Source organism: Actinoplanes sp. NPDC021490 (assembly GCF_055562135.1).
Window position 1 is genome coordinate 114,785 of sequence record NZ_JBVHFW010000013.1, and the last position, 181,290, is coordinate 296,074.

The 181,290-nt window shown below is 71.1% G+C and carries 160 protein-coding genes, 1 rRNA gene and 3 pseudogenes (1 of these 164 running past the window's edge); 80 read left to right on the top strand and 84 right to left on the bottom strand.

Annotated features, from left to right (window positions below; genetic code table 11):
* Positions 1-1,727 carry the 5' portion of a hypothetical protein gene (locus ACZ3I4_RS30485; protein WP_465385478.1) on the bottom strand. Its footprint begins 463 nt before the window's first position, so 1,727 of the gene's 2,190 nt are visible here — the first part of the coding sequence; it begins with the start codon at positions 1,725-1,727; its stop codon lies off the left edge, out of view.
* 89 nt (positions 1,728-1,816) lie between these two features.
* Complete coding sequence (locus ACZ3I4_RS30490; protein ID WP_465385479.1) at positions 1,817-2,140, bottom strand: putative quinol monooxygenase; 324 nt, start codon at positions 2,138-2,140, stop codon at positions 1,817-1,819.
* Between the two features lie 71 nt (positions 2,141-2,211).
* On the opposite strand from ACZ3I4_RS30490, the gene ACZ3I4_RS30495 reads away from it, so the two are divergent.
* The gene (locus ACZ3I4_RS30495; RefSeq protein ID WP_465385480.1) at positions 2,212-3,009 is read left to right on the top strand and encodes an IclR family transcriptional regulator; all 798 of its coding nucleotides are present in this window, start codon (positions 2,212-2,214) and stop codon (positions 3,007-3,009) included.
* A 6-nt stretch (positions 3,010-3,015) separates the two neighbouring features.
* On the opposite strand, the gene ACZ3I4_RS30500 is transcribed toward ACZ3I4_RS30495, so the two are convergent.
* Both ACZ3I4_RS30500 and ACZ3I4_RS30505 read right to left on the bottom strand, forming a co-directional pair.
* Positions 3,016-4,014 (bottom strand): NAD(P)-dependent alcohol dehydrogenase, encoded by a 999-nt coding sequence (locus tag ACZ3I4_RS30500; protein ID WP_465385481.1) that lies wholly within the window; start codon positions 4,012-4,014, stop codon positions 3,016-3,018.
* 46 nt (positions 4,015-4,060) lie between these two features.
* Positions 4,061-6,190, bottom strand: a complete 2,130-nt coding sequence (locus ACZ3I4_RS30505; protein WP_465385482.1) for an MMPL family transporter — start codon at positions 6,188-6,190, stop codon at positions 4,061-4,063.
* Between the two features lie 180 nt (positions 6,191-6,370).
* Here ACZ3I4_RS30505 and ACZ3I4_RS30510 point away from each other — a divergent pair, with 180 nt between their 5' ends.
* The 3 genes from ACZ3I4_RS30510 to ACZ3I4_RS30520 are packed head-to-tail and all read left to right on the top strand — an operon-like array spanning position 6,371 to position 8,169.
* Positions 6,371-6,634 carry a hypothetical protein gene (locus ACZ3I4_RS30510; protein WP_465385483.1) on the top strand — a complete coding sequence of 88 codons (264 nt, stop codon included), beginning with the start codon at positions 6,371-6,373 and terminating at the stop codon, positions 6,632-6,634.
* A 16-nt stretch (positions 6,635-6,650) separates the two neighbouring features.
* Positions 6,651-7,133: an SsrA-binding protein SmpB gene (smpB, locus tag ACZ3I4_RS30515; protein ID WP_465385484.1), complete on the top strand. Its 483-nt coding sequence runs from the start codon at positions 6,651-6,653 to the stop codon at positions 7,131-7,133.
* Positions 7,134-7,149: 16 nt separating this feature from the next.
* A complete protein-coding gene (locus ACZ3I4_RS30520; protein ID WP_465385485.1) occupies positions 7,150-8,169 on the top strand; it encodes an LLM class flavin-dependent oxidoreductase in 1,020 nt (339 codons plus the stop codon).
* Between the two features lie 51 nt (positions 8,170-8,220).
* Here the strand turns inward: ACZ3I4_RS30520 and ACZ3I4_RS30525 are convergent, their stop codons facing one another.
* The 4 genes from ACZ3I4_RS30525 to ACZ3I4_RS30540 form a co-directional block, all read right to left on the bottom strand.
* Positions 8,221-9,381: a sugar ABC transporter substrate-binding protein gene (locus ACZ3I4_RS30525; RefSeq protein ID WP_465385486.1), complete on the bottom strand. Its 1,161-nt coding sequence runs from the start codon at positions 9,379-9,381 to the stop codon at positions 8,221-8,223.
* Positions 9,382-9,724: 343 nt separating this feature from the next.
* Positions 9,725-10,732 (bottom strand): ABC transporter permease subunit, encoded by a 1,008-nt coding sequence (locus ACZ3I4_RS30530; RefSeq protein ID WP_465385487.1) that lies wholly within the window; start codon positions 10,730-10,732, stop codon positions 9,725-9,727.
* On the bottom strand, positions 10,729-11,607 hold the full coding sequence (locus ACZ3I4_RS30535; RefSeq protein WP_465385488.1) for an ABC transporter ATP-binding protein: 879 nt from the start codon (positions 11,605-11,607) through the stop codon (positions 10,729-10,731). Before ACZ3I4_RS30535 ends, ACZ3I4_RS30530 begins: the two co-directional genes overlap by 4 nt.
* Complete coding sequence (locus ACZ3I4_RS30540; RefSeq protein ID WP_465385489.1) at positions 11,604-12,011, bottom strand: GntR family transcriptional regulator; 408 nt, start codon at positions 12,009-12,011, stop codon at positions 11,604-11,606. The genes ACZ3I4_RS30535 and ACZ3I4_RS30540 overlap by 4 nt, the downstream gene beginning before the upstream one ends.
* A gap of 109 nt (positions 12,012-12,120) precedes the next feature.
* On the opposite strand from ACZ3I4_RS30540, the gene ACZ3I4_RS30545 reads away from it, so the two are divergent.
* The 3 genes from ACZ3I4_RS30545 to ACZ3I4_RS30555 all read left to right on the top strand — a co-directional run bounded on the left by ACZ3I4_RS30545 (position 12,121) and on the right by ACZ3I4_RS30555 (position 14,846).
* Positions 12,121-12,657, top strand: coding sequence for a GNAT family N-acetyltransferase (locus tag ACZ3I4_RS30545; RefSeq protein WP_465385490.1), 537 nt, complete (start codon positions 12,121-12,123; stop codon positions 12,655-12,657).
* Between the two features lie 43 nt (positions 12,658-12,700).
* Positions 12,701-14,116 carry a peptide MFS transporter gene (locus ACZ3I4_RS30550; protein ID WP_465385491.1) on the top strand — a complete coding sequence of 472 codons (1,416 nt, stop codon included), beginning with the start codon at positions 12,701-12,703 and terminating at the stop codon, positions 14,114-14,116.
* 403 nt (positions 14,117-14,519) lie between these two features.
* A complete protein-coding gene (locus ACZ3I4_RS30555) occupies positions 14,520-14,846 on the top strand; it encodes a hypothetical protein (protein WP_465385492.1) in 327 nt (108 codons plus the stop codon).
* Here the strand turns inward: ACZ3I4_RS30555 and ACZ3I4_RS30560 are convergent.
* Positions 14,843-15,079, bottom strand: coding sequence for a hypothetical protein (locus ACZ3I4_RS30560; protein WP_465385493.1), 237 nt, complete (start codon positions 15,077-15,079; stop codon positions 14,843-14,845). The genes ACZ3I4_RS30555 and ACZ3I4_RS30560 overlap by 4 nt on opposite strands.
* A gap of 79 nt (positions 15,080-15,158) precedes the next feature.
* On the opposite strand from ACZ3I4_RS30560, the gene ACZ3I4_RS30565 reads away from it, so the two are divergent.
* Together ACZ3I4_RS30565 and ACZ3I4_RS30570 are read left to right on the top strand one after the other, a co-directional pair.
* The gene (locus tag ACZ3I4_RS30565) at positions 15,159-16,097 is read left to right on the top strand and encodes an NAD(P)-dependent oxidoreductase (protein WP_465385494.1); all 939 of its coding nucleotides are present in this window, start codon (positions 15,159-15,161) and stop codon (positions 16,095-16,097) included.
* Between the two features lie 17 nt (positions 16,098-16,114).
* Complete coding sequence (locus tag ACZ3I4_RS30570) at positions 16,115-16,735, top strand: L-threonylcarbamoyladenylate synthase (protein ID WP_465385495.1); 621 nt, start codon at positions 16,115-16,117, stop codon at positions 16,733-16,735.
* A gap of 4 nt (positions 16,736-16,739) precedes the next feature.
* Here the strand turns inward: ACZ3I4_RS30570 and ACZ3I4_RS30575 are convergent, their stop codons facing one another.
* The 3 genes from ACZ3I4_RS30575 to ACZ3I4_RS30585 form a co-directional block, all read right to left on the bottom strand.
* Complete coding sequence (locus ACZ3I4_RS30575; protein WP_465385496.1) at positions 16,740-18,134, bottom strand: WD40 repeat domain-containing protein; 1,395 nt, start codon at positions 18,132-18,134, stop codon at positions 16,740-16,742.
* 74 nt (positions 18,135-18,208) lie between these two features.
* Entirely contained in the window at positions 18,209-22,897 is a 4,689-nt protein-coding gene (locus ACZ3I4_RS30580; RefSeq protein WP_465385497.1) for a DUF4011 domain-containing protein, read from the bottom strand.
* A 42-nt stretch (positions 22,898-22,939) separates the two neighbouring features.
* Entirely contained in the window at positions 22,940-23,950 is a 1,011-nt protein-coding gene (locus tag ACZ3I4_RS30585) for an oxidoreductase (RefSeq protein ID WP_465385498.1), read from the bottom strand.
* A 60-nt stretch (positions 23,951-24,010) separates the two neighbouring features.
* Between ACZ3I4_RS30585 and ACZ3I4_RS30590 the strand changes: the two genes are divergently transcribed.
* The 4 genes from ACZ3I4_RS30590 (at position 24,011) to ACZ3I4_RS30605 (ending at position 26,901) form a co-directional block, all read left to right on the top strand.
* Entirely contained in the window at positions 24,011-24,355 is a 345-nt protein-coding gene (locus tag ACZ3I4_RS30590; protein ID WP_465385499.1) for a MerR family transcriptional regulator, read from the top strand.
* A 29-nt stretch (positions 24,356-24,384) separates the two neighbouring features.
* Positions 24,385-25,533 (top strand): PP2C family protein-serine/threonine phosphatase, encoded by a 1,149-nt coding sequence (locus ACZ3I4_RS30595; RefSeq protein WP_465385500.1) that lies wholly within the window; start codon positions 24,385-24,387, stop codon positions 25,531-25,533.
* A gap of 85 nt (positions 25,534-25,618) precedes the next feature.
* A complete protein-coding gene (locus ACZ3I4_RS30600; RefSeq protein WP_465385501.1) occupies positions 25,619-25,843 on the top strand; it encodes a hypothetical protein in 225 nt (74 codons plus the stop codon).
* Positions 25,844-26,025: 182 nt separating this feature from the next.
* Positions 26,026-26,901, top strand: a complete 876-nt coding sequence (locus ACZ3I4_RS30605) for a GNAT family N-acetyltransferase (RefSeq protein ID WP_465385502.1) — start codon at positions 26,026-26,028, stop codon at positions 26,899-26,901.
* On the opposite strand, the gene ACZ3I4_RS30610 is transcribed toward ACZ3I4_RS30605, so the two are convergent.
* From ACZ3I4_RS30610 to ACZ3I4_RS30630, 5 genes are all read right to left on the bottom strand, one after another.
* A complete protein-coding gene (locus ACZ3I4_RS30610) occupies positions 26,864-27,301 on the bottom strand; it encodes an HNH endonuclease (RefSeq protein ID WP_465385503.1) in 438 nt (145 codons plus the stop codon). The two genes, ACZ3I4_RS30605 and ACZ3I4_RS30610, sit on opposite strands and share 38 nt — an antisense overlap.
* A 128-nt stretch (positions 27,302-27,429) precedes the next feature.
* A complete protein-coding gene (locus ACZ3I4_RS30615; protein WP_465385504.1) occupies positions 27,430-28,281 on the bottom strand; it encodes a carbohydrate ABC transporter permease in 852 nt (283 codons plus the stop codon).
* Positions 28,278-29,204, bottom strand: coding sequence for a carbohydrate ABC transporter permease (locus ACZ3I4_RS30620; protein ID WP_465385505.1), 927 nt, complete (start codon positions 29,202-29,204; stop codon positions 28,278-28,280). Before ACZ3I4_RS30620 ends, ACZ3I4_RS30615 begins: the two co-directional genes overlap by 4 nt.
* Before the next feature lie 5 nt (positions 29,205-29,209).
* Positions 29,210-30,523: an ABC transporter substrate-binding protein gene (locus ACZ3I4_RS30625; RefSeq protein ID WP_465385506.1), complete on the bottom strand. Its 1,314-nt coding sequence runs from the start codon at positions 30,521-30,523 to the stop codon at positions 29,210-29,212.
* 13 nt (positions 30,524-30,536) lie between these two features.
* Positions 30,537-33,350 carry a glycoside hydrolase family 78 protein gene (locus ACZ3I4_RS30630; RefSeq protein ID WP_465385507.1) on the bottom strand — a complete coding sequence of 938 codons (2,814 nt, stop codon included), beginning with the start codon at positions 33,348-33,350 and terminating at the stop codon, positions 30,537-30,539.
* 199 nt (positions 33,351-33,549) lie between these two features.
* Here ACZ3I4_RS30630 and ACZ3I4_RS30635 point away from each other — a divergent pair, with 199 nt between their 5' ends.
* On the top strand, positions 33,550-34,461 hold the full coding sequence (locus ACZ3I4_RS30635; RefSeq protein WP_465385508.1) for a helix-turn-helix domain-containing protein: 912 nt from the start codon (positions 33,550-33,552) through the stop codon (positions 34,459-34,461).
* Between the two features lie 97 nt (positions 34,462-34,558).
* Here the strand turns inward: ACZ3I4_RS30635 and ACZ3I4_RS30640 are convergent, their stop codons facing one another.
* The 4 genes from ACZ3I4_RS30640 to ACZ3I4_RS30655 all read right to left on the bottom strand — a co-directional run bounded on the left by ACZ3I4_RS30640 (position 34,559) and on the right by ACZ3I4_RS30655 (position 39,169).
* Entirely contained in the window at positions 34,559-35,461 is a 903-nt protein-coding gene (locus ACZ3I4_RS30640) for an NAD-dependent epimerase/dehydratase family protein (protein WP_465385509.1), read from the bottom strand.
* Between the two features lie 147 nt (positions 35,462-35,608).
* Positions 35,609-36,181, bottom strand: a complete 573-nt coding sequence (locus ACZ3I4_RS30645; protein ID WP_465385510.1) for a TetR/AcrR family transcriptional regulator — start codon at positions 36,179-36,181, stop codon at positions 35,609-35,611.
* 10 nt (positions 36,182-36,191) lie between these two features.
* Positions 36,192-36,800 carry a PH domain-containing protein gene (locus ACZ3I4_RS30650; protein WP_465385511.1) on the bottom strand — a complete coding sequence of 203 codons (609 nt, stop codon included), beginning with the start codon at positions 36,798-36,800 and terminating at the stop codon, positions 36,192-36,194.
* The gene (locus tag ACZ3I4_RS30655; RefSeq protein ID WP_465385512.1) at positions 36,797-39,169 is read right to left on the bottom strand and encodes a PEP/pyruvate-binding domain-containing protein; all 2,373 of its coding nucleotides are present in this window, start codon (positions 39,167-39,169) and stop codon (positions 36,797-36,799) included. Before ACZ3I4_RS30655 ends, ACZ3I4_RS30650 begins: the two co-directional genes overlap by 4 nt.
* 131 nt (positions 39,170-39,300) lie before the next feature.
* Here ACZ3I4_RS30655 and ACZ3I4_RS30660 point away from each other — a divergent pair, with 131 nt between their 5' ends.
* Positions 39,301-40,191, top strand: a complete 891-nt coding sequence (locus tag ACZ3I4_RS30660; RefSeq protein WP_465385513.1) for a hypothetical protein — start codon at positions 39,301-39,303, stop codon at positions 40,189-40,191.
* Positions 40,188-40,334 (top strand): hypothetical protein, encoded by a 147-nt coding sequence (locus tag ACZ3I4_RS30665; protein ID WP_465385514.1) that lies wholly within the window; start codon positions 40,188-40,190, stop codon positions 40,332-40,334. The genes ACZ3I4_RS30660 and ACZ3I4_RS30665 overlap by 4 nt, the downstream gene beginning before the upstream one ends.
* 92 nt (positions 40,335-40,426) lie before the next feature.
* Here the strand turns inward: ACZ3I4_RS30665 and ACZ3I4_RS30670 are convergent, their stop codons facing one another.
* Positions 40,427-40,714, bottom strand: a complete 288-nt coding sequence (locus tag ACZ3I4_RS30670; protein ID WP_465385515.1) for a hypothetical protein — start codon at positions 40,712-40,714, stop codon at positions 40,427-40,429.
* A complete protein-coding gene (locus ACZ3I4_RS30675; protein ID WP_465385516.1) occupies positions 40,711-41,028 on the bottom strand; it encodes a TMEM175 family protein in 318 nt (105 codons plus the stop codon). Before ACZ3I4_RS30675 ends, ACZ3I4_RS30670 begins: the two co-directional genes overlap by 4 nt.
* A 119-nt stretch (positions 41,029-41,147) precedes the next feature.
* On the opposite strand from ACZ3I4_RS30675, the gene ACZ3I4_RS30680 reads away from it, so the two are divergent.
* On the top strand, positions 41,148-41,519 hold the full coding sequence (locus tag ACZ3I4_RS30680; RefSeq protein WP_465385517.1) for a VOC family protein: 372 nt from the start codon (positions 41,148-41,150) through the stop codon (positions 41,517-41,519).
* A gap of 101 nt (positions 41,520-41,620) precedes the next feature.
* On the top strand, positions 41,621-42,109 hold the full coding sequence (locus ACZ3I4_RS30685; RefSeq protein ID WP_465385518.1) for a DUF6010 family protein: 489 nt from the start codon (positions 41,621-41,623) through the stop codon (positions 42,107-42,109).
* Here the strand turns inward: ACZ3I4_RS30685 and ACZ3I4_RS30690 are convergent.
* Together ACZ3I4_RS30690 and ACZ3I4_RS30695 are read right to left on the bottom strand one after the other, a co-directional pair.
* Positions 42,022-42,846, bottom strand: coding sequence for a helix-turn-helix domain-containing protein (locus ACZ3I4_RS30690; protein WP_465385519.1), 825 nt, complete (start codon positions 42,844-42,846; stop codon positions 42,022-42,024). The genes ACZ3I4_RS30685 and ACZ3I4_RS30690 overlap by 88 nt on opposite strands.
* Positions 42,847-42,926: 80 nt before the next feature.
* Complete coding sequence (locus tag ACZ3I4_RS30695) at positions 42,927-43,295, bottom strand: FKBP-type peptidyl-prolyl cis-trans isomerase (RefSeq protein ID WP_465385520.1); 369 nt, start codon at positions 43,293-43,295, stop codon at positions 42,927-42,929.
* Positions 43,296-43,404: 109 nt separating this feature from the next.
* On the opposite strand from ACZ3I4_RS30695, the gene ACZ3I4_RS30700 reads away from it, so the two are divergent.
* The 5 genes from ACZ3I4_RS30700 to ACZ3I4_RS30720 all read left to right on the top strand — a co-directional run bounded on the left by ACZ3I4_RS30700 (position 43,405) and on the right by ACZ3I4_RS30720 (position 47,462).
* A complete protein-coding gene (locus ACZ3I4_RS30700) occupies positions 43,405-44,316 on the top strand; it encodes a lytic polysaccharide monooxygenase auxiliary activity family 9 protein (RefSeq protein WP_465385521.1) in 912 nt (303 codons plus the stop codon).
* Positions 44,317-44,404: 88 nt separating this feature from the next.
* Positions 44,405-44,674, top strand: coding sequence for a hypothetical protein (locus ACZ3I4_RS30705; RefSeq protein WP_465385522.1), 270 nt, complete (start codon positions 44,405-44,407; stop codon positions 44,672-44,674).
* 13 nt (positions 44,675-44,687) lie between these two features.
* Entirely contained in the window at positions 44,688-46,082 is a 1,395-nt protein-coding gene (locus tag ACZ3I4_RS30710) for a DUF4331 domain-containing protein (protein WP_465385523.1), read from the top strand.
* Positions 46,079-46,426 carry a phospholipase gene (locus ACZ3I4_RS30715; RefSeq protein WP_465385524.1) on the top strand — a complete coding sequence of 116 codons (348 nt, stop codon included), beginning with the start codon at positions 46,079-46,081 and terminating at the stop codon, positions 46,424-46,426. Before ACZ3I4_RS30710 ends, ACZ3I4_RS30715 begins: the two co-directional genes overlap by 4 nt.
* A gap of 37 nt (positions 46,427-46,463) precedes the next feature.
* Entirely contained in the window at positions 46,464-47,462 is a 999-nt protein-coding gene (locus ACZ3I4_RS30720; protein ID WP_465385525.1) for an AraC family transcriptional regulator, read from the top strand.
* Here ACZ3I4_RS30720 and glgC read toward each other — a convergent pair whose 3' ends face one another.
* Entirely contained in the window at positions 47,463-48,695 is a 1,233-nt protein-coding gene (glgC, locus tag ACZ3I4_RS30725) for a glucose-1-phosphate adenylyltransferase (protein ID WP_465385526.1), read from the bottom strand.
* 147 nt (positions 48,696-48,842) lie between these two features.
* On the opposite strand from glgC, the gene glgA reads away from it, so the two are divergent.
* Both glgA and ACZ3I4_RS30735 read left to right on the top strand, forming a co-directional pair.
* On the top strand, positions 48,843-50,042 hold the full coding sequence (gene glgA, locus ACZ3I4_RS30730; RefSeq protein ID WP_465385527.1) for a glycogen synthase: 1,200 nt from the start codon (positions 48,843-48,845) through the stop codon (positions 50,040-50,042).
* 38 nt (positions 50,043-50,080) lie between these two features.
* A complete protein-coding gene (locus ACZ3I4_RS30735) occupies positions 50,081-51,697 on the top strand; it encodes a glycoside hydrolase family 10-like protein (RefSeq protein ID WP_465385528.1) in 1,617 nt (538 codons plus the stop codon).
* Here ACZ3I4_RS30735 and ACZ3I4_RS30740 read toward each other — a convergent pair.
* Positions 51,684-52,556: an SDR family NAD(P)-dependent oxidoreductase gene (locus ACZ3I4_RS30740; RefSeq protein ID WP_465385529.1), complete on the bottom strand. Its 873-nt coding sequence runs from the start codon at positions 52,554-52,556 to the stop codon at positions 51,684-51,686. The two genes, ACZ3I4_RS30735 and ACZ3I4_RS30740, sit on opposite strands and share 14 nt — an antisense overlap.
* A gap of 60 nt (positions 52,557-52,616) precedes the next feature.
* On the opposite strand from ACZ3I4_RS30740, the gene ACZ3I4_RS30745 reads away from it, so the two are divergent.
* The 3 genes and pseudogenes from ACZ3I4_RS30745 (at position 52,617) to ACZ3I4_RS30755 (ending at position 54,202) form a co-directional block, all read left to right on the top strand.
* Positions 52,617-53,522 (top strand): AraC family transcriptional regulator, encoded by a 906-nt coding sequence (locus ACZ3I4_RS30745; RefSeq protein ID WP_465385530.1) that lies wholly within the window; start codon positions 52,617-52,619, stop codon positions 53,520-53,522.
* A gap of 67 nt (positions 53,523-53,589) precedes the next feature.
* Positions 53,590-53,847 (top strand): annotated as a pseudogene (locus ACZ3I4_RS30750) (poly(ADP-ribose) glycohydrolase domain-containing protein); the annotation flags it as partial.
* A 109-nt stretch (positions 53,848-53,956) separates the two neighbouring features.
* Positions 53,957-54,202: a TIGR02452 family protein gene (locus ACZ3I4_RS30755; RefSeq protein WP_465385531.1), complete on the top strand. Its 246-nt coding sequence runs from the start codon at positions 53,957-53,959 to the stop codon at positions 54,200-54,202.
* On the opposite strand, the gene ACZ3I4_RS30760 is transcribed toward ACZ3I4_RS30755, so the two are convergent.
* Positions 54,171-54,668, bottom strand: coding sequence for a GNAT family N-acetyltransferase (locus ACZ3I4_RS30760; protein ID WP_465385637.1), 498 nt, complete (start codon positions 54,666-54,668; stop codon positions 54,171-54,173). The two genes, ACZ3I4_RS30755 and ACZ3I4_RS30760, sit on opposite strands and share 32 nt — an antisense overlap.
* Positions 54,669-54,749: 81 nt before the next feature.
* Here ACZ3I4_RS30760 and ACZ3I4_RS30765 point away from each other — a divergent pair, with 81 nt between their 5' ends.
* Complete coding sequence (locus tag ACZ3I4_RS30765; protein WP_465385532.1) at positions 54,750-55,607, top strand: UbiA prenyltransferase family protein; 858 nt, start codon at positions 54,750-54,752, stop codon at positions 55,605-55,607.
* A gap of 42 nt (positions 55,608-55,649) precedes the next feature.
* Here the strand turns inward: ACZ3I4_RS30765 and ACZ3I4_RS30770 are convergent, their stop codons facing one another.
* From ACZ3I4_RS30770 to ACZ3I4_RS30795, 6 genes are all read right to left on the bottom strand, one after another.
* A complete protein-coding gene (locus tag ACZ3I4_RS30770; protein WP_465385533.1) occupies positions 55,650-56,360 on the bottom strand; it encodes a hypothetical protein in 711 nt (236 codons plus the stop codon).
* Positions 56,357-56,908 (bottom strand): DM13 domain-containing protein, encoded by a 552-nt coding sequence (locus ACZ3I4_RS30775; RefSeq protein ID WP_465385534.1) that lies wholly within the window; start codon positions 56,906-56,908, stop codon positions 56,357-56,359. The genes ACZ3I4_RS30770 and ACZ3I4_RS30775 overlap by 4 nt, the downstream gene beginning before the upstream one ends.
* 187 nt (positions 56,909-57,095) lie before the next feature.
* Positions 57,096-57,986, bottom strand: coding sequence for a carbohydrate ABC transporter permease (locus ACZ3I4_RS30780; RefSeq protein ID WP_465385535.1), 891 nt, complete (start codon positions 57,984-57,986; stop codon positions 57,096-57,098).
* A complete protein-coding gene (locus ACZ3I4_RS30785) occupies positions 57,983-58,939 on the bottom strand; it encodes a carbohydrate ABC transporter permease (RefSeq protein WP_465385536.1) in 957 nt (318 codons plus the stop codon). Before ACZ3I4_RS30785 ends, ACZ3I4_RS30780 begins: the two co-directional genes overlap by 4 nt.
* 2 nt (positions 58,940-58,941) lie before the next feature.
* Positions 58,942-60,303, bottom strand: a complete 1,362-nt coding sequence (locus ACZ3I4_RS30790; RefSeq protein WP_465385537.1) for an ABC transporter substrate-binding protein — start codon at positions 60,301-60,303, stop codon at positions 58,942-58,944.
* Positions 60,304-60,454: 151 nt separating this feature from the next.
* Positions 60,455-60,667: an RNA-binding S4 domain-containing protein gene (locus ACZ3I4_RS30795; RefSeq protein ID WP_465385538.1), complete on the bottom strand. Its 213-nt coding sequence runs from the start codon at positions 60,665-60,667 to the stop codon at positions 60,455-60,457.
* A gap of 81 nt (positions 60,668-60,748) precedes the next feature.
* Here ACZ3I4_RS30795 and ACZ3I4_RS30800 point away from each other — a divergent pair, with 81 nt between their 5' ends.
* Entirely contained in the window at positions 60,749-61,576 is an 828-nt protein-coding gene (locus ACZ3I4_RS30800) for a DUF1775 domain-containing protein (RefSeq protein WP_465385539.1), read from the top strand.
* A gap of 162 nt (positions 61,577-61,738) precedes the next feature.
* Here ACZ3I4_RS30800 and ACZ3I4_RS30805 read toward each other — a convergent pair whose 3' ends face one another.
* The gene (locus ACZ3I4_RS30805; protein ID WP_465385540.1) at positions 61,739-62,677 is read right to left on the bottom strand and encodes an exopolyphosphatase; all 939 of its coding nucleotides are present in this window, start codon (positions 62,675-62,677) and stop codon (positions 61,739-61,741) included.
* Between the two features lie 150 nt (positions 62,678-62,827).
* On the opposite strand from ACZ3I4_RS30805, the gene zwf reads away from it, so the two are divergent.
* Complete coding sequence (gene zwf / locus ACZ3I4_RS30810; RefSeq protein ID WP_465385541.1) at positions 62,828-64,321, top strand: glucose-6-phosphate dehydrogenase; 1,494 nt, start codon at positions 62,828-62,830, stop codon at positions 64,319-64,321.
* Here the strand turns inward: zwf and ACZ3I4_RS30815 are convergent.
* Positions 64,318-64,788, bottom strand: a complete 471-nt coding sequence (locus tag ACZ3I4_RS30815) for a peroxiredoxin (RefSeq protein WP_465385542.1) — start codon at positions 64,786-64,788, stop codon at positions 64,318-64,320. The two genes, zwf and ACZ3I4_RS30815, sit on opposite strands and share 4 nt — an antisense overlap.
* Before the next feature lie 121 nt (positions 64,789-64,909).
* Here ACZ3I4_RS30815 and ACZ3I4_RS30820 point away from each other — a divergent pair, with 121 nt between their 5' ends.
* Entirely contained in the window at positions 64,910-65,242 is a 333-nt protein-coding gene (locus ACZ3I4_RS30820; RefSeq protein ID WP_133877285.1) for an STAS domain-containing protein, read from the top strand.
* Between the two features lie 30 nt (positions 65,243-65,272).
* Here the strand turns inward: ACZ3I4_RS30820 and ACZ3I4_RS30825 are convergent, their stop codons facing one another.
* The 4 genes from ACZ3I4_RS30825 to ACZ3I4_RS30840 form a co-directional block, all read right to left on the bottom strand.
* Positions 65,273-67,246, bottom strand: a complete 1,974-nt coding sequence (locus ACZ3I4_RS30825; RefSeq protein ID WP_465385543.1) for a PPC domain-containing protein — start codon at positions 67,244-67,246, stop codon at positions 65,273-65,275.
* A gap of 125 nt (positions 67,247-67,371) precedes the next feature.
* Positions 67,372-68,784 (bottom strand): DUF2252 domain-containing protein, encoded by a 1,413-nt coding sequence (locus ACZ3I4_RS30830; protein WP_465385544.1) that lies wholly within the window; start codon positions 68,782-68,784, stop codon positions 67,372-67,374.
* Positions 68,785-68,856: 72 nt separating this feature from the next.
* On the bottom strand, positions 68,857-70,101 hold the full coding sequence (locus ACZ3I4_RS30835; protein ID WP_465385545.1) for a DUF1501 domain-containing protein: 1,245 nt from the start codon (positions 70,099-70,101) through the stop codon (positions 68,857-68,859).
* Positions 70,098-71,624: a DUF1800 domain-containing protein gene (locus ACZ3I4_RS30840; RefSeq protein WP_465385546.1), complete on the bottom strand. Its 1,527-nt coding sequence runs from the start codon at positions 71,622-71,624 to the stop codon at positions 70,098-70,100. Before ACZ3I4_RS30840 ends, ACZ3I4_RS30835 begins: the two co-directional genes overlap by 4 nt.
* A 115-nt stretch (positions 71,625-71,739) precedes the next feature.
* Here ACZ3I4_RS30840 and ACZ3I4_RS30845 point away from each other — a divergent pair, with 115 nt between their 5' ends.
* The 3 genes from ACZ3I4_RS30845 (at position 71,740) to ACZ3I4_RS30855 (ending at position 74,770) form a co-directional block, all read left to right on the top strand.
* Positions 71,740-72,783 carry an ROK family protein gene (locus ACZ3I4_RS30845; RefSeq protein ID WP_465385547.1) on the top strand — a complete coding sequence of 348 codons (1,044 nt, stop codon included), beginning with the start codon at positions 71,740-71,742 and terminating at the stop codon, positions 72,781-72,783.
* A gap of 61 nt (positions 72,784-72,844) precedes the next feature.
* Positions 72,845-74,056, top strand: coding sequence for an MFS transporter (locus ACZ3I4_RS30850; protein WP_465385548.1), 1,212 nt, complete (start codon positions 72,845-72,847; stop codon positions 74,054-74,056).
* A 309-nt stretch (positions 74,057-74,365) separates the two neighbouring features.
* A complete protein-coding gene (locus ACZ3I4_RS30855) occupies positions 74,366-74,770 on the top strand; it encodes a pyridoxamine 5'-phosphate oxidase family protein (RefSeq protein WP_465385549.1) in 405 nt (134 codons plus the stop codon).
* A 517-nt stretch (positions 74,771-75,287) separates the two neighbouring features.
* Here the strand turns inward: ACZ3I4_RS30855 and ACZ3I4_RS30860 are convergent.
* On the bottom strand, positions 75,288-75,725 hold the full coding sequence (locus tag ACZ3I4_RS30860) for a hypothetical protein (RefSeq protein WP_465385550.1): 438 nt from the start codon (positions 75,723-75,725) through the stop codon (positions 75,288-75,290).
* 137 nt (positions 75,726-75,862) lie between these two features.
* Complete coding sequence (locus tag ACZ3I4_RS30865; protein WP_465385551.1) at positions 75,863-76,819, bottom strand: pirin family protein; 957 nt, start codon at positions 76,817-76,819, stop codon at positions 75,863-75,865.
* 824 nt (positions 76,820-77,643) lie between these two features.
* Between ACZ3I4_RS30865 and ACZ3I4_RS30870 the strand changes: the two genes are divergently transcribed.
* A complete protein-coding gene (locus tag ACZ3I4_RS30870) occupies positions 77,644-84,579 on the top strand; it encodes a hypothetical protein (protein ID WP_465385552.1) in 6,936 nt (2,311 codons plus the stop codon).
* Here the strand turns inward: ACZ3I4_RS30870 and ACZ3I4_RS30875 are convergent.
* The 6 genes and pseudogenes from ACZ3I4_RS30875 to ACZ3I4_RS30900 all read right to left on the bottom strand — a co-directional run bounded on the left by ACZ3I4_RS30875 (position 84,563) and on the right by ACZ3I4_RS30900 (position 90,664).
* Complete coding sequence (locus tag ACZ3I4_RS30875) at positions 84,563-85,606, bottom strand: GGDEF domain-containing protein (RefSeq protein WP_465385553.1); 1,044 nt, start codon at positions 85,604-85,606, stop codon at positions 84,563-84,565. The two genes, ACZ3I4_RS30870 and ACZ3I4_RS30875, sit on opposite strands and share 17 nt — an antisense overlap.
* Positions 85,607-85,786: 180 nt before the next feature.
* A complete protein-coding gene (locus ACZ3I4_RS30880; RefSeq protein WP_465385554.1) occupies positions 85,787-86,656 on the bottom strand; it encodes an EamA family transporter in 870 nt (289 codons plus the stop codon).
* Positions 86,653-87,837: an ABC transporter permease gene (locus tag ACZ3I4_RS30885; protein ID WP_465385555.1), complete on the bottom strand. Its 1,185-nt coding sequence runs from the start codon at positions 87,835-87,837 to the stop codon at positions 86,653-86,655. The genes ACZ3I4_RS30880 and ACZ3I4_RS30885 overlap by 4 nt, the downstream gene beginning before the upstream one ends.
* Positions 87,837-88,505 (bottom strand): annotated as a pseudogene (locus ACZ3I4_RS30890) (ABC transporter ATP-binding protein); the annotation flags it as partial. The pseudogene ACZ3I4_RS30890 and the gene ACZ3I4_RS30885, both read right to left, overlap by 1 nt.
* A complete protein-coding gene (locus ACZ3I4_RS30895; protein ID WP_465385556.1) occupies positions 88,502-89,842 on the bottom strand; it encodes an efflux RND transporter periplasmic adaptor subunit in 1,341 nt (446 codons plus the stop codon). The pseudogene ACZ3I4_RS30890 and the gene ACZ3I4_RS30895, both read right to left, overlap by 4 nt.
* An 81-nt stretch (positions 89,843-89,923) precedes the next feature.
* Entirely contained in the window at positions 89,924-90,664 is a 741-nt protein-coding gene (locus tag ACZ3I4_RS30900) for a L,D-transpeptidase family protein (protein ID WP_465385557.1), read from the bottom strand.
* 189 nt (positions 90,665-90,853) lie between these two features.
* On the opposite strand from ACZ3I4_RS30900, the gene ACZ3I4_RS30905 reads away from it, so the two are divergent.
* Together ACZ3I4_RS30905 and ACZ3I4_RS30910 are read left to right on the top strand one after the other, a co-directional pair.
* A complete protein-coding gene (locus ACZ3I4_RS30905) occupies positions 90,854-91,129 on the top strand; it encodes a hypothetical protein (protein ID WP_465385558.1) in 276 nt (91 codons plus the stop codon).
* Complete coding sequence (locus tag ACZ3I4_RS30910; protein WP_465385559.1) at positions 91,126-91,470, top strand: hypothetical protein; 345 nt, start codon at positions 91,126-91,128, stop codon at positions 91,468-91,470. Before ACZ3I4_RS30905 ends, ACZ3I4_RS30910 begins: the two co-directional genes overlap by 4 nt.
* 123 nt (positions 91,471-91,593) lie before the next feature.
* Here ACZ3I4_RS30910 and ACZ3I4_RS30915 read toward each other — a convergent pair whose 3' ends face one another.
* Positions 91,594-92,607: a CAP domain-containing protein gene (locus ACZ3I4_RS30915; protein WP_465385560.1), complete on the bottom strand. Its 1,014-nt coding sequence runs from the start codon at positions 92,605-92,607 to the stop codon at positions 91,594-91,596.
* A 305-nt stretch (positions 92,608-92,912) separates the two neighbouring features.
* Here ACZ3I4_RS30915 and ACZ3I4_RS30920 point away from each other — a divergent pair, with 305 nt between their 5' ends.
* The 15 genes from ACZ3I4_RS30920 to ACZ3I4_RS30990 all read left to right on the top strand — a co-directional run bounded on the left by ACZ3I4_RS30920 (position 92,913) and on the right by ACZ3I4_RS30990 (position 114,334).
* Complete coding sequence (locus ACZ3I4_RS30920; RefSeq protein ID WP_465385561.1) at positions 92,913-94,157, top strand: acyltransferase family protein; 1,245 nt, start codon at positions 92,913-92,915, stop codon at positions 94,155-94,157.
* A gap of 53 nt (positions 94,158-94,210) precedes the next feature.
* Positions 94,211-94,702 carry a chemotaxis protein CheW gene (locus ACZ3I4_RS30925; RefSeq protein WP_465385562.1) on the top strand — a complete coding sequence of 164 codons (492 nt, stop codon included), beginning with the start codon at positions 94,211-94,213 and terminating at the stop codon, positions 94,700-94,702.
* The gene (locus ACZ3I4_RS30930; protein ID WP_465385563.1) at positions 94,699-96,108 is read left to right on the top strand and encodes a CheR family methyltransferase; all 1,410 of its coding nucleotides are present in this window, start codon (positions 94,699-94,701) and stop codon (positions 96,106-96,108) included. The genes ACZ3I4_RS30925 and ACZ3I4_RS30930 overlap by 4 nt, the downstream gene beginning before the upstream one ends.
* Positions 96,105-96,653 (top strand): chemotaxis protein CheW, encoded by a 549-nt coding sequence (locus ACZ3I4_RS30935; protein ID WP_465385564.1) that lies wholly within the window; start codon positions 96,105-96,107, stop codon positions 96,651-96,653. Before ACZ3I4_RS30930 ends, ACZ3I4_RS30935 begins: the two co-directional genes overlap by 4 nt.
* Positions 96,650-98,122, top strand: coding sequence for a methyl-accepting chemotaxis protein (locus ACZ3I4_RS30940; RefSeq protein WP_465385565.1), 1,473 nt, complete (start codon positions 96,650-96,652; stop codon positions 98,120-98,122). The genes ACZ3I4_RS30935 and ACZ3I4_RS30940 overlap by 4 nt, the downstream gene beginning before the upstream one ends.
* Before the next feature lie 49 nt (positions 98,123-98,171).
* Positions 98,172-100,319: a hybrid sensor histidine kinase/response regulator gene (locus ACZ3I4_RS30945; RefSeq protein ID WP_465385566.1), complete on the top strand. Its 2,148-nt coding sequence runs from the start codon at positions 98,172-98,174 to the stop codon at positions 100,317-100,319.
* The gene (gene cheB / locus ACZ3I4_RS30950) at positions 100,319-101,386 is read left to right on the top strand and encodes a chemotaxis-specific protein-glutamate methyltransferase CheB (protein WP_465385567.1); all 1,068 of its coding nucleotides are present in this window, start codon (positions 100,319-100,321) and stop codon (positions 101,384-101,386) included. The genes ACZ3I4_RS30945 and cheB overlap by 1 nt, the downstream gene beginning before the upstream one ends.
* Positions 101,383-103,377, top strand: coding sequence for a response regulator (locus ACZ3I4_RS30955; RefSeq protein ID WP_465385568.1), 1,995 nt, complete (start codon positions 101,383-101,385; stop codon positions 103,375-103,377). Before cheB ends, ACZ3I4_RS30955 begins: the two co-directional genes overlap by 4 nt.
* Before the next feature lie 562 nt (positions 103,378-103,939).
* On the top strand, positions 103,940-106,090 hold the full coding sequence (locus ACZ3I4_RS30960) for a glycosyltransferase (RefSeq protein WP_465385569.1): 2,151 nt from the start codon (positions 103,940-103,942) through the stop codon (positions 106,088-106,090).
* A gap of 46 nt (positions 106,091-106,136) precedes the next feature.
* The gene (locus tag ACZ3I4_RS30965) at positions 106,137-106,493 is read left to right on the top strand and encodes a hypothetical protein (protein ID WP_465385570.1); all 357 of its coding nucleotides are present in this window, start codon (positions 106,137-106,139) and stop codon (positions 106,491-106,493) included.
* Positions 106,490-110,128 carry a GDSL-type esterase/lipase family protein gene (locus ACZ3I4_RS30970; RefSeq protein ID WP_465385571.1) on the top strand — a complete coding sequence of 1,213 codons (3,639 nt, stop codon included), beginning with the start codon at positions 106,490-106,492 and terminating at the stop codon, positions 110,126-110,128. Before ACZ3I4_RS30965 ends, ACZ3I4_RS30970 begins: the two co-directional genes overlap by 4 nt.
* Positions 110,125-111,213, top strand: a complete 1,089-nt coding sequence (locus tag ACZ3I4_RS30975) for a polysaccharide pyruvyl transferase family protein (RefSeq protein WP_465385572.1) — start codon at positions 110,125-110,127, stop codon at positions 111,211-111,213. Before ACZ3I4_RS30970 ends, ACZ3I4_RS30975 begins: the two co-directional genes overlap by 4 nt.
* 22 nt (positions 111,214-111,235) lie before the next feature.
* Positions 111,236-112,948: a hypothetical protein gene (locus tag ACZ3I4_RS30980; RefSeq protein WP_465385573.1), complete on the top strand. Its 1,713-nt coding sequence runs from the start codon at positions 111,236-111,238 to the stop codon at positions 112,946-112,948.
* Positions 112,945-113,169, top strand: coding sequence for a hypothetical protein (locus ACZ3I4_RS30985; protein ID WP_465385574.1), 225 nt, complete (start codon positions 112,945-112,947; stop codon positions 113,167-113,169). Before ACZ3I4_RS30980 ends, ACZ3I4_RS30985 begins: the two co-directional genes overlap by 4 nt.
* Before the next feature lie 145 nt (positions 113,170-113,314).
* A complete protein-coding gene (locus ACZ3I4_RS30990; RefSeq protein ID WP_465385575.1) occupies positions 113,315-114,334 on the top strand; it encodes a GH39 family glycosyl hydrolase in 1,020 nt (339 codons plus the stop codon).
* Here ACZ3I4_RS30990 and ACZ3I4_RS30995 read toward each other — a convergent pair.
* The 4 genes from ACZ3I4_RS30995 to ACZ3I4_RS31010 all read right to left on the bottom strand — a co-directional run bounded on the left by ACZ3I4_RS30995 (position 114,331) and on the right by ACZ3I4_RS31010 (position 120,549).
* Complete coding sequence (locus tag ACZ3I4_RS30995; RefSeq protein ID WP_465385576.1) at positions 114,331-116,523, bottom strand: N-acetylmuramoyl-L-alanine amidase; 2,193 nt, start codon at positions 116,521-116,523, stop codon at positions 114,331-114,333. The two genes, ACZ3I4_RS30990 and ACZ3I4_RS30995, sit on opposite strands and share 4 nt — an antisense overlap.
* Before the next feature lie 69 nt (positions 116,524-116,592).
* Positions 116,593-117,225, bottom strand: coding sequence for a GNAT family N-acetyltransferase (locus ACZ3I4_RS31000; protein ID WP_465385577.1), 633 nt, complete (start codon positions 117,223-117,225; stop codon positions 116,593-116,595).
* A gap of 43 nt (positions 117,226-117,268) precedes the next feature.
* Positions 117,269-119,800, bottom strand: coding sequence for an FtsX-like permease family protein (locus ACZ3I4_RS31005; protein ID WP_465385578.1), 2,532 nt, complete (start codon positions 119,798-119,800; stop codon positions 117,269-117,271).
* The gene (locus ACZ3I4_RS31010) at positions 119,797-120,549 is read right to left on the bottom strand and encodes an ABC transporter ATP-binding protein (RefSeq protein ID WP_465385579.1); all 753 of its coding nucleotides are present in this window, start codon (positions 120,547-120,549) and stop codon (positions 119,797-119,799) included. The genes ACZ3I4_RS31005 and ACZ3I4_RS31010 overlap by 4 nt, the downstream gene beginning before the upstream one ends.
* Before the next feature lie 150 nt (positions 120,550-120,699).
* Here ACZ3I4_RS31010 and ACZ3I4_RS31015 point away from each other — a divergent pair, with 150 nt between their 5' ends.
* From ACZ3I4_RS31015 to ACZ3I4_RS31025, 3 genes are all read left to right on the top strand, one after another.
* Positions 120,700-121,893, top strand: coding sequence for a sensor histidine kinase (locus tag ACZ3I4_RS31015; RefSeq protein ID WP_465385580.1), 1,194 nt, complete (start codon positions 120,700-120,702; stop codon positions 121,891-121,893).
* Positions 121,890-122,528 (top strand): response regulator, encoded by a 639-nt coding sequence (locus tag ACZ3I4_RS31020; protein ID WP_465385581.1) that lies wholly within the window; start codon positions 121,890-121,892, stop codon positions 122,526-122,528. The genes ACZ3I4_RS31015 and ACZ3I4_RS31020 overlap by 4 nt, the downstream gene beginning before the upstream one ends.
* A gap of 80 nt (positions 122,529-122,608) precedes the next feature.
* Positions 122,609-123,259: a PilZ domain-containing protein gene (locus ACZ3I4_RS31025; protein ID WP_465385582.1), complete on the top strand. Its 651-nt coding sequence runs from the start codon at positions 122,609-122,611 to the stop codon at positions 123,257-123,259.
* On the opposite strand, the gene ACZ3I4_RS31030 is transcribed toward ACZ3I4_RS31025, so the two are convergent.
* The 4 genes from ACZ3I4_RS31030 to ACZ3I4_RS31045 all read right to left on the bottom strand — a co-directional run bounded on the left by ACZ3I4_RS31030 (position 123,246) and on the right by ACZ3I4_RS31045 (position 126,655).
* Positions 123,246-123,779: a GNAT family N-acetyltransferase gene (locus ACZ3I4_RS31030; protein ID WP_465385583.1), complete on the bottom strand. Its 534-nt coding sequence runs from the start codon at positions 123,777-123,779 to the stop codon at positions 123,246-123,248. The genes ACZ3I4_RS31025 and ACZ3I4_RS31030 overlap by 14 nt on opposite strands.
* Positions 123,780-123,789: 10 nt before the next feature.
* A complete protein-coding gene (locus tag ACZ3I4_RS31035; RefSeq protein WP_465385584.1) occupies positions 123,790-124,350 on the bottom strand; it encodes a DUF305 domain-containing protein in 561 nt (186 codons plus the stop codon).
* Positions 124,335-125,084: a lytic polysaccharide monooxygenase gene (locus ACZ3I4_RS31040; protein ID WP_465385585.1), complete on the bottom strand. Its 750-nt coding sequence runs from the start codon at positions 125,082-125,084 to the stop codon at positions 124,335-124,337. Before ACZ3I4_RS31040 ends, ACZ3I4_RS31035 begins: the two co-directional genes overlap by 16 nt.
* Before the next feature lie 131 nt (positions 125,085-125,215).
* Entirely contained in the window at positions 125,216-126,655 is a 1,440-nt protein-coding gene (locus ACZ3I4_RS31045; protein WP_465385586.1) for a helix-turn-helix domain-containing protein, read from the bottom strand.
* A 130-nt stretch (positions 126,656-126,785) separates the two neighbouring features.
* Between ACZ3I4_RS31045 and aceA the strand changes: the two genes are divergently transcribed.
* Together aceA and aceB are read left to right on the top strand one after the other, a co-directional pair.
* Positions 126,786-128,075, top strand: coding sequence for an isocitrate lyase (aceA, locus tag ACZ3I4_RS31050; protein WP_465385587.1), 1,290 nt, complete (start codon positions 126,786-126,788; stop codon positions 128,073-128,075).
* Complete coding sequence (gene aceB / locus ACZ3I4_RS31055; protein WP_465385588.1) at positions 128,075-129,700, top strand: malate synthase A; 1,626 nt, start codon at positions 128,075-128,077, stop codon at positions 129,698-129,700. The genes aceA and aceB overlap by 1 nt, the downstream gene beginning before the upstream one ends.
* Positions 129,701-129,746: 46 nt before the next feature.
* Here the strand turns inward: aceB and ACZ3I4_RS31060 are convergent, their stop codons facing one another.
* From ACZ3I4_RS31060 to ACZ3I4_RS31095, 8 genes are all read right to left on the bottom strand, one after another.
* Positions 129,747-130,625: a DUF3800 domain-containing protein gene (locus tag ACZ3I4_RS31060; RefSeq protein ID WP_465385589.1), complete on the bottom strand. Its 879-nt coding sequence runs from the start codon at positions 130,623-130,625 to the stop codon at positions 129,747-129,749.
* A gap of 52 nt (positions 130,626-130,677) precedes the next feature.
* Complete coding sequence (locus tag ACZ3I4_RS31065; RefSeq protein WP_465385590.1) at positions 130,678-131,352, bottom strand: HAD family hydrolase; 675 nt, start codon at positions 131,350-131,352, stop codon at positions 130,678-130,680.
* Positions 131,349-132,020 carry an HAD family hydrolase gene (locus ACZ3I4_RS31070; RefSeq protein WP_465385591.1) on the bottom strand — a complete coding sequence of 224 codons (672 nt, stop codon included), beginning with the start codon at positions 132,018-132,020 and terminating at the stop codon, positions 131,349-131,351. The genes ACZ3I4_RS31065 and ACZ3I4_RS31070 overlap by 4 nt, the downstream gene beginning before the upstream one ends.
* Before the next feature lie 10 nt (positions 132,021-132,030).
* Positions 132,031-132,732: a class I SAM-dependent DNA methyltransferase gene (locus ACZ3I4_RS31075; RefSeq protein WP_465385592.1), complete on the bottom strand. Its 702-nt coding sequence runs from the start codon at positions 132,730-132,732 to the stop codon at positions 132,031-132,033.
* A 481-nt stretch (positions 132,733-133,213) separates the two neighbouring features.
* A complete protein-coding gene (locus ACZ3I4_RS31080; protein WP_465385593.1) occupies positions 133,214-134,437 on the bottom strand; it encodes an MFS transporter in 1,224 nt (407 codons plus the stop codon).
* Positions 134,434-135,000, bottom strand: coding sequence for a winged helix-turn-helix domain-containing protein (locus tag ACZ3I4_RS31085; RefSeq protein WP_465385594.1), 567 nt, complete (start codon positions 134,998-135,000; stop codon positions 134,434-134,436). Before ACZ3I4_RS31085 ends, ACZ3I4_RS31080 begins: the two co-directional genes overlap by 4 nt.
* Positions 135,001-135,084: 84 nt before the next feature.
* Positions 135,085-135,519 carry a DUF3253 domain-containing protein gene (locus ACZ3I4_RS31090; protein ID WP_465385595.1) on the bottom strand — a complete coding sequence of 145 codons (435 nt, stop codon included), beginning with the start codon at positions 135,517-135,519 and terminating at the stop codon, positions 135,085-135,087.
* 87 nt (positions 135,520-135,606) lie between these two features.
* Positions 135,607-136,245 carry a hypothetical protein gene (locus ACZ3I4_RS31095; RefSeq protein WP_465385596.1) on the bottom strand — a complete coding sequence of 213 codons (639 nt, stop codon included), beginning with the start codon at positions 136,243-136,245 and terminating at the stop codon, positions 135,607-135,609.
* 287 nt (positions 136,246-136,532) lie between these two features.
* Between ACZ3I4_RS31095 and ACZ3I4_RS31100 the strand changes: the two genes are divergently transcribed.
* Positions 136,533-138,014 (top strand): mannitol dehydrogenase family protein, encoded by a 1,482-nt coding sequence (locus ACZ3I4_RS31100; RefSeq protein ID WP_465385597.1) that lies wholly within the window; start codon positions 136,533-136,535, stop codon positions 138,012-138,014.
* Here ACZ3I4_RS31100 and ACZ3I4_RS31105 read toward each other — a convergent pair.
* The 4 genes from ACZ3I4_RS31105 to ACZ3I4_RS31120 all read right to left on the bottom strand — a co-directional run bounded on the left by ACZ3I4_RS31105 (position 138,000) and on the right by ACZ3I4_RS31120 (position 141,615).
* Positions 138,000-138,695, bottom strand: a complete 696-nt coding sequence (locus tag ACZ3I4_RS31105; protein WP_465385598.1) for a phosphatase PAP2 family protein — start codon at positions 138,693-138,695, stop codon at positions 138,000-138,002. The two genes, ACZ3I4_RS31100 and ACZ3I4_RS31105, sit on opposite strands and share 15 nt — an antisense overlap.
* Positions 138,696-138,725: 30 nt before the next feature.
* Complete coding sequence (locus ACZ3I4_RS31110; RefSeq protein ID WP_465385599.1) at positions 138,726-139,409, bottom strand: phosphatase PAP2 family protein; 684 nt, start codon at positions 139,407-139,409, stop codon at positions 138,726-138,728.
* Between the two features lie 63 nt (positions 139,410-139,472).
* Positions 139,473-140,027, bottom strand: coding sequence for a redoxin domain-containing protein (locus tag ACZ3I4_RS31115; RefSeq protein WP_465385600.1), 555 nt, complete (start codon positions 140,025-140,027; stop codon positions 139,473-139,475).
* A gap of 46 nt (positions 140,028-140,073) precedes the next feature.
* Positions 140,074-141,615, bottom strand: coding sequence for an MFS transporter (locus ACZ3I4_RS31120; protein WP_465385601.1), 1,542 nt, complete (start codon positions 141,613-141,615; stop codon positions 140,074-140,076).
* Between the two features lie 103 nt (positions 141,616-141,718).
* Here ACZ3I4_RS31120 and ACZ3I4_RS31125 point away from each other — a divergent pair, with 103 nt between their 5' ends.
* A complete protein-coding gene (locus ACZ3I4_RS31125) occupies positions 141,719-142,219 on the top strand; it encodes a CGNR zinc finger domain-containing protein (RefSeq protein ID WP_465385602.1) in 501 nt (166 codons plus the stop codon).
* Here the strand turns inward: ACZ3I4_RS31125 and ACZ3I4_RS31130 are convergent.
* Together ACZ3I4_RS31130 and ACZ3I4_RS31135 are read right to left on the bottom strand one after the other, a co-directional pair.
* Positions 142,183-143,559 carry an FAD-dependent monooxygenase gene (locus tag ACZ3I4_RS31130; RefSeq protein WP_465385603.1) on the bottom strand — a complete coding sequence of 459 codons (1,377 nt, stop codon included), beginning with the start codon at positions 143,557-143,559 and terminating at the stop codon, positions 142,183-142,185. The two genes, ACZ3I4_RS31125 and ACZ3I4_RS31130, sit on opposite strands and share 37 nt — an antisense overlap.
* A 158-nt stretch (positions 143,560-143,717) precedes the next feature.
* Positions 143,718-144,344 (bottom strand): TetR/AcrR family transcriptional regulator, encoded by a 627-nt coding sequence (locus tag ACZ3I4_RS31135; protein WP_465385604.1) that lies wholly within the window; start codon positions 144,342-144,344, stop codon positions 143,718-143,720.
* Between the two features lie 147 nt (positions 144,345-144,491).
* Here ACZ3I4_RS31135 and ACZ3I4_RS31140 point away from each other — a divergent pair, with 147 nt between their 5' ends.
* Complete coding sequence (locus ACZ3I4_RS31140; RefSeq protein ID WP_465385605.1) at positions 144,492-145,634, top strand: FAD-dependent oxidoreductase; 1,143 nt, start codon at positions 144,492-144,494, stop codon at positions 145,632-145,634.
* Positions 145,635-145,667: 33 nt separating this feature from the next.
* Here ACZ3I4_RS31140 and ACZ3I4_RS31145 read toward each other — a convergent pair whose 3' ends face one another.
* The 6 genes from ACZ3I4_RS31145 to ACZ3I4_RS31170 all read right to left on the bottom strand — a co-directional run bounded on the left by ACZ3I4_RS31145 (position 145,668) and on the right by ACZ3I4_RS31170 (position 153,472).
* Complete coding sequence (locus ACZ3I4_RS31145) at positions 145,668-146,981, bottom strand: family 4 glycosyl hydrolase (protein WP_465385606.1); 1,314 nt, start codon at positions 146,979-146,981, stop codon at positions 145,668-145,670.
* Positions 146,971-147,999, bottom strand: coding sequence for a carbohydrate kinase family protein (locus tag ACZ3I4_RS31150; RefSeq protein ID WP_465385607.1), 1,029 nt, complete (start codon positions 147,997-147,999; stop codon positions 146,971-146,973). The genes ACZ3I4_RS31145 and ACZ3I4_RS31150 overlap by 11 nt, the downstream gene beginning before the upstream one ends.
* 69 nt (positions 148,000-148,068) lie before the next feature.
* Positions 148,069-150,300: an alpha-xylosidase gene (gene yicI / locus ACZ3I4_RS31155; protein WP_465385608.1), complete on the bottom strand. Its 2,232-nt coding sequence runs from the start codon at positions 150,298-150,300 to the stop codon at positions 148,069-148,071.
* Between the two features lie 36 nt (positions 150,301-150,336).
* Positions 150,337-151,218: a carbohydrate ABC transporter permease gene (locus ACZ3I4_RS31160; protein WP_465385609.1), complete on the bottom strand. Its 882-nt coding sequence runs from the start codon at positions 151,216-151,218 to the stop codon at positions 150,337-150,339.
* Positions 151,215-152,099 carry a carbohydrate ABC transporter permease gene (locus tag ACZ3I4_RS31165; RefSeq protein ID WP_465385610.1) on the bottom strand — a complete coding sequence of 295 codons (885 nt, stop codon included), beginning with the start codon at positions 152,097-152,099 and terminating at the stop codon, positions 151,215-151,217. Before ACZ3I4_RS31165 ends, ACZ3I4_RS31160 begins: the two co-directional genes overlap by 4 nt.
* A 56-nt stretch (positions 152,100-152,155) precedes the next feature.
* Complete coding sequence (locus tag ACZ3I4_RS31170; RefSeq protein WP_465385611.1) at positions 152,156-153,472, bottom strand: ABC transporter substrate-binding protein; 1,317 nt, start codon at positions 153,470-153,472, stop codon at positions 152,156-152,158.
* 710 nt (positions 153,473-154,182) lie between these two features.
* Between ACZ3I4_RS31170 and ACZ3I4_RS31175 the strand changes: the two genes are divergently transcribed.
* The gene (locus ACZ3I4_RS31175) at positions 154,183-154,683 is read left to right on the top strand and encodes a DUF4362 domain-containing protein (protein ID WP_465385612.1); all 501 of its coding nucleotides are present in this window, start codon (positions 154,183-154,185) and stop codon (positions 154,681-154,683) included.
* Here the strand turns inward: ACZ3I4_RS31175 and helR are convergent.
* Entirely contained in the window at positions 154,673-156,826 is a 2,154-nt protein-coding gene (helR, locus tag ACZ3I4_RS31180) for an RNA polymerase recycling motor ATPase HelR (protein ID WP_465385613.1), read from the bottom strand. The two genes, ACZ3I4_RS31175 and helR, sit on opposite strands and share 11 nt — an antisense overlap.
* A 98-nt stretch (positions 156,827-156,924) precedes the next feature.
* Here helR and ACZ3I4_RS31185 point away from each other — a divergent pair, with 98 nt between their 5' ends.
* Together ACZ3I4_RS31185 and ACZ3I4_RS31190 are read left to right on the top strand one after the other, a co-directional pair.
* Entirely contained in the window at positions 156,925-157,368 is a 444-nt protein-coding gene (locus ACZ3I4_RS31185) for a helix-turn-helix transcriptional regulator (protein ID WP_465385614.1), read from the top strand.
* 10 nt (positions 157,369-157,378) lie between these two features.
* Complete coding sequence (locus ACZ3I4_RS31190; RefSeq protein WP_465385615.1) at positions 157,379-157,789, top strand: VOC family protein; 411 nt, start codon at positions 157,379-157,381, stop codon at positions 157,787-157,789.
* On the opposite strand, the gene ACZ3I4_RS31195 is transcribed toward ACZ3I4_RS31190, so the two are convergent.
* On the bottom strand, positions 157,773-158,780 hold the full coding sequence (locus tag ACZ3I4_RS31195; protein WP_465385616.1) for a LacI family DNA-binding transcriptional regulator: 1,008 nt from the start codon (positions 158,778-158,780) through the stop codon (positions 157,773-157,775). The two genes, ACZ3I4_RS31190 and ACZ3I4_RS31195, sit on opposite strands and share 17 nt — an antisense overlap.
* Here ACZ3I4_RS31195 and ACZ3I4_RS31200 point away from each other — a divergent pair.
* Positions 158,731-159,552 (top strand): hypothetical protein, encoded by an 822-nt coding sequence (locus ACZ3I4_RS31200; RefSeq protein ID WP_465385617.1) that lies wholly within the window; start codon positions 158,731-158,733, stop codon positions 159,550-159,552. The two genes, ACZ3I4_RS31195 and ACZ3I4_RS31200, sit on opposite strands and share 50 nt — an antisense overlap.
* Positions 159,553-160,635, top strand: coding sequence for a hypothetical protein (locus tag ACZ3I4_RS31205; RefSeq protein WP_465385618.1), 1,083 nt, complete (start codon positions 159,553-159,555; stop codon positions 160,633-160,635).
* Between the two features lie 90 nt (positions 160,636-160,725).
* On the opposite strand, the gene ACZ3I4_RS31210 is transcribed toward ACZ3I4_RS31205, so the two are convergent.
* Positions 160,726-163,617 carry a glycoside hydrolase family 3 C-terminal domain-containing protein gene (locus ACZ3I4_RS31210; RefSeq protein WP_465385619.1) on the bottom strand — a complete coding sequence of 964 codons (2,892 nt, stop codon included), beginning with the start codon at positions 163,615-163,617 and terminating at the stop codon, positions 160,726-160,728.
* Positions 163,618-163,711: 94 nt separating this feature from the next.
* Entirely contained in the window at positions 163,712-164,698 is a 987-nt protein-coding gene (locus tag ACZ3I4_RS31215) for an FAD-dependent oxidoreductase (RefSeq protein WP_465385620.1), read from the bottom strand.
* A 100-nt stretch (positions 164,699-164,798) separates the two neighbouring features.
* Between ACZ3I4_RS31215 and ACZ3I4_RS31220 the strand changes: the two genes are divergently transcribed.
* Together ACZ3I4_RS31220 and ACZ3I4_RS31225 are read left to right on the top strand one after the other, a co-directional pair.
* Positions 164,799-165,647 carry a helix-turn-helix transcriptional regulator gene (locus ACZ3I4_RS31220; RefSeq protein ID WP_465385621.1) on the top strand — a complete coding sequence of 283 codons (849 nt, stop codon included), beginning with the start codon at positions 164,799-164,801 and terminating at the stop codon, positions 165,645-165,647.
* Between the two features lie 77 nt (positions 165,648-165,724).
* Positions 165,725-165,961, top strand: a pseudogene (locus ACZ3I4_RS31225) (protealysin inhibitor emfourin); the annotation flags it as partial.
* A gap of 89 nt (positions 165,962-166,050) precedes the next feature.
* Here the strand turns inward: ACZ3I4_RS31225 and ACZ3I4_RS31230 are convergent.
* Both ACZ3I4_RS31230 and ACZ3I4_RS31235 read right to left on the bottom strand, forming a co-directional pair.
* Positions 166,051-166,257, bottom strand: a complete 207-nt coding sequence (locus ACZ3I4_RS31230) for a hypothetical protein (RefSeq protein WP_465385622.1) — start codon at positions 166,255-166,257, stop codon at positions 166,051-166,053.
* Between the two features lie 730 nt (positions 166,258-166,987).
* Positions 166,988-168,886 (bottom strand): beta-galactosidase, encoded by a 1,899-nt coding sequence (locus ACZ3I4_RS31235; RefSeq protein WP_465385623.1) that lies wholly within the window; start codon positions 168,884-168,886, stop codon positions 166,988-166,990.
* A 134-nt stretch (positions 168,887-169,020) separates the two neighbouring features.
* On the opposite strand from ACZ3I4_RS31235, the gene ACZ3I4_RS31240 reads away from it, so the two are divergent.
* The 12 genes from ACZ3I4_RS31240 (at position 169,021) to ACZ3I4_RS31295 (ending at position 181,163) form a co-directional block, all read left to right on the top strand.
* Positions 169,021-170,604 carry a polysaccharide biosynthesis tyrosine autokinase gene (locus tag ACZ3I4_RS31240; protein WP_465385624.1) on the top strand — a complete coding sequence of 528 codons (1,584 nt, stop codon included), beginning with the start codon at positions 169,021-169,023 and terminating at the stop codon, positions 170,602-170,604.
* Positions 170,605-170,681: 77 nt separating this feature from the next.
* A complete protein-coding gene (locus ACZ3I4_RS31245) occupies positions 170,682-171,605 on the top strand; it encodes a siderophore-interacting protein (RefSeq protein WP_465385625.1) in 924 nt (307 codons plus the stop codon).
* 141 nt (positions 171,606-171,746) lie between these two features.
* Positions 171,747-172,163: a response regulator gene (locus ACZ3I4_RS31250; protein ID WP_184949517.1), complete on the top strand. Its 417-nt coding sequence runs from the start codon at positions 171,747-171,749 to the stop codon at positions 172,161-172,163.
* Between the two features lie 96 nt (positions 172,164-172,259).
* Entirely contained in the window at positions 172,260-172,454 is a 195-nt protein-coding gene (locus tag ACZ3I4_RS31255; RefSeq protein ID WP_465385626.1) for a Flp family type IVb pilin, read from the top strand.
* A 27-nt stretch (positions 172,455-172,481) separates the two neighbouring features.
* A complete protein-coding gene (locus tag ACZ3I4_RS31260; protein ID WP_465385627.1) occupies positions 172,482-172,925 on the top strand; it encodes a TadE/TadG family type IV pilus assembly protein in 444 nt (147 codons plus the stop codon).
* The gene (locus ACZ3I4_RS31265; RefSeq protein ID WP_465385628.1) at positions 172,913-174,175 is read left to right on the top strand and encodes a pilus assembly protein TadG-related protein; all 1,263 of its coding nucleotides are present in this window, start codon (positions 172,913-172,915) and stop codon (positions 174,173-174,175) included. The genes ACZ3I4_RS31260 and ACZ3I4_RS31265 overlap by 13 nt, the downstream gene beginning before the upstream one ends.
* Positions 174,176-174,195: 20 nt before the next feature.
* Positions 174,196-174,996: a Flp pilus assembly protein CpaB gene (cpaB, locus tag ACZ3I4_RS31270; RefSeq protein WP_465385629.1), complete on the top strand. Its 801-nt coding sequence runs from the start codon at positions 174,196-174,198 to the stop codon at positions 174,994-174,996.
* A complete protein-coding gene (locus ACZ3I4_RS31275; protein ID WP_465385630.1) occupies positions 174,993-176,183 on the top strand; it encodes an AAA family ATPase in 1,191 nt (396 codons plus the stop codon). The genes cpaB and ACZ3I4_RS31275 overlap by 4 nt, the downstream gene beginning before the upstream one ends.
* Entirely contained in the window at positions 176,180-177,577 is a 1,398-nt protein-coding gene (locus tag ACZ3I4_RS31280) for a CpaF family protein (RefSeq protein ID WP_465385631.1), read from the top strand. Before ACZ3I4_RS31275 ends, ACZ3I4_RS31280 begins: the two co-directional genes overlap by 4 nt.
* Positions 177,574-178,539: a type II secretion system F family protein gene (locus ACZ3I4_RS31285; RefSeq protein WP_465385632.1), complete on the top strand. Its 966-nt coding sequence runs from the start codon at positions 177,574-177,576 to the stop codon at positions 178,537-178,539. The genes ACZ3I4_RS31280 and ACZ3I4_RS31285 overlap by 4 nt, the downstream gene beginning before the upstream one ends.
* A gap of 3 nt (positions 178,540-178,542) precedes the next feature.
* Positions 178,543-179,454 carry a type II secretion system F family protein gene (locus tag ACZ3I4_RS31290; RefSeq protein ID WP_465385633.1) on the top strand — a complete coding sequence of 304 codons (912 nt, stop codon included), beginning with the start codon at positions 178,543-178,545 and terminating at the stop codon, positions 179,452-179,454.
* 38 nt (positions 179,455-179,492) lie between these two features.
* Positions 179,493-181,163, top strand: coding sequence for a sensor histidine kinase (locus ACZ3I4_RS31295; RefSeq protein ID WP_465385634.1), 1,671 nt, complete (start codon positions 179,493-179,495; stop codon positions 181,161-181,163).
* Between the two features lie 45 nt (positions 181,164-181,208).
* Here ACZ3I4_RS31295 and rrf read toward each other — a convergent pair.
* Positions 181,209-181,290 (bottom strand): 5S ribosomal RNA (gene rrf / locus ACZ3I4_RS31300); the annotation flags it as partial.

The following is a 181,290-nucleotide window of genomic DNA, read 5'->3' on the forward strand; positions in this document are numbered from 1 at the left end:
TCACCGCGCTGGAACAGCAGCAGGGTGTCCGTACGGGAATCGCCGTCGAGGTCGGCCCGGGCGATGCTGCGGCACATCGAGTCGGGCGGGATGAACCCGTTGGCCACCGTCTCCTGGCAGGTCACCGTGCCCAGCCCGGCCAGCTCGGTGGCTTCGGCCGACGGGAACTCGCCGGGCGGGGTGGCCGCGACCAGCGACGTCCAGGTGCCGTCGAGCGCTATGCACAGACGGTAGTCCTGGCTGCGGCCGGCCGTCTGCCGCACGATGCCGACGTCCTCGGGCGGCAGGCCCAGGTCGGCCAGGCGGGCCGGGTAGTCCAGCAGGCCGGGGTCGGCCAGGCCATAGACGTAGCCGTCCCGCGCGGTCTCGTCGCACGGCCAGCGCAGCGGCGGGGTGGTCACGAGCGCGGCGACGGCGACGGCGGTGCGGGGGCCGGTGAGACCCACGTTCGCGAAGATCAGGCCCCCGTACGGGAGGGCGTCCGGCAGCGAGTCGCGCCGGGCCGCCGCGTACAGGCGCTCCTGGGTGGCGATGACGGCGGCGGGAACGGACCCGCCGGGCTCGTTGAGGGCCGTGTGCGGGATGACCGCGCTGCGCTCGGCGATCAGCCGCCATTCCCCGTTCCCGGCGCTGCGGGACGCGACGGCGCCGGGCAGGCCGCGCATCGCCGCGACGACGGTTCCGCGTACGTCGGCCCGGTCTGCTCTGGCCTGGTTCTCGGCGGCGCCCCCAGGCAGGATGCGCACGGAGTCGAAGGCGTCGCTCACACAGGCGGCCACGCGCCCGTCCAGGCCGTCCGGGGGCAGAGCCAGGGCACACCGTACGGCCGTGACCGTGACGTCGGCGGGAACGAACGCCGAGCTCATGACGCCGACAATGTACTCGGCCACGGCCACGTCGGGTCCCGTACGCGTCACGAAGCCGATGCTCCCGTAGTTGCCGGGCAGCGTCACGTCGAGCACGCCCCGGCCGGGCAGGAACGTGTGGTTGCGGTCGGCCTCGGCCAGCTTGCGCCACGCGGTGTCGGCCGCGCTCGCCCGGTTGGGCTGGGTGACGGTGAGCGGCGGATAGCCGCCCAGCTCGGCGAACTGCCCGGCGGTGGAGTTGCTGGCCACCCGCATCAGGGCCGGCCGGTCGGCGGCGCCCGCGGCCACGCAGGTCTTCACGGTCTGGCCCTCGGTGCGGACGGTCCAGCGGTCCGATCGGGTGGTGCCGCAATCCGGGTCGGGGGCGTGGTATGTCCCCGGTCCGCCGCCCGTGAGGCCGGGTGCCCGGATGGCCGCCCGCCCCGCGGACAGGATCGACAGGTGCCCGACGGTCGTGGTGATCGTGCCCGCGCCGAGGTCGATCTCGCCGCCCTCGCTGCTCCACACCCGGTTGGCGTCGCGGGACACGACGGTGACCAGGCCGTCCCGGGGCTGGTCGCGCAGCGGCAGGGTGACGGTGGCCGAGGTGCGCAGGGTGCCCGCGCGGACCGAGATGTCGACCGGCTCGGCCAGCCAGGTGAGCCCGTCGGGCGCCTCGATGCTGGGACGCGGCACGATGCGTACCTCGGTGTCCGCGGTCAGCGCGCCCGCGGCGAACCGGACCGACACGCCGTCGCCGGTCGTGACCGTGCCGCCGGAGGCCGCCGTGATCCGCGCGACGGTGGCCGGTGACCGCAGCGACCAGGCGATGACGCCGCCGGCCACCAGCAGCACGGCCGCCGTCACAGCGGCCAGGGCCACGCGCACGAGTTTCCTCCTGAATCCCGGGGGACCCACGGTAGGAAGCGAGCTCAAGTGCGGTGAACCTCCGGTCGGACACGACCGTGCGTCTATTCGACGGCGAGTTCGCCCAGTTCGGACCAGCCGTCCTGATCAACAGTCTGACTGACGATCTTGGGTGTTTTCGACAGATACTGTGGCAGATCCCGCTGCGCCTGCTTGAAATGGGCCGACCCGACGTGGGCCGCGCCCGCGTCACCGTCGCGGAAAGCCTCGACCAGGACGTACTCGTCCGGGTCGTCGAGGCTGCGGGACCAGTCGAACCACAGGCAGCCGGCTTCGGCCCGGGTCGCCTCGGTGAACGCCCTCGAGATCTCCGGCCAGCGGTCGGCGAACTCCGGCTTGACCGGGAACTTGGCGGTAATGAAGATCATTTGTGGTCTCCCTTTCGCGCGATCAGTGAACGCTCTTCCCTGAAGGGATTCTTCCGAAGCAGGCTGAACGGATGAGCGGCAAGGGCACCGGCGTCCTGCAATCCGTCGAGCGCGCGATGCGCGTGCTCGACCACATCGCGTCGGCGCCCGGCCCGGTGCAGGCCAAGCATCTGGCCCGCGATCTCGGCCTGACCCTGCCGACCACCTATCACCTGCTGACGACCCTGGTCGGCGGGGGTTATCTGGTGCATCTGGCCGACGAGCGGGCGTACGCGCTGGGCCACCGCGTCGACGACCTGGCCCGCGGCCTGCACCGGCAGATCGCCGCCCCGCCCGAGGTGCAGCGGGTGGCCACGGTGATCCACCGCGAGGCGCAGGCCGCCTCCTACTACGCCGCGCTGCGCGACGCCGAGATGGTCGTCGCGCACGTGGCCGAATGCCCGGTCCACCCCCGCATCCGGATCCTCGCCGTCGGTTTCCACCAGGTGCCGCACGCCACCGCGTTCGGCAAGCTGATGCTGGCCTCGTTGCCGGTCGACGACCGCGAGACGCTGCTGGAGCACACCGGGATCCCGGCGGTGACCGCCGGGACGGTCACCGACCGTGGTCTGCTGATCCGGCAGCTGCGCGAGGTGCGCGGCACCGGTCTAGCGGTCGAGGTCGACGAGTTCCAGGACGGCCTGAGCTGCATGGCCGCCCCCGTCACCGACGCGGCGGGCCGCTTCGTCGGGGCGGTCGCCGTGTCGATGCCGACGGCCCAGCTGCGCGCGGACCGCTCGTCGGTGGAACGGGCCGTGCGGCTGGGCGCGGTGCGGGCGACGCGGGCGGTCGCCCTCACCACGGCCGCCCGGACGGGACGGCTGGCCTAGGGCGTTTCAGGGCACGAGAATGCCCCGGCCCTGCAGGCGCCCGGCTTCGAGGTCGTCCATCGCCTCGTTGACCGCCGCCAGCGGGTACTGCCGCGTGTGCAGCGTGACCTTGCCCTGGGCGGCGAGGATCATCAGCTCGTCGAGATCGTTGTACGAGCCCACCAGGTTGCCGATGATGTTGCGCTCGGTGGAGATCAGGTCGATGGTGGGGATGCTGACCGTGCCGCCGTAGCCGATCACGTAGTAGCTGCCGGCCCGCCGCGTCATGGTCAGGCCGAGCGCCTCGGCGCCCTGCTCGCCGACGAAGTCGAGCACCACGTGGGCGCTGTCGGCCAGGTCGTCGCCGTTGGCCCGCACCTCGTGGGCGCCCAGTTCCGTGGCCAGCTCGCGGGCCTTCTCGTTGGGGTCGATCACGACCACGCGAGCGGCGGTCATGGCGAGCAGGCATTGGATGCCGATGTGGCCGAGCCCGCCCGCACCGATCACCACGCACGTCCGGCCGGGAGGGAGCAGGGGCACGGCTTTGCGTACGGCGTGATACGCGGTCAGCCCCGCGTCGGCGAGCGCGGCCACGGCCGCCGGTTCCAGGCCGTCGGCCAGTTTGACCACCGAACGGGCGCTGGTCAGCAGGTATTCGGCCATGCCGCCGTCGGTGTCGATGCCGGGGAACTTGGAGTTCTCGCAGTGCACGTCGTCGCCCGAGCGGCAGGCCCGGCACAGCCCGCAGGTGACCAGCGGGTGCAGGATGACCGCGTCGCCCGGCGCGACGTTGGTGACCGCGCTACCGACCTCGCGCACCCATCCGGCGTTCTCGTGGCCGATCACGTACGGGAGCTGCACGCCGGACTTCTCGGCCCACTGGCCCTCGATGATGTGCAGGTCGGTGCGGCACAGCCCCGCCGCGCCGACCTGCACGAGAACGTCGAGCGGACCGGTGATCTCCGGTTCGCCTACGTCGTCGACGGACGGTCGTTTGCCGTAGGAGTGAACTCGGACAGCCTTCATCGGCCACGCCTCCTCAGTCAGGCTTCGAGGGTGCGCGGCCGACGGCTCAATGCGTAAGTTCGGGTTCAGATGATGACAATGGTTTCTCCGGCTCGTCACCGGTTTCCTCGTCCCGCTTGTGCGCGAGCTTGCTGGGCCACCACATCCACCGGCCGACGTCGAGGTTGAGCGCGGTCACCAGCACCGACCGCACGATCAGCGTGTCGAGCAGCACGCCGAAGGCCACCGCGAACCCGATCTCGACGAACGCCACCAGCGGCAGGCTGGCCAGCGCCGCGAACGTGCCGGCCAGCACGATGCCGGCCGAGGTGATCACCCCGCCGGTCGCGCCCAGGCCGATCAGCGCGCCGCGCCGGGTGCCGTGCTGCAGCGCCTCCTCGCGAACCCGGGTCATCAGGAAGATGTTGTAGTCGATGCCCAGCGCGACCAGGAAGACGAAGACGAACAGCGGGAACGACGTGTCCTCGGCCGGGAAGTCGAACAGGTAGCGGAAGGCGAGCACGCTCACGCCGAGCGCGGCCGCGAACGAGAGCACCACCGTGGCGATGAGGATCAGCGGCGCCACGATTGCCCGCAGCAACAGGCCCAGGATGATCAGCACGACGAGCAGCACGAGCGGAATGATCAGCCGGTTGTCGTGCTGGTTGGCGTCGTTGATGTCGACCACCACCGCGGTGTAGCCGCCGACCTTGGCGTCGGCGCCGGGGATGGCATGCAGCGTCTCGCGGGCCTGTTCCACTGTGCGTTGCGCGGCCGCGCTGTCCGGCGAGCTGGCCAGCGTGCCGTCGATCATCACCAGGCCGCCCTTGGCCACGGGTTCGGCGACCTCGCTGATGCCGGGCACCGAGCCGAGTTCCCGGCTCACCTGCGCGGCGCTCGGCGCGTTGGCGATCACCGTGACGGGCTGGCCGCCGCCGGCCGGGAAGTGCCGGGCCAGGGCCTCTTCGGCCACCGTGGACGGCTGCTCGGTGGTGAACTGCTCGGCCGAGGTCAGCCCGACGGCGTTGGACTGCAGCAGGCCGAGGGACATCAAGCCGAGCACGACGGCCGTGCCGATCCAGACCCGGCGCGGATGGTGGGCAATCCGGCCACCGAGCCGGGCCCACAAACCGGTCGCGGTCGGTTCGCCGGTGCCGAATCGCGGGCGGACCGGCCAGAACAGCCAGCGGCCGAAGATCACCAGGAACGCCGGGAGCAGCGAGACCATGGCGGCCAGGCCGACGACGACACCGATCGCGGCCACCGGGCCCAGGCCGGCCGTCGAGTTGAGGTCGGCCAGCGCCAGGCACAGCATGCCGACGGCCACGGTCGCCGCGGAGGCGATGATGGCCGGGCCGGCCCGGTGCAGGGCGAACTGCATCGCCTCGTGCCGGTCCTCGTGGCGGCGCAGTTCTTCCCGATATCGCGCGACCAGCAGCAACGCGTAGTCGGTGCCGGCCCCGAAGACCAGCACGGTCAGGATTCCCGCGCTCTGCGCGTTGACCGCCAGGTCGGCGTATTTGGCGAGCAGATAGATGACGGCCTGCGCGGTCGTCAGGGCCACCCCCGCGGTGAGGATGGGCAGGATCCAGAGCACCGGGCTGCGATAGGTGACGAGCAGGATGATCGCGACGACGGCCAGCGTGGTGTACAGCAGGGTGCCGTCGATGCCGGCGAACGCGCCGGCCGAGTCGGCCGCCGAGGCCACCGGGCCGGCCAGATAGACGTCAAGGCCGTCCGGGGCGCCGGTCTCGGCCGTCGACTCGATCGTGGCGGCGACGTCGGGCAGGGCGTCCCAGCCGTCCTCGTCGATCCGCACGGGGACGATGACCTGGACGGCCGCCTTGTCCTCACTCGGCACCGGACCGATCACCTTGCCGGTCACGCCCTCGACCGTGCCCATCCGGGCCACGTCGGACTGCACCTTGGCCAGGTCGGCCGGCGTGATGGCGCCGCTCGTGCGCTCGTAGACGACGATCGCCGGGGCGATGTCGTCCGGCTGGAACTGCTTTTGCAGATCGGCCACCTGGGTCGCCTCGGCCCCGCCGGGCAACCATGCGGAATTGTCGTTTTTCTCGACGTCGGTCAGCTTTCCCGCGAGCGGCGCCGCGAGAACCAGAACCACGATCCAGAAGGCCAGGACGATCCACTTCGTCCATCGGCCCGCAACCAGCTTTGCCACTCCACCCGTTGCCATCTCGTTCCCCCCGAGGCCCGGCCAGCCAGACTGGCGGAGCGTAAGCCTGCCCCGGTGCCCGGCCAAACACTTCTCAGGGTTAACTCAGGGTAATTCCAGCAGCACGAGTCCACTGTGTCCGGCCACGCGGCAAACGTCCCTGGGTCGCGAGCTCCAAGGTCATTTCGGCATAATCCAAGGGTGACCAACTGGGAATACGCGCGGCTCGAATATCGCGCCGCCGGAACGCTCGGCGCGGACCGGTTCATGGACTGGACCGCCACCTTCCATCACCCGGGCGGGGTGCTGCGCTGGGGCACCGACGAACGCTTCGACGATCTGCGCCATCTGAACCGGGCGGGCGCGGCCGGCTGGCAGGCGTTCGACCGGGCCGCCATGCACGTCCACAACGAGCCGCACCGGCTGAGCAGCGTGACTTATTCCATGCGGCGTCCCGTGCCGTGAAGCTAAGGTCTCCCCCGTGAGCAGGGAGACCGGACGCAAACTGATCGCCTCGAACAAGAAGGCGCGGCACGACTACGCGATCCTCCGGACGTACGAGGCAGGTCTCGTGCTGGCCGGCACCGAGGTGAAGTCGCTGCGCGAGGGGCGGGCCTCGCTGGTCGACGCGTTCGCTCAGGAGCACAACGGCGAGATCATGCTGTACGGGTTGCACATCGCGGAGTACGGCTACGGCAGCTGGACCAATCACGCGCCCCGCCGCACCCGCAAGCTGCTGCTGCACAAGTCCGAGATCGTCAAGATCCTCAGCCAGCTGCGCGACGGCAACGGGCTCACCCTGGTGCCGCTCTCGATGTACTTCAACGACGGCTGGGCCAAGGTCGAGCTCGGGATGGCGCGCGGCCTGCGGTCGTACGACAAACGTCAGGTCCTGGCCGAGCGGGACGCGCAGAAGGAGATCGCGCGCGAGATGGGCCGCCGCCTCAAGGGCCGCACGCGATAGCACCTAGAGTGATCAAGTGGAATTCGGACTCGATACCTTCGGCGACGTCACCGTCGACGAACACGGCAAGAAGCTGTCGTACGCGCAAGTGATCCGCAACGTCGTCGAGCAGGCCGTGCTGGCCGACCGCCTGGGCATCGACGGCTTCGGTCTCGGCGAGCACCACCGCGACGACTTCGCGGTCTCCTCCCCCGAGATCGTGCTGGCCGCCATCGCCTCGCGCACCGAGCGCATCAAACTGGGCACCGCGGTCACCGTGCTCAGCTCCGACGACCCGGTACGCGTCTTCGAGCGCTTCGCCACCCTCGACGCGGTGTCGAACGGGCGGGCCGAGATCATCCTGGGCCGCGGCTCGTTCACCGAGTCGTTCCCGCTGTTCGGCTACGAGCTGACCGACTACGAGCGGCTGTTCGAGGAGAAGGCCGACCTGATGGCCAAGCTGCTCGACGAGGGCCCGGTCACCTGGTCGGGCACGGTCCGGCCGCCGCTGACCGGCCAGCAGGTCTTTCCCAAGACAGAGTCGGGCCACATCCGTACGTGGATCGGGGTCGGCGGCAGCCCCGAGTCGGTGGTCCGGGCGGCGCAGCACGGCCTGCCCCTGGTCCTGGCGATCATCGGCGGCGAGCCGGTCCGGTTCGCGCCCTACGTCGAGCTCTACCAGCGCGCGCTCAAGGAGTTCGAACAGCCCGAGCAGCCCGTCGCGGTGCACTGCCCCGGTTTCGTGGCCGAGACCGACGAGGAAGCGGTCGAGACGCTCTGGCCGCACGCCCGCAACATGCTCAACCGGATCGGCCGCGAGCGGGGCTGGCCGCCGCTGAGCCGCGACCGCTTCGAGATCGACATCCGGGACGGCGCCTGGCACGTCGGCTCGCCCGAGACCGTCGCCCAGAAGGTCGCGCACACCATCCAGCACCTCGGCATCCAGCGCTTCGACCTGAAGTACTCGGCCGGCACGCTGCCGCACGACAAGATGATGAAGGCCATTTCCCTGTACGGCGAGCAGGTCGTCCCGCGGGTGAAGGAGCTGCTCGGCTAGGCATGCGAAAGGGGCCGGGCGGATTCCGCCCGGCCCCTTCTCGTCACGGCTCTACTGGTTGTCGTCCTCGTCGTCCGACTTGGCGTCGGCGAACTTGCCGATGCCGTGCTGCTCGCACAGGGCGAGGTACTTGCCCTTGCAGAGGTCGGCCTCGGCGATGTACTTCTCGGTCCGCACGACGTCGTTCATGTTGGCGAGCGTGATCGACCGCGGCTTCAGGCCGATGAACGGCACGTAGCCACCGGACTCGGGGTCCTTGATGGTGTCGGCGACCCCCGGGTCCTGGCCCTTGAAGAGCTTGATCGCCACGCCGGCGGCGGCCTGCGCCTCTTCCCGCACGGCCTTGTAGACCGTCATGCACTGCTCGCCGCTCAGGATGTTCTGCATGCCCTCGAGGGTGGCGTCCTGGCCGGTGACCGGCACGCTGCCGCTGCGGTTGTATTTGCGGAGCACCTTGATGACCGCGTTGCCGATGCCGTCGTTGGCCGCGAGCACCCCGGCGATCTGCGGCGTCTGGCCCAGCATCTGCTCGAAGATCTTGCCGGCCTCGTCGGCGTCCCAGTCGGGCACCCACTGGGCCGGGCCCTTGGTGTAGCGGGCCGCGTCGTACTGCTGGTTGAGCACGCTCTCGTAGCCCTGCTTGAAGAGCGTGGCGTTGTTGTCCGAGGGCGAGCCGTTGAGCTGGGCGATCACCGGGTTCTTGATGCCCTTCTGGGTCAGGCACTTCTGCAGCCCGTACCCCTGAAGCTCGCCGACCTCGACGTTGTTGAAGCTGATGTAGTAGCTGGCGTTGCCGTTGAGCGTCAGGCGGTCGTAGTCGATCGTCGGGATCTTCTTCTCGCGCGCCTTGGCCAGCACGGCCTTGCCGCTCTCGGAGTCGAGGTTGGCGATGATCAGCACCTTGACGCCGCTGTTGATCATCTGGTCGCCGACCTGCTCGAACTTCGCGCGGTCGCCCTGGGCGTTGACGATCTCGACGGGCACATTGGCCTGGTCGAACGCCGCCTTCAGATACTTGGGGTCCTCGTCGCGCCAGCGGTTCGAGCTCTCGGTGTCGGGCAGGATCACGCCCACCCGGGGCTTGCCGTCACCGCCGCCCGAAGTGCCCCCGCCACTACTCGACTCGCTGGAATCGCCGGAGTCATCACACGCAGTCATGGTGGCCGTCGCCATCAGGCCGACGGCGGCGAGAGCCAGCAGTTTCTTGCGCATTTGGGGAAGCGTCCTCTCCGGGTGGAACTTCGACCTGTGTGAGGCGGCGCACGAGTCGCCCAAGTATCAGGCAAGTCGCGACGCGTCCAACAGGGGGTACGGCACCGGAGAGAAAAATAGTTCATTTCCCGTCCGTAAGCACCCTTGAGTTACGATCGGTATCGGCAATTGTGATCTTTTCCAGGTCAGTGACCATGGCCACCTGGAAAAATCAACCGTCAGGACCGCCGCCTCGTCCGGACGCCGCCGCGGGTCGTCCATTCGGCCTGCTCCCCGGCTAGATGGAGGGGAAGCCTTTCCATCCGGAAACAAATACGCAGAGCAAAATTACCATTACCCACTGCTAGATGATGCGTCGCCTCATCCACCACATACAGAATCCGGAAAGTAATCCGGTCGCCACTATGAGCAAACCCAGCTCGCGCCACTGCAGCGTCCAGAATGACGAGGCGGGCAGATACTCGACCCGCTGCGTCAAGTTCTGTGCCGAGAGCCAGGCGTGACACTCCTCGGGGCTGCCTTTCATGCCGCACTTCTCCGGGTCGACCGGCCCGGTGTATTCCTGGCCGTCCGGACCGACCGTCACGTTCGACAACACCCACGAGTCCCGCTCGGGCGGCCGCATCGTGATGGTGATGGTGTTCGTCGGGTCGATCCCCAGCGAGTCGATGCGTTCCGCGTTGAACGCGCTGGTCCCGGTAGCCGGCTCGGCCAGATGGGCCCGGAAACCGAACGGCCCGGCCACCTGCGCCAGGGCCACGAGCACCAGGGTGATCGCCATCGACATGACCAGCCGCCGGGTCAGCATGCCCACGGCCACGCCGATCACGAACGCCAGGGCCGCGTAGCCCAGCGGCACGACACCGCGAGACGAGAACAGCAGCGGTGCGGTGCGGCCCATGGTGCCGGCCCGGTCGAACGGCCCCGACGTCACCGTGACGAGCAGGCTGAGCAGCCCGGCCGCCAGCACCGCGGCCAGGCCGATCCCGGTCAGCTTGACGGCCAGCCACCGGCCGCGGGAGACGGTCCGGTTCCAGACCAGCCGATGCGTGCCCGTCTCGAGTTCCCGCGCCACGAGCGGCGCGCCCCAGAAGACGCCGATCAGCGCGGGCGCGAGCAGCAGAGCGAGAGACCCGAGCGCGTACGCCGCGAACGCGGTTTTGGTGGAGGCGCGGGTGAGGAACGTCTCGGCCAGGTCGTCGCAGGCGCTGGTGCACGCGGACAGGCCCGTGCTGCGATAGAGGTCGAAGACGCCGGGCGCGGTGATCGCGATCAGCACCGCGAGAACGGCCATGAGCGCGGCCGCCACCCAGGCCTGGAGCCGGAACTGCCGCCAGGTCAGCCAGATCATCGCTTCTCCATTACGCGGTCACGACCGGCGGCGCCGGCCTCGGACATGTACGCGAGGACCAGGTCCTCCAGGCTGATCCCGTCGACCGACCAGGACGGATCGTCGATCGGCGCGCTGCTCCGGACGACCAGGGTGGACTGGACGTCGGTGTGGCTGGCCGCGACCACGTGGCGGCCCGGGCCGAGCGTGGCCGGGTCGCGGCGGGCGCCGCTGAGGCGGTGATGGGTGCCGAGCAGTTCGTCGACCTCGCCGGCGATGCGCACCCGCGAGCCGACCAGGACGATCAGGTAGTCGCAGACCCGCTCGAGGTCGGCCACCAGGTGCGAGGACATGACGACGCTGGTGCCGTTCTCCGCCGCGTAGGACATCAGCGCCTGCAGGAACTCGCGGCGCGCCAGCGGGTCGAGGGCGGCCACCGGCTCGTCGAGCAGCAACAGCTCGGGACGCTTGGCGATCGCGAGCGTCAGCGCCAGCTGGGCCCGCTGGCCGCCGGAGAGCCTGCCCGCGCGCTGCGACGGGTCAAGGCCCAGCTCGGCGACGCGGCCCTCGGCGATCGACGCGTCCCAGCCCGGATTGAGACGGGCCCCGAAGCGCAGGTGCTCGGCGACCGTCAGGCCCGGGTAGACCGGAGTGTCCTGGGCGACGAATCCGACGCGGGGCGAACCGCTGACGGGCGCCCGGCCCAGCACCTCGATGCTGCCCGCGGTGGGCGCGAGCAGGCCGCAGGCCAGCTGAAGCAACGTGGATTTGCCGGCGCCGTTCGGTCCGACCAGGCCGACGACGTGATCGGCGGGGATGTCCAGGGTGCAGTCGGTCAACGCCGGGCGCCGGCCGTACCGCTTGGTGAGGCCCTTGGTGGTAACGACATCAGTCATCCCCTTCGCCCCGCTCTCTCTTCCGAAAAGTCGCGAAACGTGCTCAGGAGCAGAGCCTCGACATCCTCGTCGTCCAGCCCGGCCGTGCGCGCCTGCTGAAGCCACTCGGTGAGGGCCCGGCGCAGCGGCTCGTGCGCGGCGCGGCTGTCGTCGTCGCCGCCGAGCGTGCGGGTGACGAAGGTGCCGAGCCCCGGGCGGGGCTGCACGAGCCCTTCGTACTCCAGCTCGCGATACGCCTTCAGCACCGTGTTCGGGTTGATCGCCACCCCGGCGACCACCTCCTTGACCGTCGGCAGCCGGTCGCCCTCGGAGAGCAGGCCCAGCCGCATGGCTTGCCGCACCTGCTGAATGAGCTGCAGATAGGGCGCCACCCCGGACCGCGCGTCCAGATGAAACTCGATCATCCGTAACCTCTAATCATCTAGTTACCTAGTACAATAGCGGTACGACGGCGCCCCGGGTCAACCCCGTCCGGACCTGGCCCGGCGCTTGCGCGGACAGCAGAATGGGGAGATGTCTCTGACCAGCCGGCTCGCCACCCGCGATGACGTGGAATCGCTGCGGAGGCTCATGAAGCTGGCTGTCGCGGAGCTGCTCCAAGGGTTTCTCAGTGCGGAGCAGATTCGCAGCAGCGCGGCCATCATGGGGCTGGATACGCAGCTCATCGACGACGGCACCTATTTCGTCATCGAGTCGGACGGGGTGCCGGCGGGGTGTGGCGGGTGGAGCCGGCGGGCGACGCTCTACGGGGGTGACCACTCGGCGACCCGGGACAGCGCGCTGCTCGATCCGGCGACCGATCCGGCCAGGGTGCGGGCCATGTACACGCATCCGGAGTTCACGCGCCGCGGGGTGGGGCGGATGATTCTCGGGCTCTGCGAGAAGTCGGCCGCGGCCGAGGGCTTCACGCGACTCGAACTGATGGCGACCCTGGCCGGCGAGCCGCTCTATCGCAGCTACGGCTTCGAGGAAGTGGAGCGGATCGAGGACGCCCGTGGCGGCGCGCCCGTCCCGATCGTCCGGATGCGCAAGGACATCATTTCCGGCTGACGGCGACGCACTTACCGCCGCGCTTCCCGGGTAAGCCCGGCTCATGACCTTTCTCGGGCAGCCGCGGCCCCTGGCCAACATCTTCGGCGTGGAGCTGTGGGAGCGGTTCTCGTTCTACGGCATGCAGGGCATCCTGCTGATCTATCTGTACTACGAGGCCTCCCGGGGCGGGCTGGGCATCGACGAGGGCACGGCGACCAGCATCGTCGGGGCGTACGGGGGCTCGGTCTATCTGGCCACGGTGATCGGCGCGTGGCTCTCCGACCGGCTGTTCGGGCCGGAGCGGGTGTTGTTCGGAAGCGCGATCCTGGTGATGGCCGGGCACATCGCGCTGGCGCTGATCCCGGGGATCGGCGGGGTGGCGGCCGGCCTGGTGATGGTGGCGCTGGGCAGCGGCGGCGTCAAGGCGACCGCGACCACGATCGTCGGCCTGCTGTACGAACCCGGCGACGAGCGGCGCGACGCCGGCTTCTCGATCTTCTATCTGGGCATCAACCTGGGCGCGTTCGCCGGTCCGCTGCTCACCGGCCTGCTCCAGCAGGAGGCCGGGTTCCACTGGGGGTTCGGGCTGGCGGCCGTGGGGATGGCGATCGGGCTGACCCAGTACGCGGCCGGTCGCCGCCGCCTCCCGCCGTCGGCGCAGGAGGTGGCCAACCCCCTGCCGCGGGCCCGCCTGCCGATCGTCATCGGCGCCGCGGCCGTGGTCGTCGTGGCGGTCTTCGTGGCGGCGCTCTTCATCAAGGCGGACTGGCTCTCCTCGATCGTGGTGGTGCTGTCGATCCTGGCGGCGATCTCCTACTTCGTCGTCATCCTGTCCAGCCACCGCATTGACGACACCGAGCGGCGCCGGGTCCTGGCCTTCATTCCGATGTTCATCGCCAGCGCCGCCTTCTGGTCGCTCTATCAGCAGCAGTTCACGGTGGTCACGATCTATTCGGACAAGCGGCTGGACCGCAACCTGGCCGGCTGGGAGATGCCGGTCTCCTGGGTCCAGTCGATCAACCCGGTCTTCATCATCATCCTGTCCGGCGTCTTCGCCGCGATCTGGACCCGCCTCGGCGACCGTCAGCCGTCGAGCCCGGTCAAGTTCGCCGCCGGCACCGCGATCATGGGTGTGGCGTTCCTGCTCTTCCTGCCGTTCGCCGGCTCCGCGAGCGTTCCCCTGCTCGCCCTGACCGGCATCCTGTTCGTCTTCACGATCGCCGAACTGCTGCTCTCCCCCGTCGGCCTGTCCCTGTCGACCAAGCTGGCCCCCGAGGCGTTCCGCACCCAGATGGTCGCCCTGTTCTACCTGTCGGTCGCCCTCGGCACCGCACTCTCGGGCACCCTGGCCGGCTACTACAGCGAGGAGCACGAGGTGCCCTACTTCGGCATCCTCGGCGTGATCGCCATCGTCCTGGGCGGCGCCCTGCTGGCCCTGTCCCCGCTCCTGCGCCGGCTCATGGGCAGCGTCCGATAACCCTTTTCCCCGTACGGGGGAGGTCCGGCGCGTGGGAAGGTCGTCGGCCGGGGGCTCGACCTCAGATTCTGCCGCGGGAGGCCGAACGGACCGTTGTGACGCCGCCGCGATCGTCGCGCCGCGCGACCAGGTGGGCGGTGCTGCTCGCGGTCGCCGGTGCCGTGCTGGGCAGCCTTTACGCCGTACGAGAAAACAAGCGCAAGCGGGCCGGCCAGGCCGCGCGCCCTGAGCCCCCGGCGCCCGTGCCGTCCCGGACGCCCGCGCCGGATCATTCGCGGGCGCTGACGAGGATGGCGATCGGCGGTGGGATCGTCGTGGTGCTGTCGATCCTCACCGTCGTCGTGACCCGGCCCTCGGACGCGGTGCGGACGGCCGGATCTGCGTGGCCGGTGAGGACCGTCCCGTGCTCGACACCGTGCGCCCGACGCTGTCGGCCACCTTCACGCCCGGACCCGGGTTGCGACGCATCGACGCCGCGTTCCAGATCCGGGGCGTGCACGGCCCGACCGCCCACGACCGCATCATCCCGGCCTCCTACTGGCCGCCGGGGCTGACGGCCGCCCTGGACTTCTCGCTCGGTGAGGGGGACCTCGAGCACGGCGAGTCGTACAAGTGGCGGGTCAAGGGCGTGCCGCCGTCCGTCGGAGGTGGTGGCTGGTCGCCGTGGTGCGAGTTCACGATCGCCGAGCAGACCCCCGACGACCTCGGCCCTGGCCCGCGCGAAAGCTAAGGGGCGGGCGGGCCGGCCGCCTCGGCCATCCGGGCGATCGCGACGGCGGCCCGGATGAACGGGTTCGCGGCCAGGTCGGCGATCGTGTTGATGCCGAAGGCCAGGCTCAGCCCCTGGGCCTCCTCGTCGCTGACCCCGGCCAGGGCGGCGACCGGGGCGTTGACCAGCTCGGCGATCGGCAGGTCGCGGAAGGGCTCGTCGAGCAGGGCGTCAAGGTTCACCGACACGGGCATGGGCTGGCCTCCGGAGCAGTCGATCCGTTGAACGATCGCAGCATTTCACGGTCCACAGTGGCCGCAGCCCCGGTTTCGGATGGCGCGGAAGTTCGCGCGGGGCCACAACCCGGGAATTGGCCACCGCGTCGGAGGACCGCGGAAATCTACGGTGAGCGGCATGACCGTAGGGTTTCTCGGGCTCGGCGTGATGGGCGCGCCGATGGCGGCCAACCTCGCCCGGGCCGGCATCGACCTGATCGTGTGGAGCCGCACCGACCGCGGCAACACTCCCCCGGGCGCGACGCGCGCGGCGACCCCGGCCGAGGTGTTCGGCCGGGCCGGCGTCGTGATCCTCATGCTGGCCACCGAGCAGGCCATCGACGAGGTGCTGCACGGCATCGACGTCGACGGCAGACTGGTCGTCCACATGGGCACCACCAGCCCCGGCTATTCGGCCCGCCTCGGTCATCGGATCGAGGGCGCGGGCGGGCGGTACGTCGAGGCGCCGGTCTCGGGCTCACGCGGGCCGGCCGAGGCGGGCGAGCTGATCACCATGGTGGCCGGCGACGAATCCGGCAAGCTGCAGGTCCAGCCCCTGGCCGCCGCGATGAGCAAGCAGGTCGTCGACTGCGGCCCGGTGCCGGGTGGCCTGCTCATGAAGCTGGCCGTCAACACGTTCCTGATCAGCATGGTCACCGGGCTGGCCGAGGCGTTCCACTTCGCCGACGCGTACGGGCTCGACCCGGCTCTGCTCCGTCGCGTGCTCGACGCCGGGCCGATGGCCAGCACCGTCTCCCGCGTCAAGGCGGGCAAGCTGGTCAGCGGCGACTTCGAGGTGCAGGCGGCGATCCGCGACGTCCTCAAGAACAACGAGCTGATCGTCGAGGCCGCACGCCACCGCGACGTCGCGTCCCCGCTGCTCGACGTCTGCCTTTCCCTGTACGCCGAGACGGCCGCCCTCGGGCACGGCGAGCTGGACATGGCGGCGGTCATCCACGGCCTGCACGCGGCGAGTCGATCACGCATGCCGCGGTGACTCACTAGGCTTTGCCGGTGGCGAAGTATTTCGACGTGCATCCGGACAACCCGCAACCGCGCTCGATCCGGCAGGTGATCGACATCGTGCGGGCCGACGGGCTGATCGCGTACCCGACCGACTCGTGTTTCGCGCTGGGCTGCCGGATGGGCAACAAGGACGGCCTCGACCGCATCCGCGAGATCCGGCACCTCGACGACCGGCACCACTTCACGCTGATGTGCCACGACTTCGCGCAGCTGGGCCAGTTCGTGCAGATCAACAACGCGTCGTTCCGGGCGATCAAGTCGTCCACCCCGGGCCCGTACACGTTCATCCTGCCCGCCACCAAGGAGGTGCCGCGCCGCCTGCTGCACCCGAAGAAGAAGACGGTCGGCGTACGGATCCCCGACCACATCGTCGCGCAGGCCATCGTCGGCGAGCTGGGCGAGCCGCTGGTGTCGAGCACGCTGCTGCTGCCCGGCCAAGAGCAGCCGATGACGATGGGCTGGGAGATCAAGGAGACCCTCGACCACGCCGTCGACGCGGTGGTCGACTCCGGCGAGGGCAGCGTCGAGCCGACCACGGTGATCGACCTGTCCGGCGGCGAACCCGAGATCCTGCGCGTCGGCGCGGGCGATCCCTCGCGCTTCGAATAGGCCGCTAGGACGACAGGGCGCCGTCGGCTCCCAGCGCGAGGATGACCAGCTCGCCGCGGTGGTCGGTGGCGGTCAGGCGCTGCTCGTCGAGGCGTTGCAGGGCGGCGATCCCGGCGCCGAACTCGCCGACCAGGCCGGGCCCGACCGGGGGGCCGGTCCAGTCGACGGTCCACGAATAGAGCCGGAACTCGTACGACGCCGCGACCACCACTGTCGTCTCGGGCGTGCCGAGCAGCGCGACCGTGCGCACCGGCTCGGGCGCGCGCAACGTGATGCCGCGTTCCACCTCGTACGCCATCGGGTCGAGCCGGGCGACCCGCACGGCCTGGTGGGCGGCCGAGACGACGACCCGGTCGGCCAGCGAGTCGATCGCCCCGACCCGCAGATCGTGCTCGACCACGATCGTCCGGTCGCTGCCGTGCGGCGGGCCCGCGGTCACGACCCGGCCCTCGGCAGCGAGCACCCCGTCGCGGAACGGGCGGGTCGGCGCGGGCAGGGCCGGCAGCGACAGCCCCGGGGTGAGCGGCGTGCCCGAGGTGGCGTCGAGCAGGTAGGGCCGGCCCGCGAAGGTGGCGGTGGCCAGCACCGGGCCGCCGATGGCGAGCGAGCGGGTGCGGATCGTCGGGTCGGTCAGCCGCCAGTGCGGCCGGCTCGCCGAGTCGAGGGCGAACACCGTCCCGTCGTACGCCCCGGCCAGCACATGCCGGCCGTCGGCCGACCAGGTGACCGAGCGCAGCGGCGAGTCACCCGCCCGCAGGGTGCGGATCGGGTCGAGGTGGGCGTTGCGCAGCTCGATCGCGCCGTCCCGGCGGGCCAGGGCCAGGGTCTTCGCGTCGGGTGACCACGCGCAGGCTTCGACGGCCGGGGCGGCCCGGCCGGCCAGCGGCGTCCGGTCCTGGGCGAGATCGCGAACGGCCACGAAACCGTTGGCGCCGACCGTGGCCACCAGACCGGTCGAGCTCACGTCGAGGCGCACGCAGTCGTCCAGCTCACCCAGATAGGTCTCGCCGAAGGCCTGCCACACGGCCGCGCGGCCGTCGGCCAGCTGGCAGAGCAGATGCTGGCCGTCGGGCATCCAGGAGACTCCGGTGACGGCGGACGGATGCCCGCCGAGAACCTTCATCAGATAGGGCGGACGATCGTCGACCACGCGCCAGACCGCGGCCGTGCCGTCGGCCGAACCGGTGGCCAGCAGATCGGACGCACCCGGGTTCCAGGACGCGGCCAGCACGGCCGAACGATGGGCAAATTCGGTCATCGTCACGGGCCGAGCGGGGTCGCTGGTCTCCAGGACGGTGACCTTGCCGGCCTGCGTCCCACTGGCCAGCCGACGGCCGTCAGCGCGGAACGCAACGCAGCTGACCGGCGCTGCCTGCGCCGACGAGGTCCCGGAGGTCACGCGACATATGCTGGACATCCGAGCGCAACGAGTCAATACCGGATTCGGTCCTAAACGGTCTAAGACTCAAAGCTTCAGGGCACCAGACGGAGTCCGAGCGACTCTACTCGACGGTAGGGGCGCGGCCCCGCGGAGGGCAGCCCGCCGGTCGCCCGGTCGATCGCCGCGCGCAACCGTGCCTCCTCTGCGGCCCGGTCGCGATGCCACGCCGCGCCCCAGACGCGGTGCAGCTGCCATCCGAGTCCGGTGAGGACCTCGCCCGCGAGCCGGTCCCGGTCGCGGGCCGACCCGATCGAGCCGTAGCGCGGCCCGTCGCACTCGATGCCGAGCACGTAACTGCCCCCGGGCGCCGCATGCCGCACGCCGACGTCGATCCGGTAGCCGTCCAGTCCGACGCCGGCCTTGGCCCGATACCCCCACGACCGCACGGTCTCCAGCACCGACGTGACGAACGGGGTGGGGGCGGGCTCCCGGCCGGGCAGCGCAGCGGCGCCCCGCTCGGCGTAGTCGAGATAGGCGGCGAGGTGGCGTACGCCCTCGTTGGCCGACTCGGGGATGTCGCCGGCCCGGACCGACGAGATGATCTCGACGCGGCGCCGGGCCCGGGTGATCGCCACGTTGAGCCGGCGCCATCCGTTGGGCTGGTTCAGCGCGCCGAAGTTGCTGCTGATGCGGCCCTGCTCGTCGCGCCCGTAGCCGATCGAGAAGATCATCACGTCGCGCTCGTCGCCCTGCACCGACTCCAGGCTCTTGACGAAGAACCCGGAGAGCCGGTCGCCCTCGAGCAGCCGGTCGAGGCCGGGGTGGCGGGCGGCCGCGCGTTCCAGGGCGGCCTCGATCGCCTCGGCCTGCGCCACCGAGAACGTGACCACGCCCAGCGACAGCTCGGGCCGGGTGGTCAGGCACGCGACGATGCGCTCGGCCACCATCTCGGCCTCGACCGGGTTGTCGCGGGTGCTGCCCCGCCGGTACGTGCCCCGCGCCGGGATGAGCTCGACCCCGGTCTCCGGATCGGCGTTGGCACCCGGGAACGTTCGCAGGCGGCCCTCGTAGAAGCGGTTGTTGGCGAACGCGATCAGCGCCTCGTGGCGGCTGCGGTAGTGCCAGCCGAGCCCGTGGACCGGGAACGCGCCGCAGCCCTTGGCCAGCTCGAGGACGGACTGGAAGTCGTTGACGTCGTTGCCGTCGTCGGAGTCGGTGCGGGTGAAGAACGACGTCGGCGGCAGCTGGCGGTCGTCGCCCGCCGCGATCACCGCGTCCGCCCGGTACAGGCAGTTGATCGCGTCGGCCGGGGCGATCTGCGAGGCCTCGTCAAAGATGACCACGTCGAAGGTCAGGTCGGCCGGGAGGAATTGGCTGACCGCGAGCGGCGACATCAGGAAACACGGCCGGCCGGTCTGCACCGTCTGCCGGGTGCGTCCGATCAGGTCCCGTACGGCCAGATGGCGGGTCTCCTTCATGCCCTCGCGGCGCAGCAGCATCACCTCGGCGGGCACGCGCCCCGCCACCCGCCGCCGCTCGACCGCCTCGACGATCGCGGCCGGCGCCGACGCGGCCAGCGCGACGTCGAGCCCGCGGAACTCCTCGACCAGCCGGTCGCGTTCGAGGCCGCCGATCGGGTGCAGCCGCTCGTCGTCGCGGATCACCGCGCCGGCCCAGGCGGCCAGCGCCGCCCGGTGCAGGGCCGGGCGCACCTGGTCGTCCGGCACCCCGGCGCAGGCGGCGATCGCCTCCGCGGTGAGCCCCCGGCGGACCCGGTCGTACCCGAGCCACTGGTCCTGCCCGTCCGGGTCGTCGAGCAGCCCGGCCAGCAGCACGCCGTCGTAGTCGTCGAGCGCCTCGGCGATGTCGGCCCGGCGGCCCGGCGCGAACGCGGACACGACGGTGTCCCGGGCGTCCTCCCACGCGCCGGACCGCTCGTTCAGGACCGTGGCGCCGCCGTCCGAGCGCAGGGCCGCCGCCTGCCCGCCGGTGAGCGGCCGATCCACTCCGGAGGTGAGCCGCCGGGCCGCCCGGGCCCACGCCACCGCCTCTTCCAGCTCATCGTCGTGCACGGCCGCCGGCCCCAGGTCGGCCACCGCCCCCGCGGTGTCGTCGGCCAGGACGCGTTCCTCGTCGGCCGCGGCGCGGCGCAGGCGGGCCAGCCGCCGGACCTCGTCCACATCGGCGTCGCGGCCGAGCGCGTGGGCGAAGGCGCGCAACGCGGTCGCGACCTCGGTGAGCGGCCCGACCTGGGCCCGGCGGCGGGCGGCGGCATCCTGCGGCGTGTCCGCGGCCGACTCGCGCACGACCAGGGCACGGATCCGGGCGGCCGTGCGGGCCAGGCTCGGGTCGGGCACGGGACGGCAGATCTGGTCGGCCACGGCCGGCAGCGCCCCGGACGGGCTGAGCCGCAGGATCTCGCCGGCCAGCCCCAGGGCCTCGTGCAGCGCGGCGTCACCCCGCCAGTACCGGCCGAGCAGGGGTGCGTACTGGCTCTCGGCCGCGGCCCGCTCGCGCAACGCCCGCTGCCAGGCCACCGCGGCGCCGATGTGGGCGACGGCGACGTCCGGTGGAACGGCGGGCCGGGCGTACGCGGCCACCGCGTTCCAGTCCCGCCGGTACGCACCCAGCAGCTTGCGCAGCCCGCGGTGCTCGTGGGCGAGCCGGTCGGCCAGCTGCTCGACCGGCTGCTCGGTGATCGTCTCGTGGAACCAGCGCCGGCCTTCGGTCTCGGCCGCGATCAGGGCCTCGGTGCGCTGTCGCAGCGCGGCCGCGGCCACCGAGACGCCGGGCAGCACGCCGGAAGAGAACCAGAACGGTTCCGGGCGGTGCGGATGGCCCGCCAGTTCGGCCAGCTCGGCCAGGCGGATCAGGTCGGCGAAGGTGGCCGGTGCGGGCAGACCCAGCCGGGCGGCCGTGGCCGCGGCCTCCCCGCGCAGGTCGTCGAGGGCGTCGGCCTCGCCGGTCAGGCGGCGGACCGTCTCCTCGGCCCCGGCCGCGGTCAGCGTCCGGGGCTCGACCGCCGGGGGAACCAGATCGGGCAGCTCATGCCATTCGACGCCGGCCGCCTCGCGGACCGCCTGCCGGGCCCGACGGGCGTCGGCCAGCCGCCGGGACCGGCGCTGGGCGGCCCGCCCGACCGGTTCCAGGCTCGGGGCGGTCAGCCATGCGTCGGCCACCGCGGACGGCCGGCGGGCGGCGTGGGTGACCAGCATGGCCAGCGTGCCCGCGCAGGAGGGCCGGCGCACCTCGAACGCCTCGGCCATCCCCGCGTGCTGCCCGGCCTCCTCCGCGAGCGCGTGCAGCGACTGCTGGGCCCGTCGCAGGGCCTCTCCGAGCGGCGCGCGCTCGGTGACTTCGCGCCACACGAAGTTCTGCGGCTCGGCCGCGGCCCGCCGACAGCGGGTCAGGAGATCCGCCGCTTCCCCGACGTCGTTGACCGACTGCGGGGTGAGCTCGGCCGGCCGTTCGCAGGGCGCCGGCAACTCCGGCAGCCCGGTCAGCCGGGCGCAGTCCCCGAGCACCTCGTGCAGCGTGCGGCCGAGCGGTTCGCGGCGCTCGTTCATCGCGGTCGCATAGCCGTTGAGCAGACCGCGCAGTTCCCGCAGCCGCCCGTGATCCGGTTCACCGGCCGGTTCCGCCGGCAGCGCGTCGAGGGAACTCGCGAGCGCCCGGGCCACTTCCCTGCGGGTCGCGTTGTGGCTGTGCAGTTCCAGCAGGTACGCCTCCAGGCCCACTGCGGCCAGCCGGTTGCGCACGACCTCGAGGGCGGCCGCCTTCTCGGAGACGAACAGGATCCGCTTCCCGGCGTGCATCAGGCAGCCGATCATGTTGGCGATCGTCTGGGACTTGCCGGTGCCGGGCGGGCCGTCCAGCACGAAGCTCTGGCCTTTCAGGGCCGCCTCTACGCAGGCTCGTTGGGTGGCGTCGGCGTCGAGCACCAGTGGTAGGTCCTCGCGTGTATACGGCTCCCTATGCCCACCCGCCACCCCCCACCCACCCGGGGAAAGGTGGGATGAACTTACCCCTGTCAAGGGGGGCTGGGCAGGTTTTCCACAGGGCTGTTCGGTGCCCGATTTTCCGGCCAGTGCCTCGACCAGCGGGTGCGCGACGATCCGGTTCTCGTTGTCGAGCAGATCCCGGTACATCGCCTCCTTGTGGAACGTGATCCGGGACAGCAGCACGGTCTCCTCGGCCCGCCAGTCCCGGTTGCTGACGTCCTCGCGCAGCTCCTCCAGATAGGCCCGCACATCCAGCCCGGCCAGCCCGTCCACGCCCGGCATGACGATGCCCATCCGCCGCAGCCGCAGGGCCAGCGCCGGGTTGACGACCGGGTCCTCGCCGCGCACCCGCAGCCGGGGCACGTCGGCCGGCGCCCGCGCGACCAGTTCGGCCGGCAGCAGCAGGATCGGGCTGGTCAGGGCCACGCCGTCCTCGTCGCGCCAGTGCAGCATGCCGATCGCCAGGTGCAGGGCGGCCACCCCGCGGTCGAGGAACTCCTGGCGGGATTTGCGCAGCAGCCGCCGCAGCTGGGTGCCGAGCGCGACGGCGGTCAGCTGGGTGCGGAACAGGCCGCCGGGTTCGGGCCGGGCGCCGGCGGGCAGGAACCCGTAGTCGCGGTCACCGCGCAGGGCCGAGACGATGTCGGGGGCGGCCGGTCCGGCGATCTCCAGGGTTCCGCTCGCGGTGGGGCGGAAGTTGAGCAGGCGGTTGCCGGCGTCGAGGTTGACCAGGCCGTCACGCCATGCGCGTACGGCGGCTCTGGGCGTTTCGGCAACCATGGTGTCGATTCCACCAAGACGGGCCGGTTCCGCGCGGCAAAATCAGAAGTATCGCTCCTCGTCCGTTTTGTGGTAGTCGCGGATCTCGTCGTGGCGTCCGGCGGCGGCCAGGGTGACCCAGCCGGGGTTGCCCAGCAGCACCCGGCCGAGCGCGATCAGGTCGTATTCGCCCTGTTCACGGCGTTCGAGCAGCTCGCGCATGCGCGCGGAGGCGGCGAAGTCGCGGGTCAGGCCGATAGAGCCGACGGTGATCGAGGGCAGGCCGGTGAGGTGCTTGGCCCATCCGGCCAGGTTGCGGTGGCTGCCGTCGAAGACCGGCTCCCAGAATCGGCGCTGCGAGGCGTGCAGGACGTCGGCGCCGGCCGCGCGCAGGCCCTCGAGGAGGCCGGCCAGCTCGTCCGGGGTCTCGGCGATGCGGGCGCTGTAGTCGCGCTCCTTGAACTGGGAGAACCGGACGATCAGCGGCATGCACGCGGGGATCTCGGCGCGGACGGCCCGGACCACCTCGGCCGGGAAGTCGCGGTGGGCCCGGGACGGGTTGGAGACCGGCCACAGGAACTCGTCGAGCAGATAGCCGTGGGCGGCGTGCACCTCGACGGCGTCGAAGCCGGCCCGGACGGCGGCTCGCGCGGAGGCGGCGTACGCGGAAACGATGGTGTCGAAGTCGCGGCCGGTCATCGTGCCGGGGGTCCACGACGGGTAGCCGTCGACCGGCTCGCGCTGGCTGCCCAGATGCCACAGCTGCGCGGCGATGCGTCCCCCGGCCGCGTGCACTTCACTGGTCACGTGCCGCCAGCCGGCCTCGGCGGGGCCCTCGGTCAGTCGCGGGACGTCGGTCTGATGGCCGGCGCTGGGGTGGTCGACCAGCACGCCCTCGGTGATGATCAGGCCGACCCCGTTCTCGGCGCGGCGGCGGTAGTACGCGGCGTTCTCCGGCGTCGGCACGCCCCCCGGCGACCGCTCGCGGGTCATCGGAGCCATGACGAACTGGCTGCTCAGCGGCAGGCCGGCCACGGTGACGGGCTGGACGAGGGAGGCGGTGACGGCTGTCATGCGTCTACGCTAGAACCTGACATCCATGTAAGGGTCAAGGCCTTTTCCGGGAGGATTGCGATGCGGATCGGCGACCTGTCCGCGGCGACCGGGGCGAGTGCCCGGAGCCTGCGCTATTACGAGGAGCAGGGGCTGCTGGTCAGTGCGCGCAGCGGCGGCGGGCAGCGGCACTATCCGGAGACGGCCGTCGAGCGGGTCTCGCTGATCCAGTCGCTGCTGTCGGCCGGGTTGAACAGCGCCACCATCCAGGACGTCCTGCCGTGCATCAACAACGAGGCCATCCGTACGCCGTGGCTCGCGGAACGCCTCACGACCGAGCTGGACCGGGTCACCAGGCAGATCGACGACCTGAACCGGACCCGAAAGATCCTCGCCGGTCTGGTCGAGCGGTACCGCGTCGATTGACCACGGGCCCGGCTGGGCATGAGGATTTTGTGCCCGAGTCGATGGAAGCCGTACGCAGACTGCTGGACCTGCGACATCGGGGACGGGCCGAGGATCTGCCCGCCCTGCTGCACGAGGCGGCCCCGCTGCTGGGCGCGGCCACCGCCACCGTGCTGCTGATCGACTACGGCCAGCTGCGGCTGCACCCGCTGCGGGGCCGCGACCTGACCGGTGTCGCCCCGATACCGGTCGACGGCACCCCGGCCGGCGAGGCCTTCACCACCGGACGGGTGACCACCTCGGACGAGTGCGTGTGGCTGCCGCTGCTGCACGGCGCGGAACGGCTGGGCGTCCTGGAACTGCGCACCCGGGCCGCCGATCTGGACGAGCTCGAGGTGATCGCCGCCCTGGTGGCCGAGCTGATCTCGAGCCGCCGCGGCTACGGTGACGCGGTCGAGCACACCCGCCGGCGGGAGCCGATGCAGCTGGCCGCCGAGATCGTCTGGAATCAGTTGCCGCCTTTGACCTTCGCGGTCGACGGCACGACCGTCGCGGCCGTCCTCGAGCCCTGTTACGACGTGGGCGGGGACGCGTTCGATTACGCGGCCAACGGCGACGTGCTGCACGTCGGGCTGTTCGACACGGTGGGTCACGGCATCGGGGCGAGCGCGCTCACGACGCTGACGCTGAACACGTATCGCAACGCGCGGCGCTCGGGACTGGGGCTGGCCGACACCTACCAGTCGATCGACAAATGGATCCGGGCGCAGTATCCGGGCAGTTTCGTGACCGCGATCATGGCCGAGCTGGACACCGTGACCGGGTTGTACCGGCGGATCAGCGCGGGGCACCCGGCCGAGTTGCTGCTGCGGGGCGGCGAGGCCCGGCCGGCGCTGCCGACACCGACCGCCCTGCCGCTGGGTCTGGGCAACATGCTGCCCCGGCCGCCGCGCGTGACGACGGAGCAGCTCACACCGGGCGACACGCTCGTGCTCTACACCGACGGGATCACCGAGGCGCGGGACCGGTCGGGGGCGCTCTTCGGCCTCGACCGGCTGACCTCGTTCCTGATCGGGCAGCTGGCCCTGGGCTTGTCCGCGCCCGAGGTGATGCGCAGCCTGATCCACACCATAGTCAGCTACGAGCAGGGCGAGCTCCGGGACGACGCCACCGCGGCGATGATCCGCTGGAAGTCCTGAGTCTCAGGGAACCGTCAGGCCAGTCACAGCCAGTGCTGGACTTCACCACTTACCGTGGTAGAGGAGCCAGCCAAGGAGGCAAACGTTGAGCGGATCCGTCAAGAGGTTCCTGCTGTCGCTGCTCGCGTCCAAGTTGCACAAGCGGGGTCATCACGGCGGGTACGGCCACGGGGCGTACGGGCACCCGGGCGCGTACGGGCCCCCCGGCCCCTACGGCCATCACGGGCACTACCGGCAGCACCACGGCCACTATCGCCATCACGGTCATTACCGGCACCACGGGCACTATCGGCGCCGCCGACCCTGGTAGGGCGCGGCCGAAACGGGTAGTCCTCACCAGAACCGGGGCCGTCCGTCCGGTGTCCCCCGGCGCCGGACGGGCGTGCCCTGACACCTCCCCGGTGCGCAGCGCCAGCGCGCACCGGGGTCACTCTGTCCGGGCCCGGGCCGCGGGGGTACGCAAACTCCGGGCCGGCGGTCACAATGATCGCCATGCATCTGACGCCGTTGATCGATCCGGCCCGCCGCGAACGGTTCGCCTGGCTGGCCGCGGGCGACGACGGACGTCCCCTCGGCACCGCTTTCCTGTGGCTGCCGACCGCCGGTCACACGGCCGACGTGCAGCTCACCGTGCATCCGGCCGAGCGGCGCCACGGTGTCGGCACCCGGCTGCTCGACGCCGTGACGGCCGCGGCCACCGAGCACGGGATGCGCGCGCTGCTCTCCGAGCCCGTCCGGCCCGGCGAGGACGGTTTCTGCGTCGCGCGCGGCTTCCGGCAGGTGCTCGCTCTCACGTACACGCGCCTGGCCCTGAAGGATGCCGAGCCGATCGCGGAACCGGTACCCGGCTACCGGCTGGTGCACTGGGAGGGCACGGTTCCGGCCGAGCTGGCCGAGACGTTCGCCCGGGCCCGGCCCGCGATGGACGACATGCCGATGGGCGAGACCGCCTACGTGCCGCAGTCGTGGGACGTGGCCCGCCTCCATTCGATCGCCGACGCCGTGGCCCGGCGCGGCGAGACGCTGAGCACGACCGCCGCGATCGGGCCCGGCGGCGAGATGGCCGGGTTCACCGAACTGGTGGTCCCGGCCACGGGCGCCGGCGACGCCCAGCATTACGGCACCGGGGTGCTGGCCGCCCACCGCGGCCACGGGCTGGCCCGCTGGATGAAGGCCGCGCAGATCTCCCGCGTACGGGAACTCTTCCCCCGCCTCGACGGCCTGCTCGCCGACACCGCGGACAGCAACGCCGCGATGCGCCGCACGAACGAAGCGCTCGGCTACGTTCCGATGCACCGCAGCCTGCTCTATCAGCGCGACCTGGCGCCCGCTACAGCAGCGTCGACCACGCCGGCGCCGACGGCATGACGCGCAGGGGCATGCGGGCCTCGGCCGGGGTGCGGTTGCCCTTGCGCTGGTTGCAGCCGTAACAGGCGGCGACCGTGTTGAGCCAGCTGTTGGCGCCGCCGCGCGAACGCGGCAGCACGTGGTCGATGGTCGAGGCGGTCCGGCCACAGTAGGCGCAGCGCCGCCCGTCGCGGGCCAGCACACCGGCGCGCGACCAGCCGGGGCCGCGGCTGTGGCGCCAGCGGGTGACCACGTACGTCACCAGCCGCACCACGGTCGGGACGGGCCAGACGCCGATCACCCGGTCGGGCCGCGCCTCGTGCACCTCGGCCACCTGCCGCACCAGCATCCGTACGGCGTGCCGCAGGCTCACCCGGTGCAGCGGCCCCAGATCGGCGTTGAGAACGAGCACATCACTCACCGGGTCACCTCCTCCACAACCGGTCAGGTGATCTCCACGGTAGGGACGCGGCCCACACCGGACAACGCATTAACCGGGCGGGGCGGCGGGGGAAGGGGCGGCGCTGAGGCAACAGCGCCGCCCCGGCTTCAGCCCTTCACGGCGCCCGCGGTCATGCCGGCGACGATGCGCTTGTTGAAGAACAAGAACATCAGCAGCGGCGGGATTGTGATCAGCAGGATGTCCATGAAGAGCAGGTTGTACTGGGTCGAGTAGGCGCTCGAGAAGTTGTAGAGGGTCAGCTGGACGGTGGCGTTCTGGTCGCCGGGCAGGAAGTACAGCGGGTTGACGAAGTCGTTGAAGATGGTCACCGACTGCACCACCACGACCGTGATGATGACCGATCGGAGCAGGGGCAGGATGACCCGGAAGAACAGCCGCATCGGGCCGGCGCCGTCGATGATCGCCGCCTCGTCGAGCTCGCGCGGGATGGTGGCGATGAACGCGCGGAACAGCAGGATGCAGAAGGACAGCCCGAACGCGACCTCGACCAGGATCAGGCCGGGCATCGTACGGAAAAGTCCGAGTTTCTGAAGCACCCAGATCGTCGGCACGACGGCGGGCGGGATGATCAGGCCGGACAGCACCAGGAAGTTGATCAGGCCGGTCCACCGGGTGCGGCGGCGCTGCAGGACGAAGGCCACCATCGCCGCCAGCACCACCAGGATGCTCACCGACGCCACCGTGAGGATCGTGCTGTTGATGAAGGCGATGATCAGCATGTAGTCGCGGGCCTGGACCACGTCCACGAAGTTCTGCACGAACTGGAGCTGGGTGGGCCACGAGAAGTCCAGCCGCGAGGCCTCCTGCCGGCTCTTCACCGCGGTCAGCAGGATGAAGGCGAACGGCACCAGGAACACCACGACGGACAGCAGAATCGCGACCACGCTGAGCGCGATGTTCCTGCGCGGTCGCCGGCTCACCGTGACGGAAGCGGTCACAGGTCCACCTCCTTGGAGTTCAGATACCGTGACAGCGGGAAGATGATCGCCGTGACCAGCAGGAACAACACCACGTTGCCGGCCGTCGAGAGACCGTAGAAGCCGGCCTGGTACTGCTTGTAGATCACCGACGCGATAACGTCCGAGGTGAAGCCCGGACCGCCCCGGGTCATGGCCCAGATCAGGTCGAACGAGCGCAGGCCGCCGATCAGCGACAGCAGGATGACCGTGAACGTGGCCGGGCGGGCCAGCGGCAGGACGATGCTGCGGAAGTTCTGCCAGGCCGTGGCGCCGTCGACGCGGGCGGCCTCGAAGTACTCCTGCGGGATCGAGACGATGCCCGCGATGTAGATGAGCGTGGCCAGCCCGATGCCCTTCCACACGTCGACCAGGGCCACCGACACCAGGGCGTAGCTCGGATCGGTGAGCCAGCCCGGGCCCTGGATGCCGATCAGCGACAGCGACTCGTTGATCAGGCCTTCCTCGGGGTCCATCAGGATCGTGAAGGTCAGGCCGACGCCGATCGTGCTGACCAGCACCGGGAAGAAGACCACCGAGCGCAGGTAGCCGCGGCCGATGATCTGCGAGGTGAGCAGCACGGCCAGGCCCAGCCCGAGGACGACCTTGAGCCCCGAAGTGATCGCGGCGTAGACCACGGTGTGCCACAGGCCGGAGACCAGGGCGGGCTCGCGGAAGAACGTGACGTAGTTGTCGAACCCGATGAACTGCGAGTCGAAGATGCTCCAGCGGGTGAGGCTGAAGTAGAAGGACGTCACGGTCGGCACCAGGAACAGCACCGCGTAGACGATGGCCGCCGGCAGGTAGAACCAGCTCGGGTACGGGCTGCGTTTACGGCCGGCCGGGGCCGGCCCGGAAGCGCTGGCACGCCCCCGGGCCGGCCGCTGGACAGTGTCGGTCGCCACCGGTCCTACCAGCCCTCGAGACCGAGCTGCTGGGCCTGCTTCTTGACGTCCTCGTCGTAGAGCTTGGCGGCGGCGTCGGCCTTGCGGATGCCGGAGCCGACCTCGACGCAGATCTGCTCGAGCGCCGGGCCCTTGACCGGGGAGAGGAATTCGAGGGCCAGGCTGGACGCGCCCTGCTTGTCGATGTAGGTCTGCATGTCCTTGACGGCCTGCGGCACCGAGTCGGGCAGCTTGCAACCGGTGACCGCGTACGGGCCGGTCGGGGTGGACGCCTTGCCCATCGAGGCGCAGCCGTCGGGGCTGGCCACGAAGCCGAGGAACTTCTTGGCCGCGTCGAGCTTGGCGCCGGTGGTGCTGCTCGGGATGTAGAGGCCGTTCGGCGCCCACACGGTCAGGCCGTTCTTCGCCGCGTCGGCGCCGGGGATGGCGAACAGGCCGATCTTGTTCTCGCTGCCGGGGTTGTCGGTGATCAGCTGGCTGACCATGGCCGACAGGATCGGGTACTGCGCGCCCTGGCCCTTGGCCAGCTTGTTGAGGCCGTCGGTGAGCTTGGCCGAGGCGAAGTCCTTGTTGACGTAACCCGCGTCGTGCACCTGCTGCAGGTGGTCGAAGCCGGCCTTGGCCGCGGGCGTGGTCGCGTACTTGGCCTGGTTCTTGGTGTACTGGTCGGCCCAGCCCGGGCTGGCCGCCTCGACGTTGTGGTAGTCGCCGAGGATGAACAGCTGCGAGGTCCACGTCTCGCCGTACGTCTGGATGACCGGGTCGACACCGGCCGCCTTCAGCTTGGCGTTGTTGGCCTGGAACTCGTCCCAGGTCGTCGGCACCTTCAGGCCGTTCTTGTCGTACACCTCCTTGTTGTACAAGATCGCGCCGGCCATGTAGTTGCCGAACGGAACCCCGTAGATCTTGCCGTCGGAGCCGACCGCCTTCTTGAAGTTGTCGTCGAGCTGCCCGGCGAAGTCGTCCACCGCGGTCAGGTTCTTCTGCGGGGCCAGGGCCTGCATGAGCGAGCCCGAGTTGTACATGAACATGTCGGTCATGTCGCCGGTGGAGAGCCGGGTCTTGACGATGTTGTCGCCCTCGGTGCCCTGTGGCCGGGTCTCGACGTTGACCGTGATGTCGGGGTTCTTGGCCGTGAAGTCCTTGGCCAGCCCCTCCGCGAGCTTCACCGTCTCGGGCTGGTTGTCGGTCAGGAACGAGAGGGTGACCTTGCCGCCGCCGCTGTCCTGTTCGCTGCTGCCCAGGCTGCCGGCGCTGCACGCGCCGAGGGCGAGGGTCGCCGCGGAGAACACGGCGAGGCCTATCTGACGTCGCTTCATGACGTTGACTCCCTTATTCGTGATCGGAGGAGAGGAGGGTCTGCAGGCGGGCCGCGAGCTGGTCGCCGCCGGGGATGAAGCCGTGCGCGGTGGCGGCGCCGGCGAGTTCGGCCGCGGGGGCGCCGAGGTAGCGTTCGAGCCGTCCGGCCAGGTCGGCCTCGTCGGCGGCGACACCGGCCTCCCGCGCCGCGGCGACGACCTTGTCCCAGCTGGGCCGGTGGTCCATCAGCTGCCGGATGGTGGGCTCGGCGGGCCTCGCGGTTTCCTGGGCGTACGGATCCGCGACCACCCAGTCGTGCCGGCCATGACTGACGTCGATCGGCTCGTCGCGGCCGGGCACGTGCACGGTCGCGGTCGCGCCCACCGGCACCACCACCTCGAGCCTCAGCTCGCCGCCGTCCCGCTTCCAGGCCACCGAGGCTTCCCCGTACGGGGTGAGATGCCGCGCCGAGGCGTGGGTGAGCTGCCCGCCCGGCAGGGGCCGCACCTCGATCCGGCGGTAGCCGGGCTCGGCCGGGGCCAGTCCGGCCACGCGGCGGTGCAACCAGTCGGCGACCGCCCCGAGCGCGTAGTGGTTGAACGACGTCATCTCGCCCGGGTTGATCGAGCCGTCCGGAAGCATGCTGTCCCACCGCTCCCAGACCGTGGTGGCGCCCATCGTCACCGGATAGAGCCAGCTCGGCACGCCGGTCTGCAGCAGCAGCCGGTACGCCAGATCGGGCTCGCCCGCATCGGCCAGCGCGTCGGTCATCAGCGGCGTGCCGACGAACCCGGTGCTGATCCGGAACCCGGCCACCCGCACCAGGTCGGCCAGCCGCTGTCCGGCGTGCTCGCGCTGCGCCGGGGTGGGCAGCAGCGCCCACTGCAGGGCCAGCGCGTACGCGGTGGCGGCGTCGCTGAGCACCCGCCCGCCGCCGGTGACGTATTCGCGGGCGAACGCGGCCCGCACCCGCTCGGCCAGCTCCCCGTACTCGCGGGCCACGTCGCCGTCGCCGACCGCCCGGGCGGCCTGGGCCACGACCTCGGCCGAGCGGGCCAGGTGCGCGGTGGCAATGACGTCGGGGTCGGCCTTGGCCCGGAACGGGTCGGCGGGCGGGGCCGTCGGGTCGAGCCAGTCGCCGAACTGGAAGCCGCCCGCCCAGAGCAGATCCGGCCCGGCCAGCGCGGCCATCCGGTCGACCCAGGCCCGCATGCTGGGCAGCTGCCGCTCCAGCAGCCCCCGGTCGCCGGTGCGCCGATAGACCACCCAGGGCACGATCGTGGCGGCGTCGCCCCAGGCCGCGGTGGCCGGGCCGGGCTGCCGCAGAACGTCCGGGATGACGTACGGGACCGATCCGTCCTTCTGCTGTTCGGCGGCGAGGTCGGCGAGCCAGTTGGTGAGGAAGCCGGCCGAGTCGAACAGGAACGAGGCGGTCGGCGAGAAGACCTGGATGTCGCCGGTCCAGCCGAGGCGCTCGTCGCGTTGCGGGCAGTCGGTCGGGACGTCGACGAAGTTGCCGCGCATGCCCCAGACGACGTTCTCGTGGAAGCGGTTGAGCAGTTCGTGCGAGCTGTCGAACCAGCCCGTACGCCGCAGGTCGGAGCCGATGACGACGGCCTCGATGTCCTCTTCCCGCAGCTCGGGCAGTCCGGTCACCTCGGCGTACCGGAAACCGTGGAAGGTGAAAGTGGGCTCGAGAACCACCGTGTCGGGGCCGTCGACGATCCACTCGTCGGTGGCCCGGGCGGTGCGCAGCGGGCGCACACCCAGCTCGCCGTCCTCCAGAACTTCGGCATGCCGTACGACGATCCGGTGGTTGTCCGGGGCGCCGCGGACCGTGAGGCGCACCCAGCCGACGAGGTTCTGCCCGAAGTCGATCAGGGTCTTTCCGGACGGCGAGCTGAACACCGATCGGGCCGGGAGGACGCCGGTGACACGCACGGGCGGCCCGTCCGGGGCGACGAGCAGGCTCAGGTCGGCGTCGATCACGTCGACCGGCGACTCGGGGCCGAGCTCGCGGCTCAGGTCGGCGCGCTGGCCGTTGTAGAGGTCGTCGTCGACAATGGCGCCCTCGCGGGCGGTCCACGAGCCGTCGGTGGCCAGCGTGTGCACCCGGCCGTCGGCCGTCTCGACCTCGAGCTGGGCCAGCAGGGCGAGCCGGTCGCCATAGAGGCTGTGCTGGTCGCGGAACCCCAGGTAGCCGCGGAACCAGCCGTTGCCGAGCTGCACCTCCAGGCGGTTCTCGCCCGGGCTGAGCAGGCCGGTGACGTCGTGCGTCTGGTAGCGCAGCCGGTGCTGGTAGGCGGTCCAGCCGGGCGCGAGCACCTCGTCGCCGACGTCGTTGCCGTTGATCGAGGCCTGGTAGAGGCCGTGCGCGGTGATGTAGAGGCGGGCCTTGACGACCTCCGCGGGCAACCCGATGGTGCCGGTCAAAATCGGGGCCGGGCGGCCGAAGGCGCCGATCTCGCGGGGGCTGACGAAGCGGGCGGTCCAGTCCTCCGGGTCGAGCAGGCCGGCCTCGGCCACCGCGGGCTCGCTCCAGTCGCTGTCATCGGCCCTGACCCGTACGGTGGCCGACTCCCGGCTCTGCAGCGGAGCGCCGGGCCAGGGCACGAGCACCTGCTCGCTCGACTCGACCTCGAAGACCTCGGCCTGACCGGCGCGGGTGATCTCGATTTGATAGCGGGTCTGCGTGTAGCCCTCGGGGGCCTCCGCGACCTGCCAGGAGATGCGGGGAGTGGGCGTGCCGAGGCCAGTCATGCTGCCGTCATGGTGTTCGAACCGTAGAGCGTGGGGGGCGGTAATGTCCGGCATGTCACTCCTGTTGCTTGTACCGTCGTGCTGCATGAAACGATTCAAGAACCAACGTCGCGTACGGGCGATCAATGTGTTTCGGCTTCATGGCGGGAACGTTTCGCCGTGACCCCGAGTCTGGATTTCGGTGTGGCCCACGACATAGCCCGAGATGAACCGGAGCTAGCACGAAATTCACCTGAGGCGCCGCACTGCCCTTGGGCCGGATCCCCGGCACGGCCTATGTTGGGGCATGGCCGAAGACCCCCCGGTCGAGAACACCCGGACGCTGCTGCACTTCTTCGACGGCTCGGTGGCCTATGCGGGCCATTACCTGCACGAGGGCCTGCACCCGGTGCACACGCACAGCTTTGTGGAGATTGCCGTCGTGATCGCCGGGTCCGGCGTCCACCACAGCCTGGCCGGCCGCCAGGAGCTGCGGGTGGGCGACGCGATGCTGCTCCGGCCGGGCGTCTGGCACGGCTACGAGGATTGCCGGCACCTCGACCTCTACAACTGCTGCTTCTCGACCGAGCTGCTGCAACGCGAGCTGTCGTGGACCCGGCAGGACCCGCAGCTGGGCCACCTGCTGTGGACCGGCCCATACTCGGGCCAGCGCCGCGGCATCCTCTACACCCACCTGCACGACGACGCCCTGACCGGCTGCCTCGAACACCTCGACGGCCTGCAGAGGCTGCGCTCGTTCCCGGCCACCGACTACCGCGGCGACGTGGTGGGCCGGCTGACCCTGTTCCTGAGCGGCCTGGCCCGGGTGGTCGCCACCACCGACGCGCTCTCGGGCGGATCGGCCGGCACCCACCCGGCGGTGCTGGACGCGATGCACATGATGGAGGATCGCCCGGCCCACCAGTGGACCCTGACCGAACTGGCGGCCGCGCTGCACCTGGCCCCCGGCTATCTGGTCCGGCTGTTCAAGGCGGCGACGGGCCTGCCGCCGATGGCCTACCTGTCCCGCTTCCGCGTCGAGCTGGCGGCGGCCCGGCTGCTGCACACCGACCAGCCGATCAACCGCATCGGCGAGTCGGTGGGCTGGCCCGACCAGAACTATTTCGCCCGCCGCTTCAAGTCGCACTACGGTCTGAGCGCGTCGACCTATCGCACCCGCTTCGCCCGGGCCGACAAGAGCTTCACCCGGGCCGGCTAGAGCTTCACCCGCGTCGGCTGAAGCTTCACCCCGGACGGCGAGCTTGCCCGGTCGGCTGCAGCTTCACCCCGGCCGGCTGGAGCTGAGGGCCGGGCGTTCAGCCGACCTCGTCGCGGAGGGCGGTGTCGAGGTCGGTGGCGGTCAGACCGAAGGTGCCGGCCGTCTCCGTCGCGTCCATGTGGAACGGCGCGTACCACTGATAGTCCATTTCGGCCATCTCGCGGGCCATCGGCACGACCAGCCCGGCCGTACGCATGACCCGGCGCGGCAACTGGATCAGTTTGGCCGGGGGCCGCCCGGCCACGACGCCGTAACGCCGGCCCAGTTCGCGGATGGTCACGGCCGGCGGGGACGGCACGTGCCAGGGCCGGCCCCAGGCCCGTTCGTCCCCGGCCAGCGCCACGAGAGCCCGGGCCATGTCGGCGTTGACGGTGAAGGTGTGCGGCATGTCCAGGTGGCCGGTGATCCAGGCCGCCCTCCCCTTCTTCCAGGCCGGCTCGATGAGCAGCGCGAAGATGCCGTTGGCGCCCTTGCCGACGTAGTCGGAGCCGCGAACCTCGACGGTGCGGATGCCGGCGGCCAGGGCCTGTTCCCACATCCGCCGGCGCAGGCGGCCCTTGTGCCCGACGGCGGCCATGGGGGTGTGTTCGTTCATCCGGCCACCGGGCTGCGGGCCGTAGGCGTAAAGGCTGCCGGTCAGCGCGAGCACGGCGTCGTTCGCCTCGGCGGCAGCGATGGCCGCCGTCTGCAGGGGCGGCAACAGGCGCTCCCACGTCGTGTACGAGGGCGGATTGGCGCAGTGATAGATCACCTCCGCGCCGCGGGACAGCTCGGTCAGACGGACCGGGTCGGACGCGTCCGCGGCGACCCGGTCGATCAGCGGGTGATCGGGGCCGGAGCCGCTGCGCGTGACAATCCGGACGCTCTCCCCCCGGTCGGCGAGCAGCCGGGCGACGTTGGCACCGATGGAACCGGCGCCGATGACGACGTGCTGAACCATGACAGTCACTCCTAACGTTGTTAGAAATCCTAACAGCGTTAACTGTCGTGCGTGCCGCCGCAATGGTCAAGCATGTTGGCCCGTGTTCGAGGACACGATCGATGCACGTGACGGATCGGGACGGCGGGCCGAGGCCCCGGCGAACGGTCAGGGCGCGCCGAACAGCAGGTCGAGCTGCGCGTCCAGCGCGGCCAGGGCCTGGTCGGGGGTGAGCTGGCCGCCCAGCAGATAGACCCCGAGGCCCTCCATCAGGGCGAGCAGGGCCGACGCCGCTGGCACGCCGTGCGAGGCGGGCAGCAGGCCGGCGACGAAGTCGACCAGCTGGGCGGTGCCCGGTCGCAGGCCCGCGCCGGCCTCCGGGCGTACGGCCGCGTAGGCCAGGAAGGCCAGCCCGACCCGGCCGTCGTCGCGGGCCGAACCGGAGAGCGGCAGCAGCGCCGCGATCATCGTGCGCAGCAACTGCCGGGGAGGCGGCTCCTCGCCCAGGACGTCCACGGCCGACCGCACGCGGGCCTCGGTGCGGTCCATGACGGCGGCCAGCGCGAACGTCATCATCTCGTCCTTGGTGTGGAAGTAGTGCTGCACCATCCCGACCGACACACCGGCGGCGGCGGCCACGTGGCGCAGGCTCACCGCTTCGAGGCCCTGGTCGGCGGCCACCCTCATCAGCGCGTCGGCGATCAGCCGGCGGCGGGCCTCATGGTCGACGATCTTCGGCATCGCGGGCGGCTCAGGCGGTGACGGCGTCGAGGCGCGTGCGGGCGGCGCGGACCAGGCCGTCGGCGTCGTCGGCGTACAGGCGGAGCTCCGAGACCGGTTCCCCAGTGCCCTTCGGCACGTCGAAGACCCGGGGGTGGCGCAGGCGTACGTCGATGCTGGTCTGGCTTCCGACCACGATGTGCAACGCTCCGTCCTCGAACTGCACCGCGCGGCTCGACGGCAACGAACGATAGCGCTTGCCGACCGACTCGATCTCGGACCAGGGCACGGTCAGGTCGAGGCCGGGACCCATCCGCGCCCGCAGCCCCTCGCCGCCGACCAGGTGCGGGTGCCGGATCATTCCGCCGAGGAAGCCGAGCATCCACAGCAGACCCCAGACGCTGATCGCCAGCATGATCAGACGGGCCGGGCCCCACGGGACGACATGCTTGACGATCAGGTCGAGGATCGGGATCTCCACGACCGACAGGACGAGGAAGACACCGAGGATCGGCTTGACCACCCCCAGATACCCGTACGCCTGACCGCCGTGCAGATCGACCGGCCGCCGCGTCACCCACAACGCCAGACTGCGCCAGGTGGCCGCCTCGGCCGCCGCGGCGCGACGGAGAACGCTCATCTTGACCCCTCCTCGACAGTGACGGTTCCCGCGGCGGCGTCGACCGTGACGATCTGCCCCGTACGCAGGTGACGGGTGGCCCCCGGCACGCAGATGACGGCCGGGATGCCATATTCGCGAGCGACCGTGGGCCCGTGCGCCATCACCGCGCCGGTCTCGGTGACGAGCGCGGCCGCGGTCAGGAACAGCGGCGTCCAGCCCGGGTCGGTCGTCGACGTGACCAGCACCTCGCCCGGTTCGAGGCGGGCGGTGGCCGGGTCGTGCACGACGCGTACGGGACCGGTCGCCTTACCGGCCGACGCGCCGACGCCCCGCAGAGCACCGGGAGTCGCGGGCGTTTCGATCAGCGCTTCGACATCGGTGCCGTCGGAGAGCAACGCGACCGGCACGGATCGGCGGCGGGACTCGCGCACATACCAGGCGCGGCGGCCGTCGATCAGCTCGCGCAGGTCGGCCGGACCGGCTTGGCCCAGCGCGTCCCGCGTCTCGTCGATCGTCAGGAACATGATGTCCCCGCCCCGCTCGAGCCTCCCGGCGGCGGCCAGATCGGCCCCGACCGCAAGCAGGTGCCGGCGCATCTCGGCCAGGCGGTAAAGGCCCGCGAACTTCCCGGCCTCCCGCAACCCGGCCAGCCGCCGCGCCCTTCCGAGCAGAAAAACGGCGAGCCTTGCCCGTACGGGTCTCCGCCGCTTCGCCCGCACGCCCAGCTCACGCAGCGTGGCCTCGGCATGCTCGGCGGCCCGGGCGAAGCGCACGTCCGGGGCCTGCCCGGGGTCGGTCACCCGGATCAGGTTGGCCAGCGCCGCCCGCACGGGAGCGGGATCCTCCGACCAGCGCGGCACCCCGAGGTCGACCTCGGCGGCGGCGCGATGACCGTACCGGCGCAGGAAGTCCGTCAGATCGACCTCATCGGCGCTGGTGGCCGTGCGGGCGAGCTGCCAGAGTGCGAGGTCCATCTCGATCGTCACGTTGTGCGGCATCCCGGCCAGAACCGCGTGCACCTCCCCCGGCCGCGCGACATCGCCCAGCAGTCCGGGCGGCAACGCGGCGGCGAGCATGCCGGCCACGATCGGCCAGATGATGGCGTCCGGCCCGTGGGTCTGGTCATGCTTCTCCACCAGCTCGAGCCGCTCGGCCGCGGTCAGCTCACGGCCGTCGTCCTGCGACTCGCGCCGGATCCGGTCGATCTCCTCTTCCAGGCGCGCGCGGGCCTGATCGGGCCGGGCCAGCGCACCGAGCACTCCCCGCACGGCCCGCCCGACCGGAGGCATCGCCCGGCGCTCGCTCTTTCCGCGCCGCTGCCCACCCTCCGGCCCGAGCCCTTGCTCGCTCCCTTCCACGCTCTCGCGACCACGCTGCCGCGCCTTGCGCTCGCGTCGGGACAGCGGGGCGAAACGGGGGTCGTCGAGCACGTGGCGCATGACGGCCTGCGCACGCGGCCCGAAGTCGACCGCCATCAGCGACACCAGCCGGCGGCGCGCGACCGGATCACGTACGAGATCGCTCATGTCCCCGTACAGCCGCCCGCCGATGTCGGTGATCTCCACGCGCAGGCCGAGCGGGGCCAGCATGGCCTTGACCAGTTCTTTCAGCGTGTCCATGCCCATCGGCGTGACCGGCTGCAGCATGCCCTGAACGTGCCCGAACTCCAGATAGACCCGCGGCGGACCGTCCGTGCGCGGCGGCTGGGCGAACAGCGTGGTGATCGGCCGCGACTGCAGGATCCACAGCTCGCCGTCCCCGTCGACCGCCCACTCGACGTCCTGCGGCGCCCCGAACAGGGCCTGCAGGCGCTCGCCGACCGCGCGCAGAGGGTCGTCCCCCGACACGACCCGCCGGTCGACGCCGGTCGTCCCGCTGACCACGGCCTCACCACTGGCCGCCGACTCGACCAGCATCTCGTCGCGGTTGCCGGTGACCGGATCGGCCGTGAACAGCACGCCGGCCGTCTCCGCGGCAACCATCCGCTGCACAACGACACCCATGCCGGATCCAGGCTCAGGCCCAGCGCCGGCCGCGGCTTGCGGCGCGTAGGCGAGGGCGCGCGCGTTGCCGATCGAGGCGCGGCACCGCTCGATCGCCGTGAGCACGTCCTCGGCGCCGCGCACGTCGAGGACCGTGTCGAACATTCCGGCGTAGCTGGCGCCGGGCGCGTCCTCGACGGTGGCGCTGGAGCGCACCGCCACCGGGCCGCCGCCGAGAGACTCGTACGCGGAAAGGATCTCGGCTCGGTCGAGCGGCCCGGTGGTCACGCAGAAACCGGCGGGCACCTGCTCCCCGGCCCGGACCAGTGCACCCAGGCCGACGGCCTTGCCACCGGCCTCGTTCAGCATGTCGGCGGTAACGTCCCGCAGTTCGACGACCGGCATCGGACCTCCCCGTTAGCAATACGACTGCATTGCCAAAGTAGCGGTTTTCCAATACGACTGCAACGTAAAATCTTCGCCGCAATTCGTGACAGAGCCGGAACCACGGGCGGCGCGGGATCGTCTGAACGGACATGACTCGTCTCCGCGGCACCCTGATCGCCGCCGCCGTTCCCCTGTTCCTGCTCGCTGCCTGCGCGCAGCCCGGTGCCACCGGCGCCGGCGCGCCCGGCTCCAGCTCGCCGGAGAGCACCTCCGCTTCCCCCCGGAGCGGTGACGAGCTCGTGGCCCGCGTGGAGTCCTTCGGCGGTTTCGTGCCGCCGGACCGAACTGTCGGCTCCCTGCCGGCGCTCAGCATCTATGCCGACGGCCGCGTGATCACCGAGGGGCCGGTCCCGGCCATCTATCCCGGTCCCGCGCTGCCCAACCTCCAGGTCCTCACGCTCGACCCCGACCAGGTGCAGCAGATCATCAAGGAGGCCGCCGACGCCGGTGTCCGCCCGGGCACCGATTTCGGGCAGCCCAACGTGGCCGACGCGCCGACCACCCGGGTGACCGTGCAGACCGCCCAGGGCACCCACTCGGTCAACGTCGTCGCGCTCAACGAGGCCCAGGCCAAGGACCCGATGCTGACCGACGCCCAGGAAGCCGCCCGGGCCAAGCTGGCCGCCTACGTCAAGAAGCTGCAGCAGCTTGCCGCGGGCGACGGTTACACGGCCTCGAAGCCGTACGAGCCCCAGTCCCTGGCCGTGCTGGCCCGCCCGTGGACCCAGCAGTCCGGCGGCGAGCCCGCGCAGGCCGACGTCGCGTGGCCCGGTCCGGCGCTGCCCGGTGACTACCTGAACCCGAGCATCAAGATCGGCTGCGTGGTCGTGACCGGCGCCGACCTCGACAAGGTGACGACCGCGGCCAAGAAGGCCAACCAGATGAGCCCGTGGACCGCCGACGGGCAGAAATATCTGATCAACTTCCGGCCGCTGCTGCCCGACGAGAAGGGTTGCGCGGAGTTCAAGGGGAACCGATGACTCCTCTCGGAGAGCCGTTCGATTCCGGCCGCGACGCGGTCGCGGGGGACGACGGAATCGATCGCGGGCCGGAGCGGACCGAGTCCGTTCCGGCCCGCCAGGGCTGCCGCCCGGCCCCGACCGCTCCGCGCGACCGCCGCTGAGACCCGACCGCCACTCAGACGCCACCGCCGCTCAAGTGCGACCGTCGCTGAGACCCGACCGCCGCTGAAGCGCGACCGCGAGCGGGGGACGATCACCGCGACGCCGTGACCGGCTCCTGCTCGCGGACCACGCGGTCGATGCGGCGATCGGGGACGAGCCACAGCAACGCCCCGGCGGCATAGAAGCCGACGGCGGCGATCGGGCTCAGCGGCGCGGTCAGGATTCCGGCCAGATAGAACAACGGCGAGATCTTGCCCTTGAGGTCGCCGCGGACGGCTCGCCTCAGCGGCGACCCCGGGCCCTGCTGACGGATGATCAGAGTCTGCAGGGCCAGGTACGCGAAGGCGGTGATCGTCAGGCCGAGACCGTAGACGATCACCGGCGTACGGAGAAACCCGACTCGTCCATCCAGGCGGTGGTGAACGGGAGCAGCGACAAGCAGAACAGCAGCACCAGGTTGGCCCACAGCACCCCGCCGCGGACGCTGTCGACCAGGTGGAACATGTGGTGGTGGTTGTTCCAGTAGATCCCGACGTAAGCAAAGCTCAGCAGATAGGTGAGCAGCCCGCCGCCGGTCTCGTGCAGGAGCGCGGCCACGTCGTGGCCCTCCGGCACCTTCAACTCCAGCACCATGATCGTGATGATGATGGCGAGCACGCCGTCGCTGAACGCCTCGAGCCGGCTGGTCCGCATCTTTCCTCCCCCACCGAGAACGCGGTTGCGTCCGACGGTTTGACCGGACAGCGTGGAGGTTTGTGACCGGACGTTCATTGAGGACAGGGATTGGCCTCAATCGAGCCTACGGTGAGGCCATGGACATGAAGATTGAGCTGATCCCGGTTCCGGTGAGCGACGTCGACCGGGCCAAGGCGTTCTACGAGCGGGCCGGTTTCCACGCCGATCACGATCATCGTGTGCAGGAGGGCCTGCGCTTCGTGCAGCTGACGCCGCCCGGCTCGGCGTGCTCGATCGTGATCGGCGACGGGATCACCGAGAAGACGCCCGGCACGCAGGAGATCCAGGCCGTGGTGGCCGACGCCGGGCGGGCGCGGGCCCAGCTGGTCGAGGCCGGCATCGAGACCAGCGACATCGACGAGCAGCCGTGGGGCAAGTTCGTCTATTTCCGCGACCCCGACGGCAACAGCTGGTCGCTGCAGGCCATGGAGAAGCGCCCCAACGGCTGACCGGATTCCGTTGTTTTCTGGCAATCGAGGCGCTTCTTCGCCGCCGGCCGTCCTTTTACGCTTTTCAGCGCAGCGTCGCGTCGGCGGAAAAGGGATTTCGCATGCTTCGATATGTCATGCCGGTGGTCATCGGGATCGTCTTCATCGGCATCAACAGCCTGATTGCCGAACCGCACCGGCAGCGGTTCAACGCGCTGCTCATAGCGGGTGCGGGCGGCACCTATATCAGTGGCGGGGCTTTCGGCCTGTGGGAGCTGGCCTTTGCCGCCGTCATGGTCGCGGTCGCCTATCTGGGCCTGCGCTCCTGGACATTCATCGGCGTGGGCTGGCTCCTCCATACGGCCTGGGACATCGCGCACCACCGGCGTGGCGCCCCGCTCATTCCGTCCCTGCATGATTCCTCGTTCGGCTGCGCGCTGTGCGACCCGGTGATCGCGTTGTGGGCCTTCACCGGCGGCCGCTCCCCCAGGGAATTGTTGTTGTGGGCCCGGGCCCGCCGAGGTCAGGGGGTCAGCTCGGCCTCGATGGTCTTGCGGGTGGCGCCGGGGTCGAGCGATCGGGCGGCGACCTGGTCGAACAGCGCGCGGTAGTGGTCGACCTCGGCCGGCTGCTTGAGCATCTGGTTGGTGGGGCGCAGGCCCTCGACGAAGACCACGTTGAGCTCGCCGGCCTGGTGGAACTCGAGGATGGTGGTGGACATGCGCAGCTCGGAGTGGCCGAACGGGAACAGGCGCACCGTGACGTTGGGCAGCCAGGACAGCTCGAGGACGTGACGCAGCTGCTCGTCGCGGACGGCCCGCCCGCCGATCTGGCGGTGGATCACGGACTCGTCGAGCAGGGCGATCATCTCGAGGGGACGGTCGCCGGTCAGGCGGCGCTGGCGGGCCAGGCGCAGCGCGACCGCGCGGTCGGCGGTGGGGGCCGAGCGGGTCATGGCCAGGACCGCGCGCATGTAGGGCTCGGTCTGCAGCAGGCCGGGGAACAGCATCGGCTCCCAGGTGAGGACGGCCGACGCCTCCGATTCCAGGCTGACGTACGAGTCGGGCTGCACCAGGTCACGGAACTCCGACCACCAGGCGCGCTGCCGGGAACTGCGGGCCAGCGCGAGCAGCGCCTCGGCGTAGGGGCGGTCGTGCACCCCGTACAGGGAGAGCAGGTCTTTGACGTCTCGGGGAGTGACCGTGACCCGGGCCGTCTCGATGCGCGTGACCTTGGCCGCGTGCCACTCGAAGCGCTGGGAGACCTGTTCCTGGGTGAGGCCCGCCGCTTCCCGGCACCTCTTCAGTTCCGCCCCGAGACGGCGGCGGCTCAGCGTTGGTCCGGCCATCGCGCCATGGTAGAGCGCGGGGCGGACGGCGGGGACGGCGGGCGCGTGGCGCCACCCGGGGACGGCGCCACGCGTCGTCGTCACTGCACGCCGAGCAGATCCACCACGAAGACGAGGGTCTCGTTCGGCTTGATCACACCGCCGGCGCCGCGCGCGCCGTAGCCCAGGTGGGGCGGGATGGTCAGCCGGCGACGGCCGCCGACCTTCATGCCGGACACACCCTGGTCCCAGCCGGCGATGACCTGGCCGCCGCCGAGCGGGAAGGCGAAGGGCTCGCCACGGTTGTAGGACGCGTCGAACTCGCGGCCGGTCGAGTGCGCCACGCCCACGTAGTGGACGTTCACGTACTGGCCGGGCTGCGCCTCGGGCCCCTCGCCGACGGTGATGTCCTCGATGACGAGGTCGGCCGGGGGCGCGCCCTCGATCGGACCGACGTCGGGCTTGTCCATGGGAACTCCATTCGTTGACAGTCGAGCCCCGCCATGCAATCACAGGCCCGCTGACAGCCGTTGGGGGACGTGCTGAACGACTCAGGCCAATTCTCCGTATTGCTGGAACGTGAGATTCGATCGTGTGGCCGCCGGGGTGCTCGCGGTGGCTGTTGCCGCGCTCGGCGGGGCGCAGAGGGCCGAGGCGCACGGGTCGCCGACGACGCCGATCAGCCGCACCGCCGCGTGCGCCGACGGCGGCGCGGAGACCGGCAGCGCGGCCTGCAAGGCGGCCCGTAAGGCGAACGGCGGCGGGTTCGGCAACTTCGACAACCTGCGGATCGCCGACGTGGGCGGCCAGGACCGCCGGGTCGTGCCGGACGGGAAGCTGTGCAGCGGTGGGCTGGCGCCCTTCAAGGGCCTCGACCTGGCCCGCGACGACTTCCCGGCCACCAAGGTCAAGCCCGGCCAGAACCTGGCGATCAATTATCGGGCGACGATTCCGCACGCGGGCGAGTTCCGGATCTTTCTGACCAGGCCCTCGTACGATCCGGGCAAGCGCCTCACCTGGGACGACCTCGGCAGCAAGCCGCTCGCGACGGTCACCGACCCCTCGCTGGACGACGGGGCGTACAAGATGCGGGCGAAGCTGCCGGAGCGCACCGGGCGGCACATCCTCTACATCGTGTGGGAGACGTCCAAGACCCCGGACACGTACTACTCGTGTTCCGATCTGGTCTTCCCGGCCGCGGCCAAGGCCCCGGCGCAACCGGCCGTCACCAAGACGACCAGAGCCGCGCGGCCTGCCGTGAAGCCCGCAGTGAAGCCGGCCGTCAAGCCGGCGACCACACGACCGGCCCCCGCGGCCACCACCAGCGAGGCTCCCCCACCGGCGGCCCTCAGCCCGGTGAGCACCAAGAAGGACGACAGTCAGGTGACTCTGGGTCACTGGATCGTCGCCGGAGCGCTGCTGATCGGTTTCGCGGCGGTTTCGTGGGCGGGCGCCGGAGCATTTCTTCGCAGACGGCGCGAAAACCGTTGAACCGCAACGGTTGGCGCATCGTACTGATGGTCGTCGACATCGCATTGCAGGTTTCGTTCCTCCCCCAGGGAATCAAGAAAGGCCGAGCATGAGTCGAGTTCGTTACGGTCAGCGAGGCGTCAACCGCCGCCGCGTGCTGGCGATCGCCGCCACCGCCGGTGTGGGCGTCTCCGTGGCCGGTGTGGCCGGGCTCAGCCTGGCTGGCGAGTCCGGAGAGACGCCGAAGGGCGCCGGTCCGCTGGTCCTGTCGCTTCGCGACGCCGAGAAGGGCACCTTCGACGTGTTCATCGGCGGCTCCAAGAGCACGCTCACCGACAAGAAGCTCGCCGCCAAGCTGCTCAAGTCGGCCCAGGGCTGAGAGGAGAGAAACCATGTCATCGCATCGCGAGGCTCCCGAGATCAGCAAGGATCCGGTCGCCGACAGCTCCGACCTCTATGCCTTCGTCAGCCCGGACGCCCCGGACACCGTGACGATCATCGCGAACTACGTCCCGCTGCAGCTTCCGTCCAGCGGCCCGAACTTCTTCGAGTTCGGCGACGACGTGCTCTACGAGATCCACATCGACTCGAACGGCGACGCGCGTCCCGACCTGACGTATCAGTTCCGGTTCCGCACCGAGCTGCGCAACGAGAAGACGTTCCTCTACAACACCGGCCCGATCGACGCGCTCGACAGCGAGAACTGGAACCGCCGGCAGTTCTTCTCGGTCACCAAGGTCGACGCGTACGGCAAGAGCACCGTGCTGGCCAAGAAGCTGCCCTGCCCGCCGTGCAACGTCGGCAAGCTGTCGATCCCCGACTACGACGGGCTCGCCGCCGACGCCGTGGCCAAGCTCAAGACCGGCGAGAAGGTCTTCGCCGGTCAGCGCGCCGACGCGTTCTTCGTCGACCTCGGCGCCATCTTCGACCTGGGCACGCTGCGCCCCTTCCAGGACAAGCACCTGGTCGGCCAGACCCTGTTCAACTACGCCGGCAAGGCGGTCAACGCGACCGACAAGCTCAACGTGCACAGCATCGCGATCCAGGTGCCGCTCACCGCCGTACGCCGGGACGGCAAGAAGAAGGTGCGCGGCCGCGACCCCGAGGCCGTGATCGGCGTGTGGACGTCCGCGAGCCGCCGCCAGGTGCAGGTGCGCAACGGCGACAAGAAGAACGACGACGTCGTGGTCGGCCCCCAGGTGCAGGTGTCCCGCCTCGGCAACCCGCTGTTCAACGAGGTCATCGTGCCGATGGCCGAGAAGGACAAGTGGAACAGCCTGTCCCCGGCGGAGGACAAGCGCTTCGCCCAGTTCGTCGAGAAGCCGGAGCTGCAGACGCTGCTGCCGGTGCTCTACCCCGGCCTGTTCGACAAGCTGGCCGCCCGCGACAAGACGGGCAAGGCCCGCGCCGACCTGGTCGCGATCCTGCTCACCGGCATCCCGGACGGCATCATCGAGAACTTCCAGAACAACACCGGCGAGGTGCAGGCCGACATGCTGCGGCTCAACACCGCGGTGCCGCCGGCCAAGGAGCAGAACAAGTTCGGCATCCTCGGCGGCGACCTGGCCGGCTTCCCCAACGGGCGGCGCATCGCCGACGACGTCGTCTCGATCTCGATCCGGGCCATCGCGGGCGTGACCCTGCCGCTGGTCGAGAAGGATTTCGAGCCGGACGCGGCGGCCGCGCTGGTCGAGCAGGGTCTCAGCATCAAGGACGCGAGCGCCGGGCTGCTCAAGAAGTTCCCCTACCTCGGCACCCCCTTCGACGGATTCGGCAACCCCTCATGACCGCGGACCACAACCACTCCTGGCACAGCATGACCCCGTCCGGCCAGGGCACGGTGATGCTCAACATCGGGGCCGGAATCGGCGCGCTGATCATCAATACGCCGGGCCGGATGCACGGCCGCGAGATCGAGGTCAGCCCGGTCGACGACCCGGCCCGCCGCACGCACGCGGCCGTTCGCGCCCGCTACGTGTGGGGCGGCGTCTGCTACAGCGTCGTGCTCGACAGCCTGCCCGAGGGCCGATACACGGTCTGGGACAGCCCGGACGCGCCGCTCGGTGAGGTCGATGTGCCCAGCGGCGGGGTCGCGGAATTCACCTGGCCGATGGCTGCCGTCGCCGCCTGAGAAGTGCCTGCGCCGGTTCGGGTCTAGTCTGGACGCCATGGTTGGCGTTCAGCAGACCCGACCGGACGTGTCCGCCCACGTCTCCCTCACCACGACCGATGTGGACGAGGCCCGGGCGTTCTGCCGTGGCATGTTCTACGGTCCCCTCGAGGTGAACCCGGTCGGTGACCGGTCCGGGTTCGCCTTCCGGGGTGACGTGGTGTCGCTGGGCCCGATCACGGTGGGCGAGATCAGCTACGGCTGCGACATCCACGTCGCGATCGCCGACCTCGAGACGTCCTATCACGTGCTGGCCCCGCTCAGCGGCATGCTGCGCTCGCGGCATCGGGGCACCACGGTAATCGCCGACGAGACCCGGGCCGCGGTCTACCGCCCGGTCGGCGACATCTACCTCGACTGGCCGGGCAGCTGCCGGATGCTCAGCGTCAAGATCGAGCGGAGCGCCCTGGAACGCGAGCTCGATGCCGCCCTCGATCAGCAGGTCGTCACGCCGCTGCTGCTCGGCGACAGCTTCAACGTGGTCGACGCCCCCGGGCGTACGTGGGTGTCGCTGGTCCGCCTGCTCTTCGGCGAGCTGCGCCGGGGCGACGGCCTGTCGGCGCAGCCCCGGATGGCCAACCGGTGGCGTGACATGGTGGTCAGCGGCCTGGCCCTGACCGTCGAGCACCCGTACGGCGAGGAACCGGCCGGCATGCAGGGGCCGAACCGGCCGCGTACGGTCAAACGCACGCTGGACGCCATGCACGCCGAGCCGTGGCGCGCGTTCACCGCCACCGACCTCGCCTCGATCGCCGGGGTCGGCGTCCGCGTGCTGCAGGAGTCGTTCCGGCAGCACGTCGGCATGTCGCCGCTGACCTATCTGCGCCGATTACGCCTCGACGGGGTGCACGACGAGCTGTCCCGCTCCGAGCCGTGGCAGGTCAACGTGTCCGAGGTGGCGTACCGCTGGGGGTTCACCCACCTCGGACGGTTCGCCGGGGCCTACCGCGACCGGTACGGCGTGACCCCGTCGCAGACCCTGCGCGACCGGCGCTGATCACAGCTCCACGCGCTGGCCCTTGCCTATCACGACCACCCCGCTGTCCGAGACCGTGTAGAGCTTGCGGTCACGATCGAGGTCGACGCCGATCTGCGCGCCCTCGGGGATGATCACGTTCTTGTCGATGATCGCGTTGCGGATGACCGCGCGACGGCCGACCGACACGCCTTCCATCAGCACCGAGCCCTCGACGTGGGCCCACGAGTTGACCCGCACGTTGGGCGAGATCACCGAGCGTTCGACCAGCGAGCCCGAGACCACGACGCCGGGCGAGATCATCGACTCGATCGCGCGGCCCTGCCGGTCGTCGTACCCGTGCACGAACTTGGCCGGCGGCCACGAGCCGTAGTTCGTGAAGATCGGCCAGTCGTGGTTGTAGAGGTTGAAGATCGGCTCGGTGGCGATGAGGTCCATGTGGGCCTCGTAGAACGAGTCGAGCGTTCCCACGTCGCGCCAGTAACCCCGGTCGCGGTCGTGGCTGCCCGGCACCTCGTTGTCGCGGAAGTCGTAGACGTTGGCCTCGCCCCGCTCGACCAGCATGGGAATGATGTTGCCGCCCATGTCGTGCTTGCTGTCGGGGTCCTGCGCGTCGGTGGAGACGGCGTCGATCAGCGCCCGGGTCGTGAAGACGTAGTTGCCCATCGACGCATAGATCTCGTCGGGCGAGTCGGGCAGGCCGTCGACCTCTTTGGGCTTCTCGCGGAAGGCCCGGATGCGCTTGCCGTCCGCGGCCACGTCGATGACGCCGAACTGGTCGGACAGCGACTTGGGCTGCCGGATGCCGGCCACCGTGACCGCGGCGCCCGAGGCGATGTGGTCGTTGACCATCTGCTTCGGGTCCATGCGGTAGATGTGGTCGGCGCCGAACACGATCACGTAGTCCGGCTTCTCGTCGTTGATCAGGTTGAGGCTCTGCCAGATGGCGTCGGCCGAGCCGGCGAACCAGCGCGGGCCGAGCCGCTGCTGGGCGGGTACGGGAGTGACGTAGTTGCCGAGCAGCGTCGACATGCGCCACGTCTTGGAGATGTGCCGGTCCAGCGAATGAGACTTGTACTGGGTCAGGACGACGATTTTCAGGAAACCGCCGTTGGCCAGATTCGACAGCACGAAGTCGATCATGCGATAGATGCCGCCGAACGGGACACCGGGTTTGGCCCGGTCCGCCGTCAGGGGCATGAGGCGCTTACCTTCTCCACCGGCCAGAACGATCGCAAGCACCTTGACAGCCATGAAAGGACGCTAACTTTCCGCCAGCCTGAGCGCCAGCCGAAGAGGGCAACTCGCCGTGGTCTTCCCGGCGACGGTCAGGGTAACGGATCTTGAGCTTCGGTGGGGCTGTCCGGGGCGAGATATCTGATCAGGCACTAGGCTGCGGACGTGGCCGAGAGATTGCGCGTGGACCTCATCACCCGGGAATATCCGCCGGAGGTGTACGGCGGAGCCGGCGTCCATCTGGAGTACCTGACCCGTGACCTGCGGGCCCTGGCCGACGTGCGGGTGCATTGCTTCGGCGCGCCCCGCGACGAGCCGGGCGTGACGGCCTATCCGGAACCGGCCGAGCTGGCCGGGGCCAACGCCGCCCTGCGCACCATGGGGGTCGACCTCGAGATCGCCGCGGGCGCCGAGGGAACCGACATCGTGCACAGCCACACCTGGTATGCGAACTTCGCCGGTCACACGGCCAAGCTCCTGCACGGGGTGCCGCACGTGGTCACCACGCACAGCCTCGAGCCGCTGCGGCCGTGGAAGGCCGAGCAGCTGGGCGGCGGCTACGCGCTGTCCTCGTTCTGCGAGCGGATCGCCATCGAGAACGCCGACGCGGTCATCGCCGTCTCCGGCGGCATGCGGCGGGACGTGCTGGCGGCGTACCCGTCGGTCGATCCGGACAAGGTCCAGGTCGTCTACAACGGCATCGACACCGGGCTCTACCAGCCCGACCACGGCACCGAGGTGATCGAGCGGCTGGGCATCGACCTCGACCGGCCCAGCGTCGTCTTCGTCGGCCGGATCACCCGCCAGAAGGGCCTGCCCTACCTGCTGCGCGCGTGCCGGTCGCTGCCCGCCGAGACGCAGATCGTGCTGCTGGCCGGGGCGCCCGACACCAAGGAGATCGCGGCCGAGGTCGAGGCGCTGGCCGACGAGCTGCGCGCGGCCCGCGACGAGCGTGGCGTCATCTGGGTCCAGGAAATGCTGCCCAAACAGGAAGTCATCCAGGTCCTGACGCACGCGACCGTGTTCGTCTGCCCGTCGATCTACGAGCCGATGGGCATCGTCAACCTCGAGGCGATGGCGTGCGAGACGGCCGTGGTGGCCACGGCGACCGGTGGCATCCCCGAGGTGGTGGCCGACGGCGAGACCGGGCTGCTGGTGCCGATCGAGCAGGTGCAGGACGGCACGGGCACGCCGGTCGACCCGGACAAGTTCGTGGCCGACCTGGCCGGCACCATGAGCGAGCTGGTCCGTGATCCGGCCCGGGCCCGCGAGATGGGGCTGGCCGGCCGCCGGCGCGCGGTCGACAGGTTCAGCTGGTCGCGGATCGCCGAGGAGACCCTCGCGGTGTACCGGACGGTTCTCTGACGCGCGAACGACCCGGGCGGCAAGGCACACTGGTCCCCATGCTCCGCCTCCGCCGCCCACCCGTACGGCTGACCCTCGCCCTCGCCTCGGTCCTGTTCGCGACGGCGGTTCTCGGCATCGGGCTGCTGCGAGCGGCCACCTACAAGCCGACCTCGGCGGCCGGCGCGCCCTGGCCGTCGACGGCGACGTCACCCGCCGCCGGCACCCCGGGCAAGTGCGGCGCGGTGCCGGTGAAGGCGGCCCGTGAGCTGCGCGGCATGTGGCTGACCACGGTCAACAACATCGACTTCCCGAGCCGGCGGGGGCTGTCGCAGGCGCAGGTCAAGGCCGAGTATCAGCGCTGGCTCGACCTGGCCGAGGCCCAGCGCCACAACGCGATCTTCGTGCACGTGCGCCCGAGCGGGGACGCGTTCTGGCCCTCGGCGTACGCGCCCTGGTCGGAATGGCTGACCGGCAAGCGCGACGGCAAGTCGCCGGGCTGGGACCCGCTCGACTACATGGTCAAGGAAGCGCACGCCCGCAACCTGGAGTTCCACGCCTGGTTCAACCCCTACCGCGGCTCCCAGCCGGGCCCGGTCGGCCCCGGCGCCGACTTCGCCAAGCTCGCGCCCGGCCACCCGCTGCTCGAGCACCGCGACTGGGCGATCGCGCACCCCAAGGGCAGCAGCACGGCCCGGCTCTACTTCGATCCGGGCATCCCCGCCGCCCGCAAGTTCGTCGAGGACTCGATGCTCGAGGCGGTGCAGAAGTACGACCTCGACGCCGTGCACTTCGACGACTTCTTCTACCCGTATCCGGCCGGCGGCGACTTCCCCGACGACGCCAGCTACGCCAAGTACGGGGCGGGCAAGCCGCGCGCGCAGTGGCGGCGCGACAACGTGGACACGCTGGTCCGCGAGATGCACGAGCGGATCCAGGCGCTCAAGCCGTGGGTGAAGTTCGGGATCAGCCCGTTCGGCATCTGGCGCAACTTCGCCCACGACCCGCAGGGTTCGCAGAGCCGGGGCCTGGAGTCGTACGACGCCATCTACGCCGACACCCGCAAGTGGGTGCAGCAGGGCTGGCTCGACTACATCGTGCCCCAGCTGTACTGGACGGTCGGCTTCGAGAAGGCCGACTACGCCAAGCTGCTGCCCTGGTGGACGGCGCTGACCAAGGGCACGAAGGTGCAGCTCTACATCGGCATGGCCGACTACCGCATCGGCGAGGAGGGCGCGTGGAGCGACCCGGCCCAGCTCGACCGGCAGATGGTCATGAACGATCAGGCCGGCGTGCAGGGCCAGGTGCACTTCAGCGCCAAGCAGATCCGGGCCGACCGGCTCGGGGCGGTCACCCGTTACCGCGACAAGCACTACGCGTCCCCGGCGTTGCTGCCCCGCATGGCCCGGCTGCCGGTCGCGGCCCCGCCGGCCCCCCGGCTGACCACGGCAACCCGTTTCGACAAGGGCGTACGGTTCCAGGCCGCGGCCGACGGCGCGACGAGCTGGGCCCTCTATCGGGTCGCGGGCGACTCGGCCGCGCTTGTGGCCACCGGCCGGGCCGGCGCCGAGGTGGTCGACCCGGCGGCGCCGGCGGGCCCGGTGACGTACTGCCTGAGCGGTTTGGACCGGTCCGGCAACGAGGGCCCGGTCAGCCCGCCCGTCACCGCTTCCTGACGGCCGCCCCGGCCAGCTCCCACAGCCGGTCGGCGGCGACCGGGTCGACCGACCACTCGGCGACCCCGGCGACCGGTCCGGGACCGCCGGGCACGATCTCGGCTTCCTGGTTGTCCTCGTCGAAGTAGCGGCCGGTGACCCCCTCGAGCAGCGGGGATGCGGCCAGCAAAACCTCGGCCGCGGCGCCCTGCTCGGGAGTCTTGTAGCCCTCGGAGTGGATCAGGTTGCCTTCGTCGTCCATCGCGCCCAGGGCCCGCATGGTCGCGGGAGCGATGTGGCGCTGCAGCTTGGTGTGGATGCGGCCGGGATTGAGGGCGTTCGCGGTGACACCGGTCAGGCGACGGCCGGCCGCCACCGCGAGTAGGACCTCGGCCGCCTTCGACTGGCTGTAGGCGACCCACGGATCGTACGGGCGGCGGTCGAAGTGGAGATCGTCGAAGTCGACGCCCGCCCGCAGCTGGGCGCCGGAGCTCACCACCACGATCCGGGCCCGGTCGGCCCATCGCACCTGGTTGATCAACGCGAAGTGCCCGAGGAAATTGGTCGCCAGCTGCGACTCCCAGCCGATCCCGGTGAGGCGGCGCTCGGGGACGGCCATGATCCCGGCGTTGGCGACGAGGACATCGAGCGGGTGATCGAGACCGGTCGCGTAAGCCTCGACCGAGTCGAGATCGGCCAGATCGAGTTCCGCCCGTACGGGGGTGACGACCTCGGCGCCGCGATCGCGCAGCGCCGTCGCGGCGGCCCGACCAAGGCCGGAGGTGCCACCGGTGATGAGCATGCGCTTGCCAGTCAGGTCGCGGCCGGCGAGCACGTCGGCCGCGGTGGAACGGGCTGTGAACGGGGTGCGAATCGTCATGACTCGAAGTCTGCGCCCGATGCGCTGGACTCTGAATGGCTAAGGATCCAAGATAGTTGCGTGAACGTCCACGCCGATCCGCTCGAAGACGTGCTGGCCCTGGTCGGCGCGAGCAGCAGCTTCTCGGCCGGGCTGGTGGCCGGGGGCGACTGGGCGGTGTCGTTCGCGTCCGCCCCGGCGGTGAAGTTCAACGCCGTACGCCGGGGAAGTTGCCTTCTGCTGGCGGGCGACTCGATGTTCGACCTCAGCCCGGGCGACTGCTTCCTGCTGACCCGGCCGGTGGCGTTCACGCTGGCCAGTGATCTGAACCGGCCGACCATCCCGGCCGCGATCATCTTTGCCGACGCCCCGGACGGCGTCGCGCGGGCCGGTGAGGGCGACGACGTGTTGCTGATCGGCGGGCGGTTCGACTTCGGCGAGCGGGCGCAGGAGTTGCTGCTGAACGCGCTCCCACCGGTGGTGCACGTGCCGGGCGCCGCGGCCGGCGTGGTCCGGTGGGCGCTGGAGCAGATCGAGGCCGAGCTGCGGGACCGGCCGCTCGGGGCGACGCTGGTGGCCGAGCATCTGGCGCTGGTCATGCTGATCCACGTGCTGCGCCGGCACCTGTCGCTCGCGCCGCCGTCGACGGGCTGGCCGGCCGGGCTGGCCGACCCGGTGGTGGGTCCGGCGTTGCGCCTGATGCACGGCCGGCCCGCGTACGCGTGGACGGTGGCCGAACTGGCGTCGAGCGTCTCGGTGTCCCGGTCGACGATGGCCGCCCGCTTCCGCCGGACCGTCGGGCTGGGCCCGCTCGAATACCTGACACGCTGGCGCATCGAACTGGCCGCGGCCCGGCTGCGGCGCGACGACGGCACGGTCGCGGCCATCGCCCGGCAGGTCGGTTACGGCTCGGAGAGCGCGCTGAGCAACGCCTTCAAACGCGTGCTCGGAATGTCGCCGCGCGCCTACCGGGCGTCCCGCACCTGAGTCCCCGGTCGCGCCGGGGCGCTCGTGGCCCATCGATGAACGTGCGGGATAGGGAAGGATGCGGGTTATGAGCAGTCGGTTGCGGGAGATCGCCCACGAGACGGTGGCCATTACCGAGCGGGGTGGCTATCCGGGAGTGGACCTCGGGAACCGGGCGGGGCGGGCGGTCGCGGGAACCAGGCTCTACCTGCCGGACACCCCGCTGCCCTCGGCGTTCGAGATGCGTACGGCCGATGTAACGGTGACCGGCGAGACGACCCTGGCTGCCGCGCGGCGGTGGAGCAAGGGCGGTGACGTGGCGGCGCTGGTGTTCGCGTCGGCGCGCAGCCCCGGCGGCGGTTTCCTCAACGGCCGGGAGGCCCAGGAGGAGAGCATCGCCTGCCGCACCCAACCTGACCGAGATCGTCAGGCAGCAGCCGTCGTCGGCGCCCGCGGTGCCGGCGATCATCGAACGGCGGGCGGCCGGGATCCTCGCGGTCGCCGCCGCCCACGGCCACCGGCGGCTGGTGCTGGGGGCGTGGGGCTGCGGCGTGTTCGGCAACGAGCCGGACACCGTGGCCGAGATCTTCGCGCGAGTGCTGCGGGACTGCCCGTGGTTCGACGAGGTGGTGTTCGCCGTGCTCGACCGGGGGCCGATTCGGGCCGCCTTCACCCGGGGGCTTGCAGGTCGGCGTACATGATGTGGAGCCCGACGCGGCCCTGCGCCGGGTGGGCGAACGCGCCCGGCACCGTGCCGATGATGCGGAACCCGAGCCGCTCGTAGACGGCGACGGCCGCCTTGTTCGACTCGGCCACGGCGTTGAACTGCATGCCGGCGTACCCGTGCTGCCGGGCCCACTCCAGGGCGAACCGGCACAGCGCCGTGCCCACCCCGCGGCCGCGGCTGACCGGGGCGACCATGAAGCTGGCGGTGGCGACGTGCGCGCCGGGGCCGGGCCGGTTGGCGCCGACCTTCGCGGTGCCCAGCACCTCGTCGCCGTCGACCGCGACCACGGTCTCGCCCGGCGGCGGCTCGAGCCACATCGCGCGGGCCTGCTGCTCGGTCATCGCGGGGTCGTAGGTGAACGTGTCGCCGGCGCGGACGACCGAACGCACGATCTCCCACACCTGCGGCCAGTCGGACTCGTTGAACTGCCGGATCAGCACGATGCGCACGTTACCCAGTCTTCTCCGTCGCGGTGGGTAATTCTCAGCGCCCTGTCAGCACACCCGGGGCACGATCCCGCCATGACCTCAGCCACCCTGGTCGTCGCGGTGTCGCGGCCCTGGTTCTGGCCCGTCTCGTGGGTGCCGGCCTATCTCGGCCTGGTGCTCGCCGACCGGCAGCTCACCCCGGTCGACTGGCCGCGCACGCTGCTCGCCCTGCTGGTGCTCGGCCCGCTCGTGTGGGGAGCCGTGCTGGCCCAGAACGACCGGCACGACCTGCCGAGCGACCGGATCAACCCCCGCAAGGCGACCGCTCCCCTGGTCACCGGCGCGATCGGCAACGCGGCGCTGCGCCGCTGGTATCGGCGGATCGCCCTGGCCGCCCTGATCGCCGCGGTGTTCGTCGGCCCATTGTTCGTGCTCGGGGTGGCCGGGGTGCTCCTGCTGGGCTGGGCCTACAGCGCTCCCCCGCTGCGCCTCAAGACCCGCCCGGGCTGGGACGTCGCGGTCAACGCGCTGGTCGTCGGAGTGGTGTCCCCGGCCGCGGGCTGGTCGATCACGCACGACCCGTGGGAGTTCCCGTGGCCGTTCGGGCTGATCGGCCTGCTCTTCGCGGCCGCCGTCTACGTGCCGACCACGGTTACCGATCTGCCCTCCGACACGGGCGCCGGAGACACCACTTTCGCCGTACGCTTCGGGGCCCGTACGGCGTACGCGGCCGGTCTGGCACTTTGGGTCTCGGCTCTGGCGGTCGCTCTGCTCTGCGCGGCGACGGACACCGTGGTCCCCCGATCGACGCTCGGCCCTCAGCTGATCACCGTGCCGTTGCTGGTGGCCGCGTACGCAATCCTGACCCGCCGCCCGACCATCCCGCGCATGGCCGTCCTCTCGATCGTCTTCGCCGTCCCGACGGCCGGCTTCGCGCTGGCCATCACGTGATCTTGGCCTTGACCCGTTCCGCATCGGGATGCCCGAGCTCGCTCAGGACGTCGTGCGTGGCGGTGGCGGTGGCGTGACCAGGTTGATCGGCGCCGATGACGACGGTCCTTGGCCGCCGGTGTCCGCGGCGGTCGTGCTGGCTGGTTCACGTCTCGGCTTGGTCGTCGCCCAGACCCAGAGGGCAAAGCCGGCGGCGATGGCCACCATGGTGAGAACGCCGCGGGGGTGGAAGATGTGGCTGTCGATGAAGGAGTAACCGGCGCCGAGCAGGACGGCGGTTCCGGGCAACGTGCGGAATCCGTGTTCGGCAGCCAACGTGACCGTGCCGGCGAGCACGGCGGCGAGGAACGCGTACACGCCGACCTGGCCGAGCCGGTCACCCGTGTGGTAGAGGGCCAGCACCAGCCGACGCAACTCACCCGGCTCGCCGTCCTGTCCGGCGACCACGCCGGCAGCGATTCCCGCCACGGCGTCCAGGCCGGTGTAGCCGACCGCGTAGACGAAGGCGCACACCCAGGCGACGACCTTCGCCACGCCGGGCAGGTCAGCGCGCGGCCGGCCACGCAACAACACCACGAACCCCAGCCCCAGCAGGGGGAAGACGGGCAGCAGCAGGATGTGCAACTGCTCCCAGCGGTCAGCGGTTGCGGCTGACAGCCCGCCGGGGTGCACGAGGCCGGCGAGGGCGAGTAGCACCGGCCCGGCAATGACGAGCGGCAGGGCCTGCCGCGGACGGGTCCGTGGGCCGGTCATGGTGTGATGAGGCCGGCCGCGCCGAACGAGACGGCGAATCGCTTGCACCAGATGGAGATGCTGTCCAGCCGGTCCAGGTCGGTGCCGGCGGGAACGGCGTACGCCTGGTTGCCTTTGTTGCCTTTGAGCCGGCCCAGCTCGACCCATTGCCCGTCGTCGAAGACCCGCCACCCTTTGTCGCCGTCGCGAACGGGCTGGTCGGACAGCCAGACTCGCAGGTCGGGGCCGTTGGAGGTGTCGAGGTCGACCAGTTCCAGCCGGTGTGAGCCGTCCGGGTTGCGGACCACCCGGGCGGTGCCGCTGGTCTGGTGTTCGTGGCTGATGAAGTTGCCTCGCCGCACCAGGACGGGACCGGACGTCGGCGTCGCGGCCGGCGCCGGCGGTGCGGTGGAGGCCTGTCGGGTGGGCACGACGGCAAGTGTCTCGTTGACCTCCTGGTCGGTGGCAAGTTTCCACGGCTGGAACCAGTACAGACCGAATGCCGCGGCAACAGCCACGAGCGTCACGGCGGCCCGGCTCAGAGGGCGGCGGAGCAAGCGAGAGATCACGTTCTCAGTAAACCGCCGGGTGGACGGATCGCACCCTTACCAATCGGTGACAGCATTGTTCGGCAGGGCATCCGCATCCCCCGCACCGTGGCCGGCTCGCCGCCGGGACAGCCGCCGGCTGAGAAGGTGGATGGCCGGCCCACGGCATGTGGGCCGGCCATCTTTTACCCGGGGGCGGAGTGGAGGCTTACTTGACCGAGCCGAGCGAAAGGCCCTGGACGAGCTTGTCCTGGGCGGCGAAGCCGGCCACCAGCACCGGCAGCGAGACCACGAAGGCGGCCGCGCAGAGCTGGGCCAGGAAGAGGCCCTGGCTGGTGACGAACGACGTGAGGAAGACCGGCGCGGTCTCGGCGACCGTGGCCGTCAGGACGCGGGCGAACAACAGCTCGTTCCAGCTGAAGATGAAGCAGATCAGCGCGGTGGCGGCAATGCCGGGGGTGACGACGGGGGCGATGACCGAGCGCAAGGTCTTGGTCAGGCCGGCGCCGTCCATCTGGGCCGCCTCGAGCATTTCGACGGGCACCTCGGAGAGGAACGAGCGCATCATCCAGACGGCGATGGGCAGGTTCATCGACGTGTAGAAGATGATGAGCAGCCAGATGTTGTCGAGCAGGCCGGCGTTCTGGGCGAACAGGTACAGCGGCAGCAGGCCGGCCACGACGGGCAGCATTTTGGTGGACAGGAAGAAGAAGAGGACGTCGCTCCACTTTTTTACCGGCTTGATGCTGAGGGCGTACGCGGCGGGCAGCGACAGCAGGAGCACCAGCAAGGTGGAGACGACGCTGGCGGTCAGCGAGTTGAGCAGAGGCGGCCACGGTGAGGCGCCGCCGGAGAAGAACTCGCGGTAGCCCTCCAGGGTCAGCGGGGCGAAGACGGCGGGCGGGTTGGTGGCCGCGTTCGCCTCGGAGTGGAACGAGGTCAGCACCATCCACACGACCGGCAGCACGAACAGGATGCCGACGATCCAGGCGAGCAGGCTGAGCCAGACGTTGGCGCCCTCGCGGCGCTTCTTGACCGGGCGCCCCCGTTCGTCGCGGGTGGCGGGGACCGGCGCGGTGTCGGTGATGCTGGTGCTCATCGGCCGGCCTCCTGCTTGAAGAGCGACGAGACCGTACGCAGGGCGAACGTCGCGATGATGATGGTGCCGAGCACCACGATGACCGCGGCGGCGGACGCCCGGCCGTAGTCGTGGGCCTGGTAGAAGATCTGGTAGATCGTGTACGGCAGGTTGGCCGTGCCCAGGCCGCCGGAGGTGATCGTGAAGACGGCGTCGAAGTTCTGCACGATGTAGATCGAGCCGAGCAGCGCGCCCAGCTCCAGATATTGCCGCAGGTGCGGGAGCGTCATGCTGCGGAAGATCTGCCAGGTGCCGGCGCCGTCGATGCGGGCCGCCTCGATCACGTCGAGGGGGCGTCCCTGCAGGCCGGCCAGCAGGATCAGCATCATGAACGGCGTCCACTGCCAGACCAGGGCGAAGATGACCGCCCACAACGGCATGTTGCTGATCCAGTCGGGCTGCGGCGGGTTGTCCGAGCCGAACAGGCCCCAGATCCAGGTGAGCGCGCCGTTGAACAGGCCGTACTCGGGGTTGTAGAGGGCGTGCTTCCAGATCAGCGCCGCGGCCACGGGGACGACCAGGAACGGCGCGATCATCATGGTGCGGACGGCGCCGCGGCCGCGGAACTTGCGGTCGAGCAGCAGCGCGATGCCCAGGCCGAGCAGCACGCTGATCAGCACGACGCCCGCGGTCAGCAGGATGGTGGTCCAGACCGCGTCGCGCATGTTGACGTCGGTGAAGACCCGCGTGAAGTTGTCGAACCCGGCGAAGCCGCGCTCCTCGGGGTAGTAGGCGTTCCAGTCCATGAACGAGATGATCAGGGTGGCCACGAACGGCAGCTGGGTCACGATGATCATGAAGATCAGCGCGGGCAGCAGCGGGGCGCGGCGGGCCCAGGCGGAGGCCCGTCTCGCCACGCCGGGTGGCGGCGTGCCGGCGGCGCCGACGCGCGACTTCTCGGCAACGGAAGTCATGGCTATCCCTCCCTGGACTGGTATCGCTCGGAAACGTCCTCGGCCAGGCGCTGACCGCGTTTCAGCGCGTCGTCGACGCTCATCTGGCCGGCGATCGCCGAGCTCACGTACTGCGACACCTGGGTGCCGAGGTCGGTGAACTCGGGGATGTCGATGAACTGGATGCCGATCGCCGGGCGTTCCTGCACGCCGGGGTTGCGCGGGTCGGCCGATTCGATCGCGGCCCGGGTCGGCTCGGCGAACGAGGCCGCCACCCCGAGATAGTCCTGGTTCTCGTACGTCGAGGCGCGCTTGCCGGCCGGCACGCTGGACCAGCCGACCTGCTGGCCGACCAGTTCCTCGTACTCCTTGCTGGACGCCCACGAGATGAACTTCCAGGCGCTGTCCTTCTTGTCGCTGGCCTGCTGGATGCTCCACGACCAGGCGTACAGCCACCCGGAGCTGTCGGTCTTGACGACCGGCGCCGGGGCGTAGCCGATCTTGCCCTTGACCGGCGAGTCGTCCGCCTCGAGGGAGCCCGCGGCGCTGGTGGCGTCGTACCACATGGCCACGTTGCCCTGGACCAGGTTGTTCAGGCACTCGGTGAAGCCGGCCTGCGGGGCGCCGTTCTCGCCGTGGGCCCGTACGAGGTCGACGTAGAACTTGGTGGCCTCGGTGAACTCGGGCCCGTCGACCTTGGGCGTCCAGTCCTTCTCGAACCACGTGCCGCCGAACGTGTTGACCACGGTGGTGAGCGGCGCGAAGATCTGGCCCCAGCCGGGCTGGCCGCGCAGGCAGATGCCGCGCATGCCGGGTTGCTTGTTGTCGACCTGGGCGGCGATGTCGGCCACCTGCGGCCAGGTCGGCTTCTCGGGCATCTGCACGCCGGCCGACTGCAGCACGTCCTTGCGGTACATCAGGAACGAGGACTCGCCGTAGAACGGCTCCCCGTAGAGCTTGCCGTCGTCCGCGGTCAGCGACTGCGTCATCGGCTTGAGGATGTCGTCCTGGTTGAAGGTGGTGTCGGCCCGGACGTAGTCGTCGAGCGGGGCGATCCACTTGGACTTCGCGTAGATCGGGATCTCGAAGTTGCTCAGCGAGGCGATGTCGTACTGCCCGGCCTGGCTCGAGAACTCCTGGCTGATCTTGTCGCGGACGTCGTTCTCGGGCAGCACCGTGAAGTTCACGTTGATGCCGGTTTCCTTGGTGAAGTTGTCCGCTGTGAGCCTCTGCAGATCGATCATCTGCGGGTTGTTCACCATCAGGACGTTGATGCTGTTGGGCCCTCCGCCGCCCGGCCCGCCGCCCCAGCCGGCGCACCCGGTGAGGGTGAGCACGGCCGTGGCGGTGGCGGCGAGCAGGGCGCGCGTGTGCGTGCGTGACATCCGGCCTCCCCGGCGAGGCTTGATCGTTTCGGCGCCCGCACCCGAAGGTGTGACGCCCGTAACACACCGGGATCAGTACATGCCTGAGATCGACAGGATGTCAACCATTCGTCACGGTCAGTGGGGACGAACGGGCATTTCCCTGTAATTCCTATGTGGAGACGACCCGCGCCTGGTTGCCGAAGACCTCCACCACGTCGCCGGCGTGCAGCTGGCGGCCGCGGCGGGTGTCCACCTCGCCGTTGACCGACACGTCGCCCGAGGCGATGAGGACCTTGCCCTCCCCGCCGGTGTCGATGAGGTCGGCCAGTTTGAGGAACTGACCGAGTCTGATCATGTCGCCGTCGATAAGCACGTCACGCATCCCACCATCCTCCGTCACCGGCGGAAGAAAAGATTTCCGGGGGCATTGAACCTTTGGGCCGTGTGATCCGAACTACCCCCCGTGAGGCACTCTCAGCTGGCCCGTCTTGCGGGCGTCCCGGTCGCCACCGCTGCCCTCGGCGTGCTCGTCGCCACTCCGGCCTTCGCCGACGTGACGGTGTCGCCGACGACCGCGTACCAGGGAAGCGGGCAGAACCTGACCCTGCGCGTCACCAACGACGGCGACAAACCGGTGCACACGATCACGCTCAAGTTCCGTGACGACACCCCGCTGGCCGAGGCCTATCCGCTCTCGGTCCCGGAGTGGGCGCCGAAGATCACGATGCGGAAGATCTCGACGCCGCTGCCTACGGTGCACGGCGACACGACGACGACCGACATCGCGGCCTCGATCACCTGGCTCGCGATGCCGGGCAAGGATCTGGCCCCCGGCAAGAGCACCGATCTGTCCGTGGCCGTGGGCCCGCTGCCGACCCTCAGCTCGATCCAGCTCGACGTGGCCACGACCTATGCCGACGGCAAGACCGGCCCGGCGATGGCCGCGCCCACGCTGACGCTGACCCCGGACCCCACCGGGGAGAAGGCCGCGCACGCACACGCGGCTTCCGGCGCGAACGCCGGTGGTCAGGCCGCCGCCCAGGAGGCGGAACTGTTCAAGGCGGCCATCGAGGAGGCCGACCGCGGCCCCTCGGTCTGGTCGATGGCCGGCTGGGTGGTGGCCGCCCTGGCGCTGCTCGGCGGGGCCGTGGTCATGTACCGCAGCCGGCACCGCGCCGACGACGAGCCCGACTCGCCCGTGGAGGACCTCCCCGAGGAGGAACCCGCCGCCGAGGAGAAGGAGCCGGTCACCGCGGGCAGCGGCAACAGCAAGTGGGCCTACAAGGGCTGACGAAGACGCTCCCGCGCTGGTGGACGCGGGACGAAAGTCGTGTTGACGCGCGTGGGGCGCGGCGCACGACCGGCGGATGGGGTCAATGGGCATGATCCACGATCCGTGAACGGGGGGCGGGAGTTTTCTTCCGCCCCCCAGTATCTTCCGCCCCCAGTATCTTCAGACCGCGACCGTACGCGGAGAGTTCAGCGCCTCGACGATCTCGCGCAGCACCCGCTCGGAATCCTCGTGAGGCACCTGACAGGTGCCGGCCGCGATGTGCCCGCCGCCGCCGTAGCGCAGCATGACCTCGCCGACGTCGACCGGGGACGTACGGTCGAGAATCGATTTGCCGCAGGCGAACACGGTGTTGAGTCTCTGCCGCCCCCAGATGATGTGCACCGACACGCGCGACTCGGGGAACAGGGCGTACACCATGAACCGGTTGCCGGCGTGGATCACCTCTTCCTCGCGCAGGTCGACCACCACGACGTCGCCCTCGAGGTGACTGACCCGCTTGAGCTGCTCGACGAAGAGGTCGTGCTGCTCGCGGAAGAGGTCGGCCCGCTCGGCCACGTCGGGCAGCGCCAGGATCTCGCCGACGTCCCGTATCTGCAGGCACGCGTCGATGAGCTGCATCATCAGCTGGTAGTTGGAGATCCGGAAGTCGCGGAAGCGGCCCAGGCCGGTGCGGCTGTCCATCAGGAAGTTCAGCAGGGTCCAGCCGCCGGGGTGCAGGACGTCGTCGAGCGTGTAGTCGGCCGAGTCGGCCTGGTCGACCGCCCGCATGAGGTCGTCGGAGACGAGCGGGAACCGTTGCTTGCCGCCGAAGTGCTCGTAGATCACCCGGGCCGCCGAGGGCGCGCCGGCGTCGATCACGTGGTTGGTCAGGTTGCCTTCGTTGCGCAGCGTCTCCGAGTGGTGATGGTCGAAGACCATGTACGCGCCGGGCGCGTACGGGAGGTTGGTGAGGATGTCGTTCTCGGTCACCTCGACCTCGCCGTCCTGCACGTCCTTGGGGTGGACGAACTTGATGTCGTCGATCATGTCGAGGTGGCGCAGCAGCACGGCGCAGACCAAGCCGTCGAAATCGCTGCGGGTCACGAGCCGGTACTTCACGGGGTCCCCCTAGTAAGCGCCTGGGTACACCCCAGTTTGCCACTTTTGTCGCTGTATTCCGGGTCGCATCGGGGTATGGATGTGAACCTTTCCGGCCCCACGCTGCGTAAGGTTTTCCCGGACGGTCTCGACGGTCGGAGGACTAGCAGCATGGACAACGCCCCTCAGCTCATTCAGGAGCGCAGCGCCCCACCCGCAACGCTGGTGATCTTTGGCGCCTCGGGCGACCTCACCCGGCGCAAGCTCCTGCCGGCCGTGGAGAGCCTCGCCCGGCACAATCGGCTGCCCAGCCAGTTCGCCCTCGTGGGCGTGGCCCGCACCCCGATGGCCGACGAGCAGTTCGCGGCCAGCGCGCTGGGCGACCGCACCCTCAACGACAAGGCTCAGCTTCAGGGCGGCATCAGGTACGTCGCGGGCGGCTACGACGACCCCGAGACGTACAAGCGGCTCGCCGAGACCCTCGACGAGCTCGACGCGGCCCGTGGCACCTCCGGCAACCGCCTGTTCTACCTCTCCACCCCGGCCGAGGCGTTCGAGCCGGTCATCCACGGGCTGGCCGGCGCCGGGCTCAACCGGGCGCGTGAGGGCTCCTTCGCCCGCCTGGTCATCGAGAAGCCGTACGGGCGTGACCTCGCCTCGGCCCGCGAGCTCGACGCCGTCGTGCACGGCGTGTTCGACGAGCCGCAGGTCTTCCGGATCGACCACTACCTCGGCAAAGACACCGTGCAGAACGTGCTCGCGCTGCGCTTCGCCAACTCGATCTTCCAGCCGATCTGGGACCGCTCCTGGGTCGACCACGTGCAGATCACGGTGGCCGAGACGCTGGGCGTCGGCACCCGCGGCGGCTTCTACGAGCACGCCGGGGCCATGCGCGACATCGTGCAGAACCACGTGCTGCAGGTGCTCGCGCTCGCCCTCATGGAGCCGCCGGCGTCGTTCGAGGCCGAGGGCCTGCGCAACGAGAAGGTGAAGCTGCTCCAGGCGATCCGGCTGCCCACCAACCGCGACATCGCCGACCTGGCCGTCCGGGGGCAGTACACCCGCGGCGGCACCCGCGACGACCTGATGGCCGGGTATCGCGAGGAGGTCGGCGTCGACCCGCTGTCGCGCACGGAGACGTACGCGGCCATGCGGCTCAACGTCGACAACTGGCGCTGGGCCGGCGTCCCGTTCTACGTGCGTACGGGAAAGCGGTTGCCCGCCCGCGTGACCGAGGTGGCCCTGCAGTTCCAGCGGCCGCCGCACCTGCCGATCCCCTCCGACCAGCTGACCGGGCTCGAGGCCGACGCGCTGATCCTGCGCATCCAGCCCAACGAGGGCATCTCGCTGCGCTTCGGGGCCAAGGTGCCGGGCCACTCGTTCCGGGTGCGGACGGCTTCGATGGACTTCTCGTACGAGCAGACGTTCGCCGAGGAGTCGCCCGAGGCGTACGAGCGTCTGCTGCTGGACGCGCTGCTGGGCGACCCGACGCTGTTCATCCGCAGCGACGAGGTCGAGCACTCGTGGCGCATCGTCGACCCGATCATCGAGCACTGGGCGTCGGACAACTCGCCGATCCCGACCTACGAGGCGGCCTCGTGGGGCCCGGCGGACGCCGACCGGCTGATCGGCCGGTCGGGCCGCGCCTGGAAGAACAGCATCTAGGCAGACTTACGCGCGGCGAGGGCCTCGAGGGCCCTCGCCGCATGGTCCTGCATGTTCGTTTCCGAGTGGATGACCTCGAGGACTCGGCGATCCGTGTCGATCACGAAGGTCATCCGCTTCGTGCTGAGCGGGCCCAGCGGAAGCTTGCGCTTGACCCCCAGGGCCGACGCGACGGCGCCGTCCGGGTCGCTGAGCAGCGGGTAGTCGAAGGAGTGCTTGTCGGCGAACTGCTTCTGCTTCGCGGGCTTGTCACGGCTGATGCCGACCCGCTGCGCGCCCGCCGCCCGGAACTCGGCGCCCAGATCACGGAAGTTGCACGCCTCGGCGGTGCACCCGGTGCTCAGGGCGGCCGGATAGAAGAACAGGACCACCGGGCCCTCGGCGAGCAGCCCGCTCAGCCGGCGCGGAACGCCATCCTGATCTTCCAGCTCGAAATCATCGACGACGTCACCTGCGTTGATCCTCACATCAGGAACTTACTCCCGAGTAGTGGATTCGGCCATCGGGGCCCGGCTCCCCTAGGCTGGGTCCAACCCCGTCCGCTCGACCCACCACCCCCCGGCAGCTCCATACCGAAGGCGACACACCATGCAGGTCTCGGTCGCGCACCACCCGCCGAACACGGCCGTGCTGGTGCTGCGCGGTTCTCTCGACATCGACACCGCGCCCGTTCTCAAGGCGAATCTCGCCCGGCTCGTCGACCGCCCGTCCCCCCGGGTCGTCGTCGACGTCTCGGGCCTGGACTTCTGCGACTCGATGGGAGTCGGGGTCCTGGTCACCGCGCACGGCCGGGCCACCGAGCGCGACGGATGGGTGCGTCTGGCCGCGCCGTCCGGCTTCCTGCGCCGCCTGTTCGACACCCTGGGCCTGACCGACTACCTCGCGCTGTTCCCCGACGTGGAAACGGCTCTGAAGGATTAGAACCTTCAGAGCCGTTTCCCCGTACAGGGTTTAGCTGGTCACACCGAAGACAATGCGTCCCAGCGTGTCCTCGATGCCGGTGAAGCCCTCGGCCGGCAGGAAGGTGCTGTCACCGAAGTCGACGTCGATGTCGTCCGCGGTGCCTCCGATGCCGTCCGGTCCGACACCGAACAGCGTGCCGAAGCCGGTGCCGCCCGCGTCCATCAGGTTGGGCAGCTCGTCCTCGTTGTCGGTGTGGAAGTTGCCGAAGAAGTGCCCGGCCTCGTGCGCGATGACGTTGCTCAGGCCCTGGGCCACGAACTTGAGGCGGTCACTGGTCGGCCCGATATAGGTGTTGAGCGAGGCCGGCGTGGAGTCGGCCGGCGAGCTCAGCACGTCGAGCAGCACCAGCGCGGTCTCCTCGGTCTCGAAGTTGCCCGGGTCGATGCTCTGGGCGATGCCGATCGTGTCGACACCCGACTCGTCGATCGTGCCGCCCACGACGACCCGGCTGACGTTCGCCTTGCCCCACTGGTCGGCGTTGTCCTTGCTGTTCGCGATCTTGATCTTGAACTTGGCGTTGAGGCCGCTCGCCTCGAGGTCCCGCTTGATGTTCTCGGAGACCCCGGCCACGACGGCGTCGATCAGCGCGTCCTCGTCGGCGCGGGTCAGGCCCCAGCTGGTCAGGAACGCGGCGAACGGGCTGAGATCCCGGTTGCCGGCGCCGCCGAACACACCGGTGTTCACCCGGGCGCCGTCGAAGTCCAGGTAGAGCGTCTGCACCGGCTTGGCGCCCTGCAGCACCGGCCGATAGGCCTCGACCGTGATGTCGTACGCCCCGGAGCCGCTGCCGACGCCGATGTAGTGCCACCCGGCCTTGGTCGCGACGTAGTCGGTCACGGCGTTGCCCCCGGCGGGCAGCGGGGAGTCGACCGGATAGATGAACGACGCGTCCTGGCGCGAGCCGTGCGCCTCACGCGGCACGGTGTCGTAGACGGTCAGGTAGGTCGCCGAGCCGGCCACCGACGCGCCGATCACGTCGCCGGCCTTGAGCTTGACAGCGAAGAAGTCCTGGTCGACGCCGGCCGCGGTGGCGGTCAGCGTGTACGGGCCCTCGGTCGGCGGGGTCGGGTCGCCGATGCCGCCGCCGCTGCCCGAGTCGAACGGGTCGGCGGGCAGGCCACCGTACGCCGCGACGGCCGCGTAGAAGTCGCCGCTGGTGGTCACCCGGTAGGTGATCCGGCTGTCCAGGCCGCCGAAGTCGTCGTTGACCGCGAGCAGCGTGCCGTCGGGCGCGAACAGCTGAAGGACGGTGTCCAGCGGCCCGGACGGCGTGGCCGTCGAGATCGTCAGCACCTTGCCGGCCGGCGCAGTGATCTTGAAGAAGTCGAAGTCGTTGCTGCCGTCGCCGGTCAGCCGGCCGTGCGGCCCGTCGCCGATCTGCGAGTTGACCACGGCGCCGCGCTGCGTGCCGACGCCGATCCCGGTGGCGCCGGCGAGCGGGATGGAGCCGTCGTCCTCGGGCGCCGGAGCGACCGTCGGCGTGGTCACCGCCTCGTTGTCCAGGCTGCCGAGCACGCGGATCTTGGAGAACTGGCCGGAGCCGGTGCCGTACCCGGTGACGCGCTGCGCGTTGACCGGGATGTCGTTGCCCCCGGAGGTGCCGGGCAGCTCGTCCTCGTCGACGACGACCGCGGGCGTGGCCGCCTTGGCCGCCTTGCCCGCGGACTTGGCCGCGTTCAGGCGGGCGGCCGCCTTGGCCTTGGACTGGCTCTTCATGTAGTTGGCCCAGCCCGAGTAGTCGGCCGTGGCCGGGTCGGCCACCTGGGCCAGGAACGGGTTGGGTCCCTTCGGCTTCGCCCCGTACGGGGCCTTGGGCGCGATCCCGACACCCGCTGCGAGCGAGGCCTGGTCGGCCGGGCTGAGCGAGTCACCGGACGGCGACGGTGCGGCTTGAGCGGCCCCAGGCGTGATCAACGCCAGACCCAGAACAGCCACGGAGACGGTTGCGATGCTTCTTCGCATCAATTTCCCCCTTCAGCCCATCGGCGGCCCCCCGGCCGCGGACGGCAGCACCGACGCTACTGAAGAAGATCGTCAATATCTATACATGCCTATGAGTTGTAACAGCCCTGTACAAAGGAGACCGGTCAGGCCATCTCGGCCGGCAGAACGCCCCGGCGCACGGCGGCCACCAGGGCCTCGTGGTCGCTTTCCACCTGGTCGGCATAGGTGCGGGCGAAACGGCACAGCGCGCCGGCCATCTTGTCGCCGCCGCCGATGTAGCCGGCGATCATCGACGCCCCGCTGGTGCGCGCGTGCGACTTGGCCAGCAGATAGCCGCAGATTCCGGCGTAGTCGCCCAGCGCCGGCGCGTCGATGCCCTCGACGACAATCGCGCCCTTCATGTCGCGGAACTGCCGCACGTAGAACTGGATGTCCCCGACCGTCGCCCAGCCCAGCAGCGGGTCCGAGACCGTCTGCAGAGCCTGCTGATATTCGACGACCCGCTGGCCCTGATGCCGGTGCCAGGCCGCGTCGCCGTGCTGGTGATGCGCGATCACCGAGCGGCGGGCCTGCTTGAGCTGCAGGAACACGACGTCCGAGGGGCTGCTGCCCTCGCACAGGGCCACGTACGCCCGCAGACCCACCGACCCCACGCCGACCACCTTGTGCGCGATGTCGACGATCCGATAGCCGGCCAGGATCCGGGCCCAGTGCGGCGGCAGCGTGTTGAGGTAGCCGTCCAGCGCCTCGGCCAGCTGATCGACCTCCGCGGAGCTGGGCCGGGTGATCAGCGGCGGCTCCTCGACGAGCCGGGCCGTGCCGTCGCGGCGCTCGGTGAACCGGGGCAGCGCCCGGTCGCTCGTGCGGCGGCGGGCCCGCCGGGCGGCCCGGTCGATCTCGGCGCGGAAGCTGGCCCGGGAGGCGGCCGAGCGCAGCCGGTCCACGTCCATCGGGGCGAACGAGCGGGCCAGCAGCGGCTGCTCGGCCAGATGACCGATCTGCTCCTGATACTCCTCGACGCAGTGCCGCACGGCGTCGCCGCACGCGCTCTCCTTGAAGCCGTTCTGCCGGCCGGCCACGTACACGCTGACGACGAGCCGCCGCAGGTCCCACTCCCACGCACCCGGGTGCGCCTCGTCGAAGTCGTTGAGGTCGAACACCAGCTCGCGCTCGGGGGACGCGTAGAAACCGAAGTTCCCCAGGTGGGCGTCGCCGCAGATGACCGGCGTGATGCCGGTCGCGGGCAGGGAGGCGAAGTCGTCGGCCATCACGTTGGCCGAGCCGCGCAGATACGCGTACGGGGACTGGATCATCCGCCCGACGCGCACCGGCACCAGCCAGGCCTGCCGGCCCAGGTTCGCGTGCATGATCTGCGTGACCGGGTCGGCGCGGCCGTCCGGAGCTTTCCAGTACGCCATCTCGGACCGGTGTGCGCGCTCGCGCAGGGACCGGCCCATCTCGTAGCGTTCGGCGCGCGGCCGGGACTGCAGCCGCAGGGAGGCGAAACCCTCGTCCACGGCGGCGTCGAGGACGACATGCCCGTCAGCTGGTTCCATCACGGCCACCATAAGTCGTTACCGGACTTCCAGTACCTCCCGGGTAAGTTAACGGTCGTTCAACGCGACATGTCAGCGCGCCGACACCAGGCCGAACGTCGATGGCGCGACCGACGGGAACACCTGCGAGAGTGACCCGAAGCCGCAGCGCTTCTGCAGGATCTCCCCGATCACGGACCGATAGTCGGTGGTCGCGGCGAGGTCGCCGGCCACCAGCGCGGCCGGGCTCAGGCCGGGCCACTTGGCGTACACCTTGCCGCCCTTGACCCCGCCGCCGAGCAGCAGCATCGCGTTGCCGTGCCCGTGGTCGGCGCCCCGCGAGCCGTTCTCCTGCACCCGGCGGCCGAACTCGCTGATGGTCAGCAGCGTCACCGACTTCAACCCCTCGGGCCCCAGGTCGGCCGCGAACGCCGCGAGCGCCTGGGCCAGCCCGGCCAGGTTGTCGTACATGCGCTGACCCTTGACCGCGGGGCCGAGGGCCTCGTGCATGTCCCAGTCGCCGCAGTCGACCGCGGCCGTGGCCAGGCCCACCTTGGCCTTGATCAGCCGGGCCACGTCGCGAAGGGCGTTGCCGAGCTCGGTGGCGGGGTAAACCGCACCGCCGGCCGGTGTGTACGCCACGCCCCGCACGCCCGCGCTCGCGGTCAGCGCCTTGTCGGCGGCCAGGGCCGGGGTGGCCTGCAGCAGGGGCGCGTCGGCGTACATGGCCCGCAGCGCGGCCGCCACCGGACGCTTCGCCGAGTCGCCGGCCAGGGTGAACTTGTCGATCGAGCCCATCGACACCGACGGCGTGGGCCCGGCGAACAGCCGGTCGGGCATGGCGTGCCCGACCGAGACCCCGGCCAGGGCGCCGGGCGCTCCGGACGCGCCGAGCATGCGCTCGAGCCAGCCGCTGCGGATCGAGGTGCCCGGGGCCGCGTTCTCCATGGCCTCCATGGCCGCGAAGTGGGACCGGGTCGGATTGGGCTGGCCCACCGCGTGCACGCCGGCCAGCTGGCCGCTCTTCCACAGCGGCAGCAGCGGGGCCAGCGCCGGATGCAGGCCGAACGAGCCGTCGCCGGCGATGACCTGCGCCTTGGGCACGCCGATGTTGGGGCGCGCCTTGTAGTAGTCGGCGTCGCCGATCGGGGCCAGCGCCGACAGGCCGTCGAAACCGCCATGCAGCGACAGCACCACCAGCGTGTCGCCGGTGTAACCCGGGTCCGCGTACGCGAGCTGGGTCGACACGCCGGCCCCGGCCAGCCCGGCCAGCGTGGCCGCCCCGAGCAGGCCCCGCCGCGTCAGCGTCGTCTCTCCGCAGTCAAAAATCGTGCTCACCTCACCTGGAACGAGGGCGCGTCGAGGACCAGCGCGATCAGGTACGGCGCGTGGCCGGCCAGCGACTTGTCGGATGCGGTCAGAGGACTGGTCGGCAGCTTGCCCGCGACGCTGAGCACCGCGGCGGCGTGCCGGGCGGGCAGCTTGGCCCCGATCAGGCGTACGGCGAGCGCGTCGACGAGCGCGCCGTAGGTGCCCGGCAGCGTCGGGACCAGGAACTTGAGCATGTCGGCGGGACGGGTGAACCAGCTCGGGTACCAGCCCGCGGCCAGGTTGAGGTGGTTGTTGCAGCGCAGCAGGAACCCGGACGGCGACGCCCAGGCCGCGGCCACGTCGGGGTAGCCGTTGGGCGGGGCCCACCGGAACGGCGCGTTGCCCACGTAGACGAGCCCGTTGTAGAGGGCGTCGAGCAGCTGCAGGCCCGACTTCTCCGGTCCCAGGCCGAGCGTCCGGATCGTAGCGGTCAGGTCCTCGAGCGGCGTACGCGTCTTCTGCCCTACCGCGGCGACGAACTCGGGCGAGGTGAACAGGGCCTTGAGCACCGGCTTGATCGCGGTGTCGTTGTCCAGGTAGACCTTGGCCAGCTTGGTCACCAGGGAGGCGGGCGCGACATCGGCCACGAAACGCTGGCACAGCTTGGTCGCCAGGCGCTGCGCGGTCGCCGGGTGCCGGGCCAGGTGGTCGGCGAACGCCATGGCGGCGGGCTCGCCCACGGCCGCGGTGGCGTTGGCGTGCTTGAACCCGAGGATCGAGACCGCGCCCGTCACGTGCAGGCTTCCGTCGTACAGGAAGGTGCCGTTGGTCTTGCTGACGGTGAGACCCGTGAGCAGACGCGCGCCGGCGTAGACGTCCTGCTCGCTGTAGACCAGGCCGACGGTGTGCAGCTCCATCAGCTCGCGCGCGTAGTTCTCGTTGGGGTGCGACTTGGTGGAGGAGCGGTTGTCGAGGTAGGTGAGCATCGCCGGGTGCTTCATCGACGCCTTGAGCATGTCGGCGAAGCGCCCGAACGCGTGCTTGCGGATGACCTGGGCGTCGTAGTCGCAGCGGCTGTCCCACGTCTGGCTCGACGGCGCGGCCACGTGCAGGTGGTTGGCGAAGAACGCGACGGTCATCTCGAACAGCTGCCGGTTGCTCCACGCGGCGCGGGCCACGGCGGCCCGGCCCAGCTGCTTGAACCCGTCGTACGAGTTCTTGGCGAGCTTCGCGCGTACGGTGGCGATGCTCGCACCGGCCAGCGGCAGCCGGCTCATCAGCTCGTCGCAGACCGGGTCGCTGATCTTGGCCGGGTCGAGCTGACGGTCGAGCCAGGCGGCGGCCCCGAGCTTGCGGGCCTCGGCCAGCGACTCCTGGGTCGGGCCGAACGTGGCCCGGCGGACCAGGTGGGCGATCGGGTCGGCGCTCACGAGCGTGGCGGCGTCGAGGGCGGCCGGGGCGGCCTCGGCCGGAGCCGCGACAGCCGTGGCGGCAACAGTGGCGACAGCGGTGGCGGCACCGGCGGCGAGAAGCGTGCGTCGGGTCGTCATGCCCGACCCATCGGTCCGGACGGGCGTGGCTGTCGCTCCTGCAACCGTGACTAACGCACCCGCAATCCGCCCGCACCCGTACCGCGGGGCGTAAGTCGGACGTACGCTCATGCCTGTGGATCAGGTTGAATCGGTACGCACCCCCGCCTCCTGGGTCGTTGTCGGGCTCGACAACGGCGGCACCTGCAACAACGCCACCGTTCTGGACGCGACCGGTCAGTATCTCGTCGACAGTCTGGTCGAGAATCCGAGCCTGGTGACCGAGGGCCCCGAGTCGGCGATCGAGCAGCTCGCCGAGGCCTTCCACAACATTCTCGAGCTGACCAGCACGCCGCTGACGCTGGTGCGCGCGGTCGGCCTCGACACGCCCGGCCCGGCCAGTGCCAAGGGGGTCATCTCGTCCAAGGGCGCGACCAACTTCAGCATGGTCTCGTGGCACGGCTTCGACATCCGCAGCGCGCTCGAGGCGCGGATCGGCCTGCCCGTCTTCTATCTCAACGACGCCAACGCGGCCGCCCTCTATGCGCACCACCGGCTGTTCGGGGCCGAGGCGATGACCAAGTCGTCGGCCGCCGCGATCGTCGGCACCGGGCTCGGCGGCGGCGTGGTCGTCGACGGCCGCGTGGTCAGCGGGGCCGCGGGCATGGCGGGCGAGCTCGGCCACGTGCAGATCCCGCTGCACGGCGTGCTCGAAGTGGGCCAGCCCGTCCCCGAGTGCAACTGCGGCTTCAGCGGCGACGTCGAGAGCATCGCCTCGCTCACCGGCATCAAGAAGAACCTGCTGCCCTACTGGCTGACCCGCTTCCCCGACCACCCGCTCGCGGCCGAGCCCCTGCCGCAGGCGGCCAAACAGCTGCGCGCGTACGCCGAGAAGGAGGACCCGCTCGCCCTGGCCGTCTTCGAGCAGCAGGCCAAGGCCATCGGCAAGCTGTTCACCATCGCCGCCAACTTCACCGACCCGGACGCCTACCTGCTCGGCGGCGGGGTTGTCGAGGCGGCGCCCAAGTTCCGGCAGTGGTTCCTGAACACGGTCCGCGAGAGCACCCAGCTGCGCGAGGAGCAGGCCGCCGCGTCCACCTTCGCGCTGGTCGCCGACCTCGACATGGCCGGTGCCCGGGGCGCCGCCGTGGCCGCCCTGGAAGCCGTACAGCCCGCCTGATCTTGCCGCGACGGAGCGCGTGCACCATTCTGTCCCCCTGCTCGATCGAGGGAGACGTCTGGTGGCATCGTTGACCGGCGGACGGCGCGCGGCCTGGATCGCCGGCGGCTACGCGGCCCAGGGCCTCGGCTACGCCGCCCTCGTGACGGCGTTGCCGCAGCTCAAGCAGCGGCAGGGCGTCGACGACACGTTCGTCTCGGTGATCCTGCTGCTGGTCTGCGTGGCCGCGGCCGGCGGCTCGGTGCTGGCCGACCGGGTGGCGGCCCGCCTGGGCAGCCGCTTCGCCCTGGCCGGCGGTCTGCTCACCGTCGCGACGGGCCTGGCCCTGGTCACCGTACGAACCCCGATCGCCGCCTTCATCGCGGTGCTCATCGTCTACGGCGTCGGCCTCGGCGCGGTCGACGCCAGCCTCAACATGCAGGGCGTCCTGGTGCAGGCGCGGCTGGGCCGCAGCGTGATGAACCGCCTGTTCGCCGCCTACACCGCCGCCGCCATCGCCGCGGCCCTGCTGATGTCCGCGTTCGCGGCCGGCGGCGCCGGGGCCTCGGTCGCCGTGGGCGTGGCCGCCCTGTTCGCCGCCACCTACGTGATCTCGGCCTGGCCCGCCCTCGAACCGGCCCGCACAGTGGCCACCCCCGACCTGACCGAACGCCCCGCCGCCTCCACCCGCCCGATCATCTGGATCTGCGGCGCCTTCGTATTGACCGGCTTCCTGGCCGACTCCGCGGTCAGCACCTGGAGCTCGATCTATCTGGACGACTCGCTGGCCGCCCCCGCCGCCGTCGTCCCCCTCGGCTACGCCGCCTACCAGGCCACGGTCCTGATCTCCCGCCTGGCCGGCGACCACCTGGTCCCCCGCGTGGGCCGCACGGCCGCGGTCACCGGCGCCCTGCTGGTCTGCGCCCTGGGCTGCTTCCTCGTGGTGGCGGTCCCCTCGATCGCCGTGGCCATCGCGGGGTTCGCCCTGGCCGGCCTGGGCGTGGGGCTGCTGATCCCGCTGGCCTTCAGCGCCGCCGGCGAGGCCACCCCCGGCCGGAGCGACGCCGTGCTGGCCCGGGTCAACCTCTTCAACTACGCGGGGGCGCTGCTCGGGGCGGTTCTGATCGGTGCCCTCTCCGAGCCGATCGGCTTGCGGTGGGCGTTCCTCGTGCCTGTGGTCGGTCTGCTGCTGACAATCCCGGTGGTCCGCGCCCTGCGCCGGCTCCCCACCGGCGCCGTCGCCCCTGATCCCGCGAGCCCGCGCCGACCTCCCCTCCCCCACCTGCGCCCCTGATCCCGCGAGCCCGCCCTTACCTCCGCACCCCAGCGGCACCCGTGATCCCGCGAGCCCGCGCTTACCTCCGCTCCCCACCGGCGCCCGTGATCCCGCGAGCCCGCGCTTACCTCCGCCCCCACCGGCGCCGTCGTCTCCCGATCCCGATGGTCCGAGCCCAGCGCCCGCTCCCCACTGGCATCCGCAGTCACTCCATCAGCTGGCCCACTAGCCGCGCTCACCCCGCCCCCGCTTTCGCAACCCCCGCTCCGGCAGCGGTGATCACGCCGCGCATGATGGGGTCATGCGTGCGTTGAGGGCAATCGGCGGATGAGCGGCCGCGTAGAGATCACTAACTCCGATTTGTCGGAATTCTGGACGGAAAGGCACCTCTGCACGTTCACGACGTTGCGGGCCGACGGGTCGCCGCACGTCGTTGCGGTGGGGGCGACGCTGGATCCGGTGGCCGGACTGGCCCGGGTGATCTCGTCGGCCACTTCGGCCCACGTCCGGCACGTGCGGAACGGGCAAGGCCGGGTGGCAATCTGCCAAGTGGACGGTCCCCGCTGGACGACCGTGGAGGGGCTCGCCGTCGTGCGGGACGACCCGGAATCGGTGGCCGAGGCCGAGAAGCGGTACGCCGCCCGCTACCGCCAGCCGCGACCCAACCCGGCGCGGGTGGCGATCGAGGTGACGATCACCAAGATCCTGGGGTCAAGCCGGTTCACGGCCTGAGTCGCCGCCCCTGCCGACGGATCGCAAGATCGAGGGCAGCACGGCGTACGGGAAGGTCGCCGCTTTTGCCGTAGCAACGGTGCGCGCGCCGCGTCGACCGAGCCAGAGGCGTACGGGAAAGGGCCGGCGCTCTGCCGTAGCAACGGTGGGCGCACCTCGTCAGCCGGGCCAGGGGCGTACGCGAAGGGCCGGCGCTCTGCCGTAGCAACGGTGAGCGCGCCTCGTCAGCCTGGCCAGGGGCGTACGGGAAGGGCCGGCACTTTGCCGTAGCAACGGTGAGCGCGCCCCGTCAGCCTGGCCAGGGGCGTACGGGAAGGGTCGGCACTTTGCCGTAGCAACGGTGAGCGCGCCCAGTCAGCCGAGTCAGGGCGCACGGGAAAGGGTCGGCGCGTTGCTCATAGCAACGGTGGCGCGCCTCGTCGACCGAGCTGGCGCACAAGTGCCGATGCCGCGGTGGGCAGAGCGCAGCCGCGTCAGCCCGACGATGCCGCGCCGGAATTGGCGGCCCGGGGAGCGCTCAGAGGCGGCCGTCGGAGGTGAACGGGCCGACCTTGGCCGGCAGCACCAGACCGGCCGCGGCCAGCGACATCAGCAGGTCGTGCAGCTGACGGCGGGTCAGGGTGTCGAGCGGGCCGAGCTCGGGGTGTGGCAGGTCGAGCGCCCGGGCGGCCTCGACGGCGCGGGTGCCGATGGCGGCCTCGACGGCCCACAGGCGGTGGGCGCGCATGGCCAGGTGGGCCGAGACGGTGAGCTCGTTGTGCAGGCGCAGCAGGCGGCGCAGGTCGGCGGCGAGTTGTTCGATCGGCGGCCCGTACGGCTGCGGCGGTTTCGGGCGTGCCGCCTCCCAGCGGTCGGCGATGGCGCCGCACCACTTCGGCGCCCAGACCACGAGCGCGCCGAGCAGCGTGGGCGTGGCCACGATCAGGGCAAGCTTGCTTGCGTCCCAGAAGTCCACTGATGCTCCCTGCGAACAGCACGACATGGCCGTACCACTCGACCATCCGCCCGCGGGCAACCAGCGTCAACCCGATCGGCCCGTACGACGCACAGCACGTGCGCCGTACGCAAAACCCGACGCACCCGGCGCCGCTGTCAGCGGACACGACCCCTCGGGACCAGGCGCGTGATCGGCATCGGCGGGGCCGGCAGGGGCGGCCCGGCATAGCCGCGGACCTCGCCGAAGCGCGGGGTGCGGTCGGACCAGTCGGCTCTCATCTGGACGATCTCGTCGTGGTCGCGGGCCACGAAGTTCCACCACATGACGATGCGCTCGTCGAACGGCTCACCGCCGAGCAGCAGCAGCCGGGACGGGGACTCGGTGGCGACCCGGACCGTCTCGCGGCCGGAGCCCAGGTAGAGCAGCGGACCCGGTTTCAGCGTGGCGTCGTCGACTGTGGCGACGCCGTCGAGCGCAAGTAACGCATATTCGAAATCGGGCCTCAGAGACAATGTGGACTCGGCGCCCGGCGCCAATCCGATCTCGGCGGCGACCAGGGGCGTGTAGCAGCGCGCGGGCGACGTGGCACCGGCGAAGCTGCCCATGAGGACCGTCGCGGTCAGGCCGGCTCCGGCGACAACGGGCAGGTCGGCGTGGTGGGCGAAGACGGGCGGCAGGTCGCGTGCGGCGTGCGGAAGGGAGACCCAGAGCTGGACACCGTGCAGGACGGGGGTGTGCTCGGCCGGGGTCTCCTCGGAGTGCGAGATGCCGCGGCCGGCGGTCATCAGGTTGAGCTGGCCGGGGCGGATCAGCTGCACGCTGCCCAGGCTGTCGCGATGCAGCACCTCGCCCGCGAGCAGCCACGTCACGGTCTGCAGGCCGGTGTGCGGGTGCGGCCCGACACGTATGCCGTCGTCGCCAGAATCAAGATCATGCGGCCCGTACGCATCGAGGAAGCACCACGCGCCGACCATGCGGCGCTGCCGGTTGGGCAGGGTGCGGGTGACGGCGAAGCCGCGAGGACCGCCGAGCGCGACGGGGGCGCCCTCGAGCAACTCCATGGCGGCCGGCGCGGACAGGCCGACCTCGGGATCTGCTTCGAAGCTGCTCACGGAAGAAAGCTACCGCCCCGGTGTGACAAAAACGCGGCGGCGGCGAAACGGCGGCGGGGAGCTACCCCGCCGCCGTTCCGGTCCCGGCACGACCGCGCAGGCACGACCTCACACCGGCATGGGGGGCAGGACGATGTGAGCGTTCGCGTTAGGTGTGCGCGGTGGCGGCCATCTAGAGACGGGGGCGGCGGCCGCCGGCCGGGGAGTTGAGGGTCTCGAGCGTCCAGGCGTCGAGACGGCGCAGGGCCGTCCGCCAGGTGGCGCGTACGGCGCCGAGGTCGAGGCGCGGCATGTTCCGCTCCTTCCTTTCGGTGTCGTCTGCTCCACCCAGGACCGCGTTGTCCCGGGCGCTCCTCCACCGTGACACCGCACAGCACCTTGATCCGTTTCTGGGAAGGGTGTGCTTCACCACTGGCCGCGCCCGCCGGGTGGCCCGGTTACCCGTCCGTATCGTCAGAACGGGTTTAAGAATTGCTTAAGTTCGAGCCGCGTCCGATGGTGACGGCTCGTCCCGGCGAGCAAACGATCTGTACATCAGCCGACAGCGTTTGAACTGTTCGGCACGGCCACGCGTACTCTGCGCCGAGGAAACAAGTCCGGCTGAGCGACGAGCCGGGGCCGCCGCGCGGTCCCGACCCGGCGGGATGCCGTGGGGCGCGCTCCCGGGGGTGGTGGCGCGGCCCGCAAATCCGTGGTTAACCTTCCACATCCACCGCGTGGGAGGGGATCAACCGGGCACGCGTGACGAACGGGGGGCGAGGCATGCGGCGATGGGGTGAAAGGCACCTCTCCGGCCGTCGTGCGCACGCTCCGGGAGCCGTGGCATGAGCTTCGAGGACGACGAATACTGGGACGAGGAGTACTCCGAGTATTCCATCGTCCCCAACACGGCAGTCGTGCAAGAGCGGCAGTACGAGCGGCGCGACATTCCCGACCCGATCATCCCGACCCGTCGCGCCGACGACCAGGTCGACGAGCTGGCCGCACGCCGTCAGCGCCGGGCCACCAGCAACTCGGGCGGGCCGCAGCGCCCCCAGGCCGCGTTCGACTCGCAGCGGCCGAGCTGGCTCGACGACCCCAGCTTCGTCCCGATCGACACGTCGCAGCCCAACCTGGCCGGCAACGACTTCGACGAGGTCGACTTCAACCGGCCCGAGCTGGGCGCCGACTTCGACGCGCCCGACACGACGTACGCGCGGCGCGACGACCGCTACGACCCGCGCGACGACATCGACGAGCCGTTCGACCACCGCGACCTGGAGGCGTACGGGCACGGGCCGAACCCGGGCGTCAAGACCGTCAGCCGCAGCGACGACGAGGACCGCCCCGGCGGCCGGTGGCAGCAGCAGCAGCGCCCGCAGCGCTCTCGCCGCCCCGAGGAGGACCGTCCGCAGCGCCGCCTTGAGGACGAGCGTCAGCAGCGTCGCGCCGAGGATGAGCGTCCGCAGCGCTCGCGCCGGTATGAAGAGGAGCGACCCCGCCGGTACGAGGAGGAGCGCCCTCGCCGTTTCGAGCAGGAGCCGCCAGCCGCTCCCGCCGCGAGCGGACGGGCCCGGGTGCCCGAGGCCGATCCTCACCGCCGCACCGACTCGTCGCGGCGGCGCGACGACGCGTACGAATACGACGAGCGCCGCCGTCGCCCGAACCCCGACGAGAACGTACGCCGGTCGGGCGAACGCGCCGCCATGATCTGGGACGAGCAGCCCCTCGAGGGTGCGGGCGGCGGCGACCGCCGGCGCCACGATTACGACTACGACGAGCGGCGTCGTCCCCGCCCGGAGTACGCGGATCCCCGTCGCGAGCCCGACCGCGCCTGGGCCCCGCCCCGCGAGGAGGCGCCCCTCACGATCGAGGGCGAGATCCTCGAGGAACGCCCGCCGCGCACCATCGAGGGCGAGATCGTCGACGACCGCCGCCGCCAGACCTGGGACGACGGCTGGGTCGAGGAGTCCCCGGCCGCTCTCGACTCGTCCCCCTCCGCGGGCGACCCTGCCTCGGAGGAGGACCCCGACGACGCCCCGCGCGTGGTCGGCAAGGCCACGCCGCCCGCCCCGCCCCGGGTCATCGCCAAGCAGGACCCGCCGCCCGCTCCGCGCGTCATCAAGAAGGCCGAACCCCCGGCCGCGCCGCGGGTCGTCGGCACCCACGCCCCGACTCCGGCCGCCCGGGTGGTCAGCCCTCCCCCGGCCCCCGCCACCCCTGTCAGCCAGCCACCGGCGGTCCCGCCGCGCGCCCCGGCCCAGACCCCGCCGGCCGCCGCGGCCCCCGCGCCGCAGGCCCCGGCCGCGCGGGCCGCCGCCGTGCCGCCACCCGCAGCCCGCCCGTCGGGGGCGCCCACCCAGGACGCACCCGGTCAGGCCGCGCGAGGTTCTGCCACGCCGCCCGGCCGCGGGTCCGTGCCGCCACCGGCCCAGCCCGTGCAGGGCCGCGGTTCCGTCCCGCAGCAGGACCGTGGCGTCGCCCCGCAGCAGGGCCGTGGCGTCCCGCAGCAGGACCATGGCGCCGTCGCTCCGCACGACCGCGGGGTCGCACCCCAGGACCGCGGGGGCGCGCCCTACGACCGCGGGGTCGCACCGCAGGACCGCGGCGTGCCCCAGGACCGCGGGGTTGTTCCCCAGGACCGCGGAGTCGCGCCCCAAGGCCGCGGACTTGCTGCGCCGGACCGTGGACTCGCTCCGCAGGACCGTGAGTTTGCTCCGCAGGACCGGGGATTTGCTCCGCAGGATCGTGAGCTTGCCGCGCAGGACCGTGGACTTGCCTCGTACGAGCGTGGGATCGCTCCGGACGATCGCGCGGCCGGTGTTCCGCCGCAGGGGCGTGGGGCCGTGCCGCCGCCCGTACAGGGGCGCGGTGTTCCGCCGCAGGCACCCGGGCAGCGATCGCAGGGTCCCGGCGACCCGTCGCTCGCCGAAACCGATCCGCGGCTTGACATGCCCCGCTCGCGCCGCAGCCCGCGAACCGCACACGTCTTCCTCTCCGAGGGCGACGACCCCTGGGCGATGGTGGCGGACGAGGCACCTCCCGCCGCGCTGCCGAGCAGTGGTTTCGGCCGTCCGGTGTCTCCGGCAGCCCCCCATTACCCGGACCAGTCCATGCCGCCCGGCGCGATGCCTCCGGGTGGAATGCCGCCCGCAGCCGCTCACGGCGCGGCCCCCGTCCAGGACGCGCCGACCACGCCCGCCGGTCCACCGCCGGGCGTCAACCCGCGGCCGCCGGTCTCGGAGCCACCGGCCGCGGCGCGCGGTCCCCTGCCGGGATCCAACGTGCCCGTTCCCGGGACACACACGCCGGCTCCCGCGCCGCAGGGGCCAGTGCCGAACGTTCAGGCGCCGCCCGCGGCGGCCCAGGGCCCGACTCCCGGCGCTCAGATGCCGCCGGCCGCCGCTGCTCCCCAGCACGGGATGCCGCAGGCCGACGAGCAGCGCGGGTCCTCCCGACCCGGTGCACCCCAGCACGGGATGCCAGACGCTGACAGTGCGCAGCACGCGACGACTCAGCCCGGCCAGCCCCAGCGTGGATTTACCCCGCCCGGCGCGCCTCAGCACGGGATGCCACAGGCTGACAGGACGCAGCCCGGGACGTTCCAGCCCGGCCAGCCCCAGCGCGGATACACCCAGCCCGGCGCGCCCCAGCATGGAACGCCATATGCCGACCCTGCGCAGCACGGGACGCCCCAGCCCGAGCGCGGTTACGCCCGGCCCGGTGCACCGCAGCACGGAATGGGTGACACGCCGCAGGCCGGCGAGCCGCAGCGTGGGTTCCCCCGGCCCGGCACTGACCAGCACGGAATGCCGCAGGCTGACACGCCGCAGCACGGGACGCCCCAGGCCGGCCAGCCCCAGCGCGGATACACCCAGCCCGGCGCGCCCCAGCACGGAATGGGTGACACGCCGCAACACGAGGCGCAGCAAAGCGGCGAGCCGCAGCGTGCGTTCACCCAGCCCGGCACTGACCAGCACGGAATGCCGCAGGCTGACACGCCGCAGCACGGGGTGCCGCAGGTCGAGGATCCGCAGCGCGGGTTCCCCCAGCCGGGGCGCCCGCAGCACGCCTCCGGCCAGCCGGAGCACGGGGTGTCGCAGCCCGGTGCAACCGAACGGGGCCGGCCCCAGCAGCCTGGTTCGCAGCAGTTCCCGGTGTCGTCGGCTGGGACGCAGCAGGGCCATGGCGCTTCGCCGTGGGCTGACTCGGCGTCGCCGCAGTCCGCCGCGGCGCACGCTGCTCCGGTGTCGCCTGCCGCCGCTCCGCGTGACGTGCCGCCGGCCGGAGTGTCGCAAGCGGGGGCGCTCGCGCCGCCGGTTCTGCCTGGCGTTCCAGTGCCGCCTCCGGTTACTCCGGGGCCGGCCGACCTTTCGCCGTCGCCGCGACCGGCGCAGGCTCGCGGCCCGATGCCGCCCGCCGACGGCCGGGACTTCCCCGGCTGGCCGGGCGACGAGCCGTCGCAGGCACGGCCGGGGCATCCCGGCCCGGATCCCCGCGCGGCACGTCCGGCACCCGGCCCCGACCAGCAGGGTGGGTGGCTCGACGAGCAGCCTGCCGGGCTGTCTGTGCCGGTACAGCGCGGGCCTGGTCGGCCGGCTCGCGACCAGCACGCCCCGGAGGAGCACGCTGCCCCGCACAAGACCGGCGGGGCGTTCTTCCGCAAGGCGGTCGACAAGCTGTTCGGCCACGGTTCCGACAAGCACGACCCGCCCCCGGCCCAGCCGCCCGCTCAGCCCGAGTCGCGCCAGCAGGCAGCGGATCGGTCGTACCCGAGCCGGCAGGAAGCCCCGGCCCAGAACGTTGCGGGTCCGCGCCCCACCGAGCGGCAGTTCCCGGGTCGCCCCACGTCGGCACCCGGGCAGGACGCGCCCAGCCGACGGGAGCCGGGTCAGCAGGCGCCGGGCCAGTGGGAATCGGGCCAGCAGGCGCCGGAACGGCAGTTCCAGGGCGGATACGGCCCCGATCGGGAGTTCCCCGAACTCCACGCCCCCGATGGTCAATTGCCGGATCAGCATGCTTCCGGTCGGGCCGGCTCGAGCCAGCATGCCCCTGGCCAGCAATGGCCGGGCGAGCAGGCAACCGATCACCAATGGTCGGACGAGCACGCACCCGACCAGCAATGGTCAGGCCAAGACGCACCTGGCCAGCAATGGCCGGGCCAGCAGGCACCTGACCAGCAATGGCAGGGCCAGCAGGCACCTGACCAGCAATGGCAGGGCGAGCAGGCGCTTGGCCAGCAGCGGCCGGGCGAACAGGCACCTGACCAGCAATGGCAGGGCGAGCAGGCGCTTGGCCAGCAGTGGCCGGACGAACAGGCACCCGACCAGCAATGGCCGGGCCAGCAGGCAACTGACCAACAACGGCCGGGCCAGCAGGCACCTGACCAGCAACGGCCGGGCCAGCACGCACCCGACCAGCAATGGCCGGGCGAACAGGCACCTGAGCAGCAGCAGCGGCCGGGGCGGCCCGCATACGACCTGCCGGTTCCTGATGGTTCGGGGCAGTGGCAGCCCGTGGCTGGGCAGCGGGCGGCCGAGCCGGGGCGGTCCGAGCCGCAAAGCCGGAGCCAGTACGCGCCGGATCAGCAGGCTTCGGGCCAGCCCGCGTCTGAACGGCATTTCCCGGCTCAGCGAACCCCCGACCCGCAAACGGCGGAACAGCACGAGTCCGGCCGGGGGCAGCGCGGGCGCGAAGAGCATGTCGCGGAACAGGCTCAGCATGGGTGGCAGGCGCCCGGTCGAGAGGTTCGGGACGAGCACGCCGAGGCACCGGGTCTGCACGCGCCCGCCGAGCAGGATCGGGACCAGCGATTCCACGGGCAGCAGGTGCCTGGTGCGCCCGCGGCCGGGTCCGACGTGCGCGATCAGCCGGGTTCGGGCCAGTTCGGGCAGCCGAGTGCCGGCATGTCTGCGCCCGGCCGGGAAGCTTCCGGTCACCACGGTCCGAGTCGGTCCGAGGTGGGGCAGCACGCACCCGCACAGCGCGCACCGGGGCAGCGCGAAGCCGTACCGCACGACGCACGCGGGCAGCAGGAAGCCGCACAGCACGAAGCTAGCCAGCACGAAGCCGGGCAACACGAAGCCGCACGGCGCGAAGCCGGCCAGCAAGCGGCCGCACAGCATCAAGCTGGACAGCACCAAGCCGGCCAGCACGCGCCCGCACAGCACCAAGCCGGCCAGCACGCGCCGGCACAGCACGAAGCCGAACAGCACGCGCTCGGGCAGCACGAAGCCGGGTGGCAGGGGCGCGACGGGCATGGGCCGGATCAGTCCGGGGCTGCTCAGCGGGTCGACGGACAGCGCGGACCCGAACAGGGACGCCCGGCTCCGGAGCAGCCGCGCGAGACGGTTTCCGCGCAGCCGGCTGCGGAGCAGCAGCGCGACGCGGTGGCGGCGCACGCGGTCCTCGATCAGCGGGCGCGGGAGTGGGCGGAGGCCCGGTCCGCGGAACAGGCGCTGGAAGGCGGGCGGCGGCCTACCTCGCTGGCCGAGGCGCCGGTGAGTGCGCCGGCCGGGGAGCATGTGGCGGTCCGGCCGCAGAGTCCGGCTCCGCGGGTGGCCGCGGAGCAGGGTCTGCCCACGCAACCGCTGGCTACGACGCCGGTGCGAGGCGAAGCCACGCCGGCCGTTCCGGCTCAGCGGCAGCCGGTGGACGAGCCGGACGCGAAGTCGCGGCAAGCCGGAACCCCGGACGGGCAGGGCGGCGCGGCGGGCGAGGATCCGACCAAGATGGGGGCGCACGCGGCGCCGTACATGGATCCGGATGGCACTCTGCACAACATCCGGCCGATCGGGCGGCTGGCCGTCTCGGGTGCGGATGCTCCTGAGCGGACGGCGGAGACGGCGTTCGGCGGCATGTGGTTCACCGCCAAGCACGACGACGACCAGCCCGAAGAGCCGCAACAACGCGACGCGAGCGACGAACAGGCGCGGGAGAACGAGGCGGCCCGGCCCGGCGGCGACGGCGTCGTCATCGACCTCGACGTCACCGGGCTGTTCCAGGGCCGCACGGTCGAGCAGCAGGCCGCGGAGAAGCTCGAACCCACCGCCGTACGGGCGCGGATCAACGAGCAGATGGCGGCGCACCAGCCGCAGTCTCCCGCGCCGGGGCGCGTTGAGGCGGAGCGGCCGGCGCTGTCCGCGGCCGACCTCGAAGCTATTCGGTGGCGGCTCGACGGTGGCACGCTGCGGGAGGTCGTCGACGACCGGGACGCCCTTCGCGAGCTGGGGGAACGGCTCGACGGGCCGCTGGCCGACGAGGTCGACAACGTGGCCAAGGCGGGGCTGCTGAGCGTACGGGCCGAGGTTTATCGCCTGCTCGGTGAGCTGGGGATGGCCGCGGCGGCCAGCCGGCTCGCGCTGGCGCATGCCGAGTCGGCCCGTGACCTGCAGTCCGAGGTGATCGCGCAGGCCGAGTTGGCGCACATTCTGCGTCTGCGCGGCGACTTCAAGGAGGCCGACCGGCTGTTCGCCAAGGCGACCGGCGCGAACGTTCCGGAGACGCTGCGCAGCGTGGTGCACGAGAACGCCGGCCGCTGCTGCTTCGACCAGGGGCGGCACATGGAGGCCCTCGATCACTTCGCCCGGGCCGTACGGCTGGGGAGGCGGGAGGACACCGATCTGGCCGCGCGGGTCGGGGTGTGTCTCCAGGCGGTCTACATTCACGTGCTGCGCGACGGGTGGGGGCCCTACCCGCGGACGCGCGACGACATTCTGGGAGTCACCGGGTCCGCGCTCGACGAGAGCACCGCCGAGCAGCCGGTCATCCAGCCGCGCTGACCGTTTGCCGGGGCGTCGGCGGGTGGGCCATCGCGGTCCGTCCCCGTCCGCCCTGCTTCGCCTCGTAGAGCGCGGCGTCCGACGCGGCCCGCAGCTCCTCGGCCGTTCCGGCGTGGTCGGGCAGCAGGGCGATGCCGATGCTCAGCCCGGGCGTGCCGCACGGCAGGCCGTCGACGGCTTCGAGGGCCGTGCGCACCTCGTCGGCGACCCGGCGGGCGCTCAGCCGGTCGGCCCGCAGCAGCAGCGCGAACTCGTCGCCGCCGAGCCGCGCCACCACGTCGTCCTCGCGGCGGGCCACCGTACGAAGGCAGGAAGCGACCACCTGAATCGCGCGGTCACCCACCCCGTGCCCCCACGTGTCGTTGATGTTCTTGAAATGGTCGATGTCCAGCGTCATCAGGGCCAGCGGCTCCCCGTTGGCCCGCGCCCACCCGACCGAGCGGTCCAGCTCGTCGTCGAAGGAACGCCGGTTGGCGATGCCGGTGAGCGGGTCGGCCAGCGCCTGCGACTCGAGCACCGCGCGCAGGCGGTCGTTGCGGTTGCGCAGCGAGGTCACGACGACCGCGGTGAGGCTGAGCGCGACAGTCACCGAGATCCAGTCGGAGAGCCCGGCGGCCAGGCCGCGCACCTCGAACGCGACCAGCGCGTGCCCGGCCGACACCAGGACCATGATCACGGTGGTCACGCGCTGGCTGAGGAAATTGGCCGTGTAGAGCACCGGCCACAGGTAGAACAGCTGGGATCCGGCGCTGGCGTCGCGCGAACCCACGTTGAGCCCGGCGACGGTGCCGACCGCGACGAACGGCATGAGCAGCCAGAACAGCCGGGGAATGACCTGCGGGCGGCGCCAGGCGAGCAACCCGCCGACGGCCGTGAACACGATGGTCGCCGAGATCGCGACGACCCAGGCCACCGGATGCTCGTCGGGCAGCACCAGACCGGTCAGGAACACGAGCGGAGCAGCGGCCAACATCAGGTACGCGACGCTGCGGGTTGCCCCCTGCTCGTCGCGGAGCTGATAGCGCACCGTGCGACCGCCCCTCTCTCTTTCACGAACGTTCGGCGGCCCCGGCGAAGACCTGAGGATCAAAGCAGAAGATAGACGTACGCCTCGTCAGCCCCTGGAGACGCACCGGGCCGGAACCGGGGGTGCCGGCGACCCGGCCGGTGCGAACGGCCGTAGCGCCCGACCGGCCCCTGGCGGTGGTCACGCCGAGGACGCGACCGCTTCGGCCCGCTTGCGCGATTCCCGGCGGGCCAGCGTGACCCCGGCGCTGGCCAGCGTGACCAGCACCAGCGCGACGATCTCGGCCGGGCCCAGGCGCTGGCGCAGGATCAGCAGGCCGGCCAGGGCGGCCGCGGCCGGTTCGAGGCTCATCAGGATGCCGAAGACGCGGGTGGGGATGTGACGCAGGGCGTGCATCTCGAGGCCGTACGACAGCACCGACGACAGCACGGCCACCGAGACGGCGCCGACGAGCAGCGCGGGGTGGCCGAGGACGCCGGTGGCGCCGCCCACCCCGAAGGGCAGCACGAGCACCGCGGCCACCGACAGCGAGACGGCCAGGCCGCCCGTGCCCGGCACCAGCGATCCCACCCGGGCGCTCAGCACGATGTACGAGGCCCAGAACAGCCCGGCGACGAAGGCGAGCAGCAGCCCGCCGAGCGGGGCCGAACCGCCGCTGTCCAGCCCGAGCAGCAGCACCCCGGTCGCGGCCAGCGCGGCCCACAGCAGGTCGACCAGGCGGCGGGTCTGCACCAGGGACAGCAGCAGCGGGCCGAGGAACTCCACGGTCACGGCCATGCCCAGAGGCACCGTGCGCAGGGACAGATAGAAGATCAGGTTCATTCCGGCCATGGCCACCCCGAGCAGGGCCGCCGATCGCCAGGCGGCGGCCGACCACGTGCGAAGGTCGGGGCGGGTGAGGACGGCCAGGATCAGCGCCGCGAAGGCCAGCCGCAGGAACGTGACGCCACCGGCGCCCAGCTCGTCGAACAGGCCGTGGGCGATCGCGCTGCCGACCTGGACGGAGGCGATGGCGGTGAGCACCAGCAGCGGTGCGGGCGGCGTTTTCACTCCGTGCGCAACGCGACGACGGGATCGAGTCTTCCGGCGCGCTGGGCCGGCACGACACCGAAGATGATGCCGACAAACGCGGACACCCCGAAGGCCAGGGCCAGCGACCACCAGGTGATCGCGGCCGGGACCGGGGAGAAACGGTCGACCAGCAGCGCGGCCGTGACGCCGAGGGCCATGCCGAGGACGCCGCCGATCGTGGTCAGCAGGACGGCCTCGAGCAGGAACTGCACGCCGATGTCGCGTGGCCGGGCGCCGACCGCCTTGCGCAGGCCGATCTCCCGGGTCCGTTCGCGCACCGACACCAGCATGATGTTGGAGACGCCGACGCCGCCGACGAGCAGGCTGATCCCGGCGATCGCGGCCAGCACCCCGGTCAGCACGCCGAGGATGTCGCCGAGCACGCCGAGGATCTGTTCCTGGGTGACGGCGCTGAAGTCGCTGTCCGGGTGCCGCTCGCTCAGCACGTTCACGACCGCCGTGGACAGCTCGCCGATGCGTTCCCGGTCGGGGGCGCGGATGGCCAGGCCGTCGATGCGGTCGGTGCCGAGCAGGCGCTGGGCCGCGGTGACCGGCACGTGCACCTCGCTGTCCCGGTCGACGCCGAGGCTCTGACCGAGCCGCTCGAACGTGCCGATGACCCGGAACCGGACGCCGCCGATCGTGATCTGCCGGCCGATCGGGTCGCGGTCGCCGAACAGGGCCGTGGCCGTGCCGGCGCCGAGCACGGCCACGCGGCGCCCGGTCGTCACGTCCGTACGGGTCAGATAGGAACCCCGGTCGAGGTTGCGCACGAAGACGGTGGGTGTGGTCTCGAGGACGCCCTGCATGCTGGCGAACGCCGACCGGGACCCGGCGCGGACCGTCTCGCCCGACGCGATGGTCACGGCCACCCGGTCGCGGTCGCCGACGACGCGCGCGACGGCGTCGGCGTCGTCCATGTTCATCGTCGACGCGGCCGGGGCCGATCCCGCCTCGAGCCGGCCCGGCACCACCAGCAGCAAGTTGGAGCCGAGCCCTTCGACCTGCTGTTCGATCTGGCCCTTGGTGCCGGTGCCGATGCCGACCAGCGCGACCACGGCGGCCACCCCGATGACGACGCCGAGCATGGTCAGGACGCTGCGCAGCCGGTTGGCGCGCAGGGCGTCCAGGGCCACGCGCCAGGCTTCCGCGAGTCTCACACGATCACGCCGTCCCGCATGACGATCTGGCGGTGCGCCCGCGCCGCGACGTCCCGGTCGTGGGTGACCAGCACGACGGCGACGCCCTCGCCGTTCAGCGATTCGAGCAGGGCCAGCACGGACTGGCCGGTCGCCGAGTCGAGGTTGCCGGTGGGCTCGTCGGCCAGCAGCACCGACGGGCCGGTGACCAGGGCCCGGGCGATCGCCACGCGCTGCTGCTCGCCGCCCGACATCTGGTTGGGGCGGTGGTCGAGGCGGTGGGCCAGGCCGACGCGTTCCAGCATCGCGGTGGCCCGCGCGCGGCGTTCCCGGCGGCCGACCCCGCGATAGACCAGCGGGAGGGCCACGTTGTCGCGGGCGGTGGTCCGGGTCAGCAGGTGGAACGACTGGAAGACGAACCCGATGGTCTCGTTGCGCAGCTTGGCCATCTCGGCCGGGTTGAGCGTCGCCACGTCGCGGCCGCCGATCAGCAGCGTGCCGCCGGAGGGCCGGTCGAGGCCGCCGAGCAGGTGCATCAGCGTCGACTTGCCGGAGCCGGAGGTGCCGACGATGGCCAGGTAGTCGGCGGGCTCAATGGTCAGCGACACGCCGCGCAGGGCGGCCACCGAGACGCCGTCGAGGTCGTACGTGCGGCTGATGTCGGTGGCGATGATGGCGGGCGCGGTCATGAGGGTTTGTCGCCGGGCCGGATCTCGTCGGCGCCCGAGACCGCGATCCGCTGCCCCGCGTCGAGGCCGTTCGTCACCTGGACGACGTCCTCGCCCTGCACGCCGAGCGTCACCGGCACCCGCTCGTAGCTGTCACCGCGTACGGCCCAGACCGTGTCCTTGCCGTCGACGTTGATGATGGCCGAGGCGGGCACGGTGACCGCGTCGCCGGCCTCGCGGACCTGCAGCCGCACCACCGCGCTCATGCCCGGTCGCGGGGTGGGCGCCGTGCCCCCGTCGGCGTCCTTCCCGCCGGTCAGATCGAGGCGCACCTTGTACGACACCCCGCCGCGGCTCGACGTCGTCGGCAGAAGGTCGATGGCCCGTACGGTGGCCCGGTAGCTCGCGCCGGTGGCCGCGTCCAGCTCGACGGTCGCCTTGACCCCGGCCTTGACCAGCAGGACGTCCGTCTCGTCGACCTCGGCGGTCAGCCCGAGCCGGCTGACGTCGACCACGGTGAGGATCGGGGTCCCGGCCGCCACGTAGCCGCCGCGCGGCACCGCCTCGTCGACTCCGGGCAGCGACGAGCCGCCACCCGCCGACTGCGGTGCGGCCGGGCCGCCGGCCGCGAGGAGGTCGGTGAGCGACGGCGTGCCCCCGCCCGACGTGCCGCCCAGCTGCACCACACCGGCCACCGGCGCGCGCAGGGTGAGGGCCTCGACGGCCGCGTCGGCCAGCTCGTAGGCCTGCTCGGCCTGCAGCCGCTGGGCGGCCGAGAGCGAGCTGACCGCCTCGCCGAGCGACGCCACCCCCTGCTGCACCGAGCGCAGGGCGGCTCCGGCGGCGGCCGAGGCGGCGTCGTACTGCTGCTTCGCCGCGTCGACCTGCGTGAGCAGCACCTCGCGCAACGCCGGGTCGGTGATCTTGGCGGCGGCCGCGCGGGCCTCGTGGAAGGCGTCCGCGGCCTGCTTGTCGGTCCGGCGGCGGACGGCGGTGAACCCGGAGGTGCCGCCGATCGAACCGCCGCCCCGGGACGCCTGGTCGAGCGCGCGCTCGGCCGAGCGCCGGCGGGCCTCGAGGTCGGGCGCGTCGATCACGGCCAGGACCTGGCCCTTGCTGACCCGCTGACCCGACTCGACGCGCAGATCGTCCAGGGTGCCGGCCGAGGGGGCGCTGACCGTGGCCGCGGCCCGGGCGGTCACCGACCCCGGCGCCTCGACGATCTCCGACACGGTGCCGCGGGCGGCCTCACCGAGGCGTACGTCGGACTGCTTCTCGTTGCAGGAGGCGGCGGTCGACGAGATCAGGAACAGGCCGGCCGCTGCCAGCACCAGGGAGCGCGGGGGTTTGGCAGACACGCACGCCACTCTATGCCGACCAGCGAGAAGGGCGGGCCGCCGGTCATCCGGCAGCCCGCCCTCGTCAGGTCTTGCGTTTTCTCACGTGCCCGGACGGCGTCCGATCAACTTGACCGTCATCCCGATCTTGCCGGTGCTGTAGAACGTCTGAGCGTCCTGCTTGAGCAGGTTGACGCAGCCGTGCGACCCGCGCCACTTGTCGTGGATGTAGGTCGTGGTCTGGTGGAAGCCCATCCCGCCCTTGAATCGCTGCCAGTAGGGCAGCCACACGTCGTACGGGTCGGACCATTCCTTGATCGTCCGCTTGTTGATCTTGAAGGTGCCGGCCGGCGTGCGGTAGCCCTTCATGCCGGTCCGGACGACCGTCGGGTTCGTGTAGCGCTTGCCGTTCTTCATGATCCAGGCGGTCTGCTCGGTCAGGTTGACGCAGAACGTGATGCCCGACTTCTTGGGCTTGCACGCCGCGACCTTGGTGCGGCCGAGCCGGCTGATCACGTCGTACGTCGTCGGACCGGCCAGGCCCTGCGCGGGCTGGATGCCGTAGCGCTTCTGGAACTTCTTGATGGCCGTGCAGTCGGCGGCGGACTGCTTGCCGTCGACCGTCGTCTTGCCGAAACCGCCGAGCTTGTGGAGCCACCACTCGACCTGCTTCTGATATTTGCCCGTCGCACAACCCGCGGCCGCAGCCTTGGCGGCCGTCGTGGTCACCGGAGTGCCCACCGCCGCACCCGCCACTGCCGGTGACAGCGCCACGGCACCGAGACCGCCGCCGACCAGGGTCGCCAGAACGACCCCGGTGAGGCGGGCGCCAACCCGTCTCACTCTCACTGTGATTCCTCCCCAGGAACTTGTCCGCACATAGAAGCACAGCGAAGCGACGCACCCCTCCCGCGGACGGAGCGTGGCGCGAAACCGGTAGGCCACATCGACCCCCGCCCCGGCGACTTGAGGGGTATTGACCGTGATTCGCCGGAGCCACGAGACGTAATACGCGCGTAGTACGCTGGGGAGGTGCCATACGAATGGGACGACTGGGCTCTGGCCGCGCTGCTCGGCATCGAGCTGCCCGAGGTGCGGCAGGCGCTGGAGGCCCACCGGCGCTGGCCCCGCCGGGCCGTCAGCGCCACCGGGGTCCCGGTCCTGACCGTGTGGAGCCGGACGGCGGCGGGCCGGCCGCTGATCGTGGCGGTCTACCACACGGCCGGGCACACCTGGAAGATCATCGGTGCACGCGACATGACGGATGCGGAGCTGACCGAGTTCAGCGGCTGGGAGAAGACCCGATGAGTCACGACGACGCGATGCCTCAGACGGCCGAACAGGTCGCCCCCTTCCTGGACGGGCTCACCTTCGAGCCCCCGCCCGCCCCGCACGACGAGCGGGCCCTGCTCGACGCGCTCCCCCCGGCCGGCTCGGCCGTGATGGTGGTCCGCTCACTGCGGCTGCCGGTCGAGCTCGACGAGGCCGTCGCCTCCGCCGCCAAGGCCGCCGAGGTGGCCAAGACCACCTGGATCCGCCAGGCGATCGAAATGGCCCTGGCCGTCCAGGCCGAGGACGATCAGCCCATCTCCCGGGCCGAGGCCCTGCGCGCCCTGACCCTGCTGCGCCCGGCCCGCCACGTGGCCTGACCTTGCTTCGACAAGCCCGCCACGTGGCCTGACCGCGCGACACGTCCGGGAACGATCGAACGCCCGCAGCGGCTGCTACGGGCGTTCGGGAGCGGGGCGGGAGCGGGGCGGGAGCGCGGCGGGTCAGGCGTCCGGGGTGGCGAAGTCCTGCACCCAGTACGGGGTGCGGTCGCGTGAGATGGCCAGGCCGATGCCCATCTGGCGAAGGCGGCAGTCGAGGATGTTCCGGCGGTGCGTCCGGCTGTTCATCCAGCCGTCGACGACCTCCCACGCGCTGTCGGCGCCGCGGGCGATGTTCTCGCCGTAGCGCTTCCAGCGGTAGCCCGCCCCGGCCACGCGGTCGCCGGCGCTGTCGCCGTTGAGGGACTCGTGGGCGAAGTAGCGGCGGCGGGCCATGTCGGCCGCGTGCTCGTTGGCCGCCTCGATCAGGCGCCGGTCCAGGGTCAGGGAGCCGCAGCCGGCCCGCCGGCGGTTGTGGTTGATCAGAATGAGAACGCGCTGCTGGACGGGGGCGGCCGGACTGGCCGAGACGTCCCGGGCGGTGACGGCCCGGCGAGCGCCGGCCATCAGGTTCGCGGCGGGCCGCTGGGCCGAGAAGCCGTGGCGCTGGCTGTGCCGCCGCACCGACTGGCCGGACGTGGAAGCCTGGCGCTGAGCGGACACGGCCGGGCGCTGGGCGGAAGCGGCCGGGCGCTGGGCCGCGGAGTCGGGGCGCCGAGCCGCATCGGGCCGGGCGGCCGAACCGGGCCGGGCGGCGAAACCGGGCTGGGCCGCGAGCGGCCGCTCAGCCGGATCCGCGGGCTCGTCGGCATCGTCGTCGTCCTGCGGGCGTACGGGATCGTCGTCGTCCTGCGGGCGTACGGGATCGTCGTCATCTTGCTGATCGAAGTCGCCCGCGTCCGGGTCGTCGAGGGTCGGGCGCTCGTGCACCCCCCGGTCGGCGAACGGGTCCTCGTCCGCGTCGAAGTCACCCGCCGTGTCGTCGGACGAGTCCGATCCGAACAGGCTCGGCCACCAGAAATTGCTCCAGCCGGCCACGTCCGGCCGCTCGTCGGCGTCGGCCGACGTCGCCACGACGCCGCCCGCGAGCAGGAGCGCCGAAGCCGCCGCACAGACCACCACGAGTGGTTTCCGCATAACCCCTTGAATCCCATCGCTGCCCGTGGCGCCCGGCCGTTCCGGGCCGCCTACGTGGGGGGTCAACGTCACAGTCCGGGCAAGGTCACTTCACGCCGTACGCCCATCACCGGCCGGGCACCGGCGGGCATCACTGCGAAAGGCGGCCCGAGCAGGGGTTTCACCGGCCGGAGGGCAAGCACGGGCGTCGCACATTCGCACAGACAAACCGGACAGTTCATTCGTACGGGGTAAGCCCGTGGTGCCTTCTTCCCCGTCCGAGCGGAGGTCGCGACCCGTAGGGCGGGGCTGGCAACCTCGTCGCGGTGCGCAATCGATACCTGGATCTCCTCCGTGCCGCCGCGATCGTCCGGGTGATCGTCTACCACCTCTTCGGATGGCCCTGGCTGTCGATCGTGCTGCCGGCCATGGGCGTCATGTTCGCGCTGGCCGGCTCGCTCACCGCGGCCTCGCTGGAGAGGCGGGACGCGCGCCGGGTCGTCACCTCCCGCCTGCGCCGCCTGCTGCCCCCGCTGTGGCTGCTCGGACTGATCGCCGTGCCGGTGATGCTGGTCGCCGGGTGGGCGCAGGAGAGCGACGGCGAGCACCCGTTCAGCCTGCCGCGGCTGCTGTTCTGGCTGTTGCCGATCGGCGACCCGCCCGGCAGCGATCAGGCCATCGACGTGTGGGAACCGCTCTGGTACATCCGCGCGTACGTCTGGTTCGTGCTGCTCTCCCCCGCCCTGTTCGCGCTGTGGCGCAAGGTCGGGTGGGCCGCGGTCGCGCTGCCGCTGCTGATCATGGCCGGGCTCGATCTGACCGGTTTCGAGCTGCCCGGCACGGCCGACGCCGCGCTGTGGGACTTCGTCACGTACGGGGCCTGCTGGATCGCCGGGTTCGCGCACCACGACGGCCGCCTGGCCCGGCTCAAGCCCTGGCTGGTCTATCCGATCGCGCTGGTCCTGGGCGCGGCCGCGCTGTGGTGGGCGCGCGACGAGGGCAGCTTCGACCTCAACGACATCTCCGAGTCGCAGGCGCTGTGGTCGCTGGCGTTCGTGCTGATCGTGTTGCGCTGGCAGCCGCCGATGGGCTGGCTCGGCCGGGTCAAGCCGCTGGACCGGGCGGTCACGCTGGTCAACGCGCGGGCGGTGACGATCTATCTGTGGCACAACATCGCCATCGCGGCCGTCTGGCCGGTGCTGACGGTGCTCGCGCTCGACGACCTGGGTGACCGGCTGGGTGCGGCCACCGATCTGGTCGCGGCGTTCCTGCTGACGCTGCTGGCGATGCTCGTGTTCGGGTGGGCCGAGGATCTCGGGGCCGGGCGCCGGCTGCGGATCTGGCCGACGACGGCAGCCACCCGCACGCAGCCGGAGCCGGAGCCGCAAGGGACGGACCTGGGAGCCGGCGTCGAGCCGGTCCACCACCGGTCGACTGCCGCGGCCGCCATGACACGAACCCCCCGCAACTGGCCACCCGCCCCACCGGCCGGGGCGAACCCGGACCCGGGGCTGCCCGTCGCGGGCCGCCGCGCCGAGCCCCTCGACCAGAGCCCGCCGCCCGAGCGCTGACCAGTGTGAAGGAATCTCAGCTATCCAGGATAAAGTCTGGCTAACCTGAGCGAATGCGGCAGTACGGACATGCGCCCGCGCACCCCGACGAGGGCGCCGGAGTCGTCTCGCTCGTCTTCCGGGCCGGCCCGCTGCTCTGCGCGCTGGCCCTGGACGAGATCATCGAGACGATGCGGCCGCTCGAGACCCGCGCGCTGGCCGGCACGCCCGCGTTCGTCCGGGGCATCACCGTGCTGCGGGGCGTGCCCACCCCGGTGATCGACGTGTCCCGGCTGCTCGGCGGCGGCTCGGGCGAGGCCGAGCGCTACGTCGCCGTGCGCACCGAGCGCGGCGCCGTGGCGCTGGCCACCGGAGAGATCCTCGGCATCCGCGGCGTCGAGGCGGAACCCACCGGCGGCCACCCGGCGCTGCTCGGCGGGGGCAACACCCGCCTGGTGGCCGGGGTCGGCACGCTCGGCACCGAGCCGCTTCTGCTTCTGCACAGCATGCGGGCCGTTCCGGACGAGGTCTGGGAAGCGGCCGCGGCCGCGGGTGTCCCCTCGTGAGCGCGCCCGGTCAGGTCGATCGCTTCCGGGATCTGCTGGCCCGCAAACTGGGCTGGACGTTCGCCGACAACGACGCCCGGCAGCTGGGCGAGCTCCTGCGGGAACGGGCCGCGCAGCACAACCTGAACCGCGAGGACTACCTGGCCCGGCTGGGCGCGCGGCCCTGGGCGGCCGAGCTCACCGAGCTGGTCGAGCGGCTCAGCATCACCGAGACGTACTTCTTCCGGCACGGCGAGCAGTTCGCGGCGCTGCGCGAGGACGCCCTGCCGGAACGGATCGAGGCCCGGGCCGCGCAGCGCACGTTGCGGATGCTGTCGGTGGCCTGCTCGTCCGGCGAGGAGGCGTACTCGCTGGCCATCGCGGCCCGCCAGGCCCGCACGGATCCGGACTGGCTGATCAGCGTCACCGGTGTGGACGCGAATCCGGCGGTGCTGCGCAAGGCCGAGAAGGCCTGGTATTCGACCTGGTCGCTGCGGGAGACCCCGGACGAGGTGCGGCGGCGCTGGTTCCGGCAGGGCGACAGCGGTTACTGGGTGGTCGACGACATCCGCCGGCTGGTGCGGTTCGAACGCACCAACGTGGCCGAGCCGGACGACGGCCTGTGGCGCCCCGAGCAGTACGACGTCGTCTTCTGCCGCAACCTGCTCATGTATCTCACCCCGGACGTCGTGTCGGCGCTGGTCGAACGCATGACCCGGGCGCTGGCGCCGGGCGGTTTCCTGTTCCTGGGTCACACCGACTCGCTGGGCAGCAACCCGGACGGGCTCGAGCTGCGCCACACCCACCGCACGTTCTACTACCGCCGCCACGGTGGCCCCACCCCGGCGCAACGGGTCGCTTCACCGCCCGCCGTCACTTCCACACCGCTTCCCGCGTACGCCGCCCCGGAGGCCCCGGAGCCCACGGAGGACGTCTATCCCCGGGCCCTCGAGCTGCTGCGGCAGGAGCGGTTCACCGCCGCGCTGGAGCTGCTGACCGCGCCCGGCGCCCGCCCGCCGGCGCCCCGCGACCAGCTGCTGCACGGGGTGCTGCTGGCCCAGACCGGGCGGCTGGACGAGGCGATCACCCTGGCCCGCCGGCTCAGCGACGAGGACGGTCTCAACCCGGACGCCCATCAACTGCTCGGGCTCTGCCTCGAGGAGGGTTCGGCGATGGCCGAGGCGATCGGGCAGTACCGCCTGGCCGCGTACCTGGACCCGGGTTTCGCTCTGCCCCGGATGCGGCTCGGACAGCTGGCGCGGCGCCAGGGCGACGAGCGCACGGCGGCGGGCGAGCTGGAACGCGCGCTGGACCTGCTCGCGCACGAGAGCGAGCAGCGGATCACCCTGTTCGGCGGCGGGTTCGGCCGCCTCGCCCTCACGGTGGTGTGCCGTTCCGAGCTGGACGCCTGCGGAGTCCGCCCGTGAGCACGGTCGGCCGGCGGCTCCGGCGTCTGCGCCAGGACTTCGACCAGTCCTTCGCCGAGCCCGCGCGCAGCCACGACGAGGAGCGTCTCGAGCTGCTGACGATCCGAGCGGGCGGACGCCCGTACGCGATCCGGCTCTCCCAGACCTCGGGCGTGCACCCGGACCGGCCGGTCACCCCGTTGCCCGGACCGCAGCCCGCCCTGCTCGGCCTGGCCGGGTTCGCCGGGGCCGTGGTGCCCGTCTACGACCTGGCCGCTCTGCTCGGCCACCCGGTCCCCGAGGTGCCGCGCTGGCTGGTGCTGGCCGCGGGCACGCCCCAGCTCGGCCTGGCCTTCCACGAGTTGGACGGGCACGTGCAGGCAACCCGCTCGGACATCATCCGCGAGTCGGGGGACGCGATCGGCAGCGGCCGGCGGGGAAGCCTGCGCGGGCTCGTCGACCTGCCCGGCGGCAGCCGCCCGATCATCGACATCCCAGCCACACGGGCCCTGGTGCACGTGCTGGCCGGGCACGCCGAAGCCCACCACGAGGAGAACGCAGCATGATGGCCGGACGCACCTTCGGCACCAAGCTGGCCGCCGGTTTCGGCCTGACTCTGGCGCTCACCCTGCTGATGACGCTGACCTCGGTGCTGGCCCTGCGCTACGTGCTGAGCACCAAGGACAACGTGATCGCGTCGGCGCGGGTCAACCTGGCCGGCTCGGAGGCCCTCAACGCGGCCATGGAATCGCGGATCGCCGACTATCGGGGCTACCTGCTCACCGCCGGCGATGAGTACCTCACCGCGACCAACGCCGACCGCACCCGGTTCCTCGACCTGGTCTCCCGGCTGCGGGCGTCGATCACGGATCAGTCGTCCAAGGAGCTGCTCGAGGCCGTGGTCGAGGCCGAGGCCAGGCACGCCACCGTCCTGGCCCCGGTGATGGAGCAGCGGTCCCGGATAGCCTCCCTGGCCAACATCAACCAGCTCACCGGCAACGAGCAGGTCAAGGCGGCCCGGATCGCGGTACAGAAGGCGATCACGGATCTGATCGCCCGGCAGACGGTAGTGGTGGACAACCGCAGCGCCGCGTCGTCGAAACGCGCCGTCGAGGCCATGATCTTCATCATCGGGATCGGGCTGCTGCTCATCGTGGCGTCGGCGCTGGTGACCTGGAAGCTGAGCCGCGACCTGCGCCGCGAGGTGGGCGCCGCGGTCGGGCACATCCAGAGCTCGTCGGCTCAGCTCGAGGCGGCCGCGGCCCAGCAGGCGTCCGGCGGCCGCGACCAGGCCAGCGCCATGAACGAGATCACCACGACGATCAGCGAGCTGCTGATCACCTCGCGGCAGATCGCGGACAGCGCCCAGCGTGTGTCGAAGATCGCCGAGGACACCGCGGACGCGGCCCGCACCGGCGACGCCACCATCAACCAGACCCGGGCGTCGATCACGGCCATCCGCACCCAGGTCGACCAGATCGTGCAGCACATGCTCGCGCTCGGCGAGAAGTCGCAGCAGATCGGCGGGGTCGTCGAACTCGTGTCGGAGCTGGCCGAGCAGACCAACATCCTGGCCATCAACGCGACCATCGAGGCCAGCGGGGCGGGCGAGTGGGGACGCCGGTTCGCGGTGGTCGCCGAGGAGATCCGCAAGCTGGCCGACCGTACGGCGGGGTCGGCCAAGGAGATCCGGGCGCTGATCGAGGACGTGCGCGGGGCGGTGAACACGACCGTCATGGCCACCGAGATCGGCGCCAAGGCGGTGGACGCCGGCTCCCGGCAGTTCGACGACGCCACCAGCTCGTTCCGCAGGATCGCCGGACTGGTGGCCACGACCAGCGACGCCACCCGCGAGATCGAGCTGTCGACCAAGCAGCAGACCACGGCGGTCGAGCAGGTCAACGTGGCCGCCTCGGACACCGCCCGGGTCACCCGCGAGACCGAGGCCAGCGCCGTGCAGACCAAGCAGACGGCCGCCCATCTCAGCACCCTCTCCGGCGAGCTGCTGGAGCTGGTCGGCACCGGACGCCACTGATGGGACGTCCGGTGGCGACACTTCCGCTGACTGCCCGGTGCAGCGGGTCATGACCCGCGACCCGCTGCGCTACTTCCGGATCGAGGCGCGCGAACTGATCGATCAGATCAGCGCGGGCGTCCTCGACCTGGATCAGCAGCCGGGGCCTGACCTGGTCGCCCGGCTGCTGCGGTTCGCGCACACCCTCAAGGGCGCGGCCCGCGTGGTCAAGCAGACCGAGATCGCGGACCGGGCCCACGAGTTCGAGGAGGTGCTGGTTCCGCACCGCGACGAGAGCACCCCCGCGCTGCCGGCCGACGAGATGCGCGAGCTGCTGCGCCTCAACGACGAGATCTCGGGGTTCGTGGACGCGCTGTCCGGACCACCGGCCGCGGCCACGCCCGAGGCCCCGCCCCCGGCAGGACATCCGGAGCCGATCCGCACGGTTCCCCTGAACGAGCCCACCACCCAGGCCGAGGTGGACCAGTCGAACGTCGACGCCGAGCTGGCCCGCGGCGCCGAGGCGGCCGCGGACCGGCAGCCCGAACGCGCGGCCACGGCCGACCTCGACGAACTGCTCGACGCGATCGGGGAGGCCAGCTCGCGCATCGCGCCCCTGCGGGAGGGCGGGCGGACGCTGGCCAAGCTGCACCGCAACGTCGAGACCCTGGGCGATCGCATGCGGGTCGGCCGGACCACCGTGACCGACGCCGCCGCCCGTACGGCGGTCCGGCGGCTCGCGAGCGAACTCGGTGTGCTCGGCCGCCGCCTCACCGACGCCGTCGACCAGGTCGAACGCGAACTCGACGAGGTGCGCGGCCGGGCCGAGGGGCTGCGTCTGGTGCCGGCCGGCTCGATCTTCACGGCGCTGCGCCGGGCCGTGCGCGACGCCGCCGATGCCGAGGGCAAACGGATCAAGTTCCAGGCCACCGGCGCGGACGTGCGGATGGGACCCAACCTGCTCAACCTGATCAACGGCGCGTTCCTGCACGTCGTGCGGAACGCGGTGGTGCACGGCATCGAGCCCGAGGAGCAGCGCCTGGCCGCGGGCAAGCCGCCGGAGGGCACGGTCGGGGTGCACGTCGAACGCCGCGGCCGGTACGCCGAGTTCCGCTGCGCCGACGACGGGCGGGGCTTCGACCTGGCCGCGCTGCGCCGCACCGCCGAGGAACGCGGGCTGCTGCCGCCCGGAGCCGACGCGACACCGCAGTCGCTCATCGACCTCGTGCTGCACGGCGGGATCAGCACCGCCGCCGGGGTCACCGAGGTGGCCGGGCGCGGCATCGGCATGGACGTGGTCCGCGACGTGGCCCAGCAGCTGGGCGGCGAGGTGTCCATCGTGAACCGGCCCGGCGAGGGCGCCACCGTACGGCTCATCGTGCCGTTGACCCTGCTCAGCATGAACGGGCTGATCGTCGAGGCCGGCGGCACGACCGCGACGATGCCGATGGACGCCGTGCGCCGCTGTGTGCGCCTGGCCGCCGACGAGATGGCCGCCGCCGCGGCCACCGCCCGGCTCGCGCACGAGGGTGAGGTGCTGCCGTTCCTGCCGCTGGCCGACGCCTTGCACGCCGGCCCGGACGGGAACCGCGCCGAGCGGAGTTCGGGAGTGGCGGTGGTGCTCGCGGCCGACCGGGACACCGTGGCGATCGGCGTGGACCGCCTGGCCGGCACCACCACGCTGGTCGCCCGCCCGCTGCCCGACCTGGCCCCGGCCGCCCCGGTGATCGCCAGCGTCTCGATCGACGTGGACGGCAATCCGCGGCTCGTGCTCGACGCGCACGGACTGGTCGCCGAGGCCCGGCAGGAGAGCGCCGCGTCGCGCGGCGAGGGTTCGGCCGGGGCCCGGCCCCGGATGCCGATCCTGGTCGTGGACGACTCGCTGACCACCCGGATGCTCGAGCGCAGCATCCTCGAGTCGGCCGGCTACGAGGTCGACCTGGCCGCCTCGGGCGAGGAGGGCCTCGAGCGGGCCCGCAGCCGCGAGTACGGCCTGTACCTCTCCGACATCGACATGCCCGGCATCGACGGCTTCACGTTCGTCGCGCGGACCAAGGCCGACCCGCAGCTGGCGCACGTGCCGACGATCCTGGTGAGCTCGCGGGCCAGCGCCGAGGACAAGCGCCGGGGCGCCGAGGCGGGCGCCTCGGCCTACGTCATCAAGGGCGAGTTCAACCAGGAGGAACTGCTCGCGCACATCCGGAGGCTGATCCTCTGATGATCCGTGTTCTGCTCGTGGAGGATTCCGCGACCATGCGCCACCACCTGCGCGAGTCGCTCGCCGCCGACCCGGAACTGCAGGTCGTGGGCGAGGCGACCGACGGCGGCGACGCGGTCGACATGGTGGCCCGGCTGCGCCCCGACGTGGTGACGATGGACATGATGCTGCCCACGATGAGCGGCCTGGTCGCCACCGAGCACATCATGGCCGAGCAGCCGACGCCGATCCTGGTGGTGTCGTCGGCCGACCGGCGTGAGCTGTTCAGCACCTACAACGCGCTGGCCGCGGGCGCGGTCGACGTGCTGGAGAAACCGCGCGGCGACGCCACCGACGCCGACTGGGGGCGGCGGCTGTGCGCGGCCGTGCGACTGGTCTCGCGCATCCGGGTGATCACGCACCCCCGGGCCCGGCTGGACGGCCGCGGCCGTGCGGCCGCCCCGCCGGTGGCGCCACCGCCCACGGCGCCGCTTCCCCAGGATTCGCTGCAGGTGGTGGCCATGGGCTCGTCCACGGGCGGCCCGGGCGCGCTGACCGAGTTGCTGCGGGCGCTGCCGGGCGGGTTCCGCCCGCCGGTCCTGTGCGTGCAGCACATCGCGGCCAGCGAGCCGTTCGCGGTGGCGTTCTCGGACTGGCTGGCCGGGCAGACCGGCCGCGACGTCAGCTACGCCCGTGACCGCACGCCGCTGGCCGCCCTGGCCGGCCGGGTCGTGCTGGCCCCGCCCGACCGGCACATGCTGGTGCGTGAGGGCCTGGTGCGGCTCAGTGAGGCCCCGCCGCGCCACTCGTGCCGCCCGTCGGTGGACGTGCTGTTCGAGTCGGTCGCCACCGAGCACGGCCCGTCCGCGGCCGGCTGCCTGCTCACCGGCATGGGCCGGGACGGCGCCGAGGGGCTGCTGAGCATGCGGGGCCGGGGTGCGGTCACGTTCGCGCAGGACGAGGCCAGCTGCGTCGTGTACGGCATGCCCCGCGAGGCTGCCCTGATCGGCGCGGCCGTCCACGTGCTGCCGCCGGCCCGCATCGCCGCCCACCTGATCGAGCTGCAGCTCACCGGGAGCCGGCGATGACCCACCGTGTGCTCATCGTCGACGACAGCCTCACCGTGCGGATGGACCTGCACGAGGCGTTCGAGGCGGACGGCTTCGGCACGATCCTGTGCGCCACCGGCACCGAGGCCAGGGCGGCCTTCACCACGGCCGAGTTCGACGTGGCCGTGCTCGACGTGCTGCTGCCCGACGCCGACGGGCTCGAGCTGCTGACCGAGCTGCGCGGCATGCCGAGCCTGGCCGGCGTGGTGACGGTCCTGCTGAGCAGCGTGGACGAGGTCGCCGACCGGCTGGCCGGGTTGCGCACCGGGGCCGACGAGTACGTCGGGAAGCCGTACGACGCCGGATATGTCGTGGCCCGGGTGCGGCAGCTGCTAGGCGACGGGCCGAGCCGCACCGACGACCGCATCCAGGTGCTGATCGTCGACGACAGCATGACCTTCCGCGAGCAGCTGCGCGAGCTGCTCGAGGGCGAGGGCTACGCCGTGCTGCTAGCCCCCAGCGGCGAGGAGGGCCTGCGGATGGCCGCGGACCGGCGCCCGCAGGCGGTGATCGTCGACGGCGTGATGCCCGGCATCGACGGCGCCACGGTGATCCGCCGGATCCGCCTCGACCCGGCGCTGCGCGACACCCCGTGCATCCTGATGACCGCGGCCGACGACTACGCCACCGAGCTGCAGATGCTCGACGCGGGCGCCGACGCGTTCGTCCGCAAGCAGCAGAACCTGGCCATCGTCCCGGCCAAACTGAACGCGGTGCTGCGGCAGACCTCCGAGCAGCTGCCGATCGAGGTCACCGGCAGCCTGCACGGGCCGAGCAAGGTGCTGGCCCTCACCCCCGACCGGCAGCGGCTGACCGAGCTGGCGGCGGCCCTGCAGGGCGACGGGTACGACGTGGTCCAGGTGGCCGACACCGACGACGCGCTCGACCTGCTCGGCGAGCAGCCGGTCGACTGCATCGTGCTCGGGCTGGGCCCGGCCGGCGAGCTGGGCGCGGAGGCCTGCCGGCGGATCAAGGAGGTGCCGCGGATCGGGGAGACGCCGATCGTGATGACCGGCGCCACCGACGACGACATGCTGGCCTGCCTGGCCTTCGGCGCCGACGACTACGTGCGGGGCGACTCCGGGGCCGAGGCGTTACGGGCCCACGTCCGTACGCAGATCCGCCGCAAGCAGTCGCACGACGAGAGCCGCCGGATCCGCGAGGAGCTGATGCGCCGCGAGCTGGACGCGGCCGAGGAGCGCTCGGCCCGGCAGCTCGCCGAGACCCGGGCGGCGCTGGTCGAGGAGCTGGAGTGGCGCAACCGGGAGCTCGAGGCGTTCTCCGGCTCGGTGTCGCACGACCTGCGCGGCCCGCTGCAGGTGATCAGCAGCTTCGCCGAGCACATGCTGGACGACGACGATGAGCCGCTGGGGGCCGAGGCCCGGCGCCGGCTCAGCCGCATCCAGGCCGCCGCGCACCGGATGGCCGACCTGGTCGAGTCGCTGCTGATCCTGGCCCGGGCCAGCCGGGGCGACCTGCGCCGGGCGGAGTTCGACCTGACCGCCACCACGTGGCAGGTGATCGGCGAGGTGGAGGCGCGCGACCCCGAGCACAAGGTGGCCTTCGTCGTGCACGAGAGCATGCGCGCCGACGCCGACGAGGGCCTGGTGCGGGTCATCCTGGAAAACCTGATCAACAACGCGGTCAAGTTCACCCGCAAGATCGAGAACCCGGCGGTCGAGGTGGGCCGGACCGGCGAGGCGTTCTACGTGCGCGACAACGGCGCCGGGTTCCCGTCCGGCAAGGCGGGCGAGCTTTTTCGCCCGTTCGCCCGCCTGCACAGCGCCGAGGATTTCCCCGGCACCGGCATCGGCCTGACCACCGTGCACCGGGCCGTCGAACGGCACGGCGGCGAGATCTGGGCCGAGGGTGAGGACGGGCGGGGGGCGACATTCTGGTTCACGTTGCCCCCGGTGCCGGGCCCGGCCGGTCAGCCGGACCTGCGGGCACAAGCCCGCCGGAACGGTTGAAGTACTTACATTCGCTTACGCCACGACAATTTAACAGTCCTCACTGCACGCAATTCAGATGCATCGCGCTGAAACTGTCCCGGTGACGCCTTTCGGTCCTTTCCAGGAACGGTCACGGCTATATGAACTTGATGCCTCGGCGTCCGGTTCCTGCCTGGCCAACCGAACTGTCCGTCATGATCCCATCAACGCCGGACCACCACTGAGCAGGGACTTCTCCCCCGAACGACGGATGCCGCGTACCACCGAAATTACAAATTTGTATCGTCACCGTCTGACCGACCCGGTTTAGTTACCGGTCATTCCGGTCGGCCGGTTCTGACGTCCGGTGCGCAAGACCGAACCGACGGTGAACCTGGATTGATCAGTGAACATGCACGATTGACAGGCCGCCATCGGGATGTTTCCCGGGGCGCCTGTGTCCGCCCGATCCTGGAGCATTCGTGTCAGTCGACGACCTTTTCCCGTCCACCGGCATAATCAATACCCCCATTTCCTGGGCTTTGGCTGTGTACAGCCGGCCCGGCACGGCGACCGAGTGATGAAGGCCGAATCGGGAACCGTGACCCCGGTACGCGCACCGGTCTCGGTGATCATCTGCGCCTACACGATGCGCCGGTACGACGACGTCCTCGCCGCGGTCGCGGCCGCGCAGGGCCAGATGACCGGCGACGACGAGATGATCGTGGTGATCGACCACAACGAAGAGCTGCGGACGAGGCTGGCCGGCAACCTCGGGGCCTGGCCCGCCCTGAGGATCATCGCCAGCACCGGGCAGCCGGGGCTCTCCGGCGCCCGTAATACCGGCGTCGATGCCGCCGAGCACGACGTCATGATCTTTCTGGACGACGACGCGGTCGCCGACCCGGGTCTGATCGACGCGATGAGCGAGGCGATGAGCGACGACGCGGTCGTCGCGGTCGGCGGCACGCCCGTGCCGGCCTGGCCGCAGGGGCACCGGCCGTGGTGGTTCCCGCCCGAGTTCGACTGGGTCGTCGGGTGCGCCTACGTCGGCCTGCCGACAACCCGCGCCGAGGTGCGCAACGTGATCGGCGCCGCGATGGCGTTCCGCCGCAGCGCGATGATGCTGGCCGGGCCGTTCTCCACCGCCGTCGGCCGGGTCGGCAGTTTGCCGCTCGGCTGCGAGGAGACCGAGCTGTGCATCCGGGTGCGCAAGAACGTGCCGGACGCGATCATCCTTCACCTGCCGGACGCCACCGTGCGTCACCGGGTCACGACGGAACGAACAACCTGGCGCTACTTCCTGCACCGCAGTTACAGCGAAGGCATCAGCAAGGCCATGGTGTCCCGTCTGGTCGGCAGCGAGCAGGCCCTGTCGAGCGAGCGGGCGTACGTCAGCCGGGTGCTGCCCCGCAGCCTGTTGCGAGGACTCGGCGGCATCTTCGTCGGCCGGCCCGCCGGTCTGGGCGCCGCTACAGCCATCGTGCTCGGCCTCTTCGTCACCGCGTTCGGCTACCTTCGCGGCTCCCTCACCCGGGCCGCCCAGGTCGGCGAGGATTTCCGGCCCGTGCTGATCGCCGAGGCGGACGTGGCCGAGCGGACAGTCGTGTTGCCCGAACAGAACTCGCACGGAATCGGGTACGAGGGCGCTCAGCTGCTCGTGCGGCAAAGGGCAAAACCGCTGGCCCTGGTCGACGTGCCCGGTGATCGTCTGGGCACTCCGCTCGACCTGGCCGGACTGCTCGCGCCGGACGCGGGCGACGAGCCACGCCCGGTGCGCACCACGACACCGTCGATCAGCGTGGTCGTCGCGACCCACGGCCGGGTCGAGGGCGCCGTCGAGTGTGTGCGGTCGGTGCTGGCCACCGGCTGGCCGCGGCTTGAAGTGCTGCTCGTCGACAACCACCCGGGCCACGAGGTCAACGCCGCCGCGCTGCGTGCCTTCGCCGACGCCGAACCGCTCGTGCGATACCTGCCGGCGCCGCAGCGGGGCGCGTCAGCCGCCCGCAACGTCGGCCTGGCCCACGCCACCGGGGAGATCATCGCGTTCACCGACGACGACGCTGTGGTCGACCGGCATTGGCTCGATGTGATCGCCGACGGCTTCGCCGACCCGGCTGTCACGTGCGTGACCGGCCTGGTCCGGCCGCGCCGCCTGGACACCCCGGCGCAGGTCTGGTTCGAGGGCTACGGCGGCTTCAGCAAGGGCCTCGAGGTCCAGCGCTTCTCCGGCGCCGACCGGGACCCGGCGCGGGGGGCGCTCTACCCGTTTTCGGCCGGGGCCTACGGGTCCGGCAACAACTCGGCCTTCCGCGCCCACTTCCTCCGCTCGATCGGCGGCTTCGACCCGCACCTGGGCCCCGGCCGCGCGACCGGAGCCGGTGAGGACCTCGACCTGTTCGTACGAGTGGTCCGGACGGGCGGCGTGCTGCGCTACGACCCGAGCGCGCTGGTCTACCACGATCATCGAAGCGAGGAACCCGCCTTGCGCCGGCAGCTCCACTTCTACGGCCGGGGCCTGAGCGCGATGCTCTTCGCCCAGGCGCTCCGGGACAGGGGCACGCTCCTCGCCATTCTGCGCCGGATCCCGGCCGGAGCGCTGTTCCTGCTGTCGCCGTCCTCCCCCAAGAACAACCGGCGTGGCAAGACTTTCCCCAGCAAGCTGGTGCTCGCCGAGTGGGGTGGCATCGCGCTCGGTCCCCTGCTCTATTTCGGGTCCCGGCTGCGGAAGGCGGTGCTCGGTGAGCGCTGAGACAAGCCGTCCGGCCGCTGGACCGCGGGCGGTCAACCTGTCCCCGATGACGACACGTCACGCCGCGGCCGTCGCCATGGTCGTCTCCCTGGCGGTCGCCCTCGGCACCGCCCTCGACCTGGACTACCCGGGACGCGCCGCGCTCACCGTCGGATTCGCGCTGGTGGTGCCCGGTTGGGTCGCGGTCGCCTACGCACGATTCCGCGAGCGCCTGCTCGAGCTCACCGCGGGTATCGGGCTCAGCATCAGCATGGGCATCGTGCTGGCCATGGTGCAGGTGCTCGCGCACTCGTGGCATCCGCGCGCCACGGTTGCCGCGTGGGCCGCACTGACCGCGGGGGCGGCGATCCCGTTGATCGTCCGGCCCCTTCGAGAGCGGCCGTCGGGCGCCGGCCGTTCATGACGTTGATTCTCGACCCGCGGGAGACCCTCGCCGCTCCGCCACCACCGCCTGAGAAGAAGTTCTCGGGTGCGGGGCAGGTGCTCAAGGACGGCAGCGCCCTCGGCATCAGCGTCGGTGTCATGGGACTCTTCGGGTTCCTGACCTGGAGCCTGACCGCACGGCTGGCGGATCCGTCGCTGGTCGGCACGGCCAGCGCCTTGATCAATGCGGTGCTGCTGGTGGCCACGGTCAGCCAGCTGCAGATGGGCAACATGCTCCTGCGCTGGTTGCCCGGCGCCGGCGAACACCGAGCCACCTTGCTGCGTCGCGCCTACCTGACCGTGGTGCTGACCTGTCTGCCGATCTCGGCGATCGTGTTGCTGTTCCTGCCCGGCGGGATCATCGACACGCCGTCGCACATCGCGGCATTCGTGGTGGCGAGTGTCGTGTGGGCTCTCTTCATCCTGCAGGACCAGGTACTCGCCGGGCTCTGGCGAGCATCCTGGGTGCCGGCCAAGAACGGCATCCTCGTACTCGCCCGGTTGATCCTCATCGTGCCGCTTCTGGGCTGGGGCCGCTTCGGCGTGCTGGTGGCCTGGATGGCGCCGGCTGCGTTGATCGTGCTCGCGATCGTCATGGCGATGCCGGTGCTCCTCGGCCGCGCACGGTCCCGGGACGCCGGTCCGGGGGCTGTGCCCCGCCGCGCCGAGGTGGTGCCCTTCGTAGCCGGCGCCTGGGCGGCGTCGCTGGCCTCCCTGATCGTCTCCAACGGCCTCCCGGTCGTCGTCACGGCCATCACGTCGCACGCCGAAGGCGGCATCTTCTTCGTCGTCTGGTCGATCGCCGTCAGCGTCGAGTTCGCGGCCATCGGCTTCGTACAGGCACTGATCGTGCGCAGCAACGGCGATCTGGAACGTCTCGGCGAGCTCACTCGCGGGATCGCCCTGTGGTTCGCCGCCGTGTTCCTTCCGGCGTTGCTGGTGCTGGCTCTGCTGGCGCGGCCGGTTCTGAGCCTGTTCGGATCCGAGTACGCCCAGCAGGGCGCGACGGCCATGCAGTTGCTCTGCCTCGGCCTCGCGTTCCGGATCGTGACCATCCTCGCGGTCGGCGTCGGGCAGGTGCGCAAGCAGCCCTGGACGGTATTCGGCATCCAGGCGTTCAACAGCACCCTGCTGTTCGGTGCGCTCGGCGTCGTCCTGATCACGACCGACGAGACACCGTCGCTGGCCGTGATCGCCCTGCTCTACGCCGGCGCGGGCGCCGTGGCCGCCACCGTGTCGGCCGGTTACCTCGTGCACAACAGTGTGCGCGCCTTCCTGCGACGCATCCCGCTCAGCCTGATCCTGGCCATCGCCAGCCTGGTCGCCTGGTTCACCGGCGCCAAGCTGACCGACCCCGACGACGTCGGGCTGCTGGGGCTGGTCAACGCCCTGCATCCGCTGGCTTGGTCCGGGCTCGTCCTGCTCGCCGTCGCCATGATGCTCGAACTGCGCCGCATGCCCACGCTCCCGTGGGCCGGCTATCTCCTGACGGTCATCGTCGCGATCGAGACGTACGCTCTCCAACCGTTGATCTATGGCGAGGGCCGCCTGCCGGTGGCCTGGCTGCACGCCGGTTTCACCGACTACATCGCCGGCAGCGGTACGGTGGCGCGAGCCTTCGACGCCCGGTTCGACTGGCCCGGCTTCTTCGCGGCGGCCGGCATGCTGGTGAAAGCCTCCGGGCTGGACAGCGCGACCTCCTTCGTCCGCTGGGCTCCGGTGGTCACCATCGTGGCGTGGCTGATTCCGCTGGCCTCGATCGCCCGGGCCTTCCGCCTGCCGCCCCGCACCACCTGGGTGGCGCTCTGGGTCTTCCTCGCCGGCAACTGGGTCGAGCAGGAGTACTTTTCGCCGCAGGCGCTCGCGCTCCTCCTCTTCCTGTGTGGCGTCGCGGTGTGTGTCCGGCTGCTCTCCCGCAAGATCGTGCGCGGGCTGGATTCCGGGGTGATGGCCTCCTCCGGGGAGGACGACGCGCACCGGCCCGGCGTCCGAGCCGTGGCCACCGTGATCGTGGCCGCCATCTGCCTCGGTCTGGCGCCGAGCCATCAGCTCACCCCTTACCTGCTGGCCGGGGTGCTGCTCCTGCTGGCGCTGCTGGCCGGCTTGCAGCCCCGGGGCCTGGTCGTGCTCGCCGCCGTCCTCCCCCTCACCTGGCTCGTGGTCGCCGCGCAGGACTTCTGGATCGGCCACTTCCATGTCTTCACCCAGGATGTGGGCGCGGTCGGCAGTGTGGTCGACAACAACTTCACCGAACGAGTCAGCGGCGCCCCCGAACGCGGCTACATCCAGGCCCTGCGCCTCGGCCTGATCGCCGTGACCGTCGTCCTCGCGGGGATCGGCATGATGCGGCTCTGGGCCGGCATGATGCGGCGGACCGCGATCGTGATCGGCGTCCTCGCCGCCGGCCCGGCCACCTTCGTCCTGGTGCAGAGCTACGGCGGCGAGATGTTCCTCCGCGTGTGGCTCTTCTCCCTGCCCTGGCTGGGCATCCTGGCCGCCAACGCCATCTTCCCCGCGACGGCCTCGATCCAGCTGCGAGCGCACGTGGCTCGGCCGTGGTCCATTCGTGGAGCCCGTTTCGCCCCGGCGGCCGCGGCCGTCACCGCCCTGCTGATCAGCTCGGCCGGCCTGGTGGCACGTTCGGGCAACGACGGGTTCACCCGGGTGACCTCGCATCAGGTGGCCGTGCTGAAGCAGTTCTACGCCCAGGCCGAGCCGGGCACCCGGCTGACGGTGCTCACCTCCCACCTGCCCTGGCGATTCGGGCGGATCACCGACGTCGTCCACACCGCCGTCATGGACACCTGCCACGACACGGATCCGGTCGCGAAATGCGTGCTGGACAGCCGGCCGGACACCGTGATCATCACACCGCAGCAGGACGTCAACGGACAGTTGCTCCGCGGCTATCCGGCCGGGTGGACCCGGCAGGTCGTCGATCAGTTGCTCGCCACCCGGCGGTTCACGCTCGCGCGTGACGACCAGGACATCACCGTGCTGCAGGCTCGTCGCCCGGTCGTGCTCGCGGTCGGCGACAGCATCACCCTGGCGGACGCCGACCCCTCCGCGGGCCGAGCCGGCACCCGCGCCTGGCCCGCGTTGCTCAGTGCCCAGCTGGCCGGCGCGGGCACCCCGGCCCGGGTGATCAACGGCGGGCAGCGAGGCGATTCGACAGCCGGGATGCTGGCCCGGCTCCCCCGGCTGCTCGCGGCGGCCAAACCCGACGTGGTTGTCCTGCTCGGCGGCACCGGCGACGTTCGCTCCGGTGTCCCCACGGCAACCTCGATCGCCAACCTGACCAAGATGATCACGCAGGTCCGAGCGGCCGGCGCGGAGCCCGTCCTGGCCACGATCCCACCGGCGGCCGGCGCCGGCGAAGCACCGCTCAACAGCGCCATCGCCTCCTTGAGCGCCGGCTCAGGCACGCGCTTGGCCGACGCTTACGCAGCGGCCGGGCCGTCCCTCAGCAGCGACGGGATCCTGCCGACGAAGGCCGGCGCCCAGCGGATGGCCGGCCGCATCGGCACGGAGATCACTCAACTCACCACACCGCGGGACGCCGAGCCCCGCGGCCCATTGCACGCCGTCACCACCACACAACGGGGATCGAAATGACCAACACCGGACTCGAGCCGAGCCGTACGCCGAACGCTCCTGCCCGCACCCCCTCCGTCGGGTATCTGGGCTGGTCCGGACACGGCAACCTGGGCGATGACGTGCTCCACGAGGTGATCCAGGCGGCGTTGCCGGAGGTCGGCCTGTCTCCGTTGCCCATGTCCGGGGCCGAGATCCTGCGAACCGGGCTCACCGGCGTGACCGATCGCCGCCGGCGCCCGTTGATCCTCGGCGGAGGCACCGCGGTCGGCCGCGCGAACTGGCGAGCGGCTCTCTACGCGGCGCGGATCTCCTGCGGAGCCGAACACCACCTCATCGGGGTCGGTGTGGAAGACCCCCGCTTTCAGGGCAGGCATTCGTTCTCGTCGAACGGCGAGCTGACCCGCTGGCGGGCTGTCCTGCGTCGCTTCGAGCGGGTCACCGTCCGCGGGCCGCAGTCCCAGGCGCTCCTCGCCGGTATCGGGGTCGAATCCGTCGTGGTCGGCGACCCGGCGCTGCTTCTGCGCCCCGGCGCCCTGCGCGCGCCCGACGCGTCCCGGACCGGCACCGTGGCGATCAGCCTGGGTTACGGCGACGACCTGTGGGGGCACGACCACGACCGCGTGATCGACGCTTGCCGTTCCTACGCGGCCGAGACCGTCACGGCCGGGGGCAAGGTGGTGATGCTCGTGGTGAACCCGGGCGACCGCCGGCACGCCGAGCGCATCGCGGCGGGCCTGCCCGCGGAACTGGTGCGGTGGGAGACCCCGAAGACCTCGGAGGCCTTCTTCCAGGCGATCGCCGACTGCGACGTCGTCGTCGCCGAGCGCCTGCATGCCGGCATCCTCGCGGCCAGCGCCGGCGTACCGACGGTCATGCTCGAGTACCAGCCGAAGTGCCGGGACTTCATGGACTCCGTGGGCCTCGGCGACCTCTGTGTGCGTGTCGACGAGGTCACCTCCGGCCGTCTGGGCGAACTCACCGAGCAGGCGGCCGCGGATCGGCCGGGCCGTGCGGCGATGCTGACCCGGGTAGCGGAACTGCGCGAGCGCCTGCAGGGCGAGGTGTCCTCCCTGACCACGTCGATCCGGCGGAGGCTGGCGTGACGCGCTCGCAGATGGCCGGTCGATGAGCATCGGCGTTCGCCCTCCCCGCTCGGCCACGGTCTATGGCCACCCGGCGTCCGCCCCGGCCGGGCGCGGACCACGCACGTCCGGGATCGCGGCCGGTGTCACCATGGCGGGCGCCGGTCTGTGGACAGCCGGCTGCGCGTTCGTCACACCCCGCGATGCCGATGGCTGGGGCCTGGCCTCGGTTCTGTCGTGGCCGATCTGGCTCGGCATCATGCTGACCGCCGCAACCTTGGTGTGGGGCGCCTATCTCGGGCTCGGCCGGCTTCAGCTCGGCGCCACCCTGATGGTGCTGGTGTTCCAGACCTATGGGCTACCGCCGCTGGTCGAGCACCTTCCTCGAACCACCACCGCGTGGCTCCACCTGGGTTTCGCGGAGCAGTACACGACGGCCGGCGCGGGGGCGGCCGGCGTGGACGCCCGATTCAGCTGGCCCGGATTCTTCGCCTGGTGGGGCATGTTGACCGGTGCGAGCGGCGAGCGGCAACTGGTTCAGGTGGCGAACTGGACCCCGGTGGCCGTCGCGTTGCTGACCGCCGCGCTCACCTGGCGCCTGGCCCACGCGCTCGGCACCACCGAACGCGGCGCCTGGCTGGCGGCGGTGCTGGTCACCGTGACCAACTGGATCGAACAGGACTACTTCTCCCCGCAGGCCACCGCGTACGTGCTCGCCCTGGGTTCGCTTGTGCTTTTGTTGTCGACCAGAAAACACGAGGGGAGACATCGAGCGATCGCCCTCGTGCTCGTCGTCGTGTCCACCGCCGCGGTGGTGGTCAGCCATCAACTGACGCCCGTGATGATCGGTCTGCAGCTCGCTGTCCTCCTGGTCACCCGGCACCGTGTGTGGGGCCTCATCCTGACGCTGGTCGCTCTCGAGGTGACCTGGTTCGTCCTCGGCGGTCACGAGTTCTGGTCCGGTAACGCGCTCAAACTCCTGACCCAGGGGCTGGGCAACGTCGGAGCGTCGGTGGGCGACAACTTCACCGAGCGCATCGTCTCCGTCGACCCGGGCATCGCGGCGGTCCGCCAGATGCGGGCGGCCTATTTCGGCGCGGCGCTGGTGCTCGCCGCGCTCGGCGTCTGGGCGCGACGACGAGCGGGCCGTCCGATCCTGCTGCCGGTGCTGCTCACCGCGGCTCCGGCGATCACCGTCGTCCAGGGCTACGGCGGCGAGATGTTCATGCGCTGTGCGCTTTTCGCCCTTCCCTTCCTCGCCGTTCTCGGCGGCGAAGCTCTCGATCAACTAGGCCGTCTGCGCAGGCGGTGGCTCGCGGCGCCGGTCGTCCTGGCCGCGATAGCGGCCTGCACCCTCGTCGTCCTCCGCGGTGGCAATGACGGGTTCGCGTACATCACCTCGGACGAGCGGCGTCTGGTCGACTCGGCGATCACCGCCACACCGCGGGACGGCCTGCTCCTGCTCGCTGAGGAACAAGGTCCGGTCCGGACGGCGCGAATCTCCACCATCAAGTGGCGGAATGTGCCCGCGCTGTGCGGCCCGGACGGAACCCTCGCGGCCTGTGCCGACAAGCAGGCCGCGGACGTCGTCGTGGTGACCCGCGGAATGGTCCGGTGGGGCGTGCTCGGCGAGGGCCGGCCGGACGACTGGGCGGACCGCGAGATCGGCGCCCTGATCTCCGGCGGCAAATATCGCAAGTTGTCCACGAACCGGGACGGCGCCGTCCTGGTCCGCATCGCTAAGGGGAAGAAATGATCTCGGCGCTCAATGTCTTCGCCGGAATCCTGTGCGCGGTCGTCGTCGTGCTCGCCACCGGCCGGGGTGTTCTCGCCGAACTGGCCGAGGACCCGGCCCGGGGCCGGACCATGTCGTCCCGGCAGCGCCTGTTTCACACGCTCAGCGGCGCCTTCCTGACCGTCTGCACAGTCGTTCTGGTGATCACGCTCGCGTACCGGGTCTATGTCGAGATCGGCTGACCGGATCAGGCGGAGCCTCGCCACGATCCTTTCGCTCCTGGCCCTGGGGGTGGTTCCGGCCTCGGCGGCCCCGCAAGACATCCCGGCGCTGGGTGTGACGCACACGCGATACACGGCGGATCTCGGTCCCGGTGCCGCGACTGCCGTGTCCTACCTCCGGTCGGCGCCGTTCGTGCAGAACCAGCACATCATGGGGTTCGGGGCCGACAACCCCGAGCCCGCACCCGGGGTCTTCGACTGGCGGACCCTGGACCGGCGGGTCGCTCTGATGCGGCGCACCGGGGGCGACCCGATCATCACCCTGTGCTGCTCGCCGGACTGGATGAAGGGCGGGATCGACGGCAGCACCGACTGGGACCGGCTCACGCAGGCGCCCGGCCCCGGGCATTACGCCGACTTCGCGGCCCTGGCGGCGGCCGTGGCCCGGCGATATCCGGACGTCAAGCGGTTCCTGGTCTGGAACGAGCTCAAAGGTTTCTGGGACACCGGGCGCAACCGCTGGAACATCGAGGGGTACACCGCCCTCTACAACCAGGTCTACGCGGCGCTCAAACAGGTGAACCCGGCAATCAAGGTGGGTGGCCCGTACATCGTCATGGACAGCTGGTCGGCCGGAGCCTCGCCGGTCAGCGGCCCGTGGGGTGCGGTCGATCGGCGTGTCCTTCAGGACGTCGAATACTGGCTCGAGCACAACGCCGGCGCGGACTTCGTCGTCGTCGACGGCACCAGCGCGACCAAGGACAAGGGCGTGGTGGGCGACGAGGCCGAGGCCGTGGAGAAGTTCGTGGCGATCACCCGCTGGTTGCATTCGCGCACCGACCTGCCGGTGTGGTGGGCCGAGCTCTATCCGCAGACCAGCGACCTGGAGGTGCCGTCCGGGTCACCGCGGCGAGCCGCTCTGGCGCTGTACACGTTGACCCGCCTGCTCGGGGCCGGGATCGGGGGCGCCTTGCTGTGGCAGCCTCAGCAGGACACCGAACTGAGATCGGTGGCGCTGTGGACCGACACGGCGAAGGCCGGCGGCGGAAAGCTGCTTCCGCTCGCCGGCCCCTTCGCCTGGCTCGCCCACGCGGCCGCCGCCGGACGGCCCGTACGCGCCGAGTGGATCTGCGACACGCTGGTGCTGAGAGACGGCATCACCAGCGTCACGATCAACGGCGTCTAACGGACGTACGTGAGGCCGTCCGAGATGACCGTGGGACGGCCCTTGGTGCCGGCGACCACGACCGAGACGGTGTGGGCCTTGGCGGTCAGGGCGCGCACCCACAGCGTCTGCCGGTGCACCGTGCCGGTCGCCTTGGTGTCGACGGTGGCCACCTTGACCCCGTCGACGTAGACGAGGGCGACACCCGTGGCCGGCGTACGGGTGAAGGTCAGCGCGGCCGACCGCCCGGTGAACGTGTAGGCCGCCTTGGCGTTCTTGGCCGACGCCGCGATCGCCCGGCCGCCCAGATAGGCCGAGCCCGCCCGCGGGCCCCACGTGCCGGTGAGCTTGGCCGCGGTCTCGGGCATCTGGGTGACCGTCCACGTCGCCCGGCCCTCGCCCTCGTTGGCGACCCAGTCGCGGGCGCGCACCGCGTAGGACACCGCCACGTTGGGCTTGACCGTCGGATTCCAGGCCGTCGAGGTGGCCGAGATGGCCGTCGGCGGCAGTGGCGAGATGACCTGCTGCTGGAACACCTTGACGTTGTCGGCCGATTTGAAGGTCACCGTGACCGGGACCGCGGCGGCCGAGTAGGTGCCGGTGCGCAGGGTCACCGCCGGCTTGACCGGGAAGGTCGGCCCGGACACGTCGCCGAACACCTTGATCGACGGCGTGACGTCGGCCGCCCCGGAGTTGTGCACGACGCGGACGGCCACGGTGTGAGCGCCCGGCGGCACCGGGACTGTGGCGACCCGTTCCACGTCCGGACCGACCGTCGTGGTCACCTTGTTGTCGAGCAGGATGTCGTATCGGGACACGTGGGCCACGTCGCCGCCGACGTCGAAGTGCAGGCGGCCCGAGTTCTTCACGTAATAGGTGCCGCCCGCCGGCACACCCTGAAAGTTCGCGATCTTCAAGTCGGGCAGCAGGGCCCGGCCGCGGATCACGTTCATGAACGGGTACATCGAGTCGCCGGGGCAGGCGGTCAGCGCCGCGTCCCGGTGACCGGCCAGGCGCGGCAGCATCACCTTGGTGCCGACCGGCCACTTGCCCGCCACGCCCGCGGTCATCTCGGCCGTGGTGGAGGCGTCGAACCCATACGCGCCCAAGCGCGCCGAGGCGATCTGGGCGATCCGGGTGAGCGCGATCTGGGTCGGCTTGACGGTGGTGTAATCGCCCAGCAGCGCGATGCCGGCCGAGCCGGTGTTGAAGCCGGCCACGTGCGCGCCGACGACCGCCTTGGTCACGCCGCCGCCCCGGCCCTCGAAGACCGTGCCGCACTGGTCGACGACGAAGTTGTAGCCGAGGTCGTCGAAGCCGTCGTCGATGTCGTTGGCCATGATGCTGCGGATCTGCGACGCCGACTGCGCACACGGCACCGCCTTGACCGCGGTGTGGTGCACGAAGACCACCTTGACGCCGTCGGGGGCGATGGCCGGCGGAGCCTTCACGCTCTTCTCGTCGGCGCCCCACCCGCCGCGCGAGACGATGGCCGGCAGCGCGGCCGGCTTGGGCGGGGCGGGCTGGGTCGGCGCCTCGGTGGCGGGCGGGGTCGTCCCCGGCGTCGGGGTGGGCGGGTTGGTCGCCGCCCCGGCCGGCCCCTCGGAGGCGGGCGGGCTCGTGACGGGCGCCGGCGCCGTGCTGGGCGGCGGCACGGCCATCGGCGCGCCACCGCCGGAACCGCCGCCGGCCGGGGTGTCGGGGTCGATCAGCTTGAGGCGCAGCCCGGCCGGCAGCGGCTTCGCGCCCGCGTCGACCAGGCGGGCGGCGACGCCGTTGGACGGGCCGGTCCAGATCGGCGTGGTGCGGCCGCGCAGCTTCGCGAGCTCGTCCGGCCGGTCGACGGCGGCCTCGGCCACCTCGAGCGACTGCCAGCCGCTCCAGGCGCCGGTCTTGACGCTGCGGGTGCGCACCTGCACCGTGCCGGCCGGTTTGTCCTTCGGGTTCGTCCAGTTGACGCCGACCATGCTGAACCGCTTGGTGGTGCGCTGCGGGAGCGTGCCCGAGGAGCCGAGCGGGGCCAGGTCGAGGGCGTTGATCGTGGTGCGCCCGACCGGCGTCGCGCGGACCGGGGCCGCGGCGACGGGGGCCGGTGGCTGCGTAGCGATCGCTTCCGGCCGCGACGCCGGAACGGCCTTGGACGGCCAGGTCAGGACGGCCACGCCGCCGCCGGCGGCCAGCACCGCGACCGCGGCGCCCACCCCTATCATCAATCGACGTCCCACTGCGCTCCCCCGTTGATCAATCAGCGAACGCGCGTGAGGCTATCGAACGGTGGCTCAGCCTGCCATCCCGAACAAGGCTCGGCACGGATCGAAACCGTCCACTGTCACGTCGGCACCTGCCCATTGATCCGCGGTTATCCGGAAATGCTGCAGTTCGACCACGTCACCGCCGGTGTCGACAATGCGGCTGACGCCGTTCTCCGCGTACCCGACCCGGCGGGAGACCCCGAGCGAGGCGGCGTTCGTCATGGTGGCCGAGGTGATCGCGGCCGCCGCGCCCAGGGAGCCGAACGCGAACTGAAGCATCGCCGTGCGCATCGCCACCCCGACCCCGCGGCCCCGCACCGCCGGGATCAGCCACGAGGCGGAGTCGACGGTCCGCAGCACCGGGAAGTTGTCGCCCTCGAGGGTCTGCACGCCGACCACGTCGCCGCGGTGGACGACCGCGAAGTGCAGCACCCAGGACTCCGGTTCCCACGTGCCGAGCGCCTTCCAGTAGCCCTGGCAGAGCAGCCGGCGCTCGTTCTCGATCAGGCTCTGCCCGGGAAACAGCGCGAGGCGCGGGTCGTGCCCGACGTCGTCCGGCAGCACGGCCGCCAGGTGGGGCAGATCGTCCTCGCGCATCGGCCGCAGCACGACGTCGCGGAAGGCCAGCCGGAGCCCGAACAGGGGCCAGAATTCGTTCACCCCTGCTCTATAGCGGCCCGGCCGGCCTTCCGCATCCGCTTTGCTACTCCGCACCCAGGGCCGCTACCGGGCTCACCTTGGCCGCACGGCGGGCCGGCAGCACCCCGGCCAGCGCGGTCATTGCGACGAGCACCAGGAACACGATGGCCAGCTGCCCGAACGGCAGGGTGAAGGGCGCGTTCAGCCCCAGCGTCTTGACGGCCAGCCACGCGTACGGGATCCCCAGCGCGAGCCCCACGGCGGCGCCGATCGCCCCGTAGAGCGCGGATTCGGTCGTCAGCATCGTCCGCAGCCCGCCCCGCGAGAGGCCGACCGCCCGCAGCACCCCGGACTCGCGGACCCGCTCGACCACCGACAGCGCGGTCGTGGTGCCCACGCCGACCACCGCGATGATCACGGTGAGCCCGACCAGGCCGATCGCGATGATCAGCAGCATGTTGACGTTGTCGTTGAGCTGGTCACGCTGGTCGGCCAGCACGTCGACCCGCCACTTGCCGCCCGCGGCGACCTGCGCGTCTTGGATGGCCCGGTTCCCGTTCGTACGCCCGGTCTCCCCGCCCGCCCGGGCGTTGGCCAGCACGCCCGAGAACGTGGTGGCCGAGGCGCCCAGCCTGGTCAGGTCGGCCGGGTCGAGGACGGCCGAGGCGTGCAACGGCGCGTCCCCGGCGAACTGGGCCACCACCGTCAGGTTCACGGTGTGCTTTCCGGCCTGCAGCTGGATCTGGTCGCCGACCTTCTTGCCGCTGACGTCGGCGCCGAACCCGGACAACACGATCTTGCCCGGGCCGAGGTCGGCCGGCGAGCCGGCGGTGAGGTCGAGCTTCTTCAGCTCGGGCAGCGCCGACATCGACAGGTCGGTCACGGCCAGGCCCTCGGTCCGGTCGAGCTTGACCTGCATCCGCCGGTACGGGGTGACGTCCTTGAGCTCGTCGCGCTTCTTGAGCTGGTCGGCCAGCGCCGCCGGCACCGGAACCTCGTCGACACCGAGCATCTCGTAGTCGGCGGGCACCGACGCGGCCAGCTCCCGGTCGGCCAGCACCCGCAGCGACGCGCCGCCGACCAGCGTGCCGGCGATCAGCGTGACGCCGAGCGCGACGACGACCGAGACCGCGGCGGCCCGGCGCGGGGCGGCGCCCACTCCCCCGGCGGCCAGGCGGCCGACCGGGCTCGACCGGCGCAGCGGCCAGCCGATCAGGGCCAGCACCGGCCGCACCAGCACCGGGCCCAGCGCGACCAGGGCGAAGAAGGCCAGCGCGCCCGAGGCGACCAGCGCGAGGAGCATCGGCTGCGGGTCGTAGTTCTTGGGGTCGCGGCCCGGCAGGTTCGTGACGATGTACGCCGCCGCGAGGGCCGCCCCGGCCAGCAGCACGAGGCCGAGGGCCCAGCGCAGCTTGCCGATGTCGCGGCGCGCGCCGGTGGTGCCGGAGCCGCGCAGCGCCTCGAGCGGCGACACCCGCGACGCCGAGGCGGCCGGGGCGAGCACGGCCACGACGGTCAGCACGACGGCGAGCAGCACGGTGAGCAGCGCGGCCAGGGCCGGGAACCCGGGCGAGGAGATGTCCTTTCCGAACCAGCCGGCCGCGACCGGGACCAGGTGGCCGACGCCGAGCGCGATCAGCACGCCGGTCAGGCCGGTGGCCAGGCCGGTCAGCGCACCCTCGACGGCCAGGGCCCGGGTGATCGAGCCGCGGCCCGCGCCGACCGCCCGCAGCAGGGCGAGCTGGCGCATCCGCTGGGCGAACACGATGCGGAAGGTCGACGTGGCGACCAGCCCCGCGGCGACCACGGCGATCGCCACGAACATGGCGATGACCGCGAAGATGGTGTTGACGTCGGACGCCGCGGTCTCGGCCTCCTCGTGCCGCACCGTGGGGCCGTCCTGCACCTGGGGACGCTCGTCGGGCTTGAGCTTGGCCGTCGTGAACAGCGCGTTGACCTGGTCCATCACCGCGGCCGGGTCGGCGCCCGGCGCGAGCCGCATGTCGATCTGGTTGAGGAAGTTGTATCCGCTCAGTTTGACCAGCGTGCTCGTGGGAGCGTACGCCTGGAAGCCGTAGTCGTCGCGGACCTGAACGACGCCGACCACCGTGAGCTTGGACTTGGCGAGCGGTTTGCCGTCGTCGTCGTAACGGATCTGCGAGCTCACGGTGGAGCCGGGCCTGAGACCCATCCGCTCGACGGTGCGCGGGGTGACCGCGATCTCCCCCGGCGCGACCGGGTAACGGCCCTCGGTGACCTTGGCCAGGGCCAGCGGGCCACTGCCGGGGTCGCCGGAGAGCGCCAGGAACTCGCCGCCGACCTCGCCACCGTTCTCGACGCGGCCGACCGCCTCGGCGACACCGGGGATCTTCTGGATCCGGGCCAGCTCCGCCGTGGTGACCGTGCCGTTGCGCACGACCACGTCGACCGCCTCAGGGGTGCCGCTGAGACCGTTGAGCACGCTGCGCTCGGTGATCTGCTGCGCGAGCACCGTGGCGTACACGACGAACGAGGCGACCAGCACGGCGAGGCCGGTCAGCAGCAGGCGGGACGGGCGGCGGGCGACGCCGCGGAGCTGGGTGCGCAGCACGCTCATCGCGCGGCCGCCAGGCTCTGCAGGGCGTCGGTGACCGAGGCGATGTCGGGGCGGTCGATTTCGCCGGCCACCCGGCCGTCGGCCAGCATGACGACCCGGTCCGCGTACGCGGCGGCGCCCGGATCGTGGGTGACCATGACGATGGTCTGGCCCAGTTCGCGTACGGAGTTGCGCAGGAACAGCAGCACCTCGGCGCCGGAGCGGGAGTCCAGGTTGCCGGTGGGCTCGTCGGCGAACACCACCTCGGGCCGCGACATCAGCGCCCGGGCCAGGGCCACCCGCTGCTGCTGGCCGCCCGACAGCTCGCCCGGACGGTGGCCGAGGCGGCTGGTGATGCCGAGCGTCTCGGTCAGATGCGAGTACAGGTGCGCGTCGGGGCGGCGGCCGGACAGCTCGAGCGGCAGCGTGATGTTCTGCGCCGCGGTGAGCTGCGGCAGCAGGTTGAACGCCTGGAAGACGAACCCGATCCGCTCGCGGCGTACCTTGGTCAGGACCTTGTCGCTCTGTTTGGTCAGGTCGGTGCCGCCGAGCAGGGCCTGGCCCGAGGTGGCGCCGTCCAGACCGGCCAGGCAGTGCATCAGGGTGGACTTGCCCGACCCGGACGGTCCCATGATCGCGGTGAACTGGGCCCGGGCGAACCCGACGGTCACGCCGTCCAGGGCCCGCACCGCGGTGTCCCCGCTCCCGTAGACCTTGACCAGATCCACGGCGGCGACCGCGGCCAATGTGTCCACGCTCTGCGTCAGCATTTCTTCTCCCACTCGTGGCGTTTTCTTCGTGGCAGATCATGGGCGCAGCCGATCGGCCGGCACATCGGCCGCGGGCCAGGCTCCTCCCGGGCGGCGAGTCTGACTTTCGGCCGATGGGACACCCCCGCGAAGCGCATACGCTGGGTGACGATGCAGAACAACCCGAACCGGATGGTGCTCCGCCGGCTGGCCCAGCTGGCCGCGCTCGGCGTGATGGCGCTGCTCGGAATCTTCGACGTGGCTCAGGGTCTGCTGCGCGACTCCGAGCCGCTGGGCCTCGTGAAGGTCCTCCTGGCCATGGCGGCCGCCGCGGTGTGGCTGCCGGTGCACCGGCCGCGCTCCACCCGCCTGCCCAAGGCGGCCATGGCCGTGGGCGGGTTCTCGCTGCTGATCACCCTGGCCTCGGGGGCGACGATGGCGGCGAACGGCTCCTCGGGGGCCAGCTGGGGTCTCGCCGAGTCGGCCGCGCTGCTCGGCGTCTGCTACGTCGTCGCCCGGCACTCCACCGCCGGTCTCGGATTCACCGCGCTGGTCGTGGTCGGGGCCGCGGTCAGCTTCGCGCCGCTGCGCGCGGGCCAGGACTACGCGTACGTCATCTTCGGCCTGATCCAGGCGCTGGCCGCCGCGGCCGCCATCGGCCTCGGCATCTACCTGCGCATCATCGAGAGCACACGGCAGCGTGCCTTCGACGCCGTACGCGCCGAGCAGCGCGCCGAGTTCGCCCGCGACCTGCACGACTTCATCGCCCACCACGTCACCGGCATCGTCGTGCAGGCCCAGGGCGCGAAGTTCATCGCCGAGCAGGACCCGCAGCGGGTGCTGCACGCGCTCGACCAGATCGAGCAGGCGGGCGCCGAGACGATGGCGTCGATGCGGCGGATGGTCGGCGTGCTGCGCGACCCCGAGTCGAAGCCGGACGCGCCGCTCGCCCCCGTCGCCGGCGTGCACGACCTGGGCACGCTGATCGAGCAGTTCAACTCGGCGGGCGGGGCCAAGGCCCGCATGCACCTGGACGGCGGGCTCGACGGGCTGCCGGTCGAGCTCTCCACCTCGGCCTACCGGGTGGTGATGGAGGCGCTGACCAACGTGCGCCAGCACGCCCCGGCGGCCACGGCCGCGGACATCTGGATCCGGCGTACGCCCGAGTGGCTGCTGGTGCGGGTGGCCAACGACGGGGTGGTGCTGGCCCGCACGCCCGCGCCCCGGGACCGCCCGGGGTACGGTCTCGTGGGCCTGACCGAACGGGTCCGCGCGGTCGGCGGCCGCATCTCGGCCATGCCCGGCATCGAAGGCGGCTGGGTGGTCGACGCCGCGTTCCCGATCGACCCGAGGACGAGTTCATGATCCGCGTACTGATCGCCGACGACCAGGCCATGGTCCGCACCGGCTTCGGCATGATCATCGGCGCGCAGCCGGACATGGAGGTCGTCGGCGAGGCCAGCGACGGCGTCGAGGCCGTGGCCATGGCCCGCAAACTGAGGCCGGACGTGGCCCTGCTCGACATCCGCATGCCCAAGATGGACGGCCTGGAGGCCTTGCGCCTGCTCTCCGGCCCCGGCGTGACCGACCCGGTCAAGGTCGTCGTGGTCACCACCTTCGACCTCGACGAGTACGTCCACCAGGCGCTGCGCAACGGCGCGGCCGGCTTCCTCCTCAAGGACTCGGGCCCGGCCCTGCTGATCGAGGCGGTCCGCGCCGCGGTCTCCGGCGACGCCCTGATCAGCCCCTCCATCACCGTGCGCCTGCTCGAGCACCTCTCACCCCCGGCCCCCTCCAACGACGACGGCGGCCTGTCCCCGCGCGAACTGGACGTGGTCCGCCTGGCCGCCAAAGGTCTGACCAACGCCGAGATCGCGTCCCAGCTGTTCATCTCGATAGGCACCGTCAAGACCCACGTGGGCAGCGTCATGACCAAGCTGAACGCCCGCAACCGGGTCGAGATCGCCGCCTGGGCCTGGGAGCGCCGCCTGCTCGGCTGAGGCAGGCGCTCAGGTCGTCGGCGGGCCGGCCGATGAGACGGACGACTCTGTGCGGGACACAAGCGCCGAAGAGGTGACTGATGAGTGGTGAAGCCGGTTCGGAAACCATCGCCCTCGAGATGCCGGAGGTGGGCACGCTGCTCTTCCTGGTCGCCTCGGAGGAGGTGAGCGTGCCCGCCCGGCTGGAATCCGTCGACGGGGACACGTTCACCGTGTCCCGGCCGGCGGGCATCAAGGGTCCGCTGGAAACGGGTCAGGACCTCGACATCTTCTGGGCCACGCCGCATTCCCGCGTGGTCGCGCCGTGCCGGGTGCTGGACGTCGATGATCCGTCGCGCTGGAGGTTCGCGCCCACCGGGTCCTCCCGTCCGGACAACCGGCGCCAGTTCGTGCGCGGCGGGGCCGGGGCGGCCGTCCGGCTGGTGTCCGAGGGGTCCGGCGAGCCGGCGGCCGGGGCGCTCCTGGACATCAGCGAGGGCGGGCTGCGGTGCTGGATCGCGCCCTCGCTGAGGTTTGCCGTCGGGGACCACCTGCGGGCAACGTTGTGGCTGGGCACCGGCGAGGTCGAACTGGACTGTGCGGTGCACGCCGTCCGCGAGGGCCGCTCCGGCGACCCCGGGCGGCACCTGGTGCTCACCTTCACCGCCGAGGAAGAGACCGTCCATCTGATCCGGCAGTACGTCAAGGCGTGGGAGATCGGCGAGCGCCGCCGGGGACTCACGCGTCCCTGAGGTCGATCCAGTAGCGCTTGACCGTGTGCGGGCCGGTGGTCCGGGTGTCCTCGTAGGCTCCGCCGTGCGACTCGATCACCCGGGCCGAGGCGACGTTGTCAGGGTTACAGGTGATCAGCACCCGGTCCAGGCCCATCGTGCGGGCCGTCCCCAGCGTCTGCGTCAGCGCCCACGACGCCAGGCCGCGGCGGCGGGCCGAGGGGCGGATGCCGTAGCCGATGTGACCGCCCACGTCGACCAGCAACTGGTTCAGCGTGTGCCGCAGCGAGATCGAGCCCAGGTAGTCGTCGCCCTCGACGATCCAGCGGTACGTGCAGTGCACCCAGCCGGGGACCGGAGGGATCGCCGTGTTCTCCTGAGCGTGCAGGTCGGCAACCCAGGCGGCGAAGCCGGGCGCGGAGTCGACGTCGTCGGTTTCCCGTACGCCGTGGCCGTCCATGTGGGCCCCCGGCGGCCACTCGTCACGGGCCGAGAGCCAGGAACCGTGCAGGCGGACGGTGGGCGGGACGAGTGCAGGCATGATCCCGACTCTAGGGCTGGGCCGCCATGGTCAGCAGCTTCTGGATCTGGGCCTGGCGGCGCTGGGTGACGGTCTCGCCCAGAGTGCGGGCGGGCGGGTAGGCACCCCCGGCCGTCTCCATGCGGGCGGTTTCGACACAGTTGCCGAGATGACCGAGGAGCAGGGTCACCGCCGTACTGTCGAAGGCCTTGCCCGTGGCCGCCCGGAGCTCGCCGATGTCGGAGTCGCGCAGGCTGTGCAGGTCGCCGTGACCGGCGTGGACGCCCGCCGACGGGTTGGCCTGCAAAGGCTGCTGCCAGCCGAGCAGCCAGCGTTCCATGGTGCCGGATTCGTCGCGCCACTGGGTGAGCAGCTCGGTGGTCAGGGTGCGCAGGGCGGGGTCCGTGGCGCGCTGCCCGGCCAGCGTGGCCACCTGCTCGCCCTCGTCGACCTGCGACAGGGCCATCTGCAGGAACATCACGTCGGTCTCGTTGAAGGCCGGCGCCGGGGTCGCGCCGGCCTCCGGCTGCGAGGCGCAGCCGGAGACCAGGAGCAGGACGGCCAGGACCGCCGCGGTTAGTTGGCGGCCCACAGGGCGGGCACGTTCGGCGGCTCCCAGCCGGCCAGCGAGGTGTGCGCCTGGCGGCAGGTGTACGAGCGGCCGTTGTAGGTGACGACGCTGCCGGCCGAGTACGCGACACCGGTCCGCCACGTGCCGCTCGCGGGCGGGTTGGTGGGCGGGGTCGTCGGGGGCGTGGTCGGCGGGTTGGTGGGCGGCGTCGTCGGCGGGTTGGTGGGCGGGTTGCCGCCACCGCCGCCGATGTTCACGTCGACGCAGGCGTAGAACGCCATCGCCGTGTCGGCCACGTTCCACCGGGCCAGCACGGTCTGACGGCCGCTGAAGCCGCCCATGCCGACCGTGTGGGACTTGGTCGCGCCGGGCTGGGCGCCGCCGTCGTTGAACGAGGCGAGACGCGTGTTGCCGATGAAGTATTCCCACGTCGAGGTCGAGTGCCGGGCCGTGAGCACCCAGTTGAAGGTGACCGTCTGCCCGACCGAGGCGGCCGGCCAGGCGCGGCCGTTGTCGTTGAGCACGGCGAAGCGGCTTCCGCCGCCGTTGCACTGCATCGAGCCCTTGGGGGCCTCGACGCTCTGCGGCTCGTAGACGATGTCGCCGCAGTTGGCGACGGCCCCGCTCGCGCAGTTGGCCTGCCGGCTGGGCGGGGACGAGATGTAGCCGTGGGCCGAAGCCGGGGCGACTCCGACGGTGAGGGCGGCCGCGGTCGCGGCGACGGTCAGTGCGGGAAGGGTGAATCTGCGTCTCATGAAGGACTCCTTCGCTTCATGGGGGACCGGCGCGCCGAGTGGGGGCTCGAGGCCAGGTATCGACAAACATAAGTTAAAGAGTGTTAACAGTAAAGAGTCCGATTCAAGATCTTCGAAACAGCCCGTTTGATTCAGGAGCGGCGGTCGAGGAACTCGTAGACGTCCTGGGCATCGACGCCGGGGAAGGTTCCGGGCGGCAGAGCGGCGAGCAGGTGCGAGTGCACGCGGGCGCTCGGCCAGGCGTTGCCGGCCCAGCGGTCCACCAGGGACTCCGGCGGGCGCCGGCAGCAGCCGGGGTCGGGGCAGCGGGAGACCGTACGGCGGGAGGTGTCTCCGCCGCGGAACCAGCGCGCGTGCTCGTACGGGGTGCCGACCGTGACCGAGAATTCGCCCGACCGCGTCGACTCGATGTGGACCGTGCACCAGTACGTGCCGGCCGAGGTGTCCGTGAACTGGTAGAACGACGAATACGGGTCGTCGGCCTGGAAGATCGTGCGGGACGCCCAGCGACGGCAGATCGGCTGGCCCTCGATGGCCCCGGTGACGTCGGCCGGGAAGCGGACCCCGTCGTTCTCGTACGCCTTGTAGACGATGCCGCTCTCGTGCACGCGCGTGAAGTGCACGGGGATGCCGAAGTGGTGTGTGGCCAGGTTGGTGAACCGGTGGGCCGCCGTCTCGTAGGACACCCCGAACGCGTCGCGGAAGTCGTCGATGGCCAGCGCCCGGTCGGCCTTCGCCTCGCCCAGGAATTCGACCGCGAACTTCTCCGGCATCAGCAGCGCCGCCGCGAAGTAGTTGGCCTCGACCCGCTGGCGCAGGAAGTCGCCGTAGTCGGCCGGCTCCGGATGCCCGAGCACGAAGTGCCCGAGCGTCTGCAGCACCACCGCGCGCGGGTCGTGACCCTTGCCGCTGGCCACCTGGGGCAGATAGATCTTCCGGCCGGCCAGGTCGGTCACCGAGCGCGTCGAGCCGGGCAGGTCGTTCACGTAGTGCAACGAGAAGCCCAGTTGCGCGGCGATGTCGAGAATCCCCCGCTGACTCAGCGGTCCGGTGGTGTGCTTCACCGACCGCAACACGTTGGCCGCGGCCTGCTCGATCTCGGCGAAGTAGTTGTCGCGCTCGCGCATGTCGACCCGCAGCTGCGCGTTGGCCCGGCGGGCGACCTCCGGCGTGGCGCTCTGCTCGGTCAGCAGCCGGTTCAGCTCACGGTGCAGACCGACCAGCGACTCCAGCGCGTCGGCGGGCAACCGCCGCCCGCCTTTCACCACCGGCAACCCCAGTCCCCCGTACGCCGGTGACTGCTGGAAATGGGCCAGGTCGATCTCGAGCCCGGCCCGCCGGGAGGGCGCCTCGGGCCGCAGCAGATCCTGCAGCGGCACCTGCAGCGCGCCCGCGATCGCCTGCAGCACCGACAGCTTGGGCTCGCGTTTGCCGTTCTCGATCAGCGACAACTGCGACGGCGCCCGCCCGACCGCCTCGCTGAGCTGCTCCAGCGTCAGGTTCTTCGATTTGCGCAGGTGCCGCAGGCGCTGGCCGAGCGTCACGAGGTCGACGGTCGATGAATCGGTCACGGGTTTTGACGCTAGCAGAAATTTCACGTTTCTTCTGCTCACAAACACCTTCATAGGGGCTTGTGAGGTGCGCGAGAGTCAAATTCTTCCCAACGAAACACCAGCGACAGGGCACGGAAGGGATATTCAGATGACTGATCAGCTGACCGAAGTCAGGGGCGGTACCGCGGCGGACCTCACTCGGACGTGGGCCGGCGATCCCCGGTGGCTGGGCATCAAGCGCAGCTACACCGCGCACGACGTGGTCCGGCTCCGCGGCACGGTCCAGGAACGGCACACCCTGGCCGAGCGGGGCGCGCAGCGGCTGTGGGAGCTGCTGCACAGCGAGGACTACATCAACGCGCTCGGCGCGCTGACCGGCGGGCAGGCCACGCAGATGGTCCGGGCCGGGCTCAAGGCCATCTACCTGAGCGGATGGCAGGTCGCGGCCGACGCCAACCTGGCCGGCGCCACCTACCCCGACCAGTCGCTCTATCCGGCCAACTCGGTGCCCGCGGTCGTGCGCCGCATCAACAACGCGCTGATGCGGGCCGACCAGATCGACACCGCGGCCGGCAAAAACGAACGCGACTGGCTGGCCCCCATCGTCGCCGACGCGGAAGCCGGCTTCGGTGGCCCGCTCAACGCGTTCGAGCTGATGAAGGGCATGATCGCGGCCGGCGCGGCGGGCGTGCACTGGGAGGACCAGCTGGCCAGCGAGAAGAAGTGCGGCCACCTGGGCGGCAAGGTGCTCGTCCCGACCGGCCAGCACATCCGCACCCTGAACGCGGCGCGCCTGGCCGCGGACGTGCTCGGCGTGCCGTCGCTGGTCATCGCCCGGACCGATGCCCTGGCCGCGGACCTGCTGACCACCGACGTCGACGAGCGCGACCAGCCGTTCCTGACGGGAGAGCGTACGGCGGAAGGCTTTTTCCGGGTGCGCAGCGGACCGGACGCCGCCATCGCCCGCGGGGTGGCGTACGCGGATTATGCCGATCTTCTCTGGGTCGAAACCGGCAAGCCGGACCTGGAGTTCGCCCGCACGTTCGCCGAGGCGGTGCACGCCGAGCACCCGGGCAAGATGCTGGCGTACAACTGCTCGCCCTCGTTCAACTGGAAGAAGAACCTGGACGACGCCGACATCGCGCGCTTCCAGAAGGAGCTCGGCGCGATGGGCTACAAGTTCCAGTTCGTCACGCTGGCCGGCTTCCACGCGCTCAACCACTCGATGTTCGAGCTGGCCCGCGGCTACGCCGAGACCGGGATGACCGCGTACGTGAAGCTCCAGGAGGCCGAGTTCGCGGCCGAGCTCGACGGCTACACCGCCACCAAGCACCAGGCCGAGGTGGGCACGGGCTACTTCGACGCCGTCTCGACCGCGCTCAACCCCGACAGCTCGACCACCGCCCTCAAGGGCTCGACCGAGACGGAGCAGTTCTGATGGGCGCCGAAGAGATCACCATCACCGGTACGACGTCGGGCCGCTACGCCGGCATCCTGACCCCGGAGGCGATCGAGTTCGTCGTCGCCCTCGACCGTGAGTTCGGCGCCCGCCGCGTCCAGCTGCTGGAGCGCCGCCGGCGCCGCCGGACCACCCGCACCGACTCGCTCGACTTCCTGGCGTCCACGGCGGCCATCCGCGAGGACCCGACCTGGACCGTCGCCGCGCCGGCGCACGACCTGCTCGACCGCCGGGTCGAGATCACCGGCCCGCCCGAGCGCAAGATGACGGTCAACGCGCTCAACTCCGGCGCCAAGGTGTGGATGGCCGACTTCGAGGACGCCACCTCCCCCACCTGGGAGAACGTCGTGCTCGGACAGGCCAACCTGCGCGACGCGCTGGACGGCACGCTCGACTTCACCGACCCGTCCGGCAAGGAGTACCAGGTCAACGGCTGGACCCCGACGATCATGGTCCGGCCGCGGGGCTGGCACCTGCCGGAATGCCACCTGCGGATCGGCGGGCGGGCGGTGTCGGCGGCCCTGTTCGACTTCGGGCTCTACATGTTCCACTGCGCGCAGCGGCAGCTCGACCGGGGCAGCGGCCCCTACTTCTACCTCCCCAAGCTCGAGTCGCACCTCGAGGCCCGGCTGTGGAACGACGTGTTCGTCTACGCGCAGCAGGCGCTGGGCATTGCCCGCGGCACGATCCGCGCGACCGTGCTCATCGAGACGATCACCGCGGCGTTCGAGATGGACGAGATCCTGTACGAGCTGCGCGAACACTCGGCCGGCCTGAACGCGGGCCGCTGGGACTACCTGTTCAGCATGATCAAGAACCGCCCGGACGTGGTGCTGCCCGAGCGGTCGCAGGTGACGATGACCGCGCCATTCATGCGGGCGTACACCGAACTGCTGGTCCGCACCTGCCACCGCCGCAACGCGCACGCCATCGGCGGCATGGCGGCCGTGGTGCCCTCGCGCGACCCGATCGCGGCCAAGCGCGCCCTCAACCAGGTGCGGCAGGACAAGCGGCGCGAGGTCGGCGACGGCTTCGACGGCTCGTGGGTCGCGCATCCAGGCCTGGTCGAGACGTGCCGCGAGGTGTTCGACCAGTGGCTGGGCGAGGAACCGCACCAGATCGTGCGCAAGCGTGAGGACGTCCACGTGACCGCCACGGAACTGCTCGACGTCCGGACACCGGGCGTGCAGGTGACCGAGGTGGCGCTGCGCAACAACGCAAGCGTGGCGCTGCGCTACATCGCCTCCTGGCTCGACGGGCGGGGCGCGGTCGCGCTGGGCGGCCTGATGGAGGACGCGGCGACCGCGGAGATCTGCCGGGCCCAGCTGTGGCAGTGGATCCACTCGGCCACCCCGACCGACTACGGCATCCCGGTGAGCTCGGCGCTGGTCATCCGCATGCTGCGCGAGGAACTCGACGTGCTCAGCGAGACCGGCGCGCTCGACGAGGACGCGGCCCGGCGCTTCGGGCAGGCCCGCACCCTGCTGACGGTGTTGCTGACCGAACGCACGTGTCCCGAGTTCCTGACCTTGCCGGCCTACCTTCGGCACCTGTCCGGCGGGTCAGCCATCCCGGTCACCGATGAGGCGCCTGTCGCCGTCTGATCGTTCCGGGCCAGGGCGCGGTCCCCGCGGTTGCGGGGGCCGCGCCCTACGGCGGTCGCCACGACGTCGGCGTCAGCAACGTCTCGTCCACGCCCCTGCGCCGGGCCACTCCGGCGAGCAGATCGGCGACCTGCACACGCGGGTCGTCCCGGGAGTCGGCCATCACGACGCCGGCCAGCGGCGACACCCCGTCGTCACCGGCCAGCGCCTGTTGCAGCCGGGCCAGCCGGTCGGCGGTGAGGGCGCTCTGCTCGTCGTGGGTGACCAGCACCCGCCTGCCGTCGCCGCTCCACGACAGCACCGTCTCGGCCAGCGCCGGCAGCAGCGGTTCGAGGGGCGGCGGCACGCTCCGGTCGTCGTTGTCGAGCCGGGTCATCAGCGCCCGCAGCCGGGCCGGTTCCACGTCCACTTCGCGAAGGAACCGCTGCATGGCCTCCTCATCCGGCCGCCGCCGTTTGGTGCGGACCAGCTCGGCGAAGGCCGCCAGCAACCCCGGCCTTTCCCGTACGACCTCGTAGAGCGCGACGGCGGCCGGCCGCTGATCGTGCGTGAGCCGGGTGCCGGCCGCGTACGAAGGCTCGAACATCAGCAGGTCGACGATGCGGGTGACGAGAAAGAACTTCTTGTCGATCACATGCACGAACGCGCGGCCCCGGAGCTCCTGTTGGAACCACTCGACCGCCTCGCCCGAGCGCAGGAACCGCCCCGCCTTGAACTCGCCCGGCTCCACCCCGCCCGACCGCAACCGCGCGATCAGCTCGACGGCCTCGTCCACGCTCAGGTCGACGCTCGCGTGCGTGATCACCGGCATGCCCGGATGCAACAGGTTGGTGCCCGAGAACCCCGACTCGTCACACGCGATCTCCACAACCGGCCCGGCCCCCGCCTGCACCGGCAGCAGCCCACCCTGCAGAGGCGACCTCATGCCGCCATTGCACTCCGTCGGGCGTACGGTGTCGATCTGATTTGCCCTCGGCTCATGATCTGCAACTCCCGCCCAACAGATCTAGAAGGGCTGCGGAGAAGCCGTCGTCCGCGGCCCGCCCGGTAGTGAAGGTGGCGGCGGCCTTGACCCTCGGGTGGGCGTTGCCGACCGCCACCGACCGCCCGCAGCAGGCGAACATCGGCAGGTCGTTGGGCATGTCGCCGAACGCCACGGCCGTCGCGGGATCAATGCCGAGAAGAGCCAGAGCCCGCCGTACGCCCGTGCCCTTGTCGACGCCCAGCGGCCCGATGTCGACCAGGTTGCTCCCGGAGTAGGTGACGTTGACCCGCCCGGTCAGCCCCGCCGCGGCCAGCCCCGCGACCAGCTGGTCGGAGCTCCACGTGGGATGCCGGATGTCGGCCGCGTACGCGGGCTCCGCACAAACCTCGTCCAGCCCGGCCGCCCGCCACTTCTCGCGGGGCGGGCCCCCACGCAACACCACGTGCCCCGGCGTCATGATTCGTCCGTCCAGCCCGAAGACCGACATCCCGGCCCCCGGCAGCTCCCCGACGAAGTCCGCCAGCCCGCGCAGTTCGGCCGGCCCGATCAGCTCGCGCCACAGGGTCTCTCCGCTCCGCGGATCCCACCCCCGGGAACCCCCGAGGCAGACCGCCAGCGCGAACTCGCCCACACGTCTTCGCGCGGCCGGCGCGACGATCACCGTCATCGGGCGACCAGGGCCACGACGTCGGTCAGCGAATGCACGGACGCGTCCGCCTGCGCGCGGAGCCGGGGCAGGTCGTGCGGCGCGTGTTCGGCCGCGGCCGCTTCGGCCAGCACGACCAGCGCGAACCCGGCCGCGCGGGCGCCGTTCAGCTCGTCGCTGCTGCCGTCCCCGACGTAAACGGCCTCGGCGGGCGGCACACCGAGAAATTCCAGCACACGCTGGTACGCCCGGACGTCGGGTTTGCAGGCGCCGATCTCGTGCGACAGGGCCACGGCGTCGACCAGCCCCGCGAACGGCGACCGGGGCCACGCGCGCATTTCCAGGGCGTGCGTGTTGCTCAGAACGCCGACCTTCGTGCCCTGATCGCGCAGCACCTCGAGGGTCGCGATCGTCGACGACGGCGGGTTGAGCAGGGCCTCGCGCCGGTCGCTGTCCCAGTCGGCCTCGATGCGGGCCAGGTCGCCGGCCGTCACGCCCGGGGCGATGTCACGGATCCACTCGAGCTCGGTCTGCCGGCCCCGGCCCGACTCGAGAACCGGTTCGAACTCGCGCCACCGCTCCTTGAGCACGGCCACGTCCATCCCGAGGATCCGCGCCAGCCACTCGTTGCGTCCCGGACCGCGGGGATGCACGAGCGTGTAAAGAAGGTCGAACACGACGGCCTCCACCGGCCCGAGGCTAACAGCGCGCAACCACGAACAATCGGTCCCCCGTACGCCGCCCCGCCCCCGGACCGATCCGCACATCGCGCAGCCCGCACGCGCCGAGCCGCTCGCGCAGCTCACCCTCGGTCCACGGCCGCATCGTGAACTCGTACCGGATCGCCGGCCCCTCACCCTCTCGATACGTCTCCTCGACGTGCAGCAACCCGTCGCGCCACGTCGTGCGAGCGGCGAACGTCAGTCGTCCCGCCCGTTTCGTCCGCACGGAACCGTCCGCACGCCGTCGAGACCCGGCCTCCTCCCGGACGTCGAGAAACAGCACCCCGTGCCGGCCCAGGCTCCCGGCCAGCGACCGCATCGCCGCTGCCCGATCCTCGTCCGTGACCAGATCGTTGAGCACACCCCGGCAGGTCACCGCGTCGTAGACCGGCCCCGTCTCCAGCGCGCACAGATCGGCCACCCAGGCCCGGGCGTCGGGACACCGCGCGGCCGCCTGGGTCAGCAGCCCCGGCGACGCGTCCACCAGATCAACCCGATGCCCCCGGGCGATCAACCCCGCCGCATGCCGCCCGGTGCCGCAGCCCGCGTCGAGAATCGTGGCCGGGACCGTCCGCAGCTCGTCATGGACCGCCTCCACCCAGGGCTCGACCGGATCGGTGATCAGCCGGTCGTAGGCCTCGGCGTGGAGCCCGTAGAACGGCCGCGCGGCCGGGTGCATGCGGCAACCGTACGGGCACGGCGGTCGGGCCGGGAACAGAGCGGTTCTTCGTCATGCGCAGACCCTGCCACCCGGGTACGACAAAAAATCCATGCCCGCCCGCAGGCCGTCACGAGGTGTCGTCAGCCGTCGCGAGTTGCCGCGTAGCGCCGCGGAGCCGTTGCGACTCCCCGGAGCCGTTGCGACATCGCGGAGCCGTTGCGACATCGCGGAGCCGTTGCGACATCGCGGAGCCGTTGCGACTCCCCAGAGCCGTTGCGACTCCCCAGAGCCGTTGCGACTCCGCGGAGCCGTTGCGACTCCCCGGAACGTCAGAGCCGCCACAGGCCATCCCGGGTCGCCGCGAGCCGCCGGTGGACCACCCGGAGCCTTTGCGGACCCGTCCAGAGCCGCCGCCAACCACCCGGAGCCGCTACGAGCCGCCGCGGACCGTCACGAACTGTGGCCGGCCGCCGCCAACCACACGAGCCGCCGCGGACTGTCACGAGCTGTGGCCGGCCGTCGCGAGCGGGCGCGAGTTTTCGCGGGCGGCCGGGAGGCGCCGCGGCAGGAGCAGGACGGCCAGGACGGCGGCCAGGGCATACGCGCCCGCCTGGACCTCGAGCAGCGGCAGCGTGCCCGTGATGCTCTGCAGCAGGCCCGCCGCGACCAGGCCCACGGCCTGTCCGACGGCCTGGACCAGGCCGAACGCCGCGAAGGTGCGGCCGCGCCGGTCGTCGGGCGAGGAGCGCTGCAGCAGGCTGGTCAGGCCGGCGCCGAGGAGCACGCCCGGCGCGCCGACGATGGCAAAGAGGATTCCGTAGGCGAGCACGGCGTGTGTGGCGAAGGACAGGTTCCACGCCAGGGCGGTGAGCGCGGCGAAGGCGACGGCTCCGGCGATTGTCAGCCGGACCACGTCGAGACGGGCGCCCACTATGCCCAGCACGGCCCCGGCCGCTATCGCGCCGATGGCCTGGACTCCGCGCAGCAGGCCGACGTCCGCCTCGGAGCCGTTGATGATGTCGGTGACGAAGAAGACGAACAGCACTACGAACAGGCCCTGCGCGACGGCGGCGACGAAGGCCACCGTCATCGGCGCGCGGGTGGCCGGATCGACCAGCGCGCGGAGGACCCGGCCGGGCTGGGCCGTCGTGGCTCCGGCCCGGTCGCGGGGCAGGGTCGCGACCAGCGCGGCGGCGATCAGGTAGGTCGCGATGTCGACCAGGGCGACGCCGCTCAGCCCGGCCACCGCGAGCAGCACGCCGCCGAGCGGGCCGCCCACGATGCGGCCGAGGTCGTTGTTCAGGCCGACCAGCGCGTTGGCCGACATCGCGCGTTCGGGCCCGACGAGGGCGGGCAGCAGGGCGTTCTTCGCGGGCTCGAAGAAGGTGGCGAACGTGGCCTGGGCGACGATCACGCCGAACAGCAGCGGCAGGTCGGAGCGGTCGCGCACCACGAGCAGCGGCAGCAGGGACACGGCCTGGGCCAGCGTCGCGGCGACCATGACCGTACGGCGTGGCAGCCGGTCGACGAGGCGGCCGGCGACCGGGGCCAGAAGGACGGGCGGGGCCAGGGCGAGCACGAAGGCCATCGAGGTGCCGAACGCCGACCCGGTGAGCTGCAGGACGACGAGCGGCAGTGCGATGAACATCAGCCAGTCGCCGGCGTCGGAGACGATCCCGGCGATCCACAAGCGCCGGAACGCCGGCACGGCCAGGGCGGTCACGTGCGCCGCCCGAAGCCGGGACGTGGGAGGGCCATCAGCGAGAGGTGCACGTGCTCGGCGTCGGCCGGGGCGTCCTCGCGGGTGGGGTGCAGATAGGGGCGGACCACCGCGTCGATGCGCTGCAGCACCTCGGCCAGCTCGCCGGGGGTCAAGGCGAGACCGTAGGAGGCGTGCGGTTCCGGCTCGCGCCACTGCTGCGGGAGTTCGGCCCGGCGGCGCAGGTATTCACGGGCCAGGTGGTGATCGAGCTCGACCGCGGCCGCGAGCACCGCGGTAGCTCCGGCCGCGCCCTCGCCGGTGCTGTCGACCGTGAAGCCGGTGAGGGTGGTGCGCCACGGCCGCGAGCGCCCGTCACCGGAGTCGTCCGGCTCGACCAGCCCGTGCGAGGCGAGCACCCGCAGGTGATAGCTGCAGTTCGACGGGGTGTCCCCGACGGCGCGCGCGCAGGCGGAGGCGGTGGCCGGCCCGGCCGACATGAGATAGCCGAGGACGTCGAGGCGGACGGGATGCGCCAGCGCGTCGAGCACGGCGGGGTCGGCGAGGCTGGGACGGCGCTCCGGCACGGCAACTCCCCAATCTGAAAGGCTTTTTCAGATCGTAGGCGCGACCGGGGAAACCTGCAAGACTCTTTCAGATCGCGGCGGCGCTCACCACCGGGGGCCGCGGGCGAGGCGGATCGGCCCGGTCGCCGTGGCCGGGTCCACGTCGGCGCCCTTCTGACGGATGACGAGGACGCCTTCGCGTGAGAGTTCGGCCGCCACCTCGCGGGCCGTGCCCATCAGGTCGCGCCACGAGTCGCCGCCGGCTATCCGGGCCGCGTCGCTCGGGCAGATGGTGGCCTCGGGCCGGCGGTGCTGCAGCAACGCCCGCATGGCCGCCGCCAGCCGCACACGCCGGCCGCCGGTCGTCGGCTCGCCCCGGCGGCCCAGCGCCAGCTCGGCATCCTCGACCCGGGGACCGGCCGCCTCAGGGTGGCTACGAAGAAGCAGGCGAGCTGCCGCCAGCTCGTCCGCCAGCTCATGGCGCAGCCGCTCGGGGACGTCCGGATCGGTGGCCGTCGCGCCGTCATCACTCGCATCCATCAGCCCAGTCTGCCGGGCTCGACGCGGTCAGACCGGCCGGACGTCGTCGCCCCACTGCCCGAGTGCTTCCCAGCCCGTCGGCGGATCCTACGGGCCGAGGCGGGCGTCGGCGGCGGCCAGGGCGGCTCGCAGGGCCTCCTGTTCGCCGGGCTTCCAGGGGCCCGAGGCGGCCAGTGGGATCTCGGTCATGAAGCGGCGCTCGGGCTCCGGAATGCGGACGGCCACCAGGTCTGGGTCGGCGGCTGCGGCGGCGTAGAGGGCGGGGCCGTCGGCATAGTACGGGTCGATGAGGATCAGGCGGCCGTCGAGGGACCGCATGACGTTCGCCGGGTTGGTGTCGAGCGGTCCGCACCACGGCAGTTCGCGCCGGGCCCGGGCGTGAACGCGGCGGACGATGTCGGTCAGGGCGGCTACGGCCGGCGCGCGGCTTGCGATCGCCGCGTGGAAAGGGGCGGCCTCCTCGATCGGCGCGGGGGTCAGCCACTCCATGATCTGGAGGTCGCCCCCGCCGGTCAGGCGACGGTGCGTGAACAGGCGCGGCACCTGCCTGGTGGCGGCGGCCTCGCGGTAGAGCGCGGCCGTGTACGGGCCGGTGGGGTCGAACGGGCTGATCCGGGCGGCTGACCGGCCGTCCGGGGAACGAAGGGCGACGGCCCAGTCGCCGGCGCCGGCGGGGGTCCAGCCCGCGGCCCGCAGTTCGAGTTCCACCTCGCGGTGCCCGGTCACGCCGCCGAGCCTATGCCGCCCACCGCAAAGACGGGCACAGCCGCCCGCTGAACGGCCCCGGCCTCCCGTAGCGAGAACGGGCACGGGAGCGAAGGCGGCCGCCGTGTGTGGGAAACGGGCATGACCGGCGGGAAAGCGGGCATCGGATCACGGCGTGTAAGGCGCGCCCACCCGCAGAAGGCACCCGTGGCCCTCAGAGAATTCGGCAAGCCGGTCGCCGGTGACCAACGCGACCCAGTGGGATGCTGTGGGTGATCGGAGAACCACTGCCGGGAGGAAGTGCCACCATGCTGCCCCTCAACGCTGAGACCCTGCGTCAACCACCCGCCGGCGTCGCCGTCCCCTCGTACGATCGGGGCGCCCTGAGCACCGGCATCGTCCACTTCGGGGTGGGTGGTTTCCACCGTGCCCATCAGGCGATGTATCTGGACCGGCTGATGAACGAGGGCAAGGCTCTCGACTGGGCGATCTGCGGTGTCGGGGTGATGCCGGGCGACCGGCGGATGCAGCAGGTGCTCGACGCGCAGGACGGGCTCTACACGCTGGTGGTCAAGGCGCCCGACGGCACGCTCGACGCCCGGGTGATCGGCTCGATCAAGGAGTACCTGTTCGCGCCGGACGACCCGGATGCCGTGATCGAGAAGATGGCCTCGCCCGAGGTTCGGATCGTGTCGCTGACCGTGACCGAGGGTGGGTACAACTTCAACGCGCTGACCGGCGAGTTCATGGCCGACAACGCCGACGTTCAGCACGACCTGGCCCTGCCGAACGAGCCGAGGACGACGTTCGGCCTGATCACCGCGGCCATCCAGCGGCGGCGGGACCGGGGGCTGCCGCCGTTCACGATCATGAGTTGCGACAACATTCAGGGCAACGGCGACGCGGCCCGGCGCAGCTTCGTCGCGTTCGCCGCCCTGTGTGGGGGCGACCTGGCGGCGTACGTGGAAGGCAGTGTGCTCTTCCCGAACAGCATGGTCGACCGGATCACGCCGGTGACGACCGACGACGACCGCCACGAGGTCAGCAAGCATTTCGGGATCGAGGACGGCTGGCCGGTGGTGTGCGAGCCGTTCACCCAGTGGGCCCTGGAGGACAGCTTCGGCAACGGCCGCCCGCCCTGGGAGGACGCCGGCGTGCAGGTGGTGCCCGATGTCGAGCCGTACGAGTTGATGAAGCTGCGCCTGCTCAACGCCTCGCACCAGGCGCTCTGCTACTTCGGCTACCTGTCGGGCTACCGCCTGGTGCACGACGTGGCCCGCGACCCGGTGTTCGCGAAGTTCCTGCTCTCGTACATGGAGAAGGAGGCCGAGCCGACGCTGGAGCCGGTGCCCGGCATCGACCTGCGCGAATACCAGCACCAGCTGATCGACCGCTTCTCCAACGCGCAGGTCAGGGACACCGTGGCCCGGCTGTGCGCGGAGAGCTCGGACCGCATCCCGAAGTGGCTGCTCCCGGTGATCCGCCACAACCTCGATTCCGGCGGCGACATCATCCTGTCGACCGCAGTGGTGGCCTCCTGGGCACGCTACGACGAGGGCGTCGACGAGCAGGGCGAGCCGATCGAGATCGTCGACCGGCTGCGCGACAAGCTCACCGCCGCGGCCCGGCAGCAGCGCGAGAACCCGCTGGCGTTCATCCAGGACCGCGAGGTGTTCGGCGACCTGGCCGACAACGAGCGCTTCGTCTCGGCGTACACGTCGGTGTTGTCGTCCCTGCACTCACGCGGCGCCAAGGCGACACTCGAGGCCCTGGTGTCAGGAAGCCTTTAGCCGCATCGGGCGGAATCGGGCCGGCACTGCCCAGTCGACGGCCCGGTTCAGCACCTCCCGGGCCATGATGGCGACGCAGAGGCAGCCGTTGAGGAACGACGCGGTGACGTCGCTCGGGTGGTGCATGCCGCGATAGAGGCGGGCGAACGCGACGGCCAGCGGCACCAGCACGAGCAGCCAGGCCAGGCGTTTGGCCCAGGTGCGGCGCAGCAGGGTGAACAACAGGAAGGCCAGCCCGACGTAGAGGGCGACCGCGGCCGAGGTGTGCCCGGACGGGAAGCTCGAGGTGGGCGGCGAGTCGTCCATCCGGTGCACGGTGGGGCGCTGGCGGTTGATGACCAGCGTGGTGAAGAAGAAGACCAGGGCCTGCGCGGTGACGGCCAGGCACAGATAGAGCGATTCCCGCCAGCGGCCCAGTTTCCAGCGCAGGATCGCGGCGGCCACCCCGGTCACGGCGATGATCACCGGCGTGCTGCCGATCAGGCTGGTGATCTCGCTGATGACGTTGAGCGGCGGGTCGCGGTGGACCTCGAGGGTCCGGTTGACGTCGTCCTCGGCGGTGAGGGGCCAGGCGTCGTTCATCACCCTGGTCACCAGCAGGCCCAGACCGACCATCAAGGCGAACAGGACGGACACGGGCAGCAAGAGGCGCTTGGCGACTTGAGCGATGATCGGGGGCATGGCGGCCCTTGTACCCGATTGGGCCTCCGTCTATACCTGAGCGTCGATCAGCTTGCGGGATCTGGTGCGGCGGGCCAGGAACGCGGCCGTGGTCGCGGCCACGACGGCCAGGCCGAACAGCCATCCGCCGACCACGTCGCTGAGCCAATGCACGCCCAGCCCGATCCGGAAGAGCCCGGTCAGCGCCGGGATCACGATGCCCGCGGCCAGCAGCAGACGCCGGCGCCGCACCACCGGCCACAGCGCCATGACGACCACCGCCGCGCCGAGCGCGTTGTTGAGCGCGTGCCCCGACGGGAACGAGTAGCCGACCGCGGTGGCCACCGGATCGAGGAACGACGGGCGTTCCCTCTCGAAGATCAGCTTGAGCAGGACGCCGAGCAGGCCGCCGGCGATCGTGGTGATCGCGACCCACCAGGCCAGCGGCCGGGCCCCGCGGCGGGCCAGCCAGACGACCAGCGCCAGGGCGGCCACCCGCCAGGTCCACGGGTCGAAGACCAGGCACCACCACCACATGAAGCCGGCCCAGCCGGGGTGGGTCAGCGAGAAGTCGTGCACCGGGACGCTGACGTCGTGGTCGAGCTGGTGCAGCCAGTCCACGTTCCCGACGATCAGGGCCGCTATCACGGCGAACGGGACGAGCAGCACGACGGCCCCGGCGGCGGCCACCGCGAGGCGGATTTCGAGGTCGTGTTCCTGATTCTGATCGCGCATCGGGAGTAGCTATACCCGCCGATTAACCGCTGATACACCTCGAATTCATGTGTCCCGGGCCTCCTACAGAGCGGCCAGGATCTCGGCCGGGCCGGGGTAGGCGGCGCCGTCGGGGCGGACGTCGGCGTAGTGGACCACGCCCGACCGGTCGGCCACCACGACCGCCGGGAACGGCAGCACCGAGCGGCGGGCACCGAGCAGCACGTCGGCGCCCGGAGCGTGGAAGCCCAGGTTGAACGCGTCGATCAGCTGGTGCCGGGGGTCGGAGGCGACGAGGTAGCTCAGGTCGTGGCGGCGCTTGACCTCGGCCAGCCGGACCGGAATCTGCGGGCTGACCGCCAGCAGGTGGGCGTCGGTCGCGGTCAGGGCCGGGTAGAGCCGCCGCTCGTAGTCGCTGAGCGCCGCGTTGGCCGGCTCGCTCGACGCGTACGGGAAGAAAACCAGCACGATCGAACCGGTCCGCCGCAGACGATCGAGGTGGATCGGACCGAGATCGGCCTCGAGCAGCACCGCCGACGGCAGCTTGTCACCGGGCTTGACCAGGCGATCCCAGATGTCGTCACGCTCGAGCGCAAGGGCCGCCGCGGCGGTCGTCGCTGCAGTCATCGCTGCGGTCATCGCACCCACCTCTTCTAAACACTACTTCGCAGATAGGAAATGTAGTCTAGCGGCCGGGTCGCCCGGAAGGTAAGGGATGCGCGTCACGGGCGTCGGCGACCATATCGGACGGTTCGGGCGCCGCGGCGACGACGGCGGACGGAGTGGGCCGCAACACTCTCCAGGCCGGCACGGCGGCGACGGCCACCAGAGCCGCGGCGACCAGAGAAACCAGGGCGAAGGCGTTCCCGTACGCGGTGGAAGCCTGCCGCAACGTGTCGCCGCCGACGGTCACCGCGTCCATCAGGGTGCCGCCCGGAGGCAGGCCCGGCACCCCGGCCAGCCCGCCGCGGTACGCCGCCACCACCACCGAGCCGAGCACCGCGATGCCGACGGCGCCACCCAGCTCGGCCCCGGTCTCGGTGACCGCGGCGGCCATTCCGGCGCGCTCCGACCGTACGGAGGAAACCACGAGATCGGTGGTGAGCGTGTAGACCGGCGCGAGCCCCAGACCCCCGACCACCATGCCGGCGACCAGCGCCGGCAGCCCGCCACCGAACGGGGCCAGCGCCATGATCGCGTGGCCGGCAGCCATCACGCCCGCACCCACGGCCACCACCCGGCCGGCCGGGAACCAGCGCACGAGCAGCGGCCCGGCCAGCGACGAGGCGAGAAACGCGACCACCGACGGCAGCGCCCACAGACCGGCCCGCAGCGGGGACAGCCCGAGGACGATCTGCAGGTACTGGACGATGGCGAGCTGGGTGCCGTAGAGCACGAAGAACGACAGCGCGTTGGCCGACAGCGCGACCCGGACGCGGAGGTCGCGGAACATGGTCAGGTCGAGCAGCGGGCGCGGGACACGTCGCTGCCGGCGCAGGAACAGCGCACCGAGCACACCGGCGGCCACCACAGCCAGGAACGGCAGGGCCTGTACGCCCTCGGCGGCCAGGCGCTTGATCCCGTACACGAAGATCAGCACCGCGGCGAGGCTCAGGACCGCGCCGCCGAGGTCGAAGCCGCGCGCGGATTCGTCGCGGGCCTCGGGCAGCAGCGCCGGCCCGAGCACGACGAGCAGCAGGGTCGCGGGCACGGCGAGCAGGAAGACCGAGCCCCACCAGAAATGCTCCAGCATCACGCCGCCGATCAGGGGCGCGGCCAGCCCGCCGAGCGAGAACGAGGCGCTCCAGACGCCGAGGGCGAGCGCCCGCTGACGCGCGTCGGCGAACATGGCCCGGATCAACGCCAGCGTCGACGGCATCAGCGACGCGCCGGCCAGGCCCATCAGCACGCGGGCGGCGATGAGCAGTCCGGGGCTGGTGGCGAACGCGGCCAGCAGCGACGACAACCCGAACGCGGTGGCCCCGGCCAGCAGCAGGCGACGGCGCCCGATGCGGTCGCCGAGCACGCCCATCGCGATCAGGAACCCGGCCACGACGAAGACGTAACTATCCATGATCCACAGCAGTTGGACCGCGGTCGGGCGCAGGTCGCCGGCCAGCTGGGGTGCGGCCATGTTGAGCACTTCGGCGTCGAGCGACACCAGCAGACAGGGCAGGGCCAGGACGGCCAGTCCGAGCCATTCACGTGCGGTTGCTGTCGCCCGCATGGTCTCACCTCCTTCTGTCACGCGATCAAGTCGTTCATCACGTTACGGATGATCCTCGAGAGATGCAACGCGAAGAACTCACTCATTGCGTTACGGTGGTGGGGTGCAGCTGACCGCGATGGATCTGGCCGAGCTGGTGACCCTGGTCAACGAGTGGGGCACCCTGCCCTGCAGGATGGACGGCCGTGCCCCTCACCCCGGTGCCGAGCTGACCACGCTGGCCGACTCGCTGCACCCGATCTTCGCGGCCGGCAACTCCGTGACCAGGGCCGCCCTGGTCACGCAGTTGTTGCGCAGCACGGGCGTCCGGCCCGAGCTGGGCGACGACCTCACCGAGGTGTGGGCGGTCGACGACCCGGCCCAGGCTCCGCGCGCGGCGGCCGCGCTGGCGTTGCGGCACCACCTGGCCGCGCATCCGGGCCGCATGGGCATCTGCGCCGACGATCAGTGCGCGGACGTCTATGTGGACGCCTCCCCCGCCGGCAAGCGCCGCTTCTGCTGCCTGACCTGCCAGAACCGGGCCCGGGCGGCCGCCTTCCGCCGCCGCCGGGCCCAGGCCCGCACCGATCAGCCCACCGGCACGCCGAACCACCGGGACAGCTGAACGTCGAGGTCACGCTGATCGCCGCCGGCCCAGGCGACGTGACCGTCGGGACGCAGCAGGACCCCCGGAACGGCCGGATCGGCCAGATGGCCGACCCGGTCCGCCCAGCCGCCGGTGGTCAGGCTTCCGGTGGGGTCCAGCAGCAGGCCTTGGCCCCGATGCAACCGATCGAACAGCCGGCCCTGATTCAGCTCGAGGTCGGGCAGGCGGCGGCCGAGCAGGTCGGGCCCGGAGCCGAAGTCGTAGCGGAGTCCGATCGCGGTGGTCTTGGCGGTCAGATAGCGGTTCACCTCGTCCAAATCCATCAGCTCGGTGAACAGCCGGCGCAAGGCGCGCGGCCCCGGCCCATCGGACAGCAGCGCCTGTTGAGCGCGGGTGCTGTCCAGCACGTCGGCGGCGACCGGGCGGCGTTCGGCCTCGTACGAGTCGAGCAGAGTGTCCGGCGCCCACCCGCGGACCTGGCCGGCCAGCTTCCAGCCGAGATTGACGGCATCCTGCACGCCCAGGTTGAGACCCTGCCCGCCGATCGGTGGATGAATGTGCGCGGCGTCGCCGGCCAGCAGCACTCGCCCGGCCCGGAAGCGGTCGGCCAGCCGGGTGGCGTCGCCGAAGCGGGACATCCAGCGCGGCGAACGCACCCCGAAATCGGTGCCGGCGATGGCCCGCAAGGCTTGCCGGAAGTCCTCCAGCTCGGCCCGATCGCCGACCTGCGCGGCCGGGACGATGACGCGATAGACGCCCACCCCCGAGGGTCTGATGCTGACGCGCTTGTCGATGTCGTCCGGCAGCCCCTCCACTTCCATTTCGCCCATCAGCGTGTCGTTGCGCGAGGGCTCGCCGGGAAAGCCGACGCCGAGCATTTTGCGTACGGTGCTGTGCGCCCCGTCGCAGCCGACGAGAAAACGTGTCCGCAGCCGTTCCCCGCCGGCCATTTCGACGGTGACGCCGTCGTCGTCCTGCTCGAAGCCGGCCACGGCCGCGCCGTGCCGGACCGTCGCCCCCAGCGCGACCGCGTGTTCTTCGAGCAGGCGGACGATGACCGGCTGCGGGATGCCGAGCAGAAAGGCGTACCGGGAATCGAGGCCTTCGGGTGCGGATTTGTCGATGGCGGCGAAATAGGCGCCGGCCGGACGCACCCGGCCGTGTTCGAGAATGCGTTCCAGCAGCCCGCGCATGGCCATCAGCTCGAGGCTGCGCATGTGCAGGCTGACGATGCGGGCGGACGAGACGGGCTCGGTCTCCTTCTCCAGAACGAGCACCCGTACGTCATGAAGCCGCAGCTCGGCGGCCAGCATCGCCCCGGCCGGCCCGCACCCGGCGATGATCACGTCAATGTCCATAGGTCTTGCCTCTCGGGAGTGCCCTTGGCGCTCCCGGCGACACCTATGTCAGTCGCCCGCCCGTGACGGCAGGGGGAGCACCCACAGCGATACAGCGTTCATGGGTCTCACCTCCTCAGGCAGCGTCACGGCCAGCTGCAGATTACACGCATTACCCCCTACGCCGTTTCTCCACTCTCGGCGTGCTCGGTGCCGCCGCGCGGGGCGGCTTCCAACGTCTTCCAGCCGTAGGTGATCAGATCGAAGATTCGCTCGGTCGTGGCGCGGCGATCCGATCGACCGCGGGCGAGAGCAGGGATCTGAAGAACGAACCGGGCCAGTGCGACACACGCGACGTCATCACGCTCGAAGCCGAGTTCGTCGGCGATGGCAGTGCCGAGGCTGTGGGTGTGCCGCGTCCACATACGCTCCGCGTAGTCGCGCAGGGCCGGAGTGGACTCCACCAGACTGTTGAACTCCAGTGCTCGCGGATGGAGCGCGACTGACAGGTGGGCGCGCAGAACATGCTCACGCAGGGCGTCCAGGACGGACTGCCCCTCGGCTCGCTGCCGTACCGCGGCGATCAGCTGCGCTTCGTTCTCCTGGTCCTGGTCGAAGACCAAGGCCTCTTTGCCCGTGAAGTGCTTGAACAGCGTCGTGGTCGACACGTCGGCGGCATCGGCGATGTCGCGAATGCTGACCTGGTCGTAGCCCCGCTCGAGGAAAAGACGCAGGGCCGCGTCGGCGATCGCCTGGCGGGTGGCCGCCTTCTTGCGTTCGCGACGGCCGACGGGAATCTGGGTCATGACCTGAGTGTAGCCGATAGTGACATGAGGCAATAAGTTGACTCATTGCACTTTTCAACTGAGTCTGGTTTCCTGGGTTCGCCAGGCCATCGAGCATCCGGGATACGGGCGTTTCGGGTGGCTTGGCGTACCCGCGAAAGGACCGTCATGACTTCACCTGCACCCAAGCGCGCCAGGATCAGCATCATCGGCGCCGGACCCGGTGGGCTCACCTGCGCCCGCATCCTCCAACGGCATGGCCTCACCGTGACCGTCCATGAACGAGACGCTGACCGCGACACCCGCAACCAGGGCGGCACCCTCGACCTGCACGCCGACAACGGCCAGATCGCCCTGCGCGAGGCGGGCCTGCTCGACGAGTTCTTCCGGCTGTCCCGCCCCGAAGGCCAAGAAACCCGCATCCTGAGCCCCGACGGCGAGATGCGGGCACACCTGGTGCCCGACGAGGGCGAACTCTTCAAACCCGAGATCGATCGAGGCCAATTACGCGACCTACTGCTCGATTCTCTCGAACCCGGCACCGTACGGTGGGGCCACGGTCTGACCCGGCTCACCGGGCCGGCCACCGGCCCGCGCATGCTGCACTTCGCCGACGGTTCGAACGTCGAGACCGACCTGGTCATCGGGGCCGACGGCGCGCTTTCCCGAGTTCGCCCGGCCGTCTCCCCGGCCACTCCGGAGTACACCGGTGTCACGTTCACCGAGGCGTGGTTCCATGACGTGCAGAACCGGCACCCGGAGATCTCGGCACTGACCGGCGAGGGCAGCGCGACGGGTGCCGACGGCGAGCGTGCCCTCTGGGCCCAGCGCAACAGCGGCAACCACATCCGCGTCTACATCATGCGGAAGGCTCCGGTCGACTGGATCGCCCGCGCAGGCCTGCGACGCGACGACACCGCCGGCATCCGCGCTCACCTGCTCACCGAATTCGCCGCCTGGGGTCCGCGGATGAAGCAGTTGATCACCGCCAACGACGGCGCCTTCATCGACCGGCCGATCTTCGCTCTTCCCGTCCCGCACACGTGGGAACACACCCCCACCGTGACCCTGCTCGGCGACGCCGCCCACCTCATGCCCCCGCTCGGCGTCGGCGTCAACCTCGCCATGCTCGACGCCAGCGAACTGGCGCTCGCACTGGCCACCGCCCCCACCGTCGCCGAGGCCATCCACGCCTACGAAGCCACCATGCTCCCCCGCTCCACCGAGACCGCCAAAATGCTCGAAGGTCGCGCCGAGGACCTGCTTTCCGGCGACCTTCCCCCGGAGTTCGCGGACGACGGCCGGCCCTGACGGAGACCCGAACGGGTTGTCCACAGGCGAGCGTCAACCCAGATAGGCCAATTCCGGGAGCTGCCCCTGGTACTCCGCGATCAACCGCCGCGCGATCGGGACGGAGTCGATCAGGGGGTGGGAGGCCATCGCTCGCACGGCCACCGCGCGTGAGCCCGTGGTGGCCGCCTCCAGGACGGCCCGGTCGGTGGCCTTGATGCGCTGCACCAGCGGCACGCCCGGCGCGAACAGGCCGGCTGACGGCAGCGGCCGTGCGCCCGAACCGTCGACCAGGCAGGGCACCTCGACCACGGCGTCGTCGTCGAGGGCGGCCAGCGTTCCCCGGTTGCGGACGTTGAGGATCAGGGGCGTCGGGCGGTCGGTGGCGATCGCGGACATCAGCGCCAGGGCCACCCCCTCGTAGCCGCCACCCTCGACCGACGCGGCGTCCCGTTCGCCCAGGCCCTCCTGGGCCATGTAGGTGGCGTCCCGGTCCCGCCGCGCCGCCTGCCAGGCCGACAGCGGATCACCACCGGCCGCGGTCAGGCGCGCGTAGACGTCCCGCTGTTGCCGCAGCAGGTATTCGCCGCGGGTCTCCGGGGCCTCCAGCAGCCCCCGCACCACGGCCCCATGGTCGTAGTAATAGTGCAGATATTCGTTGGGCACGGCGCCCAGCGTTCGCAGCTGCTCGGCGCCGAACAACTGCCCCTCCTCGAACGACTCCACCAGCGAGGGCGTCGCCAGCAGTTTCGGGAGCAGGTCAACCCCGTTTTCCCGTACGGCGGTCAGCCAGCCGAGATGGTTCAGCCCGGCGTATTCGATCTGCGCCGACGACGACGCGCCCAACGCCCGCACGACCCGCCGGACGAGGGCCGACGGCGAGTCGCAGATGCCGATCACCCGGTCGCCCAGGAACTCGGCCATCGCCTCGGTCACCAGGCCGGCGGGGTTGGTGAAGTTGATGACCCACGCATCGGGCGCGACGAGACTGATGCGCCGGGCGATCGCGCGGGCGACGGGCACGGTCCGGAGCCCGTACGCGATCCCGCCCGCCCCCACCGTCTCCTGCCCGAGCACCCCTTCGCCCAGGGCTACCCGCTCGTCGATCACGCGCCCCTCGAGCCCGTGCACCCGGATCGCGCTGAACACGAACGACGCGCCGGTCAGCGCCTCGGTCAGGTCGGTGGTCGCCTCGACCGCGGGACCGGCCCCGAAGGCGCGGAGCACCCGCCCGATGGCCGACAGCCGGGCCGAGTCCACATCGTGCAGCACGACCTCGTCGACGGGGGAATCGGGGCCGAGCAGGGCGCCGTAGACGAGCGGCACCCGGAACCCGCCGCCGCCGAGGATCACGAGCCTACGAGACATGGGCATCCGAAAGCCGGGCGATGGTCGCACCCGCGCGGCGCACGGTGCGTTGTTCCCCGCGGGGGATCACGTCGTCGAGGAACGCGTACCGCTGCGACAACGACGGGGTGGACGAGGCCTGCCGCCACCAGTCGGCGATGTCGCCCCATCCGGGCGCCGACAACGACCCGCCGAAGTGCTGCACGGACAGGCCGGCGATCAGGTTGGCGAACGCCAGGCTCTGGGCCAGCGGCCAGTCGCGCAGGCTGCCGAGGATGAACCCGGCGGTGAACACGTCACCGGCGCCGGTCGGGTCCAGAGCCGGCACCGGCACGGCGGGCACGTGCACGGTTTCGCCGGTGCGCGCGTCGTGGGCCAGCACGCCGTCGCCGCCGCAGGTCACCACCACCACCGGGGCCAGCCCGGCCAGCCGCCGCAGCGCCTCGGACGGCGTGGACGCGCGGGTGTACTGCATGGCCTCGACCGCGTTGGGCACGAAGGCGTGGCAGTCCTCGAGCATGTCCAGCATCTCGGCCGGCCATTCGGCGCTGGCGTCCCAGCCGACGTCGGCGAACACCAGAGTGCCCGCCTCCTTGGCCCGGCGGACCCAGCCGAGCCGGTCCTTGGTCAGCGAGACCGAGGCCGCCCGGCAGGTCGGCAGCTCGCCGACCAGGCCGTCGCCGCCGACCGGCAGCGGATGCCCGTGCGTGATCATGCTGCGGTCGCGGTCGGACGCGAGCGACACCGTCACCGGCGAGTGCCCGTCGATCCGCCGGGACGCGGAGAGGTCGATTTTTTCCTGGTCGCACAGGATCTGCGCGCAGAAGTCCCCGTACGCGTCGGTGCTCAGCGCCGTGCCCAGCCCGGTGTTGAGGCCGAGCCGCGCGGCCGCGACGGCCAGGTTGGCGATGCCGCCGGGGCACGAGCCCATCCCCGACGCCCACACCTCGGTGCCCGGCTCGGGCAGTCCTTCCAACCCGGTGAAGATGATGTCGAGATAGACGACACCGGGGACGAACAGGTCCAGTTCCGGGGTCATCTCGAGATCCTATGCGAGGTCAGGCGTGGTGGGGCCGCTCCGGGCAAGCGACCCCACTCACTCTGCCGTCTACCCCGCGACCCAGGAGGCGTCGCCCGCCGCGAGTCCGGCTGACGCGCCCCCGGCGATCTCCACCCGCCACGGCAGCTCGGGGCCGTCCCGGTCGACGCGGACCGCGGTCCCGTCGCGCGTCACCGTGAAAGTCGTTTCCCCCACCCGTACGGTCGTGGTGCCCTCGGCCGGGTCGAACAGCCGCAGCGTCACGCCGTCCGCGTACTCGTAGTCGGGCCGGTCGGTGCGGTTGCCGATCGGCAGGACCGCGCCCGGCCGCACGAGCAGAGGCACGCTGTCGAAGCCGTGGGTCTCGTGCACCCAGCCCGGCCCCTCGACGACCTCGCCGGTGGTGAAACGCGTCCACTTCCCGGCCGGCACGTAGTAGCTGACCTCGCCGGTCTGGTTGAACACGGGGGCGACGAGCAGGTCGCCGCCGAGCAGGTACTGCCGGTCGAGATGGGTCACCGCCGGGTCGCCGGGGAAGCCCACGATCATCGGGCGCATCACCGGCAGACCTTGCTCGTGGGCTTGCCGGGCCGCCTCGTACAGGTACGGCATCAGGCTGTACTTGAGGTGCGTGAACGAGCGCAGCACCTCGACCGACTCGTCGTCGAACAGCCACGGCACCCGGTACGAGTGGTTGCCGTGCAGCCGGCTGTGCGACGACAGCAGCCCGAACGCGATCCACCGTTTGAACACGGCCGGGTCGGGACGGCCCTCGAAGCCGCCGATGTCGTGGCTCCAGAACCCGAAGCCCGAGCTCATCAGCGACAGACCGCCGCGCAGGCTCTCGGCCATCGACTCGTACGTGGCCGAATTGTCGCCGCCCCAGTGCACCGGGAACTGCTGACCGCCGACGGTGGCCGACCGCGCGAACAGCACGGCCTCGCCCTCGCCCCGGCGTTCGCGCAGCACGTCGAACACGACCTGGTTGTAGATCTGCGTGTAGTAGTTGTGCATACGCTCCGGGTCGGACCCGTCATGCCAGACCACGTCGGTCGGCACGCGCTCACCGAAGTCCGACTTGAAGGCGTCCACCCCCATGTCGACGAGCCCGGCCAGCTTCGCCGCATACCAGTCGCGGGCGGACGGGTTGGTGAAGTCGACCAGCGCCATGCCGGCCTGCCACTTGTCCCACTGCCAGACGTCGCCGTTGGCCTTCTTGACCAGGTAGCCGTGGGCCAGCCCCTCGGCGAACATGGCCGACCGCTGCGCGATGTACGGGTTGATCCACAGGCAGGTTCGCAGGCCCCGGTCGTGCAGCCGCTTGAGCATGCCCGGCGGGTCCGGGAAAATCGCCGGGTCCCACTCGAAGTCGCACCAGTGGAACTCCCGCATCCAGAACGTGTCGAAGTGGAACACGCTCAGCGGCAGGTCCCGCTCGGCCATCCCGTCGACGAACGAGGTCACGGTCTCCTCGTCGTACGGGGTGGTGAAGCTGGTCGTCAGCCACAGGCCGAAGGACCAGGCCGGGGGCAGCGCGGGCCGGCCGGTCAGCGCCGTGTACTTGCGCAGCACGTCGGCCGGGGTGGGCCCGTACACGATGAAATAGGACAGCGTCTGCCCGGCCACGCTGAACTGGGTGCGCGACACCATCTCGCTGGCCACCTCGAACGACACCTTGCCCGGGTGGTCGACGAGCACGCCGTAGCCCCGGTTGGTCAGATAGAACGGCACGTTCTTGTACGCCAGCTCGCTGCTGGTGCCGCCGTCCTCGTTCCAGATGTCGACGCTCTGCCCGTTCTTGACCAGCGGGCCGAACCGCTCCCCCAGCCCGTAGACCGCCTCACCCACGCCGAGATCCAGCTGCTCGTGCACGAAATGCTCGCCGTCGGCCGTGTCGACCACACCCATGCCGCGCCAGCCGCTGCCGGTCAGCCGCTTGCCCTCGGCGACAAAATCGAGACCCCACTGCTCTCCCGTACGGAACCTCGCCGTGAGACGGCCCGACGTGAGTTCCGAGTCGCCCACGATCACGTCGTGCTCTTCGCTGTTGATCGCGAAGTCCGGCCCGGCCGGGGCGCCGCCGAGGAAGTGCCCGAGCGTCACCTTGAGCACGTCGGGCATCGGCGCCTCGACCTTGATCGTGATGAGCGGCGTGTCCAGGGTGTCCGACCGGCTGCGTACCGGCTTGGTGGTGGCGTACGCGGTCAGGGTCTTCTCGTCGGCCTGCGTGTCCCGGAGCTGGGACGGATGCAGGACGGTCAGACCCTTGCGCTTGAGCCAGTACCCGTCGGTGAACTTCATGAGCGTCCTTTGCTTCTTCAGGAGCCTGCGGCGGGGCTATTTGATGGCGCCGGCAGTAATGCCGCGAGTGAGCGTCCGCTGGAAGACGAGGAAGAAAATCATGGCCGGGAGGATGCCGATCAGGCCCGAGGCGCTGGTCATGGTCGCGTCCATCAGCCGGTCGCCCTGCAGCACACCGAGGGCCACCGGCACGGTCTGGTTGTCGTTGGAGACGAGGAAGACCAGCGGCAGGAAGAACTCGTTCCAGGTCCAGATGAAGAAGAACGTGAACAGCACGCCGAGCGTGGGCCGGCTGACCGGCACGACGACGCTCCACAGCGTGCGCACCTTGCCGGCGCCGTCGACGTCGGCCGCGTCCAGCAGCTCGGTCGGGAACTCCTGATAGACCGAGGTCAGCAGGTACGTCCCGAACGCGGCCTGGATGACCGTGAAGATGATGACGATCGAGATCAGGCTGTCGTAGAGGCCGGCCTCCTTGGACAGGAAGTACAGCGGGTAGACCAGCACCTCCTGCGGCAGCAGGTTCGCCACCAGGAAGAAGACCAGGAACCAGACCCGGCCCTTGACCTTGCCGATGCCCAGGGCGTACGCGTTGAGGACCGACAGCAGCACGCCCAGGACGGCGACGACGAAGCTGGTGATGAAGCTGTTCCAGAGCTTCTGGCCGAAGTCGACCCGGTTCCAGAATTCGACGATGCCGTCCCAGTAAAGGTGAGGCGGCAACGACAGAGGGCCGCCGCCGGCGTAGTCGGCCGGGCTCTTGACCGCGTTGATCGCGATGATCAGCAGCGGCGCGATGACGATCAGGAGCAGCGCCAGCAGGGCCGCCAGGACGACGAACCTGAGCGGATTGGTCCGCTTTTCCGCGCGTACCGTGGGGTCGGGCTCGGTCTTTGTCCGGTTTGCCGTGAGAGTCATGCTTGACGCTCCGCGCGGTTCTGCAGGCGCAGGAACACGATGGACAGCGCGATGATCAGCACGGTCAGCACCGTGGAGATCGCCGAGCCGTATCCGACCTGGGCCTTCTCGAAGAAGTTCTTGTAGGCGAAGTACGACGGCACGAGCGTGGCGTTGCTCGGCCCGCCCCCGGTCAGCACGAAGATCGGACCGAAGATCTTCAGCGCCGAGATCGTGGTCGTCACCAGCACGACGTAGAACTCGGGCCGGATCAGATACACGGTGATCTTGCGGAACCGTTGCCACCAGGTCGCGCCGTCCAGGTCGGCCGCCTCGTACAGCTCGGGGTCGACACGCTGCAGGCCGGCCATGAACATGACGATCGGATAGCCCAGCTGGACCCAGATCATGATGCCCATGACGCTGTAGAGCGCCGAGCCCGGCTCGCCCAGCCAGTTGTGGGCCAGCCCGCCCAGGCCGATCGTGTCGAGGATCTTGTTGAGCGCACCGTAATCGGGGTGCAGGATCCAGCCCCACACGATGCCGGTGACCGCGACCGGGATGACCTGCGGCAGATAGAACCCGCTGCGGAACAGCGACGCCCAGCGGTTGCTGAACTTCTTGGCCACGTAGTCGAACAGCACCGCGGCCAGGAACAGGCCCAGCAGCGTCGGCACCACGGCCATGGCCAGGATCAGCAGCACGATGTTGCCGAACGACGACCAGAACAGCGAGTCCTCGAACAGCCGGGTGTAGTTGTCGAAGCCGATCCAGCGCTGCTCGCCGACGCCGTTCCACTTGGTGAAGCTCGTGTAGACGGTCATCACCAGCGGCACAACGATGACCAGCACCGACAGAATCACCCCGGGGATGAGGAAGACCCAGTACCCCTTGCGCCTCATGGTTTCCCTTCTTCCTGTACGCGGGCGGGCTCAGCGCGAGCCCGCCCGCGCCCGGGTCACTTGCCGAGGTCGGCGAGGTTCTCGTCGTACGGCTTGGCGATCTCGGTGAGCACCTGGTCCGGGGTCTTGGAGCCGTTGATCAGGCCCTGCACGCCGGCGACCATCACGTCGTAGTAGCCCGGGGCCGGCCAGTCGGGGTAGAAGGCCAGACCGTCCTCGGTCGAGATCTTGTTGAAGTTCTCGATCAGTTCCTTGTTCTTGGGATCGGTGATCGAGGCCGGGTCGGCCGCCACCGGCACGCCGCCGTTGTTACCCAGCAGCGCCTGGATCTCCGGCTTCATGGTGATGTCGATGAAGTCGTACGCGAGCGCCTTGGCCTTGCTCTTCTCCGGCACGACCCAGAGGTTGCCGCTCGAGCCCGGGTGCAGCTTGTTGCCGGGGAACAGGAACGTGCCCCACTCGAAGTTCTTGATCTCGTTGACGAACCGGCCGTACCACCAGGAACCCGAGATCATGATCGGGTACTTGCCCTGGGTGAACGAGACGCCCATGTCCTCGGCCTTGATGCCGGCCGAGTTCTTCGAGATGTACCCCTTGTCGACCCATTCCTTGAAGGTCTGCGCGCCGTAGGACAGCTGCGGGCCCTTGAAGTCGACCTTGTTCTTGTAGAGCTGGTAGTCGTCGACCCAGGCCCGGTCGGCCTTGCTCAGCGCGAGCGAGTACAAAATCTGCTGGGCCGGATATTCGGCGCCACCGACGGCGAGCGGGGTCACCTTGTTCTGGACGAAGGTGTCCATGACCTTGGTGAACTCGTCGAGCGTGGTCGGGACCTGCAGGTTGTACTTCTTGAAGAGGTCCTTGTTGTAGTAGACCTCGACGTATTCGGCGTAGTTGGGGATCCCGTACGTCTTGCCGGAGCCCATGATGCCGTCGTCGTCGTACTTCGTGGTCGTCTGCAGGCTGGAGTTGAGCGCCTTGTCCCAGCCGCGCTTGCCCGCCTCCTCGCTGAGGTCGGTGAGCAGCCCCTGCTTGGACAGCAGGCCGGCGGTGGCGTTGCCCTTGTTGTACTCCATGATGTCCGGCGCGCTGTCGGAGTTGAGGATCATCTGGGCGTTCTGCTGAATCTGCTCGAAGCCCTTCTCCTCGAACTTGACCTCGACGCCCGGGTGAGCAGTCTTGAACTCCTCGATGGCCTTGTTCCAGGCGATGCCCATGGCGCTGGTCGGGCCTTCGTAGTGCCACAGGGTCAGGGTCTTGGCATCGGCCCCCTCCGTAGAGGACCCGTCATCGCTGCCGCCGCCACAGGCAGCGAGAGCAAGCGAGGTGGCCAGCAACAGGGCACCGGCCGAGAGGCCGGCTCGCGATCGAATCATGTCGGTTCGTCCTCCGGGAGGGATCCGTCGAAGCGTTTCGACAAACGGTCGTCGGCAGGGTCGCCACAAGGTTGTCGAAGCGCTTCGACGCGGGACTTTGGGAGGAAACTAGGCCCGGCCGCGCCCAGATGTCAACGGTGTGACAGAGACATTTCCAAACCCGAGACCCTCCCGGCGCCACGCTGGGCGGGAACGCTCCCGCCTTCACGAACCCATCGAGCAACGGCGGGAACCACGGCCTCTCGCCAAGTCACCGGCGACTCGAAGCCTCGGTCACTTCGCGGCGACACCGGGCGTGCGTGCCGACCGATCAATTCCCATTCGCGTATGCCATGCCGGCCCGAGCAGTCAAAACCGCACCCGCGCGAACCGCACCGCCGGCTCCGGCAGGGCCGACAGCCTTGCCTGGCACTACCTCTACAGCATCCTAGGAGGCTAGGCAAGTGGGTGAGCGCTCGTGGGTGAGCGCTCGTGGATGAACGCTCGTGGGTGAGCGCTCGTGGGTGAACGCTCGTGGATGAACGCTCAGTGGGCGAACGCTCAGTGGATGAACGCTCAGTGGGCGAGCAACAAGCGGGCGAGCAACAAGCGGGCGAGCAACAAGCGGGCGAGCAAAAGGGCGCGCCTCGGACGCCGTAGCGAAACGGCAACCAGACGGGACCCGGGTGCGTCTAAGCCGGACGTCCGTCCTCGAGGAAGGCTCCACTTCAGTGAGACGACTCCTGGCCCTCGCTCCCCTGCTGGCTCTGGCCGCCTGCGCCACCCCAGCAGCAACAACCCCGACCGGCGACGCCACCACCGCCCGGACGACGGCCGCGTCGGAGACGCCGCTCGATCCGAGCCTCGGCCCCCGGCCCGGCGCCCAGCGCACCGGCGCACCCAGCACGACCCTCCGCCCCGGGCCGGAAGGCATCGACTGCGGCACCTTCACCCTCGATCAGGGCGAGAACCTTCCGGCCACCGCGGCCCGCTGCCTGATCGACGCGGCGAGCGCCGGCCACCGGGCCCGGCTCAAGGTCACCTGGCCCACCGTTGAGGGCGACCCGATCCACGTCGCCTACGCCTCCCGCGAGAACGGGCACGTCGAGATGGTCGTCGACTCGCGCGCGGACGAGTTCGGGTCGAAGGAGGTCACCACCGACGACTGTCAGGGGCCGCGGCCCGCAGGGCAAGGGTTCGAGTTTGCCAGTTGCACGCCGGTCAAGAAGTGAGGATCACCAGCTGCTGCGTCGCCCGGGTCATCGCCACGTAGCGGTCGACCGCGCCCTCGATGCCCTCGCCGAAACGGTCCGGGTCGATCAGGACCACCAGGTCGAACTCGAGTCCCTTGGCCAGTATCGGCGTCAGCGAGCGGACCCGCGGGGACGGCCAGGCGAACGCCGGGTCACCGATGACGCAGGCCGTGCCCTCAGCGTGCTCGGACAGCCAGCCGTGGAGCACGTCGGAAAGCTTCGAAGCCGATTCCCGTACGACCGGGATCCCGCTGTCGCGAATGGATGTGGGCACGTTGGCGTCGGGCAGAACCGCCCGGATCACCGGCGCCGCCTCGTTCATGATCTCGGCCGGCGTACGGTAATTGATCGTCAGGGAGGCCAGGTGGGGACGCTCGATTCCCACCCGCGACAGCCGCTCGGCCCACGACTCGGTGAACCCGTGCCGCGCCTGCGCCCGGTCCCCCACGATCGTGAAGCTGCGCGACGGGCAGCGCAGCAGCAGCATCTGCCATTCGGCGTCGGTCAGTTCCTGGGCCTCGTCCACCACGACGTGCGCGAACGGCCCGGCCAGCCGGTCCACATCGGAGCCGGGCAGGACCGCCTCGTCGATCAGGACCTCGCGCATGTCCTGCTGGACCAGCATCTGCATCAGCCCCTCGCCGTCGTCGTACTCGTGCGACGCGATCAGATCGTCGATCACCCGGGCGTACGACCGGCGCTGGGAGTCGACGGCCGCGTTGCGCCGGCGCTCCTCGCGCGAGGTCTCCGGATCGCCGACCCGCTGGTGGGCGGCGTCCAGCAGCGGCAGGTCGGCCATCGTCCACGCCCGCGGGTCGGAGCGTTGCAGCGCCCGGATCTCGTCCGCGCTCAACCAGGGCGCGCACTTGCGGAGGTAGGCCGGCACCGACCACAGGTCGGCCACGATGTCGAGGGGCTGCAGGATCGGCCAGGCCCGGTTGAACGCCGCGAGCAGTTCCCGGTTGCGCAGCAGGGACCGGCGTACGAGATCGGAAGGCTCCTCGCCCTGGTATTTGGCGAGCAGGATGGTGATCAGCTCTTCCCACACCTGCCCGCGCCCCTCGTTGTGCGGGGTGCCGGGGCCGGGCGCGTCGAACGCCTCAGCCCAGTCGTCGGCGGTCAGGCGGATCTCGTCGTCCTCGGCCGGCACGGTCAGGCCCCGGGTGGGCGGCTCCTCGTAGAAGCGGACGGCCGCCTCGACGGCGTGGACGATGCGGGCCGTCGACTTGAGCGCGGCGACGACCGGATCGTCCTCGGCCCGGGCCGTCCCGCCTTCGGGCACCAGGTCCCGGATCGTGCAAGTCTGCACGTCCTCCTCACCCAGGCTGGGCAGCACGTCGGCCACGTACGCGAGATAGGGCTCGTGCGGGCCCACGAAGAGCACCCCGCCCTGACGCCGGCTGAGACGCGCGTCGGAGTAGAGCAGGTAGGCGGTGCGGTGCAGGGCGACCACCGTCTTGCCCGTGCCCGGCCCGCCGTCGACGACCAGCGCGCCGCTCGACCCGGCCCGGATGATCGCGTCCTGGTCGGCCTGGATGGTGCCGAGCACGTCCCGCATGCGCGCCGAGCGGTTGCTGCCCAGGCTGGCGATGAACGCGGACTGGTCGTCGAGGGCCGCGTGCCCCTCGAGCGCGCCCGGCGTGAACACCTCGTCCCAGTAGTCGGTGACCTGGCCGCCGGTCCACCGGTAGCGGCGGCGGCTGGCCAGACCCATCGGCTCGGCGTGGGTGGCGCCGAAGAACGGTTCGGCCGCGGGCGACCGCCAGTCCACGAGCAGACGCCGCCCACCCTCGTCGGTCAGGCCGAAACGGCCGATGTAAACGGCGTCGGAGCAAGACGAGGAGGAAGACTCGGACGGGACCATCCGCCCCAGGCAGATGTCCAGGCTGTAGCGCCGCAGCGCCCGCAGCCGGGCCGTGAGCCGCTGCACCTCCTCGTCGCGGTCCACGGCCTGCCGTCCCTTGCCCGCGGGCGCCTTCCGGGCCACCTCGAGACGGTGCGTCAGGTCCGCGATCGTGGCCGAGAGGCTGGTGGCGATGGCCGCGAAGTGTTTCGAGTCCGCGGCGATCAGGGCCGGGTCGGCCTTGGCGGCGAGGTTGACCGGCAAGTTGAACGAATCCACGCTTTTCCCCCTGAGTGTGGCTACGGTCAGCGATTCTCCGGCAGCCCCGGGGTCTTGCCGCAAGACCCCATGTGTGATAGACGATAAAGGTGGGGGGAATGGCGGGCCGGCACGAGCAGAGGCTCAAGGACCTACGGCTTCTCCGCCGGGTGCGCGACCGCATCGACCGTGATTACGCCCAGCCGCTCGACGTCGAAGCCCTGGCCCGCGGGGTCAACGTCTCGGCCGGGCATCTGAGCCGCGAGTTCCGCGCCGCGTTCGGCGAATCCCCGTACAGCTATCTGATGACCCGCCGCATCGAGCGCGCGATGGCGTTGCTGCGCCGGGGCGACCTCAGTGTCACCGACGTCTGCTTCGCCGTGGGCTGTTCGTCGCTGGGCACGTTCAGCACCCGTTTCTCCGAGCTGGTCGGCATGTCACCGAGCGCGTACCGCCGTCTCACCGCCGAGCAGGCGCAGGCCGCGGGGCTCCCGGGCTGCGTGGTCAAGCAGGTCACCCGACCGATCAGGAATCGAGAAGCAGCGCCCACGCCCGGCCTCTAGCGTGGTTCGCATGGACCTGACGATTCACAACACGTTCCTCCCGGCCGACGATCCCGAGGCGTCGCTGGCGTTCTGGCGCGACACCATGGGTTTCGAGGTACGCAACGACGTCGGCTACGGCGACATGCGCTGGATCACCGTCGGCCCGCCCGGTCAGCCGCAGACGTCGATCGTGCTGCACCCACCGGCCGCCGACCCCAGTCTGACCGGCGACGAGAAGCGCGTGATCGCCGAGCTGATGGCCAAGGGCAGCTACGCGAGCATCGTGCTGAGCAGCCCGGACGTCGACGAGGCGTTCGAGACGGTGCAGAAGAACGGCGCCGACGTGGTGCAGGAGCCGATCGACCAGCCGTACGGGCTGCGTGACTGCGCCTTCCGCGATCCGGCCGGCAACATGGTGCGGATCAACCAGGCACTCTAGCGCTGCTCTCCCGCTCGACGAGCGTGGGCGGGAGGAGGCGTAGGGGTTCGGTGTGCCGGCCGTCGAGCAGCTTCATCGCCGTCTCGACCGCCAGGCCGCCGACGTCGTGGGCCGGGATGTCGACCGAGGTCAGCGGCAGCGGCATGTTGAGCGCCACGTCCCGCGGGCAGACCGCCACCACCGAGATGTCCGCGGGCACGCGCCGCCCGCTCGCCCGCAGCTCCTCGAGCACGATCCGGAGCGCCTCCTCGTTGTGCACGACGAACGCCGTGGCCCCGGGCAGCTGGTCGTCGATGTCGGCCAGGCAGGCCCGCACCCCTTCGCGCCCGGGCTCGCACGGGTGCGCGAGCGTCTCGAGGCCCAGCGCCGCCGACGTCTCGGTGAAACCCGTCAGGAACCTTTCCGCGTACGTGGTCCCGCGCTTGTAGACGGCGGGTGACGGCCCGACCAGGGCGATCCGGCGGTGCCCGTGGAAGGACAGGTGCCGCAGGGTCTCGGCCGCGGCCGCCTCGAAGTCCAGGTCGACGCAGGCGATGCCGGCCGGGTCCTCGGGCAGCCCGATCAGCACGGACGGCTGCTTGAGTTTGCGCAGGGCCGGGATGCGTACGTCGTCCCGCTCCACATCCATCACGATGAGCGCGTCGACCATGGTGCTGTGCGCGACCCGTTCGAGACCGGCCGTGCCCTCGTCCTTGGTCAGCAGCAGCACGTCGTGGTTGTGGGTGCGCGAGGCGGTCACCACGGCCGTCGCGAACTGCATGATCACCGGCACGTTGACGTCGACCCGCAGCGGAACGACCAGAGCGAGCACACTCGTACGGCTGCTGGCCAGCGCCCGCGCCCCCGCGTGCGGATGAAATTCCAGCTCGGCGATGGCCGCCTGCACCCGGGCCCGCGTGCCGGCGGAGATCGGACGGCGCCCGCTCAGCACGTACGACACCGTGCTCGGCGACACCCCGGCCGCCCGGGCCACGTCATTGATTGTCGCCATCGCACCCTCCCCGCCTCTAGAGCGCGATCCTACTGACCAGCGGGGCCGGATCCGTCCGGACCTCGTTCACCCGGGCGGTCCGCGGGGCGATGTCATTCATCGGTCAGTCCGCAATCAGCGCCGATTCGATCATTTCATCGGTGCGACGATCGAACGATATTCGATTCGCCGACGTATCGGGCGTGAGTTCATGATTCGACTATCGCGAATCCTTCTTGTCGCCGCTGTCACGATTTCGATCGGCAGCGGTTGTGACCAGTCGTCCGGCAATTCCGGCAACGACACCAAATCGGCCGGTGATGGTTTCACCCTGCCGCCGGATGCCCCGCCCCATGTCGTCGAGGCCTATCAGAAGGCCGAGCGTACGGAGGCCAAGAGAGACGACACGGAAGAGTCGGCCGTGGCCGCGGTGGAGGGCGTAGAAGTTCCGGACGACGCCGTCGAGCCTCCTCCCTGCGACCCGCAGCAGGCCGCCGGCGACACCGGCACGCCGTGCCCCGACGATCCGGTCGAGCAGCCTCAACCGGTGGAACCCCCGCAGCCCGTCGTCCCGCCGGAGGTCAAGGCGGCCGTCGACGCCTGGATCCAGGCGCAACGGGAGGCCATCCGCAACTGCGAGGCGGCGAGCGTCGTCGTCGATCCCGATCCGAACGACGGGATCGGCACCAGCCGGCAACCCATCTGCACCCAGCACCCGGTCCCGCCGGAACTCGTGCCGTGGATCGCCCTGCTCGGCTACGACGTCGATTCACTCATCCAAAATGGCTCCTAGGTGAGTGCGGAAGACGCTCCGGCCGGGAATCTGGCCATACGCGACATAGCCGAGGCGGTCGGGCTGATCACCGCGCCCGCCGCCGGTCTGGCCGCCCTGGCTCTCTACTTCGGATGGAAACGGACGCAGACCTACGCCACCTATTTCGGGATCGACAACAGCGTGCTCGGCTTCAGCCTTCAGGAGTACACGCTGCGCAGCGCGGCCTCGATCTATCGCGTTGTTCTGCTCGGCGTGGGGCTCGGCCTGGCCGCGCTGTTCGTGCACCGTCTGATGGCGTTCACGCTCAGGCCCGCGCTGAAACGGCCGGCCGGCTGGCTGGTCGGTGCGGCCGGCGCCTTTCTCCTGCTGATCTGGGCCGGCTCACCGGTTCACCACCTGCTCGGCGACCGGTCCGCCTCGGTGCAGGCCGTGACGGCGGCATGCATCGGGGTGCCGGCCGCCCTCGTCGCCGGGCTGAGCCGGCGCCCGCCGGACGCGTGGTGGCCGATCGCCGGTGGGGTCGCGGTCGCGATGCTGCTGTGCGTGCTCGACGCCGCGGCCGTGCCCGCCCGCGCCTGGGTGATCGAGGCGCCGTTCGTCGCCCTGCACACCACGCTGGCGCTCGGCGTCGTCCTGCTCATGTACGCGACCCTGGCCCTGCGTCCGGGCGAGGCCGCCGCGACAGCCATCCCCAACTGGATGCGTGTGCTCGCCATCGTCTTCTGCTCGCTGCTGGTCGCGGCGGGCCTGTTCGCGGCGACCGACGAATACGCGGAATCGGTCGGCACCCGGGAGGCGGAGTTGACGGCGGCCCTGCTCGACGGCCGGCGCGGGGTCATCGTCTATTCGCGGGACGACCTCGGCCTGCCGGGCAGCGTCAAATGCCGTCCGGTCGGCGGCAAGACGTCGGCCTTCCACTTCCGCTGCGACGGGCTCCGCCTGTTCGTGCGCACCTCGAACGCCACCCTCGTGCTCCCGGCGACGTGGTCCCGGCTCGACGGCCCGGACCCGGACGACCGGATCATCGCGATTCCCGACGACGCCGGCATCCGGCTCGAATTCACCCCGGGCCGCGACGATCTCCTGTTCGAATCGCGATAGAGCCGGGTTGCCCGGGTCCACGACGGTTTCGGACAACGCGGTAGCGCCGAGTTGCCCGGGATGCGGCGTTCCCGGGCAACTCGGCCGGACCTAGTTGAGGGCGAACTCGGCCACTCGCACCCCGGCGCTCAGCACCAGGTAGACGTCGTGCCGCCCCGAGGTTTTCGGCAGCGCGGCCCGCACCGAGGTGTAGGAGTAGACATCGCCGGTTCCGCTGACGGTGGCCGTGCCCAGCAGCCGGCCCGTCGGGGATCCGAGACGCACCTGGACGGTGCCGCTGCCCGAGGCCCGGGCCGTGAAGGCGGTCACCCCGCGCAGCGAGGCGTCCTTGTAGGCGGCCCACTGCCCGTCGGCGGTCGCGCCGACCACCGTGCCCGAGGCCTTGGTCTCGTCGAGCAGCCGCACCCCGGCGTACGCGTCGAAGGTCTCGGCCCGCACACCCGGTCGCAGGTCGCGGGCCGGGATCGTCTCGCCCTCGACGCGCAGGACGCCGCGGGCGCGGATGTCACCCGAGGACGGGCCGACGAGGACGTCGTAGGCCGACTTCTCCACGATCCAGCGGCTCCGGGTCTGATCCCAGCGGGCCAGGTCGGACGGCTTCAACGGCAACGTCACCGTTCTGGTCTGCCCGGCCTTCAGCGACACCCGGGCGAAACCGCGCAACTGCTTGATCGCCGTACGGTCGCGTGAGCTCCGCTGATGCGTGTAGAGCTGGACGACCTCGTCGCCGTCCCGCCGGCCGGTGTTGGTCACCGCGACCGAGACCCGTCCGCCACCGACGGAGAGCGCGCCGTATCGGAAGGACGTGTAGGACAGCCCGTGCCCGAACGGATAGAGCGGGCGGGCCGAGCTGTACAGATACGTCTGCCCCGAGGAGATGATGTCGTATTCGAGGAGATCGCCGGACGCCGACGACGGCCAGGTCTGCGTCAGCCGTCCCGCCGGATTGCGGTCCCCATACAGCACATCGGCCAGCGCGTTGCCCGTTTCGGCGCCCGCGTGGGTCGTCCACAACAGGGCCGGAACGTGCTCCTTCAGCCACGAGACAGTCTGCGGATAGCTCGTCTGCAACACCACGACCGTACGGGGATTGGCCTTGACCACGGCCTTGACCAGAGCTTCCTGTCCGGCGGCCAGCCCCATTTCGGTACGGTCGTGAGCCTCGCGCCCGTTGATCATGGGCTGGCTTCCGACCACCACGACCGCGGTGTCCGACGCCTTGGCCGCCGCCACTGCCTCGTCGATTCCGCTTCGCAGCACCTCGCGGCTGAACCGGGTCGCCCCCGCGGCGTCGGGCGAGCCCAGCGACAGGCGGCCGTCCGCCCCCACGGTCACGTAGACGTTGGGCCCGAACCAGCTCTCCGACGTCTCGTACCCGGCATAGCGCAACACCACGTCGCCGTCCGGCTGCGCCTCGATCTTGAACTGCTGCTGGACGAACCAGCCGCCGGGCTGCTCGTCCTGGGTCAGGAAGGCGCCGTTGAGGTAGTTGCCGTTGGCGACGTTGCGCAAGGTCACCACGCCCTGGCCCCAGTCGACGACATCGAACTGGGCGGCGTCGCCCGCGGCCGGGGCGGTCACCGTGGCCGGGCCGGTGCTGTTGGCGGTCAGGTAACTGCCGGAAGTGACCGAGCGGAGCGCGATCCGGTCCGCCCCCGAGCCGCTGACCACGGACGACGCGCGCGCCGCGATGCCGTCGGCGGCCGTCACCTCGTACGGGAGCTTGCCCCCGTACCAGTCCGTGTAGAGCTCGCCGGCCAGTGGCCCGACGACCGCGACCTTGCCGCCCGGCTTCAACGGCAGCGCCCCGTGCGCGTTCTTCAGCAGCACCATCGCGTCCCCGGCGGCTTCCCGCGCGAGCTTGCGGTGGGCCGGCGAGTCGATGACCGACGCGTCGATGCCCGCGTACGGGCCGCCGCCCGGATCGAACTCGCCGAGCCGGAACCGGATACTCAGCGCGTGTCCGACCGCCCGGTCGACGTCGGCCACCGCGAGCAGACCCCGGGCCAGCGCCTCCTTGACCGCGGCGACCGTCGGCGCGCCGTTGGTGTCGTTGACCGTGAAGCTGTCCAGCCCGGCCTTGAGCACGGCGGCGTCCGCCTCGGCCTGCGTCGCGAAATAGGCCTGCGAACCGGTCAGGTTGGCCGGCGCCCACGCGTCGCTCACGTTGAACAGCGGGTAGTCCGACCAGTCGCGCAGCAGCCCGGCCTGATCCGGGTCCACAGTGGTCGGACGGCCGTTGACCAGGTTGTAGGAGGCCATCACGCCGGTCGCCGCGTTCGCGGTCAGCGCCGGCTTGAACGCCTGCCGGTCGTACTCGTTGAGCACCCGCGGCGGCACGTTGGACGAGGTGGTGTCGCGCCGCGTCTCGTTGTTGTAGGCGAGATAGTGCTTGAGCGTCGGAGCCGTCTTGAGATGATCCGGGTCCGGACCTTGCAAGCCTTTCCCGTACGCCGTGGAGATGGCCCCGGTCAGGTAGGGGTCCTCGGAGTAGCCCTCCTCGTTGCGCCCCCAGCGGGGATCGCGCAGCAGGTTGACGACCGGCGCCCACAGGTTGAGCCCGAACACGCGGGGGTTCCGGGAGTGGAAGCCGCGGGCCTCGTCGCCGACCGCCGCGCCGACCCGCTTGATCAGGCCGGGATCCCAGGTGCTGGCCAGCCCGACGGCCTGCGGGAAGCTCGTGCCGTCGGCGGTGACGACGTTGCCGCCGTTGTCGATGTCGGTCGACCAGGCCACGCCGTGCAGCGCCTCGGTGCCGGTCTTGAAGAAGTCGACGCCCAGGCGCGGGATGGCCGGCTGGTATTGGTGGAGCAGCGCGACCTTCTCGTCGAGCGTGAGCCGGCCGACGAGGTCGTCGACGCGCGCTGCCAACGGCAGGCCGGGGTCTCGGAACGGATAGGACGGGTCGGCGTGGGCCGCTCCGGGGACGACCGGAGCGGCCAGTAATCCGGCGGCCAGGACCGCCAGGAGACGCCTTCGCATGAGCGATTCACCTCAAAGAAGAATGCGCCCGGCGTGCCCTTCGTCGAAGCGCTTCGATATGTCGGCGGATTCGCTCACCATAGATGCCGGTAAATCAGGTGTCCATAGCCCCGAGCAGCTCGCGATACTGGTCCAGATAGAACCCGTCCTTGATGGCGGCGGACTCCGCGGCGCCGAGCACGCCCACTTCCGGCGCGTACGTGACCCCGCCCTTGGGGCCGAGCGGCAGCACGATGGCGTCGGGCTGCGGCGCGTACGTCCGATCGGCCTCGCCGCCCCCGATCAGCGAGCGGATGTTGGCCGCCACGACCTCGGCGTGCATCTGCGCGAGCCGGGCCATCTTCAGCTCCGGCACCGCGGTCACATCCCCGATCGCGAACAGCGTCTCACTGCCCCGCACCCGCAGTTCCGGCGTCACCTCGACGCGACCGCCCGGCCCGCCCAGATAGCTCGTGTCGACCGACGAGTCGTAGCAGAGCAACGTCAGATCGGCCTCGATGCCGTCGGCCGGAGCCCCGAGCCGCAGTTCGATCCCCATCTCGCCGAGCTGCTCGCGCAGCAGCCGCCGGAATTCCTCCGGATAGTCCCCCGGCATCAATTCGGACGACCGGTCGGCCACGATCACCCGTTTCTCCGGCCAGGCCGCCTTGATCTCGCCCGCGAATTCCAGCCCGACCGGTCCGGCCCCGACGAGCAGCACACTTGCCGCCCCGAGCAGCTCGGCGTGCAGCGCCCGGAGCCGCGCCGGCCCGTCCTCTTCGATCTTGGCCGGGAACGGATAAGACGAGCCGGTCGCGAGCACGACATAGTCGGCGCTCAGGGACTCCCCCGAAGCCAGTCCGACGGTCCTTTCGGTCACGCGCACCGCCCGATCACGCCGCACGATGCCGTTGACCAGTCCCCCGTACGGGATGAAGATCTTCGGAACCCAGGCCGGGTCGACGGCGGCCCGCAGCGCCGCGACGTTGTGCACGAAGGTGGCCCGCGGCTCGACCAGCGTCACCCGGGCAACATCGTCCAGGGCCTTGGCCACGGTGATGCCGCCGTAGCCGCCACCGACCACGATCACGTTGTTTGTCATGCCAAGACGGTCGCGCCCCCGGCCCCGCGTAACCAGGCCGCTCCTAGGCTGGTAGCAACGGGGACACCCTGAGCGGCCGCGGCGGCGCTACGGTCGACGCGTGAGCGAGAACGAGCTCGGCCTGTTCCTGCGCAGCCGCCGCGAGTCGATCGACCCGGCCACGGTCGGCCTGCCCGCCGGCGCGCGGCGCCGCACCCCCGGGCTGCGCCGTTCCGAGGTGGCCGCGCTGGCCGGCGTGAGCGTCGAATACGTGACCCGCCTGGAGCAGGGCCGCGACCGTCACCCGTCCCCACCGGTGCTGGGCGCGCTGGCCGACGTGCTCCGGCTGACCGGCAACGACCGCGTCCACCTCTACCGCCTCACCAAGGGCGCCGGCTCGACCTTCCCGTGCCGCGCCGAGATGACCCCCAGCCGGGTGCTCCGCCCCACGGTGCGGGCCCTGATCGACCGGCTCGAGCCCTCCTTGGCCGTGCTCGTCAACCATCTCGGCGACGTCGTGGCCCGCACGCAGGCGTTCGACGTTTTCGCCGAGCCGCTGGGCCTGCTCGACACCGACCCACCCAACCTGCTCCGGTACGTCCTCACGTCGCCCCGATCCCGCTCGGTGTTCCCGGAGTGGCCCGCGGTGGCCGACCACTGGGTGGCCACCCTCAAGGAGGGCCCGTTCCGTGCCGACCCGTACGTGGCCGCCCTGGCCGACGAACTGTCGGTGACCGCCGGCGACGAGTTCACCTCCCGCGCGTCCACGGTCCCCGGCGTCCCCGCACCCACCGGCGTCCTGCGCGTGACCCACCCCGCCCTGGGCCCGCTGACCCTGGCCTACGAGTCCCTGGAACTCCCCGCCGACGACAGCCTGCGCCTGATCGTCTATCTGCCCGCCGACCCCGCCACCACGAGCGCCCTGGAAGGCCCGGCCGCCCACCCACCCTTGCGCCTCGTCGCCCCCTAGGGAGCACGCATGCCCGAGCACGTACGCGCCGAACTGCACCGCTCCGGCGGCTTCACCGGCCGCCCCGCCACACGGTCGCCGACTCCCTCACCCTGCCCCCACCGGAATCGGCCCGCCTGCGAGACCTGCTGTCCACCCTGGACTTCACCACCCTGCAAAGCACCCGCCACCCCACCGGCGGCGCCGACCTGTTCCGCTACGACCTGACCTTGCAGCGCGGCACCGACCACTGGAAGGGCACCGTCTCCCAGGCTTCCGTGCCGCCCGCCTTGCGCCCGTTGCTCCAGTTCCTGGAGAAGAACGCCACTCAGTGACCCCTGCCGGGTCGCCGCAGCAGCCCCGCACTCCATCTGCATCGCACCCGGATCTTCCTCGTCCCACCGCCACCGCAGCTCGCGGTCGGTCAGAGCCCCGAAACCGGCCCGCCCGGCTGAGCACGGAGCTCATCGAGCCCGGCCGGCAGCGCCACGTCACCGTGACGCGCTTCGTCCAGGCCGTCGCCGTCGAAGCGCGCGACAACTTCCGGGTCGTCGACCACCTCGACCTCGGCGAACGTCTCCAGAATCTCGCGCACCGACCGGGCGTGGACCCACCACCACAGCCCACTCATGCCGTAGTCATGCAGAACGAGAACCGTTGCACAGTCACGATCGTCCGCCCGGTTCGGCCTTCCGTGACCCCTCCCAATCGCGGGAACAGGGCCCGACCTTACGTCTTCGCACCGACAGAACGCCGAGTTGTCCACAGGCCCCGGCAACGGCGCATTCCGCTGTGGACAACCCGAGTTGACGGCTTGACAGGTCGTAAAGTTCTTCCTTATTCCCCCGGGCGGGTGGGGGTTAGGGATGGCCGTACCGAAGAAAAGATCACGTACGACGGAGAGGCAACGCGAATCGCGGGCATGCGGGGCCTCAGGGCCAATGGGTCACCGGCGCCGGCCGGGCCAACGGGTCATGCCCGGCTGGGCCACCGGATCACGCCCAGCGGCGGCCAAACGACGACCGGCCCAGCCGGTAGAGCAAGGCGCTCGGGTCGTCACCGCCGCCGCGCTGATCATGATGAGTGTGTTCTTCGGGTTCACACGCCTGGCCAGGCCAAGCAGTCACACGGGCAGGCTGGACCAACCCGTCACAGACGCCTGGCCGGGCCAAGCGGTCACACGGGTCTGGCGGAATCAACCGGTCACAGACGCCCGGTCTGACCAACCGGTCACACAAGAGCGCTCGGCGTACGCCGGAATCCTGTAGCAGGACGCCCAGCGGGCCCTCAACGGCAACGGCAACGGCGCCCGGCTCGCGCACGGCATGTCGGTGCCGGGGCGACCACAGGGCCGGGCGAGCTCACCTCCTGGTGATCCGGTAGCCGTACGGCTCCAGAATCTCGCCGCCCACCTCGACCGGCGACGGGTTGTGGTTGATCAGAGTGACCATCGGGCCGCGGGCGCACGCCTCCACGTGCGGGGGCAGGTCCGCCATCACCGGCTTCAGTTCAAGGGCCTTCACCACGTACGCCGTCAGGGCCTCGGTTCCGGCCTCGTCGGCGATCGTGGCCAGGTGGTAGGCGCGGCCCGCGCCGTAAGTGTGGCGGGTCAACGCCGGCGAGCCGTCGCCGAACGTGCCCAGCACCGAGGCGCTTTCCACGTGCAGCACCTCGGCCAGCACAGTGCCCTCGAACCGCAGCCCCTCGCCGTGCACCGTTGCCTCGCCCGGCAGCACGCCCGCGAAGTCGTTCACCGAGACGCCGAGCACCGGGCCGAGCCGCCGCGTGAAGCCACCGGGGCGGAAGCGGTCGTGTTCGTCGACGATGTCGCTGAACGCGGTGGTGAGCAGCGCGCCGCCGTCGCGGACGTAGCCGGCCAGCGCCTCGAAGGAGGGTGACAGGTGCAGGCTCGGCGCGACGATCAGGCGGTAGCCGTCGAACGGTCCGGACGCCCGTACGAAATCGGTCTGCACGCCCGCGGCGAGGAAGGCGCCGTGCCAGGCCCGCACCTGGGCGATGTAGTCGAGCGGCGCCGGATGGTTGGGCTGGTCGAGCGCCCACCAGCTGTCCCAGTCGAGCACGATCGCGACCGGCGCCTCGCCGCCGGGGGCAGGCAGTTCGCCCAGTTCGGCCAGTTCGGCGCCCAGCTGGGTGATCTCGCGGAAGGTCCGCGTCGCCGGTCCTCCGTGCGGAAGCATCCCGGAGTGGTACTTCTCCGACCCGGCGGCCGATTGCCGCCATTGGAAGAACAGCACACCGTCGGCTCCGCGCCCGACCGCCTGCATGCTCATCGCCGCCATCTGCCCCGGTTTCTTGGCCGCGTTGTTCTCGCGCCAGTTCACGTAGTTGGGCGCCTGCTCCATGAGAATCCACGGCCGGCCCGGTTTCAGCGAGCGCATCAGATCACGGGCAAAGGCGCCGTCCCGGTACGAGAGGGGGTCGCGCGGATCGGGGTAGGTGTCGTCGGCGATGACGTCGACCTCGCCGGCCCACGACCAGTAGTCGGCCGGTTTGAAGGCGCTCATCATGTTGGTCGTCAACGGCTGGGTGGCGCCGGACTCGCGAATGATGCGCTTCTCCATGCGCAGCAGTTCGAGCAGCATGTCGGAGCTGAACCGGCGGAAGTCGAGCACCTGGCCCGGATTGACGCTGTACGGGGCGTGCCGCGGCGGGAGGACCTGCTCGAAGTCGGTGTACCGCTGGGACCAGAACATCGTGCCCCAGGCCGCGTTCAGGGCGTCGATGTCGTCGGCGAAGCGGCGCCGCAGCCAGACCCGGAAGGCGGCCGCCGCCTGATCCGAGTAGTCGTACGCCACGTGGCAGCCGAGTTCGTTGTTGATGTGCCACAGAACCACGGCCGGATGGTCCTTGTAGCGTTCCACGGTGGCCCGTACGAGATCGGAAGCGAGCCGCCGATAGTCGGGCGACGTCGGCGCGTAGTGCTGCCGGCTGCCGGGCCAGCGGGTCACGCCCGAGGCGTTCTCGGTCAGCACGGCCGGATAGTTGGCGGTGAGCCAGGGCGGTGGGGAGGCAGTGCCGGTGGCCAGGTCGACCGCGATCCCGGCCTCGTGGAGCATGTCGATGATCCGGTCGAGCCACTCGTAGTCGAAGACGCCCTCGGCGGGCTGGATGCGCGCCCACGAGAACACGCCGAGGGTGGCCAGGTTGACTCCGGCCTCGCGCATGAGCCGCACGTCGTCGGCCCAGACGTCCGTGGGCCACTGTTCGGGGTTGTAGTCCCCGCCGTAGAGGATCGGCATGGCTCCATCCTGCGGGAGGGCCCGCCGGTAACCGACAGGGGCGGTGGCTAGCGGCTCGTGTCGGTACCGCCGTAGGCTGCGATGATGCGGCATCGCGGGAGGGCGGACCCGGCATGACGACGGATGGCAGACCTGTGCGACTTCTGCGTGGGTACGGCTGGTGGATCATCCTGGTGACCGTTTTGATCACCGCCGGGGCTTACGCGGTGAGCCGCCTCGAAAAACCGCACTACCGCTCGACCGCGACCGCCGTGGCCAGCCCGCGCCTGCGCGCCGACACGATCCCGGTGGCCGCCAACCCGGGCACGGAACGCGAGATCGCCCGTTCCGTGATGGTGCTGCGCACGGTGGCCGACGATCTCGGCATCAGCGAGGAGACGCTGGCCCGCGGTCTGACGGTCGAGCCGGTCGAGGGTGGCGGGGCCGCGGTCCGGTTCACGTACGAGAACCGGAACGCCACGACCGCCCAGCAGCGCGCCCAGGCCGTGGCCGCGGAGTACGTCCGCTACCGCAACTCCAGCACGAGCCAGTACGGCATCGCGTCCTCGCTGGTCTCGCCGGCGAGCCGGGCCGAGGAGCAGCGCCTTCCGCTCTGGGTCTATCTGGCCCCGGGCGTGGCGCTCGGTCTGCTGCTCGGGCTGCTCTCGGCGCTGTGGCTGGCCCGCCGCCGCGACCGGATCCGCGGGCGCGACCACTTCGAGCGGGTGACCGGGGTGCCGGTGCTGGCCACGATCCCGCGGGCCCGGCCGTCGCGCGGTCCCGGCGCCCCGCTGCCGGTGCTGCTGCGCTCGCCCGATTCGGCCGACGCCGAGTCGTACCGCTACCTGCGGGCCCGGCTCGATCCGCGGCTCGACGGCCCGTCCACGGTGCTGGTCGCCGGTGGCCGGGAGGGCGAGGGCCGCAGCACGACGGCGGCCAACCTGGCCGTGGCGCTGGCCCAGGCCGGTCGGCGGGTGGTGCTGATCGACACCGACGTACGGCATCCGGCGCTGCATCTGATGTTCGACCTGTCCCGCGATCGCGGGCTGACCAACGTGCTGTCCGGCGAGCATTCGCTGGCCGAGACCCTGGCCGCGGGCGCGATCGTGAACCTGCGGGTGCTGGCCGCGGGGGCCGACCGGGACGGCAACGGCGACCTGCTCGCGGCGGGCGGGCTCACCGGCCTGCTGCACGAGCTCAAGAGCCAGTGCGACGTCGTCGTGCTCGACTCGCCGGCGCTGCTCAGCGTGGCCGACGCGCTGAGCCTGGCCGCGCACAGCGACCAGGTGCTGCTGGTCACCGACTACCGCCGCAGCACCCGGGCCGCCGCCGTGCGGGCCGCGGCCGAGCTCGAGCAGGTGACGCCGGGCCGGGTCGCGGCCGTGCTGATCGGCGTGCCCGAGCGCGACGGCGGGCTGATCCCGCGCACCCGCACCGGCCGCGCTCCCGCTCCGGCCGCGGTCGCGGGGCCCGCCGCCCACCCGGTGGCCGACCGGTTCGACATTCTCGAGGGCCCGGCCGACGCGCCGGAGCAAGAGCCCGAGACGGCACCGGAGCAGGCGCCGGAACCCGAACCGGCGCCGAAGGCCAAGCCGGCCCGCCCGGCCCGCGCCAAGGCCGCCATCCCGAAGCCGCGCGTCTACTCATCGGCCGCCGCGGCCGAGGCCGAGGCCCGGGTGCAGGCCAAAGAGGCCGCCGAGGCGCTGCCCGAGTCCGAGGACGCGCCGGCCGAGAAATAACCCGGGTGGCCGACTCCGGAACCGACAGGTTAGGTTAGGCGTGCCTAACGTTCCGGAAGTTGTCCAGGAGGCCTCCCGTGACCCAGACCGTTCACCCGGCCACGAGCACGGTGCCGTGGCGGTTCTTCGCCACCGAGGTGCGCGCGGTGCGCCGGCTCAGCCCCCACTTCGTGCGCGTGACCTTCACCGGGGACGACCTGGACACGTTCGCCGACAACGGCTTCGACCAGCGCATCAAGCTGATCCCGCCGCTGCCCGGGTCGGGCCTGCGGCACCTGCCGACCGGCGAGGACTGGTACGCGGAGTGGCGTGAGCTGCCCGAGGAGCAGCGCAACCCGATCCGGACGTACACCGTGCGCGCGGTCCGCCCCGAACGGCGCGAGGTCGACGTGGACATGGTGCTGCACGGCATCGAGGGTCCGGCGGCCAAGTTCGCCGCCGAGGCCGGGCCGGGCACCCCGGCGTACCTGATGGGCCCGAACGCTCTTTTCGACGGCGTGCACGGGGGCATCGACTTCCATCCGCCGGCGCACACCGACTGCCTGCTGCTGGGCGGCGACGAGACCGCGGTGCCGGCCATCGCCTCGATCCTGGAGCGCCTGCCGGCCGACGCGCGCGGTGAGGCCCTGCTCGAGGTGCCCTCGGCCGGGGACGCGCTCGACCTGGTCGCGCCCGAGGGTGTCCGGGTCACCTGGCTCGCCCGCGATCACGCGGCTCACGGCGACAAGCTGATTCCCGCCGTACGCTCGGCCACCCGTCGGATCTTCGGTGAGGAGCGGGTGGGCCCGGCCGTCGAGATCGAGGACGTCGACGTCGACCATGACGTGCTCTGGGAGGTCCCGGAGGAGGTCGTGGACGTCAGCCGCTTCTACGCCTGGCTCGCGGGCGAGGCCGCGACGATCAAGACGCTCCGCCGTCACCTGGTGGCCGAGTGCGGCGTCGACCGCAAGCTGGTGGCGTTCATGGGCTACTGGCGTTTGGGACGCGCCGAGGGCAACTAGGCGTTCTAGTCCCCTTTTCCGCCGAATTCCCTCGGCCGGGTGCGGCTTGGCCTAGCGTTTTCGGTGAAGGCCACGCTCGCGTGCGGCCCTCAGGAGAGCCGTACCCCGGTGCGGTTCCACCCGAGCCCGAGGGGAGAGGCGATGTGGAACACCTCGGCGCCGCAGCAAGGCCCGGTCGTTCTGCTGGTGGAGGACGACGAGGACCTGCGCGACATGACGTCGCAGATGCTCGAGCTGCGCGGCTTCCAGGTGCTGGTCGCCACCGACGCGGTCAGTGCCATCACCACATGCCGTGTGCATGAGGGCAAGATCGACGTGCTGCTGACCGACCTGGGCCTGCCCGGCGTCTCGGGCGGCGAGCTGGCCCGGTCGGCGCACGCCGTGCGGCCGGGCATGGAGACGGTCTACGTGTCCGGCATGCCGCAGGAGATCGCGATCCGCCGGGGCATCATCAAGCGCGGCGCGCCCTTCATCGCCAAGCCGTTCACGGCCGACCAGCTGGCGGGCATGTTGCGTTCGGTTCTGGCCCAGCACAACAGCAACGCTCCTGCACCCTGACTGTGCGTAAGTCAGCCTTAACTCTGAGCATTGGGTCCCGATACATAGGGCACAGGCGCGGAACGCCGCGCCTGACCACAACGGGGGGGATCCCAGATGCTGCCGCTGCACTACGTCGCCGCTTACCTGACCGCTCGCCTGACGAAGAAGGACGACGAGGGCGCCACCGCCGTCGAGTACGGCCTGCTCGTCACCCTCATCGCGATCGCCCTGATCGCCGGGGCCACCATCTTCGGCGGCAAGATCAGCGACCTGTTCAAGACGGTCGGCAACAAGCTGGTCGTCCCGTGATGATCTGAAAGGCCGGTTCCCACGACCGTGCAAGCCGCCAGTCGTTCCCTCCATCGCCCCGGGCCGCATGCCGCACGCCGGCCGGCCCGGGGCGAGGAGGGTGCCGCCGCGGTCGAGTTCGCGATCGTGTTGCCGCTGATGCTGGTGCTCGTGTTCGGAGTCATCGACTTCGGGCGGGCGCTGCAGCAACAGACCCTGTTGAGTGCCGCGGTCCGGGAAGGGGCCCGGACCGGGGCGCTGAACGGCACGACCGCCCAGATCCAGACCCGGGTGCAGGGCATGGCCGGCACCAACGCCACAGTCAGCAGCACCCTCTGCACCAGCAGCTCGACCACCACCGCCAACGCGACGGTGACGGCGTCACAGCCCTTCACGGCCGTGACGCCGATTTTCGCGTTCATGAAGATGTTCGGCGTCACCTCGAGCCTCACGACCCTCACCGCCACCGGGGTGATGTCGTGCACCGGCTGATCCGGTGGTCCCTGCTTCCGGCCCGGCGCGCGTGGCGCCGGGCTCTGCGTCGTCAGGAGTCCGAGCACGGCGTCGTCGCCGCGATGCTCGCCGTCCTGCTCAGCACCGGTGTCTTCTTCGGCACGGGGGCGCTGGTCATCGACGTCGGCCAGCTCTCGCTGGAGCGGACCGAGCTGCAGTCGGGCGCCGACGCCGCGTCGTGGGCGATCGCCCTCGGCTGCGTCCGCGATCCGGCCGGCTGCACCACCGCCGCGCAGACCACGGTCGCCCGGACCTACACCAACCAGAACATCAAGCGGGGCTCGGCCGACGCGCAGATCTGCCTCACCGGCGTACCGGGCCAGACCTGCTCGACCTGGAGCAGCACCACTCCGTGCCCGGCCACATCGGTGACCGGCGGCAAGTCCGTCGAGGTGCACACGAGCACCAAGCTGTCGAACAGCTCCACGCTTCTGCCGCCCACCTTCGCCGGGGCGCTCTCCGGCACCCCCTACACCGGGACCAGGGTCGGCGCCTGCGGCCGGGTCGCGTGGGGCCCGCCCAGCATCACCAAGGTGTTCGCGCTCGGCATCTCGCTGTGCGACTGGCAGCGGATGACGAACAACGGCAACACCTACTACGGCCCCCTGATCGGGCTCGTCGGCCAGCTCGGCCTCTTCCCCTTCCTCGGGCTGCCGGCGCCGACCGCCGCCGCCGAGGGCGCCATGGCCCAGGTGCTGCCGCTCTCGCTCGCCGGCCTGCCGCTGCCGTCGTGCACCACCCCGATCATCAATCTGAGCAAGCCGCGCGGCTGGACCTGGCTCTACGACAACAACCTCAACCCGCCCGACGCCAACTGCGAGCTCAGCCTCAAGGTGGGCGACGAGCCCCGGGGTTTCACGCTCTCCGGCCTGCTCGCCGGCCAGAACTGCCGGGACCGGCTCCAGACGCTGTACACCACCCGCCAGCCGATCCTGGTGCCGATCTTCGACGAGATCGAGCAGACGCTGCTCTCGCTGGCCCCGACGTACCGGATCGCGGGCTTCGCGCCGTTCGTGGTCACCGGCTACGACACCCTGATCCCCGGCGTGCTCCAGTCCGTGGCCAACCTGCTGTCGCCCGGCGGCGTCCCGTCCCTGTTGCAGAAGGCCCTGTGCACCGTCTCCGCCTGCATCTACGGCTATTTCACCAGGACAGTCGTGCCCATCGACAACCCGGTCTTCGGGACCGGCTCCGACTTCGGGGCCACGGTCATCGGGCGTACGGGATGAAAGGGCCAAGGGGGTAGGACATGCGTCGGCGAATTGTCATGCTGAGCGTCGCTGCCGTGCTGGCGCTCCTGAGCGCGGTGGCGGTCGTCGCCTACGCGCGCGGCGCCGACCGCCGCGCGGTCGAGGGCAAGAAGGGCACGTGGGTGCTGCTGGCCACGGCGACGATCCCGAGCGGCACCACCGGCGCGCAGATCCGCTCCCGCCGGCTGGTGCGGCAGGTGCTGATGCCGGCCGAGACCGTGCCGTCGGGCGCGCTGGCCAAGCTCGACCCAGCTCTCGACGCCAAGAAACTCAACGCCGAACTGGCACCCGACCAGATGCTGCTGAGCCGGCAATTCGAGGTGTCGGCCAAGCCCACGGCCACCCCGGCGCCGACGTTCCGGGTGCCGGCCGACCGTCTCGCCGTCAGCGTCCAGCTCGGCATCGCGCCGCAGGTCGCGGGCAACGTCAAGCGCGGCGACCGGGTGACCGTCTTTCTCACCGTGCCCAAGCAGGAGACCGACGCCAACCCGCAGAAGACGTCGGTCCTGCTGCCCCGGGTCACCGTGCTGAGCGTGGGTGAGAGCGCGGTGGCCGCCCAGCCCCCGATCATCGTGTCGCAGAGCGGCGCCGCGGCCGTCATGTCGAGCGCGGTGCCCAGCCCCTCGGTGGGCTCGACCGAGCAGCTGACCCGCTACGTCGTCACGCTGGCCGTCACCCCCGATCAGGCGGAGGCCCTGGTCAACGGATACAACCGCGGGCTGCTGCACCTGGCGCTGCTGGGCGCCCGGGCGACCGTGACCGCCTCACCGACCGTCGTCGAGAGCGGGGCCGCCGGATGAGCCTGTACGTCTATCTGGAACCGGATCGGGACAAGCTGGCTGAACGCGGGCCGGAGTTCCAGTCCGTGGGCGGCTCGATCGTGCACAGCATGGCCGATCTCGAGGCCCACCTGCCCCGTTATCCCGAGACGCTGCTGGTGCTCATGGGCGCCGGCGTCGACCTCGACGAGGCGCTGATGTTCACCGCCTACCAGCGGCTGCAGCGGCCGCTGATCGGGGTGGTGCTGGTGCGCCGGCACATCGACCCGCGCGAAGTGATCCGCTGCCTGCAGGCCGGCGTGCGCGATGTGGTCGAGGAATCCGACTGGGACGGGATCCGCCAGGCGACCAGCCGCTCGGTCGACATCTCGAAGGCGCTGAGCTCGACGATGCGCTCCGGCGCCGAGACCTCCCCGCACGGCCGGATCATCACCGTCTTCGCCGGCAAGGGCGGCTGCGGCCGCAGCTTCGTGGCCGTCAACCTGGCCGTGGCGCTGTGGGCCGGGGGTGCCCGCCGGGTGCTGCTGGTCGACCTCGACCTCCAGTTCGGCGACGTGGCGATCATGCTCAAGCTGCCGCCCGACCGCAGCATCGCGGGCGGCATCGCGATGGCCGGCCGGCTCGACGAGCCCGGCCTGCGCTCGATCGCGACCCCGTACCGTCCCGGCATCGACGTCCTGCTCGCACCGGGCAATCCCGCGCAGGGGGAACACGTACGGCGGGAACTGGTCCTGGAGATCCTCGACGTGGCCCGGCCGCACTACGACTTCATCGTGATCGACACCCCGGCCATCGTCACCGACCAGGTGCTGGCCGCGCTCGACGTGTCGGACTGGTTCGTCCCGATCGTCACGCCCGACCTGCCGACGCTCAAGACGGTGCGCCTGACCGTCGAGATGTTCGACATGCTGGAGTACCCGCGCGACCGCAGCCTGCTCGTCTTCAACCGGGCCAACACCCAGGTCGGTCTGACCACGGCCGACGTCGAGGAGGCGATCGGCATGCCGTTCGCGGCGCTCGTGCCCTCCAGCCGGGACGTACCGATCTCGGTCAACCAGGGCGAGCCGCTGCTGGTGACCGAGCCGCTGCACCCGGTCAGCCGGGCCATCCGCCAGCTCGCCGACCGCTGCGCCGGCATCGAGACCGAGCCGGTCGTCAAACGCGGCCTGTTCGGGCGGACGCTGAAGCGCAAGAAGGTCGCGCGATGAGCCTGTCCGCGCGTCTCGGCATGTACGGCAACCGGGGTGGCGGCGAGGACGAACAGCCGGAGGCGGTCGAGGAGACGCCGGGCCGGGGGTCCGCGACCACCCAGCGCTACCGGGCGGCCGGACGCCAGGCCGCCGACCCGGTGTACGACGTGCGCCTGCGGATCCAGCGCCGGCTCGCCGACGAGCTCGGCCCCACCCTGTACGCGAGCCGCGGCAACGACGAGACGCTCGACTCCCGGGTCCGCGAGGTGCTGTTCGAGCTGCTGGCCCGCGAGGAGACCCCGCTCTCCGGCGGCGACCGGGCCCGCATCATCAAGGAGGTCACCGACGAGGTCCTCGGTCACGGGCCGATCGAGACGCTGCTGCGCGACCCGTCGGTCACCGAGGTCATGGCCAACGGGGCCAAGAGCATCTATGTGGAACGGTTCGGCCGGCTCGAACGCACCGAGGTCGAGTTCGACGACGACGCCCATCTGCGCCGCATCATCGACCGCATCTGCGCCCGCGTGGGCCGCCGCGTCGACGAGGCCAGCCCGATGGTGGACGCGCGCCTGCCCGACGGCAGCCGGGTCAACGCCATCGTGCCGCCGATCGCCCTGGACGGCGCGTCGCTGACGATCCGCAAGTTCTCGGCCACGCCGCTGACCGTCGGCGACCTCGTCTCGTACGGGACCATGACCCGGCCCGCCGCCGAATTCCTCGAGGCCTGCGTGCGCGGCCGCCGCAACGTGCTGGTCAGCGGCGGCACCGGCTCCGGCAAGACGACGATCCTCAACGTGCTCTCCGACTTCGTGCCGACCGACGAGCGCATCGTGACCATCGAGGACGCCGCCGAACTGCGCCTGGGCCAGGACCATGTCGTACGCCTGGAATCCCGCCCGTCCAACGCCGAGGGACGCGGCACCATCAACACCCGCGACCTGGTCCGCAACGCCCTGCGGATGCGCCCCGACCGGATCGTGGTCGGCGAGGTCCGCGACGCCGCCGCGCTCGACATGCTGCAGGCCATGAACACCGGCCACGACGGCTCGCTGACCACCCTGCACGCGAACACCCCGCGCGACGCGCTGTCCCGCCTCGAGACGATGGTGCTGATGGCCGGCATGGACCTGCCCAGCCGGGCCATCCGCGACCAGATCGCCTCGGCCGTCGACCTGATCATCCAGATCACCCGGTTCAAGGACGGCTCCCGCAAGGTCACCCACATCACCGAGGTGGTGGGCATGGAGGGCGACACCATCACCCTGCAAGACCTTTTCCTGTACGACCTGAGCGCCGAGACGCCGGCCCACCTGGCCCAGTTGAGGCCCACCGGGATCCGCCCCCGGTTCGTCGACGCGCTGGCCATGTACGGGGTGACGCTGCCCCCCGGAATGTTCGGCGGGAAACGGTGAGCGCCGCCCGCTGGGCCATCGCTCTGCCCGCCGCCGGGGCCGCGTTCCTGCTGTTCGCGCTGCTCATCGAGCGGTTCTTCGGCCGTACGCCGATGCAGCGGCGGCTCACCACGCTGAAGCAGTACACCGTCGGCGAGAAGCAGATCGCCGAGCCGGTGCTGCGCCGGCTGCAGCACGCGGCCGGCGCGTTCGTCGAGCGCTCCCCCGCCCTGACCCGCCTGGCCGCCCGGGCCGAACCGAAACTCGACGCGGCCGCGACCGGGCTGCTGCCCAGCGAGTGGCTGGCCATCCGGTTCCTGATCAGCGTGCTGGCCGCCCTCGTCGGGATCATGCTGCTCCCGCCGCTGCTCGGTCTGCTGGCCGGCGTCGTGTTCGGCTATCTGCTGCCCGGCCTGCTGCTCACCATGCAGATCGACCGGCGCCGCAAGGTCTTCGCCGACGAGCTGCCCGGCATGCTGCAGCTGATCCTCAGCGCGCTGCGCTCCGGCTTCACCCTGCAGCAGTCGGTGGAGGCGGCGGTCCGCGACGACGAGGGCCCGGTCGCCGAAGAGTTCAGCCGGGCGCTGTCCGAGACCCGGATCAGCGGCGAGTTCGAGGACGCCCTGTCCCGGGCCGGCGAGCGGGTGCAGAGTCCCGAGCTGACCTGGCTCGTCATGGCGCTGCGCCTGCAAAGGGAGACCGGCGGCAGTCTGGCCGAGGTCATGCAGACGACGGCCGACACCATGCGCGAACGCGCCTATCTGCGCCGGCACGTGCGCAGCCTCTCGGCCGAAGGACGCATGTCGGCGTACGTGCTGATCTGCCTGCCGATCTTCACGTCGATCATGCTGTTCCTCGTCCGGCGCGACTACATCATGCCCCTGTTCCAGCAGGCCCTCGGCATGGTGCTGCTCGGCGTGGCGGTCCTGATGCTGGTCATCGGCTCGGTCTGGCTGCGCGCCATCACCAAGATCGAGGTCTGACCGATGACCGGCCCGGTTCTGGTCGCGATCGCCGCCCTGGCCTCGGTGCTGGCGGTGGGCTTCGCGGCGGCCGCGGTGACTGTGCCGCCCAGCCGCCGCCAGCGCATGCTGCGCATCCTGCACTCGTTCGACCGCAGCCGGAACTCGCCCCGCGCGATCGCCACGCCGTTCGGCGGCCGGCTGCGCCCGCCGGTGGTCCGGGCCATCCAGGTGGCCGGCAACCTGGTCACCCCGGTGCCCGTACGGAACCGCCTGTCCCGGCACCTCGACTACGCCGGCAACCCGGCCGCGTGGCCGCTCGACCGGGTGATCCGCGGCCGCCTGGTCGCGGGTGTGGTGCTCGCCCTGTTGTTCTACGTCATCGCCCAGGGCATCGCGCTCAAATGGAGCCTGCCCGGGGCCGCGCTCGGCCTGCTGGCCGGACTGCACGTGCCCGACCTGCTGGCCTACAACGCCGGGGTGAAGAGGCAGAAGGACATCACCCTGTCGCTGCCCGACGTGCTCGACGCGATGGTGATCGGCGTCGAATCCGGTCTGGGCCTGGACGCGGCGATGGCCCAGGTCGCCCAGCTGCTGCGCGGGCCGATGCCGGACGAGCTCAACCGGGTGCTGCAGGAGATGCGGCTGGGTGTATCTCGGTCGATCGCCCTGCGGGCCCTGGCCAAGCGGACCACCGTACGGGATCTGAAAACGCTGGTGACGGCGCTAGTGCAGGCCGGCGAGCTGGGCATCTCGATGGCTAGCATCCTCCGCGAACACGCCTCCGACCAGCGCACGAGACGCCGTCAGCGGGCTGAGGAACAAGCTCAGAAGGTCACCGTCAAGCTGCTCTTCCCGGTGCTGTTCTGCCTGTTCCCGGTGATCTTCATCGTCGTGCTGGGCCCCGCCATGATCCAGATCATGGGCAGCCTCTGAGCCGCTAAGGAGCTGACGTTTACGGCCGATAAGTAGAGGTGGCATCTGTCGTGCTGAGCCCCGACCTCGACGAGGAGAAGCGGCTCGCCGTCCTGCACGAGTACTGCTTGCTGGACGCGCCCGCCGATGAGGAGCTGACCACCGTCGTACGGGTGGCCGCCCTGGTCGCCGGGGTGCCGACCGCCACCCTCAACCTGATCGACGAGAGCCGGCAGTGCCAGCTCACCACGTACGGCTTCGAGGGTGGCAACTCGGCCCGCTCCGACTCGATGTGCGCCATCCAGTTCCGGGCCGGTCGCTTCGTGCATGTGCCGGACGCCAGCGAACACGTCCTGTACCGCGACAACCCGTGGGTCAACGGCCGGATCGCCTCGGTCCGCTTCTACGCCTCGGCGCCGCTGATCACGCCCGAGGGTTACGCGCTGGGGACGCTCTGCGTGTTCGACGACCAGGTCAAAGAGCTGACCGAGGACCAGACCGGCCGACTGATCGACCTGGCCGACGTGCTGGTCGCCCTGTTCGAGCGCCGCCGGCAGGCCCGCCTCAACGAGCAACTGGCGGTCGAGTCCGAGAACGCGAAGCGGTTCATCACGACGGTCCTCGAGACGGTCAACGTGGGCGTGGTCGTCGCGGACGACACCGGCCACGTCACCCTGCTCAATCGGGCGGCCCGCGACTGGCACGGCATGGACGCGGACGCCACACTCGACCCGTCGGCGCTGCCCGACCGGTATGGGCTGTTCGACGCCGAGGGCCGTTCCCGGCTGACGCCCGACCAGGTTCCGCTGTTGCGGGCGCTGAACGAGGGTCACATCGAGAACGTCGAGATGACCGTACGGGTCCAGGGTCGCCCGCCGGTCCAGTTGAGCTGCAACGGCAGCCGTCTCGTCGACGACGCCGGGCGGGTGCTGGGCGCGGTCGTCGCGCTGAACGACGTGACGGCCGACCGCGCGTACCGCAGGGAACTGGAACAGGCCAGCGCCGAGATCGCGGCCCGCGGCGAGAAGCTGTCCGCCGCCCTGGTCGAGTTGCGCCGCTCGAACGAGGAACTCGAACAGTTCGCCGGCGCGGTCAGTCACGACCTGGTCCGCCCGATGGCCGCCGCGCACGGCTTCCTCGACCTGCTGGTCGGCGAATACACCGGGGACCTCGACGACCGCGCGACGAAGTGGGTGACCGGCGCCATCCGTTCCGTCGAGCGCATGCAGAAGCTGGTGGACGCCCTTCTCCGGTACGCCCGCGCCGGTCAGACGCCGTACCAGGCCGAGCCGGTGCCCCTGACCAACGTCGTCCTCGACGTGCTGGCCGACCTGCGCACGGCCACCGAGAGCACCGGCGCCCAGATCTCGGCCACCGACGACCTGCCGACAATCCAGGGCGACCCGGTGTTGCTGCGGCAGCTCTTCCAAAATCTGATCGACAACGCGATGAAGTACCGCCGGCCCGACCGCCCCTGCCACATCACCGTGACCGCCGAGGCTCGTCCCGACGCCTGGTTCGTGCGGGTGGCCGACAACGGAATCGGCATTCCACCCGATCAGCGGGAGCGGGTGTTCGAAATGTTCGCCCAGGTCGACCCGAGGCAGCAGAAGGGCTACGGGATCGGTCTTTCCACGTGCCTGCGCATTCTGGAACGGCACCGGGGCACGATCACGCTCGAGGAAACCCCGGGCGGCGGCACGACCGTCTGCCTGCAACTGCCCAAATGACAGTAGGCCCACCCCGTTATGGGGTGGGCCTACTGTTCACGTTGAGTCCGGCGGCGTCCTACTCTCCCACACCCTCCCGAGTGCAGTACCATCGGCGCTGGAGGGCTTAGCTTCCGGGTTCGGAATG

Bases quoted from the DNA above. Each gene is read 5' to 3' on its own strand.
- ACZ3I4_RS30490 (WP_465385479.1), bottom strand. From the start codon at position 2,140: ATGATCTTCATTACCGCCAAGTTCCCGGTCAAGCCGGAGTTCGCCGAC.
- ACZ3I4_RS30495 (WP_465385480.1), top strand. From the start codon at position 2,212: ATGAGCGGCAAGGGCACCGGCGTCCTGCAATCCGTCGAGCGCGCGATG.
- ACZ3I4_RS30500 (WP_465385481.1), bottom strand. From the start codon at position 4,014: ATGAAGGCTGTCCGAGTTCACTCCTACGGCAAACGACCGTCCGTCGAC.
- ACZ3I4_RS30505 (WP_465385482.1), bottom strand. From the start codon at position 6,190: ATGGCAACGGGTGGAGTGGCAAAGCTGGTTGCGGGCCGATGGACGAAG.
- ACZ3I4_RS30525 (WP_465385486.1), bottom strand. From the start codon at position 9,381: ATGCGCAAGAAACTGCTGGCTCTCGCCGCCGTCGGCCTGATGGCGACG.
- ACZ3I4_RS30530 (WP_465385487.1), bottom strand. From the start codon at position 10,732: ATGATCTGGCTGACCTGGCGGCAGTTCCGGCTCCAGGCCTGGGTGGCG.
- ACZ3I4_RS30535 (WP_465385488.1), bottom strand. From the start codon at position 11,607: ATGACTGATGTCGTTACCACCAAGGGCCTCACCAAGCGGTACGGCCGG.
- ACZ3I4_RS30540 (WP_465385489.1), bottom strand. From the start codon at position 12,011: ATGATCGAGTTTCATCTGGACGCGCGGTCCGGGGTGGCGCCCTATCTG.
- ACZ3I4_RS30545 (WP_465385490.1), top strand. From the start codon at position 12,121: ATGTCTCTGACCAGCCGGCTCGCCACCCGCGATGACGTGGAATCGCTG.
- ACZ3I4_RS30550 (WP_465385491.1), top strand. From the start codon at position 12,701: ATGACCTTTCTCGGGCAGCCGCGGCCCCTGGCCAACATCTTCGGCGTG.
- ACZ3I4_RS30560 (WP_465385493.1), bottom strand. From the start codon at position 15,079: ATGCCCGTGTCGGTGAACCTTGACGCCCTGCTCGACGAGCCCTTCCGC.
- ACZ3I4_RS30565 (WP_465385494.1), top strand. From the start codon at position 15,159: ATGGCGCGGAAGTTCGCGCGGGGCCACAACCCGGGAATTGGCCACCGC.
- ACZ3I4_RS30580 (WP_465385497.1), bottom strand. From the start codon at position 22,897: ATGGTTGCCGAAACGCCCAGAGCCGCCGTACGCGCATGGCGTGACGGC.
- ACZ3I4_RS30585 (WP_465385498.1), bottom strand. From the start codon at position 23,950: ATGACAGCCGTCACCGCCTCCCTCGTCCAGCCCGTCACCGTGGCCGGC.
- ACZ3I4_RS30590 (WP_465385499.1), top strand. From the start codon at position 24,011: ATGCGGATCGGCGACCTGTCCGCGGCGACCGGGGCGAGTGCCCGGAGC.
- ACZ3I4_RS30605 (WP_465385502.1), top strand. From the start codon at position 26,026: ATGCATCTGACGCCGTTGATCGATCCGGCCCGCCGCGAACGGTTCGCC.
- ACZ3I4_RS30625 (WP_465385506.1), bottom strand. From the start codon at position 30,523: ATGAAGCGACGTCAGATAGGCCTCGCCGTGTTCTCCGCGGCGACCCTC.
- ACZ3I4_RS30630 (WP_465385507.1), bottom strand. From the start codon at position 33,350: ATGCAGCACGACGGTACAAGCAACAGGAGTGACATGCCGGACATTACC.
- ACZ3I4_RS30635 (WP_465385508.1), top strand. From the start codon at position 33,550: ATGGCCGAAGACCCCCCGGTCGAGAACACCCGGACGCTGCTGCACTTC.
- ACZ3I4_RS30640 (WP_465385509.1), bottom strand. From the start codon at position 35,461: ATGGTTCAGCACGTCGTCATCGGCGCCGGTTCCATCGGTGCCAACGTC.
- ACZ3I4_RS30645 (WP_465385510.1), bottom strand. From the start codon at position 36,181: ATGCCGAAGATCGTCGACCATGAGGCCCGCCGCCGGCTGATCGCCGAC.
- ACZ3I4_RS30650 (WP_465385511.1), bottom strand. From the start codon at position 36,800: ATGAGCGTTCTCCGTCGCGCCGCGGCGGCCGAGGCGGCCACCTGGCGC.
- ACZ3I4_RS30655 (WP_465385512.1), bottom strand. From the start codon at position 39,169: ATGCCGGTCGTCGAACTGCGGGACGTTACCGCCGACATGCTGAACGAG.
- ACZ3I4_RS30660 (WP_465385513.1), top strand. From the start codon at position 39,301: ATGACTCGTCTCCGCGGCACCCTGATCGCCGCCGCCGTTCCCCTGTTC.
- ACZ3I4_RS30665 (WP_465385514.1), top strand. From the start codon at position 40,188: ATGACTCCTCTCGGAGAGCCGTTCGATTCCGGCCGCGACGCGGTCGCG.
- ACZ3I4_RS30675 (WP_465385516.1), bottom strand. From the start codon at position 41,028: ATGCGGACCAGCCGGCTCGAGGCGTTCAGCGACGGCGTGCTCGCCATC.
- ACZ3I4_RS30680 (WP_465385517.1), top strand. From the start codon at position 41,148: ATGGACATGAAGATTGAGCTGATCCCGGTTCCGGTGAGCGACGTCGAC.
- ACZ3I4_RS30685 (WP_465385518.1), top strand. From the start codon at position 41,621: ATGCTTCGATATGTCATGCCGGTGGTCATCGGGATCGTCTTCATCGGC.
- ACZ3I4_RS30690 (WP_465385519.1), bottom strand. From the start codon at position 42,846: ATGGCCGGACCAACGCTGAGCCGCCGCCGTCTCGGGGCGGAACTGAAG.
- ACZ3I4_RS30695 (WP_465385520.1), bottom strand. From the start codon at position 43,295: ATGGACAAGCCCGACGTCGGTCCGATCGAGGGCGCGCCCCCGGCCGAC.
- ACZ3I4_RS30705 (WP_465385522.1), top strand. From the start codon at position 44,405: ATGAGTCGAGTTCGTTACGGTCAGCGAGGCGTCAACCGCCGCCGCGTG.
- ACZ3I4_RS30710 (WP_465385523.1), top strand. From the start codon at position 44,688: ATGTCATCGCATCGCGAGGCTCCCGAGATCAGCAAGGATCCGGTCGCC.
- ACZ3I4_RS30715 (WP_465385524.1), top strand. From the start codon at position 46,079: ATGACCGCGGACCACAACCACTCCTGGCACAGCATGACCCCGTCCGGC.
- ACZ3I4_RS30720 (WP_465385525.1), top strand. From the start codon at position 46,464: ATGGTTGGCGTTCAGCAGACCCGACCGGACGTGTCCGCCCACGTCTCC.
- glgC (WP_465385526.1), bottom strand. From the start codon at position 48,695: ATGGCTGTCAAGGTGCTTGCGATCGTTCTGGCCGGTGGAGAAGGTAAG.
- ACZ3I4_RS30735 (WP_465385528.1), top strand. From the start codon at position 50,081: ATGCTCCGCCTCCGCCGCCCACCCGTACGGCTGACCCTCGCCCTCGCC.
- ACZ3I4_RS30740 (WP_465385529.1), bottom strand. From the start codon at position 52,556: ATGACGATTCGCACCCCGTTCACAGCCCGTTCCACCGCGGCCGACGTG.
- ACZ3I4_RS30765 (WP_465385532.1), top strand. From the start codon at position 54,750: ATGACCTCAGCCACCCTGGTCGTCGCGGTGTCGCGGCCCTGGTTCTGG.
- ACZ3I4_RS30770 (WP_465385533.1), bottom strand. From the start codon at position 56,360: ATGACCGGCCCACGGACCCGTCCGCGGCAGGCCCTGCCGCTCGTCATT.
- ACZ3I4_RS30780 (WP_465385535.1), bottom strand. From the start codon at position 57,986: ATGAGCACCAGCATCACCGACACCGCGCCGGTCCCCGCCACCCGCGAC.
- ACZ3I4_RS30785 (WP_465385536.1), bottom strand. From the start codon at position 58,939: ATGACTTCCGTTGCCGAGAAGTCGCGCGTCGGCGCCGCCGGCACGCCG.
- ACZ3I4_RS30790 (WP_465385537.1), bottom strand. From the start codon at position 60,303: ATGTCACGCACGCACACGCGCGCCCTGCTCGCCGCCACCGCCACGGCC.
- ACZ3I4_RS30795 (WP_465385538.1), bottom strand. From the start codon at position 60,667: ATGCGTGACGTGCTTATCGACGGCGACATGATCAGACTCGGTCAGTTC.
- zwf (WP_465385541.1), top strand. From the start codon at position 62,828: ATGGACAACGCCCCTCAGCTCATTCAGGAGCGCAGCGCCCCACCCGCA.
- ACZ3I4_RS30820 (WP_133877285.1), top strand. From the start codon at position 64,910: ATGCAGGTCTCGGTCGCGCACCACCCGCCGAACACGGCCGTGCTGGTG.
- ACZ3I4_RS30825 (WP_465385543.1), bottom strand. From the start codon at position 67,246: ATGCGAAGAAGCATCGCAACCGTCTCCGTGGCTGTTCTGGGTCTGGCG.
- ACZ3I4_RS30830 (WP_465385544.1), bottom strand. From the start codon at position 68,784: ATGGAACCAGCTGACGGGCATGTCGTCCTCGACGCCGCCGTGGACGAG.
- ACZ3I4_RS30840 (WP_465385546.1), bottom strand. From the start codon at position 71,624: ATGACGACCCGACGCACGCTTCTCGCCGCCGGTGCCGCCACCGCTGTC.
- ACZ3I4_RS30855 (WP_465385549.1), top strand. From the start codon at position 74,366: ATGAGCGGCCGCGTAGAGATCACTAACTCCGATTTGTCGGAATTCTGG.
- ACZ3I4_RS30870 (WP_465385552.1), top strand. From the start codon at position 77,644: ATGAGCTTCGAGGACGACGAATACTGGGACGAGGAGTACTCCGAGTAT.
- ACZ3I4_RS30910 (WP_465385559.1), top strand. From the start codon at position 91,126: ATGAGTCACGACGACGCGATGCCTCAGACGGCCGAACAGGTCGCCCCC.
- ACZ3I4_RS30915 (WP_465385560.1), bottom strand. From the start codon at position 92,607: ATGCGGAAACCACTCGTGGTGGTCTGTGCGGCGGCTTCGGCGCTCCTG.
- ACZ3I4_RS30925 (WP_465385562.1), top strand. From the start codon at position 94,211: ATGCGGCAGTACGGACATGCGCCCGCGCACCCCGACGAGGGCGCCGGA.
- ACZ3I4_RS30940 (WP_465385565.1), top strand. From the start codon at position 96,650: ATGATGGCCGGACGCACCTTCGGCACCAAGCTGGCCGCCGGTTTCGGC.
- ACZ3I4_RS30945 (WP_465385566.1), top strand. From the start codon at position 98,172: ATGACCCGCGACCCGCTGCGCTACTTCCGGATCGAGGCGCGCGAACTG.
- cheB (WP_465385567.1), top strand. From the start codon at position 100,319: ATGATCCGTGTTCTGCTCGTGGAGGATTCCGCGACCATGCGCCACCAC.
- ACZ3I4_RS30955 (WP_465385568.1), top strand. From the start codon at position 101,383: ATGACCCACCGTGTGCTCATCGTCGACGACAGCCTCACCGTGCGGATG.
- ACZ3I4_RS30965 (WP_465385570.1), top strand. From the start codon at position 106,137: ATGACGACACGTCACGCCGCGGCCGTCGCCATGGTCGTCTCCCTGGCG.
- ACZ3I4_RS30970 (WP_465385571.1), top strand. From the start codon at position 106,490: ATGACGTTGATTCTCGACCCGCGGGAGACCCTCGCCGCTCCGCCACCA.
- ACZ3I4_RS30975 (WP_465385572.1), top strand. From the start codon at position 110,125: ATGACCAACACCGGACTCGAGCCGAGCCGTACGCCGAACGCTCCTGCC.
- ACZ3I4_RS30980 (WP_465385573.1), top strand. From the start codon at position 111,236: ATGAGCATCGGCGTTCGCCCTCCCCGCTCGGCCACGGTCTATGGCCAC.
- ACZ3I4_RS30985 (WP_465385574.1), top strand. From the start codon at position 112,945: ATGATCTCGGCGCTCAATGTCTTCGCCGGAATCCTGTGCGCGGTCGTC.
- ACZ3I4_RS30995 (WP_465385576.1), bottom strand. From the start codon at position 116,523: ATGATAGGGGTGGGCGCCGCGGTCGCGGTGCTGGCCGCCGGCGGCGGC.
- ACZ3I4_RS31005 (WP_465385578.1), bottom strand. From the start codon at position 119,800: ATGAGCGTGCTGCGCACCCAGCTCCGCGGCGTCGCCCGCCGCCCGTCC.
- ACZ3I4_RS31010 (WP_465385579.1), bottom strand. From the start codon at position 120,549: ATGCTGACGCAGAGCGTGGACACATTGGCCGCGGTCGCCGCCGTGGAT.
- ACZ3I4_RS31015 (WP_465385580.1), top strand. From the start codon at position 120,700: ATGCAGAACAACCCGAACCGGATGGTGCTCCGCCGGCTGGCCCAGCTG.
- ACZ3I4_RS31020 (WP_465385581.1), top strand. From the start codon at position 121,890: ATGATCCGCGTACTGATCGCCGACGACCAGGCCATGGTCCGCACCGGC.
- ACZ3I4_RS31025 (WP_465385582.1), top strand. From the start codon at position 122,609: ATGAGTGGTGAAGCCGGTTCGGAAACCATCGCCCTCGAGATGCCGGAG.
- ACZ3I4_RS31030 (WP_465385583.1), bottom strand. From the start codon at position 123,779: ATGCCTGCACTCGTCCCGCCCACCGTCCGCCTGCACGGTTCCTGGCTC.
- ACZ3I4_RS31040 (WP_465385585.1), bottom strand. From the start codon at position 125,084: ATGAGACGCAGATTCACCCTTCCCGCACTGACCGTCGCCGCGACCGCG.
- aceA (WP_465385587.1), top strand. From the start codon at position 126,786: ATGACTGATCAGCTGACCGAAGTCAGGGGCGGTACCGCGGCGGACCTC.
- aceB (WP_465385588.1), top strand. From the start codon at position 128,075: ATGGGCGCCGAAGAGATCACCATCACCGGTACGACGTCGGGCCGCTAC.
- ACZ3I4_RS31060 (WP_465385589.1), bottom strand. From the start codon at position 130,625: ATGAGGTCGCCTCTGCAGGGTGGGCTGCTGCCGGTGCAGGCGGGGGCC.
- ACZ3I4_RS31065 (WP_465385590.1), bottom strand. From the start codon at position 131,352: ATGACGGTGATCGTCGCGCCGGCCGCGCGAAGACGTGTGGGCGAGTTC.
- ACZ3I4_RS31075 (WP_465385592.1), bottom strand. From the start codon at position 132,732: ATGCACCCGGCCGCGCGGCCGTTCTACGGGCTCCACGCCGAGGCCTAC.
- ACZ3I4_RS31090 (WP_465385595.1), bottom strand. From the start codon at position 135,519: ATGGATGCGAGTGATGACGGCGCGACGGCCACCGATCCGGACGTCCCC.
- ACZ3I4_RS31100 (WP_465385597.1), top strand. From the start codon at position 136,533: ATGCTGCCCCTCAACGCTGAGACCCTGCGTCAACCACCCGCCGGCGTC.
- ACZ3I4_RS31105 (WP_465385598.1), bottom strand. From the start codon at position 138,695: ATGCCCCCGATCATCGCTCAAGTCGCCAAGCGCCTCTTGCTGCCCGTG.
- ACZ3I4_RS31110 (WP_465385599.1), bottom strand. From the start codon at position 139,409: ATGCGCGATCAGAATCAGGAACACGACCTCGAAATCCGCCTCGCGGTG.
- ACZ3I4_RS31115 (WP_465385600.1), bottom strand. From the start codon at position 140,027: ATGACCGCAGCGATGACTGCAGCGACGACCGCCGCGGCGGCCCTTGCG.
- ACZ3I4_RS31120 (WP_465385601.1), bottom strand. From the start codon at position 141,615: ATGCGGGCGACAGCAACCGCACGTGAATGGCTCGGACTGGCCGTCCTG.
- ACZ3I4_RS31130 (WP_465385603.1), bottom strand. From the start codon at position 143,559: ATGGACATTGACGTGATCATCGCCGGGTGCGGGCCGGCCGGGGCGATG.
- ACZ3I4_RS31135 (WP_465385604.1), bottom strand. From the start codon at position 144,344: ATGACCCAGATTCCCGTCGGCCGTCGCGAACGCAAGAAGGCGGCCACC.
- ACZ3I4_RS31140 (WP_465385605.1), top strand. From the start codon at position 144,492: ATGACTTCACCTGCACCCAAGCGCGCCAGGATCAGCATCATCGGCGCC.
- ACZ3I4_RS31145 (WP_465385606.1), bottom strand. From the start codon at position 146,981: ATGTCTCGTAGGCTCGTGATCCTCGGCGGCGGCGGGTTCCGGGTGCCG.
- ACZ3I4_RS31150 (WP_465385607.1), bottom strand. From the start codon at position 147,999: ATGACCCCGGAACTGGACCTGTTCGTCCCCGGTGTCGTCTATCTCGAC.
- yicI (WP_465385608.1), bottom strand. From the start codon at position 150,300: ATGAAGTTCACCGACGGGTACTGGCTCAAGCGCAAGGGTCTGACCGTC.
- ACZ3I4_RS31160 (WP_465385609.1), bottom strand. From the start codon at position 151,218: ATGACTCTCACGGCAAACCGGACAAAGACCGAGCCCGACCCCACGGTA.
- ACZ3I4_RS31165 (WP_465385610.1), bottom strand. From the start codon at position 152,099: ATGAGGCGCAAGGGGTACTGGGTCTTCCTCATCCCCGGGGTGATTCTG.
- ACZ3I4_RS31170 (WP_465385611.1), bottom strand. From the start codon at position 153,472: ATGATTCGATCGCGAGCCGGCCTCTCGGCCGGTGCCCTGTTGCTGGCC.
- ACZ3I4_RS31185 (WP_465385614.1), top strand. From the start codon at position 156,925: ATGGCGGGCCGGCACGAGCAGAGGCTCAAGGACCTACGGCTTCTCCGC.
- ACZ3I4_RS31190 (WP_465385615.1), top strand. From the start codon at position 157,379: ATGGACCTGACGATTCACAACACGTTCCTCCCGGCCGACGATCCCGAG.
- ACZ3I4_RS31195 (WP_465385616.1), bottom strand. From the start codon at position 158,780: ATGGCGACAATCAATGACGTGGCCCGGGCGGCCGGGGTGTCGCCGAGC.
- ACZ3I4_RS31210 (WP_465385619.1), bottom strand. From the start codon at position 163,617: ATGCGAAGGCGTCTCCTGGCGGTCCTGGCCGCCGGATTACTGGCCGCT.
- ACZ3I4_RS31215 (WP_465385620.1), bottom strand. From the start codon at position 164,698: ATGACAAACAACGTGATCGTGGTCGGTGGCGGCTACGGCGGCATCACC.
- ACZ3I4_RS31230 (WP_465385622.1), bottom strand. From the start codon at position 166,257: ATGAGTGGGCTGTGGTGGTGGGTCCACGCCCGGTCGGTGCGCGAGATT.
- ACZ3I4_RS31235 (WP_465385623.1), bottom strand. From the start codon at position 168,886: ATGCCGATCCTCTACGGCGGGGACTACAACCCCGAACAGTGGCCCACG.
- ACZ3I4_RS31250 (WP_184949517.1), top strand. From the start codon at position 171,747: ATGTGGAACACCTCGGCGCCGCAGCAAGGCCCGGTCGTTCTGCTGGTG.
- ACZ3I4_RS31255 (WP_465385626.1), top strand. From the start codon at position 172,260: ATGCTGCCGCTGCACTACGTCGCCGCTTACCTGACCGCTCGCCTGACG.
- cpaB (WP_465385629.1), top strand. From the start codon at position 174,196: ATGCGTCGGCGAATTGTCATGCTGAGCGTCGCTGCCGTGCTGGCGCTC.
- ACZ3I4_RS31275 (WP_465385630.1), top strand. From the start codon at position 174,993: ATGAGCCTGTACGTCTATCTGGAACCGGATCGGGACAAGCTGGCTGAA.
- ACZ3I4_RS31280 (WP_465385631.1), top strand. From the start codon at position 176,180: ATGAGCCTGTCCGCGCGTCTCGGCATGTACGGCAACCGGGGTGGCGGC.
- ACZ3I4_RS31290 (WP_465385633.1), top strand. From the start codon at position 178,543: ATGACCGGCCCGGTTCTGGTCGCGATCGCCGCCCTGGCCTCGGTGCTG.